This is a genomic window from Bacillus sp. EU63, assembly GCF_038592915.1.
GTDB lineage: Bacteria > Bacillota > Bacilli > Bacillales > Bacillaceae > Bacillus > Bacillus velezensis.
The window spans coordinates 860,001-1,090,686 of the sequence record NZ_CP151944.1; the positions used below are offsets into that span (position 1 = coordinate 860,001).

229 protein-coding genes, 4 tRNA genes, 8 pseudogenes and 2 riboswitches (2 of these 243 only partly in view) are annotated in these 230,686 nt (G+C 47.4%); of the genes and pseudogenes, 145 read left to right on the forward strand and 96 right to left on the reverse strand.

What is annotated here, in order from left to right; genetic code table 11:
* From NYE38_RS04425 to NYE38_RS04455, 7 genes are all read left to right on the forward strand, one after another.
* A tRNA-Cys gene (locus NYE38_RS04425) sits at window positions 1–65 on the forward strand (it extends 6 nt beyond the left edge of the window).
* Window positions 66–72: 7 nt separating this feature from the next.
* Window positions 73–161, forward strand: a tRNA-Leu gene (locus NYE38_RS04430).
* 245 nt (window positions 162–406) lie between these two features.
* Window positions 407–488 (forward strand) — tRNA-Leu (locus NYE38_RS04435).
* Window positions 489–811: 323 nt separating this feature from the next.
* A complete protein-coding gene (locus NYE38_RS04440; protein ID WP_223255056.1) occupies window positions 812–2,125 on the forward strand; it encodes a hypothetical protein in 1,314 nt (437 codons plus the stop codon).
* Entirely contained in the window at window positions 2,101–3,522 is a 1,422-nt protein-coding gene (locus tag NYE38_RS04445; protein WP_017417303.1) for a hypothetical protein, read from the forward strand. Before NYE38_RS04440 ends, NYE38_RS04445 begins: the two co-directional genes overlap by 25 nt.
* Window positions 3,470–4,177, forward strand: coding sequence for a hypothetical protein (locus NYE38_RS04450; protein ID WP_017417304.1), 708 nt, complete (start codon window positions 3,470–3,472; stop codon window positions 4,175–4,177). The genes NYE38_RS04445 and NYE38_RS04450 overlap by 53 nt, the downstream gene beginning before the upstream one ends.
* The gene (locus tag NYE38_RS04455) at window positions 4,158–7,373 is read left to right on the forward strand and encodes an AAA family ATPase (RefSeq protein ID WP_017417305.1); all 3,216 of its coding nucleotides are present in this window, start codon (window positions 4,158–4,160) and stop codon (window positions 7,371–7,373) included. Before NYE38_RS04450 ends, NYE38_RS04455 begins: the two co-directional genes overlap by 20 nt.
* Window positions 7,374–7,643: 270 nt before the next feature.
* Here NYE38_RS04455 and NYE38_RS04460 read toward each other — a convergent pair.
* Window positions 7,644–7,959 (reverse strand): annotated as a pseudogene (locus tag NYE38_RS04460) (sporulation protein); the annotation flags it as partial.
* 151 nt (window positions 7,960–8,110) lie between these two features.
* Between NYE38_RS04460 and NYE38_RS04465 the strand changes: the two are divergent.
* The gene (locus NYE38_RS04465) at window positions 8,111–8,308 is read left to right on the forward strand and encodes a hypothetical protein (protein ID WP_017417306.1); all 198 of its coding nucleotides are present in this window, start codon (window positions 8,111–8,113) and stop codon (window positions 8,306–8,308) included.
* Here NYE38_RS04465 and NYE38_RS04470 read toward each other — a convergent pair.
* Window positions 8,262–8,531: pseudogene (locus NYE38_RS04470) on the reverse strand (spore coat protein); the annotation flags it as partial. The gene NYE38_RS04465 and the pseudogene NYE38_RS04470 sit on opposite strands and share 47 nt — an antisense overlap.
* Before the next feature lie 88 nt (window positions 8,532–8,619).
* Between NYE38_RS04470 and NYE38_RS04475 the strand changes: the two are divergent.
* Together NYE38_RS04475 and thiC are read left to right on the forward strand one after the other, a co-directional pair.
* Complete coding sequence (locus NYE38_RS04475; RefSeq protein ID WP_025650301.1) at window positions 8,620–9,312, forward strand: Type 1 glutamine amidotransferase-like domain-containing protein; 693 nt, start codon at window positions 8,620–8,622, stop codon at window positions 9,310–9,312.
* Between the two features lie 68 nt (window positions 9,313–9,380).
* Window positions 9,381–9,491: riboswitch (TPP riboswitch) on the forward strand.
* A gap of 121 nt (window positions 9,492–9,612) precedes the next feature.
* Entirely contained in the window at window positions 9,613–11,385 is a 1,773-nt protein-coding gene (gene thiC, locus NYE38_RS04480; RefSeq protein ID WP_237586971.1) for a phosphomethylpyrimidine synthase ThiC, read from the forward strand.
* A gap of 40 nt (window positions 11,386–11,425) precedes the next feature.
* Here thiC and NYE38_RS04485 read toward each other — a convergent pair whose 3' ends face one another.
* A complete protein-coding gene (locus tag NYE38_RS04485; RefSeq protein WP_237586972.1) occupies window positions 11,426–12,781 on the reverse strand; it encodes an FAD-binding oxidoreductase in 1,356 nt (451 codons plus the stop codon).
* 258 nt (window positions 12,782–13,039) lie between these two features.
* On the opposite strand from NYE38_RS04485, the gene NYE38_RS04490 reads away from it, so the two are divergent.
* From NYE38_RS04490 to NYE38_RS04515, 6 genes are all read left to right on the forward strand, one after another.
* Window positions 13,040–13,219, forward strand: coding sequence for an FbpB family small basic protein (locus tag NYE38_RS04490; protein WP_003155431.1), 180 nt, complete (start codon window positions 13,040–13,042; stop codon window positions 13,217–13,219).
* Window positions 13,220–13,221: 2 nt separating this feature from the next.
* Window positions 13,222–14,952: an ABC transporter substrate-binding protein gene (locus NYE38_RS04495; protein ID WP_017417309.1), complete on the forward strand. Its 1,731-nt coding sequence runs from the start codon at window positions 13,222–13,224 to the stop codon at window positions 14,950–14,952.
* A gap of 68 nt (window positions 14,953–15,020) precedes the next feature.
* On the forward strand, window positions 15,021–15,977 hold the full coding sequence (locus tag NYE38_RS04500; RefSeq protein WP_007610211.1) for an ABC transporter permease: 957 nt from the start codon (window positions 15,021–15,023) through the stop codon (window positions 15,975–15,977).
* 12 nt (window positions 15,978–15,989) lie between these two features.
* Window positions 15,990–16,895: an oligopeptide ABC transporter permease gene (opp4C, locus tag NYE38_RS04505; protein WP_014417251.1), complete on the forward strand. Its 906-nt coding sequence runs from the start codon at window positions 15,990–15,992 to the stop codon at window positions 16,893–16,895.
* Window positions 16,892–17,878 carry an ABC transporter ATP-binding protein gene (locus NYE38_RS04510; protein WP_025650305.1) on the forward strand — a complete coding sequence of 329 codons (987 nt, stop codon included), beginning with the start codon at window positions 16,892–16,894 and terminating at the stop codon, window positions 17,876–17,878. Before opp4C ends, NYE38_RS04510 begins: the two co-directional genes overlap by 4 nt.
* Window positions 17,871–18,836 (forward strand): ABC transporter ATP-binding protein, encoded by a 966-nt coding sequence (locus tag NYE38_RS04515; RefSeq protein WP_014417253.1) that lies wholly within the window; start codon window positions 17,871–17,873, stop codon window positions 18,834–18,836. The genes NYE38_RS04510 and NYE38_RS04515 overlap by 8 nt, the downstream gene beginning before the upstream one ends.
* A gap of 71 nt (window positions 18,837–18,907) precedes the next feature.
* Here NYE38_RS04515 and katA read toward each other — a convergent pair whose 3' ends face one another.
* On the reverse strand, window positions 18,908–20,353 hold the full coding sequence (katA, locus tag NYE38_RS04520) for a catalase KatA (RefSeq protein WP_003155420.1): 1,446 nt from the start codon (window positions 20,351–20,353) through the stop codon (window positions 18,908–18,910).
* Window positions 20,354–20,609: 256 nt separating this feature from the next.
* Here katA and NYE38_RS04525 point away from each other — a divergent pair, with 256 nt between their 5' ends.
* From NYE38_RS04525 to rpsN, 6 genes are all read left to right on the forward strand, one after another.
* A complete protein-coding gene (locus NYE38_RS04525; RefSeq protein ID WP_172870095.1) occupies window positions 20,610–21,545 on the forward strand; it encodes an amidohydrolase family protein in 936 nt (311 codons plus the stop codon).
* A 222-nt stretch (window positions 21,546–21,767) separates the two neighbouring features.
* Window positions 21,768–22,535, forward strand: coding sequence for an ABC transporter ATP-binding protein (locus NYE38_RS04530; protein WP_014417255.1), 768 nt, complete (start codon window positions 21,768–21,770; stop codon window positions 22,533–22,535).
* A gap of 15 nt (window positions 22,536–22,550) precedes the next feature.
* Window positions 22,551–23,540, forward strand: coding sequence for an aliphatic sulfonate ABC transporter substrate-binding protein (locus NYE38_RS04535; protein WP_340803110.1), 990 nt, complete (start codon window positions 22,551–22,553; stop codon window positions 23,538–23,540).
* On the forward strand, window positions 23,540–24,373 hold the full coding sequence (locus tag NYE38_RS04540) for an ABC transporter permease (protein WP_340803109.1): 834 nt from the start codon (window positions 23,540–23,542) through the stop codon (window positions 24,371–24,373). The genes NYE38_RS04535 and NYE38_RS04540 overlap by 1 nt, the downstream gene beginning before the upstream one ends.
* 24 nt (window positions 24,374–24,397) lie before the next feature.
* Entirely contained in the window at window positions 24,398–25,534 is a 1,137-nt protein-coding gene (gene ssuD / locus NYE38_RS04545) for an FMNH2-dependent alkanesulfonate monooxygenase (protein WP_340803108.1), read from the forward strand.
* Window positions 25,535–25,708: 174 nt separating this feature from the next.
* The gene (gene rpsN / locus NYE38_RS04550) at window positions 25,709–25,978 is read left to right on the forward strand and encodes a 30S ribosomal protein S14 (RefSeq protein ID WP_025284463.1); all 270 of its coding nucleotides are present in this window, start codon (window positions 25,709–25,711) and stop codon (window positions 25,976–25,978) included.
* 20 nt (window positions 25,979–25,998) lie between these two features.
* Here the strand turns inward: rpsN and NYE38_RS04555 are convergent, their stop codons facing one another.
* Window positions 25,999–26,466, reverse strand: a complete 468-nt coding sequence (locus NYE38_RS04555; protein ID WP_012117138.1) for a hypothetical protein — start codon at window positions 26,464–26,466, stop codon at window positions 25,999–26,001.
* Window positions 26,463–26,666 (reverse strand): helix-turn-helix transcriptional regulator, encoded by a 204-nt coding sequence (locus NYE38_RS04560; RefSeq protein ID WP_003155407.1) that lies wholly within the window; start codon window positions 26,664–26,666, stop codon window positions 26,463–26,465. Before NYE38_RS04560 ends, NYE38_RS04555 begins: the two co-directional genes overlap by 4 nt.
* Before the next feature lie 190 nt (window positions 26,667–26,856).
* On the opposite strand from NYE38_RS04560, the gene NYE38_RS04565 reads away from it, so the two are divergent.
* Window positions 26,857–26,930 (forward strand) — tRNA-Gly (locus NYE38_RS04565).
* Window positions 26,931–27,020: 90 nt separating this feature from the next.
* Here the strand turns inward: NYE38_RS04565 and NYE38_RS04570 are convergent.
* Entirely contained in the window at window positions 27,021–27,644 is a 624-nt protein-coding gene (locus NYE38_RS04570) for a hypothetical protein (RefSeq protein ID WP_022552809.1), read from the reverse strand.
* A gap of 84 nt (window positions 27,645–27,728) precedes the next feature.
* Here NYE38_RS04570 and queG point away from each other — a divergent pair, with 84 nt between their 5' ends.
* The 18 genes and pseudogenes from queG (at window position 27,729) to NYE38_RS04660 (ending at window position 43,974) form a co-directional block, all read left to right on the forward strand.
* Entirely contained in the window at window positions 27,729–28,889 is a 1,161-nt protein-coding gene (gene queG, locus NYE38_RS04575; protein WP_015239452.1) for a tRNA epoxyqueuosine(34) reductase QueG, read from the forward strand.
* A 77-nt stretch (window positions 28,890–28,966) separates the two neighbouring features.
* Complete coding sequence (locus tag NYE38_RS04580) at window positions 28,967–29,878, forward strand: amidase domain-containing protein (RefSeq protein WP_012117141.1); 912 nt, start codon at window positions 28,967–28,969, stop codon at window positions 29,876–29,878.
* Between the two features lie 36 nt (window positions 29,879–29,914).
* Window positions 29,915–30,397: a tRNA (uridine(34)/cytosine(34)/5-carboxymethylaminomethyluridine(34)-2'-O)-methyltransferase TrmL gene (trmL, locus tag NYE38_RS04585; protein ID WP_007610253.1), complete on the forward strand. Its 483-nt coding sequence runs from the start codon at window positions 29,915–29,917 to the stop codon at window positions 30,395–30,397.
* A 136-nt stretch (window positions 30,398–30,533) separates the two neighbouring features.
* The gene (locus tag NYE38_RS04590; RefSeq protein ID WP_015417094.1) at window positions 30,534–31,166 is read left to right on the forward strand and encodes a YhbD family protein; all 633 of its coding nucleotides are present in this window, start codon (window positions 30,534–30,536) and stop codon (window positions 31,164–31,166) included.
* A complete protein-coding gene (locus tag NYE38_RS04595) occupies window positions 31,157–31,870 on the forward strand; it encodes a polymer-forming cytoskeletal protein (RefSeq protein ID WP_285001884.1) in 714 nt (237 codons plus the stop codon). Before NYE38_RS04590 ends, NYE38_RS04595 begins: the two co-directional genes overlap by 10 nt.
* Window positions 31,871–31,881: 11 nt before the next feature.
* On the forward strand, window positions 31,882–32,592 hold the full coding sequence (locus tag NYE38_RS04600; RefSeq protein WP_159353937.1) for a hypothetical protein: 711 nt from the start codon (window positions 31,882–31,884) through the stop codon (window positions 32,590–32,592).
* A 358-nt stretch (window positions 32,593–32,950) separates the two neighbouring features.
* On the forward strand, window positions 32,951–34,846 hold the full coding sequence (gene prkA / locus NYE38_RS04605; protein ID WP_003155391.1) for a serine/threonine protein kinase PrkA: 1,896 nt from the start codon (window positions 32,951–32,953) through the stop codon (window positions 34,844–34,846).
* A gap of 190 nt (window positions 34,847–35,036) precedes the next feature.
* Window positions 35,037–36,215 (forward strand): sporulation protein YhbH, encoded by a 1,179-nt coding sequence (gene yhbH / locus NYE38_RS04610; RefSeq protein WP_017417325.1) that lies wholly within the window; start codon window positions 35,037–35,039, stop codon window positions 36,213–36,215.
* Window positions 36,216–36,401: 186 nt separating this feature from the next.
* Complete coding sequence (locus tag NYE38_RS04615; protein WP_003155389.1) at window positions 36,402–36,866, forward strand: MarR family transcriptional regulator; 465 nt, start codon at window positions 36,402–36,404, stop codon at window positions 36,864–36,866.
* Window positions 36,867–36,902: 36 nt separating this feature from the next.
* Window positions 36,903–37,568, forward strand: a complete 666-nt coding sequence (locus tag NYE38_RS04620; RefSeq protein ID WP_007610259.1) for an HlyD family secretion protein — start codon at window positions 36,903–36,905, stop codon at window positions 37,566–37,568.
* A 40-nt stretch (window positions 37,569–37,608) separates the two neighbouring features.
* Window positions 37,609–39,204: an MFS transporter gene (locus NYE38_RS04625; RefSeq protein ID WP_003155387.1), complete on the forward strand. Its 1,596-nt coding sequence runs from the start codon at window positions 37,609–37,611 to the stop codon at window positions 39,202–39,204.
* A gap of 24 nt (window positions 39,205–39,228) precedes the next feature.
* Window positions 39,229–39,762 carry an NAD(P)H-dependent oxidoreductase gene (locus tag NYE38_RS04630; protein WP_003155386.1) on the forward strand — a complete coding sequence of 178 codons (534 nt, stop codon included), beginning with the start codon at window positions 39,229–39,231 and terminating at the stop codon, window positions 39,760–39,762.
* Between the two features lie 12 nt (window positions 39,763–39,774).
* On the forward strand, window positions 39,775–40,146 hold the full coding sequence (locus NYE38_RS04635) for a hypothetical protein (RefSeq protein ID WP_014417269.1): 372 nt from the start codon (window positions 39,775–39,777) through the stop codon (window positions 40,144–40,146).
* Window positions 40,147–40,264: 118 nt separating this feature from the next.
* A pseudogene (locus tag NYE38_RS04640) lies at window positions 40,265–41,030 on the forward strand (hypothetical protein).
* A 2-nt stretch (window positions 41,031–41,032) separates the two neighbouring features.
* On the forward strand, window positions 41,033–41,410 hold the full coding sequence (locus NYE38_RS04645) for a GntR family transcriptional regulator (RefSeq protein WP_025650314.1): 378 nt from the start codon (window positions 41,033–41,035) through the stop codon (window positions 41,408–41,410).
* Complete coding sequence (locus NYE38_RS04650; RefSeq protein ID WP_033574454.1) at window positions 41,400–42,116, forward strand: ABC transporter ATP-binding protein; 717 nt, start codon at window positions 41,400–41,402, stop codon at window positions 42,114–42,116. The genes NYE38_RS04645 and NYE38_RS04650 overlap by 11 nt, the downstream gene beginning before the upstream one ends.
* Window positions 42,117–43,034, forward strand: a complete 918-nt coding sequence (locus tag NYE38_RS04655; protein WP_012117151.1) for an ABC transporter ATP-binding protein — start codon at window positions 42,117–42,119, stop codon at window positions 43,032–43,034.
* Window positions 43,027–43,974, forward strand: coding sequence for an ABC transporter permease (locus tag NYE38_RS04660; RefSeq protein ID WP_095060944.1), 948 nt, complete (start codon window positions 43,027–43,029; stop codon window positions 43,972–43,974). Before NYE38_RS04655 ends, NYE38_RS04660 begins: the two co-directional genes overlap by 8 nt.
* 90 nt (window positions 43,975–44,064) lie before the next feature.
* On the opposite strand, the gene cspB is transcribed toward NYE38_RS04660, so the two are convergent.
* Window positions 44,065–44,265, reverse strand: a complete 201-nt coding sequence (gene cspB, locus NYE38_RS04665; protein ID WP_003155376.1) for a cold shock-like protein CspB — start codon at window positions 44,263–44,265, stop codon at window positions 44,065–44,067.
* 381 nt (window positions 44,266–44,646) lie between these two features.
* Between cspB and NYE38_RS04670 the strand changes: the two genes are divergently transcribed.
* Window positions 44,647–45,477: a MetQ/NlpA family ABC transporter substrate-binding protein gene (locus NYE38_RS04670; protein WP_172870097.1), complete on the forward strand. Its 831-nt coding sequence runs from the start codon at window positions 44,647–44,649 to the stop codon at window positions 45,475–45,477.
* 23 nt (window positions 45,478–45,500) lie between these two features.
* On the opposite strand, the pseudogene NYE38_RS04675 reads toward NYE38_RS04670, so the two are convergent.
* Window positions 45,501–46,574 (reverse strand): annotated as a pseudogene (locus NYE38_RS04675) (diguanylate cyclase); the annotation flags it as partial.
* Window positions 46,575–46,725: 151 nt separating this feature from the next.
* Here NYE38_RS04675 and NYE38_RS04680 point away from each other — a divergent pair.
* A complete protein-coding gene (locus NYE38_RS04680) occupies window positions 46,726–48,117 on the forward strand; it encodes an L-cystine transporter (RefSeq protein WP_014417276.1) in 1,392 nt (463 codons plus the stop codon).
* Between the two features lie 99 nt (window positions 48,118–48,216).
* On the opposite strand, the gene NYE38_RS04685 is transcribed toward NYE38_RS04680, so the two are convergent.
* On the reverse strand, window positions 48,217–48,789 hold the full coding sequence (locus NYE38_RS04685; protein ID WP_340803107.1) for a hypothetical protein: 573 nt from the start codon (window positions 48,787–48,789) through the stop codon (window positions 48,217–48,219).
* 144 nt (window positions 48,790–48,933) lie between these two features.
* Here NYE38_RS04685 and NYE38_RS04690 point away from each other — a divergent pair, with 144 nt between their 5' ends.
* Window positions 48,934–49,476: a YhcN/YlaJ family sporulation lipoprotein gene (locus NYE38_RS04690; protein ID WP_060963213.1), complete on the forward strand. Its 543-nt coding sequence runs from the start codon at window positions 48,934–48,936 to the stop codon at window positions 49,474–49,476.
* Window positions 49,477–49,600: 124 nt separating this feature from the next.
* Window positions 49,601–50,503 carry a hypothetical protein gene (locus tag NYE38_RS04695; RefSeq protein ID WP_025649518.1) on the forward strand — a complete coding sequence of 301 codons (903 nt, stop codon included), beginning with the start codon at window positions 49,601–49,603 and terminating at the stop codon, window positions 50,501–50,503.
* Here NYE38_RS04695 and NYE38_RS04700 read toward each other — a convergent pair whose 3' ends face one another.
* Window positions 50,504–51,169, reverse strand: coding sequence for a spore coat protein (locus NYE38_RS04700; protein ID WP_007610275.1), 666 nt, complete (start codon window positions 51,167–51,169; stop codon window positions 50,504–50,506).
* A gap of 193 nt (window positions 51,170–51,362) precedes the next feature.
* Between NYE38_RS04700 and NYE38_RS04705 the strand changes: the two genes are divergently transcribed.
* The gene (locus tag NYE38_RS04705; protein ID WP_017417333.1) at window positions 51,363–53,417 is read left to right on the forward strand and encodes a 5'-nucleotidase C-terminal domain-containing protein; all 2,055 of its coding nucleotides are present in this window, start codon (window positions 51,363–51,365) and stop codon (window positions 53,415–53,417) included.
* Window positions 53,414–54,010 (forward strand): class D sortase, encoded by a 597-nt coding sequence (locus tag NYE38_RS04710; RefSeq protein WP_017417334.1) that lies wholly within the window; start codon window positions 53,414–53,416, stop codon window positions 54,008–54,010. The genes NYE38_RS04705 and NYE38_RS04710 overlap by 4 nt, the downstream gene beginning before the upstream one ends.
* Here the strand turns inward: NYE38_RS04710 and NYE38_RS04715 are convergent.
* Window positions 54,007–54,915, reverse strand: coding sequence for an RluA family pseudouridine synthase (locus tag NYE38_RS04715; protein ID WP_017417335.1), 909 nt, complete (start codon window positions 54,913–54,915; stop codon window positions 54,007–54,009). The genes NYE38_RS04710 and NYE38_RS04715 overlap by 4 nt on opposite strands.
* A gap of 109 nt (window positions 54,916–55,024) precedes the next feature.
* Between NYE38_RS04715 and NYE38_RS04720 the strand changes: the two genes are divergently transcribed.
* The 13 genes from NYE38_RS04720 to NYE38_RS04780 all read left to right on the forward strand — a co-directional run bounded on the left by NYE38_RS04720 (window position 55,025) and on the right by NYE38_RS04780 (window position 69,153).
* Window positions 55,025–55,420, forward strand: a complete 396-nt coding sequence (locus tag NYE38_RS04720) for a DUF5365 family protein (protein ID WP_007408448.1) — start codon at window positions 55,025–55,027, stop codon at window positions 55,418–55,420.
* Window positions 55,421–55,550: 130 nt separating this feature from the next.
* Entirely contained in the window at window positions 55,551–55,973 is a 423-nt protein-coding gene (locus tag NYE38_RS04725; RefSeq protein WP_007408449.1) for a CBS domain-containing protein, read from the forward strand.
* 127 nt (window positions 55,974–56,100) lie between these two features.
* Window positions 56,101–56,790 (forward strand): HAD family hydrolase, encoded by a 690-nt coding sequence (locus tag NYE38_RS04730; RefSeq protein ID WP_003155347.1) that lies wholly within the window; start codon window positions 56,101–56,103, stop codon window positions 56,788–56,790.
* Window positions 56,783–58,321 carry a bifunctional GNAT family N-acetyltransferase/carbon-nitrogen hydrolase family protein gene (locus NYE38_RS04735; RefSeq protein WP_007408451.1) on the forward strand — a complete coding sequence of 513 codons (1,539 nt, stop codon included), beginning with the start codon at window positions 56,783–56,785 and terminating at the stop codon, window positions 58,319–58,321. Before NYE38_RS04730 ends, NYE38_RS04735 begins: the two co-directional genes overlap by 8 nt.
* Before the next feature lie 242 nt (window positions 58,322–58,563).
* Complete coding sequence (locus tag NYE38_RS04740; protein ID WP_088056574.1) at window positions 58,564–59,916, forward strand: aspartate aminotransferase family protein; 1,353 nt, start codon at window positions 58,564–58,566, stop codon at window positions 59,914–59,916.
* 16 nt (window positions 59,917–59,932) lie between these two features.
* Window positions 59,933–60,508, forward strand: coding sequence for a glycerol-3-phosphate responsive antiterminator (locus NYE38_RS04745; RefSeq protein WP_007610287.1), 576 nt, complete (start codon window positions 59,933–59,935; stop codon window positions 60,506–60,508).
* Window positions 60,509–60,680: 172 nt separating this feature from the next.
* Complete coding sequence (locus tag NYE38_RS04750; RefSeq protein WP_021494903.1) at window positions 60,681–61,508, forward strand: MIP/aquaporin family protein; 828 nt, start codon at window positions 60,681–60,683, stop codon at window positions 61,506–61,508.
* Window positions 61,509–61,524: 16 nt separating this feature from the next.
* A complete protein-coding gene (glpK, locus tag NYE38_RS04755) occupies window positions 61,525–63,015 on the forward strand; it encodes a glycerol kinase GlpK (RefSeq protein WP_007610291.1) in 1,491 nt (496 codons plus the stop codon).
* Window positions 63,016–63,153: 138 nt separating this feature from the next.
* Window positions 63,154–64,821 carry a glycerol-3-phosphate dehydrogenase gene (gene glpD / locus NYE38_RS04760; RefSeq protein WP_014417285.1) on the forward strand — a complete coding sequence of 556 codons (1,668 nt, stop codon included), beginning with the start codon at window positions 63,154–63,156 and terminating at the stop codon, window positions 64,819–64,821.
* A 139-nt stretch (window positions 64,822–64,960) separates the two neighbouring features.
* Window positions 64,961–66,703: a phospho-sugar mutase gene (locus NYE38_RS04765; RefSeq protein ID WP_017417338.1), complete on the forward strand. Its 1,743-nt coding sequence runs from the start codon at window positions 64,961–64,963 to the stop codon at window positions 66,701–66,703.
* Between the two features lie 145 nt (window positions 66,704–66,848).
* A complete protein-coding gene (locus tag NYE38_RS04770; RefSeq protein ID WP_104843211.1) occupies window positions 66,849–67,985 on the forward strand; it encodes a GAF domain-containing sensor histidine kinase in 1,137 nt (378 codons plus the stop codon).
* Window positions 67,985–68,632: a response regulator transcription factor gene (locus tag NYE38_RS04775; RefSeq protein WP_017417340.1), complete on the forward strand. Its 648-nt coding sequence runs from the start codon at window positions 67,985–67,987 to the stop codon at window positions 68,630–68,632. The genes NYE38_RS04770 and NYE38_RS04775 overlap by 1 nt, the downstream gene beginning before the upstream one ends.
* Window positions 68,629–69,153 (forward strand): NADPH-dependent FMN reductase, encoded by a 525-nt coding sequence (locus NYE38_RS04780; RefSeq protein WP_017417341.1) that lies wholly within the window; start codon window positions 68,629–68,631, stop codon window positions 69,151–69,153. The genes NYE38_RS04775 and NYE38_RS04780 overlap by 4 nt, the downstream gene beginning before the upstream one ends.
* A gap of 13 nt (window positions 69,154–69,166) precedes the next feature.
* Here the strand turns inward: NYE38_RS04780 and NYE38_RS04785 are convergent, their stop codons facing one another.
* Window positions 69,167–69,409, reverse strand: a complete 243-nt coding sequence (locus NYE38_RS04785; RefSeq protein WP_003155335.1) for a YhdB family protein — start codon at window positions 69,407–69,409, stop codon at window positions 69,167–69,169.
* Window positions 69,410–69,600: 191 nt separating this feature from the next.
* Here NYE38_RS04785 and NYE38_RS04790 point away from each other — a divergent pair, with 191 nt between their 5' ends.
* Complete coding sequence (locus tag NYE38_RS04790; protein WP_017417342.1) at window positions 69,601–69,924, forward strand: DUF3889 domain-containing protein; 324 nt, start codon at window positions 69,601–69,603, stop codon at window positions 69,922–69,924.
* 42 nt (window positions 69,925–69,966) lie between these two features.
* On the opposite strand, the gene NYE38_RS04795 is transcribed toward NYE38_RS04790, so the two are convergent.
* From NYE38_RS04795 to NYE38_RS04805, 3 genes and pseudogenes are all read right to left on the reverse strand, one after another.
* Window positions 69,967–71,421 carry a LysM peptidoglycan-binding domain-containing protein gene (locus NYE38_RS04795; RefSeq protein ID WP_340803103.1) on the reverse strand — a complete coding sequence of 485 codons (1,455 nt, stop codon included), beginning with the start codon at window positions 71,419–71,421 and terminating at the stop codon, window positions 69,967–69,969.
* 179 nt (window positions 71,422–71,600) lie between these two features.
* A complete protein-coding gene (nsrR, locus tag NYE38_RS04800) occupies window positions 71,601–72,035 on the reverse strand; it encodes a nitric oxide-sensing transcriptional repressor NsrR (RefSeq protein ID WP_017417344.1) in 435 nt (144 codons plus the stop codon).
* Between the two features lie 132 nt (window positions 72,036–72,167).
* Window positions 72,168–73,747, reverse strand: a pseudogene (locus NYE38_RS04805) (mechanosensitive ion channel); the annotation flags it as partial.
* Between the two features lie 104 nt (window positions 73,748–73,851).
* Here NYE38_RS04805 and NYE38_RS04810 point away from each other — a divergent pair.
* The gene (locus NYE38_RS04810; RefSeq protein ID WP_025649530.1) at window positions 73,852–75,258 is read left to right on the forward strand and encodes a SpoVR family protein; all 1,407 of its coding nucleotides are present in this window, start codon (window positions 73,852–73,854) and stop codon (window positions 75,256–75,258) included.
* A 38-nt stretch (window positions 75,259–75,296) separates the two neighbouring features.
* Here NYE38_RS04810 and NYE38_RS04815 read toward each other — a convergent pair whose 3' ends face one another.
* The gene (locus NYE38_RS04815) at window positions 75,297–76,676 is read right to left on the reverse strand and encodes an alkaline phosphatase (RefSeq protein ID WP_110085653.1); all 1,380 of its coding nucleotides are present in this window, start codon (window positions 76,674–76,676) and stop codon (window positions 75,297–75,299) included.
* Between the two features lie 458 nt (window positions 76,677–77,134).
* On the opposite strand from NYE38_RS04815, the gene NYE38_RS04820 reads away from it, so the two are divergent.
* Window positions 77,135–77,959: a C40 family peptidase gene (locus NYE38_RS04820; RefSeq protein WP_014417294.1), complete on the forward strand. Its 825-nt coding sequence runs from the start codon at window positions 77,135–77,137 to the stop codon at window positions 77,957–77,959.
* 64 nt (window positions 77,960–78,023) lie between these two features.
* Here NYE38_RS04820 and NYE38_RS04825 read toward each other — a convergent pair whose 3' ends face one another.
* Window positions 78,024–78,902, reverse strand: a complete 879-nt coding sequence (locus tag NYE38_RS04825) for a LysR family transcriptional regulator (protein ID WP_025649531.1) — start codon at window positions 78,900–78,902, stop codon at window positions 78,024–78,026.
* A gap of 109 nt (window positions 78,903–79,011) precedes the next feature.
* Here NYE38_RS04825 and NYE38_RS04830 point away from each other — a divergent pair, with 109 nt between their 5' ends.
* The 4 genes from NYE38_RS04830 (at window position 79,012) to NYE38_RS04845 (ending at window position 84,272) form a co-directional block, all read left to right on the forward strand.
* Window positions 79,012–80,115: a citrate synthase/methylcitrate synthase gene (locus NYE38_RS04830; protein WP_065180685.1), complete on the forward strand. Its 1,104-nt coding sequence runs from the start codon at window positions 79,012–79,014 to the stop codon at window positions 80,113–80,115.
* A 79-nt stretch (window positions 80,116–80,194) separates the two neighbouring features.
* A complete protein-coding gene (locus NYE38_RS04835) occupies window positions 80,195–81,064 on the forward strand; it encodes an SDR family oxidoreductase (protein ID WP_017417350.1) in 870 nt (289 codons plus the stop codon).
* A gap of 334 nt (window positions 81,065–81,398) precedes the next feature.
* A complete protein-coding gene (locus NYE38_RS04840; protein WP_017417351.1) occupies window positions 81,399–82,802 on the forward strand; it encodes an amino acid permease in 1,404 nt (467 codons plus the stop codon).
* 114 nt (window positions 82,803–82,916) lie between these two features.
* The gene (locus tag NYE38_RS04845; RefSeq protein WP_110085654.1) at window positions 82,917–84,272 is read left to right on the forward strand and encodes a sodium-dependent transporter; all 1,356 of its coding nucleotides are present in this window, start codon (window positions 82,917–82,919) and stop codon (window positions 84,270–84,272) included.
* 36 nt (window positions 84,273–84,308) lie between these two features.
* Here the strand turns inward: NYE38_RS04845 and NYE38_RS04850 are convergent, their stop codons facing one another.
* Genes NYE38_RS04850 through sigM form a run of 3 tightly spaced genes read right to left on the reverse strand, consistent with a single transcriptional unit; the run spans window position 84,309 to window position 86,144 of the window.
* Window positions 84,309–84,599 carry an anti-sigma-M factor gene (locus NYE38_RS04850; protein ID WP_003155315.1) on the reverse strand — a complete coding sequence of 97 codons (291 nt, stop codon included), beginning with the start codon at window positions 84,597–84,599 and terminating at the stop codon, window positions 84,309–84,311.
* Window positions 84,587–85,663, reverse strand: coding sequence for an anti-sigma factor (locus NYE38_RS04855; protein WP_087920756.1), 1,077 nt, complete (start codon window positions 85,661–85,663; stop codon window positions 84,587–84,589). Before NYE38_RS04855 ends, NYE38_RS04850 begins: the two co-directional genes overlap by 13 nt.
* Window positions 85,653–86,144 (reverse strand): RNA polymerase sigma factor SigM, encoded by a 492-nt coding sequence (gene sigM, locus NYE38_RS04860; RefSeq protein ID WP_003155312.1) that lies wholly within the window; start codon window positions 86,142–86,144, stop codon window positions 85,653–85,655. Before sigM ends, NYE38_RS04855 begins: the two co-directional genes overlap by 11 nt.
* Window positions 86,145–86,384: 240 nt before the next feature.
* Between sigM and NYE38_RS04865 the strand changes: the two genes are divergently transcribed.
* Complete coding sequence (locus NYE38_RS04865) at window positions 86,385–86,984, forward strand: 1-acylglycerol-3-phosphate O-acyltransferase (protein WP_007409265.1); 600 nt, start codon at window positions 86,385–86,387, stop codon at window positions 86,982–86,984.
* Window positions 86,985–87,029: 45 nt separating this feature from the next.
* Here the strand turns inward: NYE38_RS04865 and NYE38_RS04870 are convergent, their stop codons facing one another.
* Both NYE38_RS04870 and NYE38_RS04875 read right to left on the reverse strand, forming a co-directional pair.
* On the reverse strand, window positions 87,030–88,364 hold the full coding sequence (locus tag NYE38_RS04870) for a hemolysin family protein (protein WP_017417354.1): 1,335 nt from the start codon (window positions 88,362–88,364) through the stop codon (window positions 87,030–87,032).
* A 61-nt stretch (window positions 88,365–88,425) separates the two neighbouring features.
* Window positions 88,426–88,851 carry a MerR family transcriptional regulator gene (locus NYE38_RS04875; RefSeq protein WP_014304704.1) on the reverse strand — a complete coding sequence of 142 codons (426 nt, stop codon included), beginning with the start codon at window positions 88,849–88,851 and terminating at the stop codon, window positions 88,426–88,428.
* A 179-nt stretch (window positions 88,852–89,030) separates the two neighbouring features.
* Between NYE38_RS04875 and NYE38_RS04880 the strand changes: the two genes are divergently transcribed.
* The 3 genes from NYE38_RS04880 (at window position 89,031) to NYE38_RS04890 (ending at window position 93,110) form a co-directional block, all read left to right on the forward strand.
* Complete coding sequence (locus NYE38_RS04880) at window positions 89,031–90,215, forward strand: pyridoxal phosphate-dependent aminotransferase (protein WP_025649535.1); 1,185 nt, start codon at window positions 89,031–89,033, stop codon at window positions 90,213–90,215.
* A 32-nt stretch (window positions 90,216–90,247) separates the two neighbouring features.
* Window positions 90,248–91,492 (forward strand): beta-ketoacyl synthase N-terminal-like domain-containing protein, encoded by a 1,245-nt coding sequence (locus tag NYE38_RS04885; RefSeq protein ID WP_123117698.1) that lies wholly within the window; start codon window positions 90,248–90,250, stop codon window positions 91,490–91,492.
* 229 nt (window positions 91,493–91,721) lie between these two features.
* Window positions 91,722–93,110: a hemolysin family protein gene (locus NYE38_RS04890; protein ID WP_129093690.1), complete on the forward strand. Its 1,389-nt coding sequence runs from the start codon at window positions 91,722–91,724 to the stop codon at window positions 93,108–93,110.
* A 13-nt stretch (window positions 93,111–93,123) separates the two neighbouring features.
* On the opposite strand, the gene crcB is transcribed toward NYE38_RS04890, so the two are convergent.
* Genes crcB through NYE38_RS04905 form a run of 3 tightly spaced genes read right to left on the reverse strand, consistent with a single transcriptional unit; the run spans window position 93,124 to window position 94,593 of the window.
* Window positions 93,124–93,483, reverse strand: a complete 360-nt coding sequence (gene crcB, locus NYE38_RS04895; RefSeq protein ID WP_017417357.1) for a fluoride efflux transporter CrcB — start codon at window positions 93,481–93,483, stop codon at window positions 93,124–93,126.
* Window positions 93,480–93,875: a CrcB family protein gene (locus tag NYE38_RS04900; RefSeq protein ID WP_014417303.1), complete on the reverse strand. Its 396-nt coding sequence runs from the start codon at window positions 93,873–93,875 to the stop codon at window positions 93,480–93,482. Before NYE38_RS04900 ends, crcB begins: the two co-directional genes overlap by 4 nt.
* Before the next feature lies 1 nt (window position 93,876).
* Window positions 93,877–94,593 (reverse strand): glycerophosphodiester phosphodiesterase family protein, encoded by a 717-nt coding sequence (locus NYE38_RS04905; RefSeq protein ID WP_340803095.1) that lies wholly within the window; start codon window positions 94,591–94,593, stop codon window positions 93,877–93,879.
* A gap of 169 nt (window positions 94,594–94,762) precedes the next feature.
* Between NYE38_RS04905 and NYE38_RS04910 the strand changes: the two genes are divergently transcribed.
* The 3 genes from NYE38_RS04910 to NYE38_RS04920 all read left to right on the forward strand — a co-directional run bounded on the left by NYE38_RS04910 (window position 94,763) and on the right by NYE38_RS04920 (window position 96,938).
* On the forward strand, window positions 94,763–94,867 hold the full coding sequence (locus tag NYE38_RS04910) for a YhdX family protein (protein WP_003155299.1): 105 nt from the start codon (window positions 94,763–94,765) through the stop codon (window positions 94,865–94,867).
* Between the two features lie 160 nt (window positions 94,868–95,027).
* Complete coding sequence (locus NYE38_RS04915) at window positions 95,028–96,143, forward strand: mechanosensitive ion channel family protein (RefSeq protein WP_014417305.1); 1,116 nt, start codon at window positions 95,028–95,030, stop codon at window positions 96,141–96,143.
* 51 nt (window positions 96,144–96,194) lie between these two features.
* On the forward strand, window positions 96,195–96,938 hold the full coding sequence (locus tag NYE38_RS04920; protein WP_025649536.1) for an NAD-dependent protein deacylase: 744 nt from the start codon (window positions 96,195–96,197) through the stop codon (window positions 96,936–96,938).
* 32 nt (window positions 96,939–96,970) lie between these two features.
* Here NYE38_RS04920 and NYE38_RS04925 read toward each other — a convergent pair whose 3' ends face one another.
* Window positions 96,971–97,819 carry a polysaccharide deacetylase family protein gene (locus NYE38_RS04925; RefSeq protein WP_025649537.1) on the reverse strand — a complete coding sequence of 283 codons (849 nt, stop codon included), beginning with the start codon at window positions 97,817–97,819 and terminating at the stop codon, window positions 96,971–96,973.
* Window positions 97,820–98,075: 256 nt separating this feature from the next.
* Here NYE38_RS04925 and dat point away from each other — a divergent pair, with 256 nt between their 5' ends.
* Window positions 98,076–98,927, forward strand: a complete 852-nt coding sequence (dat, locus tag NYE38_RS04930) for a D-amino-acid transaminase (RefSeq protein WP_017417360.1) — start codon at window positions 98,076–98,078, stop codon at window positions 98,925–98,927.
* Window positions 98,928–98,969: 42 nt separating this feature from the next.
* On the opposite strand, the gene NYE38_RS04935 is transcribed toward dat, so the two are convergent.
* Window positions 98,970–99,554, reverse strand: coding sequence for a TetR/AcrR family transcriptional regulator (locus NYE38_RS04935; protein WP_015388489.1), 585 nt, complete (start codon window positions 99,552–99,554; stop codon window positions 98,970–98,972).
* A 108-nt stretch (window positions 99,555–99,662) separates the two neighbouring features.
* Between NYE38_RS04935 and NYE38_RS04940 the strand changes: the two genes are divergently transcribed.
* Window positions 99,663–100,211 carry a hypothetical protein gene (locus NYE38_RS04940; RefSeq protein ID WP_110085656.1) on the forward strand — a complete coding sequence of 183 codons (549 nt, stop codon included), beginning with the start codon at window positions 99,663–99,665 and terminating at the stop codon, window positions 100,209–100,211.
* Window positions 100,212–100,249: 38 nt separating this feature from the next.
* Here the strand turns inward: NYE38_RS04940 and NYE38_RS04945 are convergent, their stop codons facing one another.
* Window positions 100,250–100,750 (reverse strand): universal stress protein, encoded by a 501-nt coding sequence (locus NYE38_RS04945; RefSeq protein ID WP_110085657.1) that lies wholly within the window; start codon window positions 100,748–100,750, stop codon window positions 100,250–100,252.
* A gap of 421 nt (window positions 100,751–101,171) precedes the next feature.
* Here NYE38_RS04945 and NYE38_RS04950 point away from each other — a divergent pair, with 421 nt between their 5' ends.
* Both NYE38_RS04950 and NYE38_RS04955 read left to right on the forward strand, forming a co-directional pair.
* Window positions 101,172–102,929 (forward strand): ABC transporter transmembrane domain-containing protein, encoded by a 1,758-nt coding sequence (locus NYE38_RS04950; protein ID WP_025649539.1) that lies wholly within the window; start codon window positions 101,172–101,174, stop codon window positions 102,927–102,929.
* A complete protein-coding gene (locus NYE38_RS04955; RefSeq protein WP_237586982.1) occupies window positions 102,926–104,947 on the forward strand; it encodes an ABC transporter ATP-binding protein in 2,022 nt (673 codons plus the stop codon). Before NYE38_RS04950 ends, NYE38_RS04955 begins: the two co-directional genes overlap by 4 nt.
* Before the next feature lie 40 nt (window positions 104,948–104,987).
* Here NYE38_RS04955 and NYE38_RS04960 read toward each other — a convergent pair whose 3' ends face one another.
* The 6 genes from NYE38_RS04960 to NYE38_RS04985 form a co-directional block, all read right to left on the reverse strand.
* Window positions 104,988–105,608, reverse strand: a complete 621-nt coding sequence (locus NYE38_RS04960) for an SDR family oxidoreductase (RefSeq protein WP_014417314.1) — start codon at window positions 105,606–105,608, stop codon at window positions 104,988–104,990.
* A 28-nt stretch (window positions 105,609–105,636) separates the two neighbouring features.
* Complete coding sequence (locus NYE38_RS04965) at window positions 105,637–105,762, reverse strand: hypothetical protein (RefSeq protein ID WP_007610363.1); 126 nt, start codon at window positions 105,760–105,762, stop codon at window positions 105,637–105,639.
* Between the two features lie 101 nt (window positions 105,763–105,863).
* Complete coding sequence (locus NYE38_RS04970; protein ID WP_014417315.1) at window positions 105,864–106,070, reverse strand: alpha/beta-type small acid-soluble spore protein; 207 nt, start codon at window positions 106,068–106,070, stop codon at window positions 105,864–105,866.
* A gap of 224 nt (window positions 106,071–106,294) precedes the next feature.
* Entirely contained in the window at window positions 106,295–106,510 is a 216-nt protein-coding gene (locus NYE38_RS04975) for a YheE family protein (RefSeq protein ID WP_012117190.1), read from the reverse strand.
* An 82-nt stretch (window positions 106,511–106,592) separates the two neighbouring features.
* Window positions 106,593–107,951 carry a YheC/YheD family protein gene (locus NYE38_RS04980; RefSeq protein WP_017417365.1) on the reverse strand — a complete coding sequence of 453 codons (1,359 nt, stop codon included), beginning with the start codon at window positions 107,949–107,951 and terminating at the stop codon, window positions 106,593–106,595.
* Window positions 107,941–109,032: a YheC/YheD family protein gene (locus tag NYE38_RS04985; RefSeq protein WP_017417366.1), complete on the reverse strand. Its 1,092-nt coding sequence runs from the start codon at window positions 109,030–109,032 to the stop codon at window positions 107,941–107,943. The genes NYE38_RS04980 and NYE38_RS04985 overlap by 11 nt, the downstream gene beginning before the upstream one ends.
* A 237-nt stretch (window positions 109,033–109,269) precedes the next feature.
* On the opposite strand from NYE38_RS04985, the gene NYE38_RS04990 reads away from it, so the two are divergent.
* Together NYE38_RS04990 and NYE38_RS04995 are read left to right on the forward strand one after the other, a co-directional pair.
* The gene (locus NYE38_RS04990; RefSeq protein WP_014417318.1) at window positions 109,270–110,403 is read left to right on the forward strand and encodes a DUF445 family protein; all 1,134 of its coding nucleotides are present in this window, start codon (window positions 109,270–109,272) and stop codon (window positions 110,401–110,403) included.
* A gap of 84 nt (window positions 110,404–110,487) precedes the next feature.
* Window positions 110,488–110,838 (forward strand): YlbF family regulator, encoded by a 351-nt coding sequence (locus NYE38_RS04995; protein WP_014720937.1) that lies wholly within the window; start codon window positions 110,488–110,490, stop codon window positions 110,836–110,838.
* Window positions 110,839–110,876: 38 nt separating this feature from the next.
* Here the strand turns inward: NYE38_RS04995 and NYE38_RS05000 are convergent, their stop codons facing one another.
* A complete protein-coding gene (locus tag NYE38_RS05000; RefSeq protein ID WP_017417367.1) occupies window positions 110,877–112,016 on the reverse strand; it encodes a DNA alkylation repair protein in 1,140 nt (379 codons plus the stop codon).
* Window positions 112,017–112,399: 383 nt separating this feature from the next.
* On the opposite strand from NYE38_RS05000, the gene NYE38_RS05005 reads away from it, so the two are divergent.
* From NYE38_RS05005 to NYE38_RS05015, 3 genes are all read left to right on the forward strand, one after another.
* Entirely contained in the window at window positions 112,400–113,266 is an 867-nt protein-coding gene (locus NYE38_RS05005) for a Cof-type HAD-IIB family hydrolase (RefSeq protein ID WP_012117197.1), read from the forward strand.
* Between the two features lie 112 nt (window positions 113,267–113,378).
* Window positions 113,379–114,881, forward strand: coding sequence for a coproporphyrinogen III oxidase (locus tag NYE38_RS05010; protein WP_038457470.1), 1,503 nt, complete (start codon window positions 113,379–113,381; stop codon window positions 114,879–114,881).
* 101 nt (window positions 114,882–114,982) lie between these two features.
* Window positions 114,983–116,272 (forward strand): SidA/IucD/PvdA family monooxygenase, encoded by a 1,290-nt coding sequence (locus NYE38_RS05015; RefSeq protein WP_014417321.1) that lies wholly within the window; start codon window positions 114,983–114,985, stop codon window positions 116,270–116,272.
* 24 nt (window positions 116,273–116,296) lie between these two features.
* Here NYE38_RS05015 and NYE38_RS05020 read toward each other — a convergent pair whose 3' ends face one another.
* From NYE38_RS05020 to NYE38_RS05030, 3 genes are read right to left on the reverse strand one after another with little or no spacing between them, the layout of a single operon-like run.
* Window positions 116,297–117,511, reverse strand: coding sequence for a cation:proton antiporter (locus NYE38_RS05020; protein ID WP_003155266.1), 1,215 nt, complete (start codon window positions 117,509–117,511; stop codon window positions 116,297–116,299).
* Window positions 117,512–117,518: 7 nt separating this feature from the next.
* Window positions 117,519–118,016: a cation:proton antiporter regulatory subunit gene (locus NYE38_RS05025; protein ID WP_012117200.1), complete on the reverse strand. Its 498-nt coding sequence runs from the start codon at window positions 118,014–118,016 to the stop codon at window positions 117,519–117,521.
* Window positions 118,017–118,043: 27 nt separating this feature from the next.
* Window positions 118,044–118,397, reverse strand: coding sequence for a hypothetical protein (locus NYE38_RS05030; RefSeq protein WP_014417322.1), 354 nt, complete (start codon window positions 118,395–118,397; stop codon window positions 118,044–118,046).
* A 184-nt stretch (window positions 118,398–118,581) separates the two neighbouring features.
* On the opposite strand from NYE38_RS05030, the gene NYE38_RS05035 reads away from it, so the two are divergent.
* Window positions 118,582–119,349, forward strand: coding sequence for an enoyl-CoA hydratase (locus tag NYE38_RS05035; RefSeq protein WP_017417370.1), 768 nt, complete (start codon window positions 118,582–118,584; stop codon window positions 119,347–119,349).
* 24 nt (window positions 119,350–119,373) lie between these two features.
* Here NYE38_RS05035 and NYE38_RS05040 read toward each other — a convergent pair whose 3' ends face one another.
* The gene (locus tag NYE38_RS05040) at window positions 119,374–119,559 is read right to left on the reverse strand and encodes a YhzD family protein (RefSeq protein ID WP_015239502.1); all 186 of its coding nucleotides are present in this window, start codon (window positions 119,557–119,559) and stop codon (window positions 119,374–119,376) included.
* A 105-nt stretch (window positions 119,560–119,664) separates the two neighbouring features.
* Here NYE38_RS05040 and NYE38_RS05045 point away from each other — a divergent pair, with 105 nt between their 5' ends.
* From NYE38_RS05045 to NYE38_RS05070, 6 genes are all read left to right on the forward strand, one after another.
* Window positions 119,665–120,561 (forward strand): ABC transporter ATP-binding protein, encoded by an 897-nt coding sequence (locus tag NYE38_RS05045; RefSeq protein WP_007409231.1) that lies wholly within the window; start codon window positions 119,665–119,667, stop codon window positions 120,559–120,561.
* The gene (locus NYE38_RS05050) at window positions 120,554–121,813 is read left to right on the forward strand and encodes an ABC transporter permease (protein ID WP_017417371.1); all 1,260 of its coding nucleotides are present in this window, start codon (window positions 120,554–120,556) and stop codon (window positions 121,811–121,813) included. Before NYE38_RS05045 ends, NYE38_RS05050 begins: the two co-directional genes overlap by 8 nt.
* Before the next feature lie 110 nt (window positions 121,814–121,923).
* Window positions 121,924–123,147, forward strand: a complete 1,224-nt coding sequence (locus tag NYE38_RS05055) for a DNA repair exonuclease (RefSeq protein ID WP_071181675.1) — start codon at window positions 121,924–121,926, stop codon at window positions 123,145–123,147.
* Window positions 123,144–126,026: an AAA family ATPase gene (locus tag NYE38_RS05060; protein ID WP_326116803.1), complete on the forward strand. Its 2,883-nt coding sequence runs from the start codon at window positions 123,144–123,146 to the stop codon at window positions 126,024–126,026. Before NYE38_RS05055 ends, NYE38_RS05060 begins: the two co-directional genes overlap by 4 nt.
* A 73-nt stretch (window positions 126,027–126,099) precedes the next feature.
* On the forward strand, window positions 126,100–127,044 hold the full coding sequence (gene yhaM / locus NYE38_RS05065; RefSeq protein WP_014417327.1) for a 3'-5' exoribonuclease YhaM: 945 nt from the start codon (window positions 126,100–126,102) through the stop codon (window positions 127,042–127,044).
* A gap of 114 nt (window positions 127,045–127,158) precedes the next feature.
* Window positions 127,159–127,386, forward strand: a complete 228-nt coding sequence (locus tag NYE38_RS05070) for a sporulation YhaL family protein (protein ID WP_012117207.1) — start codon at window positions 127,159–127,161, stop codon at window positions 127,384–127,386.
* Between the two features lie 38 nt (window positions 127,387–127,424).
* Here the strand turns inward: NYE38_RS05070 and NYE38_RS05075 are convergent, their stop codons facing one another.
* Window positions 127,425–128,276 (reverse strand): peptidylprolyl isomerase, encoded by an 852-nt coding sequence (locus NYE38_RS05075; protein WP_257988957.1) that lies wholly within the window; start codon window positions 128,274–128,276, stop codon window positions 127,425–127,427.
* A gap of 158 nt (window positions 128,277–128,434) precedes the next feature.
* Here NYE38_RS05075 and yhzE1 point away from each other — a divergent pair, with 158 nt between their 5' ends.
* Together yhzE1 and yhzE2 are read left to right on the forward strand one after the other, a co-directional pair.
* Complete coding sequence (yhzE1, locus tag NYE38_RS05080) at window positions 128,435–128,521, forward strand: sporulation protein YhzE1 (protein ID WP_017417375.1); 87 nt, start codon at window positions 128,435–128,437, stop codon at window positions 128,519–128,521.
* Window positions 128,522–128,645: 124 nt separating this feature from the next.
* On the forward strand, window positions 128,646–128,732 hold the full coding sequence (gene yhzE2 / locus NYE38_RS05085) for a sporulation protein YhzE2 (protein WP_003155248.1): 87 nt from the start codon (window positions 128,646–128,648) through the stop codon (window positions 128,730–128,732).
* Window positions 128,733–128,789: 57 nt separating this feature from the next.
* On the opposite strand, the gene NYE38_RS05090 is transcribed toward yhzE2, so the two are convergent.
* Window positions 128,790–129,008: a hypothetical protein gene (locus NYE38_RS05090; protein ID WP_003155245.1), complete on the reverse strand. Its 219-nt coding sequence runs from the start codon at window positions 129,006–129,008 to the stop codon at window positions 128,790–128,792.
* 60 nt (window positions 129,009–129,068) lie between these two features.
* Window positions 129,069–129,599: a DUF3267 domain-containing protein gene (locus tag NYE38_RS05095; RefSeq protein WP_007409225.1), complete on the reverse strand. Its 531-nt coding sequence runs from the start codon at window positions 129,597–129,599 to the stop codon at window positions 129,069–129,071.
* A gap of 210 nt (window positions 129,600–129,809) precedes the next feature.
* Between NYE38_RS05095 and NYE38_RS05100 the strand changes: the two genes are divergently transcribed.
* Window positions 129,810–130,151, forward strand: a complete 342-nt coding sequence (locus NYE38_RS05100) for a YhaI family protein (protein ID WP_003155243.1) — start codon at window positions 129,810–129,812, stop codon at window positions 130,149–130,151.
* Here the strand turns inward: NYE38_RS05100 and NYE38_RS05105 are convergent.
* Together NYE38_RS05105 and NYE38_RS05110 are read right to left on the reverse strand one after the other, a co-directional pair.
* Complete coding sequence (locus NYE38_RS05105; protein WP_014417329.1) at window positions 130,148–130,759, reverse strand: HTH-type transcriptional regulator Hpr; 612 nt, start codon at window positions 130,757–130,759, stop codon at window positions 130,148–130,150. The genes NYE38_RS05100 and NYE38_RS05105 overlap by 4 nt on opposite strands.
* Before the next feature lie 179 nt (window positions 130,760–130,938).
* Window positions 130,939–131,295: a YtxH domain-containing protein gene (locus tag NYE38_RS05110; protein ID WP_014417330.1), complete on the reverse strand. Its 357-nt coding sequence runs from the start codon at window positions 131,293–131,295 to the stop codon at window positions 130,939–130,941.
* Between the two features lie 116 nt (window positions 131,296–131,411).
* Here NYE38_RS05110 and NYE38_RS05115 point away from each other — a divergent pair, with 116 nt between their 5' ends.
* On the forward strand, window positions 131,412–131,603 hold the full coding sequence (locus NYE38_RS05115) for a hypothetical protein (RefSeq protein WP_007409223.1): 192 nt from the start codon (window positions 131,412–131,414) through the stop codon (window positions 131,601–131,603).
* Window positions 131,604–131,660: 57 nt separating this feature from the next.
* Here the strand turns inward: NYE38_RS05115 and NYE38_RS05120 are convergent, their stop codons facing one another.
* The 3 genes from NYE38_RS05120 to NYE38_RS05130 form a co-directional block, all read right to left on the reverse strand.
* Window positions 131,661–132,179, reverse strand: a complete 519-nt coding sequence (locus NYE38_RS05120; RefSeq protein ID WP_012117208.1) for a tryptophan transporter — start codon at window positions 132,177–132,179, stop codon at window positions 131,661–131,663.
* A 120-nt stretch (window positions 132,180–132,299) separates the two neighbouring features.
* Window positions 132,300–133,379 carry a 3-phosphoserine/phosphohydroxythreonine transaminase gene (serC, locus tag NYE38_RS05125; protein WP_340803077.1) on the reverse strand — a complete coding sequence of 360 codons (1,080 nt, stop codon included), beginning with the start codon at window positions 133,377–133,379 and terminating at the stop codon, window positions 132,300–132,302.
* 135 nt (window positions 133,380–133,514) lie between these two features.
* The gene (locus NYE38_RS05130; RefSeq protein ID WP_340803075.1) at window positions 133,515–133,952 is read right to left on the reverse strand and encodes an HIT family protein; all 438 of its coding nucleotides are present in this window, start codon (window positions 133,950–133,952) and stop codon (window positions 133,515–133,517) included.
* A gap of 491 nt (window positions 133,953–134,443) precedes the next feature.
* On the opposite strand from NYE38_RS05130, the gene ecsA reads away from it, so the two are divergent.
* The 3 genes from ecsA to NYE38_RS05145 are packed head-to-tail and all read left to right on the forward strand — an operon-like array spanning window position 134,444 to window position 137,153.
* Entirely contained in the window at window positions 134,444–135,187 is a 744-nt protein-coding gene (ecsA, locus tag NYE38_RS05135; protein ID WP_003155231.1) for an ABC transporter ATP-binding protein EcsA, read from the forward strand.
* The gene (locus NYE38_RS05140) at window positions 135,180–136,406 is read left to right on the forward strand and encodes an ABC transporter permease (protein ID WP_257988960.1); all 1,227 of its coding nucleotides are present in this window, start codon (window positions 135,180–135,182) and stop codon (window positions 136,404–136,406) included. The genes ecsA and NYE38_RS05140 overlap by 8 nt, the downstream gene beginning before the upstream one ends.
* A 42-nt stretch (window positions 136,407–136,448) precedes the next feature.
* A complete protein-coding gene (locus NYE38_RS05145) occupies window positions 136,449–137,153 on the forward strand; it encodes an EcsC family protein (protein ID WP_014417334.1) in 705 nt (234 codons plus the stop codon).
* A 20-nt stretch (window positions 137,154–137,173) separates the two neighbouring features.
* Here NYE38_RS05145 and NYE38_RS05150 read toward each other — a convergent pair whose 3' ends face one another.
* From NYE38_RS05150 to hmoB, 3 genes are all read right to left on the reverse strand, one after another.
* On the reverse strand, window positions 137,174–138,361 hold the full coding sequence (locus NYE38_RS05150; RefSeq protein WP_326116802.1) for a M20 family metallopeptidase: 1,188 nt from the start codon (window positions 138,359–138,361) through the stop codon (window positions 137,174–137,176).
* Window positions 138,362–138,429: 68 nt separating this feature from the next.
* Window positions 138,430–139,815, reverse strand: coding sequence for a membrane protein (locus NYE38_RS05155; protein WP_017417381.1), 1,386 nt, complete (start codon window positions 139,813–139,815; stop codon window positions 138,430–138,432).
* Window positions 139,816–139,933: 118 nt separating this feature from the next.
* Window positions 139,934–140,434, reverse strand: coding sequence for a heme-degrading oxygenase HmoB (hmoB, locus tag NYE38_RS05160; RefSeq protein ID WP_017417382.1), 501 nt, complete (start codon window positions 140,432–140,434; stop codon window positions 139,934–139,936).
* Window positions 140,435–140,556: 122 nt separating this feature from the next.
* Between hmoB and NYE38_RS05165 the strand changes: the two genes are divergently transcribed.
* The 6 genes from NYE38_RS05165 to NYE38_RS05190 all read left to right on the forward strand — a co-directional run bounded on the left by NYE38_RS05165 (window position 140,557) and on the right by NYE38_RS05190 (window position 149,484).
* Complete coding sequence (locus tag NYE38_RS05165) at window positions 140,557–142,698, forward strand: transglycosylase domain-containing protein (RefSeq protein ID WP_065180667.1); 2,142 nt, start codon at window positions 140,557–140,559, stop codon at window positions 142,696–142,698.
* A gap of 123 nt (window positions 142,699–142,821) precedes the next feature.
* Complete coding sequence (hemE, locus tag NYE38_RS05170) at window positions 142,822–143,883, forward strand: uroporphyrinogen decarboxylase (RefSeq protein ID WP_340803071.1); 1,062 nt, start codon at window positions 142,822–142,824, stop codon at window positions 143,881–143,883.
* Window positions 143,884–143,958: 75 nt separating this feature from the next.
* Window positions 143,959–144,894 carry a ferrochelatase gene (gene hemH / locus NYE38_RS05175; RefSeq protein ID WP_017417385.1) on the forward strand — a complete coding sequence of 312 codons (936 nt, stop codon included), beginning with the start codon at window positions 143,959–143,961 and terminating at the stop codon, window positions 144,892–144,894.
* A 27-nt stretch (window positions 144,895–144,921) separates the two neighbouring features.
* Complete coding sequence (gene hemY / locus NYE38_RS05180) at window positions 144,922–146,355, forward strand: protoporphyrinogen oxidase (RefSeq protein WP_014417341.1); 1,434 nt, start codon at window positions 144,922–144,924, stop codon at window positions 146,353–146,355.
* A gap of 148 nt (window positions 146,356–146,503) precedes the next feature.
* Window positions 146,504–147,076, forward strand: coding sequence for a TetR/AcrR family transcriptional regulator (locus NYE38_RS05185; protein ID WP_003155219.1), 573 nt, complete (start codon window positions 146,504–146,506; stop codon window positions 147,074–147,076).
* A gap of 74 nt (window positions 147,077–147,150) precedes the next feature.
* The gene (locus NYE38_RS05190; RefSeq protein WP_017417387.1) at window positions 147,151–149,484 is read left to right on the forward strand and encodes a YhgE/Pip domain-containing protein; all 2,334 of its coding nucleotides are present in this window, start codon (window positions 147,151–147,153) and stop codon (window positions 149,482–149,484) included.
* Between the two features lie 49 nt (window positions 149,485–149,533).
* On the opposite strand, the gene fabHB is transcribed toward NYE38_RS05190, so the two are convergent.
* On the reverse strand, window positions 149,534–150,511 hold the full coding sequence (fabHB, locus tag NYE38_RS05195) for a beta-ketoacyl-ACP synthase III FabHB (RefSeq protein WP_014417343.1): 978 nt from the start codon (window positions 150,509–150,511) through the stop codon (window positions 149,534–149,536).
* Window positions 150,512–150,647: 136 nt separating this feature from the next.
* The gene (locus NYE38_RS05200) at window positions 150,648–150,875 is read right to left on the reverse strand and encodes a hypothetical protein (protein WP_326116801.1); all 228 of its coding nucleotides are present in this window, start codon (window positions 150,873–150,875) and stop codon (window positions 150,648–150,650) included.
* A gap of 122 nt (window positions 150,876–150,997) precedes the next feature.
* On the opposite strand from NYE38_RS05200, the gene NYE38_RS05205 reads away from it, so the two are divergent.
* Complete coding sequence (locus NYE38_RS05205; protein ID WP_014417344.1) at window positions 150,998–152,038, forward strand: M42 family metallopeptidase; 1,041 nt, start codon at window positions 150,998–151,000, stop codon at window positions 152,036–152,038.
* 40 nt (window positions 152,039–152,078) lie between these two features.
* On the opposite strand, the gene NYE38_RS05210 is transcribed toward NYE38_RS05205, so the two are convergent.
* Together NYE38_RS05210 and yhfH are read right to left on the reverse strand one after the other, a co-directional pair.
* A complete protein-coding gene (locus NYE38_RS05210) occupies window positions 152,079–153,368 on the reverse strand; it encodes a cation:dicarboxylase symporter family transporter (RefSeq protein WP_003155211.1) in 1,290 nt (429 codons plus the stop codon).
* 234 nt (window positions 153,369–153,602) lie between these two features.
* Window positions 153,603–153,737 carry a protein YhfH gene (gene yhfH, locus NYE38_RS05215; protein ID WP_003155209.1) on the reverse strand — a complete coding sequence of 45 codons (135 nt, stop codon included), beginning with the start codon at window positions 153,735–153,737 and terminating at the stop codon, window positions 153,603–153,605.
* Between the two features lie 157 nt (window positions 153,738–153,894).
* Here yhfH and NYE38_RS05220 point away from each other — a divergent pair, with 157 nt between their 5' ends.
* From NYE38_RS05220 to NYE38_RS05235, 4 genes are all read left to right on the forward strand, one after another.
* Window positions 153,895–154,629 carry an MBL fold metallo-hydrolase gene (locus tag NYE38_RS05220; protein WP_224988480.1) on the forward strand — a complete coding sequence of 245 codons (735 nt, stop codon included), beginning with the start codon at window positions 153,895–153,897 and terminating at the stop codon, window positions 154,627–154,629.
* 12 nt (window positions 154,630–154,641) lie between these two features.
* The gene (gene lplJ / locus NYE38_RS05225) at window positions 154,642–155,637 is read left to right on the forward strand and encodes a lipoate--protein ligase LplJ (protein WP_159353981.1); all 996 of its coding nucleotides are present in this window, start codon (window positions 154,642–154,644) and stop codon (window positions 155,635–155,637) included.
* 80 nt (window positions 155,638–155,717) lie between these two features.
* A complete protein-coding gene (locus NYE38_RS05230) occupies window positions 155,718–156,362 on the forward strand; it encodes an SDR family oxidoreductase (protein ID WP_017417391.1) in 645 nt (214 codons plus the stop codon).
* Between the two features lie 131 nt (window positions 156,363–156,493).
* Window positions 156,494–158,035, forward strand: a complete 1,542-nt coding sequence (locus NYE38_RS05235; RefSeq protein WP_172868849.1) for a fatty acid--CoA ligase family protein — start codon at window positions 156,494–156,496, stop codon at window positions 158,033–158,035.
* Window positions 158,036–158,082: 47 nt separating this feature from the next.
* On the opposite strand, the gene NYE38_RS05240 is transcribed toward NYE38_RS05235, so the two are convergent.
* Window positions 158,083–158,478 carry a hypothetical protein gene (locus tag NYE38_RS05240; protein WP_007409201.1) on the reverse strand — a complete coding sequence of 132 codons (396 nt, stop codon included), beginning with the start codon at window positions 158,476–158,478 and terminating at the stop codon, window positions 158,083–158,085.
* A 153-nt stretch (window positions 158,479–158,631) separates the two neighbouring features.
* Between NYE38_RS05240 and NYE38_RS05245 the strand changes: the two genes are divergently transcribed.
* Window positions 158,632–159,882, forward strand: a complete 1,251-nt coding sequence (locus tag NYE38_RS05245; RefSeq protein WP_003155197.1) for a M48 family metallopeptidase — start codon at window positions 158,632–158,634, stop codon at window positions 159,880–159,882.
* 44 nt (window positions 159,883–159,926) lie between these two features.
* Here the strand turns inward: NYE38_RS05245 and NYE38_RS05250 are convergent, their stop codons facing one another.
* Window positions 159,927–161,075: a S8 family peptidase gene (locus NYE38_RS05250; RefSeq protein WP_021494939.1), complete on the reverse strand. Its 1,149-nt coding sequence runs from the start codon at window positions 161,073–161,075 to the stop codon at window positions 159,927–159,929.
* Between the two features lie 488 nt (window positions 161,076–161,563).
* Between NYE38_RS05250 and NYE38_RS05255 the strand changes: the two genes are divergently transcribed.
* Window positions 161,564–162,442 carry an ABC transporter substrate-binding protein gene (locus NYE38_RS05255; protein ID WP_285001896.1) on the forward strand — a complete coding sequence of 293 codons (879 nt, stop codon included), beginning with the start codon at window positions 161,564–161,566 and terminating at the stop codon, window positions 162,440–162,442.
* Between the two features lie 15 nt (window positions 162,443–162,457).
* On the opposite strand, the gene NYE38_RS05260 is transcribed toward NYE38_RS05255, so the two are convergent.
* The 6 genes from NYE38_RS05260 to NYE38_RS05285 all read right to left on the reverse strand — a co-directional run bounded on the left by NYE38_RS05260 (window position 162,458) and on the right by NYE38_RS05285 (window position 169,237).
* Window positions 162,458–163,033 carry a histidine phosphatase family protein gene (locus NYE38_RS05260; RefSeq protein ID WP_007610462.1) on the reverse strand — a complete coding sequence of 192 codons (576 nt, stop codon included), beginning with the start codon at window positions 163,031–163,033 and terminating at the stop codon, window positions 162,458–162,460.
* A 50-nt stretch (window positions 163,034–163,083) separates the two neighbouring features.
* The gene (locus tag NYE38_RS05265; protein ID WP_340803065.1) at window positions 163,084–164,175 is read right to left on the reverse strand and encodes an acetyl-CoA C-acyltransferase; all 1,092 of its coding nucleotides are present in this window, start codon (window positions 164,173–164,175) and stop codon (window positions 163,084–163,086) included.
* Window positions 164,163–165,599 (reverse strand): acyl-CoA synthetase, encoded by a 1,437-nt coding sequence (locus NYE38_RS05270; RefSeq protein WP_285001897.1) that lies wholly within the window; start codon window positions 165,597–165,599, stop codon window positions 164,163–164,165. The genes NYE38_RS05265 and NYE38_RS05270 overlap by 13 nt, the downstream gene beginning before the upstream one ends.
* Before the next feature lie 11 nt (window positions 165,600–165,610).
* Window positions 165,611–166,168, reverse strand: coding sequence for a biotin transporter BioY (locus NYE38_RS05275; RefSeq protein WP_014304743.1), 558 nt, complete (start codon window positions 166,166–166,168; stop codon window positions 165,611–165,613).
* A 130-nt stretch (window positions 166,169–166,298) separates the two neighbouring features.
* Complete coding sequence (locus tag NYE38_RS05280; protein ID WP_017417400.1) at window positions 166,299–167,591, reverse strand: globin-coupled sensor protein; 1,293 nt, start codon at window positions 167,589–167,591, stop codon at window positions 166,299–166,301.
* A gap of 122 nt (window positions 167,592–167,713) precedes the next feature.
* Window positions 167,714–169,237, reverse strand: coding sequence for an FAD-dependent oxidoreductase (locus tag NYE38_RS05285; protein ID WP_014417355.1), 1,524 nt, complete (start codon window positions 169,235–169,237; stop codon window positions 167,714–167,716).
* A 124-nt stretch (window positions 169,238–169,361) separates the two neighbouring features.
* Here NYE38_RS05285 and NYE38_RS05290 point away from each other — a divergent pair, with 124 nt between their 5' ends.
* Window positions 169,362–170,219 (forward strand): SDR family oxidoreductase, encoded by an 858-nt coding sequence (locus NYE38_RS05290; protein ID WP_007610477.1) that lies wholly within the window; start codon window positions 169,362–169,364, stop codon window positions 170,217–170,219.
* Between the two features lie 30 nt (window positions 170,220–170,249).
* Here NYE38_RS05290 and NYE38_RS05295 read toward each other — a convergent pair whose 3' ends face one another.
* Entirely contained in the window at window positions 170,250–170,483 is a 234-nt protein-coding gene (locus NYE38_RS05295) for an IDEAL domain-containing protein (RefSeq protein ID WP_007610478.1), read from the reverse strand.
* Window positions 170,484–170,797: 314 nt separating this feature from the next.
* Here NYE38_RS05295 and NYE38_RS05300 point away from each other — a divergent pair, with 314 nt between their 5' ends.
* From NYE38_RS05300 to NYE38_RS05315, 4 genes are all read left to right on the forward strand, one after another.
* Window positions 170,798–171,376, forward strand: a complete 579-nt coding sequence (locus NYE38_RS05300; protein WP_003155179.1) for a competence protein ComK — start codon at window positions 170,798–170,800, stop codon at window positions 171,374–171,376.
* Between the two features lie 145 nt (window positions 171,377–171,521).
* Entirely contained in the window at window positions 171,522–171,890 is a 369-nt protein-coding gene (locus NYE38_RS05305) for an iron chaperone (protein ID WP_012117235.1), read from the forward strand.
* A 26-nt stretch (window positions 171,891–171,916) separates the two neighbouring features.
* Window positions 171,917–172,288, forward strand: a complete 372-nt coding sequence (locus tag NYE38_RS05310; RefSeq protein WP_017417402.1) for an iron chaperone — start codon at window positions 171,917–171,919, stop codon at window positions 172,286–172,288.
* 122 nt (window positions 172,289–172,410) lie between these two features.
* On the forward strand, window positions 172,411–172,920 hold the full coding sequence (locus tag NYE38_RS05315; RefSeq protein WP_123117709.1) for a MepB family protein: 510 nt from the start codon (window positions 172,411–172,413) through the stop codon (window positions 172,918–172,920).
* Window positions 172,921–173,148: 228 nt separating this feature from the next.
* On the opposite strand, the gene NYE38_RS05320 is transcribed toward NYE38_RS05315, so the two are convergent.
* Window positions 173,149–173,859 carry a YrpD family protein gene (locus NYE38_RS05320; protein WP_017417404.1) on the reverse strand — a complete coding sequence of 237 codons (711 nt, stop codon included), beginning with the start codon at window positions 173,857–173,859 and terminating at the stop codon, window positions 173,149–173,151.
* A gap of 195 nt (window positions 173,860–174,054) precedes the next feature.
* Here NYE38_RS05320 and NYE38_RS05325 point away from each other — a divergent pair, with 195 nt between their 5' ends.
* Window positions 174,055–174,324, forward strand: coding sequence for an excalibur calcium-binding domain-containing protein (locus tag NYE38_RS05325; RefSeq protein WP_003155168.1), 270 nt, complete (start codon window positions 174,055–174,057; stop codon window positions 174,322–174,324).
* Window positions 174,325–174,356: 32 nt separating this feature from the next.
* On the opposite strand, the gene NYE38_RS05330 is transcribed toward NYE38_RS05325, so the two are convergent.
* From NYE38_RS05330 to NYE38_RS05345, 4 genes are all read right to left on the reverse strand, one after another.
* Entirely contained in the window at window positions 174,357–174,674 is a 318-nt protein-coding gene (locus tag NYE38_RS05330) for a YbjQ family protein (RefSeq protein WP_003155166.1), read from the reverse strand.
* Between the two features lie 41 nt (window positions 174,675–174,715).
* Window positions 174,716–176,185 (reverse strand): sodium:solute symporter, encoded by a 1,470-nt coding sequence (locus tag NYE38_RS05335; RefSeq protein ID WP_340803061.1) that lies wholly within the window; start codon window positions 176,183–176,185, stop codon window positions 174,716–174,718.
* Complete coding sequence (locus tag NYE38_RS05340) at window positions 176,182–176,382, reverse strand: DUF3311 domain-containing protein (protein WP_007409181.1); 201 nt, start codon at window positions 176,380–176,382, stop codon at window positions 176,182–176,184. The genes NYE38_RS05335 and NYE38_RS05340 overlap by 4 nt, the downstream gene beginning before the upstream one ends.
* Before the next feature lie 120 nt (window positions 176,383–176,502).
* Entirely contained in the window at window positions 176,503–176,862 is a 360-nt protein-coding gene (locus NYE38_RS05345; RefSeq protein ID WP_014417360.1) for a hypothetical protein, read from the reverse strand.
* A 152-nt stretch (window positions 176,863–177,014) separates the two neighbouring features.
* Here NYE38_RS05345 and NYE38_RS05350 point away from each other — a divergent pair, with 152 nt between their 5' ends.
* The 4 genes from NYE38_RS05350 (at window position 177,015) to NYE38_RS05365 (ending at window position 180,388) form a co-directional block, all read left to right on the forward strand.
* The gene (locus tag NYE38_RS05350) at window positions 177,015–177,641 is read left to right on the forward strand and encodes a TVP38/TMEM64 family protein (protein ID WP_260654732.1); all 627 of its coding nucleotides are present in this window, start codon (window positions 177,015–177,017) and stop codon (window positions 177,639–177,641) included.
* Window positions 177,638–178,153, forward strand: coding sequence for a signal peptidase I (gene lepB, locus NYE38_RS05355; RefSeq protein ID WP_003155158.1), 516 nt, complete (start codon window positions 177,638–177,640; stop codon window positions 178,151–178,153). The genes NYE38_RS05350 and lepB overlap by 4 nt, the downstream gene beginning before the upstream one ends.
* Window positions 178,154–178,299: 146 nt before the next feature.
* Entirely contained in the window at window positions 178,300–179,778 is a 1,479-nt protein-coding gene (locus NYE38_RS05360) for a monooxygenase (protein WP_104843234.1), read from the forward strand.
* Window positions 179,779–179,866: 88 nt separating this feature from the next.
* Window positions 179,867–180,388 (forward strand): MarR family transcriptional regulator, encoded by a 522-nt coding sequence (locus tag NYE38_RS05365; RefSeq protein WP_012117244.1) that lies wholly within the window; start codon window positions 179,867–179,869, stop codon window positions 180,386–180,388.
* Window positions 180,389–180,424: 36 nt separating this feature from the next.
* Here NYE38_RS05365 and NYE38_RS05370 read toward each other — a convergent pair whose 3' ends face one another.
* The 5 genes from NYE38_RS05370 to NYE38_RS05390 all read right to left on the reverse strand — a co-directional run bounded on the left by NYE38_RS05370 (window position 180,425) and on the right by NYE38_RS05390 (window position 185,125).
* Window positions 180,425–181,582: an AbrB family transcriptional regulator gene (locus NYE38_RS05370; protein ID WP_025649559.1), complete on the reverse strand. Its 1,158-nt coding sequence runs from the start codon at window positions 181,580–181,582 to the stop codon at window positions 180,425–180,427.
* A 167-nt stretch (window positions 181,583–181,749) separates the two neighbouring features.
* Window positions 181,750–182,946, reverse strand: a complete 1,197-nt coding sequence (locus NYE38_RS05375) for an MFS transporter (RefSeq protein WP_014417364.1) — start codon at window positions 182,944–182,946, stop codon at window positions 181,750–181,752.
* 15 nt (window positions 182,947–182,961) lie between these two features.
* A complete protein-coding gene (locus NYE38_RS05380) occupies window positions 182,962–183,582 on the reverse strand; it encodes a TetR/AcrR family transcriptional regulator (protein WP_104843235.1) in 621 nt (206 codons plus the stop codon).
* A 251-nt stretch (window positions 183,583–183,833) separates the two neighbouring features.
* Window positions 183,834–184,343, reverse strand: coding sequence for a ferritin-like domain-containing protein (locus tag NYE38_RS05385; RefSeq protein WP_007610501.1), 510 nt, complete (start codon window positions 184,341–184,343; stop codon window positions 183,834–183,836).
* A gap of 68 nt (window positions 184,344–184,411) precedes the next feature.
* On the reverse strand, window positions 184,412–185,125 hold the full coding sequence (locus NYE38_RS05390; protein ID WP_014417366.1) for a DUF421 domain-containing protein: 714 nt from the start codon (window positions 185,123–185,125) through the stop codon (window positions 184,412–184,414).
* A gap of 140 nt (window positions 185,126–185,265) precedes the next feature.
* Between NYE38_RS05390 and addB the strand changes: the two genes are divergently transcribed.
* From addB to NYE38_RS05415, 5 genes are all read left to right on the forward strand, one after another.
* Window positions 185,266–188,766, forward strand: a complete 3,501-nt coding sequence (addB, locus tag NYE38_RS05395) for a helicase-exonuclease AddAB subunit AddB (RefSeq protein WP_340803060.1) — start codon at window positions 185,266–185,268, stop codon at window positions 188,764–188,766.
* Window positions 188,753–192,457, forward strand: coding sequence for a helicase-exonuclease AddAB subunit AddA (gene addA / locus NYE38_RS05400; protein ID WP_257988973.1), 3,705 nt, complete (start codon window positions 188,753–188,755; stop codon window positions 192,455–192,457). Before addB ends, addA begins: the two co-directional genes overlap by 14 nt.
* A 64-nt stretch (window positions 192,458–192,521) precedes the next feature.
* On the forward strand, window positions 192,522–193,694 hold the full coding sequence (gene sbcD, locus NYE38_RS05405; RefSeq protein ID WP_025649562.1) for an exonuclease subunit SbcD: 1,173 nt from the start codon (window positions 192,522–192,524) through the stop codon (window positions 193,692–193,694).
* Complete coding sequence (sbcC, locus tag NYE38_RS05410) at window positions 193,691–197,083, forward strand: exonuclease subunit SbcC (protein ID WP_025649563.1); 3,393 nt, start codon at window positions 193,691–193,693, stop codon at window positions 197,081–197,083. Before sbcD ends, sbcC begins: the two co-directional genes overlap by 4 nt.
* A 15-nt stretch (window positions 197,084–197,098) precedes the next feature.
* A complete protein-coding gene (locus tag NYE38_RS05415; protein WP_017417418.1) occupies window positions 197,099–197,392 on the forward strand; it encodes a hypothetical protein in 294 nt (97 codons plus the stop codon).
* Window positions 197,393–197,435: 43 nt separating this feature from the next.
* On the opposite strand, the gene NYE38_RS05420 is transcribed toward NYE38_RS05415, so the two are convergent.
* The 7 genes from NYE38_RS05420 to NYE38_RS05450 form a co-directional block, all read right to left on the reverse strand.
* Entirely contained in the window at window positions 197,436–197,654 is a 219-nt protein-coding gene (locus NYE38_RS05420; RefSeq protein ID WP_003155143.1) for a spore germination protein, read from the reverse strand.
* 39 nt (window positions 197,655–197,693) lie between these two features.
* A complete protein-coding gene (locus NYE38_RS05425) occupies window positions 197,694–198,089 on the reverse strand; it encodes a spore germination protein GerPE (RefSeq protein ID WP_014417372.1) in 396 nt (131 codons plus the stop codon).
* The gene (locus NYE38_RS05430) at window positions 198,089–198,265 is read right to left on the reverse strand and encodes a hypothetical protein (protein WP_003155141.1); all 177 of its coding nucleotides are present in this window, start codon (window positions 198,263–198,265) and stop codon (window positions 198,089–198,091) included. The genes NYE38_RS05425 and NYE38_RS05430 overlap by 1 nt, the downstream gene beginning before the upstream one ends.
* Window positions 198,262–198,879: a spore germination protein GerPC gene (locus NYE38_RS05435; protein WP_017417419.1), complete on the reverse strand. Its 618-nt coding sequence runs from the start codon at window positions 198,877–198,879 to the stop codon at window positions 198,262–198,264. Before NYE38_RS05435 ends, NYE38_RS05430 begins: the two co-directional genes overlap by 4 nt.
* A gap of 35 nt (window positions 198,880–198,914) precedes the next feature.
* Window positions 198,915–199,151: a spore germination protein GerPB gene (locus NYE38_RS05440; protein WP_007409164.1), complete on the reverse strand. Its 237-nt coding sequence runs from the start codon at window positions 199,149–199,151 to the stop codon at window positions 198,915–198,917.
* A gap of 12 nt (window positions 199,152–199,163) precedes the next feature.
* Window positions 199,164–199,385 (reverse strand): spore germination protein, encoded by a 222-nt coding sequence (locus NYE38_RS05445; protein ID WP_003155135.1) that lies wholly within the window; start codon window positions 199,383–199,385, stop codon window positions 199,164–199,166.
* Between the two features lie 189 nt (window positions 199,386–199,574).
* Complete coding sequence (locus NYE38_RS05450) at window positions 199,575–199,787, reverse strand: aspartyl-phosphate phosphatase Spo0E family protein (protein WP_340803059.1); 213 nt, start codon at window positions 199,785–199,787, stop codon at window positions 199,575–199,577.
* A gap of 217 nt (window positions 199,788–200,004) precedes the next feature.
* Between NYE38_RS05450 and NYE38_RS05455 the strand changes: the two genes are divergently transcribed.
* Together NYE38_RS05455 and NYE38_RS05460 are read left to right on the forward strand one after the other, a co-directional pair.
* Window positions 200,005–200,910 carry a fumarylacetoacetate hydrolase family protein gene (locus tag NYE38_RS05455; protein WP_340803058.1) on the forward strand — a complete coding sequence of 302 codons (906 nt, stop codon included), beginning with the start codon at window positions 200,005–200,007 and terminating at the stop codon, window positions 200,908–200,910.
* A 93-nt stretch (window positions 200,911–201,003) separates the two neighbouring features.
* Window positions 201,004–201,360 (forward strand): YisL family protein, encoded by a 357-nt coding sequence (locus NYE38_RS05460; RefSeq protein WP_007409161.1) that lies wholly within the window; start codon window positions 201,004–201,006, stop codon window positions 201,358–201,360.
* On the opposite strand, the gene NYE38_RS05465 is transcribed toward NYE38_RS05460, so the two are convergent.
* Window positions 201,357–201,590 (reverse strand): hypothetical protein, encoded by a 234-nt coding sequence (locus NYE38_RS05465; protein ID WP_340803057.1) that lies wholly within the window; start codon window positions 201,588–201,590, stop codon window positions 201,357–201,359. The genes NYE38_RS05460 and NYE38_RS05465 overlap by 4 nt on opposite strands.
* Before the next feature lie 35 nt (window positions 201,591–201,625).
* The gene (locus tag NYE38_RS05470; RefSeq protein ID WP_340803136.1) at window positions 201,626–202,168 is read right to left on the reverse strand and encodes a DUF2777 family protein; all 543 of its coding nucleotides are present in this window, start codon (window positions 202,166–202,168) and stop codon (window positions 201,626–201,628) included.
* Between the two features lie 175 nt (window positions 202,169–202,343).
* Between NYE38_RS05470 and asnB the strand changes: the two genes are divergently transcribed.
* Entirely contained in the window at window positions 202,344–204,185 is a 1,842-nt protein-coding gene (asnB, locus tag NYE38_RS05475; RefSeq protein WP_021494958.1) for an asparagine synthase (glutamine-hydrolyzing), read from the forward strand.
* An 85-nt stretch (window positions 204,186–204,270) separates the two neighbouring features.
* Window positions 204,271–205,011 carry a squalene/phytoene synthase family protein gene (locus NYE38_RS05480; RefSeq protein WP_017417423.1) on the forward strand — a complete coding sequence of 247 codons (741 nt, stop codon included), beginning with the start codon at window positions 204,271–204,273 and terminating at the stop codon, window positions 205,009–205,011.
* Between the two features lie 35 nt (window positions 205,012–205,046).
* Here the strand turns inward: NYE38_RS05480 and NYE38_RS05485 are convergent, their stop codons facing one another.
* The gene (locus NYE38_RS05485; protein WP_003155121.1) at window positions 205,047–206,414 is read right to left on the reverse strand and encodes an MATE family efflux transporter; all 1,368 of its coding nucleotides are present in this window, start codon (window positions 206,412–206,414) and stop codon (window positions 205,047–205,049) included.
* Window positions 206,415–206,536: 122 nt separating this feature from the next.
* Between NYE38_RS05485 and NYE38_RS05490 the strand changes: the two genes are divergently transcribed.
* From NYE38_RS05490 to iolG, 3 genes are all read left to right on the forward strand, one after another.
* The gene (locus tag NYE38_RS05490) at window positions 206,537–207,400 is read left to right on the forward strand and encodes an AraC family transcriptional regulator (protein WP_025649568.1); all 864 of its coding nucleotides are present in this window, start codon (window positions 206,537–206,539) and stop codon (window positions 207,398–207,400) included.
* A 35-nt stretch (window positions 207,401–207,435) separates the two neighbouring features.
* Window positions 207,436–208,461: a LacI family DNA-binding transcriptional regulator gene (locus NYE38_RS05495; RefSeq protein ID WP_025649569.1), complete on the forward strand. Its 1,026-nt coding sequence runs from the start codon at window positions 207,436–207,438 to the stop codon at window positions 208,459–208,461.
* A gap of 225 nt (window positions 208,462–208,686) precedes the next feature.
* Complete coding sequence (gene iolG, locus NYE38_RS05500; protein WP_017417427.1) at window positions 208,687–209,718, forward strand: inositol 2-dehydrogenase; 1,032 nt, start codon at window positions 208,687–208,689, stop codon at window positions 209,716–209,718.
* 45 nt (window positions 209,719–209,763) lie between these two features.
* Here the strand turns inward: iolG and NYE38_RS05505 are convergent, their stop codons facing one another.
* Window positions 209,764–210,258, reverse strand: coding sequence for a DinB family protein (locus NYE38_RS05505; protein ID WP_025649570.1), 495 nt, complete (start codon window positions 210,256–210,258; stop codon window positions 209,764–209,766).
* A gap of 53 nt (window positions 210,259–210,311) precedes the next feature.
* Window positions 210,312–210,919: pseudogene (locus NYE38_RS05510) on the reverse strand (LysE/ArgO family amino acid transporter).
* A gap of 125 nt (window positions 210,920–211,044) precedes the next feature.
* On the opposite strand from NYE38_RS05510, the gene NYE38_RS05515 reads away from it, so the two are divergent.
* On the forward strand, window positions 211,045–212,487 hold the full coding sequence (locus NYE38_RS05515) for a PLP-dependent aminotransferase family protein (RefSeq protein ID WP_025649571.1): 1,443 nt from the start codon (window positions 211,045–211,047) through the stop codon (window positions 212,485–212,487).
* 8 nt (window positions 212,488–212,495) lie between these two features.
* Here the strand turns inward: NYE38_RS05515 and NYE38_RS05520 are convergent, their stop codons facing one another.
* From NYE38_RS05520 to NYE38_RS05535, 4 genes are all read right to left on the reverse strand, one after another.
* Window positions 212,496–213,122: a pentapeptide repeat-containing protein gene (locus tag NYE38_RS05520; protein WP_017417429.1), complete on the reverse strand. Its 627-nt coding sequence runs from the start codon at window positions 213,120–213,122 to the stop codon at window positions 212,496–212,498.
* Window positions 213,123–213,346: 224 nt separating this feature from the next.
* Complete coding sequence (locus NYE38_RS05525) at window positions 213,347–213,787, reverse strand: GNAT family N-acetyltransferase (RefSeq protein ID WP_007409151.1); 441 nt, start codon at window positions 213,785–213,787, stop codon at window positions 213,347–213,349.
* An 82-nt stretch (window positions 213,788–213,869) separates the two neighbouring features.
* Window positions 213,870–215,711, reverse strand: a complete 1,842-nt coding sequence (locus tag NYE38_RS05530) for a bifunctional homocysteine S-methyltransferase/methylenetetrahydrofolate reductase (protein ID WP_104843247.1) — start codon at window positions 215,709–215,711, stop codon at window positions 213,870–213,872.
* 89 nt (window positions 215,712–215,800) lie between these two features.
* Window positions 215,801–215,922, reverse strand: a riboswitch (SAM riboswitch).
* Window positions 215,923–216,022: 100 nt separating this feature from the next.
* Complete coding sequence (locus NYE38_RS05535) at window positions 216,023–216,514, reverse strand: YajQ family cyclic di-GMP-binding protein (RefSeq protein WP_340803056.1); 492 nt, start codon at window positions 216,512–216,514, stop codon at window positions 216,023–216,025.
* A gap of 99 nt (window positions 216,515–216,613) precedes the next feature.
* Between NYE38_RS05535 and NYE38_RS05540 the strand changes: the two genes are divergently transcribed.
* From NYE38_RS05540 to NYE38_RS05555, 4 genes and pseudogenes are all read left to right on the forward strand, one after another.
* Window positions 216,614–217,510: a S1 RNA-binding domain-containing protein gene (locus tag NYE38_RS05540; protein WP_170936341.1), complete on the forward strand. Its 897-nt coding sequence runs from the start codon at window positions 216,614–216,616 to the stop codon at window positions 217,508–217,510.
* Between the two features lie 170 nt (window positions 217,511–217,680).
* Window positions 217,681–218,658: a BMP family ABC transporter substrate-binding protein gene (locus NYE38_RS05545; protein WP_340803055.1), complete on the forward strand. Its 978-nt coding sequence runs from the start codon at window positions 217,681–217,683 to the stop codon at window positions 218,656–218,658.
* Window positions 218,655–220,304, forward strand: coding sequence for a methyl-accepting chemotaxis protein (locus NYE38_RS05550; protein WP_017417432.1), 1,650 nt, complete (start codon window positions 218,655–218,657; stop codon window positions 220,302–220,304). The genes NYE38_RS05545 and NYE38_RS05550 overlap by 4 nt, the downstream gene beginning before the upstream one ends.
* 132 nt (window positions 220,305–220,436) lie before the next feature.
* Window positions 220,437–221,688 (forward strand): annotated as a pseudogene (locus NYE38_RS05555) (cytochrome P450).
* 48 nt (window positions 221,689–221,736) lie between these two features.
* Here NYE38_RS05555 and NYE38_RS05560 read toward each other — a convergent pair.
* Window positions 221,737–221,859, reverse strand: a complete 123-nt coding sequence (locus tag NYE38_RS05560; protein WP_003155105.1) for a hypothetical protein — start codon at window positions 221,857–221,859, stop codon at window positions 221,737–221,739.
* A 48-nt stretch (window positions 221,860–221,907) separates the two neighbouring features.
* Complete coding sequence (locus tag NYE38_RS05565; protein WP_014417393.1) at window positions 221,908–222,759, reverse strand: DegV family protein; 852 nt, start codon at window positions 222,757–222,759, stop codon at window positions 221,908–221,910.
* A gap of 125 nt (window positions 222,760–222,884) precedes the next feature.
* Here NYE38_RS05565 and NYE38_RS05570 point away from each other — a divergent pair, with 125 nt between their 5' ends.
* Window positions 222,885–223,727: a YitT family protein gene (locus NYE38_RS05570; RefSeq protein WP_007610547.1), complete on the forward strand. Its 843-nt coding sequence runs from the start codon at window positions 222,885–222,887 to the stop codon at window positions 223,725–223,727.
* A 14-nt stretch (window positions 223,728–223,741) separates the two neighbouring features.
* Complete coding sequence (locus NYE38_RS05575) at window positions 223,742–224,203, forward strand: BsuPI-related putative proteinase inhibitor (protein ID WP_017417434.1); 462 nt, start codon at window positions 223,742–223,744, stop codon at window positions 224,201–224,203.
* A gap of 36 nt (window positions 224,204–224,239) precedes the next feature.
* Here NYE38_RS05575 and NYE38_RS05580 read toward each other — a convergent pair whose 3' ends face one another.
* The 3 genes from NYE38_RS05580 to NYE38_RS05590 form a co-directional block, all read right to left on the reverse strand.
* Window positions 224,240–224,437, reverse strand: coding sequence for a DUF3813 domain-containing protein (locus NYE38_RS05580; RefSeq protein WP_003155097.1), 198 nt, complete (start codon window positions 224,435–224,437; stop codon window positions 224,240–224,242).
* Window positions 224,437–224,586 carry a hypothetical protein gene (locus NYE38_RS05585; protein ID WP_003155094.1) on the reverse strand — a complete coding sequence of 50 codons (150 nt, stop codon included), beginning with the start codon at window positions 224,584–224,586 and terminating at the stop codon, window positions 224,437–224,439. Before NYE38_RS05585 ends, NYE38_RS05580 begins: the two co-directional genes overlap by 1 nt.
* Before the next feature lie 85 nt (window positions 224,587–224,671).
* A complete protein-coding gene (locus tag NYE38_RS05590; protein WP_007610550.1) occupies window positions 224,672–225,484 on the reverse strand; it encodes a Cof-type HAD-IIB family hydrolase in 813 nt (270 codons plus the stop codon).
* A 120-nt stretch (window positions 225,485–225,604) separates the two neighbouring features.
* Between NYE38_RS05590 and NYE38_RS05595 the strand changes: the two genes are divergently transcribed.
* Together NYE38_RS05595 and NYE38_RS05600 are read left to right on the forward strand one after the other, a co-directional pair.
* Window positions 225,605–226,372 (forward strand): prolyl oligopeptidase family serine peptidase, encoded by a 768-nt coding sequence (locus NYE38_RS05595; RefSeq protein ID WP_007409140.1) that lies wholly within the window; start codon window positions 225,605–225,607, stop codon window positions 226,370–226,372.
* A gap of 62 nt (window positions 226,373–226,434) precedes the next feature.
* The gene (locus tag NYE38_RS05600) at window positions 226,435–226,743 is read left to right on the forward strand and encodes a metal-sulfur cluster assembly factor (RefSeq protein ID WP_003155088.1); all 309 of its coding nucleotides are present in this window, start codon (window positions 226,435–226,437) and stop codon (window positions 226,741–226,743) included.
* A gap of 108 nt (window positions 226,744–226,851) precedes the next feature.
* Here the strand turns inward: NYE38_RS05600 and fosM are convergent, their stop codons facing one another.
* Window positions 226,852–227,295 (reverse strand): FosM family fosfomycin resistance protein, encoded by a 444-nt coding sequence (fosM, locus tag NYE38_RS05605; protein WP_007409139.1) that lies wholly within the window; start codon window positions 227,293–227,295, stop codon window positions 226,852–226,854.
* Window positions 227,296–227,480: 185 nt separating this feature from the next.
* Between fosM and NYE38_RS05610 the strand changes: the two genes are divergently transcribed.
* From NYE38_RS05610 to argJ, 4 genes and pseudogenes are all read left to right on the forward strand, one after another.
* On the forward strand, window positions 227,481–228,917 hold the full coding sequence (locus NYE38_RS05610; RefSeq protein ID WP_267542933.1) for an FAD-binding oxidoreductase: 1,437 nt from the start codon (window positions 227,481–227,483) through the stop codon (window positions 228,915–228,917).
* A pseudogene (locus tag NYE38_RS05615) lies at window positions 228,914–229,455 on the forward strand (MFS transporter). Before NYE38_RS05610 ends, NYE38_RS05615 begins: the two are co-directional and overlap by 4 nt.
* Before the next feature lie 167 nt (window positions 229,456–229,622).
* Window positions 229,623–230,660 carry an N-acetyl-gamma-glutamyl-phosphate reductase gene (gene argC / locus NYE38_RS05620; protein ID WP_071181696.1) on the forward strand — a complete coding sequence of 346 codons (1,038 nt, stop codon included), beginning with the start codon at window positions 229,623–229,625 and terminating at the stop codon, window positions 230,658–230,660.
* A gap of 22 nt (window positions 230,661–230,682) precedes the next feature.
* A protein-coding gene (gene argJ, locus NYE38_RS05625; RefSeq protein WP_017417439.1) for a bifunctional ornithine acetyltransferase/N-acetylglutamate synthase crosses the window boundary here: on the forward strand, window positions 230,683–230,686 show its 5' portion. Its footprint extends 1,214 nt past the window's final position; the window shows 4 of its 1,218 coding nt (coding positions 1–4); the start codon lies at window positions 230,683–230,685; its stop codon lies beyond the right edge, outside the window.

Consider the following 230,686-nt stretch of genomic DNA (forward strand, 5'->3'; position numbering starts at 1 on the left):
ATAGCCAAGTGGTAAGGCAGAGGTCTGCAAAACCTTTATCCCCGGTTCGAATCCGGGTGTCGCCTTTCTATTGCCGGGGTGGTGGAATTGGCAGACACACAGGACTTAAAATCCTGCGGTAGGTGACTACCGTGCCGGTTCAAGTCCGGCCCTCGGCACCAATTTAACTTTGAACGAACTATGTTAAATTGGTCATCAGTTTTCACATTATAAAACATATATGAGAGTGATTTGCATATTGCAGATCACTTTTTTTATATAATAAAAACGTAATGACTATCAATATAAGTTTCTTGTTTGTATCGTATATACTGCATTACCATTTAAAAAACTTTGCTAAAACCGTTGACGTTTTATGAAATACATGTTATATTTATATACGTCGGTTGAACACGACGCATTACATGCCGGTGTGGCGGAATTGGCAGACGCGCACGACTCAAAATCGTGTTCCTTCTGGAGTGCCGGTTCGACCCCGGCCACCGGTATACAATCTAAGTACACAATTTATTAAATACTATTATCGAAATAGACAGGGAGTAATTCCCTGTCTATTTTTGTTATAGTTAAAAGATCTATTATAAGTATAAAAGAATTAGTATTGAAAATTTTAATTTACATAAATGTGTTTGCGCCGATGGATAAAATAATGGAAGTGAAGAAATGGATGAGATGAAGGATATTCGTTCAAATAAAGGTTACGACTTACCATTAAGTGAATTCCTAATATTCCCTTCCTACCCCATCGTGCTACCACCTAGACCCATGGTAAAATAAAGGAATAATAGAGGGGGTTTGTACCTTGGTTTCTGTGGAGTTACAAGATTATTTGCAATACCATATTGTATTAAAAAATGAGAGTTTACATGTTAGTGACGCATCGGAAGAGAACGGCATTATTCATATACCGGTAATTAAGCGAACGGCGAGAACAAGAAGGACTGTTGCAAGGCTAATGGTTGGGATTAATACGGACTTACAGGGAATAGATAAAATTCCAACAAAACTAACCAACAGTTTTAAAAGTCCGAATACGAAAAAGCAGGTTGATCTTTCTGATGAAACCTATGAATGGATTCGTTTTGGGTGGATAATTCGTGAAATTCGTTTAGAAAAAGATGAGAGAACAGTAAAAACAGAACGATATCGAATGGGCTTTATACTTTATCAACTGAGCTTAAAGGCAGAAGCTGAAGCAGAAAAGGAGAGTAGAAACTGGATACTTGATTGGAATAAGCAGTGGGAAGTTGCCAGGCGTAGCGATGTGCCAGGTTTTGAACAAGACCAGCGCGCAGATGTTGTTTCCCTATTAGCCAAGCACATAGATGAAATTGCAAGTGAGACAGAAAGGGTTTTAGCTGGAGAGGCAAAATTAATTAAGAGTATTCATCCTTCTTGGCGTTTAAGGAAACAAGTAGTATTTCTACATTTTTTGATTGCTTTATACCAACTGGCATGTACGGAAAAACATTTTGATTGGAAGCAAATAGGTGCTACCTACTATCGGATGATAGGTGGATCAAAGCAGTTTGATGCTTATAAAAAGGAATTTATTGAAGAAACAGAAAACCTCCTTCATCGCCCAATTCAATTGTTAGGTCTGGCAAGTATGGGGACAATTACACCATTGTTTTTTACTGGGCCAATGCAAGGGGACTACGTGGATTATCGTTATGGTACTGTCCACGCAACAACAGATCTAGCTGTTTTTTCGGAGACGTTTAATACGAAAGCAGATGTGTTGTGGCTGGTTGAAAATAGAGGCGTGTTAACACGTATGGCCTACGAGGAAGAATTTTTAAGAGGTACGAAAAGCTTTGTATTGGGTGTGGATGGACAAGTTAGGTCTGCACATAGACTACTAATTTCGCAAGTAGTAACGTGTGTCAGTCAAGTTATTATTTGGACCGACGTTGATAAAGCAGGTTATCTGATTGCCGAGCAATTATATAAGTTAACACAGGATGAACATGTCCTAACAAAGTGGATAGTACCACCATTAACCGTGGTGACTGAATGGGAAACTTTTGCAAACAAATACCAACAATCCATACAAATGAGGAAAGAAGAGCAGGAACAAGAAATTGGAGGAGCAGAGCTGTGGAAAAAGTGGATCAATCATTAATTTCGATCTTTGATGTTACAGATGATAAACCTGAGCTGCTACAATCGATGCGTGATATTGCACAACTTTCGGGTGTATTAACGGAATTAAGTGATAAGGAGTATTTTCAGTCACCAATCCACGTACTTCGTTTCCTCCGAGTGTTAAATATTATTAATCAAGAAGCACTCGGTATCGCAGAACCAATTGAAAACGAGGGAACATTATTTTATCGCTATCGCAATGTATATGGCTATGATGAAGCAATTACGCAAGGTTACATGAAACATCTTGTGTTCGTTTTGGGAAAATTCAATTGGGTAGCAAAAACAGCAAAACGAATTAAAATGCGGGATGTAGGAAAACGAATGATGGATGTACTGATTCGTTTAGCTAATGATTCTCTTGCGTATTATCTTAATGATGATGTGGCAAGGTCTCTCTTTCAAGCAAAAAGAGATGCAGAACTAAGTGAAGCATATGATGATAAAGGAATTTCTGGTGGGAATAAGCTTGCTAGTATGATTAAAAACGTGGAAGAAGCTGTATTGCTTCTCTATGAGAGGGAGCTTGAGTATTTAGCAGACCGAAATGCATTAACACAAGTAGAAGTGATTCATCATCTGATGACAGAGCTAGAAGGTAAAATGGCAGAACGAATGGAGAAATTTGAAACAATAGATCAAGAGCTTGTGTTTTCCGATATAAAACAACGAGGTACGGCTGCGATTAGTGATGGGACAAAAATTAGCCTTGGGACAATTAATAAAATTCTAAAGTTCGCCCACCTACAAGAAACGGATTTTAACCATATAATCCGGCCAGAAGAGTTTCGCACGTTCATTGTAAAATCGTTTGATCCGCCCCTTGGTTCTGAAATACCGAATGCACATCAAATACTAAGCTTCATGGAACAAGGACAATACGAGGACGAAAAAATAGATGGTCTATGGGCGCCAGTGAAATTTGCCAGCCCGCTATCACCGAGGGCCATTGATGAGGGAATTAACTATATCGAAAACTATGAACCTATTACAGAAGAGATAGAGGAAACAGTGGAAGAAGAATTTCCAGGCACAGAAGAAATAATGGAAGATCAGTTGGATGAAATAATGGGTGATTCGAAATGGCAAATGACGAAACAAATGATACACACAGAGCGGATTGAAGCATATCTGGAGGAAGTAGAAGAAGCGGGCCTTGACGAACTAATTATTCGGTCTGGATCATCCAAATGGAGTGACGTACTCAACGGATTAATTGGTGTTTCAGCACTAGTGGCTAATAAAAAAGCTGACATTGATGAATATGCGAAAAAGAAACTGTCTGATAACAACGATCAGCGTGACTGGAGGTGGAGTGAGGATGAACAAGGAACATATGGAATTAGAAAACGAGGAAGAAATCACGAACGTTAATCCGTTAGCAACCCTACAATCGATAAAAGGATTTTTAACTACAGAGGAAGAGCTTGCATTTATGCAAATCCTGTTCTCATCGTCTGCTACAATTCGAAGTGGGAATTTTGGACTTTCACGTAAGGAAGTAGAAAAACTAATTGGAATTACAGATGATGATCAAGCATTTTTTTCTTTTCTCAAGCGAGTAAACCAAGCTGTTAGTCGTTATATGAAAGTGATTTATGATGAGCGGAGAAATCAAGTGGTAGCCCTCATGCGCGTGCCAGCAAAACAAGCAAAAACACTATTAAATAAAGAAAGTCTAGCTATTCTCATGTTTATTTTTTATCACCAAGAAGTACTGCAGAATGAATATACACTCTTTTCCCAATTGATTAATAGTTTTGGCCACGAATCATTGCAGGTAACACGAAAAATTCAAGCTAACTTGGATCCGCTGAAAAAGATTGGGGCAATTGAAGTATATGATACGAACTCAGAGGAAGAAGCCTATCAACTTACATCTATCGGTGCTAATTTGTTTTCGAATTCCTTTTTACGAAGATACACCGAGTTTAGTCAATCGAATCAGTTGCACATGGATGATATCTTACGGTTCTTTAAACGCTACAACATGAATGGAGGCACAAGTAATGATTCCATGGAGACTTAAATTTTCAGGAATACGGGATTATACGCCGACAGTTATGGATTTCTCTGATAAAGATCACCATATTTTAATATCAGGACCAAATGGTGCTGGAAAATCAACGGTTACGTTTTGTATGGGCGGCGTTCTTTATTCAAGTAAAGTCGATCTTGAAGGGTTAAAGTCAAACAACCTTCCAACAGACCAAACGTGGCGGGCAAAGATTGAATTGCTGTTTAAAAATGATGGGCAAATCAAGGTTGATGCGCCGCAGTTTGTGCAGTTTCGATTAGACATTGAACAGAAACCGGGTGATCCGGTAAAAAGAGAATTTTATATTCAAGAGGGGGAAGTCATTGACAAGTGGGAACGGGAAACGAAATATTCTTCTGGAGATCGGAACTTTAACTTTACTGAATATAAAAACCAGATTCTCTATAAATATGCCGTTGATCCGGATGAATTTTATTTGATTTGGTATCAAAAAGAGGTAAACCAATTTGCAGTGATGCATCCAGAAGAACGCTTCCGTATTTTTAGTGAAATGAATGGTATTGATAGAATCCAGAAAAACTGGGAAGAAAGCAAAGAACTTGTAAAAGAAACGGAGCAGACCTTGCAGGAAGCGGAGAGTAAACAAGGTCTTAACAAACTCCAGTTAACCCAAAAGAAAACGGAATTAGACAGGTATTATGATCGAAATGAGCGGTTAGAAGACGGATTCAAGCAGTATCTTTCAGCTCTTAAATGGTTGGAAAAACATCATCTTAATCAAATGACTACTTTAAAAGGTCAAGTAGAGACACTAAAAGCAGACAAAGAAGAGAAAAGTACAGACAAGCAGCAAGATTTAATTTTACAAGCAGACCAGAGAGAAAAGTATGAAAAGTTTCAGTCAGCAATCACTCAAATGGAGTCCCGTGAAATCGGGCTAGTCGATGAGCTCAATCATTTGCAGAAAGAGATAACAAGTTATAATGATAAAGTGAAGGCTATCTCAAACGAAATCGAGGAAATTACGAAGAGAGTAGAACGAATGGGCATGACTGAAGAAGAAGTAAATGAAGCTTTGGTTAATGCGGAGGAAAAGTATGATTCTATTGATGCTTTAATGGAAGAAAAGCAACAGTTGTTGAAAAGAAATAAACAAAAATTAGATGACATAACCCCGCAAATTGCTGAACTAAAAGTGAAGATTGACCAAGACAGTGCTAGGGAACAAGAAGTGCGTAAACTTATTGATGCATATAAAAGTAGTCAAGCTGTGCAGGAAGAGATGGAGTTTAATGAGCAACGACTAGAAAATGCAAAAAATGAAAAAGGGAAACTTATAATTAAAAAAGACAATTTAGAAAAAGAACTAGAAAATCTTAGAATGAATCGCGTTTACAGTTCTCGTCAGGAAGTGTCTATCCGATACTTCAAAAAGCGAAATATAGAAGTCTATCCTTTGCGGGAGCTTGTTGAATTAGATGAAACAGCTAAGCCGAATGATGAAGATTTGTTTGATACGATAAAGTATACGTTGTTTGTGAACCAAAAGGATTTTCATGCGCCAAATGATTTATACCATGTCCCGTTGCCAAATATTGTTCCGGAAAAAACAATTACACAACTTCCGGGTAAACATTTGCAGATAAAAGAAAAATTAAGCAATAATCTTTATCCGCTTGCGGTAAAAGCACTGTGGTGGGTTACGAGCTTTTTTGAAAATGAAAAACCACATATTCAAAATGGTGTACTTCTCGATGCGAGAGGGATAAGAGGTCCTCAAGAGGAAAAGCGGATTATTCTAAGTGAAAAAGTTTTAAAAAAATATCAAATACAAGTAGAAGATGAGCTTGATCGGGTTGGCAATGACATTAGCATTCTATCCAATGAAATAGATGAATTAACACGTAGAAATAGTACGCTATTTCGAAGACGTGAATCTTTAAAAGATGCGGAAGCCTTTTTGATAAAAGAAAATGAACGAGAATGGCGAAAGAGTAAGCATTACAATCTAAGTAATGAAAAACTTGAACTCGAAGAAAATAGGGATGAGATTCAGGGAGAGTGGAATAGGCTCAATGAAGAGCGTGCTGACTGGAAGCAAAAGGTAGAAACCTTTAAAAACTATCAGGGAATTTTTATTCAGTATGAAAAAGAGAAGGGAAAAATAACAGAAGTACGCCAATTGAAGCAATACTTAATTGAGTTAGAAGAAGAGAAGAATAATAAAAATGCACAGTTAGAACAACTTGGTTCTCTTTTAGATGAGAAGCGACGTGAAGAAAAGAAATTAAATCGGGACTTAGAGGATTTGGACGATAGCCTCCTGTACAAAGACCGAGAAATTGAGTCAATAGAAAGGCAAATCAAACATCGGTCTGAAGAATATTTAACGAATGAAGAGAACTATTCAACAATCAAACATGACATCCAAAGGTTATTAGATTCTGTAAAACAGGAATTAAAAGATTTTGCATTAGAGCTTACAGAACTACCTAATGTAACTAAATCTGAGGCAGAAGACATGCGAGAAAGTGGAAAAATTAAATACTCTCATGCAGCAAATGAAACAGGGATTGATGAAGCTGCTCCAGAAAATTATCAAAAAATGAAAGAAGAGTATGATCGTTCCGCAACAGAAGTGAAGACATCCAAACTATTGTTAGAGGAATATACAGAGCGTATGGAACGTCTAAAAGAAGACTTAGAAAGTACAATTAATAGTAAAGTTATTGGTGTTAATCAAAAGTTTGTCAATTATATGTCTCTGTTTGGCTTTCAAGGGGAGATAGATTGGGATATGAGGACAGACCGACGTCATCAAATTCACTATGCTTTATATATTAAAGCACGTAAAGAAGGACATCGAGGAAAATTAGAGGATGTAAGTGTTAAAGCAAGAGGCGGCAAAGTAGGAAAAGGGGTATCTGGTGGGGAAGAGTCTCTTAGTTCCTTACTATTTGCTTTGGCATTATTACAAACGATTCAAGCAACACCAGGCTATATCGTACTCGACGAGTTTGATAGTGCACTCGATGAAGGACGTAAAGATAAAGTGTTTGAGTTATATGAACAGGAACTACAGCGGAAAATGATAATCTTAACTCCTAAGTCTCATGAAGCAGAGTACCTATATCGTTTTTCTAAAGCATATGTTGTTCACCACAATCCCAATATTCCGCAGAGTAAGATCTTTAAGGTGAAAAGAAGTGAAGAAGTGCTAAAATGATTTACAATAATTGAAATGATCTCGTTGGCCAGAGGATCTATTGGACAAATATTCAGGAAGATGGTTAGACTCATTTTTGCAATTTAAATTTTATTACTTATGAACGGACACTATTGTGGGGATTTTACCAAAAACGTCACATGATGTAGAGAACGTATTGACAACAAAACGAAGCTGCTTTTCATCAATGTGAGTATAACGTAGAATACAGTCCGCCGGTATATTGAAAACCCGTTTCTTCATATAAGAAACGGGTTTTTACATTTGATCCCCTACAGTGATCGGTGTATCAAGAGGGAGGGTGAATGAGATCGGAAATTGATGCTCTTCTCCAGGCTGAATGGTGAATGAACCAGTGACCCGGAAAGAATGGATTGTAGCGTATTTCCAGTGCTCTTCATCATCTTTTACAATGACGTACCGTGTGTTAAGCTGTAAATCAATATAGCGGATGTCCTGAGAGATTTTCCCGCCGTTGACATGTACAAGTTCCTCTTACTTCTTCTCCTGGATAATATGCGTCTTTCTCTAAAATTGTCTCTACTTTTGCGGCACCGGTTCCTGCACTTGCCGCAAGTTTTTTAAAATGACATGTTAAATTTTCCCCTTTTTCTTTTTCTCAACAGATATACGTAAGAAGGAGGAAAAAAGATTTATTTGATTCATACTTTTTTTCTATTATTTGTCCGCCTTCGGACAGACTAAGAATAATATTGAAAGCAAAGGAGCGGATTTAAATGGATAAAGAAAGTATGATTGCTGATGAATTACACAGAATGTTTTTGGCCGGTGAGCTGCAAATTACGGTAGAGGAGGATATAAACAATATTTCTGAAAGGCTGAGAAACGGCGATCTCAATTTAGAGCGATTAAGCGGTGAAGACGCGATTATAAAAGAAACGATAAATGAGGCTTTAAGAAGAGTGGAGCAATAAAACAAAGAGACGGGGTCTCAAGACATCGTCTTTTTTGTATGACTTTGTTACAGTCTCTGCAAGATAAAAGCGAATCGGTCTGAAATTGTTTATCCAGGAGCCAACCTTTTCCCAACAGGAGTTCTGACAGTTCTCTATGCAGATGAACAGCTGCATCTAATTGATCATGCAACGCTGTTCTAAGGCTGGGATTTGCGGTTTCTGTTATTGCGGCAGTATACTTTTTTACGCTGGTCTGTTAAGAAAATACTTATCTCTGCATGTATACAACTGCTATAATGAATAACAAATTTTCCGGGGGGAGCGGGATGATGAAACAGATTATTGCGATGGGCGGCGGAGGATTCTCGATGGAGCCGGAAAATTTATCCCTCGATCAATATGTCATCAAGCAATCAGAGCGAAAGTCGCCTCGTATTTGTTTTTTGCCGACGGCGAGCGGGGATTCCCAAAACTATATTCAGCGGTTTTATCGTGCATTTCAAACACTTGATTGTGTGCCGTCTCATTTATCGCTGTTTAAGCCGCCGTCAACAGATTTAGCTTCGTTTCTAATGGAAAAGGACGTGATTTATGTCGGCGGGGGAAATACGCGGAATATGCTTGTGTTGTGGAAGGAGTGGGGATTGGATCTTATTCTGAGAGAAGCATGGAAGAGCGGTGTGGTGTTAGCCGGATTAAGCGCGGGTGCAATCTGCTGGTTTGAAGAAGGAGTGACAGATTCAGCCGGGCCGCTGACCAGTATGGAAAGTTTAGGTTTTTTGCAAGGGAGCTTTTGTCCTCATTATGACGGTGAAAAAGACCGAAGACCGATATATCATCAGCTGATATCTAAAGAATTCTTGTGCGGCGGCTATGCGGCGGACGATGGAGCGGCTCTTCATTTCATAAATGATCAGCTGTTTCAGACAGTGAGTTCAAGACCGTACGCAAAGGCATATCAGGTGATGAGGGGTGAACATGGGATATCTGAAATCCCGCTGCCTGTCAAATATTTGGGTTGAATTAGCTGAATATTTTCTATATTCCTCTTTTTTTTCGATTGGCTTTATGTTACGATGAGTCCGAAATCAATAGTTACTGGGGGTGCCCGTCTGAGCGGGCTGAGAGAGAAGCGGCGGCTTCTTAACCCTTTGGACCTGATCTGGTTCGTACCAGCGTGGGGAAGTAGAGGTTTTATTATTGTTGAAGAAAACAATAATAGTTTCTTTCTGACTGCAAAACCGGGTTCTTCTTTGAACCCGGTTTTTTTGTGCTGGTGCTGAGCTTGGTTCTGTTATTCAAATGATAAAGGAGAGATTTGTATGCAAAATCAATCAGTACAGCAAGCGAACATTTCCATTATGTCGAGTTTTTCCGGCAGTAAAAAGGTTTATGCAGAAGGTTCTTCGCCCGATATACGAGTGCCGATGCGGGAAATCAGCCTGAGTGCGACTACGGGGGCATTCGGGGAAGAGGAGAATGCGCCGGTCCGTGTTTATGATACGAGCGGGCCGTATACAGACCCGGATGTACAGATTGATATTCATGAAGGGCTGGGGGCGCTCCGCACAAAGTGGATTACCGGGCGCGGAGATGTAGAGGAATATAACGGCCGGACCGTGAGACCTGAAGACAACGGCTATAAAAAAGAGGGCCGTGCCGCCGAATACCCCGGCCTACAGCGGAAACCGCTTCGGGCCAAGCCGGGGAAAAATGTAACACAATTGCATTATGCGAGAAAAGGCATCATTACGCCGGAAATGGAGTTTATCGCAATTCGCGAGCATGTGTCTCCCGAATTTGTCAGGGAAGAGGTGGCGAGCGGACGGGCGATTATTCCTTCTAACGTCAACCACCCGGAAAGCGAGCCGATGATTATCGGCCGGAATTTTCATGTGAAAATTAATGCAAATATCGGCAACTCGGCTGTTACATTTTCTATCGAAGAAGAAGTCGAAAAAATGACGTGGGCGATTTGCTGGGGCGCCGATACGATGATGGACTTATCCACGGGAAAAGACATTCATACGACGCGTGAATGGATTATCCGCAACTGTCCCGTGCCTGTGGGGACGGTGCCGATTTATCAGGCGCTTGAAAAAGTGAATGGCATTGCCGAGGATTTAACGTGGGACATTTATCGTGACACATTGATTGAGCAGGCGGAGCAGGGTGTGGATTATTTTACCATCCATGCCGGCGTACTGCTTCGTTACGTCCCGTTAACGGCCAAACGCACGACGGGAATCGTATCCCGCGGCGGGGCGATTATGGCGCAATGGTGCCTGGCTCATCATCAGGAAAGCTTTCTGTACACGCATTTTGAAGAAATTTGTGAAATCATGAAGACCTATGATATCGCTTTTTCACTTGGTGACGGGCTTCGCCCCGGTTCGATTGCGGATGCCAATGATGAGGCGCAGTTTGCGGAATTGGAGACTCTCGGAGAATTGACGGAGATCGCGTGGAAGCACGATGTGCAAGTGATGATCGAAGGACCGGGTCATGTGCCGATGCATAAAATTAAGGAAAACATGGACAAGCAGCTGGAAATTTGTAAAGAGGCCCCTTTTTACACGCTCGGGCCATTAACGACGGATATCGCTCCGGGTTATGACCACATTACTTCAGCAATCGGCGCGGCGATGATCGGCTGGTACGGGACGGCGATGCTTTGCTATGTCACGCCGAAGGAGCATTTGGGGCTGCCGAATCGTGATGATGTAAGAGAAGGCGTCATTACGTACAAAATCGCAGCACATGCCGCAGACCTTGCTAAAGGGCATCCAGGTGCACAGATCCGTGACGATGCTCTGTCTAAGGCGCGGTTTGAATTCCGGTGGCGTGATCAATTTCATTTGTCGCTTGATCCTGAAAGAGCAATCGAATATCATGATGAAACGCTGCCGGCTGAAGGCGCAAAAACGGCTCACTTCTGTTCGATGTGCGGTCCCAAGTTCTGCAGCATGAGAATTTCTCAGGATATTCGTGATTATGCGAAGGAAAACGGACTTACTGAAGACGAGGCCGTCAATGAAGGGCTGAAAGAAAAAGCAAAAGAGTTTGCGGAGAAGGGAAGCCGCTTATATCAATAAAAGAAAAGATGAAGATGGAGTTTGCCCATCTTCATCTTTTTTAGAAAAACGGTGAACGGCGAAGCGGCGGAATGCTCTGCTCAAATCGGAATATATTTTCCGGATCGTATTTCGTTTTGACTTGACGGAGGCGGTGAACATTTTCTCCGTAATATGTTTGCAGCCAGTTTCTGATTTCTCTATCAGGCCAATTCACGTAATCTCCCATCGTTTCTCTTGATAGGGACGTTCTCAGTCCTTCGATCCAGCGGACACTTTGTCTTTCTTCTTCAGCAGATGTCCAAGTTGTAATATATTCTTGGGCAATGATTGCGTTGCGATAGTAGAATGCCGTTTGGTCCGGAGCGATCCGTCCGGCCGCCCCGCCGAGAGACTGCTGCCAGACACTGGCGTTTTCGTTCGGAGCGTGCTCTAAATAGCGCTTTAAAGTGGAAATCGCGCGTGAAGATAATGGTTTTTCAATAAAGGATCCTGACCGCTTCATCTTTTGCGGCTGATTGCCTCCCGGGCTGTTAAAAAAGGCTGCCGCTTTAATAAATGGCACTGTCTTGACCATGCCGCTTGCCGGTTTTCCCGCTTTCATTAACGGAGCCAGCAGTTCTTTCAGCTCATCCTTTGTCCCGGTAAATTGACCGAGCGCTTCTATGCGGTTTACTTCCTTAGGCCAAAACTGAATGGATGAGGTAAGCCGGTTGTCTGTAAATGGAGCCCAGCGCTGCCATGTGTTAAATACTTCCTCAAAATCATCCCAGCCCCAAGTGACAGAAAAAACAGAAACGCACGAGATCGGCACGGCTTTAAACATCATGGATGTGACAATGCCGAAGTTGCCTCCCCCTCCGCCCTGAGACGCCCAAAATAGATCAGAGTGCTTTGAGCGGTTGACTGTGATCAAGTCAGCACCCGCTTTTTCGTCCGCTATGATCATTTCGAGCTGGAGGAGACGATCGCAAGTAAGTCCGGCTGTCCTTGTTAAATATCCGATTCCTCCCCCGAGCGTCAGCCCCGTGATTCCCACATTCGCAATGGTCCCCGCAGGAAGGGTCAAGCCGTACCGCCAGAGTGTCCGGTAGACTTCCCCCAATTCGGCTCCCGCTTCAATCGAGACCAGCCGCGTATCCTCATTTACTCTTATTTTCTTCATTTGACTGAGATCAATGACTAGTCCGTTATTTAACAGGGAAAAATTTTCGTAGCTGTGTCTTCCGCCTCTGATACGGAAAGGCACATTGTTCTCACGCGCCCATCTCAGCGCATTGAGGGCGTCATGTTTATTTTGACAAAACACAATGATGTCTGGATATCTTTGCAGGCTTAAATTGATATTGGTTCTTGCAGCATTATAGTCCGGGTCATCTTTTTTGACGATGCGACCGGTTAATGTTGTCTTTTCCACATTCTCACTCACTTTCACTTGTACTCTGCTATGTTTTCTAGCATATGCGGAAAAATGAGAGTGTGTATGAGGAAAACCCCCGGAAGGAAACGATATTTTAAATTATAGTTGACAGGTAGGGATTGTATGAATTAACATAATCATTACATATTTCCAAACGATGGCTGATCGGATCACCGAAGGCTCTTATCTTTTAAACAGATAAGGGCCTTTTTTGCGTGAAAGTCATGAATGAAATGAAAAGCGGAGGGATGAAAAGTGGCGTTAAAAAAGGTATCACATGTGCGCAAAAAGAGCAAAAAACGAAAAAAGTACAGAAAACACACATTGAATTTCGAACTGCTTGTAGAGAAAAACAAACGGGAGATTATGAGAAATGAGGAACAGATGGAGCAGATTTATATAAAGATAGATGAAAAGCATGCGGGGGTTCGATAAAGATGAAGGATAGAAAATGGAGGATAAAAACAACGGTACTCGCGCTGTCGGTATCCATCATGTTATCAGGGTGCGCGTTCGGGAGTGCCGGAGAAGAACCGTCATCTGCGGCGGATAAAAAGGAAGAAACACGTATTGCCCATGTCAAGACAAAGGAATTTAAAGCTTCTCATCCGGCGGCGATTCCCGCTAAATCGAAAGCCAGAACTGACACTTTTGTTGCTGGGATTTCCGCGCCGGGCGGTGTGTTTCTGCCGTACTTTTACGAAAACGGCTGGGACGGAAATGCGACAGATCCTATTTTTGAACCGTTAGTCAAACTGGATAAAACGGGGAAGCCTGCCCCGGCTCTTGCGGAAAGCTGGAAAATTTCCAAAGATCAGCTTACATACACGTTCCGTTTAAGAAAAAATCTCGTTTTCAGCGACGGTTCACCGCTGACCGCAAAGGATGCCGCATTCACTTTAACACTGCTGCATGATCCTGCATACGCGGGCTATGAAGATATCACCACGGCCTATATTAAAGGCGGCAAGGCTTACAAAGAAGGAAAGGCAAAGACGATAGAGGGCATACGCGTCCTTGATGACAGAACCATTCAAATCACGACTGAGAAAGTCAGTGCGAAGTCGCTGCTTCTTTTAGGCGGGCAGGTGCTGTCAGAAGCCTACTACGGGAAGAAATATCAATTCGGCAAACTGGACTATTTAAAAGAGCTTTATGCCAAACCGCTCGGAGCGGGACCTTATCAATTTACAGAATACCTTCCGGGACAGGAAATACGTTATCAGGCTAATGAACACTATTATGCCGGAAAACCGAAAACGGAAAAGCTGATTTATAAAATTATCGATCCGTCAACTTCTCTTCAGCTGTTTGAAACGGGTGACCTTGATTACGCTTCTTTCTCACCTGATGATGATACGGTTCAGCATTTAAAAAGTCTCGGTTTTGCCAATATAAGCGTATCTGTCGTGAATGATTACGGGCTTGTGTACGTCAATCACAAGCGTCCGCCTTTTCAAGATAAGAAAGTGTCCCAGGCGCTTATTTATGGACTTGACCGTCAAAAAATCGTCGATGTCCGCTTTAAACGCTACGGAGAGGTCGCGAATGTTCCGGTGTCTCCGGTTTCGTGGGCTTATGATGACAAAGGTGTCAATCGGTACGCGTTTAACCCTGAAAAAGCCAAAAAGCTTCTCGATGATGCAGGCTGGAAAACGGGCAAAGACGGTGTACGTGAAAAAAACGGCAAAAAGCTTGAAATCAGCTATTACACGTCTAAAGCGGATGATGATTTCATCCCGATCGCGAAAGAAAATTACGCGGACATCGGAATCTCATTAAAACCGGAAGTCATGGATTTTAATACAGAAGTAGCGAAAATAAATGACAAACAATACGACCTTGCCGCCGTTTCCACCTCGCAGATTCTTGATCCGAATGACACGGTGGAAAAGCTGGCTTCCGGCCATCCCAATAATGTAACGGGATATTCCAATCCGAAAGCGGACCGGCTGATAGAGAAAGGAGCCGGCACGCTTGATATCAGCAAAAGAAAAGAGATTTATCACCAGCTGTACCGGGAGCTCGGGGAAAACCCGCCTTACATTCTGATTCATTACCGTCAGAGCGCAAGGGCGGTCAGCGGAAAAATAAAAGGGCTTGAGCCTGACAATTATTCTGGAATCAGTTCAAGTCTCTCAAATGTCTCAAATGTCTCAATTCAATAGAACGGTTGGGCAAAATACCCGGTGCATCCTGGGGATTTTGCCCTTTCAGCGGAAAGGAGGGGCTTTTTGTGAAACGGTATGCTGCAGAACGATTTATTCAAATGCTTGTGATCTTATTCGGTACGTCTTTTATTATTTTTTTCTTATTCGCCATGCTGCCGGGCGACTATATTGATTCCAATGTAAACCTGACTCCTGAAAGAGCGAAGGAGTTAAAAGCGCTTTACGGGCTGGATCAGCCGATTTGGCAGCGCTATGTGACGTGGCTCGGTAATGTGCTCAGCGGAGATTTTGGGTTTTCTTTGAAATATCAGGAGAACGTCCTGTCACTGCTTCGGAAATATGTCTGGAATTCGTTTTTTGTCGCGTTTTTGGCGTTGCTTGTCACATGGTCAGCCGCGATGATAACGGGTGTCATATCCGCTGTCAGGAAATACTCATGGTTTGACGGGATCGTGACGTTTCTTGTGTTTGCTTCCATGGCGTTTCCGTCTTTTTTTATCAGCCTTCTGTTTATTAAGTGGTTTGGGGTGGATTTGAAAATATTGCCCGTCGGCGGGATGATTGATACCGGAAGCACGAGTACAGGTTTTTCGTACGTGCTTGAAGCCGCCAGACATATGATTCTTCCGGTCGTGATTTTATCTATGCTCGGCATCGGCTCGCTGACAAGGTATTTCCGCTCCGGCATGCTGGACGTGATCAGACAGGATTATATCAGAACGGCGAGAGCGAAAGGATTGAAAGAGCGCACCGTCATCTGGAAACATGCGTTGAAAAACGCGCTCATTCCGGCCATCACCCTGCTTGCTTTTGAACTGCCGGGACTGTTTTCCGGAGCCATCATTATTGAACAGATTTTCGGGTGGCCGGGAGTCGGACGTATTCAGCTGGAATCTGTGCATTATCGTGATTATCCGGTTTTGATGGCGTTTACCTTGTTTTTGTCTTGTTTAACGATTGTGGGGAACTTCTTAGCGGATATCGCTTATGCCGCGGTTGATCCGCGGGTCAGGCTGAAATAGGGGGTGTTCGGAATGAAAAAACAAAAAGGGGTGCCGCCTTCTCTTTGGAAGCAGACGTACCGCCGCCTGCTGCAGCATAAGCTGACGGTCATCAGTCTTCTTTTCTTATGTTTTATGTTTTTATTGTGCTTTATCGGGCCGTCTTTTTCTCCGTACATAACAGATCGGACGGATATTTCAAATGCCAATCAGCAGCCGGGAATCCATCATTGGCTGGGAACCGACCAGTACGGGAGAGATGTGCTGACGAGGCTGATGCTGGCGGGGCAGATTTCTCTGACTGTGGGGCTTGCTTCAATGGTGCTGTCGCTTGTCATCGGTTCTTTACTCGGGGCTGCGGCCGGATTTTATCGGGGAGCCGCAGATATGATCATTATGCGCATTGCTGATATGCTCATGTCCATCCCGGGACTGCCGCTGCTTTTGATTTTGGCTGCGGTGATGTCGGAGTGGAAAGTGCCTTCTGAATACAGAATGTACCTGATTATGATGATGTTAAGCCTGATCGGATGGCCCGGTTTGGCGCGGCTTGTACGCGGACAGATTTTGTCGCTGAAGGAGCAGCCGTTTATGATGGCCGCGGAAGTTTTGGGGCTTAGTGATAAACGGAAAATCCTCTATCATTTGCTTCCCAATACATTGCCGTTATTACTGGTAGCGGCGACTTTGCATGTGGCGGGAGCGATGCTGAGTGAATCGGCGCTGAGTTTTCTCGGGCTTGGCGTTGCTCCGCCCACACCTTCTTGGGGAAACATGATGGAAGCGGCGAATCATTTTATGGATTTTACACTCCGCCCATGGCTGTGGATTCCGCCGGGAACGGCCATTTTTCTGACCGTTGTGGCGATTCATCTGCTTGGAGACGGTTTAAGAGACGCTTTTGATCCTAAGGTAAAACGGCAGGTGAAAATGAAATGAAAAAACCGCTTTTAGAAGTGAGGCATTTGGAAACGGCTTTTTATAGAGAGGAGGGGGCGGTAAAGGCCGTGGACGATGTCAGCTTTACGATACATGAGGAGGAAACGGTTTGTATTGTAGGGGAGTCCGGCTGCGGGAAAAGCATGGCGTCATTGTCCATTATGCAGCTTATTCCCGAGACGGGGAGAATCGAACGGGGAGCGGTGCATTTTTCCGGACGGAACCTGTTGGAATTGAAACCAAAAGACATGCAGAAAATCCGCGGCAGCGAAATCGGGATGATATTTCAGGAACCGATGACATCTTTGAATCCGGTGTTTACAATCGGTGAGCAGCTGACCGAACCGATTCGCGAACATTTGTTGCTGAGTAAGAAAGAAGCATGGCGGAAGGCCGTTGAACTGATCACGTTAGTGGAGATCCCGCATGCCGAGCAGGTTATGCACCGATATCCTCATGAGCTGAGCGGCGGCATGCTGCAGCGCATCATGACGGCTGTCGCGCTAAGCTGCGATCCGAAACTGATCATTGCCGACGAGCCGACGACAGCGCTTGACGTAACCATTCAGGCGCAGATATTGGATTTATTGCGGGATATGAAAAAGCAATTTCGCACGTCTATTTTATTCATTACACATGACCTAGGCGTGGTTGCTGAAATGGCTGATTATGTGATTGTCATGTATGCGGGAAAAATTGTGGAGGAAGGACCGGTTGCAAAGATGTTTTCTGATCCGAAGCATCCGTATACGAAAGGGCTGCTCGCGGCCAAGCCGGTTATCGGTCAAAGAAGGGAGATGCTGTACACCATTCCGGGGCAGGTCCCCGAGCTTGCGGACCTGTCGGGATCGTCTTGTTATTTTGCGGAGCGATGTGAACACAGCACGGAAATATGCCGGAGATCGAGCCCGCATTTTACTGAATTCGGGAAGGGACATCAGGCGGCGTGCTGGCTTTACAGAGAGGAGAAAGCAGATGAGTGATGCGTTGCTGGAGGTCAAGGGGCTGAAAAAATATTACGAGGAACATGGGGGGATGAGAAAGACCCGCAAAAATCCCGTAAAAGCGGTCGACGGTGTCAGTTTTACGATAGGAAAAGGAGAAGTGTTCGGCTTAGCGGGAGAATCGGGCAGCGGAAAGTCATCAATCGGCAAGACCATTTTGAGGCTTCATGAGAAAACAGGGGGAGAGGTGTTTTTTCAGGGGCGTGATGTGTTTCGGATGAGCCGGCGCGAGCTCAAAACTTTCAGATCAGAAGCGCAGCTCATCTTTCAAGATCCGTTCAGTTCTTTAAATCCCCGGCGCCGGATCGGAGAAGCCATCGGTGAAGCGATGATCGAGCATCAATTGGCGGTGAAGCGGAATGCGCGTGATAAAGCGGCGGAGGTTCTTGAAGCCTGCGGGCTTTCCGCAAACTTTATCGACCGATATCCGCATGAATTTTCCGGAGGGCAGCGTCAGCGGATCGTGATTGCAAGAGCGATGGCGCTTAAGCCGCAATTTATCATTATGGATGAACCTGTGGCGGCGTTAGATGTCTCCATCCAGGCGCAGATGATCAATTTGTTCAGCAGCCTTCAAAAACAGCACGGGCTGTCATATTTGTTCATTTCTCATGATTTAAGCGTGGTGGAGCACTTATGTACGAAGGTCGCCATTATGTATTTAGGGACGATTGTGGAATACGCGTCAAAGGAGGAGCTCTTTTCACGGCCGCTTCACCCTTATACGAAAGCGCTGTTATCAGCCGTGCCTGTTCCTGATCCCGGAGCGAAAAGGGAGCGGATAATTTTAAAGGGTGATATACCGAGCCCCTCTGATCCGCCTTCAGGCTGTAAATTCCGAACGAGATGCCCGGCAGCCAAGAAGATATGTGCTGAGAAAAGTCCGGCGCTGTCAGAAAAAGGGCTTCATCATTTTGCGGCATGCCACTTCGTGTAATTGAGAAAAAAACGGTTTTATTGATAATAAACAGGAAAAACCTGCCGGGCAGACCGGCAGGTTTTTTGATGCTATTTTGGTGATGGCAGTCCGAGTCCTTCGGCAACGCGTCTGCCGTATTCAGGATCAGCCTTGTAGAAGTGGCCGATCTGGCGCAGCTTAATTTCTTCTTTTTCCACAGGTTTCATCGCACTGACGATATTGGCGACAAGGCGCGCGCGCTCTTCCTCGCTCATCAGGCGGTACAGGTCGCCGGCTTGTGTGTAATGATCATGATGGTTATAGCTTACACTGTCAGCGAAACCTGATACAGGATATGCCGCCTGTTTATCTTCAGGTGACTCTTTCGGGCCGCCGAAGCTGTTAGGCTCGTAATAGACGGAGCGGCCGCCGTTATCATCAAAACGCATTTGTCCGTCACGCTGATAGTTTTTCACTTCATTGCGGGAACGGTTGATCGGCAGCGCCTGATGGTTCGCGCCGACACGGTAGCGGTGCGCGTCATGGTATGCGAACAACCGGCCTTGAAGCATTTTGTCAGGTGAGACGTCGACGCCGGGGACTAATGTGCCGGGAGAGAACGTCGCCTGTTCTACTTCCGCAAAGTAATTTTCCGGATTGCGGTTCAGAACCATGCGGCCGACTTCAATGAGCGGATAGTCTTTTTGAGACCATACTTTTGTGACGTCAAACGGATCAAAGCGATATGTGTTTGCGTCTTCTAACGGCATGATTTGAACATATAATTTCCATGCGGGGAAATCGCCGTTTTCAATCGCATTGAACAAATCTTCCGTATGGTAATCGGGATTTTCGCCCGCGATTTTTGCGGCTGTATTAACATCAAGGTTTTTCACGCCTTGCTCTGTTTTAAAGTGATATTTAATCCAGACGCCTTCACCTTTATCATTTGTCCATTTAAATGTATGGCTTCCGAATCCGTGCATATGGCGAAGAGTCGCCGGAATGCCCCGGTCTGACATCAGAATGGTTACCTGGTGCAGGGATTCCGGTGACAGAGACCAGAAATCCCAAACGGCCGTCGGATTTTTCAGATGTGTTCTCGGATCTCTTTTTTGTGTATGAATAAAGTCAGGGAACTTGATGGCATCGCGGATGAAGAACACGGGTGTATTGTTTCCGACGATGTCGTAGTTTCCTTCTTCTGTATAAAACTTAACGGCAAATCCGCGCGGATCGCGCACTGTGTCACTAGAGCCAAGTTCGCCCGCGACGGTTGAGAAACGGATGAAGAGCGGCGTGCGTTTACCGACTTCTGACAGAAATGCGGCTTTCGTATATTTTGTAACGTCATTTGTGACTTCAAAATAACCGTGTGCGCCCGCGCCTTTTGCGTGAACGACACGCTCCGGAACGCGTTCTCTGTTAAAGTGCGCCAATTTCTCAAGCAGATGGACGTCTTGTATTAAAGCAGGACCGCGATCGCCGGCCGTCATTGAGTTTTGGTTATCTCCGACAGGAGCGCCCCAGCTGGTTGTCAATTTATTTGAACTCATGTGATCACCTCTTTAGATTTATAAAAACATAATATCACCTATCAGTAAAAAGTCAATATTATTTTATAATGATTATAAAATAATTATTTTTATTATCGAAAAAAGGGTTTGGGTTTGAAAGCCTACTTGACTGACGGGAATAATGGGTTTAAGATGAGAAAAAATAGAAACCGCTGACTTGGACACAAGAGGTTCTTATTCTTCACTGGATAAGGGCCTTTTTTTATTGTCAGGCGGTAAGGGAGGCGGCGATTGTATGCTTTTCCGGCAGCATTTTAAACCTGTCGATATTCACGGTCATCTGCCGTACAGCCTTTATTTCGGCAAAAACGATAAGACATTTTCCGATTATAACAGGGAGCGGTCAGAAAGAATGAATCTGACTTGGGATTTTCCTGATCCGCATGATGTTGATGGCGATGACGGCGAAATCGCTTTGATGACAAGATGGGAGATAGAATTAGATAAGTACGGCATTGACGTGCTGAATTTTTTAACAGCAGAGAGCAATGACCGGATGGCGGCGTTTATTCAAGCCAATCCCGCGAGATTTACCGGATTTGCATATCATCCTTTGGAGCGGGAGAATGCGTATGAAGAGCTGAAAAGAGCGGTAGAAGAGCTCGGTCTGAAAGGATATAAACTGTTCGGACCGCTGACAGACATCGATTTTCATGATCCGTCGCTGAAAAAGCTGTGGACGTATCTGGCTGACAAAAAGCTGCCTGTATTAATTCACTTCGGGCTTTTAGGGAGAGCGGGGGGGATTGTCAGCCATCGCAACATCAACCCGCTCTCCATCTATCGCGTCGCGAGAGAGTATGCTGATATCCCGTTCATCATTCCGCATTTCGGCGCCGGATATTATCAGGAACTGCTGCAGCTGTGCTGGAGCTGCCCGAATGTGTATATTGACACGTCCGGCTCAAATCAGTGGATGAGGTGGATGCCGTATCCGCTTGATTTGGAAATTCTGTTTCGAAAGACATCTGAATTAATCGGTGTTGAACGGATCATCTTCGGGACGGATTCGAACGGATTTCCGAGAGGATATGTATACAGATATCTTCAGGAGCAGGTGAGGACCTGCCGGGAAATCAATATGCGGGAAGAAGATATAGAAAACATTTTCGGCAACAATGCGCGAACATTATTGAAAATCGCCCGCCAAGAAAAGGAAGTAAATACGTGATACAGCCGATGCGCTCTCTGGCAGGGTTATGCCGGAGAGCGTATTTTAATCCTTATAAAAAATAGTTGACAAGTCGGAATAATTTGAATTAACATGATATTCAAATTTAAAAACAAACGGGTTGCCGATCGGACCGCCGAAGGCTCCCATCTCTGCAAGCAATCGGAGATGGGGGCCTTTTTGTTTTTCGATCGCACGCGGCAGAAAGAGAGGGGAAGACAGATGGCTGTAACCATCAGCATACAAGAAAAAGCTTTTGAGCATGAAGGCCGGAAAACACCGGTGCTGAATGATATTGAGCTGTCAATTGCTTCGGGAGAATTTTTGACTGTCATCGGGCCGAGCGGATGCGGCAAAAGCACGCTTTTAAAATTGATTGCCGGTCTTGATACCGATTATAAAGGCTCTGTCACAATAAACGGCCGCAATGTGTCGGGACCGGGCATCCGGCAGGGATTTATCTTTCAGGAGCACCGGCTGTTTCCCTGGCTGACGGTAAAACAAAACATCGCTGCCGATCTCAATATGAACGACCCGGCCGTTCGGAAAAAAGTGGATGATCTGATTGAGGTTGTCAGGCTGCAGGGAGCGGAGAACGCTTATCCGCGCGAATTATCCGGCGGCATGTCGCAGCGGGTTGCCATCGCCCGAGCCCTTTTGCGCGAGCCGGAGGTGCTGCTTTTAGATGAACCGTTCGGGGCGCTTGACGCTTTTACGAGAAAACATTTGCAGGATGTGCTGCTTGATATATGGCGCGAGAAAAAAACGACGATGATTCTGGTCACGCATGATATTGATGAATCCGTCTATTTAGGCGATAAGCTGGCGATCCTCAGGGCAAAGCCCGGCCGGCTGCACAGCCTGATGCCGATTCAGCTTCCGCATCCGCGCAATCGGACCTCAGCGGATTTTCAGGCCGTCCGGCAGAAGGTGCTTTCTGAGTTTGAGAAAACGGAAGACCTCCGGTTTGCGGATGGGTCCGGGATATAGAAGGGACGAAGCGAAGTGAAAAAAACCATCATTCTTTTAGCCGCAGCAGTCATGATGTCAGCCGGATGCAGTGCAGACGGGACAGGAGGGAGCGGGAAAACGGTGAAAGAAATCCGGATCGGCATCCAGCAGAGTTTAAGCCCGCTTCTCATTGCCAAGGAAAAAGGCTGGTTTGAAGAGGCCTTCAAAAAAGACGGAATAAAAGTAAAATGGGTCGAATTCCAAAGCGGTCCTCCGCAATTTGAAGGTCTTGCCGCCGATAAGCTTGATTTTTCCCAGGTCGGCAATTCACCGGTCATTTCCGGTCAGGCGGCTGGAATTGATTTTAAAGAGATCGGGCTGTCTCAGGACGGGTTAAAGGCAAACGGCATTCTCGTAAACAAGGGCAGCGGGATTCAGAGCCTGAAAGAATTGAAAGGTAAAAAAATCGCCGTAGCCAAAGGCAGCAGCGGCTTTGATTTTCTCTATAAAGCTTTAGATAAAGCGGGGCTTTCCGCCGATGACGTCACCATCATCCAGCTTCAGCCTGATGAGGCGGTTTCCGCTTTTGAAAACAAATCAGTTGACGCATGGTCCATTTGGGAGCCGTATTTGTCGATTGAAACGCTGCAGCACGGGGCGGAAATATTGGCGAACGGAGAAAGCACAGATTTATATTCTCCCGGTTTCACGTTAGTCAGAAAGGGATTTTCCAAAGAACACCCGGATGAGGTTGTCCGTTTTCTGAAAGTGTTCAATAAGGCAGTTACATGGCAAAAGGAACACAAAGATGAAGCTGTCTCCTTATATGCGAAAATCAAACATCTTGATCCGAAAGTTGTCAGAAACGTGCTTAACAATACTGAGCCTCTCAATGAACCGATCAATGATGATATTGTCAAAGCCCAACAGGAAACCGCTGATTTTCAATATCAAACAAAAGCGATTCATAAGAAAATTCATGTAAAAGACGTTGTCGACAATTCATTTATTAAAAAAGCGCTTGAAACGGGGGATGGCAAGTAATGAAAGCAGAAGCATCAACGGCTGCCGGCGCAATAAGCCAATCAGAAAAGAAAGCTCTGGCAAGATCCCGGAAGTATTCATACCAATGGATGAAGGGGGTTGTACTCCCGGCTGCGGTCATCGCAGTATGGCAGTTTATCGCAAGTCTGGGTATCGTCTCGGCCACGGTGCTCCCGTCGCCTGTCGTCATCTTGCAGACATTTGAGGAACTTCTTCTCTCAGGTGAGCTTTGGGGTCATTTAGAGATCAGCTTATACCGGGCGGCTGCCGGATTTCTGCTTGGCGCGGGCCTCGGACTTGTTTTCGGGCTGCTGGTCGGTTTCTCAAAGCGGACGGAAGCATATCTTGATCCGTCCCTGCAAATGCTCAGAACGGTTCCGCACTTGGCCGTGACTCCTCTGTTCATTTTGTGGTTCGGATTTGATGAGACATCAAAAATTCTGCTGATCGCATTGGGGGCTTTTTTCCCCGTGTACATTAATACGTTTCTCGGAATCCGCAGTGTGGACGCGAAGCTGTTTGACGTCGCGCGGGTGCTGGAATTTAACTGGTATCAGCAGATGACGAAATTAATTCTTCCGGCATCTCTGCCGAATATCCTGCTCGGCATCAGGCTCTCTCTGGGCATTGCGTGGCTCGGTCTTGTGGTGGCGGAACTGATGGGATCGAGCGAGGGCGTCGGCTATATGATTATGGATGCCAGACAATTTTCACAGACAAATAAGGTGTTTGTCGGCATTATCATTTTTGCGGCTGTCGGCAAGCTGACAGATGCATTGGTCAGAATGCTCGAACGGAAACTATTAAAATGGCGGAACAGTTATGAAGGGTAACCTATTAAAAAAGGAGAGATTCATATGGAGATTCTTTGGTTTATTCCGACGCATGGTGACGGCCGGTATTTAGGGACGCAAACGGGAGGGAGAACGGCGGATCATCTTTATTTTAAGCAAGTGGCACAGGCGGCGGACAGACTCGGGTATACGGGGGTTCTGCTGCCGACGGGGAGATCATGTGAAGACCCGTGGCTGACGGCTGCCGCTTTAGCGGGGGAAACGAGTGACTTGAAATTTTTAGTGGCGGTCCGTCCGGGACTGATGCAGCCGTCTGTCGCCGCGAGAATGGCGTCGACAATGGACCGGCTGTCAGACGGCCGTTTGCTCGTAAATGTCGTAGCGGGCGGAGATCCTTATGAACTGGCGGGAGACGGCATGTTTATCAGCCACGATGAACGTTATAAGGCGACTGAAGAATTTTTAACTGTCTGGCGCGGACTCATGCGGGGCGAAACGGTGACATATGAAGGGGAGCATATCAAGGTGGAAAACAGCAATCTGCTGTTTCCGCCAAAGCAGTCTCCGCATCCGCCATTATATTTCGGCGGTTCATCACAGGCGGGAATTGAGGCTGCGGCGAAACATACAGATGTCTATTTAACATGGGGAGAGCCGCCGGAGCAGGTAAAAGAAAAGATTGAAACTGTTAAAAAACAGGCTGCCAAGGAAGGAAGGACGATGCGTTTTGGCATTAGACTTCACGTGATTGTCCGGGAGACTGAGGAAGAGGCATGGGAAGCGGCTGAACGATTAATCAGCCATTTAGACGAAGAGACGATTGCGAAAGCGCAGGCTTCGCTCCGGCGCGCTGATTCATCGGGACAAAAACGGATGGCCGATCTCCATAACGGTGACCGCTCGAAGCTTGAGATCAGCCCGAATCTCTGGGCCGGCATCGGACTGGTCAGAGGCGGAGCGGGCACGGCAATTGTCGGTGATCCGCAGACTGTCGCTGCTCGAATTTTAGAGTATCAGGCACTCGGCATTGAGTCGTTTATCTTTTCAGGCTACCCGCATCTGGAAGAAGCTTATTATCTGGCTGAACTCGTGTTTCCGCTTCTGCCGTTTCAGAATGAACGGACTAAAAAGCTTGAGCGCAGACTGGGTGAAGCAATGGGAAACGACCATTTTGCAAGAGAAAATAAAGCGAAAGTCTGATGACGTCGCAAGGCGGATAATTGACGGCGGGCGCTTTCTGCGGATTCATTTCCGGGGAAATGCCGGCAGTGAAGGCGGGTATTCACCCGCCTTTTTAAGCGCTTAGCTTGCACGATGCTCATATGGATGATATGATACAAAACGTAATAATTACGATTTGTTAGGAGTGCTGAAATGGCAAAAAAATCAAAAGTGATCAAAGAGCTCAAGCGGCAGAAGCTTGTTGAACAATATGCGGACATCCGAAGAGAATTAAAGGCAAAAGGAGACTGGGAAGCGCTGAGCAAACTGCCGCGTGATTCTGCTCCGGGCAGGCTTCATAACCGCTGTACGGTGACGGGGCGGCCCCGCGGATATATGAGAAAATTTAAATTGTCCAGAATCGCATTCAGGGAGCTGGCCCATAAAGGCCGGATTCCCGGGGTGAAAAAAGCGAGCTGGTAATGTAAAAAACTCCGGATCTGTCATGAACCGGAGTTTTTGCCGTGCTTATGAAAAGTGAAAACATAAGCCAAATGCTGAATCATCATCAGAATGAAAATTAAAAGAATCGGAAAAAAGGGAAGATGCGGCTGAATCAGCGGATAAAACAAAAGCAGAACGGCTGCGGCCGGCAATGAGAAGTAAACGGCGATATACGAGGAACGGCAAGCTTTAGCCGTCATCATTCGTTCTCTTTCATCCTGTTCCTCAAATTCATCGGGCACAAGCCTGTGCTTTTTGCCGTTTCGTTTTTTCTTTTCGGCATAGATATACAATGCGGCACAAACGGTAAACAGCAGAAACGGCGTGATATTCAGCTCAAATGAACCGCTCCCCTCCGTCTGGAAAAACTGGGCGATCCGCGGCGCCGCTTCCATAAAGGAAATAAGCGTCCAGCAGGCCAATCCGTAGAGTGCAAGGTGAAAACACGCTTTTCTTTTCAAACTCATTTTTTCTCCTCCTCCAGCCAGAAAACTTCCTCCATCGGCAGGGAGAAAGCCCGGCAGATGTTAAGCGCCAATAAAAGTGAAGGCACATAATCTCCTTTTTCAATCGCTGCAATCGTCTGTCTGGTGGCTCCGGCTTCTTTTCCGAGCGTTTCCTGAGAATAGCCGAATCTGGCTCTCAGCTCTTTTACTTTATTTTTCATCATCACGCATACCTCAAGTTTTCTTCTTTTTCATATTGTATGTGGTTCTTAACAAAATGTAAACCCAACTTAACATGTGGACAAAAAAAGAATTTTTTTCGACAAATTTTTTAACATTCCCTTGACGAAAAAAAAATAAACATGTAATATTAGAAACGTCAAAGCGGTACTGACAAAAAAGAATTTTGATGCGGGTGTAGTTTAGTGGTAAAACCTCAGCCTTCCAAGCTGATGTCGTGAGTTCGATTCTCATCACCCGCTCCATACATACGTTATTAACGCAGTGTTTCGTTTCTCTGATAAACGAAGTATTGCGTTTTTTTATGTGAAAAAAGACACGAAAGGCGTGTCTTTTTATGAAAGCCAAGAGACGGTATGCGTGCCTCCGTGAATTTGTTCAAACATTTTGGTTAAGGATGATAGCAGCTCATCCGCCGCGTCGGCATGAAATGAAGGCGGGAAAAAGATCAGCTGCAGCATTTTCTTTGTGCCGGTTGTTACAGGGCGGGTGTTGATATGTCCGGTAAGGCCGCCGAAAATGCCGCCAGAGTCGGAGAAAGCAAGTACGTGTTCTTTTTCTCCGATTGTAATCGAAATCGGTTCATCTATTTCTGCGGCGTCATACGCCATTATGGGCAATGAATATTTCAAGGAGAAAAAAAGTATGGTATCATGGGCTGAATTCACACTTTCAATGAATCGTTCCCGGGAAATATCGCCGAGCATAAGCTCCATCGGCGTTTTTTGTCCTGAAAAGGCGGGACTGAGCTGTTCCATCATACGCGCCCACTCTTTAACAAAAGGCTGCTCATCTATACCGCCGTCAGCATAATCAAAGTAAAGAGATTCTTGAAATAAACGGAGGCGGCCTTTCAGCATTTGCGGAGCAGGCCCGACTTCGATCTGTTCATATAAGACGGCTGCCGCTTTGATCCCCGGCACCCGTTCAGCAATAAGTGGATCTAAACTGATGTTCAAGTGTGTTCACTCCATTTCGGGATGATAAAACTCTATTATACCCGTGCGGGAGCCTGATCACAAAGAAAGGAGGCTGTGCAAAAAATGAATATTCATAAACTGAAAGAGGAATTAATCGAATACGCCAAAAGCATCGGAGTTGACAAAATCGGGTTTACGACGGCTGATACGTTCGACAGTCTGCGGGACCGGCTGATTCTTCAGGAATCACTCGGCTATTTATCCGGTTTTGAAGAGCCAGATATTGAAAAACGGGTTACTCCGTCTTTGCTTCTCCCGAAAGCCAAATCAATCGTCGCCATCGCCCTTGCTTATCCTTCCAAAATGAAAGATGCGCCGAGGAGCACGAGAGACGGGCGGCGCGGCATTTTTTGCAGAGCTTCCTGGGGGAAGGATTATCATGATGTGCTGCGGGAAAAGCTTGATCTGCTGGAAAATTTTCTCCAAAGCAAACATGAGGATATCCGCACAAAGTCAATGGTGGATACAGGAGAATTGTCCGACAGGGCCGTTGCTGAACGGGCGGGAATCGGCTTCAGCGCCAAAAACTGCATGATCACCACGCCTGAATACGGCTCTTACGTCTATCTGGCTGAAATGATCACCAATCTGCCCTTTGAACCGGATGTGCCGATTGAAGATATGTGCGGTACGTGCACAAAATGTTTAGACGCGTGTCCGACCGGCGCGCTCGTCAATCCCGGACAGCTTAACGCCCAGCGCTGTATTTCGTTCCTGACCCAGACAAAGGGATTTTTGCCGGATGAGTTCCGCACGAAAATCGGAAACCGTCTGTATGGCTGTGACACGTGCCAGACGGTCTGTCCGATTAATAAGGGGAAAGATTTTCATCTTCATCCGCAGATGGAGCCTGATCCGGAAATCGCAAAGCCGCTGTTAAAGCCGCTTTTGACCATAAGCAACCGCGAATTCAAAGAAAAATTCGGACATGTATCGGGATCATGGCGCGGCAAGAAGCCGATACAGCGGAATGCGATTTTAGCTTTGGCTCATTTTAAAGATGCCTCGTCTCTTCCGGAATTAACGGCCTTAATGCACCAAGATCCGCGCCCCGTTATCAGAGGGACGGCCGCCTGGGCCATCGGGAAAATCGGTGATCCTGATTATGCGGGGGAATTAGAAAAAGCGCTTCAAAAGGAGCAGGATGAGGAAGCTATACGGGAAATTGAAAAGGGACTGGAGCTGTTATCGGTTTCTGATAAGACTAAAACCGGCCGGTCCTGACATATGTATAGAGAAAAAGCACTTGGCGTGAGTTCAAGTGTTTTTTCTTTATAAAAATAGTATGGTGGGTGGAGCGCTTGAAGCATATTATTGAAGATTTAGCGGAGGCCCGGCTTCATTATTTAATCAACGGAACCGAGATGAGGCACAATGGGCAGCCCGGCGATCTTGAGGTCCTGACGAGAAAAAAAGAGCTGTTTGAAAAACGGAAAGTTGACATCGTGAAAGCGAAGGCAAAAGCCGTCATTGTCAAAAGCAGCCTTGAGGACGACGGCACGTTATGCGTCATGTACACGATTCATTTCGAATATTTGTGCAAGGAGCATGACGGACACCTTTACTTAGAAGAGCAGATTGAGGAACGGACTGCATTTCTCTATGATCAGCTTTTGATTAAAGACCGGGAAGTAAAGAAAAAACCGGCGGGATTTTCTGACGGAAACAGCGTAATTGAATATGAGCGGAGTGAACGGGAAGATTTCGGGCGGGCGTTTCAATACGACCGTCTGGCTGCCGTGCAGTACGCGGAGAAGTTTTGGAATAAACGAAATCCCGCTTATAAAAATTTCAGCGACAACTGCACCAATTTTATTTCCCAATGTTTACATGCCGGAAAAGCACCGATGCGGGGGCATCCGAACAGAGGCTCAGGCTGGTGGATGAAGGCAAGCTCGTGGAGCTACAGCTGGACGGTCGCGCATTCGATGAAGATGTATCTGGCCCAATCCAAGGCAGGGCTTCGCGCGGTGCAAGTATCAAGAGCTGAAGAACTGATGCCCGGAGATATCATTTGCTATGATTTTGAAGGAGACGGCCGTTTTAATCATACGGCGATCGTGGTCGCGAAAGATAAAAGCAATATGCCGCTTGTCAATGCCCAAACGTATGACAGCAGAATGAGATATTGGTCATATGAGGATTCAACGGCGTATACTCCTTCCATCAGATATGCGTTTTTTCATATTACGGATGATACGACAAAAGAGTAATTAATGATATAATGGTGGGCGGAATAAAAAACAGAGGTGAACATCGTGGCATTACATGTCGTTTTATATCAACCCGAAATCCCGGCCAATACGGGAAATATCGCACGTACTTGTGCGGCAACAGACACAACGCTTCATTTGATCCGCCCGCTCGGATTCTCAACCGATGATAAAATGCTGAAGCGCGCCGGACTCGATTATTGGGAGTTCGTCAACGTCGTATATCATGATTCATTGGAAGAGTTATTTGAGGCATATGAGAACGGAAAGTTTTTCTTCATTACAAAATTCGGCCAAAAGCCGCACACATCATTTGATTACTCAAATACGGAGGAAGACTTTTTCTTCGTATTCGGCAGAGAAACGAGCGGACTTCCGAAAGAATTGATCGAAAACAATATGGACCGCTGCCTGCGTCTGCCGATGACCGAGCATGTGAGATCATTAAACCTGTCCAACACGGCCGCGATTCTTGTATATGAAGCGCTGCGCCAGCAAAATTACAGAGATTTGACGTGAAAAAAACGCCCGCATCCGGGCGTTTTTTTATTCAATAAAAAAGACGGACAGCGGGGGTTTACGGCATTTTTATATTTATGGGCTTAACAACGTAACAGTGTTATGTTACAATGCTTTCATCGAAGGAGCTGGATTCATGGAGGAACAACTGATTTCTAAAAAAGAATTGCTGGAAGAAACATCAATCTCATACGGGCAGCTGTACCGCTGGAAACGGAAAAATTTAATTCCTGAAGAATGGTTTATCCGAAAATCAACATTTACAGGCCAGGAAACATTTTTTCCGAGAGCGGAAATATTGAAACGTATCTCAAAAATACAGAAAATGAAAGAAAATCTGTCTTTGGATGAAATGAGGGAAATGCTGTCTCCGCAAATGACTGATGTCAATATAACGTCTGCGGAGCTGCTTCAAAAGGGACTGATTTCAAAAGCCGCGCTGCAAGTTTATGGCGAAGACGGCGTGACATTCACGTCCCGTGCGCTGCTGTCTTTATATGTGCTTGAAGGGCTTTTGCAATCGGGCAATATCAGCCTTGAGGAAGGAAAATTGGCGGCAGGGGTGCTGAAAACGTATGAGGCTTCCGAACTGAAAGCGAATACGGAGCTTGTCATGCTCCGAAAGCTTGGCGTAACGACGTGCTTCATCGCAGACGCGGAACATATTTTATTTGAACCGACTGTCAAAGTGGTTGAACGGGTGGCGCTTGCTGCGGCATCGGAAGAATTAAAAACGAAATGGATGCAGGAGGACCATCAATGGAAGTAACAGATAAATTAGTCATCAACGGTTCAGGAAGTTCAAAAGGAGGCCGTTTTCATACAGTGGAGATCAACGGAAGCGGCACGGTGTCAGGTGATGTGGAGTGCGCGAGCTTTTTGTTTAACGGCAGCGGAAAAACAGACGGACATGTCAAGACGCAAACGCTGACGATCAGCGGTTCGGGGAAAATTTCCGGCAGTGCCGAAGCTGAATCCATCCGTATCAACGGAACGGGTGTCATTAAAGATGATGTCAAAACGGAGCGGCTGAACGTCGCGGGATTTTCATCTTTCGGCGGCGGTGTGAAAGCTGATGATATTTTCATATCCGGGAAAGCCGGGATTGAAGGCGATTGCGAGACAGAGACGTTCCGTTCGGAAGGCAAATGCAAGATCGGCGGCCTGCTGAATGCCGATGAAGTCAGTATTAAGCTGGCGGCGGGAGAAAGCCGGGTGAAAGAAATCGGCTGCCGCCATTTGAAAGTGATGAGCAGAAAGAGCGTGCTTACGCGTTTTAAGCTGATGCCGGCCCCGGTGCTGACAGCAGAGCTGATTGAGGGTGACATCATTGAATTGGCGGACACGAACGCGAAGACAGTCCGCGGAAATCATGTGCGGATCGGCGCGGGCTGCACCATTGGGACGGTGGAATACAGCGGCGATTTTACATGTGATCCTTCCGCTTTGGTTAACAAAGTCGTGAAACGATAGGAGGAGCTGCGATGGAAACGACAAAAAAATTGAGTCATTTAAAAATGTACGGAGCCGGACACGCCTCCGGCGGTTCCTACCAAAATGTAAGCATTAAAGGGGAAGGAACTGTCGGCGAAGGACTTCAAAGCGAACGCTGCCGGATATTCGGTACGGGACTTTTTCTCGGAGATGCCGAGATCAACAGGCTGAAAATTTTCGGAGAGCATGAAGTTGCAGGAGATTTATCAGCACGTTCAGCAAATGTGATGGGCAAATTGAAAGTCGGCGGCTCCGTGCGTTTCGCCACGATGAGGCTGAAAGGACTTGCTGAAATTGGCGGCGGGGCCGCGGGAGAGCAGTGTCATATAAAAGGCAGCCTCACAGTCGGCGGCGATTGCGAGACGGAGCTGCTTCATGTAACAGGATGTATCAATGTGGCGGGATTGTTAAACGCGGGGGACGTAAACATCCATTTGCGTTATGACCGAAGCCGGGTGAAAGAAATCGGCGGCACATCGATCACCGTCAGACGGAAACCCGGTTTTCTTAAACGGAAAGCCGGCACGCTTTCTGCTGGATTGATCGAAGGAGACGCAATTTACCTCGAATACACGGAAGCGGACATCGTCAGAGGAAAGCATGTGGAAATCGGCCCGGGCTGCAAAATCGGAAAAATCGAGTATCAAACAAGCTGCAAATCTCATGAAAAATCAACAGTCCAAGAACGTATTCAAATGTGAAACATTGTTATGTTGTACAGGAAAGGGTGCTCTTTATGAAGAGCACCCTTTTGCCGTTATTTGTTTTCAGGTTTGCTGTCGTAACCCGCCGTAAAAATGGATACTAAAAAAGTGAGAATGACCCCAAGTAAAATGATCGTTTTCATCATTTCTCCTCCTCTTTGCTTTTCCATTTGATGTCCGAGTCTGGATGAAACTGTATTTCTTTCATTATGAACGGTGCACCGGACCCTTGTCAATGACGGCCTTATAACGTCTTTATTTTTAAGAAACGAAAAGCATGTATTATCACGTCACCGCATAGATTGTAACAAAGTACCTTATTTCTAGTGCATTAACCATGATAGAGGAGGTTCTTATGGATATATTAAAGAAAATTGAAAAGTACAGAGAGGAAGAGCAGCGTCTCAAATGGGAAGGGACGTTCGCTGATTATTTGGAGATCATAAAAGAAAATCCATTGGTCGCGCAGTCTGCTCATTCTCGCGTTTTTAATATGATAAAAGACAGCGGAATCGAGGAGGATGACGGTAAAAAGACATACAGCTTTTTCTCGCGGGAGCTGTTCGGCCTTGAGGAATCTCTGGAACGGCTCGTGGAGGAATACTTTCACCCGGCTGCCAAGCGGCTCGATGTAAGAAAACGGATTTTACTATTGATGGGACCCGTCAGCGGCGGAAAGTCAACTCTTGTCACCATGCTGAAAAAAGGGCTTGAAGCCTACTCATTGACAGACAACGGCGCTGTTTACGCCATTAAAGGCTGCCCGATGCATGAAGATCCTCTCCATCTCATTCCCCATCATCTGCGCGACGACTTCTACAGAGAATACGGCATCAGAATTGAGGGCAGCCTTTCTCCGCTTAATGTCATGCGCCTTGAAGAAGAATACGGCGGCAGAATTGAGGATGTAAAGGTTGAACGTATATTCTTCTCGGAGGATAAACGTACCGGAATCGGAACCTTCAGCCCGTCTGACCCGAAATCACAGGATATCGCCGACTTGACGGGGAGTATTGATTTTTCAACAATTGCCGAATACGGCTCAGAATCAGATCCGCGCGCTTATCGGTTTGACGGTGAATTAAATAAAGCGAACCGCGGAATGATGGAGTTTCAGGAAATGCTGAAATGCGATGAAAAATTTCTGTGGCACCTTCTGTCACTCACGCAGGAAGGGAATTTCAAAGCCGGACGGTTTGCGCTCATCTCAGCCGACGAATTGGTTGTTGCGCATACGAACGAAACGGAGTACCGCTCGTTTATTGCCAATAAGAAAAATGAAGCCCTTCACTCCAGGATCATCGTGATGCCTGTTCCTTATAATTTAAAGGTGTCAGAGGAAGAACGGATTTATGAAAAAATGATTTCTGAAAGTGATGTTTCTGACGTACACATCGCCCCCCATACATTAAAAGTGGCCGCGATGTTTTCTATTTTGACCCGGCTGAAGGAACCGAACCGCTCTGATATTGATCTCGTCAAAAAAATGAGGCTCTATGACGGAGAAAGCGTTGAAGGTTACAATTCCGTTGATCTGGAGGATATGAAGAAGGAATTCCATGATGAAGGAATGAGCGGAATTGACCCGCGCTATGTCATCAACCGCATTTCCTCAACAATTATCAGAAAAAATATGGAATCGATCAATTCGCTTGACGTGCTGCGTTCCTTAAAAGAAGGACTTGACCAGCATCCGTCGATCTCCGCCGAGGACAAAGAGCGGTATATGAATTTTATTTCCGCCGCCAGGAAAGAGTACGATGACATCGCTAAAAAAGAAGTGCAGAAGGCGTTCGTCTATTCATATGAAGAATCCGCTAAAACTCTCATGGACAATTATTTAGATAATGTGGAAGCGTACTGCAATAAAAATAAGCTCCGCGACCCGCTGACGGGTGAAGAAATGAATCCTGACGAAAAACTGATGAGATCCATTGAAGAGCAGATCGGCATTTCAGAAAACGCGAAAAAAGCGTTCCGCGAAGAAATCTTAATCCGCATATCCGCCTATGCAAGAAAAGGAAAACGCTTTGACTATAATTCGCACGAAAGACTCCGCGAAGCGATTCAGAAAAAGCTGTTCGCAGACTTAAAAGACGTGGTGAAAATTACGACCTCAACGAAAACGCCGGATGAGCAGCAGCTTAAAAAGGTCAATGAGGTAGTGGCAAGGTTAATAGATGAACACGGCTATAATTCGACTAGCGCTAATGAACTGCTGAAGTATGTCGGAAGCTTGTTAAACCGCTGATGTTTGATTTCATTGAGAGGCCCGTCTGTAAAAGGACGGGTTCTTTTGTCTGTTTTTCGCAATTGTTTGTCAATTGGAGAGTCCGGCCGGCATAAGATAAAAATAAATCTTTTCGCCGGACTTGTTTCATAAACAGGACCAAGCCGGAATACACATGTAAAACGACCATAACGGTTAAGGAGGGGAATTCATGTCCCGTAATGACAGCGGAAATTTTTTGATTTCAGAGGAAGACTGGTCCCTCCATCGCAAAGGGTTTGACGACCAGCAGCGCCACCAAAAGAAAGTACAGGAAGCGATAAAAAACAACCTTCCGGACCTTGTCACTGAGGAAAGCATTATTATGTCCAACGGAAAAGATGTCGTGAAAATCCCGATTCGTTCGCTTGATGAATATAAAATCCGTTATAACTATGATAAAAATAAACATGTCGGCCAAGGCGACGGCGACAGCGAAGTCGGCGATGTCGTCGCAAGAGACGGCGCAGATAAAAAGCAGGGGGCTGGAAAAGGCCAGGGAGCCGGCGATCAGGCAGGCGAGGATTATTATGAAGCGGAAGTTTCATTGATGGATCTGGAAGAAGCGCTGTTTCAGGAATTAGAACTGCCGAATCTGCAGCAAAAGGAAAGGGACAATATCGTCCATACCGATATCGAGTTCAATGATATCCGGAAAACCGGGCTGACAGGGAATATCGATAAGAAAAGGACGATGCTGTCGGCCTATAAACGAAATGCCATGACAGGCAAGCCGTCGTTTTACCCTATTTATCCGGAAGATCTGAAATACAAAACATGGAATGATGTGACGAAGCCGGAATCGAAAGCTGTCGTTTTAGCGATGATGGATACAAGCGGTTCGATGGGCGTATGGGAAAAGTATATGGCGAGGAGCTTCTTTTTTTGGATGACACGATTTTTACGGACAAAGTATGAAACGGTTGATATCGAATTTATCGCCCACCATACGGAAGCGAAGGTCGTGTCGGAAGAAGATTTTTTCTCGAAAGGGGAGAGCGGGGGCACCATCTGTTCCTCCGTTTACCGGAAATCTCTTGAATTAATTGATGAAAAATATGACCCCGCCCGCTACAACATCTATCCATTTCATTTTTCAGACGGAGATAACCTGACTTCGGATAACGCCCGGTGCGTAAAGCTCGTCAATGACATCATGAAAAAATCGAATCTGTTCTGTTACGGTGAGGTCAATCAATATAACAGGCATTCCACCCTCATGTCCGCCTATAAAAATGTCAAAGATGATAAATTTAAATACTACATCCTGAAACAGAAATCAGACGTATTTCAAGCGCTGAAAAGCTTTTTTAAAAATGAGGAAGCCGGTGTAAGCAAAGCATCGTATTAAATATAAAGCCGAGTGAAGAATCGTGCGGCCGCGGTTCTTCACTCGGCTTTTTTAAATTAAAAATAAAGAGAAAAAACGGCATAAAAAAAATCCTTAAAAAATGAAACTTTTCTCTTTACAAACCTTCTTTCATTTATTAATATTTTATCTTGTGAACTATTATTAAGGGAATGAGGTGAAAATACGGTGATTGAATCAGAGCTCGCTTTGCTCAGTTTTGAACAACTGTTTGATACTTCCAGATCGATTTACAAAAAGCAGAAAATGATTCTGGAGACAGTTCTTGAACCTTTTGATATTACAGTACTGCAGTATCTGCTGATGTTCAAAATACATAAGAGCAAAAGCACGCAGCTTTCAAGGCTGGCATTGTCGCTTGATCTGAAACCGGCGTCTGTCACGAGAATGACCGATATTCTGTATAAGCGCCGCCTAATGGTTCGGAGCGACTATCACGACGACCGGCGTGTTGTTATGATTCAGTTAACCGAAGAGGGGGAAGAACTTCTAAAGAAAGCTGCGGTTCAATATGCCGAAAAAGCGGCGGTCTTATACCGGCAGCTCAATACCGCTGAACTGCAGTACCTGCGCAAGCTTGCGGAAAGTTTAACGAAGCTTGCAAACGGCTGTGCAGTGAAAAACGGAAAATAAAAAAATCCCCACATATTTTTATCATCATTCCACAAAATGATAGAGGAAGAAACGAAAGGAGAAAACAAAATGAACAGAGGACGTTTAATTCTGACCAACATTATCGGTTTGATTGTTGTTCTTGCAATTATAGGCGGAGGTGCTTACTACTATTATCAAAGCACACACTATGTAAAAACCGATGAAGCAAAAGTTGCCGGCGACATGGCTGCTATCACAGCTCCTGCTGCAGGTAAAGTAACTGACTGGAACCTTGATGAGGGGAAAGAAGTAAGCAAAAACGACGTTGTTGCAAAAATCAAAGGACAGCAAAATGCTGACGTAAAAGCCATCATGGATGGAACAATCGTGAAAAACGAAGTGAAAAACGGCCAAATGGTGCAAGCCGGTACGACAATTGCCCAGGAAATTGACATGAAACACCTTTACATCACTGCAAATATTAAAGAAACAGACATCAGAGACATTGAAGTAGGAAACAAAGTAGACGTAATTGTTGACGGCGACCCTAATACAACATTTGACGGAACAGTAGAAGAAATCGGTTATGCGACAAATTCAACTTTTGATATGCTGCCTTCTTCAAACTCAAGCGGCAACTACACAAAAGTAACGCAAAAAGTTCCTGTTAAAATTTCACTCAGCAACCCATCTGACAAGGTGCTTCCTGGTATGAACGCATCTGTAAAAATTTCTGAATAATACAGATCAGTCATCAAACCATGAAGGGAGGTTGTCTTAGGTGGCTAAATCAGATAATCAAGTAAAAAGTCCTAAAACATTGCTTATTGTGCTTATGGCCGGGTTATTCCTGGCGATCTTGAACCAAACGCTTCTTAACGTGGCGATGCCGCACTTAATGACCGAGTTCGGTGTGAGTGCGACGACGATTCAGTGGCTTACGACCGGATACATGCTGGTCAACGGTGTTTTGATTCCGTTATCTGCGTTCTTAATTACCCGGTTCGGACAGAGAAGCCTCTTTCTCGTAGCCATGTTCTGTTTTACAGCGGGAACGTTAGTCTGCGGAATCGCGCCTAACTTCTCAACCATGCTGATCGGCCGGTTAATTCAGGCGGTCGGCGGCGGTATCCTGCAGCCGCTGGTCATGACAACCATTCTGCTTATCTTCCCGCCTGAAAGCAGGGGGAAAGGAATGGGGATTTTCGGTCTTGCGATGATGTTTGCTCCGGCGGTCGGACCGACTCTTTCCGGCTGGATCATCGAGCATTACACATGGCGCATTATGTTCTACGGTCTTGTTCCGATCGGGGCAATCGTTATTATCATAGCGTTTTTCCTCTTTAAGAACTTGGTGGAACCGCAAAAAATCAAACTCGACAGCTTGGGTGCGATTCTATCCATTGTCGGATTTGCCTCATTGCTTTACGGAGTCAGTGAAGCGGGCAGCGACGGCTGGGGAGATCCGATCGTGCTGTCTACCGTCATTGTCGGTGTCATCGCGATTGCCGCGTTTGTCATTCAGCAATTGCGCTCTGAAAAACCGATGCTCGACTTCCGGGTATTTAAATATGATATTTTCTCACTTTCCAGTGTGATTAACATCATTATTACCGTTGCGCTTTACACAGGAATGTTCCTGCTTCCGATTTACCTGCAGAACTTAGTCGGCTTTACGGCGCTGCAATCGGGTCTCTTGCTATTGCCGGGCGCGATTGTCATGCTGATCATGTCGCCGATTTCCGGTATTCTGTTTGACAAAATCGGTCCGAGACCGCTTGCGATTATCGGGCTGGTCATCACGGTCGCAACGACATTCCAGTACACAAAATTGACAATTGACACACCGTACACGCACATTATGCTTGTCTATGCCATCCGCGCATTCGGTATGTCACTGTTAATGATGCCTGTTATGACAGCCGGAATGAACCAGCTTCCGGCACGGTTGAACAGCCACGGCACGGCGATGAGCAACACGCTCCGCCAGATCAGCGGTTCAATCGGAACAAGTTTGATCACAACGATTTATACGAACCGTACGACAATGCACTATTCGCAGATTGCGGATAAAACGAGCACGGCTGATCCAAGCTTCATGCAGTCGTTCCAAAGCGCGGTTTCGAATTTAATGGTCAACATGAACATGTCGCTTGATGCGGCGAAACAAACCGTTTATTCATATCTCTACAAAACAGCTTCACTTAATTCCAACGTTATGGGGATTAATGACGCGTTTATGTGGGCGACGATCTTTGCGGTTATCGGCGTAGTCCTGAGCCTGTTCTTGCGTGACGTACGGAAAGACAAACAGCGGGCGAAGAAAAAAGAGGAGCTGTCATTGCTTCCGGCCCCTAAAGAAGTGAAGGAATCTTAATCATCTGAATGGGAGGTTTCCTGAATGAAAATTTACGTAGTGTACGATAGTGAAGGCGAACACACAAAACACCTTGCTGAAGCCATTGCCGAAGGAGCGCGAGAAAACGCTGAGGCTGAAGTCCTGATCGACCATGTCGATCAAGCAGACATCCGCAAGCTGAAAGACATGGATGCCATTATCTGGGGATGCCCGGGACACTTTGGCACCATCAGTTCAGGCTTAAAAGCGTGGATCGACAGACTCGGCTATCTGTGGGCTGAAGGCGAGCTGATTGATAAAGTCGGCGCCGTATTCTGTACGACGGCGACAACACATGGCGGATTAGAAATGACAATGCACAATCTGATCACTCCTATGTTTCACCAAGGCATGATTGTTGTCGGACTTCCCGGCAACGTTCCTGAAAACGCGCTGTACGGCTCTTACTACGGCGCAGGCGTCACATGCCCGGTTGACAGCGATGTGCTGATGACGGAAGAAGGCCTTCAATTAGGCCGTGCGCTTGGCAGACGTGTCAGCCAAGTCACAGGTAATCTAACTGCCGGACGACAGTAAGGAGAGGGTTATATGGCCATTATTATAGCGGTTATTGCTGCTGTCATTGTGATTGCACTTCTTATCACATTCAATGTCCGCAGCACTTCTGCAGGACAGGATGTCAAAGAAGAAAAGAGAGAAGCGATCGGCACTACAGCCGAACAGCCGGAAAAGCATGATCCGGCCGAGGAGCGCTCAGCCGAGCATGCTCCCGTCGTTGTGAAATCTGAATCTCCCCGTGAGAAAAAGAATACAATGGGCGATGATGTGTACCGTCAGGCGCTTCAGAAGTTTAAGACTTCTGAGACGGATCGGGAAACAAACGATCCTGATAGCGGCGGCAAAATGCAGGATAGCAGCTATCGTGATGCGCTGCTCTCCTTAAAAAACAAAAAGAAGTAATTGAAAAGGCAAATCTGCGTAAGAGCGGATTTGTCTTTTTTTATTGAAGATATTGTAATACGTGATGATCTAGTGTACTATGTTACTCATACACTTGATCCGAATGGAGAGAGCAAGAATGACATCGTTTTTAGGTTTGCTGAAAAAAGATGCGAAGGTTTCATGGATTTGGCTCGCGGTGTGGCTTTGCGGCATGATTTGCTTGGCGTTTGCAGCCCACGTCATCGCTGCCCGTCAGAAAGAACCGCTCGTCATTTTCGGCTTTTTTGCGGCAATGGGGTTTTTTCAATTTCTTGTAGCGCCGCTTTTTATGTACTATCACCTTCATAAAGAAGGAAAAAACCAGCTGTGGCTTTACAATCCGAATGGAGGATTTTATCTGCTGGCTTCCAAGCTGACGGCCTCACTGCTGTATCAGTTGATCGGGCAGCTGGCGCTGACCGGTTACGGCATTTGGATGTACCGGATGCTTTCTGCAAAAGGAGCGCTGGAACACGCCATTCCCCTGGCCGGCACATTAACCGGACTGAATGCTTACCTGCTGATCAGTTCAGCGTACTTATCTGTGATCGTGGCCGTATTTTGGACTGTTTTTCACTCATTAAAAAATGTTCCCGTCCTCCGTTGGGTGATCTGCATCGTGCTTGCGTTTGTCTGGACCTATATTGACGATAAAATCATTACGCCTTTCACTTCATCTCAACATGATTTATGGCCGGTAAAAGTGTATGCGAATTTTCATTTTCATTATACAAAATTGACCGGATGGACGATGGAGCTGAACCGTCCACATTTCGCTTTTCAGCTTCTTGGCAGTGATCGTGCTTGCGGCGCTCTGTCTTGCGCTGGCCTCTATGCTGCTGAATCGAAAGGTTGAGGTGTAATGATGGAGAATGAATTTCAGTCATCCAAGCCGATTTATCTGCAGATTGCCGATCGTGTATATTACCGGCTGATCCGAAGTGAGCTTTCACCGGGGGACAAACTGCCGTCCGTAAGGGAGATGGCCGTACAGATGAAAGTGAATCCGAACACGATACAAAGAACGTACAGTGAAATGGAAAGGCTGGGGATCGTGGAGACGAGAAGAGGACAGGGAACCTTTATAGCGGAAAGATCCGATCTGAAAGCAGAGCTGAAAGACAGGCTGACAAAAGACGTTTTCAAACGCTTTATTCAGGAAATGGCGGAGCTGGGGTTATCTCCTGAGGAAATGCTCGACGGGATCAAACAATATGCGGAGGAAGCAAACGATGAATCTTGATTTTGAACGCGTAACAAAAAAATACGGCCGCAGGCTCGCGGTCAGCGATGTATCATTTTCATTGTCTCCGGGTAAAATCTACGGAATTTTAGGGCCGAACGGAAGCGGGAAATCAACAACGCTTAAAATGCTTGCCGGGCTTGCGTTCCCGACATCGGGCGCCGTCCGGATGGGAGATTGCGCAGTAAGCAGGAACATGCTGTTTCGTACGGCTTATTTAACCGAACATGATATGTTTTCCGCCCGGACGACCGTCGGTGATATGCTCACATTTTATCATTCGCAATTCCCGGATTTTCAGCTCGAAAAAGCACATAACCTATTAACGGAAATGAATCTTTCAGCGAAGCAGAAGATAAAAGAGCTGTCCAAAGGCAGCCGGGGCAGGCTGAAAATCGTCTTGGCCCTCTCGAGAAAAGCATCCGTCATTCTGCTGGATGAGCCGTTTTCAGGTCTTGATCCGGCGGTCAGGGAGTCGATTGTCAACAGTCTCGTATCTTATATTGATTTTGACAGCCAGATCGTCGTCATCGCCACGCATGAGATCGGCGAGATTGAGACGCTGTTAGACGAAGTGATGGTTTTCATAAAAGGGAAAATCGCTGAACGGCGCGAGGTCGAAGAAATCCGGGAACAGGAAGGAATGTCCGTGCTGCAATGGTACAGAAGCGTCATGCAGGCGCACGAAATAGAAGGGGGATTCTAATTGGAAACGGTATTAGAACTGCAACAGGTAAAGAAAACGATAAAAGGACGAACGATTATTCATGATCTGAGCTTCTCCGTCCGGGCGGGCGAAGTGTTTGGATTTTTAGGGCCGAACGGAGCGGGGAAAACCACTACGATCAGAATGATGGTCGGATTAATGAAACTGTCTCAGGGAGACATCGTAATCTGCGGGGAATCCATTACGAAAAACTATGCAAAAGCGGTCAGGCACGTCGGAGCCATCGTGGAAAACCCGGAGCTGTACAAATTCCTGAGCGGTTATAAAAATTTACAGCAGTACGCAAGGATGGTAAAAGGCGTTACGAAAGAAAAAATAGATGAGGTCATCGAGCTCGTCGGGTTGCAGGACAGAATACATGACAAAGTAAAAACCTACTCTCTCGGAATGAGACAGCGTCTCGGCCTCGCCCAAAGCCTGCTGCATAATCCTAAGGTGCTGATTCTGGATGAACCGACAAACGGCCTTGATCCCGCGGGCATCAGGGAAATCAGGGACCATCTGAAAAAGCTGACACGTGAAAAAGGAATGGCTGTCATCGTCTCTAGCCATCTGCTGTCAGAAATGGAGTTAATGTGCGACCGAATCGGCATTCTGCAAAAAGGGGAGCTTGTCGATATTCAAAAAGTAAGGGATGAAGGAAAAGAGGATAAAGATACATACTTCTTCCATATTGAACAAAGAGAAGAGGCTCTTGCCGTTCTGAGTCAGTTTGATTGTGTGAAGAAGACAAACGGTATTGAGATCAAGCTGTCAAAACAGGAAGTGCCTGATGTGATATCTCTGCTCGTCCGTGAAAACATCCGCTTATATGAAGTGAAAATCATGACAAAATCTTTGGAAGACCGTTTCTTGGAGATTACCGGCGGGACGAAAGAGGAGGTTCAATATGTTTAAGCTGATCTATAATGAATGGATAAAAATTTTCAGCCGCGTCGGCACGTGGGCTATGATTGTAATTTTAGGCGTTTCGATGATCGGTTTTGCGCTTCTGTCAAACCATTTCACCTCGAACGAAGCCAATCCGAATTGGAAACAGGAGCTCCAAGCTGATAACAAAGAAATGAAACAGCAGATGAAGGAAACCGGAAACCAGACGCTCATTGATAACCTGAAACAGAATGTCGCGATAAATCAATACCGTATGGATCATAACATCCCCGAGGATACAGGGTACACAGTGTGGTCATACGTAGCTGATTCTTCGATGATGACTGTTTTGACCGGGCTGTTTACGATTATCATTGCCGCAGGCATCGTGGCGAATGAGTTCAACTGGGGGACGATCAAGCTGCTGGCTATCCGTCCGCTCAGCCGTTTTCAGATTTTGCTATCTAAATATATGACGGTGCTGCTGTTCGGACTGCTGATGCTTGTGATTTTATTTGCCGGCTCCGCTCTGTTGGGATTGGTCTTTTTCGGTACAGGCGGAGATACTGCGGCTGATGTTCATCTCGTATACAAAGACGGCCATGTTTTTGAGCAAAATATCATCGCTTTCCTCGCTAAAACATATGTCTATGAATCTGTCTCCGCTTTTATGCTTGCGACGATGGCGTTTATGCTGTCTGCGGTATTCCGGAACAGCTCATTAGCGGTCGGATTTTCTATTTTTCTATTGGTTATGGGGAACACGGCGACGGTATTTCTTGCTGCGAAATTTGAATGGACCAAATATATTTTATTTGCGAACACGGATTTGTCGCAATATATGAACGGGACTCCTTTAGTAGAGGGGATGACGATGACATTTTCGGTTGTGATGCTTGTGATTTACTTCGTTATTTTTCTGGCGCTCGCATTCGGCGTCTTCTTAAAACGCGATATTGCCACCTGATATAAAAAAGCTGTTTTGCCTTTGCAAAACAGCTTTTCGTTTTAGATGAAAAAAACCTGCCGGCGTACACCGGCAGGTTTTTTAAACAATTTATGCTTTTGTTACGTTAGCAGCTTGTGGTCCGCGGTTTCCTTCAACGATTTCGAAAGAAACAGATTGGCCTTCTTCTAAAGTTTTGAAGCCTTCGCCTTGAATAGCAGAGAAGTGAACGAATACATCGTCTTGACCTTCTACTTCGATGAATCCGAATCCTTTTTCAGAGTTGAACCATTTTACTTTACCTTCTAACATGAAATTTCCTCCTAAAGCGACATAACGCTTAAATTCACTATTCTTGCTCTAAAACAAACTTCCAAGACGAAAACTCTTACAAAACTTTCTTCTTAAAGATAGTTCGAACAAAAATAATTACCTTTACTCTACCAGTAATTCGAAGAAAAAACAACTGCTAAATGTAACTTTTTTCGAAATAACATGTTTTAAGAGGGGAACGCTCTGATACGGAAATCTGATTTGAGACTAGAACAGCCCATTTTCAGCTGATAAAACCGCTTTACGGTCTCTTAAGGAAGCAATTGACAACCCTTTTTTTAATCGGTATTGTATGTAATCATGAGCCCGAATACCATGGTGCAGCCTCTGTACATAAAAATAGATAGGGAGTAGGTCAACTTGAACCTGCGGCTTATAAACAGTCTGTTTCTTTTCATTTTGATCATGTCACTTACTTCATGCCATTATCCTGACGGGAACCGGACAATTACTATCGGAATCAATGAATCTGATCAATCGATCTGGGAGTTTGTCGCGAAAAAAGCCGGTGAGGAAGGATTGCAGCTGTCTTTGGTAACGTTTTCGGATTATGCCGAGGCCGATTTGGCGCTTGCCGGCGGGGATCTTGACGCCAATGCGTTTCAATCCGTTTCTTATTTTCAATCTTTGCCGCCTCATGTGAAAAAGAAGCTGGCTCCTTTAGGAACGACATATGCGGCATCGCTGGGGGTGTATTCCAAGCAGCATAAACGGCTGAAGGATATACCGGACGGAGCGGTCATTGCCGTGCCTGGTGAAGCGGCGGCCTTCGGCAGGGCGCTTTTTCTCATGCAGGAGGCCGGACTGATGACATTGAAAAAGGGATTCACCGGTACGGGTTCAACTGATATGATCAAGGGCAACCCGAAGCATCTGACCTTAAAAACGGAAACAAAAAAGAACGCCTATCAGGCGGCGGAACATGCTGACGCAGCAGTTCTCAGTCAAAGCGAGGCGAAAAGAGCAGGATTTCATGCGGAGAAGGACGCGCTGATCCGATCGGCGCAAATGAAGGAAGCGTATATTCATCTGATCGCCGTCAGAGCTGAGGATAAAGATGATGAACGGATGCAAAAACTCCTGTCTTTGTATCAATCAGATGATACCGCGGCGTTTATTGAAAAAGAATATGAGGGCAGCCTGATTCCTGTTTTCCTGAGGGGCGGCTTTCTCACTGAAAAGAAAGAATGATTTCCTCTTCGGGCGATCATTCTTTTTTTTTCAGTGCTGCACACTTGATTGCGCCCTGATGTTTTCGCTTTGTACAGCATCCGGTCCGCGATCAGGGGCAATGTCTGAGGGTCCGATGTATTTGTCGGATAATGCGCGATGCCGAGGGAAACGGTCACGGGAATTGTATCTCCGCTCGTCAGCAGAATCGGGTCCGCGTCAATCGTGTGCCTGATTTCTTCTGCGAGGTGAAGCCCTTTTGTATACGTGCAATTGGGCATAAGCACGGCAAATTCTTCCCCGCCGATGCGGGCTGACGGATCAGAACTGCTGAGTAAGAGCCTCAGGCGCGCCCCCAGTTCCTTCAGCACTTGGTCCCCTTCATAATGGCCGTATTGATCATTGATCTGCTTAAAGTGATCAATATCCAAAAAAATAAGCGCGAGCTGAGACGAGGGGGATTGAGACGCCCGATCGTACAGACCGCGCGAGACTTCCTCGAATTTTCTCTTATTAAAAATCCCCGTCAGAAAATCATAATTCGCTTGAAACTTGTATTGCTTGAACAAAAGGCGGGCATCGGCTTCGTGTTTAATAATATACAGCGACAGCATTCCGCCCAAGACGGAAATGAGCCAATAATAAACGAGGGCCCCGGCAGGCTGTTCGGGCATAAGAAACAGCAGCGTCAGGGTGAAAATAACATTTGAAAAAAGCAGCATAACGAACGCCATTTTGTGATCCGGCTTTTTTCCTCTGAGGACGGCCGCAGAAAGTATCGCAATAACCCCGACGGCGGCGATGGAAAAAATGGCGCTGGCATTGAAATTGATCAGGATACGGCCTGCGACGATAATCGCAAAGGCGGCTGCCGTAGACACCCAGCCTCCGTAAAGAGCGGCGATGATAATGGGGATATTTCTGAGATCAATGATGGAATCGGAGTAAGAAAAGCCGAAAGCAATCAGAAAAACCCCTAAAAGCCCGCAGACCGTCCCCTTCAGTAATTGAAACATCAGACGGTCTTCTTTATACGAAAGCGACTCTTTAAAAAGAAGGGTGAACAGATAATTAAATGTAATTAAAATCGTCAAATTAAGAAACAGTTCCTTCAGCATAACAATCACCCTTATATAAGTTACTAGAGAAAGGGTGGAAAGAAAAGAGAAAAGTCTATAAAAATACATATTTTGCCAATTCTTACTTGACCGATCGGAATTCATATAATATAGTGTTAAAGGATAATGAGCAAGGGAGTGTTTACCTGTTTTGGAGAATTTATTTATAGTCTTACATGTTTTTATTATGCTTTTGCTTATAGCAGGTCTGTTTGTCATGCAAAAAAAACACGTTTCCTTTTCTAAACGTGTCTTTACCGCGCTCGGACTAGGCATTGTATTCGGTTTTGCACTGCAATTGATTTACGGGCCGGCTTCACATATCGTGACACAAACGGCCGATTGGTTTAATATTGCCGGCGGCGGTTATGTCAAATTGCTTCAGATGATCGTCATGCCGCTAGTCTTTATTTCTATTCTCGGCGCATTTACGAAGCTGAAACTGACCCATAACATCGGGAAAATCAGCGGACTGATCATTGGGATTTTGATCGCTACAACAGCAATTGCTGCGGCAGTCGGAATTGTTTCGGCGCTTTCCTTTGATCTGAAAGCCGTTCATATCGACCAGGGAAGCACCGAGTTATCAAGAGGCCAGGAGCTGCAGCAAAAATCTGAGGATATGACGGCCAAAACGCTGCCTCAGCAAATCGTTGAGCTTCTGCCGGGAAATCCGTTTCTTGATTTCACGGGGGCCAGACCGACTTCCACCATCGGAGTCGTTATTTTCGCCGCTTTCCTCGGCATCGCTTTTCTGGGCGTGAAACGGAAGCAGCCGGAGCACGCTGCGACGTTCAGCGGAATTGTCGATGCGGTATACGCGATTATTATGCGCGTCGTGACATTAATTTTAAGACTGACGCCTTACGGGGTATTGGCGATTATGACAAAGACGATCGCGACAAGCGACATCGACAGCATTGCGAAACTGGGGATGTTTGTGATCGCTTCATACGCCGCGCTTATCGTCATGTTTATCATTCACTTGCTGCTGATTACGTTCAGCGGTTTAAATCCGATCACATACGTGAAAAAAGCATTTCCTGTCATGGTGTTTGCGTTTACGTCCCGTTCAAGCGCAGGGGCTTTGCCGCTCAATATTAAAACACAAAAAAGCATGGGCGTCCCGGAAGGAATTGCGAACTTCGCCGGTTCATTCGGCTTATCGATCGGTCAAAACGGCTGTGCCGGCATTTACCCGGCGATGCTCGCGATGATGATTGCGCCGACAGTGGGGCAAAACCCGTTTGAACCGGGATTTATCATTTCCGTCATCGCCATCGTGGCAATCAGTTCATTCGGTGTAGCAGGCGTGGGAGGCGGCGCGACATTTGCGGCTCTGCTCGTCCTATCCGCTTTGAACATGCCTGTCGCGCTTGCCGGGCTGCTCATTTCAATTGAGCCGTTAATTGACATGGGGCGCACCGCCTTAAATGTCAGCGGCAGTATGACCGCAGGGCTGTTAACAAGTAAAATGACGAAGGAAACCGATACCGCGGTGTACAATGATTCCTCAATCGTCATTGAAGCTGAAGAAGCTTAAAAGCAGATCGATGGTTCATTCTCTTATAGAAAAATAATAGATAGAGCGCTAAAACGAAAAATCCTTCATCGTTGAACGAATGAAGGATTTTTTCGTTTTCTAATGATTTCCGGGTTCAATTTCTTCCAGCATATTCATCACGGTGCTGTCATTTAAAACATTTACCGCGCTTTCTTCAAAGTGAATCGGCTCGGTATAGTGAGGCTTCGGCGAAGTTTCTTTACTGCGGTCTGCCTGTCCGTCCGTATGGGATGAGCCGGAGTGATTGCGGGAAGTCTGCTCATGCTGCCTTCCGCCGGAACCCCCGCCGAATGCCTGTTTGATCAGCTCGGCAGGCTGCGTGGAGCCGTTTTGTGAATGCCGGGCTTTGTCCGTGTGCTGCTGTCCGCCGGAATCCCCGCCGAACGCCTGTTTGATCATCTCGGCAGGCTGCATGGAGCCGCCTTGTGAGTGCCGTGCTTTGTCCGTGTGCTGCTGTCCGCCGGATTCTCCGCCGAAAGCCTGCTTAATCATCTCAGCAGGCTGCATGGAGTGTGCGTCATCTTTATGCTGCATTCGGCCTGAAACCATTCCGGTGATTTTGCGGCGGATTTCCGGTGATAAAGCTGCAATCAAAAGTGATGAGCCAATCAGCAGCGCTGTCGGGCTGATGCCTTTTTTTTGTCTGAACAAGTTAAATCCCTCCTCATTCTAGTGATTACATTTATCTTTTCCTTTCCTTCTGATATTTATCCAAACCGCTCAAAATGCAAACGGAGTGCATAAATCCAGCCGAATAGAAAAACCTATACGTAAAGTGAGAAAGGAGGAATTCACATGATAAAAAAACAAGCAGTTATCTCTGCCCTTCTTCTGCCGATGCTGATTACCGCAGGGTGCAGTATGGGAAACCAGGGAGAAGGAAAACGAAATGACAACCGCACCCAAAATGTAAATTACCGCAACACGCCTAACGACGGTGCGACAAATATGAATACAGGGAACCGTCATAACCAAAACACCGCAGATCACAATAACGACCGTAACCTGAGCGTTGCCGATAAAGCCGCAGACAAGGTGACTGATCTGAAAGAAGTTAAAAATGCAACTGTGATCATTGCCGGAAACACCGCTTATGTTGCTGTTGTTTTGACAAACGGGCAAAAAGGCGCCATCGCCAACCATTTGAAAAATAAGATTACCGATAAGGTGAAATCAGCCGATAAACATGTCCGGACAGTATATGTATCAGCGAATCCGGATTTCGTGGAACGTATGCAAGGCTACGGAAAACGAATCAAAAACGGCCACCCGGTATCCGGTCTGTTTGATGAATTCGGCCAAATGGTGCAGCGTGTATTCCCAACCCCCAATAAATAAATGAAATGAATGGAAAAGCCGCATTTGCTGCGGCTTTTTTATTTTATCTGCCGTCACGGCCAAACCTTCCGGCGCATAAAGTAAAGAATGAGATGAAAATTGAAGGATCGGGGAGGGAGCTTGTTTGCGTGACGGCATGGGGAAACGGGCGGCATTCACTCTGATCCTGTGCGGAGTCCTTGTCATATTGGCTGTCAGTTCAGCCGTTTCAGTAAGTATGATGTACGTCCTGTCAGGCCAAAACAGCCGCTCTGTTCCGACGAAGGAACAAGTGACTGAACACATGAATAAAGAAATTTACAAACATACAGCGATTTACTATACGGCGGATGAAAAGCCGCTCTTGGATCTGACCAAGCTTACGCTGGACCACGCAAAGCGTATCAATCAAATCATTGTCGGCTATAAAGGTGCAGCGCCACTTGAACTCATTTTTTTTTCAGATGAAGCTGAAATGGAGCAATATTCAGGATTGAAAAATGTAGTCGGTTTTTATTCAGAACAGGAGCAGATGATGGGGCTTTTGCCTGAAGAGAAAAAACAGCTTTTGAAAAAAGATGAGCTGGCCGTTTTCATGTATAAGCAATTGATTATACATGAATATACACACTACGCGTTTCATCAAAAAACGCGGCAATTGGGGACGGATACGTCTGTATTTCCGCTTTGGTTTCATGAGGGGCTGAGCGAGTGGGTCGCGCATTATGATGTAGTCATTGATCCGATTGCATTTTCCGTCGTGCCGTTTGATCAATTAACGACCGACCGAAAATGGCAGAAATCGCGTATGGAATATGAAACAGATGTCTATTTGCAAAGCTTCTATATGATAAAGGACTTAACCGAAACATTCGGAGAAGGCATTATCTTAACCATTATCAACAAAACCGCCGAAACACAGGATTTTGAAAAAGGCTTTGAAGCGGCTACGAAAGAAAGCCTGAAACGATTTGAACATGATTTCACAAAAGCATATGAAAAAAAGAAAACGGCATTGGAGAGTCAGGTTTCCAACGCCGTTTTTTAATCAATGGAGGTTTTGCTGCTGCTGTCCCATTTGTCCTTTAATCGGAGGCATTTGCGGCTGTCCCTGCGCCGGCGCAAATGAATTCAGCATGGTCTGCATATCTTGTGCATTGAGCTGAGGAACCTGATAATAACCGTGTTTGTTTTGGTATAAGAAGATTTCAAACGCCATTTCGACATATTGCTGAATTTGGGCGGAAAGCACTCTTCTTGTGACGGGATTGGTCATTTCAAGCGAGCTCATCGTCAAGAGAGAAGCTTGAGCTTTAATCAGGCCGAGCATATGGCCGCTGATCCCGAGATCTTTGACATCATTTAATGATTGATTCGGTTTTTTCGGCTGAGTCGGTTTTATACCGTAGACGGCCTGGTTCTGTTCCTTCATCATATATGTCGACGTTTCCTGAGAAGGCTTTTGGCCGGTTTTAAAGCATTCTGCCGTCAGATTATAGAGTCCGAGAATGAATTGATACTGGCGGTCAAGGATGTCGGCCAGCTGCTGATCCTGTATAAACTGTCTGAGCATCATAAATTGATCCAAAACGCCGACTGTTCCGGCCAGCACTTCATGCATATCGAAAAGCTCATGTCCTCCGTGATTCACTTGCGGTGAACCCGGGATCCCCTGATTTACTGGCGGCTGCTGCTGATTCTGCTGCTGTTCCACTGGTTGTTTTCCTCCTTCATGTCAAATCATCATTAAGATGTGAAAAAAGCCGATCCGTTATACATCAAGACCTATTTCGTTACGTGGGGATTATTTACTATTTTGCGCCAGCGAATACAATCTTTACAAAAAAGTGATGTGATTTTTAAGAAAATAAGCTAACGTATTTCTTAGAAGACAGGGGGGGAAATGAATGAAGAAAAAAAGGGGTATGCGTCTTTCGTGCTGTTTGCTGACGGTTTGTTTTATGATGTTCAGCGTGAAAGATGCGGAAGCAATCGGACAAGCCGGATCACTGAATGAAGCCGGCACGGATAAAGCGTATAAAGAACGGCAGACTGAAGACTCCGGCCGTGTCCCGCTCAGAATCATCAGCATGAATGATCTGCACGGAAAAATTGATCAGCAATATGAGCTTGACCTTAACGGAGACGGTAAACCGGATGGCACTTTCGGGCGGATGGACTACGCCGCCGCGTACATTAAAAAGGCGAAAGCCGAGAAAGAACACGCCTTTGTCGTGCATGCGGGCGATATGATCGGGGGCAGCTCTCCCGTGTCAGCCCTTTTTCAGGATGAACCGACAGTAGAATTGATGGAAGACATCGGTTTTGATGTCGGAACTGTCGGCAATCACGAATTCGATGAAGGAACGGATGAGCTTAAACGGATCATCAATGGAGGAGATCATCCGGACGGTAAGGGGACAAGCGGTTATGACGGCCAAAATTTCCCGCTCGTCTGCGCAAACTGTAAACTGAAGTCAGGGGAGTCCTTTCTGCCGCCGTATGAAATCAAATACGTTTCCGGAATTCCGGTCGCATTTATCGGGGTTGTAACCAGATCGGCGGCAGGCATGGTCATCCCGGACGGAATTAAAAATATTACGTTTACGGATGAGGTAAAGGCCGTCAATGACGCCGCCGCTGACCTGAAGAAAAAAGGAATTAAAGCAATCGCCGTACTCGCCCATATGTCTGCTGAACAAAATGGCTCAGCCATCACGGGAGAATCCGCAAAGCTTGCAAGCGGAACAGACTCAGAGATTGATGTGATTTTCGCCGCGCACAATCATAAAGTCGTAAACGGAGAAATCAACGGCAAGCTGATCGTGCAGGCATTTGAATACGGAAAAGCAATCGGAATCGCCGATCTTGAACTTGATAAAGAGTCGAAGGATATCGTGAAAAAATCAGCGGAAATCCAATATATCGATCAAAGTAAAATCAAGCCTGACCCGGCTGCGGCAGGCATATTAAGCAAATATGAAGAGAAAGTGAAACCGATTATCAGCGAAACGGTCGGGGAAGCGGCCCATGATATAACGGGCGGGTATTCAAATGACGGCGACACGGCGCTCGGAAATCTGATTGCCGACGGTATGAAAGCGAAGATGAAATCCGATTTTGCGCTTATGAATGGGGGAGGCATCCGGGACGGCATAAAAAAAGGGCCGATCACATGGGGAGACCTTTATAATGTACAGCCGTTCGGCAATGTGCTGACGAAGCTTGAAATCAAAGGAAAAGATTTGCGGGAGATTATTAATGCGCAAATTTCTCCGGTGTACGGTCCGGATTACAGCATCAGCGGATTTACCTATACATGGAACCCGGAAACCGGACAAGCGGTTGATATGAAAATGGCGGACGGGACAGACATACAGCCCGAAAAAGGATATACAGTAACAGTCAATCAATTTATGGCGACGGCAGCGGGGGCAAAATACGGTCCGATCGGGAAACTCGGCAAGAATCCGGTGACGGGGCCTGAGGATTTGGAAGCGACAGTAGACTATGTCAAAAGCTTTTCCGCACCGATTTCTTATCAAACCGATGGCCGCATCCGCACGGCATCAGCAGGCGAAACACCTGATGACACCGGCAATCAGCCGGGAAGCGGGGAAACACCGGGCGGCACCAGGCCTGATAAAGGAGAAAAACCTCAAGCGGAAAAACCCGCTAAAAAACCGGATGCAGCAGAACAGCCTGATCAAACCAAAAAACCTAAACGTCCTGTCGTAAAAGAAACAGCATCTGATACAGTGCAGTCAATTCCCGAATCCCGTCCGGCGTCTGCCGCAAATTCGGAACAGAGCACAAAACAGACTGAAAGCGGCACACAAAAAGGCCGCCCATTGCCTGATACTTCAGCGGGCAGCCATCAGACGGCATTGGCCGGCCTGATGATCACGGGTGCCGGCGTATATTGGCTTTTCAGAAAGAAAAGGGGAACCCGCACACGATGAACAAACTGAAACATATTCCGCTTCTCGTCATCATCGCCGGTATCATCATCACATGTTACGGAAGCTGGAAGATCATTGATTCACATATGAAAACGAACCAATCGCTTGAAGAAGCAAAACAAGCAACAGAACCTGTCTTGGAAAAGAACGAAACAAAAAGCGCTGTGCTGACACAGCGCAAAAAAGAATTTCACCCCGAAACGGGTGAGGCAAGCGGCATTTTAGAAATTCCTGAAATCGACGCTGAGCTCCCGATCGTCGAAGGGACTGACGCAGATGATTTAGCAAAAGGCGTCGGACATTATAAGGACAGCTATTATCCGGGCGATCACGGCCAAATTGTGTTATCCGGCCACAGGGACACGGTGTTCCGCCGGACCGGCGAACTGAAAAAAGGAGACAGACTGAACGTGATTTTGTCTTACGGCACGTTTTCTTATAAAATCAGCCGTACAAAAATCGTCAGCCGGGATGATACATCTGTCATCACCCTTCAGCACAAGCGGGAGGAACTGATCCTGACCACTTGCTATCCGTTTTCTTACATTGGAAATGCGCCGAAACGATATATTATATATGCCGACCCGGTTTAAGAAAAATACGTTTCGGTAAAATGAGCCAGATCAGCCGGCATCGGCGCCTCGGCAACGATTTCTTCTCCTGAGATCGGATGGACGACACTGACTTTTTTGGCGTGAAGCGCCTGCCTGTGAAACAGCGTCCTGCTTCCGCCGTACAGGTCATCGCCCGCCAACGGATGGCCGATGCTTGCCATATGCACCCTGATTTGATGTGTTCTCCCGGTTTCCAGTTCAAGCTCTGCCAATGTAAGCTGCGCACCGGGATGATAGCCTTTCACTCTGTAATGGGTGACGGCGGCTTGTCCGCCGGGTGAGACGCGCCGTCTGACGGAATGTGACCTGTCGCGGCCGATCGGCGAGTCAACCGTGCCTTTTTTCGGCGTGACTTTTCCTTCCGCCGCGGCGATATAGGTGCGTTTTAATGTTTTGGTTTCGAGCTGACGGTCAAGGATTGCATGGGCCAGGCGGTGTTTCGCGAAAACGACCGCGCCTGACGTGTCACGGTCAAGACGGTGAACGTGGCGCACTTTCGCCTGCTCGCCGTTGATTTGAAAATGGTAAGCGATCAGGTTGCTGAGGGTGCCGGTCTGACCCTCTTCATTTGGATGAGTCGGCATTCCCGCCGGCTTATTTGCAATCAGCATATGATTGTCCTCAAATAAAATGTCCGGCTCTCCGTATTCCGGAGTCACCGAAGAACCCGTTTTTTCCTGAAGATCAATGAATAAGCGATCTCCGGTCTTCAGTATGATATTGTTTTTCGGGGATGTCCGATTCACCTGAATGCTTTCTTGGTTCATCCATTCCGTAATTACGGGTTTTGACGCCTGGAATTCAGATTTCAGGACTGAAAACAGCCATTGTCCGGCGTGCTTTTCCGTAATCAGGAGTTCCAGACCGCGGTCATTTTGTTTCATATCATAAAGCTCCTTTTCAAGCGGAAAGCGGCTGTTTCAATAGGAAACACTTACCTTAGCTTTCGCGTTTTTTTCTATGCTATTCTTGATAAAGATTAAGGATATTCACATGGCAAGAAAGGTGATTGATGTGAGAATTGTGAACGCAGCGACTGACGGACAAGAAAGCGCGATACAAGAGCTTTCCTCTGAATTGTTTCAAAATGTCTTTCCTCTTTATTTCTCCGAACTGGAAATTCAGCGCTTTAAAAAAAGGGGCGTATTATCATTACAAAACCAACGTTACCAAGGAACTTTAAAAGAAGCGTTTCAAATTATGGCTTGTCTGCAAACGGTACATATCATGCTGTCAAAGCCGCACCCGGTATATGACGTCAAAGAGCGGGCGCTGTTTGATAAAAATTGCGCTTTGCTGAATGAATGCGGAATGAATTTTCCCTTTACCTATGATGATTTCGAGACAGGGGCCGGATCAGAAGCCTGCGGTCACAGAAGGCTGATCTGACGGGTATAAAGAGCCTTTTAACAGGCTCTTTTTTGCTTCTTTGACATGATACCACAATTTCTTTCCTCTAACTCCCTTTATAATGAGACAAATCCCCGAGCATAATAAATGTCGAAAGGGGTGCTTTACAATGAGTTCAATCAAACAATCAATGACTACCCACGTGGCTACCGTTTCTCCCAATCAAACGATTCAGGAAGCGGCTGCGCTGATGCACCAGCATAATGTCGGAGCAATTCCCGTCGTTGACGGAGGGGAATTAAAAGGAATGCTGACAGACCGTGATATCGCATTGAGAACAACGGCTCAAGGCCGCGACGGCCAAACACCTGTTTCACACGTGATGTCTTCTGCAGTTGTATCCGGAAACCCGGAAATGAGTCTTGAAGAGGCGTCACATCTGATGGCCCAACACCAAATCCGCCGCCTTCCCATTGTCGATCAAAATCATCTGGTCGGGATCGTTGCGCTTGGAGACTTAGCGGTCGATCAGCGTTCAAATGAGTCTGCGGGAGCAGCTCTTTCCAATATTTCCAGTCAAAACACACAGTAACGGATGAAGAGAGCTTGCACTCATGCAGGCTCTTCTTTCCGTCAGAATGTTACATTTTGAACGCGAAAGAAATTCACGGTATAGTGTATACATAGGTCAGTACGTTTAGCTAAAGGAGCTGTAACCATTGATAAAAGCATTAATCTTTGATTTTGACGGGTTAATTTTAGATACAGAAACCCATGAATATGAAGTGCTGCAGGAAATGTTTGAAGAACACGGTTCAACATTGCCTTTATCCGTCTGGGGAAAGGTGATCGGAACGGCCGCGGGTTTTAAGCCGTTCGCATATTTAGAGGAGCAGCTGGGAAGAAAGCTCGATCATGATGAACTGACGGCGATCAGGCGCGGGCGCTTCGAACAGCGGATGAAGACGGAAACGGCGCGTCCCGGGGTGGAGGCTTATTTAGCCGCGGCAAAAGAATTAGGATTGAAAGTGGGGCTCGCGTCCAGCTCAGATTTTAAATGGGTATCGGGCCATCTGAAGGAATTAGGCCTGTTTGATGAATTTGAAGTGATTCAGACGGCTGACGACGTAGAAGAAGTGAAGCCGAATCCGGAGCTCTATCTGAAAGCTGCGGAACATTTAGGCGTTGAACCATCTGAATGTCTGGCCTTTGAGGATTCGGTCAACGGCTCAATCGCAGCCAAACGCGCCGGAATGAAATGTGTCATCGTCCCGAATAAGGTAACAAGCGCCCTGTTATTTGAAGAATACGATCACAGACTGGAATCGATGGCGGAAATGGAACTTGAATTACTCTTACAGCGATTGAACGATCAAAACGAACCGGCAGGGGGAAGCAGCATTGTCTGAGAAACTTGATCTGACCCGTTTTGAAAAGAAAATGGTCATACGGAATATGGAAGAGAAAGATATCAACAAAATAATTGAGCTGCAAAAGGATTGTTTTCCGGGGATGGAGCCGTGGGAGCCTGAGCATTTAATCAGCCATCTCGCGCACTTTCCGGAAGGTCAGTTTTGCGCCGAGTATGAAGGGGAAATTATCGGTTCATGCTCAAGCCTGATCATCAATTTCGATGAATATGATGACCGCCACACGTGGCAGGACATTACAGACGATGGTTATATCACGAACCACAACCCGGACGGATTGAATCTGTACGGGATTGAGGTAATGGTTCACCCGGAATACAGACGGATGAAAATCGGACACCGGCTGTATGAGGCGAGAAAAGACTTGGCGAGACGATTGAATCTGAAAAGCATCATTATCGGCGGGCGGATTCCGAATTATCATAAGTATGCGGAAGAAATGACGGCGAGAGCCTATGTCGAACAGGTGACGCGCCATCAGATTTATGATCCGGTGCTTTCTTTCCAGCTGATGAACGGATTTACGCTCATGCGGATCAATCCGAATTATCTCCCGGATGACACCGCGTCCATTAAATATGCGACATTAATGCAATGGAACAATGTCGATTACCTGCCGCAGTCGAAGCGCTATTACAAATCGGCATTTCCGGTGCGCATCTGCGTCATTCAATATGAAATGAAAAAGATTTACTCCTTCGAGGAATTTGCCAATCAGGTTGAATATTATGTCGATGTGGCTTCCGATGCGAGATCTGATTTCGCGGTGTTCCCGGAGATTTTCACGACGCAGCTCATGTCATTTCTCGAGGAGCGTTCGCCGAGTCTGGCCATTCAGAGGATTACCGAATATACCGAGGACTATATCAGCCTCTTTACAGATCTCGCGGTGAAATATAATGTCAACATCATCGGCGGCTCCCACTTCGTTGAAGAAGAGGGGAAAATTTATAACATCGCCTACTTATTCAGACGTGACGGCACGATTGAAAAACAATATAAGCTTCACATTACGCCGAATGAGCGGAAATGGTGGGGCATCAGCGCCGGAGACAGGGTGCGCGTATTTGATACGGACTGCGGAAAGATCGCCATTCAGATCTGTTACGATATCGAATTTCCGGAGCTTGCGAGAATTGCCGCGGATCAAGGAGCGAAAATTATCTTTACGCCATTCTGCACTGAAGACCGCCAAGGCTACTTGCGCGTAAGGTACTGCTCTCAGGCGAGAGCGGTTGAAAACCAAATTTACACCGTCATCTCAGGTACGGTCGGAAACCTGCCGCAAACAGAAAATATGGATATTCAATACGCGCAGTCAGCCATTTTTGCTCCGTCGGATTTTGAATTTGCCAGAGACGGAATCGTCGGTGAAACGAATCCGAATATCGAAATGGTCGTGATCGGGGACGTGGACCTTGAAATCTTAAGAAGGCAGCGTGAAAACGGAACCGTGCGCCAGCTGAAAGACCGGCGCAAAGACATTTACCGGATTACGCATCTTAAATAAAAAACGCCCGCTCCGCTTAAGGGGCGGGTTTTTTTATAAAAACACTTGCGCCGGCCCCGGTTTCGGGATATGCTCTTGTAGCTCTTTCGCTTTCTGGGAGAAAGCGTTTTTTTAATTGCCGCCGCTTTATTGACTCGCCCATGCCGCGCCTTTATATTCTTATTAAGAGGAAAACTTCACCAAGAGAATCGGCGTCAGAAGCCGGGCAGCTTTCGATACAGTGCAATGATATTGAAAGGGAGATGAGCGGTGTGGAACATGTACAAAAAAATCAGTCACTCAAACAAAAGGATAAAGAGCTGATTTGGCACGCAATGAAAGGGGCGGAGCCGGATGACAGCATAATCGTCCAAAAAGGGGAAGGCGCCTGGGTTACGGACATTGACGGCAGACGGTATTTGGACGGCATGTCAGGCCTGTGGTGCGTCAATATCGGATACGGGAGAAAGGAGCTTGCCGATGCGGCTTACAGCCAATTGAAGGAGCTTCCTTATTATCCGCTGACCCAAAGCCATCAACCCGCGATTGAGCTTGCGGAAAAACTGAATGAATGGCTCGGCGGCGATTATGTGATCTTCTTTTCCAACAGCGGATCGGAAGCAAATGAAACCGCGTTCAAAATTGCCCGCCAATACCACATTGAAAACGGCGATCACAGCCGCTTCAAATTCATCTCCCGGTACAGAGGCTATCACGGCAATACGATGGGGGCGCTCGCCGCTACCGGCCAGGCGCAGAGAAAATATAAATATGAGCCGCTCTCACAAGGGTTTTTGCATGCGGCGCCGCCTGATCTTTATCGGAATCCCGGAGATGCCGTCACATTGGAAAGCGCGCATGAAATCGACCGGATCATGACGTGGGAGTTAAGCGAAACGATTGCCGGCGTTATTATGGAACCGATTATTACAGGCGGAGGGATACTGATGCCTCCGGACGGGTATATGGCAAAGGTAGAGGACATTTGCCGCCGCCACGGCGCGCTTCTGATCAGTGATGAAGTCATTTGCGGTTTCGGCCGCACGGGAGAGCCGTTCGGATTTCAGCATTACGGCGTTTCACCGGACATCGTCACAATGGCAAAAGGCATTACGAGCGCTTACCTGCCGCTGTCGGCAACGGCAGTAAAACGGGAGATTTTTGAGGCGTATTCGGGCGGTGAGCCGTACGGCCGCTTCCGGCACGTGAATACATTCGGAGGCAATCCGGCAGCCTGCGCCCTGGCCTTGAAAAACCTGCAATTGATGGAGGACGAAAATCTGATCGCCCGCTCCCGTGAGCTTGGAGAAAGGCTGCTCCGTGAGCTTGAGCCGCTCAGAGAACATCCGGCGGTCGGAGATGTACGGGGCAAGGGCCTTCTTGCCGGCATTGAGCTCGTCAAGGACAAAGTCACGAAGGAACCCGCTGATGCCGCCCTTGTGCAGCACGTCATCACCGCCTGCAGAGAAAAAGGCCTGCTTGTCGGGAAAAATGGCGATACTGTAGCGGGATATAATAATGTCATTCAGCTGTCTCCGCCTTTTTGCCTGTCGGACGAGGAGCTCTCTTTCATCATTTCGACCGTCAAGGAAAGCGTGCTGAGCATTGATTTTTAATGTAAAGGAGTAAAACATGAGTTTTCACAACCAGCAGATTCTACCGGCAATCCGGAACATGAAGCAATTCGATGCATTTTTAGAAAGTCCGTTCTTATACGGCGTCATTTTAGATATCCACCTCGGTCAATTAAAAGGTGTCGTGAATGAAGCAAAAAAACACGGAAAACTTCTGATGGTTCACGTCGATTTAATTCACGGCATTAAGCATGACGAATACGGTGCGGAGTTTATTTGTCAGGATATCCGGCCCGCGGGCATCATTTCGACGAGATCATCAGTCATCGTCAAAGCGAAACAAAAGAAAATATACGCGATCCAGCGTCTGTTTCTCTTGGATACGAGCGCCATGGAGAAAAGCATGGAATTCGTCGGAAAGCATAAGCCTGACTTTATCGAGGTTCTCCCGGGCATCGTTCCGACTTTAATTAGAGAAATTAAAGAAATGACGGGGATTCCGATTTTTGCCGGCGGCTTTATCCGCACGGAGCAGGACGTTGAAAACGCCTTGCAGGCAGGAGCCACGGCCGTGACGACTTCAGACACCGAACTATGGGCTAAATATGAACATTCTATGACAAAAAAAGATTGACACCGCTTACACCCATTGTTACAATAGACCTAGGTTAATACTATGTGATGGAGATCCGGAGACCCACAACAGCTCTTTACGGAAGCAATAAAGCGTAAAGCGGTTTGTTGTGGGTTTTTTATTCTCTATAACTCTGTCAAACCTGCTATTTTGTCATTTAGGAGGAATGGTGATGACAGCATTTTGGGGAGAAGTAATCGGTACAATGCTGCTTGTTATTTTCGGCGGCGGCGTTTGTGCGGGAGTCAATTTAAAGAAATCGCTTTCATACCAATCCGGATGGATTGTTATTGTATTCGGCTGGGGATTGGGAGTAGCCATGGCGGCATATGCCGTCGGCAGTATCAGCGGCGCCCACTTGAATCCGGCTTTAACGATAGGCCTTGCGCTTGAAGGCAGCTTTCCTTGGAAAGAGGTCCCTGTTTATATTGCGGGGCAGATGATCGGAGCAATGATCGGTGCGGTTGTTGTGTACCTTCATTATCTGCCGCATTGGAAGGCGACGGATGATCCGGCCGCTAAACTGGGCGTTTTCTCGACTGGCCCGAGTATTCCTCATACATTTGGGAATATGATAAGTGAAGTCATTGGTACGTTTGTGCTTGTGCTCGGCATTTTGGCAATCGGAGCGAATGAATTTACAAAAGGGCTGAACCCGCTGATTGTCGGATTCCTCATTGTTGCCATCGGGATTTCTCTTGGAGGGACGACCGGATATGCGATCAACCCTGCGCGGGATTTGGGGCCGAGAATCGCTCACGCCTTTCTGCCGATTCCGAAAAAAGGGCCGTCAAATTGGAAATATGCCTGGATTCCCGTAGTCGGTCCGATCATGGGCGGTGCGTTCGGCGGCGTATTTTACAATGCCGCGTTTAAAGGAAATGTGACACCTAGCTTTTGGTTTGTAAGCGTTATAATGGTTGTAGTGCTTTTCATACTCTATATTTATACCAAGAAATCTCAATCACGGAAAATATTATCAAATTCTGAATATATTTAAAAAGGAGAGCGGCATCATGGAGACCTATATTTTATCAATTGACCAAGGCACAACAAGTTCAAGAGCGATTCTTTTTAATAAAGAAGGAAAAATCGTGCATTCCGCTCAAAAGGAATTCACACAGCATTTCCCTCAGCCGGGCTGGGTGGAGCACAATGCGAACGAAATCTGGGGATCGGTGCTCGCCGTTATCGCGACTGTGATCTCCGAGTCCGGAATCAGCGCTGATCAAATTGCCGGCATCGGCATCACGAACCAAAGGGAAACGACGGTCGTATGGGATAAAGATACCGGAAAGCCGGTATACAATGCGATTGTGTGGCAATCGAGACAAACATCCGGCATTTGCGAAGAGCTTCGTGAAAAAGGATATAATGATACATTCAGAGAAAAAACGGGACTTTTGATCGACCCTTATTTCTCAGGAACGAAAGTCAAATGGATTCTTGACAATGTAGAAGGCGCGCGGGAAAAAGCGGAAAACGGAAATCTTCTGTTCGGAACGATTGATTCATGGCTCATCTGGAAAATGTCCGGAGGGGCGGCGCACGTAACGGATTATTCCAACGCTTCAAGAACGCTGATGTTTAATATTCATGAATTAAAATGGGATGACGAGCTGCTTGATATTTTAGGCGTGCCGAAATCAATGCTGCCGGAAGTGAAACCGTCTTCTCATGTGTACGCGAAAACGGTTGATTATCATTTCTTCGGTAAAAACATTCCGATTGCGGGAGCGGCGGGAGACCAGCAGTCAGCGCTGTTCGGCCAGGCGTGCTTTGAAGAAGGCATGGGGAAAAACACATACGGCACAGGCTGCTTTATGCTGATGAATACCGGAGAAAAAGCCATCACTTCTGATCACGGCCTCCTGACGACAATCGCCTGGGGATTAGACGGAAAAGTCGAGTATGCGCTGGAAGGAAGCATCTTTGTCGCAGGTTCTGCCATCCAATGGCTGAGAGACGGCATGCGGATGTTCCAGGATTCAAAAGAAAGCGAGACATACGCAGAGCGTGTGGATTCCGCTGACGGTGTTTATGTCGTGCCCGCTTTCGTCGGATTAGGCACACCGTACTGGGACAGTGACGTGCGCGGCTCAGTTTTCGGCCTGACACGCGGAACGACGAAGGAGCATTTTATCCGGGCTACGCTTGAATCTCTCGCTTATCAGGCGAAAGATGTACTTGATGCCATGGAGGCTGATTCAGGCATCTCTTTAAAAACATTGCGTGTAGACGGCGGAGCGGTAAAAAATAACTTCCTCATGCAGTTCCAAAGCGACTTGCTTGATGTGCCGGTCGAACGTCCGGAAATTAATGAAACGACGGCGCTCGGTGCCGCGTATTTGGCCGGAATCGCTGTCGGATACTGGAAGGACAGCACTGAAATCGCCGATCAATGGAACCTTGATAAGCAATTCAAACCGGAAATGGAAGATGAAAAACGCGATGAATTGTACGGCGGATGGAAAAAAGCAGTAAATGCAGCTATGGCTTTTAAATAAGATAAAAATGTGGTATACTGAAAACAAGTTAATAGGAACGGTCCTGAGATGAGGAGAGACCACAGCACCAAAGTGATGACATGCGCTTTGGCTGTTGTGGTCTCTTTTTCTATACCGTGACAACAAGGAGGAAACGTAATGATGAATCACCAATTTTCAAGTTTGGAACGGGATCATATGCTGGAAGACATGACTAAAAAAACATACGATCTGTTTATTATAGGCGGAGGTATTACGGGTGCCGGTACGGCGCTTGACGCAGCTTCAAGGGGAATGAAAGTCGCTTTGAGCGAAATGCAGGATTTCGCGGCCGGCACATCAAGCCGATCCACAAAGCTTGTCCACGGCGGTTTGCGTTATCTGAAGCAATTTGAAGTCAAAATGGTTGCAGAAGTCGGTAAGGAACGTGCCATCGTGTACGAAAACGGCCCGCACGTCACGACGCCGGAATGGATGCTGCTGCCGTTTCATAAAGGCGGCACGTTCGGTTCATTCTCTACTTCTATCGGCCTGCGTGTGTATGACTATTTAGCGGGAGTAAAAAAATCAGAGCGCAGAAGCATGCTGTCTGCTAAAGAAACGCTGCAAAAAGAGCCGCTCGTCAAAAAAGACGGCTTAAAAGGCGGAGGCTATTATGTAGAGTACCGGACGGACGATGCGAGACTGACGATTGAAGTCATGAAAGAAGCCGTTAAATTCGGTGCGGAGCCTGTCAACTACTCTAAAGTGAAAGAACTGCTTTATGAAAAAGGAAAAGTTGTCGGCGTTTTAATTGAAGATCTGCTGTCAGGCAAGGAATACAAAGTTTACGCCAAAAAAATCGTCAATGCGACAGGTCCGTGGGTCGACGAGCTGAGAGAAAAAGACCACAGCAAAAGCGGAAAACATCTTCAGCACACAAAAGGGGTCCATCTCGTATTCGACCAATCCGTATTCCCGCTTAAACAGGCGGTGTACTTTGATACGCCGGACGGCCGGATGGTGTTCGCCATTCCGCGTGAAGGAAAAACATACGTGGGTACGACCGATACGGTTTACAAACAAAAACTTGAGCATCCGCGCATGACGGTGCAGGATCGCGATTATGTCGTCAGCTCCATCAATTATATGTTCCCGGAACTGAACATTACGGCGGACGATATTGAATCAAGCTGGGCCGGCCTCAGACCGCTTATTCACGAAGAAGGGAAAGACCCGTCTGAGATCTCCCGTAAAGATGAAATCTGGACATCTCAATCAGGCCTGATTACGATCGCCGGAGGAAAACTGACGGGCTACCGTAAAATGGCTGAGCACATTGTCGATCTTGTCCGCGACCGCTTGAAAGAAGAGGGCGGCCAGGACTTCGGCGGCTGCAAGACGAAGACGATGCCGATTTCCGGCGGACATGTCGGCGGCTCTAAAAACTTCGAGTCATTTGTGGAAGCAAAGACAAAAGACGGCTTGAAAATCGGTTTATCACAGGAAACCGCTAAGCAGTTAGCCATCAGATACGGCTCTAACGTTGAAAATGTATTCAGCCGGATTGAAGGTCTGAAAGACGAAGCGGAAAAACGCCAGATTCCGGTTCACATTCTGGCTGAAGCGGCTTACAGCATCGAAGAAGAAATGGCTGCGACACCTGCCGATTTCTTCGTCCGCAGAACGGGAAGACTGTTCTTCGACATCAAATGGGTGCAAACGTATAAAACGGCCGTGATTGATTACATGAGCGACCGATTCCAATGGAATGACGCAACGAAAGAAAAACACACTGAGTGGTTAAATACGCTGCTGCACGACGCGGTTGTTCCGCTCGAACAATAATAACCGGAGGGCTGTGCCGAAAAGGCATGAGCCCTTCTTTTATCTTCTTACATAAAGCATTTGGTTAAGTTATCAAGTGACACGGGCAGCCGATTCATATTAAAATATGGTCATAAGCTGAAATTATAGGAGGACGAACATGAGTTGGAGTAAGAGCTACGAACGCTGGAATCAGGCCGAACAATTAGATTCAGAATTGAAAAAATTATTGGCGGACGCAGAAGGAAACGAGCAGCTGCTGGAAGATTTTTTCTACAAAAATCTTGAGTTCGGAACAGGAGGCATGAGAGGAGAAATCGGGCCGGGTACGAACAGGATGAATATTTACACGGTCCGCAAAGCATCCGCCGGACTTGCGGCGTATATCGAAAAACAGGGAGAAGACGCGAAAAAAAGAGGGGTTGCGATCGCATACGACTCCCGTCATAAATCTCCTGAGTTTGCGATGGAAGCTGCAAAAACCCTTGCTTCCCAAGGCATTCAAACATACGTATTTGATGAGCTCCGCCCGACGCCTGAGCTGTCTTTTGCGGTGAGAAAGCTGAACGCTTATGCCGGTATCGTCGTGACAGCCAGCCATAACCCGCCTGAATATAACGGATATAAAGTGTATGGCGATGACGGCGCACAGCTGCCGCCGAAAGAAGCGGACATCGTCATTGCGGAAGTGAATGCCATAGAAAATGAATTAACGATTCAAGTTGAAGATGAACAGTCGCTGAAAGAAAAAGGTTTGATTAAAATAATCGGTGAAGAAATTGATAAACCGTATACTGAAAAACTGACTTCCATCTCCGTACATCCCGAGCTTTCGGATGAAGTGGATGTCAGCGTCGTGTTCACTCCGCTGCACGGCACGGCAAATAAACCGGTACGCCGCGGTCTTGAAGCACTCGGTTACAAAAACGTCACCGTCGTAAAGGAGCAAGAGCTGCCGGACCCGGATTTTTCAACCGTCAAATCGCCGAATCCGGAAGAGCACGCGGCATTCGAATATGCCATTAAACTCGGAGAAGAACAAAATGCCGATATTCTCGTCGCTACGGACCCGGATGCCGACCGTCTCGGCATTGCCGTAAAAAACAGCGAAGGCAAGTACACAGTGCTGACGGGAAATCAGACAGGCGCGCTTTTATTGCATTACCTGCTTTCCGAGAAGAAAAAACAGGGCACCCTTCCTGAAAACGGTGTCGTCATGAAAACGATTGTCACGAGCGAATTGGGCCGCTCCGTCGCTTCATCGTTCGGGTTAGATACGATTGACACGCTGACAGGCTTCAAATTTATCGGTGAAAAGATCAAAGAATATGAAAAATCAGGCCAATACACGTTCCAGTTCGGGTATGAAGAAAGCTACGGCTACTTAATCGGCGATTTCGCGCGTGACAAAGACGCGATCCAGGCTGCGCTGTTAGCCGTCGAGGTATGCGCCTTTTATAAAAAGCAGGGCATGTCGCTTTATGACGCGCTGCTGTCCATTTTTAAAGAATACGGTTATTATCGTGAAGGCTTGAAGTCATTGACGTTAAAAGGAAAACAGGGAGCAGAGCAGATTTCCGCTATCCTGACTTCCTTCCGAAACGATCCGCCGAAGCAGATGGCCGGAAAACAAATCACGCAGGCTGAGGACTATTCAACGGGAAAACGGACTGTATTTACCGATCATCGTGAAGAAGATATTGATCTTCCGAAGTCAAATGTCCTGAAATATTTCCTTGAAGACGGCTCTTGGTTCTGCCTTCGTCCATCAGGAACGGAGCCGAAAGTGAAGTTCTATTTCGCCGTGAAGGGAACTTCTTTACAAGACAGCGAACAGCGTCTTGCCGCATTATCTGAAGCCGTCATGAAAACGGTGGATGGCATAGTGGAAAAAACGAAATAAACAACAAACCGCCGGAAGCGACATCCGGCGGTTTTTTTATACGCCTCATCCGAAAGTATGAGGAAAATTCATGCTGAAAACAAAGGAATATACAGAAAAGAATTGATATAATATGGATAATTCTGATTGGCCGGAGTGAGGGAAATTGACGAAAACGACGGTAGAAACGTTAAAAACGTTAAAAGCGATTGCGGAAACCTTAAACCAAAGCCACGATTTAAAGGAAGCGCTTGATAAAGTGCTCCGCGAACTGCTCAGCTTGACCGGGCTGCAGACAGGGTGGATTTTTCTGATTGAGCCGGACGGATCTTATACGCTCGCCGCATCCGCTTATTTACCGCCGGCTCTCGGTCAGCGGGAAAATGCACTCATGTGCAGCGGGGAATGCTATTGTCTGACCAAATTCAGCAATGGCGGATTGACAAAAGCCGTAAACATAATGAATTGTAAACGGATTGAATTTGCGGAACAGACGACGAACTGCCGCGATACGGAGGGCATTACCCATCATGCGACCGTACCGCTTGAGGACGGCGGCCGGAAGTTCGGTTTATTAAACGTCGCCGCAAGTGAAAAGACATTTTTCAACGAAGAAGAACTGCATCTGCTTGAAGCGGTTGCATTTCAAATCGGAACGGCGATTCAGCGGATGAAATTGGCCGAATTTGAGCAGCAGAACGCCCTGTTGATGGAACGAAGCAGACTTGCACAAGACCTGCATGATTCCGTCAATCAGATGCTGTTTTCTGTCAGCTTAACGGCAAAAGCCGCAAAGAGCTTTACAGATGATCATCGGCTCCGGCAGATGATTACGTTTATTCAAGAGCTGTCTCAGGATGCGCTAACAGAAATGAGGGCGCTCATTTGGCAGCTGAAGCCGGAAAGCTTAACGAAAGGGCTGTATGCATCGATCAAAAGCTATGCCGCTCTTATCGGCCTGGAAGCCGTTTGTGAAACGGAGGATGAGCTGGAGCTTACGGATGAACAGGAACACGCGCTTTGGCGGATCGCCCAGGAAGCCTTGAATAACTGTAAAAAGCATGCGGGAACGGACCGGGTTATCATTTCCGCCGTTAAAAAGCCGGGTTGCGCTGAGCTTCACATTAGCGACCGTGGAGCGGGCTTCAGCTCTGATGCGCATGCTGTGCTCCCATCGCTCGGCGTGGCCGGCATGAAAGCGCGGGCTGAAGCGATCGGAGGCCGCTTTACACTGCAATCCGAGCTTGGCGCCGGAACAATTGTCTCCGTTCGGCTTCCGTTTCGGGACAGGAGGTCTGATTGATGAAAATTGTGATTGCTGATGATCATCATGTTGTCCGCAAAGGACTGCGCTATTTCTTCGCCACTCAGGAAGACATTGAAGTTGTCGGTGAGGCGTCCACCGGTGCTGAAGCGCTTCAGCAAGCTGAAAAGACGGAGCCGGACATCATTCTGATGGATTTATCAATGCCTGATATGGACGGCATAGAAGCGGCAAAAAACGCGGCTGAACGATTTCCGGACATCAGTATCGTCGTTTTGACGAGCTATTCTGATCAGGAGCACGTCATTCCCGCCCTTAAAGCCGGCGCAAAAGCGTATCAGCTGAAAGACGCTCAGCCCGATGATTTAGTGAAAACGCTCCGGGAAGTGTATTCCGGACGTTACCGGCTGTCGGCGGATATTGTGCCTCACGTGCTGACCCATATGGTTCAGGATAATCAGGATAAGGAAAAATATTATCAGCTGACCCCCCGTGAAAAAGATGTTCTTCAAGAAATAGCCAAAGGAAAAAGCAATAAGGAAATTGCGGCGGCACTGTTTATTTCAGAAAAAACAGTGAAGACCCACGTGTCCAACCTGCTGTCAAAGCTGAATCTTTCCGATCGGACGCAGGCGGCATTGTATGCGGTAAAATATAATGTTTTTGGAAAGGCGGTAAAATCATGAGCATATTAGTGATCAGCGGCACACCGAGAAAAAACGGGCGGACTAGAATTGCCGCTTCTTATATCAGAGATCGGTTTCATACCGATTTTATTGATTTGAGCGAAAGTGAACTGCCGCTTTATAACGGTGAAGAAGAACAGAATGAGCTGCCTTCAGTGCAAAAGTTAAGGCAGCAGGTGAAAAAGTCGGCGGCCGTCGTCTTATTATCTCCCGAGTATCACAGCGGCATGAGCGGCGCTTTAAAAAACGCCATCGATTTTTTAAGCAGCGATCACTGGGCATACAAACCGGTGGCCATCATTGCCGCGGCGGGCGGAGGAAAAGGAGGCATGAACGCGCTGGCGAATATGCGGACGGTCATGCGGGGCGTCTATGCAAATGTCATCCCGAAACAGCTGGTCTTAGACCCGATTCACATCGACATGGAGCGCCGGACCGTATCTGAGGATATGGCGGTCAGCCTGAAAGACATGATCGAAGAGCTGAATATGTTCACAAACACAAGAAATCCCGGCGTCTGACGCCGGGATTGTTTTATGTCAGCATGGCTAATTGATCTTCATAAGCGAGTTCTGTCGCATGATCAATATACCCGAGTAGGGAATACAGCTCTTTTTCAAGCACCGCATGATCGTATTCGAAATGATACGCGTGCAGAAAGTGCTCAATACGCTTTGATAATAAATCATCTTTTGTACGAACCATCAAAATTAATAAATTGTCCCATTGAGACCGGTGTGTGTAATACAAGGCTTTATCATAATCGGCATGATCCATCTTACGCTTCTCCTTTCAATGAGAAGTTCTCCGTTAGTTTATGCCGCCGAAGCCCGGATGCAACGGGGGAAAACTTGGTGTCCTTATCATTGCGGCATAGCAATATGAGGGAGACATAAAATAAAACCGCATATCCGTCTCTTCTTTGGACACGCTAAGATTGACAAAAAACGACTCAGGAGAACATAAAGATGAAATCCCTTCCATTTGCGCTTGCCCTCTTTTTTTGTGGCATTCTCATTGCCTCTATCGCTGAAAAAGGGCATACAGAACACCTCGATCCGTCAGTTGAAAAATGGGAACAGCTCGCATGGAACCAGCTTGAACGTGAATACAAGGGGGCCGAGCTTACCGATTATTCGTACATGGGCCGTACAAAAGTGAACCGGGAACAGACGAAAGACGTGTTTCGCGTAACGGTGCAAACCGCAAAAGAAACGTTTTCATCCCGTGCTGAAGTGTATTTCCATCCCGTAACAAAACACGTGATCAGCATCAATATTTTCAGACTGTAAAAAAGCTGCACAGCCTTATGCGGCCGTACAGCTTATCAGATATCAGAAGAAACGTTTTGCGCCGAGGTAGCGCTGTTTCCAATAGGAGTTGTTCATGCTGGAAATAACGACACCCGAATCGTTGGCATTAATAAACTGGCCGTTCCCGAGATAAATACCGACGTGGGAAGGTCCGGCTTTATAAGTTGAGAAAAAGACAAAGTCACCGACCGCCGGCTGGCTGACTGATGTCATCGTATTCCAGTAGCCTGCGGCTGAAAGTCTGGATACAGAAGTGACCTTATTGAGAACGTAATAAATGAAACCGCTGCAGTCAAAGCCTCTCGGCGTCGTCCCGCCCCATACATACGGTACGCCCAGCTGAGCTTTTGCGGCATCGATCATTACATTAATCTTCGCGCTTGTTGAACCTGTGCCGCCTGTGCTGCCGGACTGATTCGGTGTCGTGTTTGTCTGCTGCCCGGTAATCGTCAGTTTCTGTCCGATTTGAAGAACATCTGTTTTCAGATTGTTTTTCTCGCGGATCTGCTGGGCGGTTACATTGAACTTTTGGGCGATCACCCATAAAGAATCCCCGCTTTTCACGGTATATGTAGTGGTTTTCCCTGTATTTCCGGATTGGTTCGGAGCTGACGGTGAAGACGAAGAGCCGGAAGAAGACGTTTTGGTCAGCTTCAGCACTTGTCCGACCCGCAGCATGTCTGACGTCAGTTTGTTGATGCTTCTGATTTGCTGAACCGTCATATTGTATGCGTTTGCGATTTTCCAGAGTGAGTCTCCGCTTTTTACTGTATAGGAGGACGTTTGCGTCTGGTTTTTATTTTGGTTTGAATTGTCTTTTGCCGGCGTGTTTCCCGAAGAAGACGTTCCTTTTGTTTTCAGGACTTGGTTTACGTAGATCGTATCCGTTTTTAAGTTGTTTAATACTTTGAGTTCCGCAATGGTCATATTGACGCTGTTTGCGATCTTCCATAGTGAATCACCGAGTTTGACTTTATACGTCCCGGAAGATGATGACTGATTTTTGCTGCTGTTTGAGCTGCTGCCAGGAGCGGTTTTTTTCTGATCGGTGCTTGAGGAAACTTTCCCCGTCACTTGCAGCTTCTGTCCGGCGCGGATTAAGTCGCTTGTCAGACCGTTCAATTTTTTCAGTTCCTGTACGGACATTTTAAAATCAGATGCGATCAGCCACAGCGAGTCTCCGCTTTTCACTGTATAAACGCTTTTAGTCGTGCCGCTGTTCTTTGAAGATGGCTTTTTGCTGCCGGAATCTGATTTGCCGTTAGGAATGTTGAGCGTCTGCCCGATAGAAAGAACGGTGGATTTTAGATGATTCGCTGATGTAATGGCATCCACGCTTGTATTGTAGTTTTGGGCAAGCTTCCATAATGAATCTCCGCTTATAACCTTAATCGTTTGTGCTTCTGCCGGTGTTACAGCTAACGCAGACCCGACGATCGCAGATGCAGTCAAACCGACCGCTACCTTTTTTTTCATAGTGAATCTCCCTTTTCCTGCGATAATTTTTCTATCCCCATTCGTTGCAGCCGCAAGGTGAGGATATCAGTAATGATAATCTTTATATCGGCACTTGTCTGCAATCGTTTATCATATTAATAGAAATAGTCCTTTTTTCTTATGCCGGCATAAAAAAAAGAAGGAATGCGGACATTCCTTCAGCTTCTGAGCAGTCTCATAATCTCCTCTTTGTTTTTGACCAGATCCCTTAACGTATATTTGTCTAAAACGGCCAGGTAAGCTTGCAGGGCTTCATTCAGAAGGTTCTTTAAGTTGCAGGCGGGAGATATGATACAGAGATTTTTTTTGGTGTCAAAGCATTCTACGATGTTAAAGTCGTCTTCTGTATTTCGAACGACTTCTCCAATGTTTATGTCTTCCGGTGTCATTCCTAATCGGATTCCGCCTCCCCGGCCCCGGATCGTTTCGACATATCCGAGCTGTCCGAGGCGGTAAATGACTTTCATGAGGTGGTTTTTAGAGATGGAATAAGTATCTGCGATTTCTTTTATGTTGGAAAGTTCGTCGGAATGTCTGGAAGCCAAAAAAATTAAAACGCGTAAAGAATAATCGGTATAGTTCGTTAATTTCATAGAATGACCTCGAAAAAAGAGATTTTGCTTCTGTTACAGTCTATCATATATGAATTTAAAATAAAAAAAAAGGAATTTGTCCCTTTAACTCAAAAAAAAACGTGCGCTCCTTCTGAGCACACGTTTTTTTCGTTAAGACATCGGCGGCTTACGATCGTCAGCCGATTGATGTTTTTCAATTTTGCGATCCAATTTTGCGAGATAACGGGAGGCGAATTCTTTTCCGCCAAGACCGAATGAAAGTCCGAAGGCAAGCGCGAAACCGCCCAGAATCAGAATAAACGCGGCATTTACGATCGTGTCGGCGACACCGAGCTGATCCAGCGCCATAAAGATTGAAAGAGTGATAATGGTATATTTCGCAAGCGGCGCCAGGAATCTGAATTCCTTTCCGCTCAGCATGCCGGCAAGCAGCCTGCTGACGAGCTGTCCGGCCAAAAGCCCGATTCCGAGAATAAATACAGCGGCCAGAACATTAGGCAGGTAAGCGATAATACCGGTTGCGATAACGACGAGAAATTCGAGATGGACAAGCTGCAGCGCCTCTGCGGTAAAGAGCAGGACGATGATGATCTGAACAATCATGCCGACCGTCTGAGAAAGCGTCAGCTTCGGGGTACCCGCCTGTTCAAAGCCCATTTTACCGAGAAGAGAGTCGAAACCGCCCCGGTGCAAGAGTCCGGATACAATGCTGTTGACCCATTTTCCGATCCAGATGCCGGCGATGATCAGCACGATACCGATGATGATATTAGGGAGCATTGTGAAGACCGTGTGCAGCATGGCTGACGCCGGTTCAGAAATACCCGCGACATCAAGCCGGTCAAGCGCAGAAATGATCACCGGAATGAAAATCAGCACGTAGACAATCGTTCCGATGATTGCCGACAGGCTTGTATCCTTCAGATAAATAGAAAGCCCCATACGTGCGGCAAGCCTTTCCGTGCCGATACTCGCCAGAAAGTTTGTGACGATATCACGGACGAGACGGGCAACAAGCCAGCCGATTAAAACAATCAGCGCCGCGGCGAATAATTTCGGTATAAAGGACAAAACGCTTTGGATCATATTTGTAAACGGCCCTGATACTCCGCTGATTTGGAGAGCAGCCAAGACGCCGGGCAGGAACAAGAGCAAGACGAAGTAAAAAACGATTCGTGAAGCGGCCGTAACGGATCTGCTCATCTCCGCTTCTTCAGAAACCATTGTCCATTTTCTGAGCCGGCCGTTTTCAGCAAGTTTCATGCCCGCTTTTTTGACGAGATAGCTGAAAAGCGAAGCGGCCGCCCAGCCCAACAGCAGAATCAGGCCGGCTTTTAAAATGCTCGGCACAGCCGCCGTTATCGCTGACAGCATGCTGACAAAAGGCGAAGCCACGGTTGTCAGATGCAGAATGTTAAAGAATAGAATAAAAACGATGATTAATGCGATAAAATAAATGACTTTACTGATGACTTTTTCTGAGGAATAGCGCGCCGGCTTTTTTTCGGCGAACAGCCTGTCGTCGATTTTTGTTTTTTGCAGGCCTTTGTATACGGCTTTTTCAATGATTTTGGCAATGCCCCAGCCGATAAGCAGGACGAGCAGTGCAATGATCAGATTCGGGAGTTTGCTGAGATACGTCGTAAGCATGTCTGCTGTATTCAAGTAGAATCGCTCCTTTTCTTTTTGGGGTATGGTGTGTGTTTTACCCACTTACATATAAAGCAAACGGGGCGGATGTGCCGAAAGTTTTCAGCCGGAAACCGGTCTGTTATTTCATCTTTTGAGAGGAGGGGTCATACATTATAAATAAGTCCAAGTAGGGGGGATTCGGTTGAACGCGGAGGAGACAAAAGGTTTACAGCGGGCAATTGAGGAAATAACCGACATTGCCAAGGGTTTCGGCCTTGATTTCTACCCGATGAGATATGAAATTTGCCCGGCTGAAATTATTTATACATTCGGCGCGTACGGCATGCCGACGAGATTCAGCCACTGGAGTTTCGGCAAACAATTTCACAAGATGAAACTCCATTATGATCTCGGTTTGAGCAAAATTTATGAACTTGTCATTAATTCCAACCCTTGCTACGCTTTTTTGCTGGACAGCAATTCGCTGATCCAAAATAAATTAATTGTAGCCCATGTTCTTGCCCATTGTGATTTTTTCAAACATAACTGCCGCTTTCAAAATACGAACCGGGACATGGTTGAGAGTATGGCGGCTGCGGCGGAGCGGATTAAGCATTATGAAAGAATGCACGGGATAAAAGAGGTGGAGTCCTTTTTAGATGCCATTCTGGCGATTCAGGAGCATATCGATCCGTCGCTCGTCAGGCCGAAGCTGCTGTGGAGCGTCGATGACGAAGAGGAGGACGAAGAAGAAACCGCGCCATCGCCTTACGATGATTTATGGGGAATGGATAAGCCGAAGCAGGTGAAAAAGAAAAAAGGGAAAAAACCGTTTCCGCCCCGGCCGGAAAAAGATATTCTGCTGTTTATCGAAGAACATTCGCGGGAGCTTGAACCGTGGCAGCGTGACATTTTAACCATGATGAGAGAAGAAATGCTGTATTTCTGGCCGCAGCTGGAAACGAAAATCATGAACGAAGGCTGGGCATCTTATTGGCATCAGCGGATTATCCGCGAGCTTGACCTGACTTCAGATGAAGCCATCGAATTTGCGAAGCTGAACGCAGGCGTCGTTCAGCCGTCAAAAACGGGAATCAACCCGTATTATTTAGGGCTGAAAATTTTTGAGGACATCGAAGAGCGTTATGACAACCCGACAGATGAAATGAAAAAATCAGGAGTAAAGCCCGGTTCCGGCCGCGAGAAAATGTTTGAGGTCAGGGAAATTGAATCGGATATATCATTTATCCGCAATTATTTGACGAAAGATCTCGTGATGCGTGAGGATTTGTATTTATTCCAAAAACAGGGCAGGGACTATAAAGTGATCGACAAAGAATGGAAGGCCGTGCGTGACCAGCTCGTGAACATGCGGGTCAACGGGGGATTTCCTTATCTGACCGTCAATGACGGGGATTACCTGAAGAATAATGAGCTTTATATTAAACATTGGTATGAGGGAATTGAGCTTGATCTGAAATATTTGGAGAAAGTGCTGCCGTATCTGTACCAGCTGTGGGGCAGGAGCGTGCACATCGAATCTGTTCTTGAAGACAGAGAAGTGATGTTTTCGTATGACGGCAAAGGAGTGCACCGGAGATATCTGTAAAAGAAGAAAGGATGCGGGGAAACCCCCGCATCCTTTTTTTATTTTCCGTGTTTCAGGATGTGAAAGATCTTTTTGGCCTGGTCCGTGTTGTTTAAAAGCCCCGTAAATGACTCTCTTCCCGGACCGTATGCGTAAACGGGAACTTCTTCGCCCGTATGATCGCCGGTTGTCCAGCCGCTGTTGGTTTTTGCATTAAAGAGCTTAATGATCGCTTTGTAGACGCTCTTGTCAGCGTCCTGTTTTGCGGCCGTTTCGATCTGTTTGATTTCAGCTTTTGACCATTTCAGGTCTGTATAACGCGCAAGCACGGAAGATACGGATTTGCCCGCTTTGATTTGGTCAGCCATAAATGCCGGGGTTTTTTTGGCGGCAAGAATCGGTTCAACATGCCAGTTTTTATCGTCATTCGCGCCGATCGTCAATCCGCCGGTGGTATGATCGGCCGTGGCAACGACAAGCGTATGTTTGTCCTTTTTGGCAAATGCGATCGCTGCTTTATACGCTTTTTCAAAATCCTTCATTTCGCTCATTGCGCCGACTATATCATTGTCATGTCCCGCCCAGTCAATTTGGCTGCCTTCGACCATTAAGAAAAACCCTTTTTTATTCTTGTTCAGCCTGTCGATCGCTGCCGTTGTCATGTCTTCTAATGAAGGGACGGCGTTTGAGCGGTCGATTGCTTTGTCGAGTCCGCCATCGGCAAACAGGCCGAGAATCTTCTTGTTACGATCCTTTTTGAGCTCCTGTTTTGATGTAACGTAGCTGTATCCCGCTTTTTTGAAATCCTTTGTTACATTGCGGTCTTTACGGATAAAGTTTGATTTGCCGCCTCCGAGGAGCACATCGACTTTCTGTTTTCCGTTGATGCGGTCATCAAAGTAGCTGCTTGCGATGTCATCCATATTTTTTCTGGATTTGTTATGGGCTCCGAATGCCGCAGGAGTGGCGTGGGCAATCTCCGAAGTTGCGACAAGTCCGGTGGATTTGCCTCTTTGTTTCGCTTCTTCGAGGACGGATTTTACCCGCTTTCCTTTTTTATCGACTCCGATCGCCGCGTTATACGTTTTCACGCCTGTGGCCATTGCCGTGCCTGCCGCCGCGGAATCGGTAATATTGGAATCAGGATCGTCAGGGTAAGTCATCATCATACCGGCGAGATTGGGGTCGAATGCCGTCAGTTTCATACCATCCGAAGGCTTTCCTTTGTTAATGACCGAACGGTAGGCGTTCATATAGGGAGCGCCCATTCCGTCGCCGACCATGAAGATGACGTTTCTGATCTCGTTTTTGTCAGGCTGTTTTTTTGCCGCAGCCTGTTCAGAGTGCTGAAGCCCCGCGCCCGCAATCAGACCGGCTGTCAGCACGGATACGGCTGCCGCCGGCAGAAGTTTTGATCGAACCTGTTTAAATAGACTCATTCTCACTCGTCCTCCTTTAATCTTGTCTGCATGTCTAATGGTAGGGGATGTTTGTAAAGAGCGCCTGTTCCTCCTGTAAATTTCAGGTGAAACATTGTTAGAAATGTAAATTCCGGTGTAACTTATGTTTTCAAGAAAGAGTGAAAACCATTCACTTTTTTGAAAAAGACGAGGATTTTTTTAACAAGGGGTTATTTGGAAAATAAACTGCTTTGTTTTTCCAAAATACGAGGATCACAGGAAAAAAACATGACAAATTGACTCGTTTTTCGTCACGTTTGAAATCAAATTGAAATATTTAATACCCTTAAAAACTTTTTTTAAAAACGAATTAGTAAGAAATTTGTCACGGGAAGTCAAGTCTATTTCTAGTGGAAATTGAACCTTATAATAGGAAACAGATAAAAACTTTAAAAAAGAGACACATAAAATAGATAGAATCATTCGGGGAGGAAAACATGAAAAAGCAACTTGTTACAGCAACAACGGCAGTGGTTTTGGGGACGACTTTGTTTGCGGGCGCGGCATCTGCGCAAACGATTAAGGTAAAAAAAGGCGATACATTATGGGGACTTTCAAATCGGTACGGAACGTCAATTAATTCCATTAAATCTGAGAACAAATTAAAATCGGATATCATTTACATCGGCCAGACGCTTTCGATCAACGGTAAATCATCTTCAGGTTCAAATTCGGGCAGCAAGTCATCATCGTCTACATATAAAGTCGTAAAAGGCGACAGCCTTTGGAAAATTGCGAATAAATATAAAATGACGGTAAACCAATTAAAAAGTTTAAACGGTTTAAAAACGGACCTGATCCGCATCGGACAAGTTCTTAAAGTAAAGGGATCAACTTCCGGTTCAACGTCTTCAGGATCTTCGTCATCAAAGCAGCCTTCATCCAGCCATAATGCTGCACAGACGAGCCTGAATGTAAACAAGCTGATTTCTGATGCGCAATCTTTAATCGGCACGCCGTATGTATGGGGCGGAACAACGACTTCCGGCTTTGACTGCAGCGGATTTATCTGGTACCTGTTAAACAAACAGACGAGTGTCGGCAGAACAAGCACTGCGGGATACTGGAGCTCAATGAAGAGCGTGTCCAGCCCGTCAAGAGGAGACTTCGTCTTCTTTACAACATATCAGGCCGGCCCTTCACACATGGGTGTGTACATCGGAAACAACAAGTTCATCCATGCCGGTTCTGACGGCGTCACAACAAGTGATCTGAATAACAGCTACTGGAAACCTCGCTACCTTGGCGCGAAAAGATTCTAGCAGCGATAGAAACCCGTTCATCAGAACGGGTTTTTTATTTAGACGGGACAGAGCTCCATTTGTTTCACCTAAAATGAAAATGTGATAAAAAATCTAAAAAGGTTTTCTTTTTTTCATTTTCATAGAGGGCGATGGCGTACGCGCCCGCGCTCGGCATCTGGGCGAATTCGCACGGAATTTCAATCATGCTGCCTGCGGCGAGTTCGGCCCGTACCGCTGACAGCGGCAGAAATGAGACACCCAGCCCCTCTTTAATAAATCGTTTCGTAATATGCGTCTGTGTCACCTTCATTGTCCTGACGAAAGGGAACTGTATTCTGACCTGGCGGAGCAAATCATCCCAATAGTCAGGGTGGTTATGGGTCAAAAGCAGATATTGTCCGAACAGGTCTTTCACTTCATCCGCCTTCCCTGTCCCGGGTTTTCGGCCGGGCGGCGCGACGAGGACAACGGGGTCATTGTACAGGGGGCGGCAAGTGAGGGAAGATGATTGCACCTTTAAGCAGCTCAGTCCGATATCGGCTGAGCCGTTTCTGATTTGAGAGGCGATTTCTTCCGATTCGAAAATGGTGACCGTCATTTCGGTTTCTTTATTGTCCTCTGTATAACGCTTCATGACAGACGGGAGAACGGTGTCGGCGATAAGCGGCGAAACAGCGAGTGTCAGTGTGTGCGAGTAGCCCTGGCGCACCCTGTGCAGCTCCGCCATGCTGTTTTCATAGTCTTCCAAAAGCCTCATGGCAAACGGCACGTATGCTTTTCCTTCTTCCGTCAATTGTATTTTCCGGCCGCTTCGCTGAAACAGCTTGCAGCTGATTTCTTTCTCTAATAATTTTATATGAACGGTGACGGTCGGCTGAGATAAAAAAAGCGTTTCCGCCGTTTTTCTGAAATTCTCATATTTTGCCGCGGTGACGAAGGTGTGAAGCCATTTAAAATCCATAGATGCACTCCTCTGATTAAAAGTTTTAATTAATTCCCTTAAAAATATTCATTATTTTTTAAATATTATATTTACTATAATAACAGAAAGAGGATAAGGGGGAATGAAATTGATTTATCGTGGATTGAAAGGGATTACTTGTGCAGAAACGGCGATCAGCCACATTGACGGAGAAAAGGGGCATTTAATATATCGCGGCTATGATGCGAAGGATATCGCGCTGCAATCCAGTTTTGAAGAAGCGGCGTATCTCATTTTGAACGGGGCGCTTCCTGATGAGCGGCAATTGCTTGCGTTTCAGGAAGAACTTGCAGCCGAGCGCGGGCTTCCGAAACATTTGATCGGCTTACTGGAAACGCTTCCGGATGAAATGGACGACATGGCGGTGCTGAGAACGGCTGTTTCAGGTTTGGGCACAGATTCATTTACATATCCGCCCAAGCCGGAAGAAGCGATTAAACTGATTGCCGTCACACCGACGATTATTGCGTACAGATACCGCCGTAAACAAGGGAAGGAAGCGTTGTCACCTGAGGCGCGATACGGACACGTTGAAAACTACTTGTATATGCTGACAGGCAGGCAGCCGTCCGCAGCCCAAAAGAAAGCGCTTGAGACGTATATGATTCTGGCGATGGAGCACGGGATGAATGCATCGACTTTTTCTGCGAGAGTCACCGTTTCGACTGAATCGGACTTAGTGTCTGCCGTCACTGCCGCACTGGGTACGATGAAAGGGCCGCTGCACGGAGGCGCGCCTTCAGGCGTCACGAAAATGCTTGAAGACATCGGAGAAAAAGAAAATGCAGAAGCGTATTTGGCAGCGAAGCTTATGAGGGGAGAACGCCTGATGGGCTTCGGGCACAGGGTGTACAAAACAAAAGACCCGCGGGCGGAAGCGCTGCGCATAAAGGCTGAAGAAGTGGCGGGAAATGATCCGTCGCTTGACTTGGCGCTTTATGTGGAGAAGGAAGCCATCCGCTTGTTAGAGCAATATAAGCCCGGACGGAAGCTGTATACGAATGTGGAGTTTTACGCAGCGGCTGTGATGCAGGCCATTGATGTCGACAATGATTTATTTACGCCGACCTTTTCAGCAAGCAGAATGGCAGGCTGGTGCGCACACGTGCTTGAACAGTCCGCTGACAACATGATTTACAGGCCGTCTGCGAAATACACCGGCGCTTTTCCCGAAACGGCTCAGCAGCTTTAATCACCGGCATATTTGTCCGTTTAACTCCCCGCACTGCGTGGTATCGTCTCAGTAATACCAATTGCAGGAGTGTGAGAATATGAATCCGATGGACAGACAGACGGAAGGACAAAAGCCGCAGGTGCAAAACCGCCAGCCCGGCATTGAGTCAGACATGGAGCCGAAGCCGCTCTTGGAGGACCCGGATGTAAAAGGGTCGGGCAGATTAAAAGGAAAAGTCGCCGTCATCACGGGCGGAGACAGCGGCATCGGCGCAGCGGCTGCGATCGCTTACGCGAAGGAAGGGGCGGATCTTGCCATCCTGTACCTAGACGAACATGCCGATGCCGAGAGAACGAAAAAGCGTGCGGAAGAATACCAGGCCGAATGCCTGTTAATTCCGGGGGACGTCGGTGATGAGGCGCATTGTCAGAAGGCGGTCCGGCAAGTCTTAGATCACTACGGAAAAATAGATATTCTCGTTAATAATGCGGCTGAGCAGCATCCGCAAAACGGGATTCTTGATATTACAGCTGAACAGCTGGAGAAGACATTCCGTACAAACATGTTTTCCATGTTTCATATGACAAAAGCCGTGCTGGCTCATCTCAAAAGAGGGAGCGCCATCATTAATACAACGTCTATTACCGCTTATCAGGGAGACACATCATTGATCGACTATTCGTGCACGAAAGGCGGCATCGTTTCCTTTACGCGTTCAATGGCGATGTCATTGGCCGATCAGGGGATCAGAGTAAATGCGGTGGCCCCTGGCCCGATCTGGACCGCCCTGATTCCGGCGACGTTTACTGAAGAAAAGGTGGAAAAGCACGGTTTGGACACTCCGATGGGAAGACCGGGACAGCCTGCGGAACACGCCGGAGCTTACGTGCTTCTGGCTTCAGACGAATCTTCCTATATGACGGGGCAAACCATTCACGTAAATGGCGGCAGATTTATTTCAACATAATACGCAAGTCTTATCCCGCGCTTTTAAAAAGGGCGGGATTTTTATTTGAACGTACATATGAATACGATTTTTAAAAAAATAAAAGTCGCTAGCTGAATCACTAATGTTAATATTTAACAGTGGAAAATCCGCTGAGTTCTGTTTCATGAAAACTAAAAATAATATATAGAATTTTCAAAAAAGTTATTTTCATTTTTATATTTTTCGCTATAATATGATGTAGGAGAAAGGAATGATGTGCTGAAACATTTCATGCGAAAAATAAGAATTTAGTCATTATTGCTATTGTTATCTGAATATTCTAACATATATTGGTTTACAAGGAGTGAAGCAGATGAAGGGGAGCGTATTCAGAAAGAAAAGCATTCAGGACCTGCTTGCCGCAACGGGCGGGGAAAAGTCGCTGAAAAGAGAGTTAGGGGCCTTTGATTTGACCCTTCTGGGGATAGGGGCCATCATCGGAACGGGGATTTTTGTATTAACCGGAACAGGCGCTGTCACGGCGGGGCCGGGGCTGACCGTTTCATTTGTCATCGCCGCTCTTGCGTGTTTATTTGCGGCTCTGTCCTATGCTGAATTTGCTTCAAGCGTCCCGGTTTCCGGTTCCGTCTACACGTTTACTTATGCGACACTGGGTGAACTTCTCGCGTTTATTATCGGATGGGATTTAATCTTGGAATATATGCTCGCCGTCAGCGCGGTTTCGGTCGGATGGTCCGGCTATTTTCAATCATTCTTGGCGGGCTTCGGCATTCATCTTCCGACCGCATTAACGGCCGCGCCGGGGTCAATAAAAGGCACGGTCACATTCTTTAATCTCCCCGCATTTGTTATCGTGCTTGCGATTACATTCCTCCTCTACTTAGGCATTAGGGAATCGAAGCGGGTCAATAATATTATGGTCATTTTGAAGGTTCTGGTTGTTCTATTGTTTATCGCCGTTGCGGCCGTATATGTCAAACCTCACAACTGGCAGCCGTTTATACCGATGGGTTTCGGCGGTGTTTTCAGTGCCGCGGCGCTCGTTTTCTTCTCTTTTATCGGTTTTGACGCCGTCTCTTCCGCCGCTGAAGAAACGAAAAATCCAGCAAAGGATCTGCCGAAAGGAATTATCTTTTCATTAATCGTCTGCACTGTGCTGTATGTGACCGTATCGGCGATTATGACGGGCGTCGTTCCGTTTGCCCGCTTTGAAGGCGTTGACCATCCCGTGTCTCTCGTCCTGCAGATGGCAGGACAGAATTGGGTGGCCGGGATTATTGATATCGGCGCAGTGTTGGGAATGACAACGGTGATGCTCGTCATGCTGTACGGCCAGACGAGGGTGATGTTTGCCATGTCCCGTGACGGTTTGGTGCCGGGGTCGCTTTCAAAAGTCCATCCGAAGCATAAAACGCCGCACGTGGTGACGTGGGTTTTCGGCATCCTGTCGGCATTACTCGGTTCGCTCGTCCCGCTTGATGAACTGGCGAAGCTGGTGAACATCGGCACGCTTGCCGCGTTTGTCCTGATTTCAGTGGCGGTTATCGTATTGAGAAAGAAACAGCCTGATCTGCCGAGGGCTTTTAAATGTCCGGGGGTTCCCTTTATTCCGATATTGTCCATTCTGTTCTGCGTGTTTTTGATTATTAACCTCGGCGCTACCACCATATTCCGTTTCTTTATCTGGCTGATCATCGGTCTGGTGATTTATTTCTTATATTCGAGAAAGCATTCGAAATTAAACGGGGATTTGTAAGGAGCGGCACCCGCCGCTCCTTTTTATTTTTCGGAATAATGAAACATATTGAAATGGGCTTAAGTTATCGCAGCGAATAAGGGATAATATAGGGCGGAAGGGAAGTGGAAAGTCGTGTCTGACCAAAAAAGGGTTCAATGGGCCTCAAAAATAGGATTTATTATGGCCGCTGCCGGTTCGGCGATCGGCCTGGGAGCCATTTGGAAGTTCCCTTACGTAGCGGGTACGAACGGAGGAGGCGCTTTTTTTCTTGTATTCGTCCTCTTTACCGTGCTTTTAGGCTATCCGCTTTTGCTCGGTGAATTTATTTTCGGAAGACGGAGCCAGACAAATGCGATTGATGCCTACAAACAAGCCGCGCCGAAGTCGGTATGGCACCTCACGGGTTATGTGGGTGTGGCGGCCTGTTTTTTAGTTTTGTCTTTTTACAGTGTTGTCGGCGGGTGGATTTTGCTTTATGTGTTAAAAGCCGTTACCGGTTCTTTATCCGGGCTCACTCAGGAGCAGTACGGCACGGTGTTCGGGACGGTCATTGAAAATCCGATCCAGACTCTCGTTGCGCAGCTTGTATTTATGATCATGACGGTATCGGTCGTCGCAAAAGGCGTGCAGAAAGGGATTGAACGTGTCAGTGCGGTGCTGATGCCGATTTTATTCGTGCTGTTTCTATTGCTTGTGCTGCGATCAGTCACGCTCGATCATGCCGTTGAGGGGATTAAATTTTTATTGGTTCCGCACTTTGAAGATTTGACGCCGGAATCCATCCTATATGCTTTAGGACAGGCGTTTTTTACATTAACGCTCGGTGTTTCGGTCATGGTGACATACAGTTCGTATCTGCCGAAAACCCAAAATCTTCCGGGTTCGGCGGGTTCCATTGTTATGATGAATGTACTCGTTACGCTGTTTGCGGGACTGGCCATTTTCCCGGCGGTTTTTTCGTTCGGCTTTAAACCGGATGAAGGGCCTACACTGCTGTTTACCGTGCTGCCGGCTGTGTTTGACCGGCTGCCGTTCGGCTCGCTGTTTTTTATCAGCTTTCTGGCGGTCTTTTTCTTCGCCGCGCTGACTTCGGCCTTTTCGATGGTGGAAATTATCGTGGCGACTGTCGGGAAAGGTGATGAAACGAAAAGAAAGAAGCTGTCGTGGACAAGCGGTCTGCTCATTTTCTTAGTCGGAATTCCGTCCTGTTTATCATACGGTGTTCTCGGTGATGTTCATTTGTTCGGAAAAACGTTTTTTGATCTTGCGGATTTCACCGTCAGCAATGTGCTGATTCCGCTCGGCGCTTTATTAATATCAATCTTCGTCCCGCTGAAAATACCGAAGCAGGAGCTGTTTGCCGAGATGAAAAGCGGTTCCGCCATCGGCTATCGTTTCTTTCAGGTGTGGTATTTCCTTTTGAAATATCTCGTGCCGCTGGCTATCATCGTCGTATTGCTGCATTTAATCGGCGTTCTTTCGTTTTAAAAAAACAGGCCCCCGTAAAAGGGCCTGTTTTTATGTTTAAAAACCGAATTGCAGATTCGTATCAACCGCAACGATCGTATATACACAGACAATGACGAACAGATTGAGAATGACACCGAGCAGTCCCGGGCCCGTCCGTCCTTTTTTAATAAACAGCTCAATGATGCCGAACGGCACGGCGGCCATCGCAAACGGCAGCATCTGATAAGAATAGAAAGTCACATTGCTGATGATTGCCACGTTCAAAAGCAGCAGCGACAAAATCGCGGTACCGACTGATATCCAGCCGAAAACATTATGCTCTTTAAAAATTCTTACCAATTCCATAATTCCACCTCACCGATGTTTGCTGCTTTTACTGTTTTGTTTTTCAGCAGACGTTCGATTTCTTTTGTCGGCCCCGTCACGACAGAGCCGTATACGTTCATTCCGTGATGTTCAACATAGTCGATTCGGCTGCCCAGATTCATGTCTTTGCGTTTCGATATTGCATGCGCCCATTTTTTATGGCGGGACATAAATTCAAGGGCATTGATAAATTGTTCACGGTCTGTCTGTCCTTGCGTTTCGAAAGAGGACACCATCTTAGAATCTTTCCCGGGAAATCCTAACGGCTCGGCATAAGGACTGTCTTTCAGATTTTTCTCCGTTTCGACCGCATTCCATAAAAACTTCACATCGTATTTTTTAAAAGTTGAATATACTTGAGAAGAAGGGTAGGCCCGGTCATAAGAAAGATAGACCTCCGCCACGCTTCCTTCAGGCAATTTTTTTAATGTCTGACCGGCTTTTTCAATCGTGCGTTCCTTTAAGCCGGAAGGATGGGCGAAATAATGCTTTGCCTGTGCCGCGTCTAGATCATAGTAGTTAACGGCAGGCGATTTGACCGTATCTAAAAACATTTCAATCCGTTCTCCGCCGACGGATTTCGTTTTTGTGCCGATCTGCTTTTGCAGCGGAAATTCCGTATTCATTCCAAACAGCTTCACCTGGCTTTTCAGTCCGGAGGTATCGACGAGGACGTTCGGCATTGTGGTCGCCACCGTCACTGCCGCGGTCTCCATTAATTGATTGCCGGTGCTTTCCTTTCCTCCCAGACCGTAATAGAGGTAGCTTCCCAAAGTGCAAAGCGGCAAAATCATCAAAGTGGAGATGACGGCGAGAACTGAAATCCGCAAATACGATTTGCGTTTTCCGTATGATAAAATGGCCTTCTGTTTTTCCGGGCTGATGCCGACGTCCCATTCCCGATCGTCCTGCATTTCGCTTTCAATCAATTCCTGATAGACTTCCAGCTTTTCCAGCTCTTCTTCAAAGGCGGCCATTTCCCGGTCGCTCATTTCTCCATTTTTGTATTGGTAAAAACGCTTTTTAAATTCTTCATTCATCATTAACACCTCTATTATAAAGTGCTTTCAGCCGCTGTCTGGCACGAAATAAAACACTTTTAAAATTAGCCTCTGAAATATTCATAATATGGGATGCTTCTTTGTAATTCAGTTCTTTTAAATAATACAGTGTTAAGGCCTCCCGATAATTGTCGGGAAGTTCGGACATATACCCTGTCAGCACTTCCTTGATTTCAATCTGATGAGCCGGGCTTTGAACAGCCGTCTGAAAAAGGCTCCCAATTAAGTCATCGGAAATGGTCACTTCCTTTTTATGTTTTCTGACATAATCTATAAACGCATTTCTCGCCACTTGAAAAAGCCATGGCTTTACTTTGCTGTGGTCGTAGGAGTGAATGTGTATGTATGCCCTCATAAAGGTTTCCTGCAGCAAATCTTCAGCGAGATGCTTGTCTTTTGTCATGGAGAGCAGGAACCGGTAAACATCATTCATATACATTTGGTAAATTTCATCGATCGTCACTGCCTTTTCTCCCCTCTATGTTATACACGCATAAGAAAGGTTTAAAGTTGCACGTTCCATGCAAACGGCTTAAATTCATTTTCACCTCATCAAACACCATTTCTCTATAGTACCCAAAATCCGTCATAAAAGATAGAGATCGGCGGAGGAAAAATATAATTATTAGTACCAGGTAATAAAAAATATTGTTATAATAGAGAGAGAGAACACTTTTGATCATTACAACAAAGGAAGTGCGTTATGTATAAGTTTTGTGCAAATGCCATCAAATGCATTCTATCCCTGCGCGGAGGAGTGAAAGTGTACAATAAAGAGAATCTTCCGTCTGATAAAGGATTCGTTATCGCGTGCACGCATGCGGGCTGGGTGGACGTCCTCACGCTCGGTGTCGGGATATTGCCCCATCAGATTCATTATATGGCGAAAAAAGAGCTGTTTCAGAAAAAGTGGATCGGACGTTTTTTGAAGAAGATTCACGCGTTCCCGGTTGACCGTGAAAATCCGGGCCCGAGCAGCATTAAAACGCCGATTAAGCTTCTGAAGGAAGGAAAGATTGTCGGGATTTTTCCGAGCGGCACGAGAACTTCTGAAGACGTCCCGCTGAAAAGAGGGGCCGTGACCATCGCCCAAATGGGGAAAGCGCCGCTCGTTCCGGCCGCATATAAAGGGCCGTCTACGGGAAAAGCGCTGTTTAAAAAGGGAAAAATGCGGCTTATCATCGGCGAGCCGATTTTTTTGGAGGACTTTTCCGATCTTGCGCCGAAGGAGAGGCTTGCGGCCATGACAGAAGAGCTGAATGCCAGAATTAAAGAGCTTGAGAAAAAACTTGAACAACTGTAAATGAAAAAAAGCTTGCCGTCTGTATCAGACGCGCAAGCTTTTTTGTTATGCTTCTTTTTGTTCGGCGGTTTCCAGCAGTTCATCAAACGCCAGTTTTTTCACTTCGATATATGCGACGTGGTGGCCGTCAATTTCATTAATGATAAATTCGCAGCCTTCTTCGATAATCGAGTCGTATTGTTCGACGTCGTATTTCTGGGTAAGGAACCAGCCGCCGATGGTGTCGACCTCGTCATTTTCTAAATGGATGCCGAGGAGTTCGTTCACTTGATCAATCAGGACCTTGCCGTCAAGCATGTAATGGCCGTCGCCGAGTTTGCGGATTTCATTGATTTCATCGATATCAAATTCATCACGGATTTCCCCGACGATTTCTTCAATAATGTCTTCAACGGTGACAAGCCCCGCGGTTCCGCCGTATTCATCCGACAGAATCGCCATATGAACCCGTTCCTTCTGCATTTTTACAAGCAGATCGTGAATCGGTGCCGACTCAATCACATGGATGATCGGATTGACAAAATCCGTAATCGGCGAGTCGACTGATACTTCGCCGCTGATGCAGGCGGTCAGCACTTCTTTAATGTTAATAACGCCGATAATATTATCTTTGTCACCCTCTTCGACAGGGTACCGGGTATATTTTTCAATCTGAATGATATCCATCATTTCAGAAATTTTAATATCATGCGGCAGACTGACGATTTCCGTACGCGGAATCATGATTTCTTTTGCAAGTCTGTCGTCAAATTCAAAGATTTTGTTCACATATTTAAATTCAGACTGGTTGATTTCACCGCTTTTATAGCTTTCCGATAAAATGATGCGCAGCTCTTCTTCAGAGTGGGCAAGCTCATTTTCAGACACCGTCTCCAGACCGAACATCTTCGTTAAAAGACGGGCGGAGTTGTTCAGAAGCCAGATAAACGGGAACATGATGCGGTAAAACCAAATGAGCGGTTTCGAAAACAGCATTGAAACGGCTTCCGCTTTCTGGATGGCGACTGTTTTCGGCGCCAATTCTCCCACGACCACGTGTAAGAATGTAATGATCGCGTAGGCGAGAATAAATGAAATAATATGCGATAATGAGCTTGGTACGTTTATCTTTGTGAAAAGCGGATGAAGCAAGCGTTCAATCGTTGATTCGCCTAAGACACCAAGACCGATGGAAGTCAATGTTATGCCGAGCTGGCACGCCGATAAATACTCATCTAAATGCGTGGTCACTTTTTTGACACCGATTGCGGCTTTATTTCCTTCTGCTATAAGCTGGTCAACCCGTGAGCCTCTGATTCTGATTATCGCAAACTCAGATGCTACGAAAAATGCCGTCAGCGCGATTAAAACCGCGACTAAAATCAAATTCACAATGTCCAATTAGAACCTTCACTTCTTTTGGGAAGATGAAGGTAACACCTCCTGTTAGTAAGATAATGGTTTAACTTAACAGCAGCATAAATGATTGAAGCACTGCAAGCTTTTCAGGAGCCAGCCTTTTTTTCAGCTGGGCGCGCTCCTCTGGTTCAAGCTTTTCAAACCGATTCAAGATCCCGGAGATGTTTTGATTCATGTGATCAATTTCCGATGCCAGATTTCCAACATCGTCAGGCAGGGCTGAAGAGGGAAACTGGTTCTCCAGTCGATCTTTTATATCAGACAGGGCCAATCGCTGCTTTTTACAAGCGACTATAAACTTTAACCGATTAAGTGCAAGTGTATCGTAGTAACGATAGTTCGAACAAGACCTGTCAGGCTTTAAAAGCCCGAGGTTTGTGTAGTAATCCACCGTGCGTTTCGTTACACCGGCAAGCTCTGCTAATTCACTGATGCGATAAGTCTCAGCCCCATCTAAATCCCTCCCCAACCATCACGTTATAGTTATGAGAATAGTTTAATATATGAAGGGGAGTTTGCACAAGTTTATTGTTTTCCGTCTTTCTCCTGAAACGGGGCGGCAGGCTGTCTGAAAAAGCGTTGACTGCGCCATGTAAATCTTTCATAATCATTGTAAATAGAAACGGCAGAAAAAGACAGAAGGGACAGATGACAGTGGCCGGTTTATCAAGGGAAGTGACACAGAATCTGGAGAAAGGTTCATGGATACGCAAACTATTTGATGAAGGCGCTCGGCTGAAAAAAGAGTTCGGCGCCGATAAGGTGTTTGACTTTTCGATAGGAAATCCGGTTGCGGAGCCGCCTGAAACATTTAAAAAGGCGCTATGCGAAGCGGCTGAAACAGGACGGCACGGATACATACAAAACCAAGGGCTTCCGGAGGCGAGAGAAAAGGTTGCCCGCTTTTTGTCAGAGCGGTTTCAGACAGAAATTTCCGCCAGGCATACAGTTATGACGGTCGGAGCCGGCGGGGCGCTGAATGTCGCGCTGAAGAGCATTTTAAACCCGGAGGAAGAAGTCATCCTTCTTTCGCCTTATTTTGCGGAATATAAAGCGTATGTTGAAAATTACCGCGGCAGACCCGTCATCTGCCCGCTGACTGACTCATTTGAGATTGATATTGAAGCGGTTAAAGGTGCGATCACCCCCCGTACGAAAGGACTGATCGTTAATACGCCGCATAATCCGACGGGGACTGTGCTCAGCCAGAAAAACCTTAACGAATTGGGCGCCTTATTAAAAGAAGCCGAAGAGCGGAACGGCCAAAGCATATTTATTTTATTTGATGAACCGTACAGCCAGCTGATCTACGGAGAAGAGCAGGCGAATCCGTTTCAGGCGTATCACCGCGTGATTTTAGTCAGTTCGTTCAGTAAAGATCTCGGCATTGCGGGGGAAAGGCTCGGGTATATCGCGGCGGACGCCCAAATGCCTGAGGGCGATCTTCTGACGGATGCATTCGTTTTCTGCAACCGGACGCTCGGCTTTGTGAACGCTCCGGTCATGATGCAGCGCGCCGTGGCGAAAATGGATGATCTTTCGATTGACGCTGAACCTTACAGAAAGCGGAGAGACCTTATGGTGGACATCCTCACAGAAGCCGGCTTCGAATTTGAAATGCCGAAAGGAGGCTTTTTCGTCTTTCCGAAATCACCGATTGAAGACGAGGTGGCGTTCTGCATGCATGCCGCACAGAAATACAAACTATTGATCGTACCTGGCAGCGGATTTGGAAAAAGCGGCTATTTCCGATTATCTTTCAGCGTGCCTTCGGAACAGATCAGATATTCGCGCGATATTTTCAAAGCACTGTATCAAGATTTTTCTTCATAGCTTCCAATATATAAAGATGGGAGAACGGACACATGTCGAGGAGAAATAATGGCACATCAGACATCAGCATTACAGGAATCGGAGTCTTAACCGCGGTCGGACAAGGCAAGGAGGCGTTTCTCGCTGCGCTCATGGAGGGGCGGCACGCCTTTGATGTGATGAAACGCCCCGGCCGGCAGAAAGGCAGTTCGTTTATCGGCGCGGAGCTTAGCGAATTAACGCCGCCGGACGCGCTGTCGAAGCGCTTGTACCGAAGGGCCGCATTATCAGGAAAGACGGCGCTTATCGCTTTATATGAAGCGTGGCATGACGCTCAATTAGACGGCGCTGATCACAGCCGCACCGGTCTGATCATCGGCGGGTCGAATATGACGCAGCGCGAATTGCTGCAGGCCTTTGAGAAAAACGGTGAAACGCCGCAATTTGTAAATCCGACATACGCGCTTTCTTTTATGGATAGTGATTTGTCGGGGCTTTGCACGGAGCAATTCGGGATAAAAGGGCCGGCCTTTACGGTCGGCGGCGCGTCGGCAAGCGGCCAGGCGGCGGTTATCCAGGCTGCTCAAGGAATCATAGGAGGCCTGTTTGACCGGTGCATCGTGATCGGGGCGCTGGCCGATCTGTCGTACATGGAGTGTCACGCTCTCCGTTCTTTGGGAGCGATGGGCACTGATACATACGCTGAACGGCCTGAAGCTGCCTGCCGCCCGTTTGACCGGCATACGGACGGGTTTATATTCGGAGAGGCGTGCGGGGCGATTGTGCTGGAACGCGCTGAATCTGCCGAAGAGAGGGGCGCACGATCGTGGGCCGGCTTAAAGGGCTGGGGGATGGCTTCCGATGCGAACCGCAACCCGAATCCTTCAGCAGAGGGCGAAATGACGGTGATCCGCCAGGCGCTGGAGCGGGCCGGTCTTTCAGCGAAAGAGATCGATTACATCAACCCGCACGGCACCGGTTCGCCGATCGGAGATAAGACTGAATGCCGGGCGCTTTCTGAAAGCGGCCTGTCGCACGCGCGGATTAATGCGACAAAATCGATTACCGGACACGGTCTGAGTGCGGCCGGAACGGTGGAAATCATTGCTGTTCTCTTGCAAATGCGGGAAAACAAGCTTCATCCGATCCGAAACTTAACGGAGCCGATTGACGATTCATTTCAGTGGGTGACCGACGGGCCGAGCGCCCATACCGTACACCATGCGTTAAGCTTAAGCATGGGATTCGGAGGGATTAATACGGCGCTTTGTTTAGAAAATCATTTCCGAAGCAGATAACGGCAGCCTTCTTTTTGAAGGCTGTTTTTATATGATGAAAAATCTGAAAATGATGAAAGAATGGAGTTGTGATACAATAAACTATACAAATGACAATCATGCTTTGACTTAGGAGGTGGCAGGATGGGGCCCTCTGTGTAGTCAATCACCCATTTCGTTCCTCTCGCTTAAGAAAAAACGATGAAATCAGGAGGTGACGTCCTTATCCTTCAATTCGGGATAAGGTGAAATGGACGATATTGACAGTTTGATTTTAATCGGTGTGCTCATTGCGTTAACGGCGTTTTTCGTGGCGAGTGAATTTGCGATCGTCAGAGTGAGGAGATCCAGAATCGATCAGCTCATCTCAGAAGGGAACAGACGGGCGGTGCTCGCAAAGCGTATCATTACGGATCTTGATGAGTATTTATCCGCCTCGCAGCTTGGCATTACACTCACATCCATCGGGCTCGGCGTACTGGGAGAGCCTGCATTTGAGCGGATGCTTCATCCTGTGTTTCAGGGCATGGGGCTGCCGGATTCAGCCGAGCATGTGACTGCTTTTGCTGCGGCGTACGGGCTGATTACGTTTTTACATGTCGTCGTCGGTGAGCTTGCGCCTAAAACGGTTGCGATTCAAAAAGCGGAAAAGCTGACGTTATGGATCGCCGGACCGCTTCGGTTATTTTACGTGTTCATGTTCCCGTTTATTTGGGTGCTGAACGGCTCCGCGAGAATTCTGACCGGTTTGGCCGGATTAAAGCCGGCATCTGAGCATGAAGGCTCCCACTCTGAAGAAGAGCTGCGGATCCTGCTGTCAGAAAGTTTAAAAAACGGAGAAATCAATCCGTCTGAATATACATTTGTGAATAAAATTTTTGATTTTGATAATCGGATCGCCAAGGAAATCATGATCCCGAGAAAAGAAATCGCGGCTGTTTCCACTGATATGGACGTGCCGGAAATGCTTGATATGATGCTGAAAGACAAATATACGCGCTGGCCCGTAACGGACGGGGACAAAGACAGTGTCATCGGCATGATCAATACGAAGCATCTCTTTTCAGATCTGCTGTTTATGACAGAAGATGAAAAAGCGGAAGTATCCATCACGTCTTACGTCCGCCCGGTGATTGAAGTCATCGAGACGATCCCGATACACGACCTGCTGATAAAAATGCAGAGAGAACGGATTCATTTGGCGATATTGTCTGATGAATACGGCGGAACGTCCGGTCTTGTGACGACCGAAGACATCCTTGAAGAAATCGTCGGCGATATCAGAGACGAATTTGATGAGGACGAACAGCCGCAGATTCAAAAGCTGTCCGAACGCCATTATGTGCTGGACGGAAAGGTTCGGATTGATCAGGTGAATCATCTTCTCGGCGCAGGGATTGAAGAGGAAGTCGACACGATCGGCGGTCTTGTGCTGAAACGGAATATTGACATCTGTGCGGGTGAGTCGATACAAATCGGGGGATACACTGCCCTCATATTAGAAATGGACGGCCGGTTTATTAAACAGCTTGAACTCAAAGAAGAACAGGGCCGCCCGGGCGGTCAGGGAACAATAAACCGCCAGCTGCCCGTGCCTGAAACGGTCATGCTTCATAACGCAACCTTGAGCGAAAAATAAGCTCAAGGTTTTTTTAAATGGATATCATAACAAAGCCGCACCAGAACGCCAAAAGGCTTCCGGCTGCTGAAACAGCGATGTAGAGCAGGCTTTCCTTTATGCGGTTGTTCATCATCAGCTGCACGGCTTCAATACTAAACGTGGAAAAGGTCGTAAACGCACCGAAAAAGCCCGTCGCGATGATGATGCCGGCAGAAGGATTATCCAGGCCCAGGCCGGTGAACATGCCGAGGCCGAAGGAGCCGAGCAGGTTGACCGCAGCCATTCCAAGCGGAATCGGAAAACCTTTTGTTCTTTCTGAAATTGCTTTACCCAGCAGAGACCGTAATACCGCTCCGATACCCGCTGCGATAAGCATCAGGACAATCGTCATGGCGTATCATGCCCCCTTCCCGCTGCGTGAAGGGCAATCCGCCGTCCCCAGAAAATGCCCGCGTATGCAAGGGCAATGCCAGAGATTAAAGTCGCGGCAGCATAACAAAAAGCCGCTGCGGGAGACGATTGCAGCAGAAAAATGGTTTCTTTTGCGAAGGTTGACATCGTCGTGAAACCTCCGCAAAAACCGGTTCCTAAAAAGGCGGTCAAAAGAGGGCGTTTAGCCCGAATGATGAAATAACCCGTAATAAGACCGAGTAAAAGGCTTCCCGCCGCGTTTTCGAGGAAAGTGGCCGCCGGGAAAGAACCGCTGTGAATGTGCGCGCTCATTTCAAAGCGGAGCAAAGCGCCAAGCGCGCCTCCGATAAAAATTGCGATGTATTGTTTCATATCAGCCATCCTTAGAAATAAAATCCGGAAAATCAGTTACAATGCCGTCAACTGCCATCATTTGCAGCTTTTGGGCCGTCTTTTGATTTCTGACCGTCCAGGCAAATACTTTCAGGCCGTGTCTGTGAGCGGTGGAAATCAAGAACCGATTCAGGCGGGTATATTTAATATTGACATAATGTACGGCTGATTTGTAGGCGGCCAGCTGGCTTTTGGAAAACATCCCGAAGCTGGGTCTTGCAATAATTGCAGTCGGAACGGACGGATACATGTCGTGAAAGGTCTGAATCGACTTGAGGCTGAATGATTGAACGATAGGGTGGATGGAAAAGGAAAACCTGCTTAACAGCTGGCCGACTGCTTTTTCAAGACCGACTTGAGAAACGTGCCCTTTCAGTTCAATTAAAAATCCGTTTTTAGAATGATAACGCTTCAAGACCTCTTCGAGCAGGGGAATCCGCTCTCCTTTAAACTCAGCCCCATACCAGCTGCCGGCGTCCAGAGACTGCAGCTTCTTCAGCGTAAAATCTTTTACAAAACCGGAGCCGTCCGTCGTCCGGTCGACTTTGTCATCATGGATGACGACAATCTGGCCGTCTTTTGTGAGCTGGACGTCAAGCTCAATGAAATCAGCGTTCATTTCGGCAGCGATATCAAATGCCGCAAATGTATTTTCGGGCGCGTAACCGGATGCGCCGCGATGAGCGATGGTATACAAGCTTGTCAGCTCCCCTCATGGGCATTTCTGTTATTATATCAGATTCGTATATGCACAGCGATTCAAACTGGTGAATGTGCAAAACAGTATTTTTTTGGAATAAAGATAGTGCTTTTTTCGGTTTACAATCCGCAGTGATGATTTATAATGGCAAAAAGGAGGCGAGATCATGGGAAAAGGGAGATTGAAAGTGGAAGAAAGAATTAAGGCCGAAACCGATGCTGAAATCCAAAAAGCGACTCTCCTGAAACAGACACAATCAAAGAAGAAATAGTGCCTGACCCTGTTGTATCTGGCTGAAAGATGAACGAATGTGTGAAAACCCCGGCTGTGCTCTGATGCCGGGGTTTTTCAGGCTGCCTAAAGACATTAAAAGAAGCTGATGTCCGAATGTTTTAGTATAATAGATTTTCGACAAGACAAAGGAGCATGCCATGATGACACAATTTCAGAGCTTTTTTACGCTTGACCATATTTCGCAGATCAGTATCAGCATCGGAATTTTAGCGGCTTTTCTCGTTTTGAGAAAACTGTTTGTCAAATACTTTTTTCAGCTCGTTTACAAATTGGCGAACAAGCCGAAAACCGACATATTCAAACAGATTGCCGTAGCGTTTGACAAGCCGGCCAGATGGTTTTTCGTGGCGCTGGGTCTGTTTTTGGCGATTGAGTATTCGCCGTTTTTAGACGGGCAGATGGACATTGTCAAAAAATTGTACCGCTCTCTGATCGTTGCGCTGATCGCCTGGGGGCTTTGCAATCTGACATCGGCGTCTTCGTTTTTATTTCATAAAGTCAATCAGCGTTTTGAGCTTGATATGGATGACATTTTGGCGCCGTTTTTATCCAAGGTGCTGCGCTTTGTCATTCTGGCGCTCAGCGTCAGTGTGATCGCGCAGGAATTCAATTATGATGTAAACGGGTTCGTGGCCGGACTCGGACTTGGCGGATTGGCCTTTGCGCTCGCGGCTAAAGATACGATCAGCAATTTTTTCGGCGGCATTATCATCATTACGGAAAAGCCGTTTACGATCGGCGACTGGGTCGAGACGTCATCTGTAACGGGGGGCGTTGAAGATATCACATTCCGAAGCACAAGGTTCCGCACGGCGCAGGGGGCGCTTGTTACTGTGCCCAATTCAACGCTGTCCATGGAAGCCATCACAAACTGGACGAGGATGACGAAGCGCCAGGTCACGTTTTCTGTTCGTGTTTCTTATGCGACGCCGATTGATCGTTTAGAGCGGTGCATCACAAGGCTCAGAGAAATGCTTCGTGAACATGAAGGCGTGCATGATGATACGATTATGGTTAACTTTGACGTGTTTGCGGACAGCTATTATAATCTGTTTTTCAACTTTTACACAAAGACCATCGTCTGGGCGGAAAGCTTGGACGTGCGGCAGGATATCAACCGCCGGATTATTGATATTTTTGCTGAGGAAGGCGTGGAGTTCGCCTATCCGGGCCAGAATGTATTCGTAAAACAGAAGAGCCACGATGATCCGGTTCATGTGAAGGATCATTCCGGAGAAAAAGAACGGGCATAACAGGCGCCGTTCTTTTTTCATGATATGATAAAAAGAAAAGGTGGTGGAAGAGTGGAAGCATTTATGACATTGATCAATCAGGCGGAACGTATCGTGGTGCTGACGGGAGCGGGAATGAGCACGGAATCCGGCATTCCTGATTTTCGTTCGGCGGGCGGTATATGGACCGAAGACACCTCCAGAATGGAAGCGATGAGCAGGGAATACTTTGAACGCCGTCCGCGTGAATTCTGGCCTAAATTCAAACAGCTCTTTCAGATGAAAATGAGCGGAAGCTATGAGCCGAATGCCGGCCATACGTATTTGGCGGATCTTGAAAAGCGGGGAAAGCAGGTAGACATTTTCACGCAGAATATTGACGGGCTGCATAAGAAAGCGGGAAGCAGCAGTGTCTATGAGCTTCACGGTTCAATTCAGACCGCCGCATGCCCCCGCTGCGGAGCGCGCTACGGGCTTTCTCATCTGCTGAAGGATGAGGTGCCGGAATGTACGGCGGAAATCGGTGATCATACGGTATGCGGCACCGTATTAAAAACGGATGTCGTGCTGTTCGGCGATCTCGTTCAGCATTTTGAAACCCTTTATGAAAAGCTTGATAAAGCTGATCTTCTTCTTGTGATCGGCACTTCGCTTGAAGTGGCGCCGGCAAGGTTTGTCCCTGAGGATGCGGGCCGGATTCCCGGTTTGAAGCAGGTGATCATTAACCTTGAGCCGACATATTGCGACTATTTATTTGATCTTGTCATCCATGAGAAGATCGGTGAATTTGCAAAACGGATCAGCCCCGCGACATAAAAAAGCCGGATCATATACAGATCCGGCTTTTCTTATTCATGGACGGGAATCATTTGATCCGTCAGAACATCAAAGGAGTAGCCCTGGGCTTTCAGTTTTTGGATCAGGCTAGGCAAAGCGTGCACCGTCGCAGGCAGATCGTGCATTAAAATGACATGCGGCCTGCTCGTATGAACGCTTTCCAAATATGCGAGCTGATTCAATACTTCCGGCACGTACCGTGCGTTTTTGTACTTCCAGTCTTCACTGTCTATCGTCCAGTCCCAGTACACGAATCCGCCTTTTTCGAGATTCTTAATCTGGGCATCCGTCAATGACGGTTTACTGCCGTAAGGCGTGCGGACAAGATCCGTTTTTACTCCGGTGATTGCCTCGAGCGTATCGCGTCCCTGCTGCATTTCGTTCAGCGGTGATGTCGGTGTTTGATAAAACAGGTGATTATCGTGCGTCACGCCGTGCAGGCCGAGCGCGATTCCTTCCTGCTTCGCTCTTTGCACGGAATGCTTATAGGCTTTCATCCGCGGTTCAAGCATAAAAAAAGTGGCCTTTGCGCCATTTGCCTTCAATACATTCAACAGCTGTTCAGTATATGGAGACGGCCCGTCGTCGAAGGTTAAATATACCGTTTTTTTCCCTGGGTCACGCTCTTTCTGCAAATGTTTCATTAAGACGTCGGGAGAATCATTTTTCAGCCGCAGGCTTTCTGCTTCATCCCGAAGCTGCCCGTTTGCGGTCACGGTGACCTGTTTGTTTTTTGCGGCGGAAGCGGAATATCCCATTATGACGATTACCAGAAGCAGTCCGCACAAAACTGCTAAACTCGTAAGTTTAAAAGCTAATGAAAACAGAGAAGGGGAAGCACCTTCTTTTGTGTTGCGCATAACAATCTCTCCAGTAGCATAAGTTTCTGCATAATGCCGATAACAGCGGAGGCTTGCGAAGTGCCATAAGTTAACAGCATATGTATGTCGAATCAAGTATACAGGAACAAAACTGGAAAAGACATAGAAAAGATGTCGAATAATAAGATTTTAAGAAAAAAATAAACTCCGCAGCCGGCTCGTTCAGTATGATAGAATAGTTGACAATAACAGCTGAGAATGCACATCACGGCAGATAACGATTAGGAGGGTTTACATGAAGACATTAGTAAACGGCCAGTTGATTGATCGTGAAGAAGCGGCAGTTGATATTGAGGACCGCGGGTATCAATTCGGTGACGGTGTGTATGAGGTCATCAGAGTGTATAACGGCGCCTTATTCGGTCTGCGTGAGCATATCGTCCGTCTTTTCAGAAGCGCCGCAGAAATCGGCATCACCCTGCCGTTCTCCGCAGAGGACATAGAATGGGATCTGCAAAAGCTCGTACAGGAAAACAAACTCATTGACGGCGGGGTCTATATACAGACGACGAGAGGGAAGGCGCCGCGGAAGCACCAGTATGACGAAGGTTTGGAGCCGCAGACGACGGCATACACCTTTTCAGTGAAAAAACCGGAAAATGAACAAAAAGCCGGAGCGCAGGCCATCACGGCGGAAGACAAACGCTGGCTGAGGTGTGACATTAAGAGTCTGAATTTACTGTATAATGTGATGGTAAAACAAAAAGCCTATGAAGCAGGCGCTTATGAAGCGGTGCTGATAAGGGACGGAGCGGTCACGGAAGGAACCTCATCCAATGTATACGCCGTCATAAACGGCACCGTCCGGACGCATCCTGCAAATGAGCTGATTTTAAACGGCATTACGCGGATGAAACTGTTAGAGCTGATGAAAGAAAACGGGATTGAGGTGCGGGAGAAGGCTCTTACCGAAGACGAACTCAGAGATGCGGATGAAATTTTCATCTCGTCAACGACGTCTGAATTAATCCCGATCGTAACCCTTGACGGAAAACCGGTCGGAAGCGGATCGCCGGGACCTGTAGCCAAAACGATTCAGGAGGCATTTCAGTCGCACATTCAGCAGGAGGTCGGCGTTCAGTCATAAGCTGAAAAAAAGGCCGGAACACATCCGGCCTTTTTGCTTCAGTCAGATAAAAAGAGATTCGATATGCTGAACGAGCACACGGGAGATCTTCTCTTTTGAAAGACGATCAGGTTCAAGCATGGCATGCAGCGCCAACCCGTCGGCGATAGCGTACATTTTCTCCGCTTCGGTTTCTTTATCAAGATTTGGTTTCAGAAGCTTATTTTCATCCAGCCAGTCAATCAGGCCGCGGATATATGCCAAGATCCCGTCCTGCTGGGGTTGAAACTCTTCTCCCTTATGTCTGGCATAAGCTGTGAAAGCGAACCATACCTCCATTTCAGCCATCGTTTCTTCGTCTGTCGGGATAATTTCAAGCATCAGACGCACCGCTTTTTCTTTCGGCGGCAGATCTTTCATGGCAACTTCGTTAATTCTGGCGGCCGCTTTTTCTTTTACGAGTGTCATCGCATACCCTAAAAGCTCATCCTGGGTGGTGAAATAGTGCCTCAGCGCGCCTAAAGAAAGACCCGCTTCTTGGGCGATGTTTCTCACTGTCGCTCCTTCCATTCCCCGCTCCAAAATCGTCCGCCAAGTGGCTTCGGCTATTTGTTTTCTTCTTTTTTCATGATCGATTATTTTAGGCATGGTTCCAGTGTAACAGGAAATATTTTTTCTTGCAATTTTGTAATACAGTTGTACTAAATAAAAAGCAGTGATACAATGCATTTTAGAAAACGATAAGGGGGAACCGGATTGAACGCGATTGCTTGGATTGTCATTTGTGAGGCTGCTTTTTGGGCGGCTGTCATCTTCGGATTGGCGGCGCGCTATATATTCAGGCGGCAAAAGCTCGGAATGTTTTTTTTCGCTCTCATTCCTATATTGGATGCCGTACTGTTTCTGGCGGCCGCAGCTGATTTATACAGAGGGGCGGCGGCGACTATGGCGCATGCGGTGGCGGCCATTTATATCGGAGTGTCTGTCGCCTTCGGGAAAAGCATGATTCAATGGGCGGATGAGCGGTTCCGCTATTATGTGGTCAAGGAAGGGGCAAAACCGGTCAAGCGGTACGGGCTGGATTATGCCAAACATTATGCAAAAGGGTGGGGGAGACATGTATTAGCGTTTGTCATCGGCGGCGTTCTTTTAGCCGGAACGGTATTTCTCATTCAGGACGCTTCCCGCACCGAAGCGCTCAGCGTACTGTTAAAGGGCTGGTCTGTCGTATTGTGCATCGATTTTTTGATCATGGCGAGTTTTTTTGTGATGCCGAAAAAAAGAAGAAACAGCCGGGAGCTGTAAAAAAAGCAGCTTTTGATTAAGCTGCTTTACAGAAAGAATTATTTTACGATCAGCACGGGAATATCGGATTTCGATGACAGTTTTTCACTGACGCTTCCGAATAAAAGTTTTTTCAGCCTGTTCTGGTCCCGGCTCCCCATGACGATCAAATCCGCCGATATACGGTCGGCATGCTCGATAATGGCATCAGCGGGATCACCTTCTAAAATGTCGATATCCCCGTCAATCTGGCTGTCGTTCATCAGCATTCTCGCTTCCGCAACACTTTCTTCCGTACGGTCTTCATAAATCAACGGATCAGGGGAGATTCTTTCCGCCTGGAGCGGGTCAGGAACGCTTGCAATCCCGCCGCCGATATACGTTGCCCCGGCTCCCGGCCTCGGGGGATCAACAATCGTCCGGGTATCTTTTGCATTGTGGGAATGTACGACCGTTAAATCCGCGTGAAACGTTTTTGAAAGGTCTATGGCTTTTTGGAGCGCTTTTTTACTATCATCACTTCCGTCAAAAGCTGCTATCAACCGGTCCGCGTGAAACATCAGCCTCATCCTTTCAGTAAAAAAGGTTTGTTTTACAATACCCGTATGGCAGAAATGTAAAACCTGCATTGACAAAAAAAGGATTTGTTTATATGATGAAGGAACAATATAGGGAAAAAGGAGGTATGGATCATGTCAAAACTAAAGCTTGTCAACTCATCTTCAGCTGAATACCGGCGTGACTCCCATACAGCTTCCGTTTTCTGAACATTTGCTTAAAAACGGGGCAGTCGCGCATAAACGGCGGGTCTGTACCTTATTTATAATAATAAGAGGCATGGAGCTGAGGCTTCATGTCTTTTTTTATACAAAAAAATGAAAGAAAGACAGGTGTGATGCATGTGGCGGCATTAGCGAAAACAATGAAAAACAATCCGGAAAAGCTTGAGGGCGGCTGATTGATGAAAGGGGATGACGGTATTTGTTTACTGTATTAAAAAAGCTCGCGTGGTTTTTTAAAGCCTATTGGCTGCGCTATACGACAGCGATTGTTCTGTTATTGATTGTGAATGTCATTGAAATGTTTCCGCCTAAACTTCTCGGTAACGCGATAGACGATATGAAGGCGGGCGTGTTTACAAAAAGCGGGATGCTGTTTTACATATGTGTTTTTCTCGCATTAACGGCAGCCGTCTATTTACTGTCTTATTTTTGGATGTATCAGCTTTTCGGCGGGGCGAATGTCATGGAGAAGATTCTCCGTTCAAAGCTGATGGGAAGGCTTCTTCAAATGTCACCGCCGTTTTACGAGAAATACAGAACGGGCGATTTAATGGCGCGGGGGACAAATGACTTGCAGGCCGTCAGTATGACGACGGGCTTCGGGGTCTTAACGCTCATTGATTCGACGATGTATATGCTGACGATATTTTTGACAATGGGGCTTCTCATCAGCTGGAAGCTGACATTTGCCGCGATTATTCCGCTGCCGATAATGGCGGCTGCGGTCAGCCTGTACGGAAAAAAGATCCATGAGCGGTTTACGGAAGCGCAGGATGCTTTCGGATCATTAAATGACAAGGTGCTGGAGTCGGTATCTGGCGTCCGGGTCATCCGAGCTTTCGTACAGGAAAAAAATGATGTCAGCCGGTTCGGTGATATGACGGCGGATGTATATGAGAAAAATATGAAGGTGGCGTTTATCGATTCACTTTTTGAACCGACTGTGAAGCTTCTCGTCGGCCTCAGCTATCTCATCGGTCTCGGCTACGGCGCTTATCTCGTTTTTCAAAACCGGCTGACGCTGGGAGAGCTGGTATCGTTTAACGTGTACCTCGGAATGATGATCTGGCCGATGTTTGCGATCGGAGAATTAATCAATATCATGCAGCGCGGAAATGCCTCCTTGGATCGTGTCAATGAGACGCTTTCCTATGAGCCTGACGTGATCGGGCCCAAGCGCCCCGCCGGCATCAAGGAGCCCGGGCGTCTTGTTTTTGAACAAGTGACTTTCACGTATCCGAGCGGAGCGGGACCGGCGGTTTCCGATGTATCTTTTTCCGTAGAAAAAGGGCAGACACTCGGCATTGTCGGGAAGACGGGAAGCGGAAAGACGACGATCATTAAGCAGCTGTTGCGTGAATATCCGCCCGGGGCGGGAGCAATCACGTTTACAGGCGTTCCGATTCAGGAGATCCCGCTTGAGGAGCTCCGCGGGTGGATCGGCTATGTGCCGCAGGATCATATTTTATTTTCTAAGACTGTAAAGGAGAATCTGCTTTACGGACGGCAGGATGCAAACGAAGAGGAAATCGGCGGCGCGCTGAAAGATGCGCATTTTGAAAACGATATCGGCATGCTTTCCGACGGGCTTGAGACGCTTGTCGGCGAGAAGGGCGTAGCGCTCTCGGGCGGACAAAAGCAGCGCATTTCAATTGCGAGAGCGCTTTTGACCGATCCTGACATTCTCATATTAGATGATTCGCTTTCTGCCGTAGACGCGAAAACGGAAGCCGCCATCATTGACAGCATCCGTAAAAAACGGCGGCATAAAACAACGATTATCACCACCCACCGGCTCTCGGCAGTTGAACACGCAGATCTCATTCTCGTCATGGATGAAGGCCGGGTGTCTGAAAGAGGCACGCACCGGGAGCTATTGGAGCAGAACGGCTGGTATCGAAAACAATATGAGAGGCAGCAGCTGTCATCTCTTGAAGAAGGGGGGACGGGCGCATGAAGACCGGGAGAAGATTATGGAATTACGCGCTTCAATATAAGAAGCTGCTGATATGGGCGGTCGTCCTGCTCATTATTGCGGTCGGCACTGAGCTGACCGGCCCGTTTATCGGAAAAAAAATGATTGATGACCACATTCTCGGCATTGAAAAAACATGGGTTAAAGCCTCTGCGGACGATCCGGGCGCCGTCAGGTTCCGGGGGCATGATTATGTCAGGGAGGACCGGCTCAAACCGGGGGCGGATAAAACCGGAGAGGCGCACATTTATCAAGTCGGTGCGGGCTACTATTTTGTTGACCGTCCCGTCAGTTTTGACGGAAACCGTTCGGTGGCTGACGGCCGGCTGACAATATCAAACGGTAAAGAAAGCAGGTCATATCCCGCCATTACGTTATCAAGACAGGAGATTTTTGAATTTTACCGTCCGGAAATAAAAGGATTGCTGACGTTGACCGCCATTTACGCCGGACTGCTCATGTTTTCCGTATGTTTTCATTACGGTCAGCATTATCTGCTGCAGATGGGAGCGAACCGGATCATACAGCGCATGAGGCAGGATGTATTTTCACACATTCAGAAAATGCCGATCCGCTACTTTGATAATCTGCCTGCCGGAAAAGTCGTGGCCCGTATTACGAATGACACAGAAGCGGTCAGGGATTTATATGTAACGGTGCTGTCGACATTTATCACAAGCGGCGTTTATATGCTCGGCATTTTTACGGCGCTGTTTATGCTTGACGTCAGGCTGGCCGCCGTTTGCCTTCTGATTATTCCGATTTTAATGATCTGGTCGGTTGTGTACCGCAAATACGCATCCGTCTTCAACCAAAAAATCCGTTCCATTAACAGTGACATCAATGCGAAAATGAATGAGTCCATTCAAGGAATGCCGATTATTCAGGCGTTCCGCCGCGAGAAGGAAACGATGAAGGAATTTGAAGAATTGAATGAAGCTCATTTTCGCTACAAAAACAAAATGCTGTCCTTAAATTCCCTCATGTCCCACAGTCTTGTCAATGTGTTGCGCAATCTGGCGTTTGTCGGGCTGATCTGGTATTTCGGAGGCGCGAGTCTGAGTGCGGCCGGAATTGTTTCGATCGGTGTTTTATATGCATTTGTTGATTATTTAAACCGTTTGTTCCAGCCGGTTACGGGAATTGTCAACCAATTTTCGAAGCTTGAATTGGCCCGTGTCTCTGCCGCCAGAGTATTTGAGCTTTTACAGGAGGAGGAAACGGAAGAAACAGGCGCTCCCGCAGACAGAAAGGCGGAAGGGACTGTGGAATTCCGCGATGTTTCTTTCGGGTATCGTAAGGGAGAAGAGGTGCTGAAACACATCAGCTTTACAGCTGAAAAAGGCGAGACGGTCGCCCTCGTCGGCCATACGGGTTCCGGCAAAAGCTCCATCCTGAATCTTCTGTTCCGTTTTTATGATGCCGAAAAAGGCGATATCCTGCTGGACGGAAAAAGCATATACGGCATGTCAAGACAGGAGCTGAGATCCCATATGGGCATTGTGCTGCAAGACCCGTATCTTTTCTCGGGCACGATCGGCTCCAATGTGACACTCGATGATCAGCGTATTTCTTTGGAGCAGGCGGAAGAAGCGCTTCGCCAAGTCGGCGCCGCAAGTCTTCTGAAATCTCTGCCAAAGGGCATCAGAGAGCCCGTTACTGAAAAAGGCGGCACACTGTCCTCAGGCCAGCGTCAGCTGATTTCTTTTGCAAGAGCGCTTGTGTTTGATCCGGCCATTTTAATTTTGGATGAGGCGACGGCGCACATTGACACCGAAACAGAAGCAGTCATTCAAAAAGCGCTGCAAGTCGTTCAAGAAGGGCGTACGACATTTATTATCGCCCATCGGCTTTCCACGATCAGACACGCAGACCAGATTCTCGTGCTGGAAAAGGGCCGCATCATTGAAAAGGGAAGCCATGACGAATTAATGGCGCAAAAGGGGCAGTACCATCAAATGTATGAATTGCAGAAAGGAACGGCGAAGTCCGCGGTGTAATCGGAAAGGGTGAATCAAAAAGATTCGCCCTTTTTTTCATTCAGTAAGCCAGTCCCACCCGTTTTCTGACAAACTGCGGGCTGATCAGCTCGCGGTACAGAAAATGCGCCGTGTCTCCGACGGTGATTTCAGCGCCGTCTTCAGGAAGGCGATCCTGTTCGAACCGGTAAACTCCGGCAGCATCTCCGTCAGGAAGATAGGTGGGACAGATGATCGTCCAGTCAAGATCCTCTGCCAGCAGCATCTCGTATACGCGGGCGTGTTCTTTTGCGGCTCTTGTTGATTTTCGTTTTGATTCTGCCGATTCAAAACGGTATTGATCAGGCATAAGCCGTGATTGAAGGATACCCGCGGTGCCGATCGTAATCAGACGCTGAACATGATGCCGTTTCATGCCGTCTATGATATGGGTCATAGCGGCTGAAAGGGTATCGTCACCGTCCGTGCCGAGACAGCTCACGACTGTGTCCGCTTTGGAAATCAATCGGCTTACATCTTCCCGCCGCCTCGCATTCCCTGTTATGATATGTTTTTCAGGAATGGGAAGGACTGTTCCGGCTGATCTGACAAGAGCGAATATCTCCATGTGTCCATGTTTCTGCGCTTCTTTTATAAAAGCCTGTCCGACTCTTCCCGTTGCTCCGAGTAAAGCGATGTTCATGTAAAAAACCTCCTCGCCGCTCATTATATCATTCAAAGCAGCGGGGAAAAGAATACCTGTGAATAAACGGGAAATGGTGGGCAACATATTCATTGACCAAAGAGACACTTACGAACTGAAACAGCTCCCAATTGACTGAGGCAATGAATGACATGTTTTCCCTCCTTTTTTCCTAGGGTATGTGGAATAGGAAAAAAGGGTGACGGCATAAAAGAAGACGCGGTATCCCGCGCCTTCTGTAAGCCATTTATTGAGTTATTGTACGCCTTGGCCGCCCATGCTCTGCTGTGCGAAAGATACTAAACGTTTCGTGATTTCTCCTCCGACAGAACCGTTTGCACGAGAAGTTGTTTCTCCGCCAAGGTTTACGCCGAACTCAGAAGCAATTTCGTATTTCATTTGGTCGATTGCTTGAGCAGCGCCGGGTACTACGAGTTGGTTTGAAGAGTTGTTGTTTGCCATTTGTATGATCTCCTTTATAAAGTAGTATGGTTGGGTTTGCTGGAATTGCACCAGCCGATGATTTTCGGAATGAAAACCATTGCCAGCTCGGCTTCACCCAATGCTGTTTGCCGCTTTGTACTACGTATTATGGTAAAGCAAACGGCATCTCATTCGGAAAACGGTGTGGTAAATAGCGGAAGGAAAAAGAAAAGCCCAGCCTGGTGCGGCTGAGCTTTTAGCTTTCAGTCATATATGTGATAAAGCATTAATTCATGCAGCTCTTTTACGAGAGCCGGCTCTTCTTTTCCCGGATGTGTGTGTCCCCATTCAATGTCTCCGGACTTATGGTAAATCCCTTCGTAATGCGTACCCTGCCAGTAAAATGAAATCCGCCATCCGGGCAGTTTCTCTTTTTTGAATAACGGTTTCCAGCTGAAGTGCGAAATCATGACGTTCACGCTCCTTGTAGGAAATGTTGATCTTGTTCATTGTAGCTCATCATTCTGTGCCTGTCCCGGGTAAAACCAAAAAAAGACAGCCTCACCGCCAAAGTTTTTCAGGGGCGGTGATGGACCGTTCTGATAAATATGACGCGTATTCAAAATTTCTCCGTTTTGTCAGGTAATCGACCGATCTCAGCTTCGGATGGGAAAAAATGCTGCGCCCGGGGCGGGAATTGGCTTCAAACATCCAAACTTTCCCTGAATTATCGACGCCGAGGTCAAAACCGATTTCGCCGATAAAACCTTCAATGTGCTCATTTAACACGCGGCTGACCGCCAAGGCGGCTTTTGAAAGTTTCCGCATCATGCCGACTCTCTCTCGCGGATCGCCGTATAATTCAGCTAACGTCCTGACTTCTCCGCCGGTTGCCAGATGCGTCGTGATGCTGTTTTCACCGGAAATTTTTGCCGCAATGGCCGTCACTGTCCATTTCCCCTCGGCGTTTTTATTCGTGTGCACCCTGAAATCGACGGGGCGTCCATCCAGCCGGATCAGGTCAATGCCTTGCTGAATTAAAAATGCGGACGGGTCATTGTTTTCTTTAAATGATTTCATGAAGGATGCCGCATCTGAATACTCTGCCGTCACCACCGTTTTTTCCTCATTCGTGTGTTTGACAGATAAGCCGGCATCTGTTTTTTCCACCTTGTAAATCCCCGTTCCGAGTGCGCCGTCTGCAGGTTTGATATAGACGGTGTCAAATGTGCTGCATAACGTCTCTAACGCTTCTGCATTCGGGTGCAGGACAGATTTTGGCAGAAGTGAAGCGGTGAGGCTGTTTTTTTCCAGAAGCTTATGAATGTCCCATTTATTAAAGAATTGAGGATTAAACCACGGAATCTGATAGACATTCATCAGCCTCTGTTTTGTCTGCTGTAAAAGCGGAACTTCTTCCGTTTTTCGGCTCGGGAGTCTGTCATATACGACATTCGGAAGCGGGACGGCCGTCCGTTTCCAGCTGTTTTCTTTATAAATCAGCGCTTGGACGGTGCCTTCTTCCCAGTTGATCTGATGAGCACCGAAAACGAAACAATATCCGTTCGCCTGTTCATGAAGAGAGAGCATCTTGGAAAAGAAGGCTGTACGGTCTCTTAACGGGCGGGTCGGCGATGATGTGAACCCGGCTGTGAAAACGCCGATCAGCGGACCGATGTGCACCGTCTGGCCGTGTATGAGAAAGTCAGCCCGGCTTTTATGCGGTATCAACAGCTCCTCAAACAAATCTTCAGAAAGGAGCGCGCTTTTTTCAAGTGATTGAGAAAAGGCTACACGGCATTTGACAACCTTGGTCCCGAAGGCAGCGGATAAAAGCCCTTCCCGTTTCATGGAGGAGGGGAGAAACAGCGTATTTTTGCTTTTTTTATCGATGCCGACAATCATCCCTTTATGATTCACGCGGTAATACTCCTTTCCGGCTTTCCTGTGACTGAAGTTCGCGGAAGCGTCTCAGCGGACTCGTATACAAATCCTCTTTCGCCTCCGGAGCCACGCTTAAAATAGCTTTCCGCCCCGGCTTTGAATTGACATCCAAAAGCCAGATGCGTCCGTCTTTGGCATAACAAATATCGAGCCCCAGCTCAAACAGCGGTCCGAACCGTTCGTCAAGGAAATAAGGGACGGATTGGGTGATCGAAAAGACATCATCCAATAAAACGGCCTGCTGCTTTCTCGGAATTTCCTCAAACCATGTGTCAAACTTAATCGGTTCTGATCCTCCGGGGAAATGAGATAAAAGACCGTTCTGATAACCCCTTCTGACCGCTTTTCCGACCGTTTCCCAAACGCCTGACTCAGTTTTGCGCATGAAAATGCGGATGTCGCACGGATGCCGTTCTTTATCCTTGATATTTAAGTAGGATTGAAGCAAATAGCGGTGCTGCAGCACTTTTTTGCACCAGGACTTAAAAGACACGTGATTGGAAAATGATTTTGTTTGTTTGTTTTTTCCGATATAGTAAGTGGCCGTAATTGATTTTTTGCCTGTTTCAAGCAGGATGATGCCTCTGCCTCCCGCGCCGAAAGCGGGCTTAAGTATACATGCTTTTTCCTTGGCTAAGTATGATTGCACCTGTTCATAGCGGCTGACTTCGGCCGTTTCAGGAATATAGGGACTGATCAGATGATGTTTTTGGAGCGCATCCGTGACCGTCCATTTATCAGGAAGCCCCCGGCCGATAAATTCCGTTTTCCGATATTTTTTCAGCCATTCGACGATCGGTTTGGCTTTTTGCGCTTCAGCGGATTTTCCGTAAAAACAGCGGTCGTAAATATATTCGGGAATATCGATTTCCGTTTCGTTCCACTTTCCGCTTTGCGGGTGATAGACGAGCGCTTTTACGCGCAAAGAATCCGGAAATATATCAAACGGTGTAAAGCGGGCTAAGCGCACATTATATTGAGGCGCTCTTTCAGCCAATTCCCCGGCGTAATCTTCTTCGTGCCGGCGGGATACAGACATAAAACCGAGTGTTGTCATATTATTACTCCCCCTTTATTCAAAAAGCCGCTGATGGAACGGCCCTTCCATTCAATAAATATGCTAAGCGCATCATAAAAGATGATCTACTGTAAAGAGTACGAAACAGCATCTTGCCTTATTCCTCACAAACAACAATTCAGGTTCTTCATTTGCCCGCATGCACGCCAGCCTCTATAATACGAATAGATATATCATCAAGAAAATAGAACATTAGATGGAGGCAGAAGAAGAGGAATGGGCATAGCAGGAACGTTTCTATTTATGATTGTGATCGGAGCCGCGATCGGCGCGGTGACGAATCATCTTGCCATTCAGATGTTATTTCGTCCGTACCGGCCGTATTACCTGTTCGGAAAACGGGTTCCGTTTACGCCGGGGCTGATCCCGAAAAGGCGGGATGAATTGGCAAAACAAATGGGGCTCATGGTGACGAACCACCTTTTAACCCCGGAAGGAATAAAAAAACGGCTTTTATCAGATACCGTTAAAAACCAGGCGCTTCTTTTCGCCGAACAATTCACACAAAAAATGGCCGCTTCCGAGATGACGGTGCACGAAGCTTTGGCCGCCGCGGGCATCCGGAATCCGCAGGAAAAAACGGATGCCTGGATTGACCGTTTTACCGATGAAAAGCTTTCGGAACTGTACCGGAAATATGAGCACCGCGCCATAAAAGACTGGCTTCCTGATGAGCTTCAGGAAAAGCTGGATGAAAAAGTCCCGATGGCCGCAGATTATATCCTGAAGCGGAGCATTGATTATTTTGAGAGCGAAGAAGGGAAAGACAGGCTCGGAAATATGATTGACGACTTTTTGAACTCCCGGGGGATGCTCGGCAGCATGGTGCAGATGTTCCTCGGCAATTCAAGCTTGGCAGACCGTGTGCTGCCTGAGCTGTTAAAGTTTTTGCGCAATGAGGAAACGAAAAAGCTTCTGGCTGATCTGCTTTCTCAAGAATGGGGCAAGCTCAAATCTTATACACTTTATGAGGCCGATGAAAAGTGGAATGCGAAAGATCTGCTGTTCAGCATGAAAAAGCGGGCTTTGGCCGCACTTCAAACCGCGCCCTTTTTCGAATGCCGGCTCGGTGACATCATCTCCCGTTATGAAGGGGAGATTACGGGAACGTACGCGCCGAAGCTGCTTGATGCGGCGCTCGGCAGTATTGCCGCTCATTTGGAGGATGTACTGAAACGGCTGCGTCTTGAGGAAGTGGTCAAAGAGCAGGTTGATCAGTTTCCCGTTGAACGGCTGGAGGAAATGGTGCTGTCGATTTCCAAGAGAGAATTTAAGATGATAACGTATTTAGGCGGTCTGCTCGGCGGGATAATCGGAGCAATTCAGGCTTTGTTTGTCATTCTTTTCTAAGGAAAACATACGCCGATGATAAAGTCGCTCCGCAGTCTGTTATAGTGGAGTGGTATGTCCGAAAGGAAGAAAGGAGCGGTTACTATGGCAGTTCATTTTTATGATGCAGCATATGATCTTGAAAAAGCTTTGCGAAACAGTGATGAATACAGCCGTCTGAGAGGGCTTTATGATCAAGTAAACGCAGATGAATCGGCAAAACGCATGTTTGATAACTTCCGCAATGTACAGCTGCAGCTGCAGCAGAAACAGATGTCAGGTGAAGAAATCACTCAGGAAGAGGTAGAGCAGGCACAAAAAACGGTTGCTCTCGTACAGCAGCATGAATTGATTTCTCAGCTGATGGAAGCGGAACAGCGCATGAGCATGCTGATCGGCGAGTTAAACAAAATCATTATGAAACCTCTTGAAGAGCTTTACGGCAGCCCGGAATAAGCTCCAAACCCCTCCATCTATGAAATGGAGGGGTTTTTTTATTCAACAGAAAAATCAAGCGAACCTTTTACCGTACCGTTAATGATGACAGACAGAGTGTGAATTCCCCGATAATGCTTGCGGGTGGTTAAATCTTTAAGGGAATGATGTTTGCTGAAGGTTTTTACGTCCCCGTTATCCATGGCGGACTCCGACATCTTAAACACCTTGCGGCTGCGGTGCCCCCTTTTCTTTACAAAATCAATCGCGTATTCAACCCTGACTTTTTGCCGGGCGGATGAGCGGATCTGAAAAGAAAAATGTATGCTTGTTCCGATGGCGGCCGTTTCCGAATTCAGTGTAAAACGTTCCAATGAAATCCGGGAGGCGTCTTCAAACCCGAAAACCGCAAGCGCCTGTTTGTCTCCTCTTTTTAACAGTGTCCTGCAGGCGTGTTTCAAAATCCAGTCCGTGTGCGGACAGCTTCCGAACCGCTCGGCTGCGATCTGTACCAGAAGATCCGGATGTGTTTTGGAGATGTCATTCAGGTTATTCGCCACGCTTTTTCTGACATATAACGAGTCATCCTGCATCAAGCGGTCCAGAACAGGGAGAATCGGAGAAGGATCGTCAAGAAGAGCCGGAATGGAGATTCCCCATGGCAGGTGCGGTCTTGAGCCTTCGCTGGCAAGCCTTCTGACATGTTCGTCCGGATGCTCCGTCCAGGAAAGGAACTCTTTGAACATCCGCTCCCGATCAAGCCTGATATACGGGCGGACCGCAAATTCGGAAGTGGAAAAACGAGTGAAATACTGAAGCGCCTTCATGGATTCGTCCCAGTGATCCGTTCCGTACTGTTGGACATAATCGGGAAAAATAATCCCGGCGAGCCCTGAGAAGCGGGGAGCTGTCTCATATAAGACGTCAAGCGCCCGTATGTAATCCTTCGGCAGTGTTTCATATAAAGAGTCTGTGATCCGGCGCATCCGCTGTTTTAACGTCAGTCCGGGCCAATCTTCCTGAAATATCAGCGCCCGGCACTTGTCCCGCTCAAAAGCCGGATGCGCCGATTTGATTCTGTTCAGAAGTGCTTCTGCAAATTCTTCGTTATAAATATCTTTTAATAGAGACATGACAGTCACCGCTTTTTTTCTTTTATTATATGAGAATGTATGTTCCCTTTCAACTTTATCATACATTCAGCACAGATATTTCCTCTGATTTTTTTAGTTAAAAAAACCCTTGTTTTTTAACAATATAATTGAGATAATAACTCTGAAAGCGCCTACACTTACAGATGATCTAAGGATACGGTCGCCTATACTGCCTGGTATGTTAAGGGGTAGCAACAGAGAGTAAGTGAAACGAGCGCATCAACGGTCAAATAAGGGGTTCCTGATATATTTCGTAAATAGAAATACACATTGGGGAGAAGGCAGCAAATCGATCGTATCCCAACAAAACGACAGTTCAAAGTCTGCTTGAGGCAGGCTTTTTTGCTGCGGAGAAAAGGTTGTTCTAAACAAAGAGACAGGGTCATATCCTAATGACAAGTACAGTCATCAAGGAGGGGGACTTCTCTGTGTCAAAACAAATGCTGGCGTTAAATATAGACGGAGCGCTTCTTCGCTCCAACGGCAAACTTCATCAGACGACAAAGGATGCCATCGAATACGTCAAGAAAAAAGGAATTTACGTCACACTGGTCACAAACCGCCATTTTCGCTCCGCTCAAAAAGTGGCGAAAATATTAAAGCTGAATGCAAAATTGATTACCCACAGCGGCGCATACATTTCTGAAAAAATAGATGAGCCGTTTTTTGAAAAGAAAATATCAGAAGATCACACGTTTAATATCGTTCAGGTGCTGGAAAGCTATCCATGCAATATCCGGCTTCTTCACGAAAAATATTCGATCGGAAACAAGAAGAAAGTGAACTCCAATCTGGTCGGGAAAACAATGATTCATCCGTCTGACCCGATTTTTTATCCGGTGCAGTTTGTCGAATCATTAAGTGACCTGCTCCTTGATGAGCCGGTTTCAGCGCCCGTCATCGAAGTGCATGCCGAAGATGGCCTGCAGGCTGATATAACGGATACGATAATGAAAGCATTCCCGGCCGTCGATGTGATCCGCGTCAACGGAGAAAAACTGAACATCGTGCCTAAAGGGGTTTCAAAAGAAAGCGGACTTTCGATGGTCGCCGCTGAACTCGGGCTTTCAATGGAAGAGGTTGTGGCTATCGGCCATCAGGAAGATGATCTGCCGATGATCGAGCTGGCCGGTCTCGGCGTCGCGATGGGGAATGCCTCAAATGAATTAAAAAGAAAAGCGGACTGGGTGACAAGGTCAAATGATGAACAGGGAGTCGCCTATATGATTAAGGAATATTTCCGCATGCAGCACCGCAAAGGCTTTCTCGATAAGTTCCATATGAAACGGCCGTAATCAAGAGCCGCAGACGCGAAACGCCGGTCTGCGGCTTTTTCGCGGATTGATTTTAGCCTGTTCTTTCTGTACACTAAAGAAAGTTTTGAATCTGAAAAATAAGGTGATCACATTGCAAATAAAAATAGACGGCATCACGGATGACAGGCTGCATCGTCCGCTGCAAAACATCGCGAATTTATTTTTTGAAGAGTGTGTTCTTGCGTACGGCGAAACGGAGGAACCCTCTGATCTCGTCATCTCACTTGCCATTTCTCAAGATGCAGACAGCGTGTCGGTATCCGGAGAAATCAAAGGAACCGGCGAAAAGGAACATCATACGAAACCGCTTCTTGCCGGATGGAGCGAAAAAGAAGTATTTAAACAGGTGAAAAACACGCTGTCATACGTCTACTTAAATCTTCTTCAATCGCATACGGGCATGACACAAAAATGGGGAATCTTAACCGGCATCAGGCCTACTAAACTTCTTCATAAAAAGCTGCAGAGCGGCCTGACAAAAGAAGAGGCGCACGCCGATCTGAAAAAAGATTATCTGATCCATGATGAAAAAATCAATCTGATGCAGGAGATTGTCGACCGCCAGCTTGCGGCGGTTCCCGATCTGTACCGGGTCAAAGATGAAGTCAGCATATATATCGGCATCCCGTTCTGCCCGACGAAATGCGCCTACTGCACATTTCCGGCTTATGCCATTCAAGGACAGGCGGGAAGAGTCGGCTCCTTTTTATGGGGGCTTCACTATGAAATGCAGAAAATCGGAGAATGGCTGAAACAGCATGATATCAAAGTGACGACCATTTATTTCGGCGGCGGCACGCCGACAAGCATTACCGCTGAAGAAATGGATCTTTTATATGAAGAAATGGTCCGCTCTTTCCCGGATGTCGCAAATATCAGGGAGATTACCGTTGAAGCGGGCCGTCCCGACACGATTACGGAGGAAAAGCTGGCCGTTTTAAATAAGTATAAGATTGACAGAATCAGCATCAACCCGCAATCTTATGAAAACGAAACGCTTAAGGCCATCGGCAGACATCATACAGTTGAAGAAACCATCGAAAAATACCATCTTTCCCGCAAACACGGCATGAATAACATCAACATGGACCTGATCATCGGCCTGCCGGGAGAAGGGACGGCTGAGTTCAGGCACAGTCTTGAGGAAACGGAAAAGCTGATGCCTGAATCTTTGACCGTTCATACGCTTTCTTTTAAACGGGCGTCAGAAATGACGAGAAACAAGCATAAGTATAAAGTTGCCGACAGACAGGAAGTGTCCCGCATGATGGATGACGCCGTCCGCTGGACAAAAGAGCACGGCTATACGCCGTACTACTTGTACCGGCAGAAAAACATTCTCGGAAACCTTGAAAATGTCGGCTACTCCTTCCCTGGTCAGGAAAGCATCTACAACATTATGATTATGGAAGAAGTGCAGACGATTATCGGTATCGGCTGCGGCGCGGCAAGCAAATTCATTCATCCGGAAACCGGAAAAATCACGCACTTCGCCAATCCGAAAGACCCGAAATCATATAATGACCGATTCGAGCATTATACAGAAGAGAAAATCAAATACTTAGATGAGATGTTCGTCAAATCTGCATTATAATATCAAAAACGGCACGGAATCAGCGTGTCGTTTTTTTTATGTTTAACCGTCTGCAAAAACGGGAAAAGACCATCAGACTGTTATTCGTAAGAGGTGTAATTATGTATGATGTCATAGGAGCGGGAATCGGGCCGTTTAATTTAGGGCTTGCCGCCTTGTTAGAGGATATACCCGGAACAGACGCTCTTTTTTTCGATAAAAAGAAAGAATTTGCGTGGCATCCCGGTCTATTAATTAAAGGGACGGATTTACAGGTGGCGTTTCTGGCGGACCTGGTCACGCTCGCCGATCCGAAAAGCCGCTACACGTTTTTAAACTTTCTCCATGAACATGACCGGCTGTACCGGTTTTATACGTTTAATGAATTTGATATTCCGAGACGGGAATTTAACGACTATTTGAGCTGGGCGGCTTCAGAAATCAAATCATGCCGTTTCGGCTCAGAGGTAATCGGTGTGAAAAATGCCGGCGGACATTATGACGTCAGCGTCAAGAACATTGAGGACGGAAGCATCAGTGTCTATCAAACGAAGCATTTCGTCATGGGGACGGGGTCTGAGCCGCTTATTCCCGCAGAGATTGCTGACGAAGCGCGTCAGGACACGATGGTCAGCACGGAATATTTGTTTCGGAAAGACGAGCTCGCCGGCGCCGAATCAATTACGGTGGTCGGTTCCGGACAGAGCGCCGCGGAGATCTTTTCTGACTTATTGCACGATGAACAATACCGCCGCAGCCGGCTGCAATGGGTGACACGCTCCGCCGGATTTCGAGAATTGGAAACCGCCAAGCTCGGGCAGGAAATGTTTACACCTGATTATGTGGAATATTTTAACCGCCTGCCTTTTAAAGAACGGCTGAACACGCTCCCTGAGCTGGACGGACTGCGCCACGGCATTGATTCTGACACACTTGCCGCCATTTACGATGCCCTGTATCACAGATCGATCAGCGGAGGTTCGCCTGACGTGTATATTCAGCCGATGGCGGAGCTTGAAAAAATTGAAAAGCAAAATGGGCGCTGCGTACTGAGCTTTCATCAATGGCAGATGGATGAAACCTTTACGGCCGATTCAGAAAAAGTGATATTGGCGACCGGCTTTAAACCTCATATTCCGGAATGGTTTACGGCAATTGCCCCCGATATCGAATGGGAGGATGAGAAACGGTTTAAAGTGACGGCCGATTCCCGTCTTATCTTTAAGGACGACAGGCGGCATCATTTTTTCACATTAACGAATCTTGATCATGCTCACGGAACAGGCGCTACGAATTTGAAGCTGTCTGTTTACAGAAACCAAAAAATCATCAATACCATTCTGGGGAAAGAGCATTTCTCCATTAATAAAAAAACGGCTTTTCAGCAATTTCTTCCCGCTCAAAAAAACTGACCCCTTATGAAGAGGTCAGTTTTTTTATGATTTCTGCGGCTTCTTTTCAGGCGTCTTCCATTTGAACACGCTGTTCAACAGGAGATATATCCGCTTCGATTCTTTCGTGAGCAAAGGGCCGAAGATGGCCAGTATTAAAACATATAAGGCGGCGAAAGGTTTAAGTGAAGCGGACAGGCCGCCGGCGATGCCGAGATTTGCGACGATAATGGAGAATTCGCCGCGTGACACAATGGTCAGCCCGATATTAGACGATGCTTTATGAGAAAGCCCCGCCCGGCGTCCGGCGATCATGCCGGCGATAAAGTTTCCGGCAATCGTCAGCAGAACGGCGCCGAGGGCAAGCCATACCGCATCTCCGAGTGAAAACGGATCAATGCTGAGACCGAAGCTGAAGAAAAACATGGCCCCGAAAAAGTCACGGAACGGCACGACAAGATGCTCAATCCTGTCAGAATGGGCCGTCTCCGAAAATACGAGTCCGAGCAAGAGCGCGCCGATCGCTTCAGCGACATGAATCGTTTCGGAAAAGCCGGCAATGAAAAAGAGCGCGGCGAAAATGACGATGACAAATACCTCGTTTGAACGGATATCAAGCAGCTTGTTCAGCAGAGGCGGCAATTTTCGGGCGGCAATGAAAAACAGCAGCATATATCCGAAAGCGATCACGATTGACATCAGCGCGCCTCCGACAGACGTCGCGTCTCCCAGAACAAGCCCGGAGACGACGGACAAGTAAACCGCCAGAAAGATATCCTCAAACATAATGATGCCGAGAATCAGCTCCGTTTCCGGATTGGCCGTGCGCTTTAAGTCGACAAGCACCTTTGCGACAATGGCGCTTGATGATATCGTGATGACACCCGCCAATACAAGCACTTCCAAAAAGGAAAAGCCCGTGATAAAGCCGTAGATCAGCCCTAAACTGAAATTAATCAGAATATAAATCGTTCCGCCGGCGGCAATTGAACGTCCGGATTTGACTAATTTTCCGACCGAGAATTCAAGCCCGAGGTAAAAGAGGAGGAACAGGACGCCCATCCGTCCGAAAAATTCAATCACTTCCCGGCTTTCGATAAACGTCAGGTCAATGATGCCCGCTTGGGGCGCGTGCGGCCCGACAAGCATTCCTAAAATGATCAGGAAGGGGATGATCGAGAATTTAATTTTATTGGCGATGACACTCGCAATGGCCACAAGAACTAACGCCGTACCGACTTCAAATACGAGATGGTCCATAAACAGATCACACTCCGTCTCTGGAGAGGAAGTCTTGGATCAGTTTCTTCAGATGCTTTCTTTCACCTGAGAGGACGAGTGTATCGTTTGCTTCAAGGAGCGAATCAGCGCCCGGGTTTAAAAGCTTTTTCTGGTTATGCTTAATGATGGCGATGACCGTCACGTCATAGTTCTGGCGCACATCCAGTTCGCCGAGCGTCCGCCCTGCCGCTTTTGCCCCTTTTTCAACTTTAAACCATTCGATAATCAGATCGTTGAACGCCATTTCAATCGATTCAAGCGCCTGCGGTTTATACACCATCCCGCCGATAATCGCGGCAATCTGTCTTGCTTCCGCATCATCAAGTGAAATGCTTGCCAGAAGCTCATCAGGGTCGCGGTCATCAAATCTGTAAATTTCCCGCCTGCCGTCATCATGAATGATGATCGTCATTTTTTCATGATTTCTCGTTTCGATTTCGAATTTTTTCCCGATGCCGGGCAGATCGTTTTCTTTAATATTCATAAAAAATCCCTCCGGAATATACTGTTTTTACACCGTAAATACAGATTGGCAATGAGAAATGGTCTGATGCCGGAGGTAATTTGACTGGTATTGTATCGGAATGGCGCATGTCCTTTCCATGGTGGAATCAATGAATTGATCAAGAGGTTTGACAGATAACAGGGAGATCATCCGGGATAACGCACCGTATCCTTTTGACAGGCCTTGCGGAGCGGTTTTGGTTTGAACCGGCGTCTTTGCCGAATCCGTTTCCTGCGGGTAAACCGAAATTTGTACATGGCTGTCTGTTTCTGTCACCAATTGGGAAGGAAGAGCGACATCCGAAGGGGGGAACAGCACCATAAAAAAGCTCAGTAACAAGCTGAGTATCACATATTTCATTATCGGCGTTTTTCCCCCCTTTTGTTTTGTATATCAATTTCACTATATAAAAATGTATGTTCAGTTTCAAATGATATGCATTTTTCGGTATCTGTTGACCTTGAAAAATAAAGGAGTTTCGCTTCGGGGGAAGGAATATATCATTTGAACAAAATATGTAAGCGGATTCAAGGGGGATGTAAACATGCAGTATATTCGTTATGAAGAAAAGGGAAAGATCGCGGAGATTGTGCTGAACCGGCCTGACAGTTACAATGCGCTGAATGAACAAATGCTCCGGGAATTGGAAAATGCATGCGTGATGGCAGCCGACAGTGAGGCGCTTATCGTGCTTTTACGGGGGGAAGGCCGGGGATTTTCCGCGGGCGGTGATATTCAGATGATGACGTCTGATCATGATTCAGGAGAATATGAACGGCTCATGAAAATGATCGAATCCATTACGCTGACCCTCTATGATATGAAAAAAATTGTGATTGCCGCCATCCACGGAGCCGCGGCGGGGCTCGGGCTGAGTTTCGCGCTGTGCGCCGATGTGGTGCTCGCCGAAGAAAACGCCCGCCTCGCGATGAATTTCATCGGCATCGGATTGGTTCCCGATGGAGGAGGCCATTATTTATTAATGAGACGCGTCGGTGAGATCGAAGCGAAAAAACTGATTTGGAGCGGTGAAAAATTGCCGGCTGAAAAAGCGGTGCGGCTCAAGCTTGCCGACGGGCTGTTCAGCGGCGGCCCTAGTGAGGGGGCACAACCGTATATCGACCGATTGCTGCATGCGCCGCTGTCAGCGATGATTGAAACGAAGGCTATTTATCAGAGCCTCCATATCAGCCGGTTAAAAGACGTTTTGTCTCTTGAACGAAAGGCCCAGGAAAATATGAGAAAAACGGATGATCATAAAGAGGGCATCCGCGCCTTTTTAGAAAAACGGACGCCGCAATTTAACCGGTAAAATACAGAAGCCGGAAAGCTTCTGTTATCTGTGGAATAAAATCAGCTTTCCGGCTTCATTTACCAAGCGATGAGTACTGTTCTCAAGCTTTTTTTCCTTCAATAAAGCCTCTCCGGCGGCCTTCGCCTCCGCCTCATTATCCGCTTCGATCCGTTCATTCAGCAGCGTTTCTCCCGACGCATGGAATGCGGTCAATACATATTGTCCCATCATGTCACCCCCTTTATAGAATGATATTCTGATAAAGAATTTAAAATCCTCCATTAATTTTTACCCATTATTAGTATATAATGGGTCAAGGAAGGAGTTGGATTTGTGCTTACAATTGAAAACGTAACGAAAACATTCGGCAGCTTTACCGCTGTTGACAATTTGAACCTGCAAATACCTGAAAGGGAAATGTTCGGGCTGCTCGGCGCAAACGGCGCGGGAAAAACGACGACCTTTCGGATGATTTTAGGTCTTTTAAGCCTGACTGACGGGCATATCACCTGGAAAGGACAGCCGGTCAATTATTCCATCAGTGAAAAAATCGGCTATCTCCCGGAAGAGCGGGGGCTGTATCCGAAAGTGAAGGTGAGTGACCAGCTTGTCTATCTGGCGAGATTAAAAGGAATGGGCAAAAAAGAGGCGGAAAAAGAGCTCATGACATGGCTCGAGCGGTTCGGCATTACAGATTACAAGAATAAGAAAGTCGAAGAGCTGTCGAAAGGAAACCAGCAGAAAATCCAGTTCATTTCGGCCGTCCTGCATAAGCCTGAACTGCTGATTCTCGATGAACCTTTCAGCGGTCTTGATCCGGTGAATGTCGAGCTGCTGAAAGAAGCGGTCATTTCTTTGAAAAACAGCGGCGTTTCCATCGTTTTTTCAAGCCACCGAATGGAGCATGTGGAAGAACTTTGTGAGAATTTGTGCATTCTCCAGAAGGGAAAACCCGTCGTTCAGGGCAATCTGAAAGACATTAAGCGGTCTTTCGGCAAAAAAAATGTCACCGTTCATTCAGATGATGACCTCAGCTTTTTAAAAACGCATGAAGGCGTCGTGAAATGGAAGGAAACAAATGACGGGATCAGACTGCAGGTCGCGAATGAACCGGTTTCTCAGGATATTTTCCGGGCCCTGCAAGGGAAAGGTTTTATACGGAAGTTCGAATTGGAAGAGCCGTCACTGCATGATATTTTTATAGAAAAGGTGGGGGCCGTTTATGAATAAATTTTGGATTATGCTGTTTCATACATATAAAAACAAAATCGCGGCAAAGTCATTCATTATTTCGACCGCCATTACCGTTTTATTAGTATTAGCGGTGACCAACCTGCAATCGATTATATCCGTGTTTCAATCGGATGACGGCAAGCAGCAAATCGCGGTGATTGATGAAACGGGCGGGCTGTACCCGGCGTTTGCAAAACAGCTTAAAGCGGCGGATACAGACAATGATCTGCAGGCAATGGAGACGAAGGAGTCCGAAAAAGATGCCGTAAAGCGAGTCAAAGACGGTGAATGGGACGGACTGTTTATCATCAGACAAGATCAAAAAGGAACGATAACAGGAGCATACAAGGCGCTGACCATTTCCGATGAATCAGCGTATAAACTGCTCAAGCAGGCTTTAACCCAGACAAAAACCGCTGTCGAAACCGCCAAGCTCGGCATTTCGGCAGAAAAAGTCAGCAGCCTCTACACTCCGCCGGAAGTCAGCAAAGACGCGCTGGAAAAAGGGGCGAAGTCTGAGGAAGAGCTCGGTCAGGTAATGGGGCTTGTATACATCATGCTGTTTGTCATCTACTTCTCAGTTATCATGTACGCAAGCATGATTGCGATGGAAGTGGCGACGGAAAAATCGTCACGGGTCATGGAAATTTTAATTTCAAGCATGCCGCCGATTCAGCAGATGTTTGCCAAACTGTTCGGTATCGCGCTCGTGGGGATCACACAGTTTGGGGTGCTGATTGCGGCGGGTTATCTCTCACTGAAGCTGAACCCTCATAATGAGGCGTCGTCGCCGATCAGTGCATTTCTCAATTTTACGGATGTTCCGGTCTCGACGATAGTCTATGCCGTCATTTTCTATTTGCTCGGCTATTTTCTTTACGCGACGCTTGCCGCGTTTCTCGGCAGTGTTGTCAGCCGGATAGAGGACGTACAGCAGACGATTCAGCCGATGGTTTTTTTAGTCGTGGCAGGTTTTATGATCGCCATGTTCGGCATCGGCAATCCTGACGCCGGTTTTATTACCGTTACATCTTACATTCCGTTTTTCACGCCGATGATTATGTTTTTACGCGTCGGGATGCTCGATATCCCGTTTTGGCAGGCTGCGGCCGGAATCGCCCTGACACTGGTCACTATCGTGATCTTTGCGGCGGTCGGCGCGAAAATTTACAAAGGCGGCGTATTGATTTACGGAAACGCCAGCGGATTCAAAGCGATCAAACAAGCGCTGCGCATCTCCAAAAAATAAGTGAAACAGCCCGGAACAGCCGGGCTGTTTTTTTATTTTGCAGAACGTGCATTCGTATAAAAACGGTGCTAAAATAAAGGTAATTCAATTTGCAGAAAGGGGAGGGCGAGATGACTGATCTGACGTTTATTCATGCCGCTGACCTGCATCTGGACAGCCCGTTTTACGGCATTTCGAATCTGCCTGAACCGGTATATGCGCGTATTAAAGAAAGCACATTTCACAGCGTCCGCCGTCTGACGGACGGGGCACTCCGGGAGCAGGCAGATTTCGTGCTGCTTTCGGGGGATCTGTTTGACGAAGCCAACAGAAGTTTAAAAGCCCAGCTGTTTTTGAGAAAACAGTTTACGAGATTACAGGAAGCGGATATCCAAGTGTTCGTCATATTCGGCAACCATGATCATTTGGGCGGTAAGTGGACGCCGATTGAATGGCCGGAAAATGTACATATCTTCACCTCGGATACACCGGAGGAAAAATCCTTCTTTAAAAACGGAGAGCTTGCGGCAAGCATATACGGATGCAGCTATCAAGAAAGAAGCGTAACGGTCAATCAGGCGGCCCGTTACCGGAAAATGACCGGCGCGCCTTATCATATCGGCATGCTCCACGGCATGTTATCAGGAGCGGAAGGGCATGACCCGTACTGCCCGTTTACGAAAGAAGACCTTGAAAAAAGCGGCATGGATTACTGGGCGCTCGGACACATTCATAAACGGCAGGTTCTGTCCGCCCGGCATCCCGCCGCCATTTACCCCGGGAATATTCAAGCCCGGCATTTAAAAGAAACCGGGCCTAAGGGATATTATCTCGTCCGGGCGGCAAACGGTGAGATGTCTTGGGAATTCAAAGAAGCGCATGATGTGTTATGGGAGGAAATTGATCTTGATATCTCCGGAGCTGAACATATGACTTCACTTCTGAAAGCCGCATCGGATACATTCTCCGGCTTGCGCGCGGCGGGCCGCCCGGCATGTGTCAGGCTGGTGCTTCGCGGCGCGGCGCCCCGCTTTTGGACGGAGGCGCCCGCAGGCATCGCGGAGGAGCTTCTTTCCGCTTTACAGGAGGAAGAGGCCGAAGAGGAATGTTTCGTCTGGCCGCTTGCGCTTGAGGATCGGACGGATGAAACAGACAACGTGCCGCCCGATCCGTTTTTTAAAGGGCTCCTTCAGGACATAGAACAATGCGCGGACATGAGCGGTGTATTTGAAGCCCTTGAGCGTCATCCCGTATACCGGCGTCAGATGGCTTCATTTACAGATGAAGAGATACTGGATATTAAGCGGCAGGCTCAAGCCGTTTTAAGACGCCAGATGAAGGAGATTCAGCGATGAAAATAACGGCGATGCATATTTACCAATACGGAAAATTTTCCGACCGAAGTTTTCAGCTGTCAGATTCTCCCGTGCAAGTGATCTACGGGTTAAATGAAGCGGGGAAAACGACATTGATGTCCTTTATCAAAAGCGTGCTGTTCGGTTTTCCGAAATCAAAAAAATACGAACCGAAAAACGGCGGGGTTTACGGCGGCGCTGTGGAATTGAAGCATGGCGATCACGGCGCTGTCAAAATCGAACGGACAAAAGGCGCTGCCGAAAAAGTCAGAGTGTATACGGCTTCAGGCGAAATCAAGGACGGAGAATGGCTCAAACAGCTTCTCTCCGATACAGACCGGGCGCTGTACGAAGCGATCTATTCGTTCGATGTATTCGGACTGCAGGAGATTCAAGCTTTTAACCGGGACAAAATCGGCGAGTTTCTCCTGTATTCGAGCTTATTCGGGTCGGAAGCGGCGGCAAAGCTTGACGGGCGGCTGGCAAAAGAACTTGACAGGATGTATAAGCCGAACGGGCGGAACCCCCGCTTAAATCAGGAGTTGGATACATTAAAGCGGCTCAGCGCCCAGCTGAAACAGGCGGAAGCTGCGGAAGCGGGCTATCACAGCCTTCTGGAAGAGAAAAAAAGCGCCGGCGGCCGTTTGCAGGATGCCGAAGCACGATTGAAAGACATAACTGAAGAAATCAAAACAGTAAAATCAGCGATAGAAGCAAAGCCGCTCGCAGATAAAAAAACAGCCTTGGAAAGCGAACTTTCTTCTTATCCGGAAGCATTGAAGCAATTCCCGAAGGACGGAATGCATCAGCTTGAAAAATACGAATCGCATCTCCATCCGAAAGCGGCCCGTCTTGAGGGGCTTCGGGCAAAAGCGGATGAACTCCGGCGGCAGGCTGAGCTGCTCGCTCCAAATGAGGACTTGCTGCAAAAAGAGCGGCAGCTGCAGGAGCTTTCCGGCGAGCAGCATATGTACGAATCGCGCGGCGAACAGCTTGCCGCCATCCAATCACAGATCCGGCAGACATCTGCCCGCGTTTCGTCAGGATTGCAGCAGCTCGGAAGACATGAGGAAGACGGCATTCTTTCACTGAACACCGATTATGAATATGAATGGCGGCTGCAGGAAGCCGTGCAGAGCGCCGGACAGGCAAGAGAAAGAAAGGCACAGCTTGATGCGATGTTCGAACAAGCGCGGCTGGAGCTGGAAGAAGCCGAACGAAAACATGCCGTGACGGCGGAAAACATTTTGGACCCCGCTGTCAGGAAAGAAAAAGAAGCCGCTTTACAATCATATAAGCAAACGGCTGATACAGAAGGAAACGAATGGCAGGCACATGTTCAGCATCTGGAAAAACAGCGCGCCAGACAAAAAAAGCTCTTTCTCGGTGCGGGCATTCTGTTCATTGCGATTTTCGCTATGTTAAAGGAATGGCTGCCCGCCGCCCTTTTTACCGGCGCTCTGCTGCTGTATATGCTGTCCGGCATGCAAAAACCGTTGCCGTCAGAAAGAGGAGGGCCCGGACACAAGAAAAAGAAGCCGGCGATCTCTAAAGAAGCGGCTGATCTTCTGCAGGAAGAGCTTTGGCGTGACGGCCGGCACCGGCAGCAGCTGATTGCGGATCAAGCCGTGCTTGAACAGAAAGAAGCGGCATATGAAAGAATCATCCGCCAATATGAAGAATGGGAGGCGGAAATGGCGCCGTCTGAAAAACAGGCGGAACTTTTTATGAAGGAACTGGGGTTTTCAGGAAGTCCTTCCCATCTTCTTGACGCATATCATGTGATGAAAGATGTCAAAAAAGAAATCCTTAACAAGCATGAGCTGACCATTGAAGCGGGCCGGCTGCAAAAGCTGCAAAGAGCATTTGAGGACCGGGTCAAAAAGCTGAGTCCTTCAGACGGAAGGAAGCTGTCCGTAAAAGAAAGACTGCACGTTTTGCTGGCGCAGGCGGAACTGGCCCGTGAGGAAGCAAAACGAAAGCAGGCGCTCGAAACGGATCTGCTGCATGCACAAGAGCAAATGCGTGAATTAAACGAAGAAGTTCATTACTACGAACAGCAGGTCAAACAGCTTTTCATGGCGGCAGGCGCAAAAAACCGCGAACACTTTTGTGAACTCGCCAGGCTGAATGAAAGCCGCCGGGAAACAGAGCGGCAGCTGCGCGAAATCAAAACGCACTTGTCCGGCATAGGCGGAAAACAGCTGGAGCCGTACATGAGCCGCACAGTGTCCGAACTTGAACATACAGTCGTTCAGAAGGAAAAAGAGAAAGAAACGCTTGAGGAAAAAAACGCGCAGCTCCGTGAGCAAACCGCTTTATTAACGGTGAAGCAAGAGCAGCTGGAGTCTTCGGGGCTTGTATCCGATTTAAAACAGCAGACAGAAATGCAGAAGGAGCGCGTGAAAAAAACCGCTAAAGAGTGGGCCGCATTACAGACGGTCAGACACATTATCAGGGAAAAAATGGAGCGGCATAAAAAAGTGACGCTTCCCCGTCTGTTAGAAACCGCCGGTGCATTATACGGACCGCTTACGGACGGACGCTATCACAAATTGTATTTTTCCGAAGCTGATGATTCCATTATGGTCATGCGGAAAGACGGAACGGTGTTTTCTGCAGGCGAACTGTCACAGGCGGCATGCGAGCAGCTTTATGCGGCGATTCGTTTTGCCCTTGCGTCAGAGAGGGAGTCTGCGGTATCACTGCCGTTTTTACTTGATGACAGTTTTGTCCATTTTGACAGGCAGCGGCTGCAGCGGCTGTTTGATGTGCTGAATCAGCTTTCAGAAGGCGGGCGGCAGATACTTTATTTCACCTGCCATGAGCATGTCAGCCGGTCTTTTCACAGCGGACAAGTCATGCGGCTCCTGTCATAAAAGAGTTTATTTTCAAAAAAGAGGTATGTGCTATACTGGTATTATGTAAGATATGGAGGGAGCTTTTAATAGAATGGCAAAAGGTATTATGCTGCACGAGGTCGGCGAGCAGGTCGATCAATACTTTCTGATTAAATCTTCGACTAAGGGAATCGCAAGCAACGGAAAACCATTCCTGACGTTAATACTGCAGGACCAATCGGGAGATATCGAAGCGAAGCTGTGGGATGCCAAGCCGACTGATGAAGTAACGTACGCGGCGCAGACGATCGTGAAGGTGATCGGAGATGTCCATCACTATCGCGGACGAAACCAGCTTAAGCTGAGAAACATCCGGCCGGCCGGCGAGAACGAAAATGTCAGCATTGATGATTTTCTGGAAACGGCGCCGATTCCGAAAAATGAAATGATGGAAACCGTCACTCAATACATTTTTGAAATGAAAAATCCAAACATCCAGCGGATCACAAGACATCTGGTCAAAAAATATGCGGCTGAGTTTATGGATTACCCGGCTGCGGCTAAAAACCACCATGAGTTCGTCTCCGGGCTCGCGTATCATGTAGTGTCCATGCTGAACCTGGCAAAAGCGATTGCCGATCTGTATCCGTCTCTTGACCGGGATTTACTGTATGCCGGAGTCATTCTGCATGATCTCGGCAAAGTAAAAGAGCTTTCAGGCCCCGTCTCCACAACGTACACCGTGGAAGGGAATCTGCTCGGGCACATTTCGATCATGGTGACAGAGCTTTCAAAAGCAGCCGAAGAGCTTCAGATTGACGCTGAAGAAGTGCTGATTCTGAAACATTTGATTTTAAGCCATCACGGAAAAGCGGAATGGGGAAGCCCGAAACCGCCGATGGTGAAAGAAGCGGAAATTCTGCACTACATTGATAATCTGGATGCAAAAATGATCATGATGGACAGAGCGCTGGAACGGGTGAAGCCGGGCGAATACACAGAGCGTGTATTTGCGCTTGAAAACCGTTCTTTCTATAAACCGACTTTCCATCAATAAGATAAAAAGGCCGATTCTCTATGATCGGTCTTTTTTACGTTCAGCTCTCATAACTTGTCTTTATCAAGCATAACTTAGAATAAAGACTCTGGGTGAAAAAGGGAGGAAACCGACGTGCTATTTTTTCCTTGGTGGGTATACCTTTGCATTATCGGAATTATTTTCAGCGCATATAAGCTTTTCACAACAGCTAAAGAAGAGGAAAAGCTTGACCAGTCGTTTATTGAAAAAGAAGGAAGGGTGTATATTGAACGGATGGAACAGGAACGCGAGCGCCGTATGGCTGCGCCCGCAAGTGAAAACGGGGATGCAGAAGAAAACTCCAATCATTCCATCGCATAAAAAAACTGTGCGGCTCGCCGAGAGCCCGCACAGTTTTTTTATTTAGATTCAGAAGATGTTGAAGTGTTAAACGTGTCTTTTAAGTCTTTGTCTTCCACTTTTACGTCAGCTTTTTTCATGACTTTTTGAATTGCCGCCTGTACAGCTGAGTTGTCGTTTAATTTCTGTTTAAGAACTTCTTCTTTCAGTTCTTTTTTCATGTCATCATATTTGCCGCGTTCTTCCGTCTTTTTGATGATATGATAACCGAATTTTGTTTTGACCGGATCGCTGACTTGTCCGACTTTCAGGCCGAATGCAGCTTTGCTGAATGTTTCATCCATTGACTTTTTATCGAACCAGCCAAGGTCGCCGCCGCTGTCTTTTGATGTGTCAGTTGAGTATTCTTTCGCAAGCGTTTCAAACTTCTCGCCTTTTTTCAGCTTTTTCTCCACTTCGTCAGCTGTCTTTTTGTCAGCGACAAGGATGTGGCTTGCGCGGATTTTACCTTTTAAGCCGTCGTAATATTCTTTCGTTTCGGAGTCAGTCACTTTGATGTTGTCTTTCGCCGCTTTTTGTGCAAGCAGTTCGTACTTCACCTGATCTTTCAGGTAATCTTCGCCGTACTGCTGTTTAAGGGCGCTGTACTGATCACCGAGCTGCGTTTTGTACTCTTTCAGCTTGTTATCGATTTCTTTATCCGTTACTTTGTATTTTTTTGCTAATACTTTTTCTTGTACGAGCTGTGTCAGCACACTTGCACCCGCAGTTTTTTTCATGTTCGTGTAGAGCTCGCCTTTTGTTACATTTCCGGCATCTGTCTTGGCGATTACGTCGTTGTCGCCGCTGCTGCAAGCGCTGAGAGCCAGGACGCTCGTTGCCGTAATAGCTGCTATCGCGATTTTCTTCATTCCTTTAAACACTCCTAATCATCCAAATTAAATTGCATATGCGTATCATAACATATTGTGGCTTTCTGTAAAAAGATTTTAAATAAAGGGCATTCGTCTAGTCAAACTTTTTCCTGATACATACAAATATATTGATCATGAAAAGGAGGTAATGAACCATGGGCGGAGGATATTCAAACGGTTTCGCGCTGCTCGTAGTACTGTTCATATTGCTTATCATCGTAGGTGCAGCTTACATTTGCTAAGCGAAACGGATCGCTTTTTCTAAAAGCGGTCCGTTTTCTTACCCGGGCGCCTAATCGTTTCAGAAGTAAATTGCATATGATGTAATTGGAAAAATAAAACGTTTTGTAGGAGGTGCTTTTGGAGATGGGTGAAGTATTTGCAGGCGGTTTTGCATTATTGGTTGTTCTGTTCATCTTATTGATCATCATCGGCGCTTCTTGGCTTTATTAAGAAAAAAATATGGCTGTCGGGGGGTCAGACCTCCGTCAGCCATATTTTTTTGCCTGTTTACACAGTAAAGGAGATCTCGACGAATGAAGAGATCAGTAAAATTAAAATAGATACATTAATAAAACGGAATACCTTATCCTGCCGGTCTTCAGGAATCTCTCTGACAAGGCATAATGTATTTGTGAGCCTGTTTATGAAATAAAGAATAAACAGGGCAGCCACGATAAAATAGAATAAAATGATGGGAGATTCCCCCTCTCTCTGAACTGCTCCCATATTACATTACCAAATATTTATTAAAAAAGATAGAATGTAACCTGAAAAATCAGCGGGACATCAAGACTCCGGCACTTTTTTTACTAAAATATCAAAACCGTCGGATTCCTGGTCAATCAGACATGATTTGGGCGCTTTGACCAGATGGAGCGCAAACAGAAGATCAGGCAGGCAATACCCCGCATGAATGCTCGAAATCATATAAAAGTAATGAGCGTGTCTCGGAAATGCCAGTCCGGCATAAAACAATAACGGCGTAATGAATAAAAACGGGCTGATCGTTGAAATCAGCATCGTCGTTTTCGGTATGCCTTTCCATGTCGGCATCCGCAAGAAGTACATTTTCATTTCCTTTTTTCTTTTTTTACAGATCATCGGCAGGACATGTATGACTTTATGTACAAATAAAGTAACAACGAGCAGAACACAAAAAGCAAACACGTGCCCGTCACTTAAACTGATATTCGGACGCAGCAGCCCGAATGCCAAGAAGTTGCATATAAAAAACAGGATCATAAAACCTACAGCAGTCAATAATAAACGAACCGCACCATAATCTTTGATCAGATTAATGGTTTTCCAGCAATTCATCAGAGTCATCCTTCCGTACAAAGATGGAATACAATCTCAAAATAATTTACTCTCTTCAGGAGAAAAAATCAATCCTTTTTTAAAGAAAAAAATAAACCTGGAAAGAGAAGAACAGAAGAGCTCGGTGAAACATGGAAATGTACGGTTTAACCTTTCTTCTCCATTCATTATCAGCTAAAATAAGATTAAAGATAGAAAGAAGTGAAACGGATGGATTCAATGGATCAGCGTATCGGGCGTTTAGAATATTACATACAATTGCTGGTGAAAACGGTGGATATGGATAAGTACCCTTTTTATGCGATGATGATTGAAAAAGGGCTGACCGAAGAAGAAGGAGAAGAGGTCGGGCGGATCTGCCGCGAATTGGAGGACGAGCTGGAGTCGCAAAAAGCGCAAGGCTTTGTGACGTTTGACAAGCTCCTTGCGCTTTTTGCGGGACAGCTGAACGAAAAATTAGATGTTCATGAAACGATTTTTGCTCTGTATGAGCAGGGGCTTTATACAGCGCTGATGGAAGAGTTTATTGAGATTATGAAGCACTTTGATTAACTGTTGATCGGTTCCAGCTCTTCAGCCGTTTCATGGACAGCCGATTCGTCCGTTTTTTTCTTCAGCCTTCCGTCTTCACTTTCAAAATCATTGTTTATGTTTGTCAATGATTTCTCGAATATCTCCATAAAATCTTCGCCGTAAATGTGGCGGATGACACAGGTTAATTCTTCAACCTCAGGAAACTTCCCGAATAAGTGGTAGATCGGCTGTGAGCCTTTAAACACCGCGTTCCTCGACGGATCAAATTCCTCAAGCAGGCTTTCGAATACATTTTCCCCTTCTTCAGTTAACTGAATGTACGTGTTCCGTTTATCATTCAGCCGCTTGGAAAATTTCAGATATCCCCGTTCTTCAAGCTTTTTTGAAAAGTTAAATGCAGTTGATACGTGCATAACGCCGAATTTGGCGATTTCTGAAATAGAAGCTCCTTTAAGCTGATAGGCAATCCATAATATATGATGCTCATTAATATTAAGGTCGTACGGCTTCAGCCAATTCTGCCAGTCTTTCTCGATAGATTTCCAGAGCGCTTTGGACAGCTGCGCCATTTTTTGGGTATAGATTAAAGCTTCTTTTAGATCGTAAGGCGGTTCAACACGATTCAATACAGATCACCTGCTTCACATTTTCTTTTCCTCTATTATGCCAATAAAATAAAGATTAATAAAGATGAAAATTTAAGAATTTTATAATAAATTCTTAATCCTTTGCTGGGAAAGGCTTTAAACCGCAAAAAAAAGTGCGGAACGCAATAGGTCCGCACTTTTTTTGGTTGTATAGGATATTAGTTTTGTAAGGTTTTCTCCAGCTGTCTGATTTTCTCTTCGATATCAGCGATTTCCTTTTGGAGATCCTGCTGGTGCGGCTTGATTTCCTCCTGCCACCTTTTAATGCTGGTCTGAAGCTCTCCGCCTACGTCTTTAATGACTTCTGCGCTTTCTTTCGCCGTTTGGACAAGCTGGTCCTTAAGCGCCATTCCGTCTTTTTTTAACCGTTTGATTGTGTCCTCAATTGAATTGCAATTCTCTTTGATTTTGCCCCGCAGCTCTTTTCCGGATGAAGGAGCCGAGAGTAACACCGCTGCGCCTCCGATCAATCCGCCTACGAAAAGGCCTGTTAAAAGGGAACGTCCGTCAGCCATTTGAATCACCCCGTTTTTTTTCTCATAACTTTTATCATTTTTGTTCAGAAGAATAAACTTCTATACATAGCTTGCTTTATTTTAGCATATTTTTTAAGGGAAAAGGAGGGAGAAGGTTGTCTGTCTTTATGATTGTTTTATCTTGTATGGCTCTTGTCTTTGCGGCGGGCGCCGTTTATTACCTGAAACTGCTCGGCCAGGCCGCTTCTTATCCGCCGAAGCGGGTCGTCCGCCAAAAGGCCATCGTCTGCTCAGCAGGAACCGCCCTCGCATTGTTCCTTATCTTTTTCACAAAACTTCTCGTATAAAACATGCTGAAACACATTAAAAAACCTCTTCCGGCCGGAAGAGGTTTCGGTATGCGGTTATTTCACCGTTTCAATCATATTGGACCGTTTTAAGATCGTCTGCACAATCGGATGCATAATGATAATGGCGATCGTATTCAGCGCAGCCGCCGGAAGGACGACCGCGAGCACCAATGCGGTGAATCCGCCCGGCAGGCCGACAATCAGAAGGGCCAGCGCCAAAAAGAGCAAACCGGAGATGAAGGTGCCGGCTATCGTAATGACGGCGGCGGCCGCTGTTTTCACGCTCTTTTTCACCAAAAGCGCCAGCGCGAGAAACAGAAACGCCGTTACCGGTTTTTCAATGATATTCGGAAGCTGTCCGCCCGGAAAAGATGTCGTGAGTGCGGAAATGATTCCCGTTACAATCCCGATCATCAGTACGTTCTGCACACGGGGGAATAACAGAATACCCATAAACATCATCACAAGCATCATATCGGGTTTCATTCCGAATAATACCGGCGGCATAATGGAATGAAGCACCGCTCCGATTGCCGCAAACAGGGCCATAATGACTAATTCTTTTGTTTTCATACTAAGCTCTCCTCTGCTAAGCTTTTTCGCCATCCAATAATATGCTCGTCATTTATTGCGATGGCCGGAAAAATTGATATGCAAACAGTATATCAAAGGAACCGTTATGTTAGAAGAAATTTATTCGTTTTCCTGCTGGAACTTTCTCATAAACTGAGCCAGTTTTTCACAATCAGCCAGGCTGACGGCGTTGTAGATAGACGCCCTGCAGCCTCCGACTGAGCGGTGGCCTCCGAGTCCGATCATTTTAGCCGCTTTCGCTTCTTCAACGAATTTTTTCGTGAGACTGCTGTCGCGGAGGGTGAACGTGACGTTCATGTGAGAACGGCTGTCTTTTGCGGCATGCCCCGCGTAAAACCCGCCGCTTGCGTCGATTGTGCCGTACAGGACATCGGCCTTTTCCTGATTGCGCCGTTCAGCCGCTTCGACACCGCCGTTTTCAGCCAGCCATTCAAGGACGAGGCTCAGCATATAAATCGCAAATGTAGGCGGCGTATTATACAGTGAGTCGGCTTTTGTGTGAGTGGAGTATTTCAAAATTTTAGGGACGTTGGCGTTTTCGTTTTCAAGCCATGATTTTTTCATGATGACGACCGTGACGCCGGACGGCCCGAGGTTTTTCTGGGCTCCGCCATAGATGACATCAAACGTTTTGACATCAATTTTTCTGCTCAGGATGTCGCTTGACATGTCGGCTACGAGCGGGATCGGTGAATTCGGGAACTCTTTCCACTGCGTTCCGAAAATCGTGTTGTTTGACGTAATATGCAGGTAGGCGCCGTCTTTGATTCCTGAGAGGTCCGCTTCCGGTATGCGGTTGTGGTTTGAATCTGCGCTTGTTGCCGTGACGGATGTGTTTCCGAACAGTTTCGCCTCGGCGAGTGCTTTTTCAGACCATGCGCCCGTTACGATGAAGTGCGCCGTTTTTTCCGGTGTTAAAAAGTTCATCGGCAGCATGGAGAATTGAAGGCTTGCGCCGCCTTGAAGAAATAAAATATCATAATCATCGGGAATATCCATCAGTTCTTTCAGAAGGCTTTTGGCTTTTTGGTGCACCGCGTCATATTCTTTGCTCCGGTGGGACAGCTCCATGACGGACATGCCGGTATCATTGAAGTTGACAAATTCTTTTTGTGCTTTTTGCAGCACATCCAGTGGAAGGGCTGCGGGTCCTGCATTGAAATTCGTTGTACGTTCCATGTTTACGATCTCTCCCTGTTTTCCGCTTTAGTGTAAGAAATAATACAATTATCCTATCACAATTTTTTGATTTTTTTGATATAAAAAAATATAATTTATGTTTTTTGTGTTTCCGGACGCAAAAAAACCTCATCTTTAAGATGAGGCAAGCCGTTTTCTGACGGTTGAAGCGATCTTCTGAAGATCGTCAGGCGTATAGTCTTCGGCGTGGGTCTTCCAGACAGCCCCGAAACCGTCGCCTTTTCCGTAACGCGGAATGATATGCATGTGAAAATGGAACACCGATTGGCCCGCTTTTTCACCGTTGTTATTGAGAATATTCAGCCCGATCGGCTCGAATTCATCGCGGATGGCGCGTGCGATTTTCGGCACCGCTTCAAAATATTCTTTAGAAAGCTCAGGCGTAAACTCGTACACGTTTTCGATATGTGTTTTCGGAATCACGAGCGTATGGCCTTTTGTGACCTGGCTGATATCAAGAAACGCCGCGACGTGTTCATTTTCGTATACTTTTGAAGACGGAATGTCACCGGCAATGATTTTGCAGAAAATACAATCGTCCGCTTTGTGCATAGATGGGTTTCCTCCCTGAAAAGAAATATATGTATATTCTCATCGTACCACAAAAACGGCCAAAACAAAAAACAGGATGAACGGCTGCGCGTTCACCCTGATGCAGAAGTACGAAGCTTTATCACAGAAAATTGAATATGCCTTTTGTAAGCACCTCATTTGTTTTTAAAATGAAGACTTATGAGTCTGCTTAATCATTCCTGGGACAAACACCTCATTTGATTATTTCATCATGAATGAAGAACATCATCAAAGCAGTGTGTGAAGAAATTGTAAGCACAGGACATGTTGATTTTCATCCAACTGTTCTAAGACGTCTTTTATAAACACCTCATTTTCAGTTGATTAAAGCTGTTTCCTTCTACATACATTATGATGTCCGCCAAAACGATAACTATGCACGATTTTCACGTGAGAAAAAAAGGGAATCGTTTCAAATCAGACTTTATTTTTGGTACTATGAAGAAAAACGAATCAGAAGGGGAGAAATTATGTCTCTGCTATCGGTAAAAGACTTAACCGGCGGTTATACGAGAAACCCGGTCTTAAAAAATGTTTCATTCACCCTTGAGCCGAACCAGATTGTCGGACTCATCGGATTAAACGGCGCGGGCAAAAGCACGACGATCCGGCATATTATCGGATTAATGGACCCGCATAAAGGCTCGATCGAGCTGAACGGCAAGACGTTTTCGGAGGATAAGGAAAGCTACCGCTCGCAATTTACGTACATCCCCGAAACGCCGGTGCTTTATGAAGAACTGACGCTCAAAGAGCATTTGGAGCTGACGGCCATGGCGTACGGCCTTTCCAAAGAAACGCTTGAAAAAAGGCTTCCTCCGCTTCTGAAAGAATTCAGAATGGAAAAAAGGCTGAAATGGTTTCCCGCTCACTTTTCCAAAGGGATGAAGCAGAAGGTCATGATCATGTGCGCGTTTCTCGCGGAGCCTTCGCTTTATATCATTGACGAGCCGTTTCTCGGCCTTGACCCGCTTGCGATCAATGCATTGCTGGAGCGGATGGACGCCGCGAAAAAAGCCGGATCAAGCGTGCTGATGTCAACGCATATCCTGGCTACGGCAGAGCGCTACTGTGACGCTTTCATTATTTTACATAACGGCGAAGTGCGGGCAAGCGGCACACTGGAAGAACTGAGAGAGCAGTTCGGCATGAAAGACGCAGCTCTTGATGACTTGTATATCGAACTGACGAAGGAAGACGCCGGCCATGAATAATATGTCTACTATTTGGCAGTCCCGGCTTGAAGAGCATATAAAGGAAACCAGAATGTATATGAAATATATGCTCAATGATCATCTCGTCATTGTGCTGATCTTTTTTATTGCCGGAGCGGCAAGCTGGTACAGCAAGTGGGTCAAAGACATTCCCGTTCATTTTCCGTCATTTTGGGTGATGGCGGTGCTCTTTTCATTTGTGCTGACCGGTTCATACGTCCGGACACTGTTAAAGGAAGCGGACCTCGTGTTTCTGCTGCCGCTTGAACCGAAAATGGGGACATACTTTAAGCATTCATTTAAGTACAGCTATCTGTCACAGCTGTTTCCGCTTATTGCCCTGTCGCTTGTATGCATGCCTCTGTTTTTCGCTGTAAGTCCGGGGGCGTCGCTTGCGTCGTATGCCGCCGTATTTATTCAGATGCTGGCGGTAAAAGCGTGGAATCAGGCCATGGAGTGGCGGATGACGTTTATGAATGACAGAAGCATGAAAATGATGGATGCGGTCATACGCTTTATCTGCAATATGCTGCTTTTATACTTCGTCTTACAGTCGTTTTATGTGTACGCTGCCGCCGTCTACATTGTGATGGCCGGCCTTTATGTGTATTTCACATCGGCCGCAAAACATAAATCATTAAAATGGGAAGCCCATATTGAATATGAATTAAGAAGGAAGCAGCGGTTTTACAGAATCGCCAATCTGTTTACCGATGTGCCTCACCTGAAGAAACAGGCAAAACGCCGGGCGTATCTCGACTTTTTGCTCAGAATGATTCCGTTTGAACAGCGGAAAACGTTCTCCTATATGTATGCGCGGGCCTTTCTGCGTTCAAATGATTATCTCGGCATTCAGGTCAGGCTCACGATTATTTTTATCCTGATTATTATGCTCGTTTCCGCCAATCCGTGGATAACGGCGGCGTTAACCGTATTTACCGTCTTTATTACGGGGATACAGCTTCTGCCGCTGTTCGGGCATTTTCATCATCTGTCGTTACAGGAGCTTTACCCGGTCAACCAGAAAGCGAAGCTGCAAAGTTTCTTTTCGCTGATGAAATCGGCGTTAACCGTGCAGGCGCTGCTGTTCTGTGCAGCGTCAGCTTATGCCGCGGGAATCAGCGGGGCGCTGTATGCGGCTGTTGCTTCAGCCGTTCTGATTTTTGTGATCATGCCTTCGTATATGGGCGGAAGATTGAAAAAGTACGGCAAGCTGTAATCTATCGGGTTTTTGAAACCTCAATGAAAGAAGGAGACACAGATGACCGACGATCAGCAGCTGATACAGGAAGCACTGCAATGGAAAGCGCGTTTTTTGCGCAAAGATTCTATGCTTGAACGTTTTTCTAAAGGAATGCAGGCGAAAATCAATGAGCGGATTCCCGATAAAATTCATGCCGTCATCACAGAAAGCATTAAAAAAATGACCGAAGCAACAATGGCGGGTTCAAATCTGGTGAAAAGCAAGCGGGATACAAACGGTATGACGCTTGCTGAAAAAGATGCCCTCGCCAGACAAACCGTCGCATCGTACCAAAAGGTCGCGGCAGCCGAAGGTATCGGTACGGGGGCCGGCGGAATTTTTTTAGGGATGGCTGATTTTCCTTTGCTGTTATCCATTAAAATGAAATGTCTGTTCGATCTTGCCTCCATTTACGGCTATGATGTGAAAGACAGGGATGAACGATTGTTTTTGCTGTTTATTTTTCAGCTGGCTTTCTCAAGCGGTGAACAGCGGAAACGCATATACTCAATGATTGAACAATGGGATTCGAAAAAGCATGATGTCGATTGGAGAGTTTTTCAGCAGGAATACCGCGATTATCTGGACGTGGTGAAATTGTTTCAGCTTTTGCCGGTCGTCGGAGCCGCCGTGGGCGGAGCGGCCAATTATAAACTGCTGTCACAGCTCGGTGAGACGGCAAGGCACGTTTTTCATTTAAGAATCACAGCAGCCGGTACGTAATGTACCGGCTGTTTTTTATGTCAGCGGGGGTAGCTTACCGCGGCGCCGATAAGCACCTTGGCGGCCGTCAGCATCGCTTTTTCATTAAAATCAAATTTCGGGTGGTGATGAGGATAAATGGTTTCCGCGTTTTCTAAAGCGGCGCCCGTAAAGAAAAATGCGCCTTTTGTATGCTGCAGATAATAGGAAAAATCCTCTCCGGCCATCTGCGGCTCTCCTTCAACGACCTTCGTGACGCCGTCTGTTTCCGCTGCGGCTGCCGCACAATGCGCCGCTTCCTCAGGATGATTAACGACGGCGGGATAACCGCGCTTGAAACGATATTCATAGGAAGCGGAGTGCATGGAACAGATTCCTTTTACGACGGCTTCTATTTCTGCTTCGAGCAGGCTGCGCACACTTTCGTCAAACGAGCGGACGGTGCCTGATATGACTGCCTGATCGGCAATCGCATTAAACGGATTTTCAGCGGTGAACGAGCCGGCTGAGATGACGGCCGGCTGCACCGGATTTACCCGCCGGCTGACGATATGCTGAAGAGCCGTGACGATTTGTGAGCCGATTAAAACGGCGTCCTTCGTATCGTGAGGAATCGCGCCGTGGCCGCCTTTGCCGATGACTTTAATCGTAAAGCCGTCAGCGGCGGCCATCACTGGGCCCGGGCGGCATAAGACCGTTCCGACGGGTTCAGTCGCCCAAAGGTGAGTGCCGAAAATGGCATCGACATGCTCGAGGCAGCCATCCTCAATCATTGATTTTGCTCCGCCGGGAGATAATTCTTCGGCGTGCTGGTGGATCATCACAAATGACCCTTTCAGTTTTTCCCGGTTGCGGTACAGCACTTTTCCGACCGCAAGCAGAGCCGCCGTATGGCCGTCATGCCCGCAGGCGTGCATGACGCCGGGAATTTGTGAAGCATAGGGCACATCTTTTTCATCCTGTATCGGCAGAGCGTCAAAATCAGCTCTGAGTGCCACGGCCGGTCCCGGTTCACCGCCTTCAATATAGGCTGTGACACCGTTGCCCCCGACATTCGTCCGGATGGGAACGCCGAGCTTTTCATAAAATGAGGCGATGAACGCCGGTGTTTTTTTCTCCTTAAACGATGGCTCGGGATTCATGTGAAGGTGACGCCTGATTTCAACCATTTCCTCATACAGCCCGTCAAGCTGAGCGTTTAAGCTTTTTTGAAGTGTCGTTAACGTCAAAAGCGATGCCCCCTCGTCTGCTTTTCCCATGATTGTATAGAAAATGTCAGAAGATTTCAATCCTTTTGCTACGGGAGAATGATGATGGCGGCGATCGTTGTGACGACTAGCCCGGCCGCAACCGGGATAAAGTTTTTCCTGGCAAGCTCAAACGGGTCAACTTTACAAATAGCCGCAGCGGGGATCAGTGCCCAAGGGACCAATGTTCCGCCCCCGACCCAGATCGCTGAAATCTGGCCCAGCGCCGTTAAAACGGCCGGGTCCGTATGAAGCGCGGCGGAAAACAGCTTTGCCATCGAGCCTGCAAGAGATATACCGGAAAACCCTGACCCGTCGAGCCCGGTAATCGCACCGACTGCGGCCAGGGCGATGCCGGCGAATTCTCCGGACATCGGAAAAGAATGGGACAGGGCCAATCCGAGGTCATTGACGATCCCCGCAGATCCTTTCGGCAGCGGGGTGTTCAAAATACTTTTAAACCCCGCGTCACCGAGATAAAAGAAGGCCGCGATCGGAATGACGGGGCCGAATACTTTAAAGCCGAATTGAAAACCGCCGATAAAATACTCGGTGATCTTTTCTAAATGCCGCTCTTTATATACAATGAAATGAACGATCAGGAGAATGCCGATCGCGGTTCCTCCGACGAGTGCCGTCGCCTCGTTTCCTTGCAGACGGTATACAATCATGCAGATAATATCGGCGAGAAAAACAAGCGGAATGAAAACCGCCAGGATCACCCTGAGTTTTTTCGGCAGATACATACTTGTGTCCAAAGAACCGGAGCTGTCCAAGGAGAGGGGGGCCTTCGTTTTTTTTCGATCCCGCATGATGAGGAAGAAAGCGGTGATTGTCGTCGTTAACCCCATGATCAAAACGAGCGGAATACTTGCCTGCATGACATCGCCCACGGGAATGCCCGCGGCATCGGCCGTTAATTTCGGGGCCGCCTGAATGACGTAATCCCCCGATAAAGCGAATCCGTGGCCGAACAGGTTCATCGCCATAGCCGCGGCGATCGGAGAAAGGCCCGCCCGGATCGCTGCGGGAAGCAGCACAGCGCCGATCAGCGCCACCCCTGGTGACGGCCAGAAAAAAAGAGAGATGGCAAACATCAGACAGCCGATAACCCAATACGCGACAGCCGGCCCTTTCATCAGCTTTGCAAACGGAGAAATCATCGCTTCATTAATACCGGTTTCGGTCAAAAGGCCGCTCATCGCCACGATAAAACAAATGATAAAAATTGTCGGCAGCAATTCTCCGGCGGCATACGTGAAGCTGTGAAACAGGCTGCTGACCGAAGCGGAGAATGAATGCGTCGTCCATAGCGCAATCACAAAAATGCCGGCGAGTGAAATAAAGGTTGTATCTTTTCTGAGAAGCATAAAAACGATAATGGCCGCGATAAAAGCAACATAAAGCAGATGTACCGAGTAGACGCCGATCCCCAATTGAACCACTCCGTTTATAAATAGGATTGCTACAGGTTATTCATAGGCGGGCGGAAGGTGCAAAGAACGAAGCGTAAAATCGGGACATTAAAAAAGCCGGAGAATCTCCGGCGGTTTTTTAGTCTATTGCGTAATAAGCGGTTACATAAGACGGCCGGGAGAAAATAGACGTCGTGTCGATGCCGGCAGATGTTCCGCGTTTTTTATGAGCTTCCTGATAAGAGTTTGACTGCTGCCAATCCTGAAAGGCTTTTTCCTCTTCCCACAGGGTCAAAATGACATACGTATCGCCTTCGAGCGGTCTTAATACGCGGATGGCTTGAAAACCGGGTTCATTTTCCACTTTGCCGGCGCGGTTTTTAAACCGGTTTTCAAACAGCGGACGGCCTTCCTGGGTAACGGCGATGTTGTTGAGGACGGCGTAGCCCGGATTTTTTATTTCCCCGACGCTGTCGATGCTTTCATAGGAATGGGGCGCCTGAAAAACGGTTTCTCCATTTGTTTCATGAATTAAAACCGCATTATCCTCACCTTGCATCAGCACCATATTCTCACTCGGGTGTTTCTTTGCAATCGTCTTTAAAAAATCGGCTGTCCCGTATGTAATATAAACCTTCATATCAGCCACCTCCTGCTTGCTAGTATATCAAAAGAGTGGTATAAGTTTCTATTGGCGACTCATTCTGACATAATTCGAAACAATATTTCCCATACTACAAGTTAAGAAAGGCGAGGTGACTTATGCTGAAAAAGAAAAAAAGATTCTTTATTCCGGCTGTAATTGCGGCGGCAACCGCTTTTCTCGCGTTAATCGGATACATTATCATTATATTTCTCGGCCATTATGTCATCGATGAAAAGAAATTAATACTGCACGCATCTTCAAAAATCGTCGATCAAAACGGTGATGAAATCGCGAGCCTCTATACGGAAAATCGCGAGCCGGTATCCATTCAGCAGGTTCCGGAAGATGTGAGAGATGCCTTTATCGCCGTTGAAGATAAACGGTTTTACGAACATCACGGCATTGATGTGAAGTCTGTCGGCCGGGCGGTGTTCCGGGATGTTTTAGCAGGCGGCAAGGTGGAAGGCGGAAGCACGATCACCCAGCAGCTGGCGAAAAACATTTTTCTGACTCATGATAAAACATTTTTGCGCAAGACGAAGGAAGTCATTATCGCCATCAATCTTGAGCGTGATTACAGCAAGGACAAGCTGCTTGAAATGTACCTGAACCAGCTTTATTTCGGCCATGGCGTTTACGGCATTCAAGCCGCGTCCCACTACTACTTTAATAAAGAAGTAAAAGATTTAACCGTTGCGGAAGGAGCCGTTCTGGCAGCGATTCCGAAGGCGCCATCTCTTTATTCGCCGATTCAGCATCCGGATAAAAATAAAGAACGCCGCGATACGATTCTTGCAATGATGAACGACCAAGGCTATATCAGCGCCAAGGAAGCCGTCAGAGCCCAGGGCCGGACATTGGGGCTTCATGTCAAGAAAACATCAGAAACGCCTTGGTTTGACAGTTATATCGATCTTGTCATCAAGGAGGCGGAATCCCGTTATTCGATGTCGGGTGAACAGCTGCTTCAAGGCGGCTATACGATCCGGACGTCACTTGATTCCAAGCTGCAGAAAACGGCATACACCCTCATGAAGGAAAGCGGCTATTTTCCGGGGACGGATCAGGCGGCAGAGGGAAGCGCCGTCTTTATTGATAATAAAACCGGAGGCGTGCGCGCGGCGGTCGGCGGACGCGACTACGTGACAAAAGGATACAACAGGGTTACGGCGAAGCGGCAGCCGGGCTCAACGTTTAAGCCGATTGCCGTATACGGGCCCGCCATGCAGGAAGACAAGTTCAAACCGTATTCGCTTCTCCAAGACAAACTCACGTCCTACGACGGGTATGAACCGAAAAATTATGACGGACAGTACAAGGGGGAAGTGACGATGCAGGATGCGATCACTTACAGCATAAATGCGCCCGCTGTCTGGACATTGAAGCAGATCGGCGTAGATACGGGAAAATCGTATCTTGAGAAAAACGGTATGAACATTTCTGACAACGGACTCGCGATTGCGCTGGGCGGTCTGTCTGAAGGCGTCACCCCGCTTCAGCTTGCCGGAGCTTATCATACCTTTGCGGCAAGCGGAATGTATACGAAGCCATTTTTTATAGAGAAAATCACGGACGAAGACGGAGAAACGTTGTCCGGGCCTAAAAACGGCAAAACGCGCGTCTTCAGCGGACAGACGGCATGGAATATGACGAGAATGCTTCAGCAGGTCGTAAAAGAAGGAACCGCTTCACAAGGCAGCTATCAAGGTGACCTGGCGGGGAAAACCGGCACGACCACATTTACCGGCGTCCCCGGCGCGACAAAGGACGCCTGGTTTGCGGGATACACTCCCGGACTGACGGGAGCCGTCTGGATGGGCTATGACAAAACGGATAAAACCCATTACCTGAAAGGCGGAAGCCAATACCCGGTCAGACTCTTTAAAGATATCGTCACAAAAGCGGGGGAAAACGGCCGGACATTCAAAAAGCCTGAAAATGTGAAGGAACTGGGCAGCCCGATTGAGCTGGAGGCGGTAAAGTCCCTGTCGGCCCGTTATACATTTAAGGCGATGGGACTGATTACGGTTCAATTAAAATGGGATATTCAAAAGGATGATCGGGTTGTTTACCGAATATATGAGAAGAAAGACGGAAAAGACAAGCTTCTGGATTCGGTGAAAGGAAAAGGCAGCTTTGACATACCGTACGCCAATCTGTTTTCAGGGGCTTCATACAAAGTCGTTCCATATAATTCACAGACGGATCAAGAAGGAGAGGGAACGGAATACGTTCAGCCGAAGCTTTTTTCTTCTTAATCATGAATTCGGCGATTTTTTGAACATTAAGCCTCAATTCTATACGCTTTTGAAAAAACAAGGTATAGTGTAATGGGCGAAGAACACGAACGTATGGTTGCAGGAGGAAAGGTGGAAATTCAGATGAGTAAACGAGAAGCGTTTAATGATACGTTTTTAAAAGCGGCACGGGGAGAAAAGACAAATCACGTCCCTGTCTGGTACATGAGACAGGCGGGGAGGTCGCAGCCGGAATACCGCAAGCTGAAGGAAAAGTACGGCTTAGTCGAAATTACGCATCAGCCCGAGCTGTGCGCGTATGTGACGAGGCTCCCGGTCGAGCAGTACGGAGTGGACGCTGCCATTTTATATAAAGACATTATGACGCCGCTTCCTTATATCGGAGTGGATGTTGAAATAAAAAACGGAATCGGCCCGGTGATCGATCAGCCGGTGCGCTCTGCTGCGGATATTGAAAAGCTCGGCGAACTGAATCCCGAACAGGATGTTCCTTACGTGCTGGAAACGATCCGATTACTCATAAACGAACAGCTGAATGTTCCGCTCATCGGTTTTTCGGGAGCGCCTTTTACGCTGGCCAGTTATATGATTGAAGGCGGGCCTTCTAAAAATTACAACAAAACAAAAGCGTTTATGCACAGTATGCCGCAAGCGTGGCAAATGCTGATGGACAAGCTCGCGGACATGATTATCGTTTATGCGAAAGCGCAGATTAACGCCGGCGCAAAAACCATTCAGATTTTTGATTCATGGGTCGGCGCGCTGAACCGCGAAGATTACCGGCAGTTTATAAAACCGGTGATGGACAGAATTTTCCGGGAGCTTTCAGCAGAGCAAGTTCCGCTGATCATGTTCGGCGTAGGCGCAAGCCATCTGGCCGGGGATTGGCATGACCTTCCTCTTGATGTCGTCGGTCTTGATTGGAGACTCGGCATAGATGACGCCAGAAAACAAGGCATTACAAAAACGGTTCAGGGCAATCTTGATCCGTCGCTCCTTCTTGCGCCTTGGGAAGTCATCGAGAAAAAAGCGAAAGCGATACTTGATCAAGGCATGAAAACGGACGGGTTTATTTTCAATTTAGGGCACGGCGTATTCCCTGATGTCAATCCGGCAACGCTGAAAAAGCTGACGGCGTTTGTACATGAATATTCCGCGGCCAAAAAAACGGAACAATCTTCCTGAGCAGATCGTTGGTTATAAGTAGATTTTCCTGTCAAAATCAAGGTAGACAGACCATCAAAAGAGGTGTTTAACAAAATGAGCAGCAAAAAGAAAATGGGGCTTCTTGTCATGGCTTACGGAACGCCTTACAAAGAAGAGGACATAGAACGTTATTATACGCATATCAGACGCGGAAGAAAGCCGGAGCCTCATATGCTTCAAGATTTAAAAGACAGATATGAAGCGATCGGAGGCATTTCTCCGCTGGCGAAAATCACGCAGGAGCAGGCGGAGAAGCTCGCACAGCGTTTAAATGAAATCCAGGATGATGTAACATTCAAAGTGTACATCGGATTAAAACATATTGAACCGTTTATTGAAGACGCGGTGGCGGACATGCATAAAGACGGCATTACAGAAGCTGTCAGCCTTGTGCTCGCCCCTCATTTTTCAACATTCAGCGTCCAGTCATACAACAAACGCGCGAAAGAAGAAGCGGAGAAGCTCGGCGGCTTGACCATCAAGTCCGTTGAAAGCTGGTATGATGAACCGAAATTCGTTGATTATTGGGTCGGCCAGGTGAAGAAAACGTATGAATCAATGCCGAAAGAAGAACGGGATGACGCGATGCTGATCGTCTCAGCGCACAGCCTTCCTGAAAAAATTAAAGAATACGGCGATCCGTATCCTGACCAGCTGGAGGAATCCGCAAAACTGATTGCCGAAGGCGCCGGAATTACCGAATACGCAGTCGGCTGGCAAAGCGAAGGGAACACCCCTGATCCGTGGCTCGGGCCGGATGTGCAGGATCTCACGCGCGAGCTGTATCAAAAGCATCCTTATAAAGCATTTGTATACGTGCCCGCAGGCTTCGTTGCCGATCATTTAGAGGTGCTTTACGATAATGATTATGAATGCAAAGCTGTGACCGAAGAAGTCGGCGCAAGCTACTATCGTCCGGCCATGCCGAACGCACAGCCTGAATTTATCGACGCGCTTGCAGCGGTCGTGCTGAAAGAGCTGGACAAGTAGAATTAAACGGTAAAGAAGGCGATAAAAATGAGTGGCGATAAAAAACATCTGGTCATCATCGGCGGCGGCATAACGGGATTAGCCGCCGCCTTCTACATGGAAAAAGAAATCAAAGAAAAACAGCTGCCGCTTGAGGTCACCCTGATTGAAGCGGGCCCGAGAGCGGGCGGCAAAATTCAGACGGCGCATAAAGACGGCTACATCATTGAGCGGGGCCCGGATTCTTTTTTGGAAAGGAAAAAAAGCGCGCCGCAGCTCGTCAAGGATTTGGGGCTTGAGCATCTGCTCGTCAACAATGCGACCGGACAGTCTTACGTGCTCGTCAACGAGACGCTTCATCCGATGCCGAAGGGCGCGGTGATGGGCATTCCGACCAAAATCGCTCCGTTCATCTCCACCGGTTTATTTTCTGTTCCCGGAAAAGCGCGGGCGGCGCTTGACTTTGTCCTGCCTGCGAGCAAACCGAAGGAAGATCAGTCTCTGGGTGAATTTTTCCGCAGACGCGTCGGTGACGAAGTCGTTGAGAATTTAATAGAACCGCTATTATCAGGGATTTATGCCGGAGATATTGATAAGCTGAGCCTCATGTCCACGTTTCCGCAATTCTATCAGACTGAGCAAAAGCACAGAAGCCTGATTCTCGGTATGAAAAAATCACGTCCGCAGCCTTCGGGACAGCAGCTGACGGCCAAAAAGCAGGGCCAGTTTTTAACGCTGACGACAGGGCTTCAAACGTTGGTGGAGGAGCTGGAAAAGCAGCTTACGCTGACAAAGGTGATGAAAGGAACGAAAGTCACCCATATCGGCCGCGAGGAGAAAGGATATTCCGTGACGCTTGATAACGGCAAAGTGCTCTATGCGGAAGGATGCATAGTGACAGCCCCGCATAAAGCCGCGGCGAAAATGCTTTCTGATCTGCCGGCGGTTTCATGTCTCAAAGACATGCATTCTACGTCCGTTGCCAACGTCGCCTTAGGTTTTCCTGAGGGAGCCGTCAAGATGGAGCATGAAGGTACGGGCTTCGTTATCTCTAGAAACAGCGACTTCTCCATCACGGCCTGCACATGGACGAATAAAAAATGGCCGCACGCGGCGCCGGAGGGCAAAACGCTTCTCAGGGCGTACGTCGGAAAGGCCGGAGATGAATCCATCGTAGATCTTTCAGATAACGAGATCATTAAAATCGTAATGGAAGATTTGAAAAAAGTAATGAAAATGAATGGCGAACCGGAAATGACCTGTGTGACCCGCTGGAACGAAAGCATGCCGCAATACCATGTCGGCCATAAGGAGCGCATCAAAGAGTTCAGAGATGCGCTGAAAGCTTCCTATCCGGGCGTATACGCGACGGGCGCATCTTTCGAAGGGGTGGGCATCCCCGACTGTATCGACCAGGGAAAAGCCGCCGTATATGATTCACTGGCTTATTTATTTGAAACGTACCAGCCTCCGTTATCGTAAAACGGAGGTTTTTTTGCATGTTCCCGTTCTGTAAAGGGAACACCAATAAAGAGAAAAAACATTTGAATCTTCTTTGCGACTGTGATAAGTTATCTTATGTACAAAATGACTAAAACGTTCAAACGGTCAATTTAACGAGGTGGGAAACATGTCCGTCGATCGGAAAAAGCTCATTCTGGAAGCGGCAACGAAGTCTTTTACACAATTCGGCTACAAAGCAACGACAATGGATCTGGTGGCAAAGCTTGCAAATGTGGGGAAGGGAACCATCTACACGTTTTTCAAAAACAAAGAAGAACTGTTTGATGATATTTTCACCACTATTTTAAGAGAAATGAAGGAACACGCAGACGAAGCGATGAAACCGGAGCTTTCATTTCACGAAAATGTCCACCGGGCGCTTGTCGCGATTTTGGAATTCAGAAAAACACACCAGCTGACTATTAAAATTTTTCAGGAGAACGCCGAGATTGGTACAATAGCCGTTCAGGATGTCATTGCGAAAATGGAGCGGGCCATTCTGTCATACATTAAAGAAAAGATAGAAACAGCCATTGAAAACGGAAGCATTAAACCGTGTGATCCGGAACTGACCGCTTTTGTGATGCTCAAGCTCTACATCGCGCTGATATTTGACTGGGAAAAAAACCATCCGCCTCTTGAAAAAGAGACGATCGCCGAATTGCTGGAAATGTATGTTGGTCAAGGATTATCTAAATAATAGATGATCCTTCACTTTTTAGGTGCCGTGACCGTTTTGTCAAATGAGTCAGTTTGCGGAAGGAGGCAACAGGGTTGAATACAATAAAAAGCCAGTGGAAAGACATTGTAACGAACAAGAAACTGTTAATCCCCATCATTGCCATATTATTCGTTCCGCTGATCTACAGCGGAGTGTTTTTGAAGGCGTACTGGGACCCGTACGGCACGGTGGATCAGCTGCCGGTTGTCGTTGTCAACCAGGATAAAGGGGCGGACTACGAAGGGAAACATCTTCAGATCGGTGACGATCTTGTGAAAGAGTTAAAGAAAAATGATAATTTTGATTGGCATTTTTCAAGCGATCTTGATCAATCGTTAAAGGACTTATTAAATGCTAAATATTATTTATTGGTCGAGATTCCTGAAGATTTTTCGAAAAACGCCAGCACGGTAATGGATAAAAATCCGAAGAAGCTGGATCTGAAATATCATACGAATGCCGGATCAAACTATGTCGGCGCGACAATCGGGGAAAAGGCGATCGACAAACTGAAAGCCTCCGTGTCGAAAGAAGTGACAGAGCAATACGCAAAAGTCATTTTTGATAACTTTAAAGATATTGCCAAAGGGCTCGGCAAAGCCAGCAGCGGAGCCAAGAAAATAGACGACGGCACGAAAAACGCGAAAGACGGCAGCGCCAAGCTGAAGGAAAATTTAGCGAAGCTTACTGAAAGCACCGCCACCATCAGCGATAAAACACAGCAGCTTGCAGACGGAGCGGCGAAAGTGACAAGCGGAATTCAAACGCTTGACAGCTCTATCGCAAAACTTCAGAGCGCAAGCGCCGAAATTCAAGATAAATCAGGACAGATTGCTTCAGGAGGAGGCCAAGTGGCCAGCGGGCTGAAAACGAGCCTTGACGCACAAAAGCAGCTTCAGCAAAAGCTTCCGGATTTAACGAATGGATTAAGCGCGTTAAACAGCAAGGCGCAGGAAGTGTCGCAAAAAGCGGCGGCATTTGAAGATGCGATCAATTCAGTCAACCTGTCAGACATTGAAAACGCGGTTGGGCAGCTCGAGCAGACTGAAAAGGACCTGCAGCAGTTTAAGAAGAAGCTTTCTGATCTGAAAAACAACCTGGATGCCCGGGATGACGCGGTCAAAAAGGTGATTAAGGACAGTGATTTCTTAACGGATGAGCAAAAAGCGAAACTTGTTCAGCTACTGAATGAGAAGCTTCCGAAGGCTGACCTTCCGGATTTAGACAATATCGTCAGCCAGCTTCCGTCCGGCGGAGATATCCAGCTTCCGGATATGTCAGTCATAAAAAGCGCGCTGGCAGATGTAAAAGCGAAGGCTGATCAGCTGAAAGCACTGCCTCAGTCCACATCGAAACTGTATAACGGCGCGGCGGCGGTACAAGACGCGATTAACCAGCTGACGGCCGGAACTGATAAATTGTACAGCGGAGCGCAGACCGTCTTTGAAAGCCAAAACAAACTGACGGCCGGCATCGGCGAATACAACAGCAAGTTCGGACAGCTTAAATCAGGATCAGAAGCGTTAGTGTCAGGGAGCGGCCAGGTGTCTGGCGGCTTAACGAAACTGCTGGACGCGCAAAACAAAATCCATGACGGCTCGTCCAAAATTGAGCAGGGTCAAGCGTCTCTCGGCACCGGTTTAAGCAAGCTTTTAGACGGCACCGGGCAATTGTCCAGCCAGCTGAAAGATGCGGCTGATCAAACCGGGGACATTAAGACGGATGACAAAACGTACAGCATGTTTGCCGATCCGGTAAAAACGGACGATAACGCGATTCATTCCGTGCCTAACTACGGTACCGGACTGACGCCTTATATTCTCTCTATGGGCTTGTATGTCGGCGGATTGATGCTGACGGTCGTATTCCCTCTGAGTGAAGCTTCAGGGCGTCCGAGAAACGGTTTTGAATGGTTCCTCAGCAAATTCAGCGTCATTCTGCTCGTCGGACTGATTCAATCCGTAATAGTCGCCACGGTTCTGTTAAAAGGAATCGGGCTTGATGTGGAAAGCACTTGGAGATTCTATCTCTTTACGATGATTACCAGCATCGCGTTCCTGTCGATGATTCAATTATTGGCGACAACGATGGGAAATCCGGGACGCTTTATCGCTGTCATCATTCTGGTGCTCCAGCTCGGGGCAAGCGGAGGAACCTTCCCGCTTGAACTCCTGCCGGGATTCTATCAAGTGATTCACGGGGCACTGCCGATGACTTACAGCATCAACGGGTTCCGTGCCGTCATTTCAAATGGCGATTACGGCTATATGTGGCAGCAGGCATCCATTCTGTTGGGCATCGCCGTTGTCATGATCGCGCTGACCATCGTGTATTTTACGGTGCAAAGCAAAAAAGAACACAAAACGGAAGAAGAAATAACAGCATAAGAAAAAGAGGCGCTGAGCAGATGGTCAGGGCCTCTTTTTTTGATTTCGATTAAAATCCCCATCTCACCAACAGTCCGGTATACGTCAATCCGCCGCCGAACCCGAACAATACCAGCGTCTGGCCTTCCGACAGTTTTTTTGCTTTCACAGCTTCATCCAAAGCGAGAATAATAGAAACCGATGAAGTGTTGCCGTAATATTCAACGCTTGTCAATGTCCGTTCAAGCGGGAAGGGCAGTTTTTCACAGATGGATTCGATCATCCGCATGTTGGCGCTGTGAGGAACGAACCAATCCAGATCGTCTTTTGAAAAGCCGGCTTTTTCTAAAAGGGCATTGCATTCCTCAGGCACGGTTCTGGCCGCCCATTTATATACTTCGCGCCCGTTTTGCACCATGTTTCCTCCGCCTTTAAGCGGCTCGCCGTTTAATTCTGCGCTCAGTCCCGTGCGATACAGCACGTCCGCGCTGCCTCCCGCTGTTCCTTGCACGGCTGCCAAAAAGCCCGGCGCTGATTCATCGCGTTCCACCAATAGGGCGCCAGCAGCGTCTCCAAAAAGAACACAGGTCGTCCGGTCAGTATAATCCGTTACCTTTGATAATGTTTCACCGGCAATGACAATCACTTTTTGATGGGAACCGGCGGTAATTAATGCGTCTGCGAGCTGAAGGCCGTAAGTGAGTCCGGCGCATGTGGCGTTAATATCAAGCGCCCCCGTTTGCGGCCAGCCGAAGTAAGCCTGCACGCGTGCCGCGGTGCTTGGAAACGCATAGTCCGCCGTCGTTGTGGCGACAAGGATCATATCGACATCATCAAGAGTTCCGCTGTATCGTTCTGCAAGGTTTTTCACCGCTTCCACACACAAATCCGATGTGAATTCATGTTCGCCGGCAATGCGTCTTTCCTTCATACCGGTGCGCTGGACGATCCATTCATCAGATGTATCGACGATGCGCTCCAAATCCGCGTTTGTTAATCGGCGTGCCGGAGCATATGTACCGATTGCTGTAATTTTAGATTTTGACATGAAAAAATCACTCCTTTATATCAGATTATAACACCTGATATTATTACTTGGTACTAATTTTAATAAAAAAACCCAAGCAGCATCCGCTGTTTGGGGAGCATGAGAATCTATTTGTAAAACGGGCTTGTGTGAACGATTACCAATGACGGCAGCGGCAGCATGAATGATGATGCTTCTTTTTATCTTTCTTCTTTTTACAAGGGTCTTCTTTTTTCTTTTTACAGTGATCTTTTTCTTTTTTACAGCCCCAGAAGGCTGCACCAGACCAATTATCCTCAAACCAATCCTCAAACCAATCCTCAAACCAATCCTCAAACCAATCATTATGAAATCTTTTCCGCTTGTGCGGTTTACGGCTGATCATACATTTCCCTCCTATGCTCATGCTCCCTTCATTCTATGAAAAAAGAGAAGGAAAAGATTGGACGGGTTATGGATCAAAAGAGTATATTTTAAGAAGAATAAAATTGATAGGAGGAATGACCTGTGGAAAATATGAAACATACGATGGAACTGATTAAAGAATTGGTGTCGATTCCGAGTCCGACGGGCAATACATACGAGGTTATCGCCTATACAGAAAGTCTTTTAAAAGAATGGGGCGTCTCCTCTTACAGAAACCGCAAAGGCGGTCTTTTTGTCACAATTCCCGGCCGTGATGACAAGAAACACAGATTGCTGACGGCGCATGTCGATACGCTCGGCGCGATGGTAAAGGAGATAAAGGCGGACGGCCGGCTGAAGATTGATTTGATCGGCGGCTTCCGATATAACTCGATTGAAGGGGAATATTGCGAGATCCAAACTTCTTCCGGCAAAACCTATACAGGCACCATCTTAATGCATCAGACTTCAGTGCACGTCTACAAGGACGCCGGCAAGGCAGAGCGGAATCAGGAGAATATGGAAGTCCGCCTTGATGAGCCTGTCCGGACGAAGGAAGAGACGTCCGATCTCGGCATCAGGGTCGGCGATTTCATCTCATTTGACCCGCGCGTGCAGATTACGCCGAGCGGCTTTATTAAGTCCCGGCATCTTGATGACAAAGCGAGCGTGGCTCTGCTCTTGAATTTAATCCGCCGCATCACGGAAGAGAAAATCGAACTTCCGTATACGACGCATTTTCTGATTTCTAATAATGAAGAAATCGGCTACGGCGGCAATTCCAACATTCCTCCTGAGACCGTCGAATACTTGGCTGTTGATATGGGGGCGATCGGAGACGGCCAGTCTACGGATGAATATACCGTCTCCATTTGCGTGAAGGATGCGAGCGGCCCGTACCATTATCAGCTCAGAAAACATCTGGCCGGGCTTGCGGAGCGCTATGGCATTGATTATCAGCTTGATATTTATCCGTATTACGGTTCTGATGCCTCAGCAGCCATCCGTTCGGGCCATGACATCGTCCACGGGCTGATCGGCCCGGGAATTGACGCTTCACACGCTTTTGAACGCACGCATGAATTATCGCTTCTTAATACGGCGAAGCTTTTGCATCGGTACGTTCTATCGCCGATGGCATAAAAAACCCTGCGCGGAAATCATTCCGTGCAGGGTTTTCATTTTAACCTGAGATGGTTGTGTTTTGTTCTGTTTTGGCGAGGCTCATGACCTTCGCGCCTTTAACGGGATCATACTGGCCTTCCCATTTTGACATTACAACGGATGCCAGCGCGTTTCCGGTCAGATTGACGACCGTACGGGCCATGTCCATAATCCGGTCAACCCCGGCGATGAATGCAAGGCCTTCTGCAGGAATGTTGAATGCGCCTAATGTCGCAAGCAGGACGACGAAAGAAGTCCCGGGCACGGCAGCCATTCCTTTGGAAGTGACCATCAAGACAAGCACAAGGGTAATCTGCTGCCAAATGGACAAGTCAATGTGGTATACCTGAGCGAGGAATAAAGCGGCGATAGATTGGTACAGCACAGATCCGTCTAAGTTAAAGGTATATCCGATCGGCACAACAAAGGAAACAATACCTTTCGGACAGCCGATTTTCTCCATTTTTTCCATAACGCGGGGGAGTACGGTTTCGGAGCTTGACGTACTGAACGCTAATAAAATTTCATCCTTCATATAGGCGAGGAATTTGAAAATGTTTACTCCGGCAAGCTTTCCGACGATTCCGAATACAACAATGAGAAAGAAAGCCAAAGCTACATATACTAAACCGACCAGTTTACCGAGTGAAAGCAGGGAACTGAGCCCAAATTTGGAAACGGTAACACCAATCAACGCAAAAACACCAAACGGCGCAACTTTCATGACCAGGTTCACAACATGGAACATCGCATGAGAAACACCTTCAAAGAAGGCCAAGACAGGCTTTCCTTTTTCACCGATTGCCGAGATGCCGAGTGCAAACAGCACGGTAAAGCAGATAATGGCAAGCAGATCTCCTTCGGCTAATGATTGGAAGAAGTTTGTCGGTACGATATGCAGGAATGTGTCTGCGATAGATTTGTTATTTTGTTCTTTTTCTGTTTCAACATATTGACTGATATCTGTCTTTTGAGCTTCATGTATATTAACGCCTGTTCCCGGATGAAACAGATTCGCCAAAGCCAGCCCGAGAATAATGGCAAAAGTGGTAATGATCTCAAAATACAAAATCGTTTTGAAGCCTAATTTTCCGACTTGTTTTCCGCTTCCCGCGCCGGCAACGCCGATGATTAAGCTGGAGACGACAATTGGAATCACTATCATTTTGATTAAGCGTAAAAACAAATCGCCGATAGGCTGTAAATATGTTGGAATGGCGGGATTGCCGTACCAGATGACACCGACTACAACCCCTAGTATGAGTCCGACGAAAATTTGCGTCGCTAGTCCAAAGCGTAATTTTTTCATAGATTACCTCCCGAAGAAAAAAGTGCAATAAGTATCTAAAAAGATAGCTATTAGAACAAATTATAATAGAAAAGAAAACAATCCGTCTATAGAAAAATATAGATTGAAAATACTGAATATTTTAAAACGTACAGATAATTGCTAATAATGGTGAATAACGCCCTATTCAGAAAGTATGATGAGGGCCGAAAAAAACGGGCGCCGCACAACTTAGAATTGTGCGGCGCCCTATTGTCACATATCCTTAATTTTCAAGCAGTCATTACACAAATTAATGTGACACTCATACTGCTCAACAATCTCATTTCCGCATTCTTCGCATTTCTTACCGGGTAAATTTCTGAAAAAATCCGACATCTTTTCCAACATACCCATCCCTCTTTCATTGTTTTGTCTTTACATTGTATTATAACAGTTAGAGAAAATCAACGGCTGTTTTGGCACAATGTTTAAAACATGCAATTTGTACGAAAAATAGGTATATTGGAGGAAAGGAACTTTTTATCATAAACATTCGGAGGATTATATGAAAGTTACAGTTATTGGATGCTGCGGCGGTTTTCCGGCCGCAAACGAAGCAACTTCAGGCTATCTGTTTCAGTCCGGCGGCTATTCTCTGCTCGTCGATTGCGGAAGCGCCGTATTATCAAAGCTGTTTGCTTATGTTCCGGCAGAAGAGCTTGATGCCGTCATTTTGTCCCATTATCACCATGATCACATCGCTGATATCGGGCCGCTTCAATTTGCCAAACAGGTCGGCTCCTTTCTCGGAAAAGGGACGCATGCACTGCCGATTTACGGGCATGATGCTGATATAGAACAGTTTGAGCGTCTTACATATAAAACGCATACAAAAGGAGTGGCCTATCAGCCGGACCGCCCGCTTTCTGCCGGGCCGTTCACCATTACCTTTCTGAAAACGGTGCATCCGGTCACCTGTTATGCGATGCGGATTACTGACGGTTCAGCTTCTGTTGTGTATACGGCTGATTCAAGCTACCAGGACGCGTTTATCCCGTTTGCGGAAAATGCCGATCTGCTGATCTGCGAGTGCAATTTTTACGCAGACCAGGACGGCACGTCAGCCGGCCATATGAACAGTTTGGAAGCCGGACGTATCGCGAAGGAGGCCGGAGCGGGGGAGCTGATTCTCACGCATCTGCCTCATTTCGGCGAGCACCGGAAGCTGAAAGAAGAAGCGGAATTCGTGTTCGAGGGCGAAGTGACAATCGCCGCTTCCGGATTGAAGTGGGAGAAATAAAGGAGGAGCACCATGTTATTTATCGACAATCAAAACATAACCGACCCGAGGATCAACCTCGCGATCGAGGAATATTGCGTGAAGCATCTCGACCCTGAACAGACATACCTGCTGTTTTATGTCAATCAGCCCTCGATTATCATCGGGAAGAACCAAAACACAATAGAAGAAATCAATACGAAATACGTAGAAGATAACGGAATCATCGTCGTCCGCAGGCTGTCAGGAGGCGGTGCGGTTTACCATGACCTCGGGAATCTGAATTTCAGTTTTATCACCAAGGATGACGGCGACAGCTTTCACAATTTTAAAAAATTCACCGAACCCGTTATTCAGGCGCTGCGCCAGCTCGGTGTGGAAGCTGAATTAAGCGGCCGAAACGACATCGTCGCGGATGGCAGAAAAATTTCCGGCAACGCTCAATTTTCGACGAAAGGGCGTATTTTCAGCCACGGAACATTAATGCTGGATTCCGCCATTGATCATGTTGTATCAGCCTTGAAAGTGAAAAAGGACAAAATCGAATCAAAAGGCATTAAGTCAATCAGAAGCCGTGTCGCCAACATCAGCGAGTTTCTTGATGACAAAATGACGGCGGACGAATTCAAAAAGCACCTGCTTCACCATATTTTTAATACAAATGATCTTTCCGAAGTACCGGAATATAAACTGACCGATGAAGACTGGAAAGCGATCCGGAAGATTTCCGAAGAGCGCTATCAAAACTGGGACTGGAATTTCGGAAGGTCGCCCGCATTTAATCTTCAGCATTCGAAACGTTATCCGGTCGGATCGATTGATCTGCGTCTTGAAGTGAAAAAAGGAATCATTCAGGACTGCAAAATTTTCGGTGATTTCTTCGGTGCGAAAGATGTGAGTGAAGTCGAACAGGCACTGACCGGAAAACAGTATGACCGAACCGCTATCAGGGAGGCGCTGGCCGTAATCGATCTGAAACAGTATTTCGGTAAAATAGAGCTGGAAGATTTCCTCGAGCTGATTTATTAGAGCATTTGCCGAACGCATGATTTGAATCAGCGCCCGTTTTTGTGAAATGATAGAACCATAATGTATAGGGAGGGATCATGATGAAAGTATTTCTCATCGGAGCAAACGGACAGATCGGACAGCGGCTGACCGGGCTGTTTCAAAAAGACGGCACGCATACGCTGCGGGCGATGGTCCGGAAACAAGAGCAGAAAGAAGCGCTTCAAGCCGCGGGAACAGAAGCCGTTCTTGCAGATTTGGAAGGAAGCCCGGAAGACATCGCGAAAGCCGCCGAAGGCTGTGACGCGATTGTGTTTACCGCCGGATCAGGAGGAAGCACCGGATACGATAAGACGCTTTTGATTGATCTTGACGGAGCGGCGAAAGCGATAGAAGCGGCAAAGAAAGCCGGCATCAAGCGGTTCATTATGGTAAGCGCCCTTCAGGCTCATAACCGCGGCAATTGGAATGAAGCGCTGAAGCCGTATTACGCCGCAAAGCATTATGCGGATAAAATTCTTGAAGCGAGCGGTCTGACGTATACGATTATCCGGCCGGGCGGGTTATTAAATGATCCCGGCACGGGAAATATCAAAGCCGCGGCCGATTTAGAAAGAGGCTCCATTTCAAGAGACGATGTCGCCAAGACCGTTATCGCATCCCTTGATGAACCGAATACGTATGAAAAAGCATTCGATCTGACGGCGGGCGGCACGCCGGTCAGTGAAGCGCTGAAACAATTATAGTTTCCGGTTTTACGGCACTCGGGGCTTTTTGCCCTTGAGTGTTTTTCTATATTTTTCTATAATAAAAGTGAACGTTTATTCCGGACAAATGAATGACTATTCATTCATTACATTTTTAAAGGGGTGGGAAAATGAATCTGGTTTCCAAATTGGAAGAAACGGCATCGCAGAAACCGGAAAAACCAGCTTGTCTGTTTCAAGATCAGTACATGACGTATGAGGAGCTGGCAGGTAAAATCAAAGCATTTGCAAACGGCTTGGAGGACAGGGGACTGAAAAAAGGGGATCATCTCGCGCTGCTGCTCGGAAATACGCCTGACTTTGTTATTGCGTTTTTCGGCGCGTTAAAAGCGGGAATTGTCGTCATACCTGTTAATCCGGCATATACACCTTCAGAAATCGCATACATGCTGAAAAACGGCGATGTCAAAGCGATCGCCGGCATCGATCTATTAATTCCCGTATTTGAAAGCCTGCACGGCTCGCTGCCGCTGCTGGAGCATATCATTATCAGCCAGACAGCAGAGAACGCTCCATCGACAGAAGACCCTCAATTGCGCTTAAAAATGACAACGTTTACAAAAATACTTCGCCCGGCGGAGCGCAGCAGAACTTATCCGACATTGTCAAAAGATGATACTGCCGTCATTTTATACACCTCAGGGACGACCGGAAAACCGAAAGGCGCCATGCTCACCCATCAGAATCTTTTCTCCAATGCAAATGATGTCGCCGGATACTTAGGAATGAATGAGAAAGACAAAATTGTGGCGGCATTGCCGATGTTTCACGTTTTTTGTTTAACCGTTTGTATGAATGCGCCTCTGATGAGCGGAGCGTGTGTCTTAATCGAGCCGCAATTCAGCCCGGCTTCTGTGTTTAAACTGATTAAAAGCCGTCAGGCAACCATTTTTGCAGGCGTTCCGACGATGTATAACTATCTGTATCAATACGAGCACGGCAAGGCGGAGGATTTTGCGTCCGTCAGACTGTGCATTTCAGGCGGCGCCTCCATGCCGGTCGCTCTGTTGCAGACGTTTGAACAAACCTTTGACGTCACCATTCTGGAGGGGTACGGACTTTCTGAAGCGTCGCCGGTTACTTGTTTTAATCCGTTTGACCGGGGGAGAAAGCCCGGCTCGATCGGGACGAATATTTTACATGTCGAAAATAAAGTCGTCGATACACTCGGACGCGAATTGCCCGACCATCAAGTGGGAGAATTGATCGTGAAAGGGCCGAATGTGATGAAAGGCTATTACAAGATGCCCGAGGAGACGGAGCACGCGCTGAAAGACGGCTGGCTGTACACGGGTGATTTGGCGAAGCGCGACGAAGACGGTTATTTTTATATCGTCGACAGAAAAAAAGATATGATTCTCGTCGGCGGATACAACGTCTATCCGCGCGAAGTAGAAGAAGTGCTCTACAGCCATGAGGGCATTAAAGAAGCCGTGGTCATCGGCGTTCCTGACGCCAAAACGGGGGAAGCGGTGCATGCTTATATAGTGCCTGGGGACGGTGAGCTGACAGAGCAGGCGGTTTTTGATTACTGTGAAACACATTTGGCAAAATATAAACGGCCGGCGGAAGTGGTTTTTCTTGAGGAAATTCCGAAGAATGCGACCGGGAAGCTGCTGAGACGGGCGGTCCGGGACATGCTTCCGAAATGACGGACGAAAAGCGAAGCCGGGGGCTTCGCTTTTACATGCTGATCCGGTCAGCTCTGCGATTCTTCCTTAATGATGCTTTGCACAAGCTTCGTATCATGCCGGGTCAGTTTGTAATACGTGTTTTTATACTTGTACATCATATAATTGCCGCCTTCGAGCCACATGCTGAATGAATCAAAACGGTCTTCATGGTATTTGACCGTTCCGTCGTAATCGGGAGACACGCTTTTGGTCAGTTTGACTTGTTTTCCTTGGTTCAAGATATCGAGCATATCTTTTACATTCTGCCTGTCTTTAATTTTGATTTCTTTTTTTCCGTGCTCAGACAGAATAATCAGATCTGCGTTGCTTGATGGAAACACATCGCCGGTCCGGCTGTATACATAGAAGAAAGCAATAACCAAAAGGGCGATTACTACAATAAACGCGATTATTTTTTTCATATTCATCACTCCGTCTTTTAGTCTTTCCCGCTTCCTGTTGTTCCATTCTTTTCTGTTGTGAAAAGATTAACATCCGTTTGGAGGCTTGGTTCTATTTATTTGCATTTATGCTTACAATAGGAGTAAGTCATAAGGCTAAGGAGGGAGACTTCCATGCGCAAATGGATAGCGGCAGCGGGACTTGCCTATGTGCTGTACGGCCTTTTTTTCTATTGGTATTTCTTTATGACAGGAGACTCCGCCGTCCCGGAGGCCGTAAAGGGAACGAAAGCCGATCCGTCCTCGTTTATGGACCCGGGCCGCCTGGCAGCCGCTGAAAACTTTTCAAATGTAAAGGATTTTTTATTTTTCATCGGAGCGCCGTTAGATTGGTTTTTATTTTTTCTGCTGCTCATTACGGGGCTTGCCAAAAAAATAAAGCATTGGCTGGAAGCAGCGGTGCGCTTTCGGGTGCTGCAAATCGTAAGCTTCGTCTTTGTGATTTCACTCATCGTTACGGCGGCTTCGCTTCCGCTTGAGTGGATCGGATATCGGGTTTCGCTTGCGTATCATATTTCGACGCAGACAGCAGCGAGCTGGATAAGAGACCATGTCATTGATTTCTGGATCAGCTTTCCGCTGTTTGCCGTGTGTGTGCTTGTGTTTTACTGGCTGATCACAAAGCATACAAAAAAATGGTGGTTTTACGCTTGGTGTCTTACTGTGCCGTTTACCCTGTTTTTGTTTTTCCTGCAGCCGGTCGTGATTGATCCTTTATACAATGATTTCTATCCGCTGAAAGACAAGGAGCTGGAAAGCAAAATTTTGTCGCTTGCCGACAAGGCCGACATTCCGGCCAGCCATGTTTATGAAGTAAATATGTCGGAGAAAACGAATGCGCTGAATGCGTATGTGACGGGGATCGGTTCGAATAAGCGAATCGTTTTGTGGGATACGACGCTTAACAAACTGAAGGATCGGGAAATTTTGTTCATTATGGGGCATGAGATGGGGCACTATGTGATGAAGCACGTGTACATCGGACTGGCCGGGTATCTGCTGCTGTCATTAGCCGGGTTCTATATCATTGACAAGCTTTATAAGCGGCTGTCCAAATTCTTCGGCCGAATGCTCCATATAAAGGGGCCTGAAGATCTGGCCGCCCTCCCGCTGTTATTGCTGCTCATATCCGTTCTCAGTTTTGCTTCTGATCCGATTACGAATGCCGTCTCCAGGTATCAGGAAAACGCCGCCGACCGTTACGGCATCGAGCTGACCGGAAACCGGGAAGCGGCGATTGAGACGTTTCAGGACTTGGCCGATACGGGACTGAGCCGGGTCAACCCGCCGTTTCTCGTCAAAATCTTCAGAGGGAGCCACCCGTCGATCATGGAGCGGATTGAACATGCGGAGGAAGAAAAATAATAAAAAAACCGGCGGGGCCATGGCCGACGCCGGTTTTTTATGTTTTACTGAGCTGCCGCCTGTACGTTGATCAGCCCTTTTCCGTAGTAGAAAGCATCACCAAGTTTTGTAGTGGTGTTTTCTAAACTGCTGCGGACTTGAGTGTTTGTCCAGTTCGGGTGCTTAGAAAGAATCAAAGCAGCCGCTCCGGCAACGTGCGGAGATGCCATTGACGTACCATTGTACGCGCCGTATTTGTTTCCAGGAAGCGTGCTTTGGATAGAGACGCCTGGTGCCATGACATCAAGCTCAGAACCTACGCTTGAGAAAGATGCTCTTTGGTTGCTGCTGTTAACAGCGCCTACCGCAATGACAGAAGGGTATTTACCAGGATAGCCCACTGTGCTTGAGCCGCCCGAAGTGCCTTCGTTACCGGCTGCCGCAACGACTACGATGCCGGAAGCAACGGCTTTGTCAACTGCCGCTTTTAACGCTGCAGAACCAGAAGGTCCGCCGAGGCTCATGTTAATAACGTCCATATTGTTTGCGATCGCCCACTCAATTCCGTTAATGATCCAGCTGTACTGGCCGGAACCGTCAGCGCCGAGAACTTTTACAGCGTAAAGAGATGCGCTTGGCGCAACGCCTAATACACCGACTGAGTTATTAAGAGCCGCAACTGTACCGGCAACGTGAGTTCCGTGAGAGTTGTTGTCTTGGAAAGGATTTGTTTCAGAAGGAACCATGCTGGCTCCGCCTGCTACCTTTAAATCAGGATGAGAAGAATCGATACCGCTGTCGATAACCGCTACTTTAACATTTGATCCGGTGAAGCCTTGAGAGTGCAGAGCAGGGGCTTTAATCTGTGATACGCCGTAAGGCACGGACTGCGCGTACGCCTGTGCAACGTGATCTTCTTCAACGTAAGCAACGCTAGGGTCTTTTTTCAGCTCTTTTACAGCTTTTTCATTTAATGTAGCTGAAGCTGCGTCTACATATTTGAATTGCTTTTGCACTTTCCCGCCTTTTTCAGAAATGACATCTTTTTTCTTAGCGGCGCTCATCGTGCTCATTGTCTGTTTAAATCCGACAATGTATTTCTTTTCCCCGTTTGATTTCCCTGCCGCATGGGCAGGAGACGTGCTGCCGAACGCCATCGTAAAGATTAACGCTAAAGCAAACAGCAAACTGATCCATACCTTTTTGCCTCTCACTCTTTATCCTCTCCTTTTTTTCATTTGCAGAACAACCAATAGACAGATTATTCTGTGGATTAATTGTATAGCATGGAATAATATTTTAGTAGACCCAATTTTTTTCAGTTTGTTTTATTTCTATTTAGGTATATCATCTCTCTTTCGTTTAATAGGAACCCGAAATATTTAAATTTTAATGGAAAAAACCGATGGAAGGACATGAGTATTTGTACACAGCCGCGATCGCTCTCTTGTTTGCTGGGTCGAACGGTTTGATTCCATTTTTGGAAGCTGCGGCAAAAACAGGATAAATGTCACCTTTTGTTGAATGCAGAAGTCTGATGGAAACGAAAGCGGAATGAAATAAAGCGGCCGGCATGAATCAGTCTTCGGCTTTCTTGACGTAGAAAAGCTGGAAACCATTTTATAAAAATAATGATAATGAATATCATTGATACTTATATTGTCAATGATATAATTGCGGAAAAATGAAAGAGGGGGAACAGATGAAACCAATTTTCAGTATGCTGATGATCTTATCCGTTCTCTTCATAACGGCATGTTCAGAACAGGAACATGAAACCGCCGTCAGGCACGATCTGGGGACGGCGCATGTGGCTGCGCACCCGCAGCGCGTTGCCGTGTTGAATCCGGGCTTTAATGATATTCTCCATGATCTCGGCATAAAGCCTGTGGCTGCGGCGGATAATCGGACAGAGCGAAACGAGGGCAGTCCGTCCGTCGGGCCCCCGTCATATCCCGATTTGAAAAAGATCACTTCGTTAAAGCCCGATCTCATCATTGCAGACTCAAGCCTTCACAGGGGGATATACCGAAAACTGACAAAGATCGCTCCGACAATCGCTTTAAAAAATGAAGCTGCGGATTATCAGGATGCGGTTGATGCTGCCCTTACTATTGAAAAGGCGGTCGGTAAAGATGGCATCATAGAGAAACAATTGTCGGCTCAGGAAGAAAAGCTGAATGACATCAAAAGAAAGCTGGATGCAGAAGGCGGCACGATTTTATTAATTGACGCTGCAAATGACAGCATTTCCGTAAAGGATGATCAGTTTTTTACGTCCCGGCTTTTGACGCTCGCAGGGTTTACCTATGCGGTTCAGACGAATTCCGGCGGGAAATCAGACTCTATCAAGATGACGCCCGGGCAGCTTTTGCATATCGATCCTGATTACATCGTACTGTTGGACGGTGAGAAAGAACTCGAAAAAAATCACCTCTGGAAACAGCTGACAGCCGTAAAAAACGGACACGTTTACTGCGCGGACAGGGCGGTATGGACGGAGCGCCGGAGCATTGACGGGGCGGACGCCATATTACATGATCTGCAGAAAAAAATGCTCGCCAAAAAGGCCCAAAACTGAATTCGGGCCTTTTTGTTATGATTCTGATAGGTGGCTGCTTACATTGTAATCTTTGACGCGCCACTTATTTTCAATTCGTTCGATATTGCTCAGGCACGCATTGACAAGCTTTGCGTTTTGGATGTCGGTATCACCGTCAGAAATGGCCGACAAGAGCGCGTGAATGGCTGCGCCGTGAGCGACGATCAGAACTTTTTGCTCAGGAAACCGCTCCTGAACTTTCACTAAACCGGCAAGCATTCTGTCTGTCAGCTCTTCTGCTGTCTCCATGTTCGGGTAGTTTTTATCCGGGTAGCGCTTCGACCGTTCCGGTAAAGACATTCCTTCCGCATCACCGTAGCTCCGTTCTCTGAAATCTTCCATGACCACAATGGGAAGATTCAAAAACCCGTTAATAATGTCAGCTGTTTTTCTGGCCCGTTTCATCGGGCTTGAGACGATGACATCCCATTCGGACCCCTTTAAGTACTCTCCTGTTTCTTTCGCCTGACGCTCTCCCGTCGCATTTAACGGAATATCCGATTTGCCTTGAAGCTTCTTTTGGGCATTCCAATCAGTCTCTCCATGTCTTACTAAACAAACGGCAGTCATAAAGTCTCCACTCCGATCATTTTTTATCGATATCATCTATTATACTGCCGTTACGTTAACACTTCAAAGAGAAGCGCCAGTCCGACTCCGCCTCCGCTGCCGATCGCTGCTGCTGCGTAGCGGGCATCCGGGCGTCTTTTTGCTTCATAAAAAAGCCGGGTGACAAGCGCCGCCCCGGAAGCCCCGTACGGATGCCCGACCGCCAGAGCGCCGCCCCGGACATTTATTTTAGAATAAGGCACTCGAAGCTGCTGTGAAAAAACGCATATTTTGACGGCAAACGCCTCGTTGATTTCGTATATATCAATATCATCCGGTGACAGGTCCCGTTCCTTCAAAAGTTTTTTGACGGCATAAACCGGAGCTGCTGACGGATAATGCGGGTGGACGCCGCTTACCGCACTTCCGATAAAACGCAATCCCGGCTTTAAACCGAGAGACCGCGCTTTTTGTTCTTCCATCACACAAACTGCCGCCGCCCCGTCAGAAATTCCGCAGCTGTTGGCGGCGGTGACAGAGCCTCCGGACTGAAAGACGGGCTTGGCACGGGAGATGAGAGGCTCCATGTTCCGCTTTTTCAGCATGTTTTCGTCAGCGGCGAATCCGTGACAGGGAAGAATTTCCGGGCGGTACAAGCCGTCTTCGTGCGCTTTGATGCTCCGTTCATAGCTGAGAAGGGCATATTCGTCCTGGATCTTTCTCGTTACGCCGTAAGCCTGTGCCGTATACTCTGCTGCTATGCCCATATCAGGATCGCCGATGTGTTCAGGAGAAAAGCGCGCCCGGGATGAGAAAGGGGAACGGCTGCTGCTCTCCGCTCCTCCCGCGATGTACGTGCTCCCCGCGCCGGCTTTGACAAAGTGGCACGCGACCCTCACGGCGTCCAGTCCGGAGCCGCACTGCCTGTCGATGGTCGTACCGGACACGCTCAAAGGAAGTCCGGCGGCCAAGGCTGACAGCCGGGCGAGATTCCCGCCGCGGCCCGTCGCGTTTCCGATCAGGACTTCATCAATGTCTTCGGGCATGTTCCGGCTCAAATGGCGAATCAGCGGAGCTGCCAAATCTTCTGGGAGACAGTCTTTTAACAGGCCGTTTTCCCGGGCGAAAATCGTCCGTTTCGCATCCGTAATTACAGCTTCCATTCCATCATGTCCTTTGCCTGCTTTTGTACGGCGGCACGGGCGATCTTTCCGCCGGCTGTTTCCGGTATTTCTGAAAACAGCCATTTTTTCGGGATTTTATATGCCGCCAGCTGCTCGCGGCACTGTTTCTTCAGTTCCTTTACATTTGCATGTCCGTCGATCACCGCAACGGCGATGCTGCCCCAATAATCATCAGGAACGCCGATGACTGCCGCTTTTCTGACGCCCGGACAGCGGTTGAGCACACGTTCTATCTCTTCAGGGAATACATTCAGGCCGCCTGATACGATCATCCCGTTTTCACGTCCTTCGATATAAAGATAGCCTTCACGATCGATATATCCCATGTCATCAACCGTCATCCAGCCGGAATCATCAGGTTTTGCGCCGTTGATGTATCCGGAAAATTTCATCGGGCTGTTCACAAAAATCTTCCCCGTTTCGCCCGGCATGCAGCGTTCTCCTCCGGGGCGGCGGATTTCGATTGTAACATTTTCAAACGGACGGCCCGCCGCGTCAGGCTTTCGGGCGCTGTCTTCAGGCGATAAGAACGCCACGAAACTCAGCTCGGACGTTCCGTAAAAATCGTACAACCGCAAATGGGGATAGCGCTCTGACAGCGCTTGTTTAGACGAAGCGGGCCAGTCTGCACCGGAAGAAATCACCTTGAGCGGTGTATCCGGAAACGCCTCCAGTGAGAGCAGGGCGTCCGTCATTGTCGGCACGGTATATAGAACGTCAGCTTGTCTGAGCCGGTCTTTCATTCCGGCCGGATTGAATTTTCTTTGAAGGATGACGGTTCCGCCGATAAACAAAGTGCTGACGGCGCTGTATAAAAAGTGTGACGAGCGAAGCGTGCCCGGTACCAGCACTTTGTCATCAGGGGAAATGCCGAATTCACGTTTCGTACAAGAAAAGCTCTCCAGCCACGAACGGTGAGAGCGGGTGAAGGCTTTCGGCTTACCGGTCGATCCCGAGGTGAATCCGGTATAAAAGGGCAGGCCGGTGTTTTCGATAAAAGCGCCTTCCGTTTTTTCCGCCTCGATCAAAGGCCTGCATTCATCCCACAGGATGACAGGCGTTTTGACGCCGTCCAGTCTGCCGCTCAGCCGGCGGTCACAGATGACGAGGTCGGTTTTGCTGATGTGCAGCTGGTCCGCGAGTTCCGCCGCTGCCGAGCGGGGATCTAACGGAACCGCCGTGCAGCCGGCATGCGCCGCCCCTGCGAAAAGTTGTAAAAATGGGATGCCGTTCGGCAGTAATATTGCAATGTTTTCGGGCTTATCTATAAGGCTGCCAAGCCAGTTTGCAGTTTGGTTTACCAGCCTGTTCCAAGTTTGATAGTTGATCTGTTCTGTTTCTGTCTGAATTGCGATCTGTTCCGGCGCTTGTCCGGCTGTATCTGAATATGATGATGTAATCATGATGACTAAAATCAGCTTCCTTTCGTCGGCAAAAGCCGGCTTGCTTGAAGAGTTTTTCTGATTCTTACGGCTGCGAATGAGGCTGCGGCCGCTTTAAGCAGATCTCCGGGCACATAGATGAGGCTGAGCTTTACGGCAGTCAAGATATCAATGTGCATTATAAAAGCCTGAACGGGAATGCCGATGACATACAAAAACAGCACGCCGAACAAGAACTGTCTGATAAACAAATGGGGGACAGCAGCTGAGCGAAGGCCTTGGATGCTGAGGCTCAGCAGTAATGCCGCCAGCGGATATGCGATGAGATATCCGGCGCTCGGCCCGAAAAAAACCCCGAACCCGCCTCTGCCGCCTGAAAGGAGAGGCGCTCCGCATGCCACAATCAGCAAAAAAAGCAATTGGCTTAAAAACGCCGCTTTCGGTTTTAGGATGCTTCCCGATAAGAGCACACCGATCGTCTGGAGCGTAATCGGAACCGGCGTAAAGGATAAGAAAAGCGGCGGGAGCAGCCCCAAAAGTCCCATAATGGCGGTAAACACGGCAATATGCATCATTTCTGTCAATTTCATTATGTATTCCTCCAGCTTATCAAAATATGTTTATACAATAAAGCGAGTCTTTATATATGTCAACTCTATTATATTTTAAGTTAACATTAAAAAGACCGGCCCTTTATGAAAAAGGCCGGTCGGTTTATCTTTATTCTTCTGTAAGGATAACAAGTGAATCAACGGATGATGCAACGTGGGAAACGGCGCGGCTGACTTCTTGAAGGCCGCCGAGAAAGGCCTGCAAATCAACGTCGATTTTGCCTGTCTGGTCTTTGCTCGTTTTCATGCTTTGGACGATGTCATCAAACAGACGGTTGATCTGCGCCATTTTTTCTTTCGTTTCACTTACAAGTCCGTTGACATCTTTAATATGTTTGGACACGATGTTGATTTGTGTATTGGTGTTGTTCACGAGCTCTGATACGGTGGAAACGGTTTTTTTCGTATCCTCTGAAAGCTTTCTTACCTCCGTCGCCACAACGGCGAACCCTTTGCCGTGCTCTCCGGCTCTCGCGGATTCTATTGAAGCGTTGAGCGACAGGAGATTCGTTTGCTCGGCGATCCCCGTCACGATGCCGAAGATTTTTTCGATCTGCTGGGCGATGTCATTCAGCTTGTCCATTTCTTCTTCAATCTGCAGAAGGCTGGCGTCGATTTTATTCATCTGCTTCTGCTGGCTTTCAAGCTCTTTTTTCCCGCCGATTGATTTTTCTTCGACATGTACGGAAGTGACGGTGCCGGCTTTTGACGCCTCGGAAATGCCCTCGGATTTATCGACCAGCTCCTGCACGGCTCTGCTCGTTTCTGAAAACAAATCAGCGAGTGATCCGGATGTTTCCTGGATTTTTTGATGAAGACGGGCTTTCTTTTCCTCTTGTTCGTCACGCTGGCAGTTATATTCGCTCTGGAATGCTTCAAGGACGAGCTGCTGTTCAAGATTCAATATTTTCGTCGTCGCTTTGATCGCTTTTAAAAGCTCATGCAAATCCGGAATTGCTGCTTCATATATGTTCATCATCGACAGAAGCAGATCCTGAAACGCTCCCATATACCATTTCGGTTCAAGGCCGATCCGCAAGTGGATGGAAGCAATGCGCTGTCTTTTTTCAATGAATTCATCATCAATCGTGCCGGCGAACATCTCATGGATATGACGCCGTAATGTTTTTTTCAGGCGCTCCACCGTGCTGTGGTCGTTAATGATCGTCATTAATGACTTTTCGTGATCCAGGTTTCGGTAAAAGGAATCGACGATTGTTGAGATATGTTCTTTAATTAACGGCTGCAGCTCTTCAAGCACATGAAGTTCTTCGTTTCCGAGCCTGACCATTTTCAGCTGTTTTTGGACATCTGCATATTGATTTGAAAGCGCGATGCGTTTTTTTCCATCGGCTTCTGAAAAATAAGCTGTTTCTTTTTTGCGGTCTTTTTTAAATAACAATATAAGTTCCCCCAGATATTCTCTTTTTCTTTTTATCGGTATGGAAGGAACTTGAATGAAGGAATCTGATAAAAATATTTTAATGCGGAAAAAAATAAAACCATTCGTACAGAATGGTTTAGTCAATCTTGGCTGAGGCGCTTCAGCGGCTTGATGGCGGGACCTTCGGCAACCCCGCCGTCAGGTGTGAACCGGGACCCGTGACAAGGACAGTCCCACGTCCGTTCGCCGTCATTCCATTCGACCTCACAGCCCAAATGGGTGCATGTCGTATCGACAAGATGCAGACAGCCTTTTTCATCTTTATAGGCGCCGGCCCGTTTGCCGTTTACCGTTACGATTTTTCCCTCCCCGGGCCGAAGAGTCTCAGGTGAAGCGTCCGGCCTCTCAAGTTTGCCCGAGATAAGGTGTTTGGCCACGTCGGCATTATAAGAAATCAGTTTTTTCAGTCCCGGATCTGCGTGGAAGCGTGACGGAATAAACAGGCCGGAAAACGGGTTCTTTTTGTTTTGAATATGATCAGCCAAAAGCTTCGCGGCGAGCGCTGAGCTTGTCATGCCCCATTTTTTAAAACCGGTCGCCGCCAAAATATGTTCTTCATCGCCCGAGATAGGACCGATGAACGGAATTTTGTCAATGGTGACAAGGTCTTGTGCAGACCAATGATATGGGATGCTTTCAACTCCGATTGTGTCTTCCGCAAATTGTTTCAGTGCTTCGTAATGCTCGGACATTTCTTTTCCTTGGCCTGTTTTGTGGCTTTCGCCGCCGACAAGAACCAGTTTTTCACCGTTCAAATCGGTGTATCGCAGTGATCTGGACGGCTTGTCTATGCTGAGATACATCCCGTCCGGATACGCTTGTTTCGGTTTTACCGCGAGTACGTAGGATCTGCTGGCATACATTCTGGCGGCGTAAAGCCCGCCTCCGTCATAAAAAGGAAAGTGGGAAGAGCAGACAATGTAGCTGCACTTGATGCCGTGTCTGTTTTTCGTGACCACTTCCGGCTGCGGTTCTTTTTTTATGTCGATCGCAGCCGTCTGTTCAAAAATCCGCGCCCCGTTTTTAACGATCTCTTTGACGAGCGCCGCGCCATATAAAAGCGGATGGAATTGCGCCTGATTCTTCATGGCGAGGCCGAGCCTGCAATCAACAGGGACGGGAAGTTCTTTCACAAGCTCGTGTTCAATACCGAGCTTGGTATAAGCTTCCTGCTCACTGCGGATTTTTTTGGCGCCTGATTCTGTATTGGTGTAAAGATATGCGTCTTGTTCAATCAGTCTGCAGTCAATCGAAAGGTCCTTGATGATCTGCTTCATGTCTTCCATGGCGCGGAGATGGGCTTCGAAATACAGCCTTGCGCTGGTCTGTCCGATCTGCTGAATAAGATCGGCATAGATGAAATCATGCTGGGCGGTGATTTTTGCGGTCGTGCCCGCGGTCGTCCCGTTTAAAATCCGGTCTGCTTCAATGACAGCGACACGGAAACCTCTTTTCGTCAGTTCATATGCCGTTGTCAGGCCCGTAATTCCTCCGCCGATAACCGCAACGTCACATTCCGTATCTTCAGTGAGGGCGGGAAAGGAAGGAATGTCAGCTGTTGCTTTCCAATAGGAAGCCGGTTCCTCGTTTGAAAAAGTAGTCAATTCAGATTTACCTCCTCTGTTGTATATTCTTAATTTTTCCAATAAGACTCTGTTCATACATGAAATTCGTATAAGTTGCTCAAATTACTCATAATATAGTAATTAATGTAAAGGAGTGATCAAAATGGCTAATCAGAAGAAGAAAACCTTGCCGCCGCAGCATCAAAACCGGCAGCCGGGCTTTGAATATGTAATGGACCCGCGCCCCGTTTTTGACAAACCGAAAGCGGCGAAAAAACTTGAAGGGAAAACGGCGATCATCACGGGCGGAGACAGCGGGATCGGCCGCGCCGTATCCGTTTTATTCGCGAAGGAAGGCGCTAATGTGGTCATCGTTTACTTTGATGAGCATCAGGATGCCGAAGAGACGAAGCAATATGTAGAAAAAGAGGGGGCGAAGTGTCTGCTGATCGCAGGGGATGTCGGAGACGAAGCCTTCTGCAACGATGTCATCCGCCAGGCGGGCCAAGCCTTTCCTTCCATTGACATCCTGGTCAACAACGCGGGTGAGCAGCACGTGCAGCCGGGGATTGAGAAAATCACGAGCCACCAGCTCATCAGAACGTTTCAGACGAATATTTTTTCAATGTTTTACTTAACGAAAGCCGCGCTCCCTCACCTGAAAAAAGGAAGTTCAATCATTAATACGGCCTCCATTACCGCCTATAAAGGCCACAAAACATTGATTGACTATTCAGCGACAAAAGGGGCGATCGTCACGTTTACAAGATCTCTTTCCCAATCTCTTGTCACTCAGGGCATCAGGGTAAACGCAGTGGCGCCGGGGCCGATCTGGACGCCGCTGATCCCGGCGAGCTTCTCGGCGAAGGAAGTGGAAGTCTTCGGCTCAGATGTGCCGATGCAGCGCCCGGGAGAGCCTGTTGAAGTGGCGCCGAGCTATTTGTACCTAGCAAGCGATGATTCTTCATATGTCACGGGCCAGACGATTCATGTGAACGGCGGCACAATCGTAAACGGATAATGTAAAAAAAGCCAATCCATATGGATTGGCTTATTCACTCTGTTTGAGTGCGGCATATTCTTTTGAAAGCGTGAGGAACGCTTCTTTATTTTTATCATCAAGCGCCTTATTAATCTGCATTGTCAGCATGGCGATCCGGCGTTTATACAAGGATTCATCAAGCACCATTTGAATGTAAATATCGGCCATTGTCACATCGAATTCGTTTGCTTTTTGCGTGTTGCGGGACTTCATGAGCTCAGTGTACGACTTTTTCTCTTTCATAAAGAATCCCCCCAATGCCTTTTTTATAGTATATGGATAACGGCCGGAAAAATCAATTAATTTTTATAATCTTTAGACAACTAATACTTGGAAATATATCGACATATCCTGCAAATTGACGAAAAAACGAAAATGATCATTGTATAATGAGGTGAAATGAAAAAGAAAAATAATATTTAAATAGTAATTTAAGACTAAATTACATCTTTAAAAGGTGATTTTTAGCTATATTCGAAAAAAACCTGTCGTTTTCCAATGACAGATGATAGATTATTAGTATAAATTTTCAAGAAAAGGATTGGAGGATGCACATCATGTGCCAGAAAACACACGCACCCTTAGAAAGCTACGAAGTAAATCGTTCAACCATCGCTGTTTTGCCTGAGGAAATAGACGGTAAAATGGGGTCGAAGGTCATTGAAAAAGACTGCATTCTGTATGTCAGCATGAAGCCGATTCACATCATCGACAGAAGCTGCCGCTACTTTGGCTCCAGCTATGCCGGGAGAAAAGCGGGAACATATGAAGCGATTAAAATTTCTCACAAGCCGCCGATTATGGTGGACCCTTCAAATCACATCTTTTTATTCCCTACACTTTCTTCTGCAAGGCCTCAATGCGGCTGGATATCGCATGTGCACGTTAAAGATTTTCAACCGACGGCATTTGATGACACAGCGGTCACGTTCTCAAACGGCAAAACGATGGAACTGGAAGTATCCTATCATTCTTTTGAAAATCAGGTTTACAGAACCGCCTATCTCAGAACCACTTTTCAGGACAGGATGGGCAGTCATATCCCGAAGCGGCAGGAATTCATGCTGTATCCGAAAGAAGAGCGGACAAGAATGATCTACGACTTTATTTTGCGGGAGCTGGGGGAGAGATATTAGAGAGAGCTGTGATGTGAAGGGACGGGTCCTCTCCTTTTGGGGAGGGCTTTTTTCGATTTACATGCCGGTATAGAGTTGTATCGTGTCCGTCTGTTGGCTATGATGATGTAAAGAGTAATGATATTTCATTTTAGGAGAGATGGGCATGGATGTGTTCGCAAAATATGTATCAGGAATCGATAACCCGGATCACCGTCTCAAGGCAGAGGAAATTTTGTCGTGGACGGCTGGCCAATTTCCGAACTTAGAAGCGCAGATCAAGTGGAACAAACCGACATTTACCGATCACGGCACCTATATCATTATGTTTGCCGCGGCAAAAAATCATTTGAGCATTTTACCTGAAAAAGAGACGATGGAGCATTTTGCCGATGACATCGCTCAAGCCGGGTACAGCGCTTCTTCGCGCCTCTTCAGAATTCGATGGACTGATCCGGTGCACTATGATCTGCTAAAGAAGATCATCGAATTTAACATCAAGGAAAAAGCTGAAAATCCGGGGTTTTGGCGCTAGCGGACGTGATGTTGAAGGAGGAAGACATGGACGTTTTCAAAGACTATTTATCAAGTATCGACAGCCCTGATCATCGTCTGCGAATGGAGGAAATCCTGTCGTGGACGGCTGACCGATTTCCGAACTTAGAAGCGCAGATCAAGTGGAACACGCCGATGTTTACGGATCACGGCACCTTTATTATCGGCTTTGCGGCAGCAAAGCATCATGTAAGTGTTTCCCCCGAAGAAGCGGGAATTGCGCATTTTGCCGACGACATTGCCCGTGCCGGCTACAGCGCTACTTCCCGTTTGTTCAGAATTCAATGGACTGAACCAGTGCATTATGATCTGCTTGAACGCATGATTCAATTCAATATTCAGGATAAGGCGGACTGCTCAGCATTTTGGCGGAAATAATGAAAGAAATGTTAAAAAAACAACCCTGAGGAGGGCTGTTTTTTTATTGGAAACACATGATCAGCCCATTTTAATCAAGAAGCAATGGATGACGTACTATAAAAAATAAGGAGTACGAAGCAGTGAATGAATTTTATAAGGCGTTAACACATGTAAATAAAATTTTTTATGAACCAAATCACTTAACGATACATGATATTCAAGAAGAAGCTCAAAATTCAGAGTATGGGGCCGGTATGTTTCAACTGCATTCAAAATCAGTTCGATTCAGAGTCGCAAAAATAACGCCTAACAAGATAGGACAGTTTGTTGCTTTTTGGGAAAAAGATGGAGATGGTAAAAACCAAGCCTTTTCATATGAAAAAGCTGCTGATTTATTGGTTATCAATACTTTTGCCGGTAATCATCATTTTGGACAATTTGTTTTTCCAAAAGAAGTTCTTGTAAAGCAAAATATCCTTAAAACAGCCGCTGCAAAAGGAAAAATGGCAATTAGAGTTTACCCTAAATGGGAAAATCCCACTAGCAAACAAGCTATCAAAACACAAAAATGGCAGTTGGCATATTTTGTTGAGGCGAACGATGCAGATCGTTTTCCAGCACAAGACCTGTTAAAGCTATATTCTAACTAAAATTGGACAGCCCTGAGCCGGCTGACAGTATGTGAAGTTAACCGGTGCGTGAGTTGGAGAATAACGGGGAACCTCAACAAATGAGGTTCCTCTAATTGTTATATAGAAATCGACATTTTGAATGTAACAGAGTTTGTTTATTAAACGTAATCCAAAAAATAAGGGATTTGCGTATCCGGCAGACCCTCACGAAACGCACGATGTCAGAAATCGTGCGTTCAACATTCTTTATTTGACGACAGACATGCTGACGCTGCTGCCTGACACTGTCAATTTGGCAAAATCCTGTGTATCAATCACAGGGGTGACTGCTTTATTGTCGATCGAGATGTTCGTAAAGGCTGTTGAGAAGTTTGATTTGATGTAAGGGCGCTGATCCTCTGATGTGACCGCGACGGTGGCGAGCGCTTTCCATTTTGAGACAGAGCCTACATTTGTTTGGGCGAGTTCTGAGATGATGCGGCCGGTGTATCCGTCATTATTCGTGCCCCAATATGTGGCGCGGGTATTGCCGTTCAGATTTTTGTAAATGGTCAGCTGTACGGTGCTGCCGGGCCGGAAGCCTTTCGTATAGGTGAATTGGCTTTCTCCTTCCAGATACCGGACCTGGCCTTGCCCCTTTGAACCGACTTTCATGATCGGTTTCCATACATGATAGGTGTCACTGTACTGAAGCCCGATATCAGCCTCTGTGCCTCCGGTAAATCCTGAGTAAATATAGGCTGTCCCATTTGACACCTGAATCGAGCTTGGAAGCTGAATTTTCGTGACGAGAACTGAGCCCGTGCTGTTCAGGTAGGCCCTTCCGCCGATTCCTTTGCTGAGCTGGGACGCCGCTTCCGCCGTTTTGGGACTGATCACCCCCGGAATATCCGCCGTACATGCGCCGAATAGAACGGCTGTAGTGAGCACACCCGCAAGAAGCCCTTTTTTCATCATCATTTCTCCTCCTATCATCATAGTCAGATAGCGCTATCAATTCATATTATAAAAGGTTTTGGGAAAAATTCCATAAAAGATATACGGGCGGACGTAAATTAAAACTATTTTCCTATTTATCTTGTAAATGGAGATTATTTGAACTATGATATGTTCAGCAATACAGCATGATTCAGGAAAGGGGATAGGATAGAAATGAAAAAGACGGCAGCTGTGCTTTTGTCTTTCGGTCTGGTGTTCGGTTGTTCATACGGAGCGGGGCAGACGGCAGAAGCGAAAACAAAGGTAAAAACGTATCAAAACTGCAAGGCGCTGAATAAGGTGTATAAGGGCGGTGTGGCCAAATCGTCGAAAGTGAAAAACAAGGGCGGCAGAACAAAGTACAAGCCGTATGTATCAAAAGCGCTTTACAATGCAAATAAAAGACTTGACCGAGATAAAGACTATATTGCATGTGAGAAATAAAAAAACAAGCCTCTTTAAAGAGGCTTGTTTTTTTAAATGGATTCGGCGGTGACGGCGGTTCCGTATCCGATTAATTCGGATGTGTTCTGTCCTGCGGTCAGTTCGAACCGCAGGCCGACGATGGCGTTCGCTCCGAGCTGCTCCGCCTCTCTGATCAGGCGCTCTTTCACCGCTTTTTTGGAGTCTTCCAGCATTTCAGTATAGCTTTTCAATTCGCCGCCGACGACAGATTTTAAGCCTGCAAGCAAGTCTTTGCCGATGTGTCTGGACTGGACGATACTGCTTGTCACCAAGCCTTTCACTTCCGTAATCTGTTTTCCGGCGACGGTTTCGGTCGTTGTCATGATCATGCGTTTTTCCCCTTTCGTGTATCTTACCGCTATCTTACCATTTAAGCCGCCTTTTTGGCTGCGCTGATTTGTTTTTTTCTGACTGCGGCGCTGACTGCAAACATGACGGAAATGTTCAGAACCAGCGCGATGATGCCTGTATTCATATCCTTAACGATTTGCGGAAGAAACGGAAAGAGGGTTCCGATGGTTGATTCGGTCAGCGTAATGAAGGCCACCGTTCCGACCCCGGCCGTTATGCCGGCAAAAGCGCCGTGGCTTGTGATGAAACGCCGCTTCGGCAGGCTGAATAAGAGGGCGGGGAAAAGCTGGGTGACAAGGCTGTAGCCCATTAAAAGCAAGGTGACGATGGTATTTCCGCCTTTCAGCGTAAAATATACGGATATCAGCGCGATGACGGGTACGACGTATTTTGCGAGCCGTGAGACTTTTTCGTCAGTCGTGCCGGGCAGAATGGCTTTGTACACATTTTTGGCGAACAGCGTGCTTGAGGCCATTAATATCATTGAACCGGGTACAAGCGCCGTCAGAATGCCCGCCGATCCGATCAGTCCGACAAACCAGGGATCAAAGGTTTTCACAGACAGCTTTAATAAGGCGAGATCCGTGTCCGCCCCTTTTAAATCGGGCACCTGCAGAATCGCCGCAAATCCGGTAAAGATGACAAACAGCAGGACGAGCTGATAAAGAGGCATGATGATTGCATTTTTCCGAAACACCCGCGGATGCTCCGCCGAATAGGAAGCGGCAAATGTATGGGGCCACATATAAAAGCCGAGAGCGGTCAGCAAAACCGTTGAGCTGAACCAGGAAACGCTCTGTCCGGTTTCCGGCAGCGTGAGAAAATCGGGTTTTGCGGCGTCAATTTGTTTGAACATCTCCGTAAACCCGCCATAGTAATGAATGGGCAAATAAATGCCTAAATACAGGACGATGCCTAAAATCATGATATCTTTAACGACTGATATCCACGCTGAACCGTGGATTCCTGATATCATCACATAAATCGTGATGGAGACAGCGCCGATCCAGACAGCGGCTGAGGGCGGAATCTGTCCGTATGACGTTGCTGAAACAATTAATCCGAGCCCTTTCAGCTGCAGGACGAGATAGGGGATGAGGGATGCGATGCCGACGAGCGATACGAGAATGCCGAGGAGCGGGCTGTTGTATTTTGAAATAAAAAAATCTGATTGCGACATCAGTTTGTGTTGTTTGGCGTAAGTCCACACGGCTGGCAGAAGCCAATATGACAAAATGTAGGCAAGGCAGCCGTACGCGATAATATAAAAGGCGGGGCCTCCTTTTCCGTAAGCCCATCCGCTTCCGCCGAGGAATGTAAAGGTCGTGTATATTTCTCCCGCCATTAATAAAAAGACAAACATCGTGCCGAAGCCGCGTCCGCCCACTGTCCATTGTTCAAGGTCCATATTTTTTCCTTTTCGGGCCCGGATTCCGAGATATACACAAAACAGGAGCACGGCGGCCATTACGGGAAATGCTGCGTTCATTCCGCCTCACCCGCCTTGTTTTCTTTGTCCAATTTGTAAACGGCGGCCATCAGAACGGAAGTCAGCACCGCCCAGATGACGACATACGCGAGAATGAAAGGCATTCCGAAAACATAAGGCGTCACCCGGTTGGCAAATGGAATGCCGGCGAGAATTCCGAAAAAGGGCAGGGCGGCGAGAACATGAATCAGTTTCATAACATTCCTCCTTTTCATTGAAAACAGCGTGTCCCGATTATAAAGAAAATCATGTCGAATGTATAGTGCGAATAGTCTGAAATTTATCAGCTGAAAAGGAAAAGCAGTCCCGGCTGCTTTTTAAATGGTCGCAATAGACAGGTAATATTCCAATAAGGCGGTTACCTGTTCCCGTATTCTCGGGTTGAAATAACGGTGTTTTTCTTCATAGCCGTTAATGGTGCATATATAAAGCGTAAATGCTTCATCTCTTTCCGCTTCGTATAGTTTAATTTTACGCTTTCTTAACTCTTTTCGAACATCACTCAAATCCTTTTGTGCTAATTTTAAAGAGCAGCCGATAAGCTGTTTATAGGGTTGTTTTAATTTGAACGGGCACGAATCAAGCGCTTCGAGGTCCCGGTTCAGGATGGCAGCCGCCATGGGCAGAAACAGCCCTTTTTCGATGAGATCGCGGGTGCCGCTCCGGATGTCAGGCATAAATACTCCTTCTTTCTTAAAAAAGAGAACGTTTGTTCTTATTTTATACTCGCTTACACGATATTTCAAGTCGGAAAATCTCGTAAACATTTTCGTTTTTTGGAGATAATGTGTAGAATAAGGATAGACAAACTCGTTAAGGAGTATAAACGTTGGAGCATTTTTTATCATATTTGACTGAGGAACAGCTGACGGAATGGTTCCAAAGCTATAGAGCTTTCGGCCCGGCGGCTGCGGCTGCACTGCCTTTTATTGAAGCGTTTCTTCCGTTTTTGCCGCTCGTTGTATTTGTGGTGGCGAATACGAATGCATTTGGTTTGTGGGAAGGTTTTTTTCTGTCGTGGCTTGGATCTGCGGCAGGATCGATGCTGATGTTTTATGCCGTCCGCCGTTTCGGACAGAAAAGAGCTTTCGGTTTCATCCGCAGGCATCGGACCATAAGGCGGATGATGCTCTGGGTTGAGCGGCACGGTTTCGGTCCGCTGTTTATTTTACTTTGCTTCCCCTTTACGCCGTCCGCTGCGGTTCATATCGTTGCCGGTCTGTCACGGGTGGGGGCGCTGCAGTTTATATCAGCAGCCGCTATGGGGAAAATGGTCATGATCTTTATGATCAGCTTTATCGGGTATGATCTTCACGCACTCATGACACAGCCTTTCAGGATGGCGGGCGCTATAACGGTGATCGGGGTGCTGTGGTATGCCGGAAAGCATATCGAACGGCGTTTACAGACGAGAATCAGTCAGCATGAGAAAGACGGAGGGAGACAGGAATCTTGAAAAAACGATTTTGGTTTATAGCCGGCGTGCTTATCGTTGTTTTGGCCATACAATTAAAGAATGCCATTTTTATTGATTATAAAGTCGAAGGAATCAGCATGAATCCGACCTTTAAACAAGGAAATGAGCTGATGGTCAACAAGTTTTCCCATCGTTACAAAACGATCCGCCGTTTCGATATTGTCCTGTTTAAAGGCCCGCACCGCAAAGTGCTGATCAAACGAGTCATCGGGCTCCCCGGCGAGTCAATCGCATACAGGGAGGATCAGCTGTATGTGAATGGAAAACGGGTGGCGGAACCGTTTTTAAAACCGTTAAAGTCATCATTGTCCGCCGGGAGCCATGTGACCGGTGATTATACGCTGAAGGAAACGACCGGGCGCAAAAGCATACCGAAGGGACAATACTTTGTTATTGGCGACAACCGCATATACAGCCTCGACAGCCGTCATTTCGGTCCGATTAAGGATAAAGACATTGTCGGAGTCATCAGTGAATCAGACGCCAAGTGAACGGCGTCTTTTTTTTCGGAAATGATTGTCAAAAAGCAGAGGAAAGACTATAATGAAAATTGTTACGCGCGAAACAAAAAAGAGGCGTTTTATTTTTGGTGATATTGTTACGTGTGTAACAAAAAATATGAAAGAGGACTGATGAGATGAAAACACAGACTGCCATTATCGGGGGAGGTCCGGTCGGGCTTATGCTTGCATCAGAACTGGCGCTGGCCGGAGTGAAAACGACTGTCATTGAACGATTGAAGAAGACGGTGCCATATTCCAAAGCGCTTATCATGCATCCGCGCACACTTGAGCTTTTTGCCATGAGAGGCATATTGGAACGCTTTTTGGAAAAAGGGGCGAAGGTGTCTTCCGGCCATTTTTCCATGCTGGATACACGGCTGGATTTTTCTCGGCTGGATACGAAGCAGAATTATTCGTTAATGCTGCCTCAGGCAGAAACGGAGCGGATTTTGGAGGAGTATGCATCAAGTCTCGGCGCAGACATCATCCGCGGGGCGGAAGCGGTGGCTGTCACTCAGACGGATGACGGAGTGGAGACGGTGTTCCGGGACAAAAGCGGTATCCGCACTCTTCACAGCTTTTATGCCGCGGGTACAGACGGAGCGGGGAGCATTGTCAGGAAACAGGCGGGCATCGCTTTTTCGGGCACTGATGCCGACTTAACAGGAACCCTTTGTGATGCCGCTTTGAAACATCCGCCCGAATCTTCCTTTTTGTCAACGTGCCGCCTGGAGGGATCGGTTGTGATTGTCCCTCTTACGGACGGACTTTTCCGCGTCCTCATCGTTTCTCCGCACGCTCCGCAAAAGCGGAAGGAAGAGCCGGTCACTGAAAATGAGCTGAAAGAAGACCTGCGGCGGATATGCGGCACTGATTTCGGATTGAGTGATCCGGTATGGATGTCGCGGTTCGGCAATGCCGAGCGTCAGGCCGAACAATACCGCTCCGGCCGGGTTTTTGTGGCCGGGGATGCGGCGCACATTCATTTTCCCGCAGGCGGCCAAGGCCTGAACACGGGGCTTCAGGATGCCTTCAACCTCGGCTGGAAGCTGGCGGCGCAAATGAAGGGGAAAGCGGCGCCTCATCTTCTGGACAGCTATCATCAGGAAAGGCACAGCACAGGAAAAGAAGTGTTGCACAATATAAAAACCCAGATAAAGCTCATGGATTTTACCGAGTCGGGGATGGCATTAAGAGAAACGATGACCGCTTTGCTGGATTTTCAGGAGTCCAACCGTTTATTGGCGGGAAAAGTATCCGCGCTTGATCTGCATTATGAACCGGATGCGGAGCTGCCGCCGCATACCCTGAACGGAAAACGCCTGCCGGATATCGAATTGACCCTTCATGACGGGCGGCCGGCCCGGCTGTATGATTTTCTTCATAAGGGCGCCTTTGTGCTTCTGTCATTAAGAGGGAGCATTCCCGCCGGTATTGATACGGACAGCGTGGCAGCTGTCAGAGCGGATCTTGCTGAAACACGTGCCGATTGGGATGACGTCCACACCGTTTTAATCCGGCCGGACGGCCACGCGGCATGGGCAGCCGGCGGCTCGGGACGTGAAGCGGAAGAAGCCGTTCTGGCCGGTTTGGAGAGATGGGGGTTCATCTGATACCCTTTTATGCGCCTATGTGATTGTTTCTTGTGTAACAAAACGTTATAGTAAAAGAAACAATCAATACGGAAGGGTGACTCAGCAGTTGGACAGAAGACAGCCAGACCATGCAAAACACATGATTCTTGAAGGGCTGACAGATATTTTTCACGAGCAGGAGAGGTGTCAGGAGGACATCAGGGCGTCGTTGGCCGGACGGATGGACGAACTCCGTGAAGAAAACGGGAAAAAATTACAGCTGACCTTGACGGAAATTCACATTTTGTCGTGTATCGGAGATCATGAACCGATCAATGTCACGTCAATAGCGGAAAAAATGAAGACGACAAAGCCGACCGTGTCGAGAAGCTGCGCGAAGTTTTTGGAAGCCGGCTTTCTGCGCAGAACCCGGCTGAGCGACAATAAAAAAGAAGTCTATTTCCGGCTGACTCCTGCCGGGAAAGAGCTGCATTCCCTTCATCATGAATATCATGAATTGATAAAAAAGCGGCTCTTGGCGTTTTTAGACCGCTATACAGATGAAGAACTGTTATTTGCTGAACGGCTGTTCCGTGATCTTTCAGCAAACTGGCGGTCTGTAAATGGCGGCGGAGAGCTGTTCAAATAAAAAACACGCATATGAATGCGTGTTTTTTTATTCGGATCATGTTCCTCTTTCTGCCCGGCCTCTTTCGCCGTGTGCCCGTTTCAGCTGAGAAAGGTGGTGCAGCAGCCGATAGAAGGGCGGAAGCATGGCGATGACGAGAACGATCCGGATGACCTGAACCGCGACGACGAAAGTCGAGTCTTCGTGCAGGGTGATCGAAGTCGCCGCCATCTCGGCGATCCCGCCGGGAGAAAAGGCGAGAACAGATGTAATCATGGAGATGCCCGTTAATTTAGAAACCGCAACCGCGCTCAGAATCATGGCGGCGATTAATCCGACCGAAGAAATAAATCCGACGGTCAGCACTCTCGTCACGCCGGTGAACATGCTTTTGTACATTTTTGATCCGATTATGGCGCCGAGAAAAATTTGTGACAGCTGGTTCGCTTCCGGCGGCCACCAGGCCAGCATGTCTTTGCCTGCCAAGGCGGACACGCCGATTTCCGCAGCAGCAACGCCGATCATGCTGCCGAGCAGCCAAGGGGCGGGAAATTTCAGCCGTTTTGCGCCTTTGCTTGCAAGCCAGGCAGCCAAAATAAATCCGGCCGTTAACAAGACGGGAATAAGGCCCGGGTGTGAAGCTCCTGCCGAAACGGCTCCGGCTGATGTCTGAGCCGTACCGTTTTGTTTGGTAAATAAGAAAATGACGAGAAACGGTATTGTCATGACGACCAAAAGGACGCGCGTCAGCTGAATAAGGCTTACAATCGCGGTGTTTGCGCCGACTTCCTGGGCGATACCGGGCATGGCGGATAAACCGCCCGGCGCCGTGCCTACAAAGCTTGTCATCATGTCCGTCCGGCTGAACCGAAAGAGCGCATATCCGGAAACAAGCGCCATCACGATAGAGAAAATCAGCATGAAGCCTACCGGAAGCCAATGCTCCCGTAAAACCGACAGAACGGACAGGTTCAGTTTCTGGCCGAGTTCGATGCCGAGGATCATTTGTCCCGCCGCAAGCCATCTGCGGTGAATCCCTCTTCTGTCAGGCGCCATGAACAGCCAGCGGGGCCTCGTCATGGAGAGGATGCAGCCGGCGGCCAGCGTTCCGAGCATCCAGGCGATCGACATCCCTGTAAGCGAAAGAAGAAACCCCCCTGCCGCACTGATGAGAATAAACCAGATATCCGTAAGGAGATGTTTGTCTTTCTTCAATGAAAACCCTTCTTCCTGAAACATTCATATTAAATTGTTAAGCTCGTTAACCTTACTATTACTATAGTATAGATTTTGAGATAAATAAATAATGAATTATTTCTCATAATCCATTCATTTTTCTTATCACAAACATAAAAAAAGCTCCGGAGATGGGTGAGTGCACCCTACTCCGAAACCTCGCCCGCTTTTCCTTTCCACACAAAGGTCAATCCCAGACCGAGAAATAAAACCACACCTGCGAACAGAAACGGGAAGTGAATATTCATATCAAATAAAATACCGCCCAGAGCCGGGCCGAAAATGGTGCCCAAACTCGTGTATGTTGAGTTCATACCGGCAACAAACCCCTGCTGGTTTCCTGCGATTTTCGATAAATAAGTAGTCAGTGCCGGGCGCAGTAAATCAAACGCAAGGAAAATGATGCAGGTGACAGCGAGCACGGGCAAAAATCCTGACATCACCGTAGAAACGAAAGCCAGCACAGCGCCGATGATCAGACAAAGCTGAATGACTTTTTTCTCCCCGAGGAAGTTGACAAGTCTGCCGAATGCGAGCACTTGAATGAGGACCGCCACAATGGAGCTGAACGTAATAATAATGGCGATATCCTTTGGAGTGAAGCCGAATTTATGGTTTGTAAATAAGCTGAATACCGTTTCGTACGCCGACAGCCCGAATGCCAAAACAAAGACGATGATAAAGGCGATCAAGTAGCTTGGATGAATCGACTTTTTCAAATCTTTTAAGAAGGTTGATTCTTTGACGCTTTCCATCTGCTTTGCGCGTTCTTCTTTAGTTAACGGCTCTTTCAGCATAAAGACAGAGGAAATCACTGCGATAAATGCAATTCCCGCCGCAAAGAAAAACGGCATTCGAACGCCGTGATCGGCAATAAATCCTCCTATGCCGGGCCCGATGATAAACCCTGTGCTGATGGCGGCAGATACATAGCCCATCGCCTTCGATCTTTCCTGCACCGTCGTAATATCTGCGACATACGCTGTAACAGCGGGCATGATAAAAGCGGCACTGATGCCCCCCAGCACCCTTGCGAAATATAAAATGGAGACATGTGTGCCCAATCCGAAGGTCAGTTCGGATAATGCGAACAAAAACAGTCCGGCGAGAATCATGATTTTTCTGCCGAAGCGGTCAACCCATCTCCCCGCAATGGGGGATGCAATTAATTGCGCGACGGCGAAGGCAGCGACAAGGTATCCCATTGTGCTGCCCGTCAAGTGCATCACATTCATAAACAGCGGCATAACGGGAATGATCAATCCGATGCCTAAAAACGCAATAAATATGTTGCTTAATAAGATGATGAGTACAGCCTTTTGTTCTCTGATCGGTTTTTGCATGTTGTTTCTCCTTTGTCAGCTGTCATTCTGTTTATCAGCGCTGATCGACCCGTGAATAAACGCGGAGATGGCTTCTTTTTGCAATTCGATTCTTTGCTGAATGGTATCGTTTTTATATAACACATCTAAACCGTAGAAGACGGATAGCAGGATTTTCACTTTTGATTCGACATGATGAATGGACCAGCTGCCGTCTTGATTTCCCTCTTCTAAGATCTCCCTCATCACATCGTCATATTCAATATCAATTTTGTTGAGCCGCTTTACGACCTCCTCTGACGTAAACGCACTCGCATAAAACTCTTCACTTGCTCTCATAAGCGGGTAATTGATGCTCATCCGGCTGAGCAGCTCCGCAAAGCCCGCCAGCTTTTCGGCAGCATCTTTCAGATTAGCTTCCATTTCCCTCCACGTCTCGATCATCACGCGGTGATCCTCTTCCATGATATGAAGAAACAGAAACTCTTTTCCTTTAAAATGGTGATATAGATTGCCTTTACTGATTTCGGCCGCCTCTAAAATATCCCGAATCGATGTTTCTGAATATCCTTTTTTTGCAAATAAGTCACGCGAAGCGGATATGAGCCTGTTCTTCGTCTTTTCGCTCTTTCCGGCACCGCCTTTTGTATTTGTCACTTCACACAGATCCTTTCCGCCTCATTCATATCGTTGTCCCGGCAAAGCGGGGCTCGGTTCGTTTAAAACCGACCAGTTGGTTTATTTTATTATAAAGGGTTTTTGCTGATTATACAATGAAGAAGTTATCCATTGTTTAGAGGGAGTATAAAAACGGCTCGAAAAGTAAACCCCATTCTCTCATGTTGAAAGAACGGGGTTTGTCTGCGGTCTGAAGACTCCCGGCGGGGGAGCGTGATCTGCCTGAACCGTTATTTTCCGGTATTTACCTCGGTGTAGCTTGTGTTCGGCGCGTTTGATACCGTTCCCCCTGTATGGTGGAAAGGAGAGTGGGCCATATCGTATAAAAACCAGACGGCATGACGCTGCTCGTCAAATGCCGTGCGGGCAAATAACCGCTTCGCTTCCGGATGCACCGCTCTATCGGATGCCTGCAAATAAAAATCATTCGTTTTCTGCTCATCATAAAACGCCGCCCTCAGTCCTTCTCTGTATGTGTGCGGACAATGCTCCGTCTGTTTCGGCGTCAACTGTTTTCCGGTAATTGACGTATACAGTGAAGAGAAAGCGTGCAGGTGGCGCACTTCTTCTTCTCTGATATGTTCGATTCGTCTTCTGATTTCTGCGGTCGGCGCTTTTTCGGCTAATATTGAGTAGCAAATCACAGCGCTGTATTCACCGTTTATGGATTTTACCAGATCCTTGATAAGCACAGAATCGTCACTGCAGATGGCTGTATAATGAAAAAAATTCTCGTGCATTGGACTCACCCCCGGATGTTTATAGGGTATTATACGGCGGCAGCCCGTGACATGTGCGGATGTCATTTTTATTCTTGATCTAGCGGCGATGTAATATGGTCGTCGTATGTGTCGACAAAAAGCCGGCCGTTGCTTCCGCGCACAGCGTATACGACGTCTTCCGGTTTGAGGTTTCTCTTGTCCAATTCTTCTCTCAGCCATTTTTCCGATACGTGGTTTTCTTCCAGATTCTTCATCACCAGCCGGCCGTCCATAATCAGCTCAACGGCAAAGTTCTTTTCATGTCCGGCAAAGATGCCGAGATCCTGTCTTGTAATGGGCGCAAATTCCGGTTTGACCTCCACTGACATGCTGCCGTTTGTTTCAATGATGGCAGTCTGAACCTGAGAAATGTCAAATACGTCATTTACACGCAGCTGCTGGTTCAAGTAGTCGATGGTATAACGCATCGTTTTCATATTATGCTCAAGTATTTTACCGTTTTGAATGATAATGGTCGGTTTGCCTGCAAAGAAACCCCTAAGGGTCCTATTTTTCATAGAAAGATATGCGACAAGGTAAATGATTGCCACGAAAATAATGTAGGCAATGACATTATAATGAATCGGCAGCTTTGTATTAAACGACAGATTTGCCGTGATGGCGCCGAGCGAGATGGCCGCAATGAAATCAAAAAGCGTCATCTGTGAAATGGTTTGTTTACCGAGTATCCGGGCGCCGATAAACAGAATGCTGAACGACAGAGCCGTCCGTACAATCACTTCGGGATATTCTGACATCATCATTAGTCCTTTTTTCTTTATTTTGGTCAGAAGCGATATTTTTTAAAACAGTCATCCCGTTTTTACCAGCAGATGAGATTGGTCATTTTCGTCAACTTTCGATAAAATGTAGAAAGATAAAAAGAGAGGGGTCTTCTAATTTGGGTGTTGAGTTTTTAGTAGGCAGATCGGGGAGTGGGAAAACGAGGCTGATTATCGACAGCATTCAAGATGAACTGCGCCGGGAGCCGTTCGGGAAACCGATCATTTTTCTAGTCCCGGATCAAATGACGTTTTTAATGGAATATGAGCTTGCTAAAACGCCGGATATCGGCGGCATGATACGCGCTCAAGTGTTCAGTTTTTCGCGTTTGGCGTGGCGCGTGCTTCAGCATACCGGGGGCATGAACCGCCCGTTTGTGACGACGACGGGTGTGCAGATGCTTTTAAGGAAACTGATTGAAGAACATAAGCACGAGTTTAAAGTGTATCAAAAAGCGAGTGACAAAATCGGGTTCACTGAGCAGGTGGAACGGATGCTGACAGAGTTTAAGCGGTACTGTATTGAGCCTGGAGACGTCCGCCGCATGGCGGAAAGCGGAACGGCGTCAGAATATCGCGGAGAGCGGATGCTGTCTGAAAAACTTCATGATTTAGGCATTTTATATCAGCAGATGGAAAGAAGCCTCGCCGGACACTATTTGCATTCAGAGGACTATTTGACGCTGCTCGCTCAGCAGATTCCTTTGGCGGACGTTGTAAAAGGCGCCCGTGTTTATGTCGACGGATTCTATCAATTTACGCCGCAGGAATTAAGGGTGCTGGAGCAGCTGATCATGCATGCTGAACATGTCACATTCTCGCTGACGGCGGACAGCCCTTCGGCGGAACAGGCACCGGATGAGCTCGATCTGTTCAGAATGACGGGAAGCACATACTATAAGCTTTATCAGACGGCAAAGGAATTGAATGCCGATATTTCCTGCAAGGAACTGCATGGCACGAAGCGGCATCGGCATGTGCCGGAGCTTGCCTGTATAGAGTCGCAGTACGATGTGCGTCCCGCCGCGGCGTATACCGGCGGACAGGAAGCTTTTACCGTCATGCAGGCGCAAAACAGAAGAGCTGAGCTTGAAGGTATTGCCCGGGAAATTCAATCACTTGTCCGGGACGGAGGATACCGGTACAAAGATATGGCGATTCTCATCCGTCAGCCGGAAGATTATAAAGATTTGCTGAAGGAAGTGTTTGCCGATTACGGGCTTCCTTATTTTATTGACGGAAAAGCTTCTATGCAGCATCACCCGCTTATTGAATTCATCCGTTCAAGCCTGGATGTCGTGAAGGGGAACTGGAGATATGAAGCGGTGTTCCGCTGTGCGAAAACCGAACTGTTATTCCCGCTTGATCAGCCGGAGCAGAAAATAAGAGAGCAGGTTGATCAGCTTGAAAACTACTGTATCGCCTACGGCATTAAAGGGGAGCGCTGGACGAGCGGCGAGCGGTTTGTATACAGGCGCTTCGTATCGCTCGATGAGGATTTCGCGCAGACAGATCAGGAAATAGAGATGGAGCAAATGCTGAATGAGACGAAAGAGTGGATGGCCGCGCCCCTTGTCCGGCTTCAAAACCGGATGAAAAAGGCGAAAACGGTTCAAAGCATGGCGGAGGCTCTTTATCTCTTTTTGGAAGATACCGATGTTCCCCTGAAGCTGGACCGAAAAAGGCAGCGGGCCGAAGAGGCCGGAAACATGATCGAAGCGCAGCAGCACGGCCAGGCGTGGGATGCCGTTATCCAGCTTCTCGAGGAGTTTGCCGGCATGATGGGTGAAGATGAAATATCTTTGGCGCTGTTCCAGCAAATGCTTGAAACGGGAACGGAATCGCTTCATTTTTCTTTAATTCCTCCTGCGCTTGACCAAGTATTTGTAGGGAATATGGATCTCTCAAGAATGTACGGCACGTCCTGCACATTCGTCGTCGGGGCCAATGACGGCGTTCTTCCGGCGCGCCCGGATGAAAACGGCGTGCTGTCTGATGATGACCGGGAGTGGCTGAAAGCGGTCGGAGTGGAGCTGTCTTCCGCGGGGCGTGAGCGGCTGCTTGATGAGCATTTTCTCATCTATATGGCGCTGTCGAGTCCGTCTGACCGTCTTTATGTGTCATACCCGATTGCCGATGCGGAAGGAAAAACGCTCCTGCCGTCAATCGTTGTAAACAGGCTTGGCGAGCTGTTTCCCGATCATCAGGAAAAGCTGTCAGCGGCTGATCCCGAGCAGGTAAGCGAAGAAGAGCAGCTTCAGTATCTCGTCAATAAACAGGTGGCTCAGACATATACGGCAAGTCAGCTCAGGCTGTGGACAAGAGAGTACGAGATCAGTGACGTATGGTGGAGCGCATACAATGTGCTGATGAAAGAGTCTGATCACCGGCGTGCGAAAAAGCTGTTTTCAAGCCTGTTTTTCCGCAATGAGGCGAAGCGTCTTGAACGGCCTGTTTCGCGCCAGCTTTACGGCGAGCATATTAAAGGAAGCGTCTCCCGGATGGAGGCGTTTAATGCCTGCCAGTTCTCTCATTTTGCATCTCACGGGCTTCAATTAAAAGAGCGGCAGTTTTTCAAGCTGGAAGCGCCGGATATCGGCCAGCTGTTTCACTCCAGCCTGAAGCTGATTTCAGACCGGCTTCGTGAGCAGAAGCTGGAATGGCGCGATCTGACGAAAGATCAGTGCCGGAATTTCTCCTATGAAGCGGTGGAACGGCTTGCGCCAAAGCTGCAAAAAGAGATTCTGCTCAGCTCAAACAGACACTTTTATGTGAAGGAAAAACTGCAGAAGATCGTCACGCGTGTTTCAGGCATATTAAGCGAGCATGCGAAGGCGAGCGGTTTCGTCCCGGTCGGTCTTGAACTCGGTTTCGGCGGAAGCGGGCCGCTGCCTCCGCTCACTTTCACGCTGAAAAACGGCTGTACGATGGAACTCGTCGGACGGATCGACCGCGTGGATAAAGCGGAAAGCTCAAAAGGCCTGCTGCTGAGAATCGTTGATTATAAATCAAGCGACAGGGGGCTTGATCTGGCTGAGGTGTATTACGGGCTCGCTCTGCAAATGCTCACATATCTTGACTTATCGATTACACATTCCGCGGATTGGCTCGGCATGAAAGCGACACCGGCAGGCGTTTTGTATTTCCATATTCATGATCCGATGATTCAGGCCAGTCTGCCGATGGGGCTTGATGAAATCGAGCAGGAAATTTTCAAGAAATTTAAAATGAAAGGCCTTCTCCTCGGTGACCGGGAGGCGATCAGCCTGATGGACACGACTTTGGAGGAAGGGCGTTCAAATATCGTCAATGCCGGTTTGAAAAAGGACGGGTCTTTAAGATCCGACTCAGCCGCGGTCAGCGAACAGGACTTTCATCTGCTGACAGACCATGTGCGGCGGACATTTGAACAGGCGGGCGAAGCGATAACGGACGGGCTTGTGTCCATTACCCCGTATAAGCTGAAAGATAAGACGCCTTGTACGTATTGTGCGTTTCAATCGGTGTGCCAGTTTGATGAGTCGCTTAAGGAAAATGAATACCGCAGCCTGAAAGCGGAAAAAGACGGCACCATACTGGATTGGCTGAAGAAGGAGGCGGATGATGATGCAAATTCCTAAACCGAAAGACAGCATATGGACGGATGACCAATGGAGCGCCATCGTTTCTTCCGGCCGCGATATTCTGGTCGCTGCCGCAGCCGGATCAGGTAAAACGGCCGTGCTCGTGGAACGGATGATCAGAAAGATAACCGCGGAGGAAGATCCGGTTGATGTTGACAGGCTCCTTGTGGTGACCTTTACAAACGCCTCAGCAGCGGAGATGAAGCATCGGATCGCGGAAGCATTAGAAAAAGAGCTCGCCAAAAATCCGGGATCTCTGCATATCAGACGGCAGCTCTCTCTATTAAATCGGGCGAGCATTTCGACGCTTCACTCTTTCTGTCTGCAAGTGCTTAAAAAATATTATTATATGATTGATCTTGACCCCGGTTTTCGGATGGCTGACCAGACGGAAGGCGAATTGCTCGGAGACGAAGTGCTTGATGAGCTGTTTGAAGATGAATACGCAAAAGGGAATCAGGCGTTTTTTGAGCTTGCGGACAGATATACGACAGACAGGCATGATCTGGATCTTCAAGACCTTGTCAAACGGGTGTACGAGTATTCCCGGTCGCATCCTGACCCGGAAGCGTGGCTGCAAAGCTTTGTCCGCCTGTATGACGTGACGGAAGAAAGCAAAATAGAAGAGCTTCCGTTTTACCAGTATGTGAGAGAAGATGTTGAAATGGCGCTCTTCGGGGCAAAACAAAAGCTTGAGAAGGCGCTTGAACTGACAAAAGCGCCCGGCGGGCCGGCGCCGCGTGCTGATAATTTTCTGGATGACCTTCAGCAGATAGAAGAGCTGATCAGCTGCCGGCATGACTTCGATGCGCTGTATGAACGGGTTCCCGCAGTCTCATTTAAGCGGGCGAAGGCGGTAAAGGGTGATGAATTTGACAAAGCGCTTTTGGACGAAGCGACCGATTTGCGAAACGGCGCGAAGAAACTGATCGAAAAGGTAAAGACAGATTACTTTACAAGAAGTCCGCAAGATCACTTAAAGAGTTTAGCAGATATGAAGTCTGTCATCGAAACGCTCGTTCAGCTCGTGATATCGTACGGAAAACGATTTGAAGCGGCGAAACAAGAAAAATCAATTATTGATTTCTCAGATTTGGAACATTACTGCCTGGCGATTTTAACTGCGGTTGATGAAGAAGGCAGGCGGGTGCCGAGCGAAGCGGCCGTTTATTATCAAGACCAGTTTCATGAAGTTCTGGTTGATGAATATCAAGATACCAATCTTGTGCAGGAGTCTATCCTGCAGCTTGTTAAAAGCGGGGATGAAGAGGCGGGAAATCTGTTTATGGTAGGCGACGTCAAACAATCGATCTACCGTTTCAGACTTGCCGAGCCGCTGCTGTTTCTCGGGAAATATAAAAGGTTTACAGAAAGCGGGGAAGGCGCGGGGCAGAAAATTGATCTGAACCAAAATTTCCGCAGCCGCTCCGATATTTTGGACAGTACGAATTTCTTGTTTAAGCAGCTGATGGGCGGAAAAATCGGCGAAGTGGACTACGATGAACAGGCGGCATTGAAGCTCGGCGCATCGTATCCGCCGAATGACGCGGCCAAAACGGAACTGCTGCTGATTGACAGCGCTGATGACGCAGACAGCGCCGAGGATGCCGAAGACTTTGAAACCGTGCACTGGGAAGCGAAAGCGATAGCCGGGGAGATCCGAAAGCTTGTCTCATCTCCGTTTAAGGTATATGACGGCAAAACAAAAACACACCGGAATATCCAGTACCGGGATATCGTGATTTTGCTGCGCTCTATGCCGTGGGCGCCGCAATTAATGGAAGAGCTGAAAAACCAGGGCATTCCGGTGTACGCCAATTTGACGTCGGGTTACTTTGAAGCCGTGGAGGTGGCTGCGGCGCTTTCAGTCTTGAAGGTGATTGATAATCCGTATCAGGATATTCCGCTTGCTTCCGTGCTGCGCTCGCCCATCGTCGGATGTGATGAAAATGAACTTGCGCTGATACGCCTTGAAAAGAAAAAAGCGCCGTTTTATGAAGCGCTGAAAGCATATATAGCGAACGGTGACAGGCATGATGAACTATATCAAAAACTGAGAACCTTTTATGACAGTCTGCAAAAGTGGCGGTCATTTTCGACGAATCATTCGGTGTCTGAGCTGATTTGGGAAGTATACCGCGATACCGGATATTTTGACTATGCAGGCGGCATGCCCGGCGGAAAGCAGCGCCAGGCCAATCTGCGCGTCTTGTATGACCGGGCGCGCTCGTACGAAGCGACGGCGTTCCGCGGGTTATTCCGCTTTTTGCGGTTCATTGAACGGATGCAGGAGCGCGGCGATGATCTGGGGACGGCCCGGGCGCTCAGCGAGCAGGAGGATGTCGTTCGGCTGATGACGATCCACAGCAGCAAAGGACTTGAATTCCCCGTCGTTTTCACCGCCGGACTCGGCAGAAGTTTTAATATGATGGATCTCAATAAATCATACCTGCTTGATAAAGAGCTCGGTTTCGGCACGAAGTACATTCATCCGGAACTCAGAATCAGCTATCCGACTCTGCCGCTTGTGGCGATGAAGAAAAAGATGCGCAGAGAGCTCTTATCCGAAGAATTGCGCGTATTGTATGTGGCGCTGACCAGAGCGAAGGAAAAGCTGTTTCTCGTCGGTTCCTGCAAAAAACGGGAAAAACAGCTGGCCAAATGGCAGGCGCAAGCAGACCGGGCCGATTGGCTTCTTTCTGAATTCGACCGCTATCAGGCGTCATCTTATTTGGACTTTATCGGGCCGGCGCTCATCCGCCACCGTGACATGGAGGCGCACAGGACGCCGGGACTTTCATCGTCTGAGGATATCGCGCGCGACCCGTCGCGTTTTCACATCCGGATGCTGCAGCAAAGTGAATTGCTGGAAGAGAATCCAAAAGAACGTGCTGAAGAAAAGAGCAAACGTCTCAAAGCGATTCAGCAGGGCGAGCCGATTCCTGGTTCGTTTTCATTTGATGATCAGGCGCGCCGTCTGCTTGAATGGGAATATCCGTACCGAGAGCTGACGGCTATCAGAACGAAGCAGTCAGTTTCTGAGCTGAAGAGAAAGCAAGAATACGAGGATGAATACAGCGGCCGCTCTCTCATCAAACCGTCAGGAGACACGCTTTTATACAGGCGTCCCGGTTTTATGATGAAAAAAGGGCTGACAGCCGCCGAAAAAGGAACGGCGATGCATACGGTGATGCAGCACATACCGCTGACGCACGTGCCGACTGCCGAAGAAGCGGAGCGGACGGTCCGGATGCTTTACGAAAAAGAGCTGCTGACAGAAGAGCAGCAGGAAGCTATTGATATAGAAGAAATTGTTCAGTTTTTCGGAACTGAAATCGGGAAAGACCTTCTCGGGGCGCTGCGGATTGACCGGGAAGTGCCGTTCAGTATGGCGCTTCCGGCCGGCGAGGTGTACAAGGATGCCGAAACGGCCGGTGAACCGCTGCTCGTGCAGGGGATTATTGACTGCCTCTACGAAACGGCGGACGGTCTCTATTTGCTGGACTATAAAACAGATCGGATAGAGGGGAAATTCCGGAACGGATTTGAAGGCGCGGCTCCGATTCTGCAAAAAAGGTATGAAACACAAATCGAATTGTATACAAAAGCGGTTGAACAAATTACAAAAACGAAAGTGAAAGGGCGTGCGCTCTATTTCTTCGATGGAGGTCACGTTCTTACACTGTAACAAGATCCGAAGCTCCTTTTTGGAGCGGATCTTTTTTTCTATCAAAAAGTGAGGTGAATGCGGTATGCGCATTTTACATACAGCTGACTGGCACCTCGGCAAAACGCTGGAAGGCAGAAGCCGGCTGAGCGAGCAGGCCGAGGTATTGGAAGAGCTGAATACCATTGTCAAGGAAGAAAACATTGATGCGGTCATTATGGCGGGGGATGTATTTGATACGGTCAACCCGCCTGCGCTCGCTGAACAATTGTATTATGAAAGTCTTTCCGCGCTTTCTGACGGCGGAAAACGACCGGTCGTCGTCATTGCCGGAAACCATGACAATCCCGACAGGCTGGCGGCGGCTTCTCCGTTAACAAATGAGCGCGGCATTCATTTAATCGGCTATCCGCGGACAGAACCCGTGCATATTGAGGTGCCGTCGGCGGACGAGCTGTTAGCCGTAGCCGCGCTGGCATATCCGTCAGAGGCGAGATTAAACGAAGTGCTTTCTGATACGTTTGAGGAAAAGCTTCTTCGCGATCATTACGATGTGAAAATCAGAGAGGCGTTTGCTCACATGTGCGGACTGTGCCGGGACGATGCCGTGAAAATCGCGGCGAGCCACATTTATGTCGCGGGGGGAAATCAGACCGATTCAGAGCGTCCGATTGAAGTCGGGGGCGCTTACACAGTTGCCGCTGACAGCCTGCCGGCTGATGCGGCTTACGTGGCTCTCGGCCATCTCCACCGTCCGCAAACGATCAAGCGCGCCAAGACGGCTGCCCGTTATTCAGGCTCTCCGCTCGCATACAGCTTTTCAGAAGCCGGTTATGCCAAATCGGTGACGGTGGTAGAAGCGAAGCCCGGCGGAGAAGCGAAGTGGGAAGAGGTTTTCCTGTCTTCCGGTAAACCGCTCGTCAAATGGAAAGCGCAGGGGCTGAGCGAGGTTCACGGCTGGCTCGATGAAGGGCGTGACCGGAATGCCTGGATCGACCTTGATATCCATTTGACGGATCAGCTTTCTCTCGAGGAAATTCATCGGCTGAGAAAGGCGCATCCCGGCTTTATCCATATCAGGCCGGTTTTTGAAGAAAAAGAGACCGAAAATGACCGGATTGAAGTGAAACACACATCAATTGAGGATCGATTTAAGAAGTTTTATGAAAAACAAACGGGCGGCGGCGTGCCGGATGAGGAGATGGTCAAGCTGTTTTTAGAGCTTGCGTCAGCAGATGATGAGGAGGATGCGACATGAAGCCGATTCTGTTAACGATAAAAGGGCTCCACAGCTTCAGGGAGGAACAGACCATTGATTTTGCCGGACTGTCAGGAGCCGGGGTGTTCGGGATTTTCGGGCCGACCGGAAGCGGAAAATCGTCGATCCTTGATGCCATGACACTCGCTTTATACGGAAAAGTGGAGCGCGCCGCAAATAATACGCACGGCATCCTGAATCATGCCGAAGATCAGCTCGCCGTCTCATTTACATTCGCGCTTCAATCCGGCCACCGGGTTTCCTACAAGGTCGAGCGCGTTTTTAAGAGAACGGATGAAACGAAAGTAAAAACCGCCCTCTGCCGCCTGATTGAAATCAAAGACGAACAAACGGTGCTGGCCGATAAAGCGAATGAAGTGAACAAAAAGGTAGAGGAGCTTCTTGGCCTGACCATTGACGACTTTACAAGAGCCGTCGTGCTGCCGCAAGGAAAGTTTGCCGAGTTTCTGTCGCTTAAAGGCGCGGAAAGAAGACATATGCTCCAGCGCCTGTTTAATCTGGAACAGTACGGGGACAGGCTTGTCAAAAAATTGCGGCGGCGGGCGCAGGAAGCGGCAGCGAAAAAAAATGAAATGCTGGCCGAACAATCCGGCCTCGGAGACGCAGGAGAAGATGCGCTGAAGCAGGCTGAACAGCAGTTTCACGAAGCGAACGAACGGCTTGAAGAAGCTGAGAAGAAACGGGTCCGGGCAAAAGAGCGTTTTGAAAGTCACCAGGAAATTTGGAACTTGCAGACAGAAAGAGATGAATATGAGCGCCGGGAGAAAAAGCTTGAGGAAAGACGCCCGTACATCACGGATTTGACTGAGCGTCTTAAAGAGGCGGAAACAGCTCTCGCCCTTGAGCCGTACGCAGACCGCTACACAGAAGCCGTCCGCCGGAAGCAGCGCGCCGAACAGGAGCACGAACTGGCCAAACGGAAATCAGAGGCGGAAACCGTTTCATTTACCCGGCAAAATGAAGCCTATGAAGCATGGCGGGCCCATAAGGCCGAACAGGAGCCGAAGCTTGTCAAGGAAGAAGAGCTGTATCAAAGACTTTCAGCCATTGAACAAAAACTGCTTGAAGCGAAAAAAGAAGCGGAAAAAACAAATGCGGAACACAGCAAAAAAGAGGAAGAATACGAAGCCGCCTCGAAACAGCTGGCCGGAGTGAAAGACCGCCTGACCCGCGGTAAAAAGAGGCAGAATGAGCTGAAAGAAGAGCTGAAAGCAGTTCAGGTGACCGCCGATGAACGGAAAAAATGCCAGACCGCAGCACAGCTGGCGGCGGGCTTTCAGCAGACACAGGAACAAATCACGAAAGAACGGGCCAATCTGACAACGCAGCTGAAAAACGTGGAGAAGCTGAACGGAGAAAGCGAGTCGCTCACAGCGAAGGCGAAAACGGAAGAGGAAGACATTACGCACGCTTATCAAACGCTTCAAACCGTTTACCATATGGTCTGTGAAACGGAACGTTCACTGAAAGCCGCAGCCGAACGGGCTGACAAAACGCAAGCCGATCTCCGCAGGCGCTCAGAGGAAGCGAGAACGGCTGCATTAACAAAAGAATTATCGGAAAAACTAATCGAAGGAAAGCCTTGTCCTGTATGCGGCTCCACGCAGCATGACCGCCCGCGTTCCGCTCATGAAACATTCTCGCCTGATACGGCTGTACAGGAACAGTTGCAGCAGGTTGAAGCGCTGCTTTCTAAGGCGGCGGCTCTTTCTCAGGAAGTGCTGACAGCCAAGGTTGCATTAGAAGAGCAGTCAGGGCGTTTTACCGAAGAATGTCCGTTTCTGCAAAGCGCCCGGGTTCCGGAGCTGGAAGCCGCTTTCTCCATCAGCGGACGCCCGCTTGATGAAGCGTTCAGCGCCGTCCGCTTGGAATGGAAACAAATGAAACAGGATATGCTGTCGGTAAAAGAGAAGGTCACAAGACTGATCAGCGCGCATCAGCAGACGGTGAAACAAGCTGAGCAGCTGGCCGAACGAATCCGCTACGAGGAAAAAGAAGCCGACCGTCTCAGACATTCATTAGAAGAGCTTGAATCGCTGTCAGAAAGCCGATTGAATCAGTACAACGAAGTCTGCGGTGATATTCCGCCAAACCGGATTGACGCCTGGCAGGCTTCGATAGATGAGAAGGACAGGCAGGCAGAAGAATGTGAGAAGCGCATTGAAACAAGCATCGCATTCCTCAAGGAACATGAAGAGGAGAAAGAACGCCTGCAGGAGATGAAGCATCGGCTTGAACGGGAACGGCTCGAGCTTCACTATGCGTCTGAGCGCCTGCAGCAGGTGATTGACGGATATGAACAAGAGCTCGGAACAGCAGCTGAAGAAACATCAATTTCCGCAAAGCTTGAAGCGGTGCGGCAGGAATTACAGCTGTTAAAATCGAAAGAACAGTCCCTATTCGATGCGCTGAAGCGGGCGCAGCAATCACTGAATGACGCAAAAGGCCGGGAATCCGGGAGTCTCATGTCACTCAGGGATGCTGAGACCTCCCTTGAGAAAGCGCAAAACGACTGGCGCGTGAGGTCAAAAGACACCGGGTTTACCGAGCCGGACCAAGTCAAAAAAAGTCTGCTTCCGCAAGGGCGTGCAGAGGAAATGAAAAAAGAAATAGATGAGTTCCTGGACACCTCAAAACAGCTATCGGCAAATATCAGCCGTGTTACTGATAAATTAGCCGACCGCCGGATATCGGAGGAAGAATGGACAGCATCCGTTTCTCTGCTGAAGCAGGCAGAGGCTGAGTCAGGCGCCGCCATGGAGGAAAAAGGAGCACAGGCAAAAGCCTACGCGGTTATGCAAAAACAGCATAAGCGCTTTAAAGAGATTGAAGCCGAACTGAAAAGCTGGCAGACACAGATTGACAGGCTTGATAAGCTCCAGTCTGTATGTAAAGGCAATACATTCGTCGAATTTTTAGCGGAAGAACAGCTGGAAAGCGTGGCTCGGGACGCCTCTGCCCGTCTCGGAGCGCTGACAAGGCAGCGGTATGCCATATTAGTCGATTCAGAAGGCGGTTTCGTCATGCGTGATGACGCGAACGGAGGCGTCAAAAGGCCTGTATCAAGCCTTTCCGGCGGGGAGACGTTTCTGACATCGCTGTCGCTTGCGCTTGCCTTGTCCGCCCAGATTCAGCTGCGGGGGCAATACCCGCTGCAATTCTTTTTCTTAGATGAAGGATTCGGGACTCTTGACCAAGGGCTCTTAGACACCGTTGTCACAGCGCTCGAAAAGCTGCAATCGGACAACTTATCCGTCGGAGTGATCAGCCATGTGCAGGAGCTGAGAGCGCGTCTGCCGAAAAAATTAATCGTTCATCCGTCCGAACCGGGCGGGAAAGGCACCCGGGTCACATTGGAGATCATGTAGAAAGGAGAAGGAATTATGGCCGATTCTGCCGAGGGCACATGTGAATTATGCGGCCGCCATCATGTGCGGCTGACGGAGCACCACTTAACGCCTAAGGAAGAAGGCGGGACATTCCTTCCGACCGCAATGCTCTGCATCCCTTGTCATAAACAGGTTCACGCGCTCTATACGAATCAGGAGCTTGCGGCAAGGCTCGCGGGAATAGAAGAGCTGCGGCGTGACCCGAAACTCGCGCGGTTTGTGAAATGGATCAGAAAACAGCCGCCAAAAAAGCTTGTAAAAACAAAAAAAGCAAATGAACGAACATAACGCTGAACCAAAAGCAGCCCTCTTCTGAAAGAGCGGCTGCTTTTTAGGCGTTTCCGACCACATTTTGATCGCTGACATCGGGGTCTATATAGTTTGTCGCATTGACAACGTTGTTTAATAACAGGAAATCTCCGGTATTGCCTGCTCCCGAACCGAGCGCAGATTTAGAAGAGCTTTTTGGAGAAAGGTAAAAGGAATCACCAAAGTTTACGACTCCGCCCGATATGGAATTGATAGCTATAGGTCCGGTAATTGCTGGCATAAACGACACCCTTTATAGAAGTCTCACCGTCATTATATGTCAGGGCTGCTGTGATTGTGAGCTTGATGTGAAGATCTGCCTAATATGTTTCAGCCGCGAATCTCCCAGAACGATCGACGTCGATCCGATTTGAACCACGGACGCTGACGATACCCCTTGAACTTTCACATTCCTTACCCGAATTGAAGGGTTTTCATGGCAGAATGCGCTTTGGACTCCCGTTTCCGGTAACGGCATGACGGCCGGCTGCCGAAAGATCTGGTATTCTTTTTTGTTAAATGAGCCTTCATCATCTCTGTATACAGCAAGACTACGCTGATCGGCCAATACTTTGACCCGCATATTGATTTCATTCGTATCGCCTGCTTGAAAGACACTCGCAATCCCGACTGAATTGATTTTGGCGTTCCGGAGGCGTGAAATGCGCTTTAACATTATTCCGGCGCCAGCGGCACATAAGGGCCGATAATAAGAGATTCCGGAGGCGTGTCAAAGATGGAAGACAGATAGACGGAATCGGTGTCGCCGATTAATAATAAGGAAGAACTGGATACACCGGTAGACCGGATGTCGCCGACTTCAATATTCCGGTTAATCACTGTAAAAATCATGACGGATCATCACCTTTCATTTCACCAGGTATGTGCTTAATAAAGTGCTCGACGGCCCTGACAATATCACGCTTCACATGTTCGGCAATCTGCTCGGCATATTGCGCGGGCGCCGTATTTTCTTCTTTCGGGACATGGGACAGATAATACTTAATCCGGCTGTCCATCTGCTTTCTGATATCTTCAATAATATGATATTTGTTCGCTTCGTCCAGCCTGCTCTCATACTGAGTTTCGAGCTTCTCTAAAAGCGCGGGGATTTCTTCATTCAGGTACATATCGACGTTTTGGCGGATTTGCTGCATTTGCTGGCCCGCCTGTTCCTGCTGCATCATTCCGACCTGCGGAGATGTCTGGCCGACTTCGAAGTTTTGCACGGCATTCGGATCAGTCGGATTCAATCCGATATTCAGCGTTCCTTCCAGCCGTTCAATTTTCAGCTGATCAAATTTATACTCGAGCCGATCGATTCTTGTAGAAGGCTGCTGCTTCAGCGTTGAAATTTCATTTTGGAATTCTTTCAGCTGCCGTTCGAGCTCCTGAATCTGCTGCGCCTGCTGCTGGACGAAAGAATTTAAATTCTGCAGGTAGGATGAAACGGATTGATCATACATGACATTCACCTCGCGTCTCGTTTCCTTCATTAAAACTACCGGCTTGGCGGCTGGAGCGGTACAAATGATGAGGTGCCGGGACCTCCCCCTGTTGTTACAGTCTGCTGCCCTGCAGTGACAGGCGGCGCCGGCTCAACATAACTCCCTGTATTGTACAGATTGGAAAGAGATTTAATTGAACCGGCGCTTCCGATTTGCAGTATGGAGGAATTGCTGACAGATTCTACACGCATGTAATTGATATGGATCGACTGATTGACGTAAAAATTCATACGGCGCCTCCTTTATGCGTTTCCTGCCATCGGCTGATCGATTACATCATTATCGTACACATTCGTTGAATTCCTGTAATTCGTCAGTGTGAGATTGTCTCCGGTATTGAAGCTGCCCGCTCCGGCAAATGTCTTAACCTCTGCTTTTGGAGAAATGGTGATGCAGTCGCCTATATGAACGACTCCGCTCGTACCGACGGCATTAATTTTAAACGCTCCGACAATTGCGGGCATACGAGCACATCCTTTTCGTGAAGATTTTCATGACTATACTCCAGGAGCTTATCTGGGCTGCCTGCCTAAAATAGCTTATGACAAATGCACATTTTTGTGAGCGGAAAAAACTTTAGACGTAAAAACACCGGCGCTATACGCATGCCGGGCCTTATACATAAATGATACAGATTTATATACACATCACGTTTATGAGAAAGCCTCTTTTTTTCCTGCGGTGCGTCCGTGCTCAATCTGTGCGGCCGGGTTCAGCCCGCTGTCTTTCGTTTGTTGGATGAGCCCGCGGCACCCGTTTAAAAGGCTGTCCAGCTCCTGGCTGCACCTGATGGTCTCCGTCGCATTGATTCCGAATTTTTGCGCTGTCTCGAATAAAGTTAATCTTTTTTCTTCAATTTTGTTCATCGTGTGATCTCCAATTCTCGATTATTTTGGAAAACATAGGATGACAATAGTATAACCCATTTTGCGCAAGAAGGTTTTATTTCGTCAATATGACTAAAAAAGTGACAATTTTTGATACTCTTTTACACTTATTTTCAGCCTGTTTAAAAGAGGAATTTCCCGCCCGGAGGAAGAATAAATAAAGGAATGCCAGATTTAAAAATGATGGGGGATTAACATGAAATTTGCGACAGGGGAACTGAACAGCCGAACATTTGTCGGTCTGATCATTGATGATGACAAAATCTTAGATCTGCAAAAGGCTGAAAAAAAATTGTTTGAACTTGAGACGATTCCGGGTTCGCTGATCGAGTGCATTCAAAAAGGAGATAAGTTTGTCGCGCATGCCGGACAGCTTGCGGAATGGGCGAAAAAACCGAATGACGAGTCGGGTTCATTTATGTATGCCCTGTCTGACGTAAAGCTTTGCGCGCCTATTCCGAGACCTTCAAAGAACGTGATCTGCATCGGGAAAAATTATCGTGATCATGCCGTTGAAATGGGGAGTGAGGCGGATATACCGGTGCATCCCATGGTTTTTACGAAAGCCCCCGCTGCCGTTACAGGACACGGAGAAACAGTGGACAGCCACTTGGACGTAACGGAGCAGCTTGATTATGAAGGGGAGCTTGCGGTAATCATATCAAAAAGCGGATCGCACATTTCCAAAGAACATGCGCTTGATCATATATTCGGCTATACAATTGTAAATGATATAACAGCGCGCGATCTGCAGAAAAAACATAAACAGTTTTTTATCGGCAAAAGCCTGGATACGACATGCCCGATGGGCCCGGTCATTGTACATAAGTCGGCCGTCAGTGATCCGCAAAGCCTGAAAGTTGAAACGCGGGTGAACGGAGAACTGCGCCAATCAGGATCAACGGGTGACATGATTTTTCCGATAGCTGAATTAATCGAAACGCTGTCAAAAGGAATGACGCTTGAAGCCGGTGACATTATAGCGACGGGGACGCCGTCCGGTGTCGGAAAAGGGTTTAAGCCGCCGAAATTTTTAAAGCCGGGGGACCGCATTGACATTACAATTGAACCGATCGGCACGCTGTCGAACCAAATCGGATAATTGTGTGTCTTTCGCACGATTGATAATGCTCCGAGCGGCTTGTTGTGGTACCATAAGTGAGGCAGATTGATCTGATAGGGGGAATTGAACATAATGACACATTGGCATATTACTTCATGGGTCGTTGCGCTTATCCTGGTGTTTGTCAGCTACGGGCTGTACGGTTCCGGAAAAGCGAAGGGCGCAAAAATTACGCATATGATTCTGCGCTTATTCTACATTATTATTATTCTGACCGGAGCTGAGCTTTTCGTCCGTTTTGCGAATTGGAACGGAGAGTACGCCGGAAAAATGCTGCTCGGCATCATTACCATCGGACTGATGGAAATGCTCGTCATCCGCAAGAAAAAAGGCAAATCAACCGGCGGACTGTGGATCGGTTTTATTATCGTGCTCGTCCTGACGGTGCTGCTCGGCCTTCACTTGCCGATCGGCTTTCACGTATTTTAATCAATCGCTTGAAAAACCCGGATGTATCCGGGTTTTTTTAGTTGCGCATACATTTTGCGCAACTGTGCCGCTGAATGAGAAATGCCGTGACAGGGGGATGTTGATGAGGCGAAGGAGATGTGCAGGATGCCAAAAGCGTCAATCACTCTCGTTACCGAAAAAGCTACGGCTGTGAAGGGTAAAAGCAAACGCCGGGCGTCAATCAGCGTGAAAAACAAAGCTGAATACATCAGGCGGCACCTATTTAAAAGGTGCGGCCTGTTTGTTACGCGGTGCCGTCTTGTTTTGCCGCTGAATACATAATGGAGCGCCGCCCGTCAGATGCCGTCCATTCAAATCTGTCGTGTTTACCCGAGCTGCCGCGGTGATGCTGCAGGGCGCATTGTGCGTCATCCGCCGAGAAGTGATAAAACGAAACGCCTTCACCGGAAAACAGCGCCTGATTGTAGGAAAATACGCAATCATATACAGACAGGCCGAACCCGTGCAGATGGCTGAGAAACAGCAGAAACGTTTCATCGTCCAGCGAATCGAGCAAGGTTAACAGCGGCCGTTTGACCGCTTTTTCATAACGGATTTCTTCCCCGCCGAGCAGGGGGATGGTGTCTGCGCCGATTTCGGCCGCACCGCCGCAAATCCGTGCCGGCTGCCATCGGCCGTCGCGTTTCATCAATACGGCTGCGTTTCCTAGACTGTCTGCAAGCAGGATATCGCCTTCATCGTTTTCGACGAGGCAGATGCCGTCCTCTATCATCAGTGTGCCGCGCCCCCATTTGTTTTTTTCTGAGAAAAGCTGTTTTCGTTTCATAACCGTGCCGGTCTCCTTTGTTTGTTTCTTCTCTTTCGTTCTTTCCAAATCGGGCTTGTCTCATACAAGTCTTAGTGGGACAAATCAACTATCTGAGTTTCTTTGCATAAACTGGGTAAAGTGCTGATAGAAACGAATTTGAAACCGACAGAAACGGGATTGGAGCTGATATCACATGTGTGGAATTGCGGGTTGGGTCGATTTTCAAAAGCAGCTCGTCCAAGAGAAACATATTATGAACAATATGATAGACACTCTTTCAAAACGAGGGCCTGATGATTCAAACGTCTGGGGAGAGCCCCATGTTTTATTCGGACATAAAAGACTTTCGGTCGTTGACATTGAAGGCGGCCGCCAGCCGATGGCCTGCACGCATCAAGAGGAAACGTACACCATCATTTATAATGGCGAGCTGTATAACACGGAGGAACTGCGGAAGGAGCTTCAGGCGAGGGGCCACCGTTTTGAGAGGACCTCTGATACAGAAGTGCTGCTGCACAGCTATATTGAGTGGCGGGAGGAGTGCGTGAACCGCTTGAACGGTATTTTCGCTTTTGCCATCTGGGATGAAAAGCGCGAGCGGCTGTTCGGGGCAAGAGACCGGCTCGGCGTCAAACCGTTTTTTTATAAAGAACACGGCTCTTCCTTTCTGTTTGGGTCGGAATTGAAAGCCATCCTTGCTCATCCTGATGTGAAAGCCCGCACAGACAGCGGCGGACTTGCGGAAGTATTCGGACTCGGGCCGTCCAGAACTCCGGGCTGCGGGGTGTTTAAAGGAATTCACGAGGTGCGTCCCGCCCATGCGTTCACTTTCTCAAAGGACGGTTTGTCCATATGGCGTTATTGGAATGTAAAGAGCGAAAAGCATACAGACAGCTTCGATGAAACCGCGGCTCACATTCGGTACTTATTTCAGGATGCAGTGACACGCCAGCTCGTATCTGACGTGCCGGTTTGCACGTTTTTATCAGGGGGGCTTGATTCGAGCGCGATAACCGCGATAGCCGCCGCTCATTTTGAGAAACAAGGAAGAGATCCCCTTCATACTTATTCAATTGATTATGAGGAGAACAGCAAATTTTTTAAAGCGAGCGCGTTTCAGCCGAATGATGACGGCCCGTGGATCGATAAAATGACAAATGCATTCGGCACACAGCATCATAAGTGCGTGATTACGCAGGATCAGCTGGTTGAACATCTGGAGGAATCCGTTCTCGTCAGAGACCTGCCGGGCATGGCTGATGTTGATTCATCGCTATTATGGTTCTGCCGGGAAATTAAAAAAGATTTTGTCGTGAGCCTTTCCGGAGAATGCGCGGACGAAATTTTCGGCGGATATCCGTGGTTTCACACCGCGGCAGAAGAAGACGGATTTCCTTGGATGAGGTCGACTGAGGAGAGGATCACGCTATTGGATGAAAAGTGGCAAAAACGGCTGAATCTTAGAGAATACGTGAATGCGAGATATGAAGAAACCATTGCGGAAACGCCGCTGTTAGACGGTGAGACGGGAACAGATAAAGCGAGACGGCAGCTGTTCTACTTAAATATGCTTTGGTTTATGACAAATCTGCTCGACCGCAAAGACCGCATGAGCATGGGCGCAAGTCTTGAAGTACGGGTGCCGTTCGCCGACCACAGACTTGTGGAATACGTTTGGAATATTCCTTGGGAAATGAAAATGCATGGCAGCCGGGAAAAAGGCATCTTGCGGAAAGCGCTTGAAGGACTGCTTCCTGAAGATATTTTGTACCGCAAAAAAAGCCCTTATCCGAAAACGCATCACCCGAAATACACGCAGGGGGTCACAGAATGGCTGAAAACGATTTTACAACAGAAAGATTCCGTGCTTCACACCCTGCTTGACAGAAAGAAGCTGGAAATGCTGCTGGAGACAGAAGGTTCATCTTTTCAGGTTCCGTGGTTCGGCCAGCTGATGAAAGGCCCGCAGCTGATCGCCCATCTTGCCCAGATCCATACATGGTTTGAGGCGTACCGTATCGATATAGAAGAATAACAGTGCCGCGACCGGTTTCCGCTGAAGGATATCGGTCTTTTTATTGTGAAACATATGGTACACTAAAAAACAGAGGAGTGATACCATGACCGAATACGAAACATGCGCCCAGCTTGCCGAGGCGCACTTTCCTTTATATAAACGGACTTTCTCATCCCTGCCGCCAAAAAACAGGCGGGCCGCATGGGCGGTGCTTGCTTTGTTTCACGAAGCTGACCGGCTTGATGTGCAGGAACTTGGGGGATTTGAACAGGCGGCACAAGACTTTCTGAACGGGACACACGCTGACGGCTTTTTGTGGGAGGCGCTCGCCGATGTGCGGCAGCAATTTGCGCTTGAAGAAGAGCCGTTACGTGAGTTTATCGCCGGCCAAATCTCTGACAGAGAAAAAGTAACGTATCAAGAGTTTGATGACCTGCTGATGTACGCGGGCCAAACAGGCGGAGCCCTCGGCCTGCTTCTGCTGCCGGTTTGCGCGCGCCGGAACCAAGAGAAACTCCGCCATGCAGCCGTTTCATTAGGAGCAGCCATTCAGCTGACCCGGGTGCTTCTGGGGGTCCATACGGATGAGCGGGCGAAAAAGCGTCTCCCGCGCCAGGTGATGAAGCAATTCGGCTATACGGAAGAAGAGCTGGAGAGCCATACCGTCAACAAAGCTTTTATGAATGTATGGGAGTACATCGCATTCGAGGCCGAGGCGTATTTCGAGGAGGCGTCTGAAGAGCTGGAGCTGTTTCCGTTATACTCAAGGCCCGCCGTTACCGGTTTGCTGGCACATTACCGGTCAGAGCTCGGTGACATGAGAAAACAGCTTTCGCAAGCATAAAAAAACGCCCGGCTTCATAACGAAGCTTCGGGCGTTTATGCAATCCCTTTTTGAATCCAAATCCGCGACCGCCATCTTCTGTACATAAGAATGCCTCTGACCCATTCATCCGCGATAAATGAAATCCAGATGCCCATAAGCCCCAATCCGAAATGGATGCCGAACAGATAAGCGAGAGGCAGTCCGATACCCCACATGGAAATCATCGCCATGTAAACGGGGAATTTTGCATCTCCGGCAGCCCGCAGCGAGTTGATAATAATGACATTAAATGAACGGCCGGGCTCAAGAATGATCGTCATGGCGATCAGCATGCTCGCCGTCGCAATAATGTCAGGGCTGCTTGTGAAAATTCCGATCAGCTGCTTTGAAAACAAGGTCATGATCACGGATGTCAAAGCGGCAATGCCAAGCGCCCAGTACAGACTTTTCATGCAGCGGTCATAAGCGTCGTCAAACCGTTTGGCGCCGATATATCTGCCGATCAAAATCTGTGTGCCTTGGCTGATCGCCGTCCCGAACAGCAGGATAAACATGGTGATATTTTGTGTATAAACCTTTGTTGTAAGCGCCTGAGCGCCCATAATGGCGATAAAATAAGTAACAACCATTTGTGAAATGTTGTAAGACAGCTGTTCGCCGGCAGACGGAATCCCGATTTTCAGGAGTTTCCGCAAGTGCTCTTTATGGACGTGAAAAATCTTTTGCCATGTCAGACCGAGTCCGATGCGTTTTTTGACGATCACAATCATCGCGATCAGTCCGATGATCCGTGCAAAGGACGTTGACATCGCAACACCGGCGACGCCTAACACCGGAAGGCCGAGCGGCCCGAAAATGACAAGAAAGTTTCCGGCAATATTTAAAATATTCATCCCGATCGTAACGAACATCGTATCCTTCGTATGACCGTAGCTTTTTAAAATGGCACTGAATGTCATAATCAAAGCCTGAATGAAGGACAGCCCGCCGACCACCTGCAAAAAGACTTTGGCATCCGGCATCAATTCATTGGAAAGACCCATCACATGAAGCAGCGGAACGGCCGCAAAAAATATGGCGGCGCTGATGGCGAGACTGATGACAAAGTTCGCTCCTATTGATACATAAGCCACTTCCTGCGCCTCTTTTTTCTGTTTAGATCCTAAAAACTGTGAAATCACAATTGTCGTACCCGTTGCGATAAAGCTGAACATCACGATAATTAAATTTAAAATCTGATTGCTGACACCCACGGCCGCCACACTGTTGTCAGAGTATTGGCTAAGCATAAGAGTGTCGGCGTTTCCCATAAACATATATAATGAAACCTCAATAAATATCGGCCAAGTCAGCGCGTATAATGAGAGTTTGTGATCAGAGGATTGTTTGAACGCAGCCCGTTTTAAAATCGCTTGTTTCATTTCTTTTAACCCCTTTCCTGACAAAATCAACGTTTAAAAGTGTACCTCCATTTTCTTATAATAAAAAGGGAGAGAAACGAAACTTCTTGCAAAAATCCGACTTAAAAAGGAGGGCCGAAAATATGTCCTTTCTCGAGTTCACAGTTCCTCCGTTCCCGGTCTTTATCGCTGCGGGAGAAGGAGTGTTCAAAAAAGGCGAAACCCATGTGAGACGGGTCTTCCCGGTGTTTGATCTGCTGTATGTGAAAAAAGGCGTCCTCTACATTACAGAAGACGAAAACGCCTTTTCCGTTGAAGCGGGAGAATATATTCTGCTTTCTCCCGGCCTTGAACATTACGGAACAAAAGGCAGTGAAGAAACGACATCCTATTCGTGGCTTCATTTTGAAGGAGCGGCTTATGAGGTGACGGAAACAACCGGGAACAACTGGTCGGAGCTGAGGCGAAAAAAAGGGAGCTTTGAAGAGCCGTCCCGCTACCGCCTGTCCCTGCCGCAAAAAGGGAAGGTGAGACGCCCGCAGTTTATGGCCGGGCAATTCAGTGTGCTGACAGATGACAGCGCAGAGAACTCCGATCTGCCGCTCAGAAAGCAGATTCTGTTTGAAGAGCTGCTGCTCCATCTTCAGAAAGAAGCGTTCCAAATCCCGTCCGCAAAGGAAAGAGTCGCATGGGAGGCCGCCCGGTACCTGCAGGAGCACTATCAGGAGAAAACAACCATCAAAGCGCTCTCTTCGGCTCTTCATTACAACCAAGACTACGTGACCCGCTGCATGCAGCAGGTGCTCGGCGTCACGCCCGGCCAGTATACGAACAAAGTCAGAATGACGGAGGCGAAACGTCTTTTGTCCGCAACCAATGACAAAATGGGGGCGATCGCAGACGCCATCGGCATGGAGGACCCAACCTATTTTTCCAAACTGTTTAAACAGATTGAAGGCATTTCGCCGCTTGAATACCGCAAATTCGTAAGCCGGAAAACGGACTGACCTAATACCAGAGAACAGAAGAGGGATCGGTAAGCATGAAAATGACAATTTACGACGTGGCCGAAAAAGCGGGCGTCTCCATCTCGACCGTCTCGCGGGTCATCAACAATACGGGGAGGATCAGTGTCAAAACCCGCCGGATGGTGCTCCGTGTCATGGAGGAGATGGACTATCATCCGAATGTTCACGCATCCGCTTTGACGGGCAAAAAGACGAATATGATCGGCCTGATCACCCCGGACATTTCAAACCCGTTTTTCGGGGAACTGGCGAAAAGCATTGAAGACAGCGCCGGTGTACTTGGGTTTCATATCATTATCTGCAGCACCGATTATCAGCCTGAAAAAGAAACGAAGTATTTTTCGATGCTGCGGCAGAAGCAGGCGGACGGCATTATATTCGCGACGGGACTTGATCATGATGACAGCGTCACGGCGCTTGATGATATTGTGAAATCGGGCATCCCGCTTGCGATGATTACGCAGGATAAACCGCTCGCGCCGATGGACGTCGTCATTATCGATGACTTTCTCGGCGGCTATACGGCGGCTGAGCATCTCATATCTTTAGGCCATGAAAGAATCGCCTGTATCGTCGGAAACGGCTCGACCACGGGTGAAAGAGACAGAATCAAAGGTTTTCAAAAAGCGATGCGGGAAGCGGGGATGACACTAGATGAATCGCTGATCATACCGACGGAATATTCGCTGGAAAGCGGAAAACAGGCAGCGGGCGAGCTGTTTGACAGAGACCTTCCGACCGCCGTTTTCGCCTTTAATGATGTCTTGTCATGCGCGGCGATACAGGCGGCGCGCTCCCGGGGCATTCGAGTGCCGGAAGACTTGTCCGTCATCGGCTTTGACAATACCATTCTCGCTGAAATGACGGCACCGCCGCTCACGACGATTTCTCAGCCCATCCGCGAAATGGGGCGGCGTGTCGTTGAACTTCTCATTGATGAGATTCAAGGGAAGAAAAAAACAAAAAGCAAAATCATTTTATCTCCGGAACTCGTCATCAGGCATTCTACGGCACCGGTAAAAACGCGCCCTCAGCAATAAGGCGCGTTTTTTTCTGTGAAAAACATTGTCAAACGAGCGAAAAGCATTGTAAAATTAAAACAGCTTTTGGGAAAGCGCTTGCGCAAATACTGCGGATTGCAAGCAAAGAAAGCCAACAGCTTGAGTTGTAAATAAAGCGCTTTCAAAATAATGATTTCTGTTTAATAAGGGAAACCGCTTGCGCCATTGCGGCATGCGGCCTCAAGAAAAAAGGAGCGGTGATAGATGACAGATCAAGTCAGATGTGCGGTGCTGGGATTAGGACGATTAGGGTATTTTCATGCGAAGCATTTAGTCAGCGAAGTTCGGGGAGCCGAGCTTGCGGCCGTCTGTGACCCGATGAAGGGAAAGGCGGAAGCGTGTGCAAAAGAATTAGGAATCGCCAAATGGACGGAGAATCCGTATGACCTGTTGGAAGATCACACGATTGACGCCGTCATCATTGTCACACCGACAAGCACACATGCGGAAATGATCATGAAGGCTGCTGAAAACGGCAAGCACATCTTTGTTGAAAAGCCGCTCACCCTGAGTCTTGAGGAATCTAAAGAAGTCATGAAAAAAATCGAAGAAACGGGCGTCATCTGCCAGGTCGGTTTTATGAGGCGGTTTGATCCGGCATACGCCGACGCGAAAAGAAGAATCGACGCCGGGGAAATCGGCAGGCCCATTTATTATAAAGGATTTACAAGAGATCAAGGCGCACCGCCCGCGGAATTTATCAAACATAGCGGAGGGCTTTTCATTGACTGTTCGATTCATGATTACGACATCGCGAGATATCTCATGAATGCCGAAGTTACGTCCGTCTGCGGGCACGGGAGAATTTTAAAGCACCCGTTCATGGAAGAGTGCGGCGACGTTGATCAGGCATTAACGTATCTTGAATTTGATTCGGGCGCGGCCGGCGATGTGGAGGCAAGCCGAAATTCTCCGTACGGGCATGATATCCGAGCCGAAATTATCGGGACGGCGGGAAGCATCTTGGTCGGTACGCTGCGGAAAAGCCATGTCACCATTTTAACGGAGTCAGGCAGCAGCTACGAAATTATTCCGGATTTTCAAGCCCGCTTTAAAGACGCTTACCGTCTGGAGCTTGAGCACTTTGCCGAATGTGTGAAAAAAGGGGAAACGCCGATTGTGACAGACGTCGATGCCACGATTAACTTAGAAATCGGGATCGCCGCGACGGAATCGTTTAAAACCGGAAGGCCTGTAAAGCTTACCCCGGGCGCCTTCGGCTATGCCGGACTATGATAGATTCGAAGTGAAAAAGCAAAGGCCCGGGAGGCCTTTGCTTTTTTATGATTCGTATGAGAAAAAAATGTAGTCAGTCGGCACGCTTTTATAGCCCATTTGGTGAAGCATCGCGCTTATATTGCCGCGATGGTATGTGCCGTGATTCACAACATGCCGGATCACATCGGCATATGTCGTCCGGAGCGTTCCCATGCGCGGATGAGAAATGGAGATCGGACCTTCCGTGTTCTCCAATTCTTTTAAAAATTTGCTGTATTCTTTGTCCAGTTCAGCCATTCTATGTTCAATCGCCTCAAAATCTCCGTCAAGCTTTTCAAATTGATCAAACTGCGAGACGATTTGTTCGTAAGTTTCTCCGTAAAGCACGTGAAGCCAAATGTAATCAGCCCGGTATATATGCACAAGCACGGCGTTCACAGTCGGAAAAACACTATCCAGTTTCTGCTGTAAGCTTGCCGCGGGCAGGGTCTTCAGATGCTGAATAACCTGCTCATTTGCCCATCTGTGGTAGTGATACAGCTTTAAAATGTCTGACATTCCAATTCCCCCTCTTCCTTCCGTACATTCAACATGACCTGGCCGAATTCCTTTTATCGAAACAAAAGCGCCGCAAAATAAAAAGCAGCACCCCACATCACCAATGCCGAGCATTTATTCAGGATGTCGAGGAGCCGGCCTCCTGTATCCGCCGTTTGGACGAGCCGTCCCGCGAATGCCAGTCCGGCGAACCATACCCAGGAAACCGCGATACAAGCACCGGCAAACAGCCATTTATCAATTCCCGGATAGGCGGCGGAGCTTGTGCCGATGACACTGACGGTATCCAAAATCGCATGCGGGTTCAAAAGGGATACCATGGCGGCCGTGACCGCCTGTTTTTTTGCCGAGAAAACCGTTTTTTCGCCTGTTCGGCCTGCGGTTTGCTTCTCCAAGTCTGCCAGCCTAAAAAACTGAGAAACAAAAAGCCGCCTATAAGCATGACGGTCTGAAAAACGGGAATCTCTGCAATAATCATTGAAACGCCTGCGACGGCCGCGATGATGAGAATCGTATCGCATACCGCGGCGGCAATCACTGCGGGAAACGCCTGCCACACATGTTTTTGCCAGGCTCCCTGCTGAAAAATAAATACATTTTGCGCGCCCAATGGCAAAATAAGGCCGAAAGCGAGCATCACTCCGTGAAGAATGGCATTCATATCGTAAAACCCTCCAATCGTCAACTAAATCTCATTGTAGCCGCACTATGTGCTGATGTCTCCGTCCATTTGGCTGGTACTTGAACCAGCCAAATGTATAATAAATAAAGAAGGAGGGATGACGTATGAACAGCTGGCGTCCGGATCGGGAGTCGTACATACCGCTTTATCTCCAGATCGAACAGCATATAAAAGAAAAAATACTTCATGGCGAATGGACCATCGGCACGAAAATTCCCTCACAAAGAAAGCTCGCCGAGGAGCTTCAGGTCAACCGAAGCACAGTGACGGCAGCAGTTGATGAGTTAATCGCCCAAGGTCTTCTGGAAGGAAAAAGAGGGGGAGGCACAAAAGTCGTCAACAGTACGTGGAGCATCATGGCAGCGGCTAAGCCCCTTGATTGGAGCACATACGTTACATCGGGGAGTCATCAGCCGAATTCAGCCTTGGTTCAGGCCATTAATCAAAACGAGCCGCGTCCGGATCTGATCAGGCTGGGGACGGGTGAGCTGAGTCAAGAGCTTCTGCCTGAGAAGGAGATGGCCGAACTGTTCCGTGAAGCGGGAACTAACATTTTTGCGCTCGGCTATGAAGAGCCGAAGGGCAGCCTGAAGCTTCGGCAAAGCGTCGCGGAATATGTAAAAACAAAGGGGATTCACGCGTCCCCGGCATCCATCGTAATCGTCTCAGGCGCGCTGCAGGCGCTTCAGCTCATTTCAATCGGGCTGCTAAAACCAAACTCCGTCATGCTGACTGAAAACCCGTCGTATCTCCATTCCCTGCGTGTGTTTCAATCAGCGGGCGTCAGGCTTAAGGGAGTGCCGATGGATGAGAGCGGAATCAAAACGGATCATCTTCCCGCTTACCGTCGGCAATACGAAGCGGGGCTGCTGTACACCATTCCGTCATTCCATAATCCGACCGGAACGGTAATGTCACTCAAGCGGCGGAAGGAACTCATCGCGCTCGCAAGAAATCACCGTCTGCCTGTCATTGAAGATGACGCATACGGTGATATATGGATCGATAAAGAACCGCCGCCTCCGTTAAAATCCATGGACGGTGAGGGGAATGTACTGTATATCGGTACGCTGTCAAAAACCGTAAGCCCGGGTCTGCGCATCGGATGGGTCGTCGCCCCTGAGCCGGTTGCAGACAGGCTCGCCGATATTAAAATGCAGACGGATTACGGCTCCAGCGCTTTATCTCAATGGGCGGCATGTCAATGGCTGTCAAGCGGCCGCTATGAAGAGCGTCTTTTGCGTCTCAGAAAGGAACTCAAAATCAGGAGAGATGCGGCATTGCGTTTTCTTGAAAGATACGCGGAAGATATTGCGGAGTGGCGTGTGCCGGAGGGGGGCTTTTACATTTGGGTCACTTTTCATCAAACAATCGCCGTTCAGAAGCTTTTCACCCGTGCCTTGGAGGCCGGCGTGCTGATCAATCCGGGAGCTCTCTATCTTCCCGAAGACCGGCAAAGCCTGCGTCTTTCCTATTCATACGCATCCTTACCGGGCTTGGAAAAAGGCATTCAAACGATAGCGGACATTGCCCGCCGTTTCGTTTAATAAAAAGATCACGTCACAATGGCTCCGAGCGCTTCTGCGAATGTAACGGCATGAGACGGAGAGATGCGGCATCCTTTCAGCTTCTCAAGTGAGACGTGCAGGTGATCAAATGTGCACGTGCTGATATCCATATTAAAAAGAGACGTGCCGATGAAGTTTGCGCCGTTCAAATCACAGACGTCAAGATCTGTGTATTCAAGAACGGCATCATTCCACTCACTTTCTGATAGGCCGCACGTGTCAAACCGGACATGCTTCATATTGGAATAGCTGAAGGAGCTGTAATGTGCGAGGCAGTCTTCAAACCGTACATGACGCATGGCGGAATCCGCCAGATTCAAGCCGAGAAGTTTTGAATGCTGAAACGCCGTTCTATGGATGATGCTTCCGCTGAAGTCAGCGTTTGAGACATCACATTTGTCAAACAGGACATCCGTACATTCCATATGTCTGAAAGAGACATCCGTAAAAACGGTGTTTCTGAAAATGACTTTTTCGGCGCGCAGGCCGTCCAGTTTGCCGCTTATCACGGCGTTTTCTATGACGACTTCTTTGATGAGGTCGTCCTGAAGCGCTTCAGTGAAAGAAAGCACCGGCAATTCTTTCGGGATTTTCGGTTTTTGGATCGTATTCATCTCATACTCCCTTTTCTAAACATAATAGCTGAAATCGGCAATTGGCAGATATCACTTTCGCCCCTGCCACCCTTGCCGAATGGCGTGTTGCTTACTGAACAAAGGGTAATATCAAAGCGGGATCGCGTCAATAGCGGCGCTTATAAAAGCTTCATTCCGTTTGAACGTCATCCGGCCCGCTGAAAGATAAAAACAAAGCCTTGATAAGAGGGCTTTTGTCTGTTTCAGGCGAGTTCTTTATACATGATCACATGCGGGCCGATGCCGGGAATATCAAAGGGGCTGCCCGTGCTTTTCCAGCCGAGCTTTTCGTAATATCCCTTTACGTGACATCTGGCGTTGCACCAGACAAGCGCCGCCCCCATATCTGCCAGTTTCCGTTCCGCATAGGCGATTAACGTGCTTCCCGCTTTTTGCGTCCGGTATTCCTCAAGCGTCGCCATGCCGCGCAGCTGGTAGGCGGGCGCTGCCTGTAAAGCCTGCTGGTTCTGCGGGTAGAAAGAAGCGATGCTGATCAATGTTCCGTCGTAAAAACCTCCGAGATGAAAGGCTCCTTTGACGCTGTCCTGATCATATTTACAATCCTCAATCGTCTGATGGGGGCGCAGCACGCTGTGTCTGATCGCGTATGTGTCTTCTGCGGTGATGGGTTTTACTTCAACCATGAAAAAATCCTCCTTTGCTTGATTCTTTTTCTGTATCGTACCATGAAAAAGCCGCCTGTCATATCAGGCGGCTTCTTTCGCGTCAATGCAAATATACATCAGCCCGCTTTTCATCCTTTTGCTTAATATAAGCTGCAAGCTCTGACGTCAAATCAGAACGGAGAAACGGGGTGATTAAATAAATTCCGTTAAACAGTTCGCACGCCGTGTCGAGAAGCGATTTGGCGATGGCGAGGCCTTCGGCTTTCTGCTTTCGCTTGTCTTCGCCGGCGAGCGCCATTTTTTCGCGGATGCTGTCTGACAGCTTAATGCCCGGGATTTCATGATGAATGAACTCTGCGTTGCGGCTGCTCGTTAACGGCATGATTCCGATATACACCGGTGTTTTGAGATGCTTCGTTTCATGATGAATGTCAATGAGCTGCTGCTCCGAGTAGACAGGCTGGGACACAAAGTAGTCAGCTCCGCACTCGATTTTTTTCTCCAGCCGTTTGACTGCTTTATCAAGGTGGCGGACATTCGGATTAAATGCTCCGGCTACGGAAAAGTTCGTTTTCTTGCCGAGCGGTTTCCCTGATAAAGAAATGCCCTCGTTGAATTGTTTAATCAGCCTGATCAAATCAAAGGACGTTAAATCATAGACGGAGGTAGCCCCCGGAAAGTCGCCGATTTTTGAAGGATCGCCCGTGATGGCTAAAATGTCGGTGAGCCCGAGCGTATCCAGGCCCATTAAATGTGACTGAAGGCCGATGATGTTGCGGTCTCTGCATGTAATGTGAACGAGAGAACGGATATCAAGGCGCTCTTTCAGCAATGAACCGCAGGCGGCATTGCTGATCCGCGGTGTCGCCAATGAATTGTCGGCGAGCGTCAGCGCTTCTATGCCGGTCTCTTTTAATTCAGCGGCCGCTTGCAGAAATTTGTCAAAATTCAATTTCTTCGGCGGATCAAGCTCTACGATAATTGACCGTTTTTGAGCGGCGATTTCGTTTAAACCAGGCTCGGTCCGTTCATTACGGACTGAGATGACTTCCTCTTCCCGTCTGATTTTCACTTCTTTATCAGTGACGGGAGAAAGTCCGCGGACCGCTTCAGCCATGGCTCTGATATGGTTTGGCGTCGTACCGCAGCAGCCGCCGATAATGCGCGCGCCCTGAGTGCGGAACTGTACGGCGCTCTCCCGGAAATAGGCATCGTCCGTATCATAAACAAGCCGGCCTTCTTCTAAAGACGGAAGGCTGCTGTTCGGATAGACCGATAAATAAGCGTCACGGAAAATCGGCACTTCGGTGAGCGCTTCAATCATGTGGTACGGGCCGAGCCGGCAATTGATTCCCGCTATGTCAGCGCCGAGATCGGCAATGGACCTGAGGGCTTCCCGAAGCGGCGTTCCGTCCTGCAGCACGCCCTGTTCGTGCATGGATACGTTCAGCATAATCGGAAGTTCCGTTTCTTTTCTCGCGATCTTCAGCACTTCGCGGGCCTCTTCTAAATCATAGTATGTTTCCAGAAGCAGACCGTCCGGCTCTTCGTGCAGCAATAAATAAAGCTGCTCCCGAAAGCTGCGTTTAATCTCCTCCAGGCTGTAGGCGTTTTTGTTAAAGGTGCGGATGCCGCCCATCGTTCCCAATACATAAGCGCCGTCTGAGGAAGCGCGCGCGATTCTGACCGCCTCCTGATTGATTTTTTTCGTTTCATCCTCAAGTCCGTATCTTGAGAGCTTAATAAAATTCGCGCCGTACGTATTTGTCTGGATGATGTCTGCCCCGGCTTCCGCGTAAGCCTTATGTATTCGCTTGATTTCTTCGGGCTTTGATACGTTCAGTTCCTCAAAACATCTGTCAATGCCGTAGGAATAGAGGAGAGTGCCCATCGCGCCGTCTCCGATTAAAATCCGTTCTTTTAAGTCTTGTAATAGTCCCATTGTTTGCCTCCTTCATCACATTCAGCAAGGAAAAAAGAGAAATAAAAAAAGTCTTCTTAAGAAGAAGACTTTGTAATCATTTGTCTCTCTTCTTATCTTCCAAGCTGTTTTTAGCTTGCTGGATTTAGCACCTTGGTCATGGTTTGGGTAAACCACTACACCGGTTGCTGAAGCGTCGTCGGGCCAGTCCCTCGGCTTCTCTTGATAAGAACGTTCATGTAATTGTCATGGGTTTCCAAAACTTAACTGTGAAAATCCCTTTCTCCAAATTTACCGAAAATAGAGACAATAATCAATAGGAATCACATAATTTATCTAAAATTAATAAATTGAACGTCAATCGGCAGGTCTGCTCCGCGGACGGCTGCAATAATCTGCTGCAGATCATCTTTATTTTTTCCGGTGACGCGCACTTGGTCGTCCTGAATCTGCGACTTGACCTTCAAGCCGGAGTTTTTAATCACCGCGTTGATTTTTTTGGCGTTGTCTTTATCAATGCCCTGTACAAGCTTCGCGCGCTGGCGCACCGTGCCTCCAGTTGCATTTTCGATTTTGCCGTATTCAATGTTTTTCGTCGGCACGTCCCGTTTGATCAGCTTGCCGTTCAGCACATCTTTGAGCTGATTCAGTTTAAACTCGTCATCAGAAATCAGGACAAGTTCTTCCTTTTCTAACTTCACATCGCTTTTCGATCCTTTAAAGTCATAGCGCGTGCCGATTTCTTTCAGCGTCATCTGAATCGCATTCTGCACTTCGGGAAATTCAACTTTGGATACAATATCAAAAGAACTTTCTTTTGCCATGAGAAAACCTCCTATAACATTTCACTTATGAGTTGATTATAGTAGAATAAAGAGAAATGTCCAACAGCATAAAGCATGAATTTATGCATATTGGAAAAAATGAGAAAAACATCAGCCTCATACGGGCGAATCAGGAAGGACGATAACATGAGACCAGGGCAGCAGCTCACGCTTAGTATAGATCACCAAACCGATTTCGGTTATTTTTTAACCGACGGCGAGGATACGGTTCTTTTACATAACAGTGAAATCACAGAGGATATCGAAGACAGAGATGAAGTGGACGTATTTATTTACGTCGATCATCAGGAAAGACTCGCGGCGACGATGAAAAAGCCGCTCATCAGCTTTTATGACTACGGATGGGTGGAAGTGACGGACGCTGTGGAAGATATGGGCGTATTCGTCGACGTCGGCCTGTCAAAAGACGCGCTCGTCGCAACGGAGCACCTGCCTCCGTACAAATCCGTCTGGCCGCAAAAAGGAGACAGGCTGTATTGCATGCTGAAGGTGACAAGCCGCGGGCGCATGTTTGCCAAGCCGGCGCCTGAGGATATCATCAGTGAATTATTTACGGATGCAGAGGAAGACGTCATGAATAAAGATCTGACAGGCACGGTGTACAGACTGATTGCATCAGGCTCTTTTCTGATTACCGATGAAGGCATCCGCGCGTTTATTCACCCTTCAGAAAGAAAAGAAGAGCCGAGACTCGGCAGCCGCGTGACAGGGCGTGTCATCGAGGTAAAGGAAGACGGCTCCGTCAACATGTCCCTGCTGCCGAGAAAGCAGGATGCGCTTTCGGTTGACGCGGAAGAAATTCTGACCTATCTGAGATCAAGAAACGGCGCGATGCCTTACGGAGACAAAAGCCATCCTGACGATATCCGCGAACGGTTTCATTTAAGCAAAGCCGCCTTTAAGCGGGCGCTCGGGCATCTGATGAAAAACGGCAAGGTCTATCAGGAAGACGGCTGGACATACGAAAAACAATAAATGTTCTGCAAAAACATCGGTGAACCAAAACCGATGTTTTTTATTTTCTCAAAAGCTGCTATATTCCTCATTTGTTTAACACCCTGCCGAACATACATATTTTATTGAAATAAAATATTCTGACATCCGAACCGATATATAACTATAGAAAAAACAAAAGGAGAGTTTCAATGAAAAAAATGGCGATATTTGCGGCTGTACTGCTGATTGCGCTCAGCATGGCGGGATGTGCCGGCAAATCTGAGGAAACGGAGGCCGAAAAAACGAAAACAATCGGCATCATGCTGACAGACAACGGCCTCGGCGACCAATCATTTAATGATTCAGGCTTTCAAGGTTTGATGAAAGCGAGAGACGAGCTCGGCATCACATTTGATTACCGGGAAATAAAAGATACCGGTACATACGAAAAAGGACTGACCCAGCTTGTCCGGGAAGGCAATGATCTTGTTGTGGGGCTCGGTTACAGCATGCAGGCGGATTTAGAAAAGGTCGCCAAAAAATATCCGAAGCAGCGGTTTGTGCTGATTGATTCCGTATCAGACCTGGATAATGTCACCTCCGTCACGTTTAAAGAGGATGAAGGAAGCTTCTTAGCCGGAGCGCTGGCGGCCATGACGAGCAAAACCGGCACGATCGGATTTATCGGCGGTTCCGATGCCGACGTCATTAAACGGTTTAAAAAAGGCTATCTGAAAGGCGCGGAATCAGTCAAACCGAAAATCCGCGTGCTGTCGGACATCAGCGGTACGTTTGATGATGATAAGCTCGGGAAGCGCATCGCCCAAAACATGATCCGAAAAAAAGCCGATGTCCTGTTTACGGCGGCCGGCTTCACGGGAGTCGGCGCACTGAAAGAAGCGGAGGCGCAAAAAGTATACGCCATCGGTGTTGACAGCGATCAATATTACACCGCCGAGCACGCCGTTATTTCTTCTTTAGTGAAAAATGTCGACCGTGTCATCTATGAATTGGCGAAAGGTTTAAAAGACAACAAGGAGATCAAAAGCGGTGAGATCGTTTACGGACTGAAGGAAAACGGCATGGAATTAGCCAAGATCAGAGTTGTCAAAAACGCAGGCGGGCTGGCGAAAAAGATCACGGATATGAAAAACAGCCTGATTGAAAAAGGAGGCGATCTGAAGTGACATTACGGACAAGGCTGCTCGTTAACGCAGCCGTTACGATGATTTGCTTCGCCGCCGTCATCGGTTTTACCATCGTAAACATGATGAAGATTCAGGCTTCAAATGAAGATGAAGTGGACGCGCTGTTAAACGTTCAGGAAGCAAAAGCTGACCTTAATACGTTAAAAGAAAGCATCACCGGCTATTCCTATACGCTCGCAGACGCCCAGAAAGAAGATGTGCGAAGCTATATGAAAAGCAGCTCAGACAAACTGGCGGCGCTCAAAAAAACGATGACGGACGATGCGGACAAAGCCGCTTATGACAAACTCGCCAAAAAATACGAATCGTGGCAGGCGGAGGCGGACGCTGCTCTTGATTCGAAAAGCCCGGCTGAAGCGACAAGGACGGCGGCCCGCATCAACGGTCTTCTGAATGATATTTATATGCTGAATCTGAAAAGCCGGGATCACTATGAAGACATGCAGAAGCAGACGGCTGACCAGATTCAGTTTATCGTTTACAGCGCAGCCGTGCTGACCATCGTGATACTTACTGTTACCGTCATATCTTCCATCAGGCTGACGAAGAGAATTGCAGGGCCGATACGCCGTATGGCTGAAAATGCCCGTCGTATTGCGGGAGGGAACCTTGCTGTTGAAATGCTTGATTATAAAGGGAAGGACGAACTGAAAGAGCTGAATGACTCATTCGGAATGATGGCTGAACAGCTCCGCACCTTAATTCAGGCGATCGGAGAGGTCGGCCGTGAAGTCGAGACGTTTGCGGAAGGTTTGACGAAGGAAAACCAGACGCTGAAGGACATGACCGAGCAGGTGTCCGTGTCGACGGAAGAAATGGCGCAAGGCTCCCAAACCATTTCAGAAGATCTGCAGCATGCGGTGCAATTCATTGAACAAATGGATGAACATTCAAAGGCGAACGCCGAACGTTCAAAACAAACGACGAGAAGCAGCGAAGAGACGATTGCGGCGGTGGCTGCGGGGCGCGGTGCTTTAGCCGAGACCAAGCAAGCCATTGATAAAAGCAATGAGACATCAAAAGAGATTTCCAAAGCCGCCGATCTCTTCATAGAGCATGCGGCAGGCATCAGTATGATGGCGCAGACCGTTTCTGACATTGCGGGCCAGACCAATCTGCTGTCATTAAACGCCGCAATCGAGGCGGCCAGAGCAGGCGAGGCCGGAAAAGGATTTGCCGTCGTTGCCGAGGAGATACGGAAGCTCGCAGACGGATCAGCTAAAGCGACCGCGCAGATTTTCGATATGGTAAAGCAAATTGAAGACGGCATCACATCTATTACCGGAGCTGTCACGACCGGCGTCGCTTTAGCGGACAGACAGCAGGAGCTGATGGAGAAAACATCAGAATCATTCGTCCATATTGAACAAAAAGCCGCCCATATTAAAGCGGAGCTTACTCAATTGGACGGACGGATCATCGAATCGAAACAGCTTGGTGAGCAAGTGCTGCATCATGCCGAAAGCATCAGCGCCGTCGTTCAGGAAACGGCTGCAGGAAGCGAAGAGATTTCTGCCTCCGCGCTTGAGCAGCTGTCTTCTTTTCATAAAATGGCGGAAAGCGTCAATAATCTGGTGAGCCTGACAGAGCGGTTAAACGATCAGGTCCGCCGGTTTACTTTGTAACGGGCTTTTGCCCCGCCCCTGATTTTTGCAGCCTGACATGAGTAACTTCTGAATGAAACACAAATACTGAATATACATGTGTTTATATTTATTCTTTTTCGTGAAAGGTGAAAAAAGAAGGGAGGAATCGGGATGGATGAACAAATTCCGCATGAAAAGGGTCTTGATAATAGTCTGGCTTTATTACGCGATGGTTATGTATTTGTGAAAAAACGAGCGGAGACTTATCGCTCAGATGTGTTTCGCGCCCGTTTATTAGGGAAGACATTCATTTGTATGAGCGGAGCGGAAGCCGCAAAGCTTTTTTATGACACAGAACGATTTCAGCGGCAGCAGGCCCTCCCCAAACGGGTGCAGAAAACGTTATTCGGAACAGGGGCAATCCAGGCAATGGACGGTGAACGGCATAAGCACAGGAAGCTTCTATTTATGTCGCTGATGACGCCGCCCCGGTCAAAAACGGCTTGCGGAAGCGGTGGCAAAACAGTGGAAAGCATCTGCGGAAATGTGGGAGGGTTCAAACCGAATTGTCCTTTTTGATGAAGCGAAGAAAGTGCTGTGCCGGGCTGCCTGTGAGTGGGCCGGCGTCCCGCTGAAAGACTCAGAAGTGAAAGAGCGGGCGGAGGATTTCACCGATATGGTAGACGCATTCGGCGCTGTCGGACCGCGTCATTGGAAAGGCAGAAGGGCGAGGCTGAAAACGGAGAAATGGATAGGGGAGGTCATTGAGGATGTGCGGTCCGGCAAGCTGCAAACGCCGGAGGGCTCAGCCTTGTATGAAATGGCTTTTCATACAGAACTTGACGGGAACAGACTTGATTCTCACATGGCTGCTGTTGAGCTTATTAATGTTCTGCGCCCGATTGCCGCCATTTCTTACTTCATTACGTTTTCAGCTCTTGCATTGCATGATTACCCTGAATATCGGGGCAAACTGAGATCGAGAGATGATCAGGAGGCCGAAAGATTTGCACATGAAGTTCGGCGGTATTACCCGTTTGCCCCGTTTTTAGGAGCCATTGTGAAAAAAGATTTCGTATGGAAGAACTGTGAGTTTAAAAAGGGTGCTTCCGTCATGCTTGACCTATATGGGACAAACCATGATTCCCGGCTTTGGGAGAATCCGAATGAATTTCGCCCGGAACGTTTTCAGGGGCGGGAGGAAAATAAATTTGATTTCATTCCCCAGGGCGGAGGTGATCCGGCTAACGGCCACCGCTGTCCGGGTGAGGGAATGACCGTGGAAGTCATGAAAACTTCCCTTGCGTTTCTTGCCAATGAAATAGAGTACGATGTTCCGTCCCAAGATTTAAGCTTCAGCCTGTCCAGAATGCCGGCATTGCCTGAAAGCGGATTCGTGATAAGTGATGTTAGACGCATATAGAACAAAAAACAGCCCTCTTTCTTCTAAGACAAGAGGGCTGTTTTGCTTTTACAGATGGTCCGGTTTTTTGGAATTCTGGTTTTTTCCCGCCTGCCGGTTTTTTTCGGCAAGCCGGTTCTTTTTCTGATTTACGGCGTTATTGTCCAACGGTTTTTTGTCATCATCTTTCATGCGGCAAAGCCTCCCTTCTGTCCGTTAGGATGCCCGCCCGCATTGAAATTATGGCTTCAGGAAAAAAATCGCGAGCGTGCCCGGCCCGGAGTGGGCGCCGATCGCAGAGCCGATTGAATGAAGAATGATCTCTTTCGGATGGAACGCTTCTTCAATCATTTCCTTCATCCGAAGCGCCGTCTCTTCATTATCTGCATAGCTGATTCCCACGGTTTGATCCGCCCAATCGCCGCCTTCTTCCTTCATCATTTCTATAATCCGTTTAAACAGTTTCTTTTGTCCGCGCAATTTTTCGAGCGGCACGAGCCTGCCGTCATCCACATGCAGAATCGGTTTGATGTTCAAAAGCCCCCCGACAAAAGCGGACGTTTTTGAAATTCTGCCGCCCCGCGCGAGATAAGCGACATCATCGACCGTAAATATATGTTTCATCCGTGCGCAAAAGCTCTTTACAGACGTTTCGATTTCTTGTATTGTATTCCCGTTAACACAGAGTGTTTGCGCGTGCATCACCGCGAGGCCGCAGCCCAATGAAGCGCATTTGGAATCTACAATCCGTAAATCAAAATCGGGAAATTCCTCTTTTACTTCATTGGCCATCATTACGGCCGTCTGATAGGTGCCGGAAAGACCTGAGGAAAATGCGACGTATATCGCCGGTTCTCCCAGTTCCGCGTATTGTAAAAATACTTTTTTTATCGTATCCGGTGATGCCTGGGATGTTTTCGGAACTTTCCCGTCCCGCATCGCTTGAAATATATGATCCGCCTGAATGGTGACCGCGTCCTCATATTCGTTTCCGTCAAGTGTTACGTGCAGCGGAATGAACCCGATCCGGTTTTCTTCAATATAAGATTTCGGCAGGTCAGAGGCGCTGTCAGCAATAAGGTGAACTGTCATCATAATTCCCTTCTTTCCGATTGGTGAGAGTGATGCCAACTATATCATATAAATGTGGCAAAATAGTGTTCAAAACTTTGTTTTAAGGGAAAAGCTAATAATGAAAATGAGCGGAGGAGCAAGCCATGGTACTAGAACAAGCAAAAAAATTAGCAATCGTCGTCATCGGCGCGTTTCTGTATGCGGCGGGACTGAATTTATTCCTGATACCGGCGAATGTATATGCCAGCGGTTTTACCGGTGTCGCCCAGCTGCTGTCAAGCGTCGTTGATCAATACGCCCCCTTTTATATTTCGACAGGAGTTCTCATGTTCCTCTTAAACATTCCCATCGGTGTGTTAGGGTGGCTGAAAGTCGGCAGATCATTCACCGTATACAGCATATTAAGCGTAGCGATGACGTCCGTCTTTATGGGAATTCTCCCGGAAATGAGACTGTCGCACGATATTCTTCTGAATACCGTATTCGGAGGAGTCATCTCAGCTATCGGCATCGGTTTAACGCTGAAATTCGGCGCTTCGACAGGCGGTCTTGATATCGTGTCGATGGTGCTGGCCAAATGGAAGGATAAACCGGTCGGCACATATTTCTTCATTTTGAACGGGATTATCATTTTGACGGCAGGATTATTGCAAGGATGGGAGAAAGCATTATATACCCTTGTCGCTCTGTATGTCACAACAAGGGTGATTGACGCCATTCACACCCGCCACATGAAACTGACCGCCATGATCGTTACGAAAAAAGCCGATGAAATCAAAGAAGCGATTTACGGGAAAATGGTCCGCGGCATTACGACGGTGCCGGCAAAAGGCGCTTACACAAACGAACAGAAAGAAATGATGATCATCGTCATCACGCGGTACGAATTGTATGACCTTGAGAAAATCGTGAAAGAAGTCGACCCGAAAGCCTTCACAAACATCGTGCAAACGACGGGGATCTTTGGTTTCTTCAGAAAAGACTGATAGGAGCGGATAGAATGAAGTGGCTGTTTGGCCTGTTATTACCGGTCATTTTATTGATCGGATGCAGCAGTCAATCCGGGCAGAAGGAGCCCGCTGAGGAGGTATCCGGAGAGATGAATGAACAGCAAGCGGAATTAGCCGTAAACCCTGTGCAGACGGATCAGCAGATCGAATTTCAAATGTCTTTAAAAAACAAAAGCGGCAGCCCGATCGATTTCACATTCAGCTCTGGGCAGAAATTCGAATTGACCGTACATGACCAACATCACAAAGAACTGTACCGCTATTCAAAAGACAGAATGTTTACTCAGGCGTTTCAGACCGTGACCTTAATGCCGAATGAAACGTATGACTTTTCAGATGTGTGGAAAAACGTGCCCGGTCCGGGAACATACACGGTGACGGTGACGTTTTTAGGGAAGTCCGATCAGATCGGAAAAAGACTGAAAACGGTAAAAACATTTGAAGTGAAATAAAAAAGCGGCGCCCTCGTCTAAACGGGGCGCCTTTTTTTATTGCAATTTCTCCAGCTGATCCTGAAATTGGTGCAGCTGCTGACGTTCTGCATCCGTCGAATTGGCGTACGCGGAAGACACGGCGTTTTTGGCGCGTGAGACAGCTTTTTCCTGATCGCCGTCCTCGAAACCGTTAGCAATCATGACGGCCTGCTGGACAAATGACTTGGCTTGAGAAAACAGTTCGTTTCTCATTAAAAGTCAACCTGCCTTTCAGCCGAATCTTTTGCTGCATCATGCTGTGCTTCCTCTAATGTAGACCGATATGGAAATCTTGCGTCATGAAGACTGACAGAGTCCTTGCCTTGCTGAATAAACCGTTTTGATTTGTTTCGTTTACCCATTGCAATGTCCCCCTTCCATATTTAGACGAGATGAGTCGTCTGTTTTAGTATGGGCGGAAGGCTTTGTGTTATGAGCGGCAAAACCTCACAGGGAGAAATAGGATTTTAAAAATTCGGCGATTCCGTCCGCTTCATTTGATCCCGTGACGCGGTCGGCGGCCTGTTTGACTTCATCCGTGCCATTTCCCATCGCTACGCCGCACCCGGCAAATCGGAGCATTTCAAGATCGTTGTCTTCGTCGCCGAACGCGATGATCCGTTCTCTCGGCACTTGGTAATAGTCGCTGATTTTCTTCAGGCCGACCGCTTTATTCATCCCGTGTTTAATAATTTCAATCACATGCCAAGGAGCCGCCCATCTTCTGTGGTCAATGACCTCGGCGTGCACATCGGATAAATGCGCGCGTATGTCCGCGACGTCCTCTTCCTTTGCATGAATCAATACGGACGTCACATCTTCTTGGACTGTTTCGCGCAGATCGCCGAATGTGACATTCGCCGTATTCATATGAAACGCCTCAATTAAATGCTCATCATGATAATGGAAGTACACATCATCAATGATCTCAGCGAGCACATTATGTATTTGATAGGTCTCTGTAAGTTCGGCAAGCTGTCTGACCACATCGACAGATAAGGACGTGTGGTATCGTCCCCATGACTCGTCTTTCGGGTGGTGGACAAATGCCCCGTTAAAATTGACAATCGGCGTTGTCAGCCCGAGCTCGTCATAATACATCGAACTGGAACGGAAAGGGCGGCCGGTTGAGATGCAGACATGATGACCCGCTTCTTTCAGCGTCTGAATCGTCCGCGCCGTTTCAGGGGAAATGGTTTTATCATCTTTTAATAAGGTTCCATCCAGATCTAAAGCGATGAGGTAAGGTTTTGTCTCCATAAATAACTCCTTTTGTCATGTAATTTGCTGTTTTTCTCTTATGTACAGTGTAGCTTTTTACCATCTTTATTGTCTACATGTTACACTTATGATTATGGTTATCCTAAGGAGGGAGTCAACGTGATTCTTATTGATCATCAAACCGTATCAGGCATTCCGTTTTTACATATTGTAAAAGAAGAAAATCGGGACCGTCCCGCTCCCCTTGTTTTCTTTATTCACGGTTTTACAAGCGCGAAGGAGCATAATCTTCATTTCGCTTACCTGCTTGCTGAAAAGGGCTTCAGGGCGGTGCTGCCGGAAGCTCTTTACCACGGTGAACGCGCTGAACAGCTGTCAGCAGAAGAGCTCGCCGTCCATTTTTGGGACATTGTATTAAATGAAATCGAGGAGCTTGACGTGCTGAAAAAGGATTTTGAAGCGCGCGGTCTGATTGAAGACGGGCGGATCGGTCTTGCGGGCACGTCAATGGGCGGAATTACGACATTCGGCGCGATGGCCGCGTATGATTGGGTCAAAGCCGGCGTCAGCCTGATGGGAAGCCCGAACTATACGGCGTTTTTTCAGCAGCAGATTGACCACATTCAAAAGCAGGACATCGACATTGACGTCACAAAAGAACAGGTCGATGAACTGTTTGCGCGGCTCAAACCGTTTGATCTCAGTCTGGAACCGGAAAAACTCCGGAGCCGCCCGCTGCTGTTCTGGCACGGCGTTCAAGACAAAGTCGTTCCGTATGCACCGACCCGCGGCTTTTATGAAACGATTAAACCTCATTACAGCAGCCGGCCTGACCATCTTCAGTTTCTGAAAGACGAACGGGCTGACCATAAAGTCCCGAGATACGCCGTTTTAGAAACCGTCGCCTGGTTCGATAAGCATTTATAAAGCACAAAGGTGTTAACAAAACCCGCTTTTACGTTATACTGAGGAAAAAGGAGTGATGGAACGTGGAAGAAGCATTAAAAGAAAACATCATGGGCGCCTTGGAGCAGGTTGTTGACCCTGAGCTCGGCGTCGATATCGTCAATCTCGGCCTTGTATACGACGTTGATATGGATGACGACGGCCTGACGCACGTTACGATGACACTGACATCAATGGGGTGCCCGCTCGCTCCGATCATCGTCGACGAGGTGAAAAAAGCGCTCGCCGACATTCCGGATGTAAAAGAGACGGAGGTCCACATCGTCTGGAATCCGCCGTGGACAAGAGACAAAATGTCACGCTACGCAAAAATCGCATTAGGGATTCAGTAATAAGAAAATGCACCTCGGATTTTAGGTACATCCTAAAGTTTGGAGGTGCTTTTCTTTTGTCTGCATATAAGCGACAGTGAGGGTTTGTTTTGGATCGCAAACAAACCTTTATATATAAAATTTCATATGAGGTTTATCTTTTTTGTAATAGGACAGTCTGTCTTGGAGTGTGCCTGTGTGGAATTCAAATTTATGTCCATCAGGATCAGTAAAATAAATTGACTTTTGATCTTGTTTATCTCTAGGACGCCCATTTAATATATTTACATTTAGATTTTTTAGCCGTTGATGTATTGCATCAAAATCTTTTGGGTCAATTGTAAAGGCCATATGCGTATAAGATTTATGTATTTCATTTCTTGGTATATCCGCCTCTAAGTTAAGTGCAAGCCAAAGCCCGTTCAGATCAAAATATGCTGTTTTTTGCCCTTTAACCAGGAGTTGTGCATGAAATACTTTTTCATAAAATTCTATAGATTTTTCCAAATTTGAAACAGAAAAAAGAAGATGATTGATTCCTTTTATGTTTATTTTCCCCACCTCATTTAACATGTTTGTCTTAAACAATCCCTTTGGTAATACATCTGCATATATATCGATTATATACTGACTAAAAAATCATTTTAAGGATTTCTGTGTATTTTTTATGCCGTGTGTTTTCCGGTATCGGATTAAAAAGGAAAAAAACGGACGTAAGGCATGATATAATAGACCGGCTGCATGCGAGGGAGGAACCCATGAAGAAAAAATTACTTCTCATTATCCTTAGCATTCTTGTTTATACGGCGCTGTTCGCTGTTTCCGCTTTTCACAAAGAGCCGGAGCAGCAGGCAGGGACAATGACGGATGTCAGCCGTCTCATGCCCGTGAAAATTAAGCAGACGGTCAAAGGAAAAGAGAAAGAAACATTGATCGAAACCATTAAGGAAGCAAAGAGAAAGCATCTGAAGATCTCAATCGCAGGCGCCCAGCACTCAATGGGCGGCCAGACGTATTATGAAGACGGTATCGTTCTCGACATGACGGGCTACAACAAAATACTCGGTCTCGACCGAAAGAAAAAAATCATCAGAGTGCAGGCGGGAGCGACGTGGAATGATATTCAGCGCTATGTCAATCCGTACGGGCTCGCGGTAAAAGTCATGCAATCGCAAAACATTTTTACGATCGGCGGCTCACTGAGCGCCAACGCCCACGGCCGGGATATCCGATACGGTTCGCTGATTGATACGGTCAAATCGTTTCATCTTTTAAAGGCGGACGGCAAAGTCATCACCGTTACTCCGAAAGATGACCTGTTTTCAGCCGTCATCGGCGGCTACGGCCTGTTCGGCGTCATCCTTGACGCGGATATTGAGCTGACGGATGATGAACTTTATGAAATGAAAACGAAACGCATGAACGCTGATACATACAGTGAATATTTTACGCAGCATGTTCAGCGCAACCCCGCCGTGCGCATGCATCTCGCACGGATCGCAACAGGGGATAAAGGCTTTTTGCATGACATGTATGTGACTGATTACACGCTCGCAGACAATCAGAAAGAATTAAAGCAGCACAATGAACTGAAAGAAGATGAGCATCCGGCGCTGACGAAATTCGCGCTCGGCCTCTCCCGCCGGTATGACTGGGGGAGAAATTGGTTCTGGTCAACCCAGCAGTCTTATTTTCTCACCCAAAACGGCGTGAAAGTCTCCAGGAACAATGTCATGCGGTCAGAGTCGAAATTTTTGGAATATGAAAACACGGACAACACCGACGTGCTGCAAGAATACTTCGTGCCCGTCGGCGAATTTGCGCCGTACATTCATGATTTACGCGAGACGCTGTCACATGAAGATCTCAATCTCGTAAATATTACGATCCGCTACGTACAAAAAAATGAAAAAGCCGATCTGTCATACGCAAAGGAAGACATGTTTTCACTCGTCCTTTTAATCAATGAAGGATTTTCAAAAGACAGCCAGGCGAGTGCGGCGCGGATTGTCAGAAAAATGACGGATACGGCATTGCTCCACCGCGGCAGTTATTATCTCCCGTATATGCTGTATCAAACGAAAGAGCAGATGCGCGAGGCATATCCGAAAAGCGATATGTTCTTTCAGAAAAAACACAAATATGATCCGGATGACTTGTTTATGAATTATTTTTATCAGAGGTACAAATCATGAAACACAACCATTTAAAATGGCTGATCCTGTCTCAGAGCAGTGTCTTTTTTGCCGGCAGCCTGATCTTTCCGTTTTATATTTTATTTATTAAAAACATCGGTTCCAGCTACACGCAATTCGGTCTCTCATACGGCTTGTTCGGCCTGAGCGGCGCATTGATTCATCCGCTGCTCGGCCGGCTGTCGGCAAGACTGGACCCCCGCTGGTTCCTTATGGCAAATTCGTGGGGGATGGCGGTGCTTCTTCTGACGCTCCCGCACATTACCGGCGTGCACCAGGTTTATGTTGTGCAGGTGCTTTTGGGCCTGTTCGGCGCGATGCAAAAACACGGCGAGAAAATCATGATCGCCGATTACACCGACGGCGGGGAGCGGGGAAAAAAGTCGGCAGCTATCATTTCTGGACGGCCGTATTTTCAGCTGCCGCCATTATTCTCGGCGGGTTTCTCGCTGATTTCTTTACGGTTTATATTATTTTTTACGCCAGCTCCGTGCTGTTTTTTATAAGCGGGCTGATGATGCTGAAGAAAACAGGCTGATCCGATCAGCCTGTTTTTCTTATGGAACTCCCTCGAACGAGAGGGAGTTTTTTTGTCAGCGAAAACAGATGGAAAATGAATGAAAAAATATTAAATATACAATTGAATTAATTTTTATTCATGTTATAATGTTAAATAATTTCACAAAAACCAAGAAGGTGAACCCGTTGAAAATAGGTGTTATAGGCGCTACTGGTTATGGAGGCGCCGAACTTGTCAGGATTCTTAACCATCACCCTTATGCAGAGGATTGTATATTGTATTCATCGAGTGACGAAGGAAAAGAATATGCCGCTTCATATCCGCATTTGAGGAATATAGCGTCACAATCACTTCAGCCGCTTCATATAGAAACGATCCGAAACGAAATTGATGTCATGTTCATAGCCGCGCCGCCCGGCGTCTCCGGAGAGTGGTCGCCCAAGCTGGCGGAGGCGGGCATCCCGGTCATTGATCTATCCGGCGATCTGCGGATTCAAAACCCGGCCGTGTATGAAAAGTGGTATAAGCGGGAGGCCGCTCCGAAAGGAACGATTCAAAGCGCGGTTTACGGTTTAGCTGAACTGCAAAAAGAAGAGATTCAGACTGCAAAGCTGATTGCCAATCCGGGATGTTTTCCGACGGCTGTGCTGCTCGGGCTCGCCCCGCTGGCGAAGAATAAGCTTTTACAAGATTCATTTCTGATTGTTGATGCGAAAACAGGCGTATCCGGCGCCGGCCGAAAAGCATCCATGGGCACTCATTATTCTGAGCTGAATGATAATTTCAAAATTTATAAGGTTAATGAGCATCAGCATACTCCGGAAATTGAACAGCAATTAGCGGCTTGGCAGCCCGGCACAGGCCCGATCACGTTTTCCGCTCATTTGGCGCCGATGACAAGGGGCATTATGGCGACGATGTATACGGAGGCTCCCCCGGGTATGTCTGCTGCACAGGTAAGAGAATTGTATTCCGAATTCTACAAAGATTCATATTTTGTCAGAATCAGGCCGGAAGGTGAATTTCCGGCGACGAAAGAGGTATACGGCAGCAATTTTTGTGATATCAGTGTCACCGTGGATGAAAGAACAAACCGTGCCACCATCGTTTCTGTCATAGATAATCTGATGAAAGGCGCCGCAGGGCAGGCGGTTCAAAATTTAAATATCATGAATGGCTGGCAGGAAGAAACGGGACTTACGATGACGCCAGTCTATCCATAGAACGAAAGAGGGATTCAAAAATATGA

Coding starts and splice junctions, on each gene's coding strand:
- addA (WP_257988973.1), top strand. CDS start 188,753: ATGCAAATTCCTAAACCGAAAGACAGCATATGGACGGATGACCAATGG.
- NYE38_RS05075 (WP_257988957.1), bottom strand. CDS start 128,276: ATGAAGAAAATCGCGATAGCAGCTATTACGGCAACGAGCGTCCTGGCT.
- NYE38_RS05505 (WP_025649570.1), bottom strand. CDS start 210,258: ATGTCAGACATTTTAAAGCTGTATCACTACCACAGATGGGCAAATGAG.
- NYE38_RS05040 (WP_015239502.1), bottom strand. CDS start 119,559: ATGGGACAATATGTATTGACCGCATTCCATGCGTCGGGAGAAACGCTG.
- NYE38_RS05585 (WP_003155094.1), bottom strand. CDS start 224,586: ATGGGTAAACGAAACAAATCAAAACGGTTTATTCAGCAAGGCAAGGAC.
- NYE38_RS05300 (WP_003155179.1), top strand. CDS start 170,798: ATGTGCCAGAAAACACACGCACCCTTAGAAAGCTACGAAGTAAATCGT.
- NYE38_RS05030 (WP_014417322.1), bottom strand. CDS start 118,397: ATGAAATATGTGATACTCAGCTTGTTACTGAGCTTTTTTATGGTGCTG.
- NYE38_RS04595 (WP_285001884.1), top strand. CDS start 31,157: ATGGAAGTAACAGATAAATTAGTCATCAACGGTTCAGGAAGTTCAAAA.
- NYE38_RS05425 (WP_014417372.1), bottom strand. CDS start 198,089: ATGTTAAAGCGCATTTCACGCCTCCGGAACGCCAAAATCAATTCAGTC.
- NYE38_RS04650 (WP_033574454.1), top strand. CDS start 41,400: ATGAATCTTGATTTTGAACGCGTAACAAAAAAATACGGCCGCAGGCTC.
- NYE38_RS05015 (WP_014417321.1), top strand. CDS start 114,983: ATGTATGATGTCATAGGAGCGGGAATCGGGCCGTTTAATTTAGGGCTT.
- NYE38_RS05570 (WP_007610547.1), top strand. CDS start 222,885: ATGGTACTAGAACAAGCAAAAAAATTAGCAATCGTCGTCATCGGCGCG.
- NYE38_RS04530 (WP_014417255.1), top strand. CDS start 21,768: ATGGCTGTAACCATCAGCATACAAGAAAAAGCTTTTGAGCATGAAGGC.
- yhfH (WP_003155209.1), bottom strand. CDS start 153,737: ATGTTGGAAAAGATGTCGGATTTTTTCAGAAATTTACCCGGTAAGAAA.
- glpD (WP_014417285.1), top strand. CDS start 63,154: ATGATGAATCACCAATTTTCAAGTTTGGAACGGGATCATATGCTGGAA.
- thiC (WP_237586971.1), top strand. CDS start 9,613: ATGCAAAATCAATCAGTACAGCAAGCGAACATTTCCATTATGTCGAGT.
- NYE38_RS04850 (WP_003155315.1), bottom strand. CDS start 84,599: ATGGAATTGGTAAGAATTTTTAAAGAGCATAATGTTTTCGGCTGGATA.
- NYE38_RS05430 (WP_003155141.1), bottom strand. CDS start 198,265: ATGATTTTTACAGTGATTAACCGGAATATTGAAGTCGGCGACATCCGG.
- NYE38_RS05545 (WP_340803055.1), top strand. CDS start 217,681: ATGAAAAAAATGGCGATATTTGCGGCTGTACTGCTGATTGCGCTCAGC.
- NYE38_RS05335 (WP_340803061.1), bottom strand. CDS start 176,185: ATGAACGCAGCATTTCCCGTAATGGCCGCCGTGCTCCTGTTTTGTGTA.
- NYE38_RS04885 (WP_123117698.1), top strand. CDS start 90,248: ATGTCGAGGAGAAATAATGGCACATCAGACATCAGCATTACAGGAATC.
- rpsN (WP_025284463.1), top strand. CDS start 25,709: ATGGCAAAAAAATCAAAAGTGATCAAAGAGCTCAAGCGGCAGAAGCTT.
- NYE38_RS04855 (WP_087920756.1), bottom strand. CDS start 85,663: ATGATGAATGAAGAATTTAAAAAGCGTTTTTACCAATACAAAAATGGA.
- hmoB (WP_017417382.1), bottom strand. CDS start 140,434: ATGAAGGTTTATATTACATACGGGACAGCCGATTTTTTAAAGACGATT.
- asnB (WP_021494958.1), top strand. CDS start 202,344: ATGTGTGGAATTGCGGGTTGGGTCGATTTTCAAAAGCAGCTCGTCCAA.
- NYE38_RS04495 (WP_017417309.1), top strand. CDS start 13,222: ATGAAGGATAGAAAATGGAGGATAAAAACAACGGTACTCGCGCTGTCG.
- dat (WP_017417360.1), top strand. CDS start 98,076: ATGAAGACATTAGTAAACGGCCAGTTGATTGATCGTGAAGAAGCGGCA.
- NYE38_RS05275 (WP_014304743.1), bottom strand. CDS start 166,168: ATGAAATTGACAGAAATGATGCATATTGCCGTGTTTACCGCCATTATG.
- NYE38_RS04995 (WP_014720937.1), top strand. CDS start 110,488: ATGGCAGTTCATTTTTATGATGCAGCATATGATCTTGAAAAAGCTTTG.
- NYE38_RS05420 (WP_003155143.1), bottom strand. CDS start 197,654: ATGCCAGCAATTACCGGACCTATAGCTATCAATTCCATATCGGGCGGA.
- NYE38_RS05580 (WP_003155097.1), bottom strand. CDS start 224,437: ATGAGAAACGAACTGTTTTCTCAAGCCAAGTCATTTGTCCAGCAGGCC.
- NYE38_RS04455 (WP_017417305.1), top strand. CDS start 4,158: ATGATTCCATGGAGACTTAAATTTTCAGGAATACGGGATTATACGCCG.
- NYE38_RS04945 (WP_110085657.1), bottom strand. CDS start 100,750: ATGTTTCACGCGGACCGGTTGATAGCAGCTTTTGACGGAAGTGATGAT.
- NYE38_RS04965 (WP_007610363.1), bottom strand. CDS start 105,762: ATGTCATTCATTGCCTCAGTCAATTGGGAGCTGTTTCAGTTCGTAAGT.
- NYE38_RS04840 (WP_017417351.1), top strand. CDS start 81,399: ATGAAGGGGAGCGTATTCAGAAAGAAAAGCATTCAGGACCTGCTTGCC.
- NYE38_RS05450 (WP_340803059.1), bottom strand. CDS start 199,787: ATGAACAAAATTGAAGAAAAAAGATTAACTTTATTCGAGACAGCGCAA.
- NYE38_RS05565 (WP_014417393.1), bottom strand. CDS start 222,759: ATGACAGTTCACCTTATTGCTGACAGCGCCTCTGACCTGCCGAAATCT.
- NYE38_RS05255 (WP_285001896.1), top strand. CDS start 161,564: ATGAAACCAATTTTCAGTATGCTGATGATCTTATCCGTTCTCTTCATA.
- NYE38_RS05095 (WP_007409225.1), bottom strand. CDS start 129,599: ATGAATTGCTGGAAAACCATTAATCTGATCAAAGATTATGGTGCGGTT.
- NYE38_RS05120 (WP_012117208.1), bottom strand. CDS start 132,179: ATGAAAACAAAAGAATTAGTCATTATGGCCCTGTTTGCGGCAATCGGA.
- NYE38_RS05610 (WP_267542933.1), top strand. CDS start 227,481: ATGAAGAAAAAATTACTTCTCATTATCCTTAGCATTCTTGTTTATACG.
- NYE38_RS05525 (WP_007409151.1), bottom strand. CDS start 213,787: ATGGTTGAAGTAAAACCCATCACCGCAGAAGACACATACGCGATCAGA.
- NYE38_RS05530 (WP_104843247.1), bottom strand. CDS start 215,711: ATGGGACTATTACAAGACTTAAAAGAACGGATTTTAATCGGAGACGGC.
- NYE38_RS04815 (WP_110085653.1), bottom strand. CDS start 76,676: ATGAGTCTATTTAAACAGGTTCGATCAAAACTTCTGCCGGCGGCAGCC.
- katA (WP_003155420.1), bottom strand. CDS start 20,353: ATGAGTTCAAATAAATTGACAACCAGCTGGGGCGCTCCTGTCGGAGAT.
- NYE38_RS04780 (WP_017417341.1), top strand. CDS start 68,629: ATGAGCATATTAGTGATCAGCGGCACACCGAGAAAAAACGGGCGGACT.
- NYE38_RS05130 (WP_340803075.1), bottom strand. CDS start 133,952: ATGCACAAAGCGGACGATTGTATTTTCTGCAAAATCATTGCCGGTGAC.
- NYE38_RS05495 (WP_025649569.1), top strand. CDS start 207,436: ATGAAAATGACAATTTACGACGTGGCCGAAAAAGCGGGCGTCTCCATC.
- NYE38_RS04880 (WP_025649535.1), top strand. CDS start 89,031: ATGACAGTGGCCGGTTTATCAAGGGAAGTGACACAGAATCTGGAGAAA.
- NYE38_RS05055 (WP_071181675.1), top strand. CDS start 121,924: ATGACTGATCTGACGTTTATTCATGCCGCTGACCTGCATCTGGACAGC.
- fabHB (WP_014417343.1), bottom strand. CDS start 150,511: ATGTCAAAATCTAAAATTACAGCAATCGGTACATATGCTCCGGCACGC.
- NYE38_RS05470 (WP_340803136.1), bottom strand. CDS start 202,168: ATGAAACGAAAACAGCTTTTCTCAGAAAAAAACAAATGGGGGCGCGGC.
- NYE38_RS05535 (WP_340803056.1), bottom strand. CDS start 216,514: ATGGCAAAAGAAAGTTCTTTTGATATTGTATCCAAAGTTGAATTTCCC.
- NYE38_RS05415 (WP_017417418.1), top strand. CDS start 197,099: ATGGCCGATTCTGCCGAGGGCACATGTGAATTATGCGGCCGCCATCAT.
- yhaM (WP_014417327.1), top strand. CDS start 126,100: ATGGCAAAAGGTATTATGCTGCACGAGGTCGGCGAGCAGGTCGATCAA.
- NYE38_RS04785 (WP_003155335.1), bottom strand. CDS start 69,409: ATGGATCATGCCGATTATGATAAAGCCTTGTATTACACACACCGGTCT.
- prkA (WP_003155391.1), top strand. CDS start 32,951: ATGGATATATTAAAGAAAATTGAAAAGTACAGAGAGGAAGAGCAGCGT.
- NYE38_RS05230 (WP_017417391.1), top strand. CDS start 155,718: ATGAAAGTATTTCTCATCGGAGCAAACGGACAGATCGGACAGCGGCTG.
- NYE38_RS04955 (WP_237586982.1), top strand. CDS start 102,926: ATGAAGACCGGGAGAAGATTATGGAATTACGCGCTTCAATATAAGAAG.
- NYE38_RS05110 (WP_014417330.1), bottom strand. CDS start 131,295: ATGGCTGACGGACGTTCCCTTTTAACAGGCCTTTTCGTAGGCGGATTG.
- hemE (WP_340803071.1), top strand. CDS start 142,822: ATGAGTAAACGAGAAGCGTTTAATGATACGTTTTTAAAAGCGGCACGG.
- NYE38_RS05520 (WP_017417429.1), bottom strand. CDS start 213,122: ATGAATACGATCCAAAAACCGAAAATCCCGAAAGAATTGCCGGTGCTT.
- NYE38_RS04690 (WP_060963213.1), top strand. CDS start 48,934: ATGATAAAAAAACAAGCAGTTATCTCTGCCCTTCTTCTGCCGATGCTG.
- NYE38_RS05465 (WP_340803057.1), bottom strand. CDS start 201,590: ATGTATTCAGCTTTGTTTTTCACGCTGATTGACGCCCGGCGTTTGCTT.
- NYE38_RS04630 (WP_003155386.1), top strand. CDS start 39,229: ATGAAAATTTACGTAGTGTACGATAGTGAAGGCGAACACACAAAACAC.
- NYE38_RS05360 (WP_104843234.1), top strand. CDS start 178,300: ATGAAAACACAGACTGCCATTATCGGGGGAGGTCCGGTCGGGCTTATG.
- queG (WP_015239452.1), top strand. CDS start 27,729: ATGAATATTCATAAACTGAAAGAGGAATTAATCGAATACGCCAAAAGC.
- NYE38_RS04525 (WP_172870095.1), top strand. CDS start 20,610: ATGCTTTTCCGGCAGCATTTTAAACCTGTCGATATTCACGGTCATCTG.
- NYE38_RS04450 (WP_017417304.1), top strand. CDS start 3,470: ATGAACAAGGAACATATGGAATTAGAAAACGAGGAAGAAATCACGAAC.
- NYE38_RS04600 (WP_159353937.1), top strand. CDS start 31,882: ATGGAAACGACAAAAAAATTGAGTCATTTAAAAATGTACGGAGCCGGA.
- NYE38_RS04935 (WP_015388489.1), bottom strand. CDS start 99,554: ATGCCTAAAATAATCGATCATGAAAAAAGAAGAAAACAAATAGCCGAA.
- NYE38_RS04475 (WP_025650301.1), top strand. CDS start 8,620: ATGAAACAGATTATTGCGATGGGCGGCGGAGGATTCTCGATGGAGCCG.
- NYE38_RS04750 (WP_021494903.1), top strand. CDS start 60,681: ATGACAGCATTTTGGGGAGAAGTAATCGGTACAATGCTGCTTGTTATT.
- glpK (WP_007610291.1), top strand. CDS start 61,525: ATGGAGACCTATATTTTATCAATTGACCAAGGCACAACAAGTTCAAGA.
- NYE38_RS04515 (WP_014417253.1), top strand. CDS start 17,871: ATGAGTGATGCGTTGCTGGAGGTCAAGGGGCTGAAAAAATATTACGAG.
- sbcD (WP_025649562.1), top strand. CDS start 192,522: ATGCGCATTTTACATACAGCTGACTGGCACCTCGGCAAAACGCTGGAA.
- NYE38_RS05245 (WP_003155197.1), top strand. CDS start 158,632: ATGCGCAAATGGATAGCGGCAGCGGGACTTGCCTATGTGCTGTACGGC.
- NYE38_RS04865 (WP_007409265.1), top strand. CDS start 86,385: ATGTATAAGTTTTGTGCAAATGCCATCAAATGCATTCTATCCCTGCGC.
- NYE38_RS04835 (WP_017417350.1), top strand. CDS start 80,195: ATGAATCCGATGGACAGACAGACGGAAGGACAAAAGCCGCAGGTGCAA.
- NYE38_RS04775 (WP_017417340.1), top strand. CDS start 67,985: ATGAAAATTGTGATTGCTGATGATCATCATGTTGTCCGCAAAGGACTG.
- NYE38_RS04660 (WP_095060944.1), top strand. CDS start 43,027: ATGTTTAAGCTGATCTATAATGAATGGATAAAAATTTTCAGCCGCGTC.
- NYE38_RS05100 (WP_003155243.1), top strand. CDS start 129,810: ATGGATTCAATGGATCAGCGTATCGGGCGTTTAGAATATTACATACAA.
- NYE38_RS05295 (WP_007610478.1), bottom strand. CDS start 170,483: ATGAAAGAGAAAAAGTCGTACACTGAGCTCATGAAGTCCCGCAACACG.
- NYE38_RS05320 (WP_017417404.1), bottom strand. CDS start 173,859: ATGATGAAAAAAGGGCTTCTTGCGGGTGTGCTCACTACAGCCGTTCTA.
- NYE38_RS05035 (WP_017417370.1), top strand. CDS start 118,582: ATGCAGTATATTCGTTATGAAGAAAAGGGAAAGATCGCGGAGATTGTG.
- NYE38_RS05000 (WP_017417367.1), bottom strand. CDS start 112,016: ATGTATGATAAAGTTGAAAGGGAACATACATTCTCATATAATAAAAGA.
- nsrR (WP_017417344.1), bottom strand. CDS start 72,035: ATGAAATTAACGAACTATACCGATTATTCTTTACGCGTTTTAATTTTT.
- NYE38_RS05210 (WP_003155211.1), bottom strand. CDS start 153,368: ATGAAAAAATTACGCTTTGGACTAGCGACGCAAATTTTCGTCGGACTC.
- NYE38_RS04825 (WP_025649531.1), bottom strand. CDS start 78,902: ATGGATTTTAAATGGCTTCACACCTTCGTCACCGCGGCAAAATATGAG.
- NYE38_RS05435 (WP_017417419.1), bottom strand. CDS start 198,879: ATGTATGATCAATCCGTTTCATCCTACCTGCAGAATTTAAATTCTTTC.
- lplJ (WP_159353981.1), top strand. CDS start 154,642: ATGTTATTTATCGACAATCAAAACATAACCGACCCGAGGATCAACCTC.
- NYE38_RS04820 (WP_014417294.1), top strand. CDS start 77,135: ATGAAAAAGCAACTTGTTACAGCAACAACGGCAGTGGTTTTGGGGACG.
- NYE38_RS04465 (WP_017417306.1), top strand. CDS start 8,111: ATGGATAAAGAAAGTATGATTGCTGATGAATTACACAGAATGTTTTTG.
- NYE38_RS05540 (WP_170936341.1), top strand. CDS start 216,614: ATGAGAAAAACATCAGCCTCATACGGGCGAATCAGGAAGGACGATAAC.
- NYE38_RS04725 (WP_007408449.1), top strand. CDS start 55,551: ATGAGTTCAATCAAACAATCAATGACTACCCACGTGGCTACCGTTTCT.
- NYE38_RS04715 (WP_017417335.1), bottom strand. CDS start 54,915: ATGAAACAAAATGACCGCGGTCTGGAACTCCTGATTACGGAAAAGCAC.
- NYE38_RS05455 (WP_340803058.1), top strand. CDS start 200,005: ATGAAATTTGCGACAGGGGAACTGAACAGCCGAACATTTGTCGGTCTG.
- NYE38_RS04985 (WP_017417366.1), bottom strand. CDS start 109,032: ATGACAACACTCGGTTTTATGTCTGTATCCCGCCGGCACGAAGAAGAT.
- NYE38_RS04510 (WP_025650305.1), top strand. CDS start 16,892: ATGAAAAAACCGCTTTTAGAAGTGAGGCATTTGGAAACGGCTTTTTAT.
- crcB (WP_017417357.1), bottom strand. CDS start 93,483: ATGACGATTGTCCTGATGCTTATCGCAGCGGGTATCGGAGCGGTATTA.
- NYE38_RS05290 (WP_007610477.1), top strand. CDS start 169,362: ATGGCTAATCAGAAGAAGAAAACCTTGCCGCCGCAGCATCAAAACCGG.
- NYE38_RS05145 (WP_014417334.1), top strand. CDS start 136,449: ATGACCGACGATCAGCAGCTGATACAGGAAGCACTGCAATGGAAAGCG.
- NYE38_RS04720 (WP_007408448.1), top strand. CDS start 55,025: ATGGCAAGAAAGGTGATTGATGTGAGAATTGTGAACGCAGCGACTGAC.
- NYE38_RS04900 (WP_014417303.1), bottom strand. CDS start 93,875: ATGAAACAATACATCGCAATTTTTATCGGAGGCGCGCTTGGCGCTTTG.
- NYE38_RS04790 (WP_017417342.1), top strand. CDS start 69,601: ATGAAATCCCTTCCATTTGCGCTTGCCCTCTTTTTTTGTGGCATTCTC.
- NYE38_RS05445 (WP_003155135.1), bottom strand. CDS start 199,385: ATGCCCGCAATTGTCGGAGCGTTTAAAATTAATGCCGTCGGTACGAGC.
- ssuD (WP_340803108.1), top strand. CDS start 24,398: ATGGAGATTCTTTGGTTTATTCCGACGCATGGTGACGGCCGGTATTTA.
- NYE38_RS04745 (WP_007610287.1), top strand. CDS start 59,933: ATGAGTTTTCACAACCAGCAGATTCTACCGGCAATCCGGAACATGAAG.
- yhzE2 (WP_003155248.1), top strand. CDS start 128,646: ATGGGTGAAGTATTTGCAGGCGGTTTTGCATTATTGGTTGTTCTGTTC.
- NYE38_RS05220 (WP_224988480.1), top strand. CDS start 153,895: ATGAAAGTTACAGTTATTGGATGCTGCGGCGGTTTTCCGGCCGCAAAC.
- NYE38_RS04740 (WP_088056574.1), top strand. CDS start 58,564: ATGAGCGGTGTGGAACATGTACAAAAAAATCAGTCACTCAAACAAAAG.
- NYE38_RS05025 (WP_012117200.1), bottom strand. CDS start 118,016: ATGAATATTAAAGAAAACGATCTGCCCGGCATCGGGAAAAAATTCGAA.
- ecsA (WP_003155231.1), top strand. CDS start 134,444: ATGTCTCTGCTATCGGTAAAAGACTTAACCGGCGGTTATACGAGAAAC.
- NYE38_RS04710 (WP_017417334.1), top strand. CDS start 53,414: ATGAACAAACTGAAACATATTCCGCTTCTCGTCATCATCGCCGGTATC.
- iolG (WP_017417427.1), top strand. CDS start 208,687: ATGACAGATCAAGTCAGATGTGCGGTGCTGGGATTAGGACGATTAGGG.
- NYE38_RS04925 (WP_025649537.1), bottom strand. CDS start 97,819: ATGCGCAACACAAAAGAAGGTGCTTCCCCTTCTCTGTTTTCATTAGCT.
- NYE38_RS05385 (WP_007610501.1), bottom strand. CDS start 184,343: ATGCACGAGAATTTTTTTCATTATACAGCCATCTGCAGTGACGATTCT.
- NYE38_RS04990 (WP_014417318.1), top strand. CDS start 109,270: ATGGGCATAGCAGGAACGTTTCTATTTATGATTGTGATCGGAGCCGCG.
- NYE38_RS05020 (WP_003155266.1), bottom strand. CDS start 117,511: ATGGACCATCTCGTATTTGAAGTCGGTACGGCGTTAGTTCTTGTGGCC.
- NYE38_RS05140 (WP_257988960.1), top strand. CDS start 135,180: ATGAATAATATGTCTACTATTTGGCAGTCCCGGCTTGAAGAGCATATA.
- NYE38_RS04645 (WP_025650314.1), top strand. CDS start 41,033: ATGGAGAATGAATTTCAGTCATCCAAGCCGATTTATCTGCAGATTGCC.
- yhzE1 (WP_017417375.1), top strand. CDS start 128,435: ATGGGCGGAGGATATTCAAACGGTTTCGCGCTGCTCGTAGTACTGTTC.
- NYE38_RS04620 (WP_007610259.1), top strand. CDS start 36,903: ATGATAGAGGAAGAAACGAAAGGAGAAAACAAAATGAACAGAGGACGT.
- NYE38_RS04795 (WP_340803103.1), bottom strand. CDS start 71,421: ATGAAAAAAAAGGTAGCGGTCGGTTTGACTGCATCTGCGATCGTCGGG.
- NYE38_RS05060 (WP_326116803.1), top strand. CDS start 123,144: ATGAAAATAACGGCGATGCATATTTACCAATACGGAAAATTTTCCGAC.
- NYE38_RS05375 (WP_014417364.1), bottom strand. CDS start 182,946: ATGCAAAAACCGATCAGAGAACAAAAGGCTGTACTCATCATCTTATTA.
- NYE38_RS04765 (WP_017417338.1), top strand. CDS start 64,961: ATGAGTTGGAGTAAGAGCTACGAACGCTGGAATCAGGCCGAACAATTA.
- NYE38_RS05165 (WP_065180667.1), top strand. CDS start 140,557: ATGCTGAAAAAGAAAAAAAGATTCTTTATTCCGGCTGTAATTGCGGCG.
- NYE38_RS05575 (WP_017417434.1), top strand. CDS start 223,742: ATGAAGTGGCTGTTTGGCCTGTTATTACCGGTCATTTTATTGATCGGA.
- NYE38_RS05235 (WP_172868849.1), top strand. CDS start 156,494: ATGAATCTGGTTTCCAAATTGGAAGAAACGGCATCGCAGAAACCGGAA.
- NYE38_RS04555 (WP_012117138.1), bottom strand. CDS start 26,466: ATGAGTTTGAAAAGAAAAGCGTGTTTTCACCTTGCACTCTACGGATTG.
- NYE38_RS05325 (WP_003155168.1), top strand. CDS start 174,055: ATGAAAAAGACGGCAGCTGTGCTTTTGTCTTTCGGTCTGGTGTTCGGT.
- sbcC (WP_025649563.1), top strand. CDS start 193,691: ATGAAGCCGATTCTGTTAACGATAAAAGGGCTCCACAGCTTCAGGGAG.
- NYE38_RS04705 (WP_017417333.1), top strand. CDS start 51,363: ATGAAGAAAAAAAGGGGTATGCGTCTTTCGTGCTGTTTGCTGACGGTT.
- yhbH (WP_017417325.1), top strand. CDS start 35,037: ATGTCCCGTAATGACAGCGGAAATTTTTTGATTTCAGAGGAAGACTGG.
- NYE38_RS05480 (WP_017417423.1), top strand. CDS start 204,271: ATGACCGAATACGAAACATGCGCCCAGCTTGCCGAGGCGCACTTTCCT.
- NYE38_RS05485 (WP_003155121.1), bottom strand. CDS start 206,414: ATGAAACAAGCGATTTTAAAACGGGCTGCGTTCAAACAATCCTCTGAT.
- NYE38_RS05515 (WP_025649571.1), top strand. CDS start 211,045: ATGAACAGCTGGCGTCCGGATCGGGAGTCGTACATACCGCTTTATCTC.
- NYE38_RS05340 (WP_007409181.1), bottom strand. CDS start 176,382: ATGAAACTGATTCATGTTCTCGCCGCCCTGCCCTTTTTCGGAATTCTC.
- NYE38_RS05460 (WP_007409161.1), top strand. CDS start 201,004: ATGACACATTGGCATATTACTTCATGGGTCGTTGCGCTTATCCTGGTG.
- NYE38_RS05050 (WP_017417371.1), top strand. CDS start 120,554: ATGAATAAATTTTGGATTATGCTGTTTCATACATATAAAAACAAAATC.
- NYE38_RS04960 (WP_014417314.1), bottom strand. CDS start 105,608: ATGAACATCGCTTTACTCGGAGCAACGGGAAGAGTCGGACAGGCTTTT.
- NYE38_RS04635 (WP_014417269.1), top strand. CDS start 39,775: ATGGCCATTATTATAGCGGTTATTGCTGCTGTCATTGTGATTGCACTT.
- serC (WP_340803077.1), bottom strand. CDS start 133,379: ATGGAACGTACAACGAATTTCAATGCAGGACCCGCAGCCCTTCCACTG.
- cspB (WP_003155376.1), bottom strand. CDS start 44,265: ATGTTAGAAGGTAAAGTAAAATGGTTCAACTCTGAAAAAGGATTCGGA.
- NYE38_RS05490 (WP_025649568.1), top strand. CDS start 206,537: ATGTCCTTTCTCGAGTTCACAGTTCCTCCGTTCCCGGTCTTTATCGCT.
- NYE38_RS05345 (WP_014417360.1), bottom strand. CDS start 176,862: ATGCCTGACATCCGGAGCGGCACCCGCGATCTCATCGAAAAAGGGCTG.
- NYE38_RS05185 (WP_003155219.1), top strand. CDS start 146,504: ATGTCCGTCGATCGGAAAAAGCTCATTCTGGAAGCGGCAACGAAGTCT.
- NYE38_RS05265 (WP_340803065.1), bottom strand. CDS start 164,175: ATGGAAGCTGTAATTACGGATGCGAAACGGACGATTTTCGCCCGGGAA.
- opp4C (WP_014417251.1), top strand. CDS start 15,990: ATGAAAAAACAAAAAGGGGTGCCGCCTTCTCTTTGGAAGCAGACGTAC.
- NYE38_RS05260 (WP_007610462.1), bottom strand. CDS start 163,033: ATGACTGCCGTTTGTTTAGTAAGACATGGAGAGACTGATTGGAATGCC.
- NYE38_RS05310 (WP_017417402.1), top strand. CDS start 171,917: ATGGACGTTTTCAAAGACTATTTATCAAGTATCGACAGCCCTGATCAT.
- NYE38_RS04890 (WP_129093690.1), top strand. CDS start 91,722: ATGGACGATATTGACAGTTTGATTTTAATCGGTGTGCTCATTGCGTTA.
- NYE38_RS05590 (WP_007610550.1), bottom strand. CDS start 225,484: ATGGAGACAAAACCTTACCTCATCGCTTTAGATCTGGATGGAACCTTA.
- NYE38_RS05560 (WP_003155105.1), bottom strand. CDS start 221,859: ATGAAAGATGATGACAAAAAACCGTTGGACAATAACGCCGTAAATCAG.
- hemY (WP_014417341.1), top strand. CDS start 144,922: ATGAGTGGCGATAAAAAACATCTGGTCATCATCGGCGGCGGCATAACG.
- NYE38_RS04560 (WP_003155407.1), bottom strand. CDS start 26,666: ATGAAAAATAAAGTAAAAGAGCTGAGAGCCAGATTCGGCTATTCTCAG.
- hemH (WP_017417385.1), top strand. CDS start 143,959: ATGAGCAGCAAAAAGAAAATGGGGCTTCTTGTCATGGCTTACGGAACG.
- NYE38_RS04590 (WP_015417094.1), top strand. CDS start 30,534: ATGGAGGAACAACTGATTTCTAAAAAAGAATTGCTGGAAGAAACATCA.
- NYE38_RS05090 (WP_003155245.1), bottom strand. CDS start 129,008: ATGGGAGCAGTTCAGAGAGAGGGGGAATCTCCCATCATTTTATTCTAT.
- NYE38_RS05270 (WP_285001897.1), bottom strand. CDS start 165,599: ATGATTACATCATCATATTCAGATACAGCCGGACAAGCGCCGGAACAG.
- NYE38_RS05330 (WP_003155166.1), bottom strand. CDS start 174,674: ATGATCATGACAACGACCGAAACCGTCGCCGGAAAACAGATTACGGAA.
- NYE38_RS04915 (WP_014417305.1), top strand. CDS start 95,028: ATGATGACACAATTTCAGAGCTTTTTTACGCTTGACCATATTTCGCAG.
- NYE38_RS04540 (WP_340803109.1), top strand. CDS start 23,540: ATGAAAGCAGAAGCATCAACGGCTGCCGGCGCAATAAGCCAATCAGAA.
- NYE38_RS04910 (WP_003155299.1), top strand. CDS start 94,763: ATGGGAAAAGGGAGATTGAAAGTGGAAGAAAGAATTAAGGCCGAAACC.
- NYE38_RS05305 (WP_012117235.1), top strand. CDS start 171,522: ATGGATGTGTTCGCAAAATATGTATCAGGAATCGATAACCCGGATCAC.
- fosM (WP_007409139.1), bottom strand. CDS start 227,295: ATGTTAAATGAGGTGGGGAAAATAAACATAAAAGGAATCAATCATCTT.
- NYE38_RS04970 (WP_014417315.1), bottom strand. CDS start 106,070: ATGGCAAACAACAACTCTTCAAACCAACTCGTAGTACCCGGCGCTGCT.
- NYE38_RS05240 (WP_007409201.1), bottom strand. CDS start 158,478: ATGAAAAAAATAATCGCGTTTATTGTAGTAATCGCCCTTTTGGTTATT.
- NYE38_RS05390 (WP_014417366.1), bottom strand. CDS start 185,125: ATGATGTCAGAATATCCCGAAGTGATTGTACGGACGGCTCTGTCGTTC.
- NYE38_RS05200 (WP_326116801.1), bottom strand. CDS start 150,875: ATGATCAGCCGTAAACCGCACAAGCGGAAAAGATTTCATAATGATTGG.
- NYE38_RS05440 (WP_007409164.1), bottom strand. CDS start 199,151: ATGAATTTTTACGTCAATCAGTCGATCCATATCAATTACATGCGTGTA.